At 68.1% G+C, this 219,870-nt stretch carries 157 protein-coding genes, 3 tRNA genes and 2 pseudogenes (2 of these 162 cut by a window edge); 58 read left to right on the top strand and 104 right to left on the bottom strand.

Translation table 11 applies throughout. From position 1 onward, the window contains the following. The 14 genes from tyrS to GKZ92_RS09970 all read right to left on the bottom strand — a co-directional run. Positions 1-117 carry the 5' end (the start) of a tyrosine--tRNA ligase gene (tyrS, locus tag GKZ92_RS10035; protein ID WP_155225231.1) on the bottom strand. The gene continues 1,215 nt to the left of window position 1, outside the view, so 117 of the gene's 1,332 nt are visible here — the first part of the coding sequence; it begins with the start codon at positions 115-117; its stop codon lies beyond the left edge, outside the window. 76 nt (positions 118-193) lie between these two features. After that, positions 194-409 (bottom strand): Trm112 family protein, encoded by a 216-nt coding sequence (locus GKZ92_RS10030; protein ID WP_006360742.1) that lies wholly within the window; start codon positions 407-409, stop codon positions 194-196. Between the two features lie 5 nt (positions 410-414). Next, positions 415-3,411, bottom strand: a complete 2,997-nt coding sequence (locus GKZ92_RS10025; protein ID WP_042378323.1) for an AMP-binding protein — start codon at positions 3,409-3,411, stop codon at positions 415-417. Between the two features lie 85 nt (positions 3,412-3,496). Then, positions 3,497-4,948, bottom strand: coding sequence for an argininosuccinate lyase (gene argH, locus GKZ92_RS10020; RefSeq protein ID WP_006360744.1), 1,452 nt, complete (start codon positions 4,946-4,948; stop codon positions 3,497-3,499). Beyond that, complete coding sequence (locus GKZ92_RS10015) at positions 4,945-6,144, bottom strand: argininosuccinate synthase (protein WP_155225230.1); 1,200 nt, start codon at positions 6,142-6,144, stop codon at positions 4,945-4,947. The genes argH and GKZ92_RS10015 overlap by 4 nt, the downstream gene beginning before the upstream one ends. 160 nt (positions 6,145-6,304) lie before the next feature. Then, positions 6,305-6,811: an arginine repressor gene (locus tag GKZ92_RS10010; protein WP_006360746.1), complete on the bottom strand. Its 507-nt coding sequence runs from the start codon at positions 6,809-6,811 to the stop codon at positions 6,305-6,307. Positions 6,812-6,838: 27 nt separating this feature from the next. Beyond that, a complete protein-coding gene (gene argF, locus GKZ92_RS10005; RefSeq protein ID WP_006360747.1) occupies positions 6,839-7,762 on the bottom strand; it encodes an ornithine carbamoyltransferase in 924 nt (307 codons plus the stop codon). Continuing rightward, positions 7,759-8,970, bottom strand: coding sequence for an acetylornithine transaminase (locus GKZ92_RS10000; RefSeq protein ID WP_035752222.1), 1,212 nt, complete (start codon positions 8,968-8,970; stop codon positions 7,759-7,761). Before GKZ92_RS10000 ends, argF begins: the two co-directional genes overlap by 4 nt. Continuing rightward, positions 8,967-9,893 carry an acetylglutamate kinase gene (gene argB / locus GKZ92_RS09995; protein ID WP_006360749.1) on the bottom strand — a complete coding sequence of 309 codons (927 nt, stop codon included), beginning with the start codon at positions 9,891-9,893 and terminating at the stop codon, positions 8,967-8,969. Before argB ends, GKZ92_RS10000 begins: the two co-directional genes overlap by 4 nt. Further along, positions 9,890-11,164 (bottom strand): bifunctional glutamate N-acetyltransferase/amino-acid acetyltransferase ArgJ, encoded by a 1,275-nt coding sequence (gene argJ, locus GKZ92_RS09990; RefSeq protein WP_042378316.1) that lies wholly within the window; start codon positions 11,162-11,164, stop codon positions 9,890-9,892. Before argJ ends, argB begins: the two co-directional genes overlap by 4 nt. After that, positions 11,161-12,219: an N-acetyl-gamma-glutamyl-phosphate reductase gene (argC, locus tag GKZ92_RS09985; RefSeq protein ID WP_042378314.1), complete on the bottom strand. Its 1,059-nt coding sequence runs from the start codon at positions 12,217-12,219 to the stop codon at positions 11,161-11,163. The genes argJ and argC overlap by 4 nt, the downstream gene beginning before the upstream one ends. Positions 12,220-12,291: 72 nt before the next feature. Next, positions 12,292-14,763: a phenylalanine--tRNA ligase subunit beta gene (gene pheT, locus GKZ92_RS09980; RefSeq protein WP_155225229.1), complete on the bottom strand. Its 2,472-nt coding sequence runs from the start codon at positions 14,761-14,763 to the stop codon at positions 12,292-12,294. Between the two features lie 56 nt (positions 14,764-14,819). Further along, the gene (gene pheS, locus GKZ92_RS09975) at positions 14,820-15,872 is read right to left on the bottom strand and encodes a phenylalanine--tRNA ligase subunit alpha (protein ID WP_035752522.1); all 1,053 of its coding nucleotides are present in this window, start codon (positions 15,870-15,872) and stop codon (positions 14,820-14,822) included. 95 nt (positions 15,873-15,967) lie between these two features. After that, complete coding sequence (locus tag GKZ92_RS09970) at positions 15,968-17,407, bottom strand: acyltransferase family protein (RefSeq protein WP_042378313.1); 1,440 nt, start codon at positions 17,405-17,407, stop codon at positions 15,968-15,970. A gap of 148 nt (positions 17,408-17,555) precedes the next feature. On the opposite strand from GKZ92_RS09970, the gene GKZ92_RS09965 reads away from it, so the two are divergent. Continuing rightward, positions 17,556-18,422 (top strand): alpha/beta fold hydrolase, encoded by an 867-nt coding sequence (locus GKZ92_RS09965; protein ID WP_042378311.1) that lies wholly within the window; start codon positions 17,556-17,558, stop codon positions 18,420-18,422. Between the two features lie 48 nt (positions 18,423-18,470). On the opposite strand, the gene GKZ92_RS09960 is transcribed toward GKZ92_RS09965, so the two are convergent. From GKZ92_RS09960 to infC, 5 genes are all read right to left on the bottom strand, one after another. Next, positions 18,471-20,963: a Tex family protein gene (locus GKZ92_RS09960; RefSeq protein WP_042378309.1), complete on the bottom strand. Its 2,493-nt coding sequence runs from the start codon at positions 20,961-20,963 to the stop codon at positions 18,471-18,473. A 46-nt stretch (positions 20,964-21,009) separates the two neighbouring features. After that, positions 21,010-21,819 carry a TrmH family RNA methyltransferase gene (locus GKZ92_RS09955; protein ID WP_006360757.1) on the bottom strand — a complete coding sequence of 270 codons (810 nt, stop codon included), beginning with the start codon at positions 21,817-21,819 and terminating at the stop codon, positions 21,010-21,012. A gap of 47 nt (positions 21,820-21,866) precedes the next feature. Continuing rightward, complete coding sequence (gene rplT, locus GKZ92_RS09950; RefSeq protein ID WP_005178731.1) at positions 21,867-22,247, bottom strand: 50S ribosomal protein L20; 381 nt, start codon at positions 22,245-22,247, stop codon at positions 21,867-21,869. A 43-nt stretch (positions 22,248-22,290) separates the two neighbouring features. Beyond that, positions 22,291-22,485: a 50S ribosomal protein L35 gene (gene rpmI / locus GKZ92_RS09945; RefSeq protein ID WP_006360758.1), complete on the bottom strand. Its 195-nt coding sequence runs from the start codon at positions 22,483-22,485 to the stop codon at positions 22,291-22,293. Between the two features lie 120 nt (positions 22,486-22,605). Then, on the bottom strand, positions 22,606-23,259 hold the full coding sequence (gene infC / locus GKZ92_RS09940) for a translation initiation factor IF-3 (RefSeq protein ID WP_075864103.1): 654 nt from the start codon (positions 23,257-23,259) through the stop codon (positions 22,606-22,608). Positions 23,260-23,521: 262 nt separating this feature from the next. On the opposite strand from infC, the gene GKZ92_RS09935 reads away from it, so the two are divergent. Continuing rightward, positions 23,522-23,947, top strand: a complete 426-nt coding sequence (locus GKZ92_RS09935) for a DUF1844 domain-containing protein (RefSeq protein ID WP_035752206.1) — start codon at positions 23,522-23,524, stop codon at positions 23,945-23,947. Positions 23,948-23,980: 33 nt separating this feature from the next. Continuing rightward, the gene (locus tag GKZ92_RS09930) at positions 23,981-24,295 is read left to right on the top strand and encodes a hypothetical protein (RefSeq protein ID WP_035752203.1); all 315 of its coding nucleotides are present in this window, start codon (positions 23,981-23,983) and stop codon (positions 24,293-24,295) included. A 93-nt stretch (positions 24,296-24,388) separates the two neighbouring features. Here the strand turns inward: GKZ92_RS09930 and GKZ92_RS09925 are convergent, their stop codons facing one another. Together GKZ92_RS09925 and uvrA are read right to left on the bottom strand one after the other, a co-directional pair. After that, positions 24,389-25,030: a TetR/AcrR family transcriptional regulator gene (locus GKZ92_RS09925; protein ID WP_035752200.1), complete on the bottom strand. Its 642-nt coding sequence runs from the start codon at positions 25,028-25,030 to the stop codon at positions 24,389-24,391. 868 nt (positions 25,031-25,898) lie between these two features. Beyond that, on the bottom strand, positions 25,899-28,781 hold the full coding sequence (uvrA, locus tag GKZ92_RS09920; protein ID WP_035752194.1) for an excinuclease ABC subunit UvrA: 2,883 nt from the start codon (positions 28,779-28,781) through the stop codon (positions 25,899-25,901). Positions 28,782-29,046: 265 nt separating this feature from the next. Here uvrA and GKZ92_RS09915 point away from each other — a divergent pair, with 265 nt between their 5' ends. The 4 genes from GKZ92_RS09915 (at position 29,047) to GKZ92_RS09900 (ending at position 34,251) form a co-directional block, all read left to right on the top strand. After that, positions 29,047-29,727 (top strand): MBL fold metallo-hydrolase, encoded by a 681-nt coding sequence (locus GKZ92_RS09915; protein ID WP_035752191.1) that lies wholly within the window; start codon positions 29,047-29,049, stop codon positions 29,725-29,727. Positions 29,728-30,012: 285 nt separating this feature from the next. Next, the gene (locus GKZ92_RS09910; RefSeq protein ID WP_035752189.1) at positions 30,013-31,131 is read left to right on the top strand and encodes a DoxX family protein; all 1,119 of its coding nucleotides are present in this window, start codon (positions 30,013-30,015) and stop codon (positions 31,129-31,131) included. A gap of 91 nt (positions 31,132-31,222) precedes the next feature. Then, a complete protein-coding gene (locus GKZ92_RS09905) occupies positions 31,223-31,879 on the top strand; it encodes a hypothetical protein (protein WP_035752188.1) in 657 nt (218 codons plus the stop codon). Continuing rightward, positions 31,876-34,251, top strand: coding sequence for a HelD family protein (locus GKZ92_RS09900; RefSeq protein ID WP_035752186.1), 2,376 nt, complete (start codon positions 31,876-31,878; stop codon positions 34,249-34,251). The genes GKZ92_RS09905 and GKZ92_RS09900 overlap by 4 nt, the downstream gene beginning before the upstream one ends. On the opposite strand, the gene GKZ92_RS09895 is transcribed toward GKZ92_RS09900, so the two are convergent. After that, positions 34,223-60,280, bottom strand: coding sequence for a non-ribosomal peptide synthase/polyketide synthase (locus GKZ92_RS09895; protein WP_155225228.1), 26,058 nt, complete (start codon positions 60,278-60,280; stop codon positions 34,223-34,225). The two genes, GKZ92_RS09900 and GKZ92_RS09895, sit on opposite strands and share 29 nt — an antisense overlap. Next, the gene (locus tag GKZ92_RS09890; protein WP_155225227.1) at positions 60,277-68,439 is read right to left on the bottom strand and encodes an amino acid adenylation domain-containing protein; all 8,163 of its coding nucleotides are present in this window, start codon (positions 68,437-68,439) and stop codon (positions 60,277-60,279) included. Before GKZ92_RS09890 ends, GKZ92_RS09895 begins: the two co-directional genes overlap by 4 nt. A 334-nt stretch (positions 68,440-68,773) precedes the next feature. Here GKZ92_RS09890 and GKZ92_RS09885 point away from each other — a divergent pair, with 334 nt between their 5' ends. Further along, a complete protein-coding gene (locus GKZ92_RS09885) occupies positions 68,774-69,676 on the top strand; it encodes a hydroxymethylglutaryl-CoA lyase (RefSeq protein ID WP_075864093.1) in 903 nt (300 codons plus the stop codon). A gap of 35 nt (positions 69,677-69,711) precedes the next feature. Here GKZ92_RS09885 and GKZ92_RS09880 read toward each other — a convergent pair whose 3' ends face one another. Beyond that, entirely contained in the window at positions 69,712-70,158 is a 447-nt protein-coding gene (locus tag GKZ92_RS09880) for a universal stress protein (protein ID WP_042376087.1), read from the bottom strand. A gap of 177 nt (positions 70,159-70,335) precedes the next feature. Then, positions 70,336-72,492 (bottom strand): excinuclease ABC subunit UvrB, encoded by a 2,157-nt coding sequence (uvrB, locus tag GKZ92_RS09875; protein ID WP_075864092.1) that lies wholly within the window; start codon positions 72,490-72,492, stop codon positions 70,336-70,338. 148 nt (positions 72,493-72,640) lie between these two features. On the opposite strand from uvrB, the gene GKZ92_RS09870 reads away from it, so the two are divergent. After that, on the top strand, positions 72,641-73,225 hold the full coding sequence (locus GKZ92_RS09870) for a DUF402 domain-containing protein (RefSeq protein ID WP_155225226.1): 585 nt from the start codon (positions 72,641-72,643) through the stop codon (positions 73,223-73,225). 46 nt (positions 73,226-73,271) lie between these two features. Here GKZ92_RS09870 and GKZ92_RS09865 read toward each other — a convergent pair whose 3' ends face one another. The 14 genes from GKZ92_RS09865 to GKZ92_RS09800 all read right to left on the bottom strand — a co-directional run bounded on the left by GKZ92_RS09865 (position 73,272) and on the right by GKZ92_RS09800 (position 89,460). Continuing rightward, the gene (locus tag GKZ92_RS09865; RefSeq protein WP_040004262.1) at positions 73,272-73,742 is read right to left on the bottom strand and encodes a hypothetical protein; all 471 of its coding nucleotides are present in this window, start codon (positions 73,740-73,742) and stop codon (positions 73,272-73,274) included. Between the two features lie 130 nt (positions 73,743-73,872). After that, positions 73,873-74,769, bottom strand: coding sequence for a dephospho-CoA kinase (coaE, locus tag GKZ92_RS09860; protein ID WP_006359831.1), 897 nt, complete (start codon positions 74,767-74,769; stop codon positions 73,873-73,875). A gap of 63 nt (positions 74,770-74,832) precedes the next feature. Further along, positions 74,833-76,062, bottom strand: a complete 1,230-nt coding sequence (aztD, locus tag GKZ92_RS09855) for a zinc metallochaperone AztD (protein ID WP_035752174.1) — start codon at positions 76,060-76,062, stop codon at positions 74,833-74,835. A 69-nt stretch (positions 76,063-76,131) separates the two neighbouring features. Then, entirely contained in the window at positions 76,132-76,881 is a 750-nt protein-coding gene (locus GKZ92_RS09850; RefSeq protein ID WP_035752171.1) for a TetR/AcrR family transcriptional regulator, read from the bottom strand. A gap of 146 nt (positions 76,882-77,027) precedes the next feature. Then, positions 77,028-78,497, bottom strand: a complete 1,470-nt coding sequence (rpsA, locus tag GKZ92_RS09845) for a 30S ribosomal protein S1 (RefSeq protein ID WP_035752169.1) — start codon at positions 78,495-78,497, stop codon at positions 77,028-77,030. A 452-nt stretch (positions 78,498-78,949) separates the two neighbouring features. Continuing rightward, positions 78,950-79,741, bottom strand: coding sequence for a glycoside hydrolase family 16 protein (locus GKZ92_RS09840; RefSeq protein ID WP_035752167.1), 792 nt, complete (start codon positions 79,739-79,741; stop codon positions 78,950-78,952). Beyond that, positions 79,738-80,718, bottom strand: coding sequence for a glycosyltransferase family 2 protein (locus GKZ92_RS09835; protein ID WP_230461927.1), 981 nt, complete (start codon positions 80,716-80,718; stop codon positions 79,738-79,740). Before GKZ92_RS09835 ends, GKZ92_RS09840 begins: the two co-directional genes overlap by 4 nt. Then, positions 80,691-81,314, bottom strand: a complete 624-nt coding sequence (locus GKZ92_RS09830) for an alpha/beta hydrolase (RefSeq protein WP_230461926.1) — start codon at positions 81,312-81,314, stop codon at positions 80,691-80,693. The genes GKZ92_RS09835 and GKZ92_RS09830 overlap by 28 nt, the downstream gene beginning before the upstream one ends. After that, positions 81,268-82,629 (bottom strand): glycosyltransferase family 4 protein, encoded by a 1,362-nt coding sequence (locus tag GKZ92_RS09825; protein ID WP_230461925.1) that lies wholly within the window; start codon positions 82,627-82,629, stop codon positions 81,268-81,270. The genes GKZ92_RS09830 and GKZ92_RS09825 overlap by 47 nt, the downstream gene beginning before the upstream one ends. Further along, positions 82,626-83,846, bottom strand: coding sequence for a hypothetical protein (locus GKZ92_RS09820; RefSeq protein WP_075864087.1), 1,221 nt, complete (start codon positions 83,844-83,846; stop codon positions 82,626-82,628). Before GKZ92_RS09820 ends, GKZ92_RS09825 begins: the two co-directional genes overlap by 4 nt. A gap of 9 nt (positions 83,847-83,855) precedes the next feature. Further along, a complete protein-coding gene (locus GKZ92_RS09815; protein WP_051405870.1) occupies positions 83,856-85,613 on the bottom strand; it encodes a hypothetical protein in 1,758 nt (585 codons plus the stop codon). Further along, entirely contained in the window at positions 85,610-87,355 is a 1,746-nt protein-coding gene (locus tag GKZ92_RS09810) for a glycosyltransferase (RefSeq protein ID WP_155225225.1), read from the bottom strand. The genes GKZ92_RS09815 and GKZ92_RS09810 overlap by 4 nt, the downstream gene beginning before the upstream one ends. Before the next feature lie 4 nt (positions 87,356-87,359). Further along, on the bottom strand, positions 87,360-88,718 hold the full coding sequence (locus tag GKZ92_RS09805) for a lipopolysaccharide biosynthesis protein (protein WP_155225224.1): 1,359 nt from the start codon (positions 88,716-88,718) through the stop codon (positions 87,360-87,362). Further along, entirely contained in the window at positions 88,681-89,460 is a 780-nt protein-coding gene (locus GKZ92_RS09800) for a glycosyltransferase family 2 protein (RefSeq protein ID WP_230461956.1), read from the bottom strand. Before GKZ92_RS09800 ends, GKZ92_RS09805 begins: the two co-directional genes overlap by 38 nt. Before the next feature lie 753 nt (positions 89,461-90,213). Here GKZ92_RS09800 and GKZ92_RS09795 point away from each other — a divergent pair. The 3 genes from GKZ92_RS09795 (at position 90,214) to GKZ92_RS09785 (ending at position 92,896) form a co-directional block, all read left to right on the top strand. Then, positions 90,214-90,789, top strand: a complete 576-nt coding sequence (locus tag GKZ92_RS09795; protein ID WP_042376104.1) for a 2'-5' RNA ligase family protein — start codon at positions 90,214-90,216, stop codon at positions 90,787-90,789. A gap of 72 nt (positions 90,790-90,861) precedes the next feature. Next, entirely contained in the window at positions 90,862-91,995 is a 1,134-nt protein-coding gene (locus GKZ92_RS09790; protein WP_155225223.1) for a class I SAM-dependent methyltransferase, read from the top strand. 34 nt (positions 91,996-92,029) lie between these two features. Next, positions 92,030-92,896, top strand: a complete 867-nt coding sequence (locus GKZ92_RS09785; RefSeq protein ID WP_127963257.1) for a class I SAM-dependent methyltransferase — start codon at positions 92,030-92,032, stop codon at positions 92,894-92,896. A gap of 20 nt (positions 92,897-92,916) precedes the next feature. Here the strand turns inward: GKZ92_RS09785 and GKZ92_RS09780 are convergent, their stop codons facing one another. The 6 genes from GKZ92_RS09780 to GKZ92_RS09755 form a co-directional block, all read right to left on the bottom strand. Further along, the gene (locus GKZ92_RS09780) at positions 92,917-93,690 is read right to left on the bottom strand and encodes an amino acid ABC transporter ATP-binding protein (protein ID WP_279636554.1); all 774 of its coding nucleotides are present in this window, start codon (positions 93,688-93,690) and stop codon (positions 92,917-92,919) included. Next, positions 93,687-94,667, bottom strand: a complete 981-nt coding sequence (locus GKZ92_RS09775; RefSeq protein WP_127963258.1) for an amino acid ABC transporter permease — start codon at positions 94,665-94,667, stop codon at positions 93,687-93,689. Before GKZ92_RS09775 ends, GKZ92_RS09780 begins: the two co-directional genes overlap by 4 nt. Position 94,668: 1 nt before the next feature. Next, the gene (locus tag GKZ92_RS09770; protein WP_035755388.1) at positions 94,669-95,607 is read right to left on the bottom strand and encodes an ABC transporter substrate-binding protein; all 939 of its coding nucleotides are present in this window, start codon (positions 95,605-95,607) and stop codon (positions 94,669-94,671) included. Positions 95,608-95,715: 108 nt separating this feature from the next. After that, on the bottom strand, positions 95,716-96,804 hold the full coding sequence (locus tag GKZ92_RS09765; RefSeq protein WP_155225222.1) for an isocitrate/isopropylmalate dehydrogenase family protein: 1,089 nt from the start codon (positions 96,802-96,804) through the stop codon (positions 95,716-95,718). Then, entirely contained in the window at positions 96,804-99,551 is a 2,748-nt protein-coding gene (gene polA / locus GKZ92_RS09760) for a DNA polymerase I (RefSeq protein WP_006359993.1), read from the bottom strand. The genes GKZ92_RS09765 and polA overlap by 1 nt, the downstream gene beginning before the upstream one ends. A 78-nt stretch (positions 99,552-99,629) precedes the next feature. Further along, positions 99,630-100,199: a GNAT family N-acetyltransferase gene (locus GKZ92_RS09755; protein WP_006359994.1), complete on the bottom strand. Its 570-nt coding sequence runs from the start codon at positions 100,197-100,199 to the stop codon at positions 99,630-99,632. A 222-nt stretch (positions 100,200-100,421) separates the two neighbouring features. On the opposite strand from GKZ92_RS09755, the gene GKZ92_RS09750 reads away from it, so the two are divergent. From GKZ92_RS09750 to GKZ92_RS09735, 4 genes are read left to right on the top strand one after another with little or no spacing between them, the layout of a single operon-like run. Beyond that, complete coding sequence (locus GKZ92_RS09750) at positions 100,422-101,837, top strand: ABC transporter permease subunit (protein ID WP_006359995.1); 1,416 nt, start codon at positions 100,422-100,424, stop codon at positions 101,835-101,837. A 3-nt stretch (positions 101,838-101,840) separates the two neighbouring features. Further along, the gene (locus GKZ92_RS09745) at positions 101,841-102,830 is read left to right on the top strand and encodes a branched-chain amino acid ABC transporter permease (RefSeq protein ID WP_005201095.1); all 990 of its coding nucleotides are present in this window, start codon (positions 101,841-101,843) and stop codon (positions 102,828-102,830) included. Continuing rightward, positions 102,823-103,959 (top strand): ABC transporter ATP-binding protein, encoded by a 1,137-nt coding sequence (locus tag GKZ92_RS09740; protein WP_006359996.1) that lies wholly within the window; start codon positions 102,823-102,825, stop codon positions 103,957-103,959. The genes GKZ92_RS09745 and GKZ92_RS09740 overlap by 8 nt, the downstream gene beginning before the upstream one ends. Continuing rightward, entirely contained in the window at positions 103,956-104,771 is an 816-nt protein-coding gene (locus GKZ92_RS09735; RefSeq protein ID WP_006359997.1) for an ABC transporter ATP-binding protein, read from the top strand. The genes GKZ92_RS09740 and GKZ92_RS09735 overlap by 4 nt, the downstream gene beginning before the upstream one ends. A gap of 116 nt (positions 104,772-104,887) precedes the next feature. Here GKZ92_RS09735 and GKZ92_RS09730 read toward each other — a convergent pair whose 3' ends face one another. Next, positions 104,888-106,252 carry an ABC transporter substrate-binding protein gene (locus GKZ92_RS09730; RefSeq protein ID WP_035755383.1) on the bottom strand — a complete coding sequence of 455 codons (1,365 nt, stop codon included), beginning with the start codon at positions 106,250-106,252 and terminating at the stop codon, positions 104,888-104,890. 168 nt (positions 106,253-106,420) lie between these two features. Beyond that, complete coding sequence (locus GKZ92_RS09725) at positions 106,421-107,044, bottom strand: ANTAR domain-containing response regulator (protein ID WP_006360000.1); 624 nt, start codon at positions 107,042-107,044, stop codon at positions 106,421-106,423. A gap of 99 nt (positions 107,045-107,143) precedes the next feature. Between GKZ92_RS09725 and GKZ92_RS09720 the strand changes: the two genes are divergently transcribed. Then, positions 107,144-107,220: transfer RNA gene (locus tag GKZ92_RS09720), tRNA-Leu, on the top strand. A gap of 125 nt (positions 107,221-107,345) precedes the next feature. Here the strand turns inward: GKZ92_RS09720 and GKZ92_RS09715 are convergent. From GKZ92_RS09715 to GKZ92_RS09685, 7 genes are all read right to left on the bottom strand, one after another. Further along, positions 107,346-108,722, bottom strand: a complete 1,377-nt coding sequence (locus GKZ92_RS09715) for a glycosyltransferase (RefSeq protein WP_127963260.1) — start codon at positions 108,720-108,722, stop codon at positions 107,346-107,348. Beyond that, positions 108,719-109,729, bottom strand: a complete 1,011-nt coding sequence (locus GKZ92_RS09710) for a hypothetical protein (RefSeq protein WP_074849950.1) — start codon at positions 109,727-109,729, stop codon at positions 108,719-108,721. Before GKZ92_RS09710 ends, GKZ92_RS09715 begins: the two co-directional genes overlap by 4 nt. Further along, positions 109,726-110,670, bottom strand: coding sequence for a WcbI family polysaccharide biosynthesis putative acetyltransferase (locus GKZ92_RS09705; RefSeq protein ID WP_127963261.1), 945 nt, complete (start codon positions 110,668-110,670; stop codon positions 109,726-109,728). The genes GKZ92_RS09710 and GKZ92_RS09705 overlap by 4 nt, the downstream gene beginning before the upstream one ends. Before the next feature lie 250 nt (positions 110,671-110,920). Beyond that, on the bottom strand, positions 110,921-111,667 hold the full coding sequence (locus tag GKZ92_RS09700; protein ID WP_006360005.1) for a succinate dehydrogenase/fumarate reductase iron-sulfur subunit: 747 nt from the start codon (positions 111,665-111,667) through the stop codon (positions 110,921-110,923). A gap of 1 nt (position 111,668) precedes the next feature. Next, on the bottom strand, positions 111,669-113,612 hold the full coding sequence (locus tag GKZ92_RS09695; protein ID WP_006360006.1) for a fumarate reductase/succinate dehydrogenase flavoprotein subunit: 1,944 nt from the start codon (positions 113,610-113,612) through the stop codon (positions 111,669-111,671). A gap of 58 nt (positions 113,613-113,670) precedes the next feature. Further along, positions 113,671-114,495 (bottom strand): hypothetical protein, encoded by an 825-nt coding sequence (locus tag GKZ92_RS09690; RefSeq protein WP_042376122.1) that lies wholly within the window; start codon positions 114,493-114,495, stop codon positions 113,671-113,673. Next, positions 114,492-114,785, bottom strand: a complete 294-nt coding sequence (locus GKZ92_RS09685; protein WP_035755408.1) for a hypothetical protein — start codon at positions 114,783-114,785, stop codon at positions 114,492-114,494. Before GKZ92_RS09685 ends, GKZ92_RS09690 begins: the two co-directional genes overlap by 4 nt. Before the next feature lie 150 nt (positions 114,786-114,935). On the opposite strand from GKZ92_RS09685, the gene GKZ92_RS09680 reads away from it, so the two are divergent. Next, on the top strand, positions 114,936-115,616 hold the full coding sequence (locus tag GKZ92_RS09680) for a DUF1345 domain-containing protein (RefSeq protein ID WP_035755371.1): 681 nt from the start codon (positions 114,936-114,938) through the stop codon (positions 115,614-115,616). Here the strand turns inward: GKZ92_RS09680 and GKZ92_RS09675 are convergent. Then, complete coding sequence (locus GKZ92_RS09675; protein ID WP_035755369.1) at positions 115,613-116,602, bottom strand: arabinofuranosidase; 990 nt, start codon at positions 116,600-116,602, stop codon at positions 115,613-115,615. The genes GKZ92_RS09680 and GKZ92_RS09675 overlap by 4 nt on opposite strands. A 225-nt stretch (positions 116,603-116,827) precedes the next feature. Here GKZ92_RS09675 and GKZ92_RS09670 point away from each other — a divergent pair, with 225 nt between their 5' ends. Beyond that, positions 116,828-118,420, top strand: coding sequence for a DUF222 domain-containing protein (locus GKZ92_RS09670; RefSeq protein ID WP_035755407.1), 1,593 nt, complete (start codon positions 116,828-116,830; stop codon positions 118,418-118,420). 165 nt (positions 118,421-118,585) lie between these two features. On the opposite strand, the gene GKZ92_RS09665 is transcribed toward GKZ92_RS09670, so the two are convergent. After that, positions 118,586-119,638 carry a membrane protein gene (locus GKZ92_RS09665; RefSeq protein WP_035755366.1) on the bottom strand — a complete coding sequence of 351 codons (1,053 nt, stop codon included), beginning with the start codon at positions 119,636-119,638 and terminating at the stop codon, positions 118,586-118,588. Positions 119,639-119,765: 127 nt separating this feature from the next. Between GKZ92_RS09665 and GKZ92_RS09660 the strand changes: the two genes are divergently transcribed. Continuing rightward, positions 119,766-120,320, top strand: a complete 555-nt coding sequence (locus GKZ92_RS09660) for a TetR/AcrR family transcriptional regulator (RefSeq protein WP_035755364.1) — start codon at positions 119,766-119,768, stop codon at positions 120,318-120,320. A 12-nt stretch (positions 120,321-120,332) separates the two neighbouring features. Here GKZ92_RS09660 and GKZ92_RS09655 read toward each other — a convergent pair whose 3' ends face one another. After that, complete coding sequence (locus GKZ92_RS09655; RefSeq protein ID WP_035755361.1) at positions 120,333-121,079, bottom strand: class I SAM-dependent methyltransferase; 747 nt, start codon at positions 121,077-121,079, stop codon at positions 120,333-120,335. Positions 121,080-121,367: 288 nt separating this feature from the next. Between GKZ92_RS09655 and GKZ92_RS09650 the strand changes: the two genes are divergently transcribed. The 5 genes from GKZ92_RS09650 to GKZ92_RS09625 all read left to right on the top strand — a co-directional run bounded on the left by GKZ92_RS09650 (position 121,368) and on the right by GKZ92_RS09625 (position 126,704). Then, complete coding sequence (locus GKZ92_RS09650; RefSeq protein ID WP_035755359.1) at positions 121,368-121,967, top strand: hypothetical protein; 600 nt, start codon at positions 121,368-121,370, stop codon at positions 121,965-121,967. A gap of 308 nt (positions 121,968-122,275) precedes the next feature. Beyond that, complete coding sequence (locus tag GKZ92_RS09640) at positions 122,276-122,878, top strand: TetR family transcriptional regulator (protein WP_035755357.1); 603 nt, start codon at positions 122,276-122,278, stop codon at positions 122,876-122,878. A 286-nt stretch (positions 122,879-123,164) separates the two neighbouring features. Continuing rightward, positions 123,165-124,112, top strand: a complete 948-nt coding sequence (locus GKZ92_RS09635) for a phosphate/phosphite/phosphonate ABC transporter substrate-binding protein (RefSeq protein ID WP_035755355.1) — start codon at positions 123,165-123,167, stop codon at positions 124,110-124,112. A 40-nt stretch (positions 124,113-124,152) separates the two neighbouring features. Beyond that, complete coding sequence (gene phnC, locus GKZ92_RS09630) at positions 124,153-124,986, top strand: phosphonate ABC transporter ATP-binding protein (RefSeq protein ID WP_042376135.1); 834 nt, start codon at positions 124,153-124,155, stop codon at positions 124,984-124,986. Continuing rightward, positions 124,983-126,704, top strand: coding sequence for a PhnE/PtxC family ABC transporter permease (locus GKZ92_RS09625; protein ID WP_230461924.1), 1,722 nt, complete (start codon positions 124,983-124,985; stop codon positions 126,702-126,704). Before phnC ends, GKZ92_RS09625 begins: the two co-directional genes overlap by 4 nt. A gap of 25 nt (positions 126,705-126,729) precedes the next feature. On the opposite strand, the gene phnF is transcribed toward GKZ92_RS09625, so the two are convergent. Continuing rightward, on the bottom strand, positions 126,730-127,458 hold the full coding sequence (gene phnF, locus GKZ92_RS09620; protein ID WP_230461923.1) for a phosphonate metabolism transcriptional regulator PhnF: 729 nt from the start codon (positions 127,456-127,458) through the stop codon (positions 126,730-126,732). 204 nt (positions 127,459-127,662) lie between these two features. Between phnF and phnG the strand changes: the two genes are divergently transcribed. Genes phnG through phnN form a run of 9 tightly spaced genes read left to right on the top strand, consistent with a single transcriptional unit; the run spans position 127,663 to position 134,986 of the window. Beyond that, a complete protein-coding gene (gene phnG, locus GKZ92_RS09615) occupies positions 127,663-128,163 on the top strand; it encodes a phosphonate C-P lyase system protein PhnG (protein ID WP_035755349.1) in 501 nt (166 codons plus the stop codon). Continuing rightward, positions 128,160-128,792, top strand: coding sequence for a phosphonate C-P lyase system protein PhnH (phnH, locus tag GKZ92_RS09610; protein ID WP_035755347.1), 633 nt, complete (start codon positions 128,160-128,162; stop codon positions 128,790-128,792). The genes phnG and phnH overlap by 4 nt, the downstream gene beginning before the upstream one ends. After that, the gene (locus tag GKZ92_RS09605) at positions 128,792-129,940 is read left to right on the top strand and encodes a carbon-phosphorus lyase complex subunit PhnI (RefSeq protein ID WP_081790110.1); all 1,149 of its coding nucleotides are present in this window, start codon (positions 128,792-128,794) and stop codon (positions 129,938-129,940) included. Before phnH ends, GKZ92_RS09605 begins: the two co-directional genes overlap by 1 nt. After that, positions 129,937-130,872 (top strand): alpha-D-ribose 1-methylphosphonate 5-phosphate C-P-lyase PhnJ, encoded by a 936-nt coding sequence (locus GKZ92_RS09600; protein ID WP_262339136.1) that lies wholly within the window; start codon positions 129,937-129,939, stop codon positions 130,870-130,872. Before GKZ92_RS09605 ends, GKZ92_RS09600 begins: the two co-directional genes overlap by 4 nt. Then, positions 130,869-131,648 carry a phosphonate C-P lyase system protein PhnK gene (gene phnK, locus GKZ92_RS09595; protein ID WP_042376141.1) on the top strand — a complete coding sequence of 260 codons (780 nt, stop codon included), beginning with the start codon at positions 130,869-130,871 and terminating at the stop codon, positions 131,646-131,648. The genes GKZ92_RS09600 and phnK overlap by 4 nt, the downstream gene beginning before the upstream one ends. Continuing rightward, complete coding sequence (gene phnL / locus GKZ92_RS09590) at positions 131,645-132,406, top strand: phosphonate C-P lyase system protein PhnL (RefSeq protein ID WP_042376143.1); 762 nt, start codon at positions 131,645-131,647, stop codon at positions 132,404-132,406. The genes phnK and phnL overlap by 4 nt, the downstream gene beginning before the upstream one ends. Continuing rightward, a complete protein-coding gene (locus tag GKZ92_RS09585) occupies positions 132,403-133,182 on the top strand; it encodes a DUF1045 domain-containing protein (RefSeq protein ID WP_155225219.1) in 780 nt (259 codons plus the stop codon). The genes phnL and GKZ92_RS09585 overlap by 4 nt, the downstream gene beginning before the upstream one ends. Then, complete coding sequence (locus tag GKZ92_RS09580; RefSeq protein WP_155225218.1) at positions 133,179-134,354, top strand: alpha-D-ribose 1-methylphosphonate 5-triphosphate diphosphatase; 1,176 nt, start codon at positions 133,179-133,181, stop codon at positions 134,352-134,354. Before GKZ92_RS09585 ends, GKZ92_RS09580 begins: the two co-directional genes overlap by 4 nt. After that, positions 134,351-134,986, top strand: a complete 636-nt coding sequence (gene phnN, locus GKZ92_RS09575) for a phosphonate metabolism protein/1,5-bisphosphokinase (PRPP-forming) PhnN (protein ID WP_081724867.1) — start codon at positions 134,351-134,353, stop codon at positions 134,984-134,986. The genes GKZ92_RS09580 and phnN overlap by 4 nt, the downstream gene beginning before the upstream one ends. On the opposite strand, the gene GKZ92_RS09570 is transcribed toward phnN, so the two are convergent. Beyond that, positions 134,931-136,436 (bottom strand): phospholipase D-like domain-containing protein, encoded by a 1,506-nt coding sequence (locus tag GKZ92_RS09570; RefSeq protein WP_155225217.1) that lies wholly within the window; start codon positions 136,434-136,436, stop codon positions 134,931-134,933. The two genes, phnN and GKZ92_RS09570, sit on opposite strands and share 56 nt — an antisense overlap. A gap of 122 nt (positions 136,437-136,558) precedes the next feature. Between GKZ92_RS09570 and GKZ92_RS09565 the strand changes: the two genes are divergently transcribed. The 5 genes from GKZ92_RS09565 (at position 136,559) to GKZ92_RS09545 (ending at position 141,559) form a co-directional block, all read left to right on the top strand. Further along, a complete protein-coding gene (locus GKZ92_RS09565; protein WP_155225216.1) occupies positions 136,559-137,215 on the top strand; it encodes a CHAP domain-containing protein in 657 nt (218 codons plus the stop codon). Then, positions 137,212-138,324: a DUF6670 family protein gene (locus GKZ92_RS09560; protein ID WP_155225215.1), complete on the top strand. Its 1,113-nt coding sequence runs from the start codon at positions 137,212-137,214 to the stop codon at positions 138,322-138,324. The genes GKZ92_RS09565 and GKZ92_RS09560 overlap by 4 nt, the downstream gene beginning before the upstream one ends. Continuing rightward, the gene (locus GKZ92_RS09555; RefSeq protein ID WP_155225214.1) at positions 138,321-138,953 is read left to right on the top strand and encodes a DUF2461 domain-containing protein; all 633 of its coding nucleotides are present in this window, start codon (positions 138,321-138,323) and stop codon (positions 138,951-138,953) included. Before GKZ92_RS09560 ends, GKZ92_RS09555 begins: the two co-directional genes overlap by 4 nt. A gap of 255 nt (positions 138,954-139,208) precedes the next feature. Continuing rightward, positions 139,209-140,606 (top strand): amidohydrolase family protein, encoded by a 1,398-nt coding sequence (locus tag GKZ92_RS09550; protein WP_035755334.1) that lies wholly within the window; start codon positions 139,209-139,211, stop codon positions 140,604-140,606. 8 nt (positions 140,607-140,614) lie between these two features. Next, on the top strand, positions 140,615-141,559 hold the full coding sequence (locus GKZ92_RS09545) for an antibiotic biosynthesis monooxygenase (protein WP_139319595.1): 945 nt from the start codon (positions 140,615-140,617) through the stop codon (positions 141,557-141,559). 16 nt (positions 141,560-141,575) lie between these two features. Here the strand turns inward: GKZ92_RS09545 and GKZ92_RS09540 are convergent, their stop codons facing one another. Further along, positions 141,576-141,983: a YchJ family protein gene (locus GKZ92_RS09540; protein ID WP_006360596.1), complete on the bottom strand. Its 408-nt coding sequence runs from the start codon at positions 141,981-141,983 to the stop codon at positions 141,576-141,578. A gap of 96 nt (positions 141,984-142,079) precedes the next feature. Between GKZ92_RS09540 and GKZ92_RS09535 the strand changes: the two genes are divergently transcribed. After that, the gene (locus tag GKZ92_RS09535) at positions 142,080-142,292 is read left to right on the top strand and encodes a dodecin (RefSeq protein WP_006360595.1); all 213 of its coding nucleotides are present in this window, start codon (positions 142,080-142,082) and stop codon (positions 142,290-142,292) included. A 17-nt stretch (positions 142,293-142,309) separates the two neighbouring features. On the opposite strand, the gene GKZ92_RS09530 is transcribed toward GKZ92_RS09535, so the two are convergent. After that, complete coding sequence (locus GKZ92_RS09530) at positions 142,310-143,194, bottom strand: alpha/beta fold hydrolase (RefSeq protein WP_006360594.1); 885 nt, start codon at positions 143,192-143,194, stop codon at positions 142,310-142,312. A gap of 76 nt (positions 143,195-143,270) precedes the next feature. On the opposite strand from GKZ92_RS09530, the gene GKZ92_RS09525 reads away from it, so the two are divergent. Beyond that, the gene (locus GKZ92_RS09525) at positions 143,271-143,891 is read left to right on the top strand and encodes a TetR/AcrR family transcriptional regulator (RefSeq protein WP_006360593.1); all 621 of its coding nucleotides are present in this window, start codon (positions 143,271-143,273) and stop codon (positions 143,889-143,891) included. On the opposite strand, the gene GKZ92_RS09520 is transcribed toward GKZ92_RS09525, so the two are convergent. From GKZ92_RS09520 to GKZ92_RS09500, 5 genes are all read right to left on the bottom strand, one after another. Continuing rightward, positions 143,865-144,539, bottom strand: a complete 675-nt coding sequence (locus tag GKZ92_RS09520) for a TetR/AcrR family transcriptional regulator (protein ID WP_035755332.1) — start codon at positions 144,537-144,539, stop codon at positions 143,865-143,867. The genes GKZ92_RS09525 and GKZ92_RS09520 overlap by 27 nt on opposite strands. A gap of 96 nt (positions 144,540-144,635) precedes the next feature. Continuing rightward, positions 144,636-145,781 (bottom strand): acyl-CoA dehydrogenase family protein, encoded by a 1,146-nt coding sequence (locus GKZ92_RS09515; RefSeq protein ID WP_155225213.1) that lies wholly within the window; start codon positions 145,779-145,781, stop codon positions 144,636-144,638. A gap of 21 nt (positions 145,782-145,802) precedes the next feature. Beyond that, positions 145,803-147,479, bottom strand: coding sequence for a class I adenylate-forming enzyme family protein (locus tag GKZ92_RS09510; RefSeq protein WP_035755331.1), 1,677 nt, complete (start codon positions 147,477-147,479; stop codon positions 145,803-145,805). Between the two features lie 47 nt (positions 147,480-147,526). Beyond that, positions 147,527-148,276: an SDR family NAD(P)-dependent oxidoreductase gene (locus GKZ92_RS09505; RefSeq protein WP_006360589.1), complete on the bottom strand. Its 750-nt coding sequence runs from the start codon at positions 148,274-148,276 to the stop codon at positions 147,527-147,529. A 32-nt stretch (positions 148,277-148,308) separates the two neighbouring features. After that, on the bottom strand, positions 148,309-149,100 hold the full coding sequence (locus GKZ92_RS09500; protein WP_005196147.1) for an enoyl-CoA hydratase-related protein: 792 nt from the start codon (positions 149,098-149,100) through the stop codon (positions 148,309-148,311). 233 nt (positions 149,101-149,333) lie between these two features. Between GKZ92_RS09500 and GKZ92_RS09495 the strand changes: the two genes are divergently transcribed. Further along, on the top strand, positions 149,334-150,743 hold the full coding sequence (locus tag GKZ92_RS09495; protein ID WP_042376157.1) for an ethanolamine ammonia-lyase subunit EutB: 1,410 nt from the start codon (positions 149,334-149,336) through the stop codon (positions 150,741-150,743). Further along, positions 150,740-151,540: an ethanolamine ammonia-lyase subunit EutC gene (eutC, locus tag GKZ92_RS09490; RefSeq protein WP_006360587.1), complete on the top strand. Its 801-nt coding sequence runs from the start codon at positions 150,740-150,742 to the stop codon at positions 151,538-151,540. The genes GKZ92_RS09495 and eutC overlap by 4 nt, the downstream gene beginning before the upstream one ends. 21 nt (positions 151,541-151,561) lie before the next feature. Here eutC and GKZ92_RS09485 read toward each other — a convergent pair whose 3' ends face one another. From GKZ92_RS09485 to GKZ92_RS09360, 26 genes are all read right to left on the bottom strand, one after another. Beyond that, positions 151,562-151,897 (bottom strand): SHOCT domain-containing protein, encoded by a 336-nt coding sequence (locus GKZ92_RS09485; RefSeq protein WP_006360586.1) that lies wholly within the window; start codon positions 151,895-151,897, stop codon positions 151,562-151,564. A 13-nt stretch (positions 151,898-151,910) separates the two neighbouring features. Further along, on the bottom strand, positions 151,911-152,348 hold the full coding sequence (locus GKZ92_RS09480) for a DUF6325 family protein (protein WP_006360585.1): 438 nt from the start codon (positions 152,346-152,348) through the stop codon (positions 151,911-151,913). Then, positions 152,345-154,183 (bottom strand): AMP-dependent synthetase/ligase, encoded by a 1,839-nt coding sequence (locus GKZ92_RS09475; protein ID WP_006360584.1) that lies wholly within the window; start codon positions 154,181-154,183, stop codon positions 152,345-152,347. The genes GKZ92_RS09480 and GKZ92_RS09475 overlap by 4 nt, the downstream gene beginning before the upstream one ends. Positions 154,184-154,293: 110 nt before the next feature. After that, positions 154,294-156,276, bottom strand: coding sequence for an ABC transporter ATP-binding protein/permease (locus GKZ92_RS09470; RefSeq protein ID WP_155225212.1), 1,983 nt, complete (start codon positions 156,274-156,276; stop codon positions 154,294-154,296). 201 nt (positions 156,277-156,477) lie between these two features. After that, on the bottom strand, positions 156,478-156,942 hold the full coding sequence (locus GKZ92_RS09465) for a hypothetical protein (protein ID WP_035755326.1): 465 nt from the start codon (positions 156,940-156,942) through the stop codon (positions 156,478-156,480). A 10-nt stretch (positions 156,943-156,952) separates the two neighbouring features. Continuing rightward, positions 156,953-157,831: an acyl-CoA thioesterase gene (locus tag GKZ92_RS09460; protein WP_035755324.1), complete on the bottom strand. Its 879-nt coding sequence runs from the start codon at positions 157,829-157,831 to the stop codon at positions 156,953-156,955. Positions 157,832-157,976: 145 nt separating this feature from the next. After that, positions 157,977-159,401, bottom strand: a complete 1,425-nt coding sequence (pyk, locus tag GKZ92_RS09455) for a pyruvate kinase (protein ID WP_035755322.1) — start codon at positions 159,399-159,401, stop codon at positions 157,977-157,979. A 184-nt stretch (positions 159,402-159,585) separates the two neighbouring features. Beyond that, complete coding sequence (locus GKZ92_RS09450; RefSeq protein WP_006360579.1) at positions 159,586-161,091, bottom strand: glutamate synthase subunit beta; 1,506 nt, start codon at positions 161,089-161,091, stop codon at positions 159,586-159,588. Next, positions 161,084-165,655 carry a glutamate synthase large subunit gene (gltB, locus tag GKZ92_RS09445; protein WP_155225211.1) on the bottom strand — a complete coding sequence of 1,524 codons (4,572 nt, stop codon included), beginning with the start codon at positions 165,653-165,655 and terminating at the stop codon, positions 161,084-161,086. The genes GKZ92_RS09450 and gltB overlap by 8 nt, the downstream gene beginning before the upstream one ends. A 337-nt stretch (positions 165,656-165,992) precedes the next feature. Continuing rightward, positions 165,993-167,660 (bottom strand): prolipoprotein diacylglyceryl transferase, encoded by a 1,668-nt coding sequence (gene lgt, locus GKZ92_RS09440; RefSeq protein ID WP_035755320.1) that lies wholly within the window; start codon positions 167,658-167,660, stop codon positions 165,993-165,995. Positions 167,661-167,763: 103 nt separating this feature from the next. Then, the gene (gene trpA, locus GKZ92_RS09435; RefSeq protein WP_042376160.1) at positions 167,764-168,573 is read right to left on the bottom strand and encodes a tryptophan synthase subunit alpha; all 810 of its coding nucleotides are present in this window, start codon (positions 168,571-168,573) and stop codon (positions 167,764-167,766) included. Next, positions 168,570-169,901 carry a tryptophan synthase subunit beta gene (trpB, locus tag GKZ92_RS09430; protein WP_035755318.1) on the bottom strand — a complete coding sequence of 444 codons (1,332 nt, stop codon included), beginning with the start codon at positions 169,899-169,901 and terminating at the stop codon, positions 168,570-168,572. The genes trpA and trpB overlap by 4 nt, the downstream gene beginning before the upstream one ends. A 61-nt stretch (positions 169,902-169,962) precedes the next feature. Continuing rightward, entirely contained in the window at positions 169,963-170,781 is an 819-nt protein-coding gene (trpC, locus tag GKZ92_RS09425; protein WP_035755315.1) for an indole-3-glycerol phosphate synthase TrpC, read from the bottom strand. A 181-nt stretch (positions 170,782-170,962) separates the two neighbouring features. Then, positions 170,963-171,748 carry a Trp biosynthesis-associated membrane protein gene (locus GKZ92_RS09420; RefSeq protein WP_006359160.1) on the bottom strand — a complete coding sequence of 262 codons (786 nt, stop codon included), beginning with the start codon at positions 171,746-171,748 and terminating at the stop codon, positions 170,963-170,965. Further along, on the bottom strand, positions 171,745-173,337 hold the full coding sequence (locus tag GKZ92_RS09415; protein WP_035755313.1) for an anthranilate synthase component I: 1,593 nt from the start codon (positions 173,335-173,337) through the stop codon (positions 171,745-171,747). Before GKZ92_RS09415 ends, GKZ92_RS09420 begins: the two co-directional genes overlap by 4 nt. Further along, entirely contained in the window at positions 173,334-173,513 is a 180-nt protein-coding gene (locus tag GKZ92_RS09410) for a tautomerase family protein (RefSeq protein WP_005196179.1), read from the bottom strand. Before GKZ92_RS09410 ends, GKZ92_RS09415 begins: the two co-directional genes overlap by 4 nt. Before the next feature lie 39 nt (positions 173,514-173,552). Next, positions 173,553-173,924 carry a phosphoribosyl-AMP cyclohydrolase gene (gene hisI / locus GKZ92_RS09405; protein ID WP_006359158.1) on the bottom strand — a complete coding sequence of 124 codons (372 nt, stop codon included), beginning with the start codon at positions 173,922-173,924 and terminating at the stop codon, positions 173,553-173,555. 19 nt (positions 173,925-173,943) lie between these two features. Beyond that, positions 173,944-174,717 (bottom strand): imidazole glycerol phosphate synthase subunit HisF, encoded by a 774-nt coding sequence (hisF, locus tag GKZ92_RS09400; RefSeq protein WP_006359157.1) that lies wholly within the window; start codon positions 174,715-174,717, stop codon positions 173,944-173,946. A 71-nt stretch (positions 174,718-174,788) separates the two neighbouring features. Continuing rightward, positions 174,789-175,643 (bottom strand): inositol monophosphatase family protein, encoded by an 855-nt coding sequence (locus tag GKZ92_RS09395; protein WP_155225210.1) that lies wholly within the window; start codon positions 175,641-175,643, stop codon positions 174,789-174,791. Then, positions 175,643-176,386, bottom strand: a complete 744-nt coding sequence (gene priA / locus GKZ92_RS09390; RefSeq protein ID WP_006359155.1) for a bifunctional 1-(5-phosphoribosyl)-5-((5-phosphoribosylamino)methylideneamino)imidazole-4-carboxamide isomerase/phosphoribosylanthranilate isomerase PriA — start codon at positions 176,384-176,386, stop codon at positions 175,643-175,645. The genes GKZ92_RS09395 and priA overlap by 1 nt, the downstream gene beginning before the upstream one ends. 52 nt (positions 176,387-176,438) lie before the next feature. Then, entirely contained in the window at positions 176,439-176,738 is a 300-nt protein-coding gene (locus GKZ92_RS09385; RefSeq protein ID WP_006359154.1) for a hypothetical protein, read from the bottom strand. Further along, positions 176,735-177,376 (bottom strand): imidazole glycerol phosphate synthase subunit HisH, encoded by a 642-nt coding sequence (hisH, locus tag GKZ92_RS09380; protein ID WP_006359153.1) that lies wholly within the window; start codon positions 177,374-177,376, stop codon positions 176,735-176,737. Before hisH ends, GKZ92_RS09385 begins: the two co-directional genes overlap by 4 nt. Beyond that, a complete protein-coding gene (gene hisB, locus GKZ92_RS09375) occupies positions 177,373-177,996 on the bottom strand; it encodes an imidazoleglycerol-phosphate dehydratase HisB (protein WP_005196188.1) in 624 nt (207 codons plus the stop codon). The genes hisH and hisB overlap by 4 nt, the downstream gene beginning before the upstream one ends. Next, a complete protein-coding gene (locus GKZ92_RS09370; protein WP_035755311.1) occupies positions 177,993-179,156 on the bottom strand; it encodes a histidinol-phosphate transaminase in 1,164 nt (387 codons plus the stop codon). Before GKZ92_RS09370 ends, hisB begins: the two co-directional genes overlap by 4 nt. Then, positions 179,153-180,496: a histidinol dehydrogenase gene (gene hisD, locus GKZ92_RS09365; RefSeq protein WP_040004186.1), complete on the bottom strand. Its 1,344-nt coding sequence runs from the start codon at positions 180,494-180,496 to the stop codon at positions 179,153-179,155. Before hisD ends, GKZ92_RS09370 begins: the two co-directional genes overlap by 4 nt. Before the next feature lie 172 nt (positions 180,497-180,668). Next, complete coding sequence (locus tag GKZ92_RS09360) at positions 180,669-181,067, bottom strand: hypothetical protein (RefSeq protein WP_006359150.1); 399 nt, start codon at positions 181,065-181,067, stop codon at positions 180,669-180,671. 285 nt (positions 181,068-181,352) lie between these two features. Between GKZ92_RS09360 and GKZ92_RS09355 the strand changes: the two genes are divergently transcribed. The 5 genes and pseudogenes from GKZ92_RS09355 (at position 181,353) to GKZ92_RS09335 (ending at position 187,875) form a co-directional block, all read left to right on the top strand. Beyond that, positions 181,353-182,999 (top strand): DUF222 domain-containing protein, encoded by a 1,647-nt coding sequence (locus tag GKZ92_RS09355; protein ID WP_420914652.1) that lies wholly within the window; start codon positions 181,353-181,355, stop codon positions 182,997-182,999. A gap of 67 nt (positions 183,000-183,066) precedes the next feature. After that, positions 183,067-183,238, top strand: a pseudogene (locus GKZ92_RS09350) (dicarboxylate/amino acid:cation symporter); the annotation flags it as partial. Between the two features lie 456 nt (positions 183,239-183,694). Next, positions 183,695-185,158, top strand: a complete 1,464-nt coding sequence (locus GKZ92_RS09345; RefSeq protein WP_155225208.1) for a flavin monoamine oxidase family protein — start codon at positions 183,695-183,697, stop codon at positions 185,156-185,158. A gap of 33 nt (positions 185,159-185,191) precedes the next feature. Beyond that, positions 185,192-185,827, top strand: coding sequence for a TetR/AcrR family transcriptional regulator (locus tag GKZ92_RS09340; RefSeq protein ID WP_006357353.1), 636 nt, complete (start codon positions 185,192-185,194; stop codon positions 185,825-185,827). Positions 185,828-185,841: 14 nt separating this feature from the next. Further along, entirely contained in the window at positions 185,842-187,875 is a 2,034-nt protein-coding gene (locus GKZ92_RS09335; protein ID WP_006357352.1) for a neutral/alkaline ceramidase, read from the top strand. A gap of 7 nt (positions 187,876-187,882) precedes the next feature. On the opposite strand, the gene GKZ92_RS09330 is transcribed toward GKZ92_RS09335, so the two are convergent. From GKZ92_RS09330 to GKZ92_RS09315, 4 genes are all read right to left on the bottom strand, one after another. Next, a complete protein-coding gene (locus GKZ92_RS09330) occupies positions 187,883-189,397 on the bottom strand; it encodes a DUF4185 domain-containing protein (protein ID WP_006357351.1) in 1,515 nt (504 codons plus the stop codon). A gap of 42 nt (positions 189,398-189,439) precedes the next feature. Further along, a complete protein-coding gene (locus tag GKZ92_RS09325) occupies positions 189,440-190,630 on the bottom strand; it encodes a L,D-transpeptidase (RefSeq protein ID WP_006357350.1) in 1,191 nt (396 codons plus the stop codon). Positions 190,631-190,886: 256 nt separating this feature from the next. Beyond that, positions 190,887-190,959 (bottom strand) — tRNA-Lys (locus GKZ92_RS09320). Between the two features lie 143 nt (positions 190,960-191,102). Beyond that, on the bottom strand, positions 191,103-191,324 hold the full coding sequence (locus GKZ92_RS09315; RefSeq protein ID WP_006357349.1) for a DUF3618 domain-containing protein: 222 nt from the start codon (positions 191,322-191,324) through the stop codon (positions 191,103-191,105). A gap of 150 nt (positions 191,325-191,474) precedes the next feature. Here GKZ92_RS09315 and bcp point away from each other — a divergent pair, with 150 nt between their 5' ends. Continuing rightward, positions 191,475-191,966, top strand: a complete 492-nt coding sequence (bcp, locus tag GKZ92_RS09310; protein WP_006357348.1) for a thioredoxin-dependent thiol peroxidase — start codon at positions 191,475-191,477, stop codon at positions 191,964-191,966. Positions 191,967-191,978: 12 nt separating this feature from the next. Continuing rightward, on the top strand, positions 191,979-192,605 hold the full coding sequence (locus tag GKZ92_RS09305) for a TetR family transcriptional regulator (RefSeq protein WP_006357347.1): 627 nt from the start codon (positions 191,979-191,981) through the stop codon (positions 192,603-192,605). A 29-nt stretch (positions 192,606-192,634) separates the two neighbouring features. Here the strand turns inward: GKZ92_RS09305 and acpS are convergent, their stop codons facing one another. Together acpS and GKZ92_RS09295 are read right to left on the bottom strand one after the other, a co-directional pair. Beyond that, positions 192,635-193,027, bottom strand: a complete 393-nt coding sequence (acpS, locus tag GKZ92_RS09300; protein ID WP_006868104.1) for a holo-ACP synthase AcpS — start codon at positions 193,025-193,027, stop codon at positions 192,635-192,637. A 38-nt stretch (positions 193,028-193,065) separates the two neighbouring features. Beyond that, positions 193,066-202,308, bottom strand: a complete 9,243-nt coding sequence (locus tag GKZ92_RS09295) for a type I polyketide synthase (RefSeq protein WP_006357345.1) — start codon at positions 202,306-202,308, stop codon at positions 193,066-193,068. Between the two features lie 566 nt (positions 202,309-202,874). Here GKZ92_RS09295 and GKZ92_RS09290 point away from each other — a divergent pair. Together GKZ92_RS09290 and GKZ92_RS09285 are read left to right on the top strand one after the other, a co-directional pair. After that, a complete protein-coding gene (locus GKZ92_RS09290) occupies positions 202,875-203,300 on the top strand; it encodes an HIT family protein (protein WP_006357344.1) in 426 nt (141 codons plus the stop codon). Then, positions 203,297-204,073, top strand: coding sequence for an SIR2 family NAD-dependent protein deacylase (locus tag GKZ92_RS09285; protein ID WP_006357343.1), 777 nt, complete (start codon positions 203,297-203,299; stop codon positions 204,071-204,073). The genes GKZ92_RS09290 and GKZ92_RS09285 overlap by 4 nt, the downstream gene beginning before the upstream one ends. Positions 204,074-204,099: 26 nt before the next feature. Here GKZ92_RS09285 and GKZ92_RS09280 read toward each other — a convergent pair whose 3' ends face one another. From GKZ92_RS09280 to GKZ92_RS09270, 3 genes are all read right to left on the bottom strand, one after another. Next, positions 204,100-208,254, bottom strand: coding sequence for an AAA domain-containing protein (locus GKZ92_RS09280; RefSeq protein WP_006357342.1), 4,155 nt, complete (start codon positions 208,252-208,254; stop codon positions 204,100-204,102). 128 nt (positions 208,255-208,382) lie between these two features. Next, positions 208,383-208,733 carry a rhodanese-like domain-containing protein gene (locus GKZ92_RS09275; RefSeq protein ID WP_075863112.1) on the bottom strand — a complete coding sequence of 117 codons (351 nt, stop codon included), beginning with the start codon at positions 208,731-208,733 and terminating at the stop codon, positions 208,383-208,385. A gap of 188 nt (positions 208,734-208,921) precedes the next feature. Continuing rightward, on the bottom strand, positions 208,922-210,709 hold the full coding sequence (locus tag GKZ92_RS09270; protein ID WP_006357340.1) for a DEAD/DEAH box helicase: 1,788 nt from the start codon (positions 210,707-210,709) through the stop codon (positions 208,922-208,924). Between the two features lie 234 nt (positions 210,710-210,943). Between GKZ92_RS09270 and GKZ92_RS09265 the strand changes: the two genes are divergently transcribed. From GKZ92_RS09265 to GKZ92_RS09250, 4 genes are all read left to right on the top strand, one after another. Continuing rightward, complete coding sequence (locus GKZ92_RS09265; protein WP_006357339.1) at positions 210,944-212,731, top strand: AMP-dependent synthetase/ligase; 1,788 nt, start codon at positions 210,944-210,946, stop codon at positions 212,729-212,731. A gap of 171 nt (positions 212,732-212,902) precedes the next feature. Further along, the gene (gene opgC, locus GKZ92_RS09260; protein ID WP_006357338.1) at positions 212,903-214,051 is read left to right on the top strand and encodes an OpgC domain-containing protein; all 1,149 of its coding nucleotides are present in this window, start codon (positions 212,903-212,905) and stop codon (positions 214,049-214,051) included. Then, positions 214,048-215,238: a trans-sulfuration enzyme family protein gene (locus GKZ92_RS09255; protein WP_006357337.1), complete on the top strand. Its 1,191-nt coding sequence runs from the start codon at positions 214,048-214,050 to the stop codon at positions 215,236-215,238. The genes opgC and GKZ92_RS09255 overlap by 4 nt, the downstream gene beginning before the upstream one ends. Before the next feature lie 53 nt (positions 215,239-215,291). Continuing rightward, complete coding sequence (locus GKZ92_RS09250) at positions 215,292-216,107, top strand: DUF1206 domain-containing protein (protein ID WP_006357336.1); 816 nt, start codon at positions 215,292-215,294, stop codon at positions 216,105-216,107. Between the two features lie 10 nt (positions 216,108-216,117). On the opposite strand, the pseudogene GKZ92_RS09245 reads toward GKZ92_RS09250, so the two are convergent. Together GKZ92_RS09245 and GKZ92_RS09240 are read right to left on the bottom strand one after the other, a co-directional pair. Further along, positions 216,118-217,655 (bottom strand): annotated as a pseudogene (locus tag GKZ92_RS09245) (DUF7782 domain-containing protein). 50 nt (positions 217,656-217,705) lie between these two features. Next, complete coding sequence (locus GKZ92_RS09240) at positions 217,706-218,422, bottom strand: HNH endonuclease family protein (protein ID WP_035750841.1); 717 nt, start codon at positions 218,420-218,422, stop codon at positions 217,706-217,708. A gap of 343 nt (positions 218,423-218,765) precedes the next feature. Here GKZ92_RS09240 and GKZ92_RS09235 point away from each other — a divergent pair, with 343 nt between their 5' ends. Continuing rightward, a complete protein-coding gene (locus tag GKZ92_RS09235; RefSeq protein ID WP_035750928.1) occupies positions 218,766-219,353 on the top strand; it encodes a hypothetical protein in 588 nt (195 codons plus the stop codon). Between the two features lie 43 nt (positions 219,354-219,396). On the opposite strand, the gene GKZ92_RS09230 is transcribed toward GKZ92_RS09235, so the two are convergent. Beyond that, positions 219,397-219,478: transfer RNA gene (locus GKZ92_RS09230), tRNA-Leu, on the bottom strand. A 97-nt stretch (positions 219,479-219,575) separates the two neighbouring features. On the opposite strand from GKZ92_RS09230, the gene GKZ92_RS09225 reads away from it, so the two are divergent. Beyond that, positions 219,576-219,870, top strand: partial view of a transcriptional regulator gene (locus GKZ92_RS09225; protein ID WP_155225207.1) — the 5' portion only. The gene runs 134 nt beyond the window's last position; 295 of the gene's 429 nt are visible here — the first part of the coding sequence; the start codon lies at positions 219,576-219,578; its stop codon lies beyond the right edge, outside the window.

Below are 219,870 nucleotides of genomic sequence, written 5' to 3'. Positions count from 1 at the left end.
GGTGGACTGCGCGATCAGACCTCGCCAGCCGAGTTCGTCCAGGATGTCGACGGGAGCGTTCCCGGTCCGGACGGTTCCCTCGGTCGTGTTGGCGGTTCCCTCAGTCTCAGCACTCACCCCTCGATCTTGTCATCCATCGAGATCGGCGCTCGGACGAGGTGACACCTGTGTGCGTCGAGACCGGTGCGTCGGGCTACTGCCCGGAGACCAGCCGTTCGTGCTCGGCGTCGTCGACCTTGCGTGCCTCGTCGATGAGCATGACGGGGATTCCGTCGGCATCGATCCGGTACGCGACGTGCAGCCGCGGGTTGTAGAGCTCGTCGCCGGCGTTGATCAGCGGGCCGTGGTCCTGCGGGCAGGCCAGCCGTTCGCGCACGATCGGGTCGATGGCCTCAGCGCGTGTCGTCACGCGGCTCAGCCTAGGGCATCGTCGACCGACGACCCGCCCCAGTCCAGCTTCTCGGCGATCGTCCTGGTGTACCGCCGGTAGCGCCCCTCCTCGTCGCGGTACCAGATCCGCGCTCCCGGCTTGGGCAGCCCTTCGGCCGCGAAGACGGTGCTCAACGGACGGTACGACGCGGAGTGCGGGATCTCGTCGACCACGCGGATGAGGTGCGGTCGGATCTCAGCAGGGAACTCCCCGAGTGCGATGCGCAGCTGGGTGACGGTGAGAGACTCGGGCTTGGCATCCGGGCGCAGGGTCAGTGTGGCAACGAGCACCTGGTGTCCGGGCTCCCCCACTCCGTAGGCGACGACCCGGTCGACGCCCTGCATCCGCGACAGCGCGTGGGTGATCGGCGGGATGAACGCGGGTCCGGCCTCGGTTCGGACCACCCGGTCGGTGGCGCCGAGGAAGTACAGGTCGCCGTCGGCATCGCGGACGAACAGGTGCCCCGAGACCTCCCACCGGTCGCGGCTGGTGAAGACGTCACGCAGCACCGTGCCGTTGGTGTCGAACTTGTGCCGGGCCTTGGCCAGCAGCAACCCGGGCTCGCCCACCTCGGCACGCCGGACGAATCCGGACTCGTCGATCAGAAGACGATCGTTTGCGATGTCGTAGGCCGCGACCTCGACCGGGTTGGTCTCCGGGAGCGGCCGCCCGACGGAGGACAATTTGTCGCCGGAGACGTTGGCCAGGATCGCCGAGCCATCGGCGGTCGCGAAGAACTCGAGGATCCGGGCGCGGGGGAAGCTGCTGCATACGTCTTCCCATAGACCCGCCGACATCCCGGAACCCATGAACAGCCGGATCGGGTTGTGCTGGTTGATCCGGAAGCGGGGATCGCGTACTACGTCGCCCAGCATCGACCAGGTGTAGGACACCACGGTGACGCCGTAGCGCTGCACCTCGGTCGCGAAGGTCTCCGGGTCGATGCCGTTGGACAACGCGATACGGGACCGGCCGACCACCGTCGCGCCGAGGGTCGTCAGCAGGCCGGAGGCATGGTGCAGGGGCGGCAGGCAGTACACGGTGTCGCGGTCGGAGAGCGCCGCCGCCGAGGCTGCACCGAACGCCGACATCGCGAATCGGTGGTTGGTCACCGGCCACGGCACGAGCTTCCCCCGGGCACGGCTGAACAGGATGAACGCGAGATCTCCCGCGAGACCGGGATCGGGCCGGTACCACGTGGGCAGGTCGACGGCGTTGGGGTCGATCTGCTCCATGTCGATGATCGTCGCGCCGTCGACACCGTCGATGGCGCGGGAGTCGCCACTGCCACCGCCGAGCACCAGCACCCGGTCCGACGCCGCGCCGGCGAGGTCCAGGTTGGTGGGGTCGGTGACGATGACCGAACTGTCGGCGAGACGCATCATCTCCCGCACGTCGGCGTCTGCGGCCAGCAGCACCGAGACGGCGCCGAGCCGGGCCAGGGCCGCGACCACGACCAGGGCGCTCGGGCGGGTGTCCATCAGGACGCCGATGTGCTGCCCCGGCCGCACGCCACAGTCGATGAGGCCGGCGACGACGTTGTTGATGCGGGTGTCGACCTGGGCGTGGGTGAGTACACGGTTCTCGAAGAGGAAGAGCTCGCTGTCACCGTGCTTCTTGGTGTTCTCGGCCATCAGCTTCGACAGCGAGATCCGGGTGCCGCTCTGGATCTGGCCCAGGCGCAGCAGGCGGGGCACCGTGCGCACCGACTCCGACGCGACGGCCCGCGACGTGCGCTGCAGCGAGTTGACCAGTGTGAGCAGTTCCCGGGAGGCCGCGGTGCCGGCGTCGGCGACCGACCCCACGCCGTGGGTGATGCGCGACGACAGGCTGACGCCACCGCCGTGCCCCGGCTCGACCAGCGACATCTCGCTGATGAGTTCCGGGCGGGTTCCGTTGGCCGACAGCCAGTTCACCCAGTCCGACGTGGTGGGCCAGGTGTGCTGACCGGCCGAGGAACCGACCACCAGACCGAAGTGCCCGACGGGCAGGGTGGACTCGTAGACCTCGGCGTCGGGTGCGGCGCGCACGATCCCGCGCACCGCGGCGGGCTGGCCGATGTCGTCGGCCTCGCCGACGAAAGCCAGTATCGGGCAGGTGATCTCGGTGAGTGACACGAGGTCACCGTTGATGACGAAGCCACCGGAGACCATGCGGTTGTGCGCGACGAACTGGCGCAGCAGTTCGGCGATCGCCGGACCGGACCAGGCCACCCAGCCGTCGGCCTCGAGGAACCGCCGCTGGTCTTCGCGTGGGAGCAGCGCCTCACGGTCGTGGAGACGACGCAGGAAGTCGATGCGGCTGCGGACCGTCTTGACGGGGTCGAGGAGCTGGAAGCCGGTGCGCGCCATCCAGTCCCGGACCCAGAGGTTCCGCACGAAGGAGCGTTCGGCGAGGAACTCCGCGGCCGGCGCAACCAGCCCCGCCGGCAACCCGAGGGGTAGCGCGGCCAGGACGTCGACCGGGCTACCGAAGGTGATGAGGCTCGCGATCCCCTTCGACCGCCGGTACGCCGCGGTCTGGTAGGCGAACATGCCGCCCTGGGAGTACCCGGCGAGGTGGATGTCGCGGCCGGTGGCCTCGACGATCAGGTCGATCGCGCGGCTGATGGCCACCACGTGGTCGGCGAGATTGCGCTCCATCCCGCCCTCTTCGGTGTCCGGGGACCCGAAGTCGACCACCCACGGGGTGATGCCGTTGCGGTGGAGGATCGACACCGCGCCGTTGTGTTCGGTCACGTCATAGACGTTCGCGGACACCATCATCGGCGGCACGAGCACGATGTTCGGGCCGGTGGACGGCTCGTTCGGGAAGTATCGGCGCAGCCGGAACATCTTGTGGGTCTCGACGATCGCGAAGGGGGCCGGTTCGGTCCCGGTCTCGAGACCGCCGAAGCGGAGCACCTCGAGTCCGTTCTGAGCGGTCGCCACCACCCGGCTGACCACACCGCCCAGATCCGGGAGCCCGTCCAAACCCACCATCGCGTCGATTCCTCCCCGTTGTCAGCGAAACGTCCACCACCGACACGTCGGTGACACATGTCACTCTACCCACTCGGAAGTGGTTCTAGCCTCGTCCTCCGGGACCGGCGCCCCAGCGTGTCCGCAGGTCGGCCGACTGCGCCGACACCACGTCTATCTGACGTCGTACCTGATCGGGCGCGGTACCGCCATGCGCGTTACGCGACTCGACCGAACCGCGCACCGTCAGCACCTCGCGGACCGCGGGGGTGAGCGAGGGGTTGATGCCGGTCAGCGTCTCGTCGTCGAGCTCATCGAGGCCGATGCCCCGCGACTCGGCCTCGCGGACACACGCTCCGGCGACCTCGTGGGCAACACGGAAGGGCACACCCTGCCGGACCATCCACTCGGCGATGTCGGTGGCGAGGGTGAAGCCGGCCGGGGCCAGCTCCTCCATGCGGTCGGTGTGGAACTCGAGCGTCGCGACCAGACCGGTGACGGCCGGCAGCAGCATCTCGAGCTGTGCGACCGCGTCGAAGACCGGTTCCTTGTCCTCCTGGAGGTCGCGGTTGTACGCCAGTGGCTGCGCCTTGAGCGTCGCGAGGAGACCCGTGAGGTCGCCGATCAGGCGGCCGGCCTTGCCGCGCATCAGCTCCGCGACGTCCGGGTTCTTCTTCTGCGGCATGATCGAGCTGCCCGTCGACCAGGCGTCGGCCAGCGTCACGTACCCGAATTCCGGTGTGCTCCAAATGATCACCTCTTCGGACAACCGGGAGAGGTCGACCGCGATCATCGCGAACACGAACGCCGCCTCGGCCGCGAAGTCGCGGGACGAGGTGGCATCGATGGAGTTCTCGGCCGGGGCGTCGAACCCGAGGTCGGCCGCGATGGCGGCCGGATCGAGGCCCAGCGACGAACCGGCCAGGGCGCCGGAGCCGTACGGCGAGACCGCGGTTCGGCGGTCGGCGTCGGCGAGCCGGTCGATGTCGCGGAGCAACGGCTGCGCATGGGCGAGCAGGTGGTGGCCGAGCAACACCGGCTGGGCCGCCTGCAGGTGCGTCTTACCGGGCATGATCGCGTCGGGATGCGCAGCCGCCTGGGCGGTCAGCGCGTCGACGACGTCGAGCAGTCCGAGGGCGACGCGGCGCATGGCGGCGCGCAGCCACATCCGGAACAACGTGGCGACCTGGTCGTTGCGCGACCGGCCGGCGCGGAGTCGCCCGCCGAGCTCGGGGCCGACCCGTTCGATGAGACCGCGTTCGAGCGCACCGTGGACGTCCTCGTCGGACTCCGCGGGACCGAAGGTCCCGTCGGCCACGTCGGCCGCCAGACGGTCGAGGCCGTCCAGCATGCCGGTCAGGTCGTCATCGGTGAGCAACCCCGCTTTGTTGAGCACTCGGGCATGGGCCTTGGATGCCTGGATGTCGAAGGGTGCCAGGGCCCAGTCGAAATGGGTCGACTTGCTCAGGGCGGCCATCGCCGCGGCCGGACCGCCGGCGAAACGGCCGCCCCAGAGCGAACCCGCGTTGGTCGTCCCGCCGGTCTGCTCGCCACTCACAGATTCAGGTCCCGCTTGGCCGAGATCTTGGAGGACAGGCCGTGCAGCTCGACGAAGCCACGGGCTGCCGACTGGTCGAAGCTGTCGCCCTCGTCGTAGGTCGCGAGGTTGAAGTCGTAGAGCGACTCGGAGCTACGACGTCCGGTGGCGGCGATGTTGCCGCCGTGCAGGACCAGTCGGATCTCGCCGGAGACGTGCTGCTGGGTCGAGTCCACGAAGGCGTCTAGCGAACGCTTCAGCGGCGAGAACCAGAGACCGTCGTAGACCAGCTCGGCCCACTTGCGGTCGGTGCCGCGCTTGTAGCGGCCGAGCTCGCGCTCGATGGTGACGTGCTCGAGTTCCTCATGGGCGCGGATCAGCACCATGGCGCCCGGGGCCTCGTAGACCTCGCGGCTCTTGATGCCGACGAGACGGTCCTCGACGACGTCGAGGCGTCCGACACCCTGTGCACCGGCGCGGCGGTTCAGCTCCTCGATGGCCTCCAGCACGGAGACCGGCCGGCCGTCGATGCTGACGGGGCGACCCTTGTCGAAGCGGATGATGACCTCGTCGGGGGTGTTCCAGTTGACGGTCGGGTCCTCGGTGTAGCTGTAGACGTCCTTCGTCGGTGCATTCCACAGGTCCTCGAGGAAGCCGGTCTCGACGGCGCGACCCCACACGTTCTGGTCGATGGAGAACGGCGACTTCTTGGTCACGTTGATCGGGATGTTGTTCTCTTCGGCGAAGGCGATCGCCTTCTCGCGGGTCCACGCGTAGTCGCGAACCGGTGCGATGACCTCCAGATCGGGTGCGAGGGTGGCGAAGCCGACCTCGAAGCGGACCTGGTCGTTGCCCTTGCCGGTGCAGCCGTGGGCGACGACGGTGCCGCCGTGATCGCGGGCGGCGGTCACGAGGTGCTTGGCGATGAGCGGACGCGACAGCGCCGAGACCAGCGGGTAGCGGTCCATGTAGAGGGCGTTCGAGGTGATCGCCGGGAGGCAGTACTCGTCGGCGAATTCGTCACGGGCGTCGACGACGACGGCTTCGACCGCGCCGCAGTCGAGGGCGCGCTGGCGGATGACGTCCATGTCCTCGCCGCCCTGCCCGAGGTCGAGAGCCACGGCGACGACCTCCTTGCCGGTCTCCTTCTGGATCCAGCTGATCGCGACCGAGGTGTCCAGGCCGCCCGAGTATGCGAGTACGACACGTTCTGCCATGAGGTGAAGCTCCTGTTCTAAGCGATGACCCGAGTCCATCATCGGCCCCGGGGTTCCGACCACACCGTCCGGGTCTCGGTTGGCGGTGTGTTCGGTTGCGGTACTTGTGCTGTCCGGCCGTCGGCGGGCGCGACCGGTGGTTCTGCAGCGGGACGGCGAGCTACACGAGGCCCTCGATCCGTTTGGCGAGTTCGGCGCCGTCGAGCGGTTCGCGGGCGACGACGAAGATCGTGTCGTCACCGGCGATCGTGCCCACCACGTCGGGGAGCCGCGCGCGGTCGAGGGCGGCCGCCAGGTAGTGAGCGGCGCCCGGCGGCGTGCGCAGCACGGCGAGGTTGCCGCTGCTGTCGGTGGAGACCAACAGTTCCGACACGAGGCGCGAGAGGCGATCGGTCCCGCCGGACACGCCGCGCACAGGCGAACCGTCCTCCGGCACCACGTACACACCCGCGCCGCCGTCGGCGGCCCGCAGCTTCACGGCCCCGAGCTCGTCGAGATCGCGCGACAGCGTGGCCTGGGTGGCATCGATCCCGTGCTGGGCCAGCAACCGCTGCAGCTCCGACTGGCTGCGCACCTGGTGGGTCGACAGGATGTCGATGATCCGCGCATGCCGGCCCGCGCGGGTCGCGGCGAGGCGGTTCTCCGTGGGTTCGGCTCCGGCGGTCACAACTCGTCCTGACTCTCGGGTGTCATCTCACTGGTGCTCCAGCAGCCAGATCAGCAGGGCCTTCTGCGCGTGCAGACGGTTCTCGGCCTCGTCGAAGACGACACTGCGCGGACCGTCGATGACCGATGCCGTGATCTCGTCGCCACGATGCGCCGGCAGGCAGTGCAGCACGATCGCATCGTCGGCGGCGTGGGCGAGCAACTCGTCGTTGATCTGGTACGGCCGGAAAGGTGCCGTGCGGTCCCTGCCGTCCTCCTCCTGACCCATCGACACCCAGGTGTCGGTGACCAGGACGTCGGCACCTGTGACCGCTTCGACGGGATCGGTCACAAGGTGCACCGATCCCCCGGTCTCCGCGGCACGACGCTCGGTGTCGGCGATGATCGCCGGATCTGGCTGGAAACCCTCGGGAGCGCTGATCGTGACGTGCATCCCGGCGGTGACGCCGCCCAGGCCGAGCGAGTGGGCCATGTTGTTGGCGCCGTCGCCCAGATAGGTCATCTTCAGACCGCTGGGCGAACCCTTCTGCTCAATGATCGTCTGCAGGTCCGCGAGCACCTGGCACGGGTGGAACTCGTCCGACAGCGCGTTGACCACCGGCACGGTTGCCGTCGACGACAACGCCTCGAGGCGGTCCTGCCCGAAGGTGCGCCACACGACGGCGTCGACGAAGCGAGACAGCACGCGTCCGGTGTCCTCGAGGGTCTCCTCGCGGCCGAGCTGGGTGGTGCGACCGTCGACGACCACCGCGTGACCGCCGAGCTGGGCGATGCCCACCTCGAACGAGAAGCGCGTACGAGTCGAGTTCTTGTCGAAGATCACCCCGACCCCGCGGGGTCCCTCGAGCGGGCGGAAGGCGAACGGCTGGGCCTTCACCAGGGCGGCGAGGGCGAGCACCTCGGCCTGCTCGTCGGGGGTGAGGTCGTCGTCGCGTAGGAAGTGACGCGTCATGCCCTGTTTTCCTTGTTCACGAGGTCTCCCTTGTCGTTCTGGGCAGCGGTGTCGAGGATCGCCGGCAGCGCGCCGACGAAGGACTGTGCCTGTTCCTCGGTGATGATCAGCGGCGGTGCGAGCCGCAGCACGTCGGGTGCCGGTGCGTTGATGAGGAATCCGGCGTCGCGCGCCGCGGCCTCGGCGCGTCCGGACAGCGCCTCGGTCAGTTCGATACCGAGGAGCAGACCGGCGCCTCGCACGCCGGCGATCAGCGGGTGGTGGAGGTCCTCGATGCTGGTGGCGATCGTCTTCCCCACGGCGGCAACGTGATCGGTGAGGCCTTCGGACTCGATGACCCCGAGCACGGCGAGCGCGGCCGCCGCGGCGACGGGATTGCCACCGAAGGTCGTGCCGTGCTGGCCGGGTTCGAACAGCTCGGCGGCCGGGCCGGTGGCGATGCACGCACCGATCGGCAGTCCGCCGCCGAGGCCCTTGGCCAGTGTCATCACGTCGGGCACCACACCCACCTGTTGGTGGGCGAAGAAGGTCCCGGTCCGTGCGACGCCGGTCTGCACCTCGTCGAGGATCAGCAGCGCGCCGCGCTCGCTGGTGATGCGGCGGGCGGCGGCCAGATAGTCGGCGGGCGGGACGATCACGCCGGCCTCACCGAGGATCGGTTCGAGGATGACAGCGGCGGTCTGGTCGGTGACCGCGGCGTCGAGTGCCTCGGTGTCGCCGTAGGGCACGAACCGCACGCCCGGGGGCATCGGCTCGAACGGCGCACGCTTCGACGGCTGCCCGGTCATGGCGAGCGCACCCATGGTGCGGCCGTGGAAGGCCTTCTCGGCGGCCACGATCTCCGGCCGGCCGGTCCGGCGCGCGAGCTTGAAGGCGGCCTCGTTGGCCTCGGTGCCGGAGTTGCAGAAGAACGCGCGACCCGGGTGGCCGAAGCGGTCGAGCAGCTTCTCCGCGAGTTCGACGACGGGCGGCGAGATGTACAGGTTCGACACGTGCCCGAGCGTCTGCAACTGGGTGGTGACGGCCTCGACGATCGCGGGATGCGCGTGGCCGAGGGAGTTCACCGCGATCCCACCGAGCAGGTCGAGGTATCGCTTACCGTCGGCATCGGTGACGTACGGTCCCGAACCGCCGACCAGGGCGATCGGCGGGGTGCCGTAGTTCTTCATCAGGGACTGGCCCCAACGCTGTTGCAGCGGTGCGGTCACTGGTCCTCCTCACGCGGGTCGACGACGGTGGTGCCGGTGGAGCTCTCGGTCAGCAATTGGGCCAGCACGGAATGGGCGACGCGGCCGTCGATCACATGGGCGCGTTCGACTCCCCCGGTCACCGCACGCAGGCAGGCCTCCATCTTCGGGACCATGCCGGAATCCAGCGAGGGCAGCAGTTCGGCCAGGGAATCGGTGTCGATCCGGGACACCAGCGACCCGCGGTCGGGCCAATCGGTGTACAGCCCTTCGACATCGGTGAGCATGACCAGCCGCGATGCGCCGAGCGCCTCGGCGAGCGCACCGGCCGCGGTGTCGGCGTTGATGTTGTGGACGACGCCGTCGCGGTCGGGGGCGATGGTCGAGACCACCGGGATGCGCCCTGCCGCAACGAGATCGAGCACCGCGGAGGTGTTCACCGAGGAGATGTCGCCGACGAGTCCGATGTCGGTGGCGACGCCGTCGACGAGAACCGTCCGCCGCGTTGCGGTGAACAGATGGGCGTCCTCACCGGTGATGCCGACGGCGTAAGGGCCGTGGGCGTTGATGAGACCGACCAGTTCACGACCGACCTGACCGAAGAGAACCATCCGGGCGACGTCCATCACCTCGGGTGTGGTGACCCGGAATCCTCCCTTGAATTCTCCTTGCAGGCCGAGCTTTTTCAGCATCGCCGAGATCTGCGGTCCGCCACCGTGCACGACGACGGGGTGCATCCCGCAGGCCCGGAGGAACACCATGTCCGCGGCGAACGCCTTCTTCAGCTCGTCGTCGACCATGGCGTTGCCGCCGTACTTGACGACGATCGTGGCGCCGGCGAGTTCCTGCAGCGCGGGAAGCGCTTCGGCGAGGACCTTCGCCTTCACGAGGCCGGCGGCCGGATCGATCTGGTGGGCACCGGAATCCGGTGTCGTGTCGCTCATGACGAGTACGCCGAGTTCTCTTCGACGTACGCGTGCGAGAGGTCCGTGGTCCGGACCGACGCCGAGGCGTCGCCGAGCTTCAGGTCGACGAGGACGTCGATGTCGGCACCGGAGAGGTCGACGTCGCGCGCTCCTTCGACGCCACAACCGTTCTCGCACACTGGGAATCCGTTGAACGACACGGCGATCACGTCCGGATCGATCCGGACCGGGGACGCGCCGACCGTGGCCAGCACCCGGCCCCAGTTGGGGTCGGAGCCGAACAGTGCGGTCTTCACCAGCGAGTCGCGGGCCACGAACCGGGCGACGACCAGGGCATCGTCCTCGGTCCGTGCGCCCGTGACAGTGATGGTGACTCGCTTGGTGACACCCTCGGCGTCGGCCTGCATCTGGGCGGCCAGGTCGTCGCAGACCGCGAAGACGGCCTCGTCGAGATCGGCCTGGTCGACCGGGATCTGGCTGGCACCCGAACTCAGCAGGAGCACGGTGTCGTTGGTGGACATGGAGCCGTCGATGTCGAGCCGGTCGAAGGTCCGCGCGGTCGCGCGGCGCAGTGCGGTGTCGAGCTGGTCGGTGGTGGCTGCGGCGTCGGTGGTGAGCACCACGAGCATCGTCGCGAGCGACGGCGCCATCATCCCGGCGCCCTTGCCCATGCCGCCGACGTTCCATCCCTGTGGGTGGTGCAGCGCAGCCTGTTTCGGCACGGTGTCGGTGGTCATGATGGCGTGTGCCGCGTCGGTGCCGCCGGTGAGTCCGCCGCCCATCTCCTGGACGATCTCGGTGACGCCGGTGAGGACCTTGTCCATCGGGAGGCGGTCGCCGATGAGGCCGGTCGAGCAGACTGCCACCTCGACGGCGCCGGTGCTGGTCCCCCAGTTGCTCAGGGCCTCCGCGACGGCTTCGGCCGTCTTGTGGGTGTCCTGGAATCCGCCGGGCCCGGTGCATGCGTTGGCGCCGCCCGAGTTGAGGATCACCGCGCGCAGCGTGCCCGTGGTGAGGACCTGCTGGGACCACAGCACCGGTGCCGCCTTGACCTGGTTGCTGGTGAAGACGCCGGCGGCCGAGTGGTCCGGACCCTCGTTGAACACGAGGGCGAGGTCGGGGTTACCGGATTCCTTGATACCGGCCGCGATTCCCGCAGCACGGAAACCCAGCGGCGCGGTGACACCCTGTTCGCGGAGGAGCCGCGGCGTGTCGCCGGGGGCCCCGCCCTCGATGCGCTCCGGATCCGGTTGCGCGTTCGGGATTCCGGTTCCGTCAACGCCTGTCATGGTGCAACTCCCACGGTGCTCAGTCCCTCGTTCTCTGTCCAGCCCAGCGCCAGGTTCATCGACTGGACCGCGGCGCCACCGGTCCCCTTGGTCAGGTTGTCCACGGCGCCGACGACCACGAGGGTCTGCGCGCGCTCGTCGACGGTCACCCCGAGCTGGACGGCGTTGGAACCGATGACCGAACCGGTCGCCGGCAGGCGGCCTTCCGGTAGGACGTGGATGAATTCCTCGTCGGCGTAGGCCTTTTCGTAGACCGCGCGCACTTCGTCACCGGTTGCGGTGGTCCGTGCGGTGCACGTCGCGAGGATGCCCCGGGCCATCGGCGCGAGGATCGGGGTGAACGAGACGGTGACGGGCTGCTGCGCCGCCTCCGACAGTGCCTGCGAGATCTCCGGGGTGTGCCGGTGGACTCCGCCGACACCGTAGGCCCGGGCCGACCCGATGACCTCGGAGGCCAGCAGATCGACCTTCGGCGAACGACCGGCACCCGACGCGCCGCTGACCGCGACCACGGTCACGTGCGGCTCGGCCAGCCCCGCGGCGATCGCCGGGAGCAACGACAGGATCGACACCGTCGGGTAGCAACCCGGAACGGCGATCCGGCTGGCGTCCTTGAGGACCTCCCGATTGCCGGGTAGCTCGGGCAGGCCGTACGGCCAGGTGCCTGCATGATCGCCGCCGTAGTACGAGGTCCAGTCACCGGCATCGCGCAGCCGGAAGTCGGCGCCGCAGTCGATGATCAGCGTGGTCGGCGGCAGGGCGTCGGCGATGACGGCCGATGCACCGTGCGGCAGCCCCAGGAAGACCACGTCGTGGCCGCTCAGGATCTCCGGAGTGGTCTCCTCGAGAACCCGATCTGCCAGCGGCAACAGGTGCGGATGGTGGGATCCGAGCGTGGTGCCGGCGTTGCCGCCGGCAGTCAGCGCACCGATCTGGAGCTCGCCGGATCGCAGACGTGGATGCCCGCACAGGAGTCGGAGGATCTCACCGCCCGCGTAGCCGCTCGCGCCGGCCACCGCGACCTTCACCTTGCTGGTTGAGCTTGTCGAAGCCATGCAATCATTATGCAGCAGCCTGCAAATCAATTCATAGACGGGGTGGAGTGGGTCGGTGGTCCGGCCCTCGTGTCAGCGGAGGCGGGCGCCCACTCGTTCGGCGGCGGCGTCGACCGCGGCCAGCTTCGCGGCGTTGGCCTCGTCCTCCGTGAGCGTGCGATCACTCGCGCGGAAGCGCAGCGAGAACGTCAGCGACTTGTTGCCGTCGCCGACCTGCTCGCCGGTGAAGACGTCGAACAGGGCAATGTCCTCGAGCAGCTCACCCGCGCCGTCGCGCAGCGCCGACCGGACGTCGGCGGCCGGCACGTCGGCCGCGACCACCACGTTGACGTCCTGCAGGACGGCCGGGAACACCGACACCGCCGGAGCGGGCAGCACCTCGCGGAGCGGCAGGGCGTCGATGTCGATCTCGACCGCGCAGGCACGCTTGGGCAGGTGGGCGCGTTCGAGCACCGCCGGATGGAGCTCGCCTGCGTAGCCGACCGTGCGTCCGTCGACGGTCAGTCGGGCACAGCGGCCCGGATGCCACGGCCGGTGATCGGCGGCGGAGAGTTCGACCTCCACTCCCGCAGCACGCGCGATGGTGCGAGCCGCCTCGAAGGCGTCGAGGTAGTCGGCGGCACGTCCCGGACCCCACGGCCCCGCGGGGTCGCGCAGGCCGGTCAGGACGACGCCGACGTGCAGCGGCTGATGCGGCAGCGAGGCGTCGAGCGCCTCGATGTCCTCATCGGTGGGGCGCTGCGTCACGTCGAGCGCGGGGACGGGCGCAACGTGGTCACCGGCGATGACGACCTGACCGATGGTGAACAGCGACAGATCGCGCTGACCACGGGCGATGTTGCGCGCGGCCATCTCGAGCAGGCCCGGCAACAGCGTCGAGTTGAGTTCGGGCCGGTCCGACTCGAGCGGGTTGAGGACCTTGACGGTGCGGCGGCGCTCGTCATCGGCGGGCAGGTCCCAGAGGTCGAAGACCCCGGCCGGCATGAACGGGTACGGCAGAACCTCGACATAACCGTCGAGGGCGAGGGTGCGTCCGACGCTGCGACGGCGCCGCTGCACCGGCGTGAGGCCGGTGCCACCCGGAGCGCGCGGCACGACGGCCGGGATGTCCTCGAGACCTTCGAGCCGCAGCACCTCTTCGACGAGGTCGGCACGCTGCTTGAGGTCGGGACGCCACGACGGCGGGACGACGTCGAGGGTGTCGGTGCCGGTGACCACGCAACCGACCTCGGTGAGGCGCGCGGCGGTGGTGCCCGCCGGGTAGCTGATACCCGCGACACGATCGGGCTCGTCGGCGGCGATGCTGATCGCCGACGGGAGCGGCGTCGCGACGCGCGCCTCGGACAGCGGCGACGAGATGGTGCCACCGGCGATCTCGACGATGAGCTGGGCGGCGCGATCGGACGCGACCGCGGTGATCTCCGGGTCGACGATGCGTTCGAAGCGCTTGCTCGCCTCGGAGGTCAGCTTGTGGCGCTTGCCGGTGCGGAAGACGCGGACGGGGTCGAAGGTCGCCGACTCCAGCAGCACGGTGGTGGTCGAGTCGCCCACCTCGGTCGCGCCGCCGCCCATCACGCCCGCGAGGGCGATGGGTCCGGTCTCGTCGGCGATGACGACATCTTCGGGGTCGAGCACACGGTCGACCTCGTCGAGGGTGCGCAACTTCTCGCCCGGCTTCGCCGAGCGGACGGTGACGGTGCCGGTGATGCGGTCGGCGTCGAAAGCGTGCAGCGGCTGACCGAGTTCGATCATCACGTAGTTGGTGACGTCGACGATCGCCGAGATCGGTCGGATTCCGGCGACCAAGAGTCGCTTCTGCATCCACCACGGCGAGATCGCCTTCGGGTCGACGCCGGTGATCACGCGCGCGGTGTAGCGGGTGGCGCCGGAGCCGTCCTCGATGGCGACGGGCCACGGCGTGCCCTCCGCGGTGACGCCGGCTTCCACGACGCCCGGATCCACGAAGGGCACCTCGAAGCTGCTCGCCAGCTCGCGGCCGAGACCGCGGATCGAGAAGGCATATCCGCGGTCGGGGGTGACGTTGACGTCGATGGCGGCGTCGTCGAGTCCGAGGACCTCGCGGGCGTCGGCGCCGGGCTCGGCGGTTCCGGGGGCCAGCACCAGGATGCCGCTGTGGTCGTTGCCGATGCCCAGTTCCGAGACCGAGCAGATCATGCCGTCGGAGACGCGGCCGTAGGTCTTGCGCGAGGCGATCTCGAACGGGCCGGGCAGCACGGCACCGGGCAGTGCGGCGACGATCAGATCACCCACGGCGAAGTTCCGGGCGCCGCAGACGATGCCGCGCGGCTCGGCCTCACCGACCTCGACGGTGCAGAAGCGGATCGGCTTCTTGAACTCGGTGAGCTCCTCGATCGTCTCCACGCGACCGATCACCAGCGGTCCGGTGATCTCCGGGAACTTCTCGATGTCCTCGATCTCGAAACCGACGCGGACGAACCCCGCGTCGATCTCCTCGGTGGTCGCCGACCACTCCGGGTCGCCCGAGCGCAGGACCTCTGTGTACCAGGACTGTGGTGCACGCACTGTGTATCAACTACTTTCGTCGCGTCGTGGAAGTCTGAGGATGCGTGCCGGGCCGCTCAGGCAGCCGGACCGAACGGGAGGGTGAACCGGATGTCGCCCTCGACCATGTCGCGCATGTCGGAGATGTCGTTGCGGAACTGCAGGGTGCGTTCCAGGCCCATGCCGAAGGCGAAGCCGGAGTAGACGTCCGGGTCGATTCCGCTGGCGCGGAGCACGTTCGGGTTGACCATGCCGCAGCCGCCCCACTCGACCCAGCCGGGTCCGCCCTTCTTGGCGGGGAACCAGACGTCGACCTCGGCCGACGGTTCGGTGAACGGGAAGTACGACGCACGCATCCGCGTGGTGGTCTCCGGCCCGAACAGCGCACGGGCGAATGTCTCGAGGGTGCCGCGCAGGTTCGCCAGGGTCAGACCCTTGTCGACGGCGAGTCCCTCGATCTGGTGGAAGACCGGGGTGTGGGTGGCGTCGAGCTCGTCGGTGCGGAACGTGCGGCCGGGGCAGGCCACGTAGATCGGCAGGTCGCGGTTGAGCATGGAGCGCACCTGGACCGGCGAGGTGTGCGTGCGCAGCACCTGACGCGAGCCCTCGGGCGCGATGTAGAAGGTGTCCTGCATCGACCGTGCCGGGTGATCCGGCAGGAAGTTGAGAGCGTCGAAGTTGTGGTGTTCGGTCTCGACCTCGGGGCCCTCGGCGATCTCCCAGCCCATGCCGACGAAGACGTCGGCGACCTGCTCGGCGATCACGGTGATGGGATGGCGCGCGCCGACCGGGCGGCGGCCGCTGGGCAGGGTGACGTCGACCGACTCGGCGACGAGGACCGCCGCATCGCGTTCGGCTTCGAGGACCGCGGTCCGGAGTTCGAGCGACGCGGTGACCCGCCCGCGAACCTGGTTCACGAGCTTGCCGGCCGCCGAGCGCTCTTCCTTCGGCAGGCTGCCGAGTGCGCGTCGGGCCAGCGCGATCGGTGAGCGGTCGCCGAGGTGCGCGGACTTCGCCGCGGACAGCTGCTCGAGGTCGGCCGCCGCCTCGAAGGCCTCGATGGCCGACGCCGCGGCCGCCTCGAGGTCGTCGGGTCCGGGGAATACCGTTTCGTCGGCGGAAGTGGCCACGGTCGGCGAGCTCCTCATGCGTGGGTCGGTGGATGGACGCGTCCTCGTCACGCGCCAGGGCTGCTCGGGCGCGGAAAACCGGCTCGGGACGACCGTCAACGGCGGCGATGACTCTCATCGAGGGTAGTCGACCGCCGCGACGCGCTGACCTGCAGGGAGGCGTCGTCTCCGGGAACCGCGTCTCCCCCGCCTCGCGCAGCGGGTCGAAGAGCGAGGACACGACCCGTCACCGCACATCCGATCCCGGAAATCAGCCACCCGATGCCGTCGCCGAGCAGGCCGTACCGCGACACCATCAGGACCGCGATGCCGAGGCACACCAGCGCGGCCAGCAGGGTCAGGTCCCGCGCGCGTCCCGCTCGCCGGGCGACGGGGCCGTCCCACCACGGCAGCGGCCGGTACTCCAGCGGAGACAGCATCACGACGACGGGCACCATGAGCGCGAGGAGCAGCATCGTCTGGACGCCGACGACGATCGGGAACGACGCGGACTGCACGTCGGCACGGTCCAGGCCCGTCACCGCGCCCAGGACGATGACCGCGGCGAGCACCGGCAGGTGCCAGAGGTACAGCGTCATCGCGCCGCGATTGCCGAGGACGACCCACCACCAGACCCGCGGACGTCCGGCGATCGTCGCCAGTACCCGGCGGACGGCAACGGCACCTGCGCAGAGCACGATCGCGTGACCGGCGAGGAGCAGGCTGGGCGGACTCATGTTGGACAGCTGCTGCCCCGGCACGGTCACGAGCGAGATCTCGTACGGACCCCGGTGCACGAGCCCGGTGTCGAGGATCAGGGCACCGATGGACACGGCCGCGGCGGTCCCCGGACGCAGGATCTGCTTGGCGTAGGCGACTCCGAGCACGGCGGGGATCGTCCACACGGTGAGGAAGTTCAGATAGCCCAGCCACGACGGGCCGGCGTGGAGCCGGATGGCGTCGATGAGTGCCGTACTCCCCCAGCATGTTCCGAGCGCCAAGAACACGTGGAGAGGCGTGCGGATCCGCTGTAGCAGCGGGACGACGGCCAGCACGAGGAGATACGCACCGAGGAACCACAGCAGTTGAACGCCGAGTCGCGCGACTACGTCGGCCGCGGCGTCCAGGCCGGCGGTCGTCAGCCCGGCCAGCACCACCAGCACCACTCCCAGATACCAGCCGAGCGGTCGGAGAAGACGCTGGGTGCGGGTGAACAGCCAGTGCCCCGCGGCGGGAGGGTCGTCGGATGCCCGCGACATCCAGCCATGCGTCGACGCCGCGGCGCCTGCGAAGAAGAACAGCGGCAGCACCTGGAGCAGCCACGTGGCCGGTTGCAGCATCGGCACGTCGCCGAGCGTGTTGCCGAGGCGGATCGAACCGCCGGAGGCGTCGACGGTGAGCATGATCGAGTGACCGACGACCACCACGAGCAACGAGCAGATGCGGATGAGGTCGACGACCCGGTCGCGGTCGCCGGTGAGCGCCGCCAGTTCGTGTGGCGTCGGCAGCCTTTCCGCCGGCTTTCCGGCGGTCGGTCGAGCGGAGGTCGTGAGCATTCATCGAGTCTCGCCAGGAGCGTCCCGCCGGGCCTGAGCAGAATTACTCGGTCGGGGGCGGCAATCCCCGCAGCACTCGCGTGTGGCACATGTCACGGGCCGCCGGAAAGCTGTCCGGTTGCCCACGCGCACGGGTAGAGACGGAGAGATGAAGCCCTCCAGCATCACCCAGTTGCGCGGCGACGGTATCCGGCTCGCCGCCGACATCTGGGAACCCTCCGGCCCGCCGACCGGCACCGCACTGCTGCTGCACGGAGGTGGACAGACCCGGCACTCGTGGCAGCGGACCGGTGCCCGCCTCGCCGAGCACGGCTGGCGCGCTCTGACCATCGACGCCCGCGGCCACGGCGACAGCGAATGGCCCGACGACGCCGACTACAGCAACGGTGCGCACGCCCGCGACCTGCGGCAGATCGTCGACGACCTGGGTGAACCGCCGGTACTGATCGGTGCCTCGATGGGCGGGCTGGCGTCCCTGCACGCTGCGGGTCACGACCCGTCCATCGCACGGGCGCTGGTCCTCGTCGACATCACGCCCACCGCCGAACCCGAGGGGATCGCCAAGATCACCGGCTTCATGCGCGACGGACTCACCGGCTTCGACAGTCTCCAGGACGCCCTCGACGCCGTCGTCGCCTACAACCCGCACCGGAGTCGCCCGCCCCGGATCGAGGGGCTCCGCAAGAACCTCCGCGAGCGCGACGGCCGCTGGTACTGGCATTGGGACCCGCGAATGCTCGCGCCGCGCGACCACATGGAGCGGACGGCCGCCGAACGCGAGGAACGTGCACGGGAGGCCGCTCGGGCGGTGCGGGTGCCGACCCTGCTCATCCGGGGCAAACAGTCCGACGTCGTCAGCGACGAGGGCGCACGGGAACTCCTCGAACTGATCCCCGGTGCCCGCTACATCGACGTCACCGGCGCCGGCCACATGGTCAGCGGTGATGACAACGACGTCCTGAGTAGCGGTCTGATCGAGTTCCTCGACGATCTCGTGAGCACCGAATCCCGCTGAAACGCAACGGTCCCGGCACGCGAAGCGCCGGGACCGTCGACGTGAGAACTACTTGCCGAAGCCGGCGCGCTTGAGCGCGTCGGCCATCGCACCGCTCGGCGCCGGCCGGCGGTCGTTGCGGTTGTTGCCGCCGCCGCGGTTGCCCTGGTTGCCGCGACCGCCCTGGCCGCCCTGGCCGCCACGCTGATCGTTGCGGCGTCCCTGGCCTCCGCCCCCACCGCGGTTGCCGCGCTCGTTGTCGCTGCGCGGCGCACGAGTGCCGCCCTTGCCGCCGGAGTTGCCGGTCCCCGGCTCGTCGTCGAGGCGAAGCGACAGTCCGATTCGCTTGCGTTCGACGTCGACGTCCATGACCTTCACCTTCACGATGTCGCCGGACTTCACGACCTCGTGCGGGTCGGACACGAAGCGGTGGGCCATCGCCGACACATGGACCAGGCCGTCCTGGTGGACGCCCACGTCGACGAAGGCGCCGAAGGCCGCCACGTTGGTGACCTGACCTTCCAGCACCATGCCGGGCGTGAGGTCGGAGACCTTCTCGATCCCGGCGGCGAAGGTCGCCGTCTTGAACTCGGGGCGCGGGTCGCGACCCGGCTTGTCGAGCTCGGCGATGATGTCGATGACGGTCGGACGACCGAAGGTCTCGTCGACGAAGTCGTCGGGACGCAGCTTGGTGAGGGTGGCGGTGTCACCGATCAGCGAGCGGACGTCGGCGCCGACCTTGTCGAGAATGCGGGTGACGACCGGGTAGGCCTCCGGGTGCACGCTGGACGCGTCGAGCGGGTTGTCGCCGTCGGTGATCCGGAGGAAGCCGGCACACTGCTCGAACGCCTTGGGCCCGAGGCGCGGCACATCGGTGATCTGCTTGCGGCTGCGGAAGGCCCCGTTCGAGTCACGGTGCGCGACAATGGATTCCGCAAGTCCGGCGGTGATTCCGGAGACGCGGGAAAGCAGCGGCACCGATGCGGTGTTCACGTCCACACCCACCGCGTTCACCGCATCCTCGACCACGGCGCCGAGCGACCGGGCGAGCAGCGTCTCGGAGACGTCGTGCTGGTACTGGCCGACGCCGATCGACTTGGGATCGATCTTCACCAGTTCCGCGAGCGGGTCCTGCAGGCGGCGGGCGATCGACACGGCGCCACGGATCGACACGTCGAGGTCGGGCAGTTCCTTCGAGGCGTACGCCGACGCCGAGTACACCGATGCCCCGGCCTCCGAGACCACGACGCTCGTCGGCGGCTTCTTACCGGAGTCCTTGATCGCGGCGATCAGTTCGCCGGCCAGGGCGTCGGTCTCCCGCGACGCGGTGCCGTTGCCGATCGCGATCAGATCGACGCCGTGCTTCTGGACGAGCGCACCCAGCACCGCCAGCGCACCGGCCTTGTCGCGACGCGGCTCGTGCGGATAGATGGTGGCCGTGTCGACGACCTTGCCGGTCTCGTTGACCACGGCCACCTTCACGCCGGTCCGCAGGCCGGGGTCGAGGCCCATCGTGGTGCGGGCGCCGGCCGGGGCGGCCAGGAGCAGGTCCTTGAGGTTGGTGGCGAAGACGGCCACCGCGTCGGCCTCGGCGGCCTGGCGCAGACGCATCCGGACGTCGAGCGAGAGTCCGACGAACAGCTTGGTGCGCCACGCCCAGCGGACGGCGTCGGCGAGCCAGCGGTCGGCGGGACGGCCCTGATCGGAGATCCCGAACCGGGCAGCGATGCGCTGCTCGTAGGGACCGGGTCCGGCCGGACGATCGGCCGCCTCGGGATCGGCGTCGAGGGTGACCGAGAGGATCTCCTCGCGTTCTCCGCGAAGCACCGCGAGCACCCGGTGCGACGGGATCGAGGTGAAGGGTTCGGAGAAGTCGAAGTAGTCGGCGAACTTGGCGCCGGCCGCCTCCTTGCCCTCGCGGACGGCAGTCCGCAGCACGCCGGTCTGCCACATCAGTTCACGCAGTTCACCGACCAGGTCGGCATCCTCGGCGAACCGCTCGACGGCGATCGCGCGGGCGCCGTCGAGCTGTTCGGCGGTGAAGGTCGACGGATCGGTGGTCGGATCCGACAGCAGCGCGTCGGCCACCGGCTCGTGCCCGGCCTCGCGGGCGATCTGGGCCTTGGTGCGGCGCTTGGGCTTGTACGGCAGGTAGATGTCCTCGAGGCGGGCCTTGGTGTCGGCCGCGAGGATTCGTGCGTCGAGTTCGGCGTCGAGCTTGCCCTGTGCGGCGATCGACTCGCGGACCGACTGACGCCGGGCCTCGAGGTCGCGCAGGTATCCGAGACGCTCGTCGAGGGTGCGCAGTTGGGTGTCGTCGAGACCGCCGGTGACCTCTTTGCGGTACCGGGCGACGAACGGGACGGTCGACCCGCCGTCGAGTAGTTCGATCGCGGCCCGGACCTGTCCGACGCCGACGCCGAGTTCGGTGGCGATCGCCGACGCGACGCGGGCGTTCACGACCGCGGGGTCGGGGGTGGGCACCGTCTGCGGGGTCGCGGCATCCGACGGGGCGGGGACTGCGGGAGCGGACTCGGGCTGGGGCACGGACGCGGGTGACACGGTTTCTGACACGATCGCCGACCCTACCGGCCGCCTCGGACAGCTGTCAGCCGCGACCCACCGCATTGTGGACACGCGCACTCTCGTACAGACAGATCGCTGCCGCGGCGGCGACGTTGAGACTCTCCGCGCGACCGCGGATGGGGATGGACACCCGGTGGTCGGCGGCCGCCTGGATGTCGGCGGACAGGCCGTGGGCCTCGTTACCGAAGAGCCAGCCGACCCGGCCGGACAGCACCTCGGCGGCGTGATCGAGGTTCACCTCGCCGTCGGCGGCCGTCGCGAGCAGCGAGATGCCGGCGCCGGCGATGGCGTCGAGACCCTCGGTCAGGGCGCGCTGACGCACCACCGGCACGGTGAACACGCTCCCGGCGCTCGCGCGGACGCACTTGCCGTTGTGGGGATCGACGGCGTCACCGAGCAGCACGACCGCATCGGCGCCCATCGCGTCGGCGCATCGGATGAGGGTTCCGGCGTTGCCGGGTTCCCGCGGTTCGACGGCGATCGCGAGGAGCCGCGGCTCGTCGGCGAGGACGGCCTCGAGCGGCACGTCGAGGAGCGGGCAGACAGCGAAGATCCCGGGCGGGGTCGAGGTCTCCGCGAGCTTCGACGCCGCACGGGCGGAGATCACGAGAACCGGGACGCCGGCCGCCTCGGCGGCGGCGGTGATCCCCTGATGCCGGAGCTGGTCCTCGTCGGCGACCAGCACCACCTCGGCGCGGTCGACCGCGAGAGCCGAGGACACCGAGTTGGCCCCCTCGGCGAGGAAACGCCCCTGCTCACGCCGCTCGGCAGCGCGATGGAGCTTCGCATACGACACGACCCGCGAGGATCGCTCGGACAGGATCTCCGTCATCGGATCATCCCTCGGGCGACTCGCGGGTCGTGTGTGGTGTGGCGCAATCAGGCAGCCGGGGCGTTGACGTCGGCCGGCAGGGCCTTGCGGGCGACCTCGACCAGGCCGGTGAAGGCCTCGGGATCGGTCACCGCGATGTCGGCGAGCACCTTGCGGTCGACCTCGACACCAGCGGCCTTGAGGCCCTGGATGAAGCGGTTGTAGGTGATGTCGTTGGCGCGGGCCGCAGCGTTGATACGCGCGATCCACAGCTTCCGGAACTCACCCTTGCGGGCGCGACGGTCCCGGTAGGCGTAGGTCATCGAGTGGAGCTGCTGCTCCTTGGCCTTGCGGTAGAGGCGCGACCGCTGGCCGCGGTAGCCCTTCGAGGCCTCGAGGGTGGACCGACGCTTCTTCTGGGCGTTCACTGCCCTTTTCACGCGTGCCATGTGTTAAATCCTTTTGCTTGTCAGAGGTCAGGGTTCGCGCGCGTCAGATGTTCAGCAGGCGCTTGATGCGAGGGGCGTCGTTCTCGCTGACGACGGTGGTGCCGTCGAGACGACGGGTGCGCTTGGAGGGCTTGTGCTCCAGCAGGTGGCGGCGGTTGGCCTTCTGACGGACGATCTTGCCGCTGCCGGTCACCTTGAATCGCTTCGCGGTGCCCTTGTGGGTCTTGCTCTTAGGCATGTCTTTCCTTCTGTCGGGCGAACTCCGGCAGCCGAACCTGATCAGGTCCGGCTGGCATCCGGGTTCACGTCTCGTGATCTCGGCCGGGACGGGGCCTTCGCCTGCGTCCGGCCGAACGGCTCAGCTCTCGTCCGGCGCGTTCTTCGGGCCGCCGGAACGTTCGCGGCTCTCTTGCGCCTTCTGGCGGGTCTTCGCGCCCTTGTGCGGGGCGAGGACCATCGTCATATTGCGACCGTCCTGCTTGGCCGAGGTCTCGACGAAGCCGTAGTCGGCGACATCGTTGCCCAGGCGCTGCAACAGGCGGTAGCCGAGCTCAGGACGGGACTGCTCGCGGCCGCGGAACATGATGGTCACCTTCACCTTTGACCCCGCCTCGAGGAACCGGACGACGTGACCCTTCTTGGTCTCGTAGTCGTGGTCGTCGATCTTGGGTCGGAGCTTCTGCTCCTTGATGACGGTCATCTGCTGATTGCGACGCGATTCGCGCTGCTTCTGGGCCGCTTCGTACTTGAACTTGCCGTAGTCCATGATCTTGCATACCGGCGGACGGGCGTCGGGAGCCACCTCGACGAGGTCGAGGTCGGCTTCATAAGCCAAGCGAAGCGCATCTTCAACACGCACGATGCCCACCTGCTCCGAGTTGGGTCCGACGAGTCGGACCTCAGGGACGCGGATGCGCTCGTTGATGCGGGTCTCAGTGCTGATGGGGCCTCCTAGTTCAATCCTGCAGTGGTAACCGTCGCGTCGTGGCGAGGGTCGTGTGCAGGAGAACAGCGCAAACCTCAGCAAACGAGCCCCGGGACAGTTGTCCGCGGGGCTCCGATACCGACCGATTCTCCTACTGCGCCCAAGGGCACAGCGCGGCCGATGTCGCCGGTCGCATCGACGAGGATGCGATCTGCGACGATCGGCGTGAACCGGACCGTACAACTGCGGTGATCTCGCGGGGCGAGCACTGCGTCGAACGGTGGGAGCGGAACTCCACTTACGACCCCGGCGCATACCAGGGCGGTCGTGCTATGGGAGTCTAACAGCCATGGCCGAGAACCCCAATTCGTCACCAGCACCGACACCCCAGGAGGGTGCGACGGGTAGTGGCGCCGACATCGATGATGCGGCACGCACTGACCGCGACAACGTCCGTGACCTGGGAGATATTCCGGCCATCGAGGTCATCACCCGTTCCGTCGTGATGCTCATGAGTGCCGCCGCCGAGAAGCTCGGCCTGGCCGAGGGCACCTCCGAAGACCGGATCGACCTGCCCGAGGCCCGGACCCTCATCACCGCGCTGGCCGGTCTTGTCGACGCGTCGAAGGCTGACCTGGGCATCCACGCCGCACCCATCCGCGACGGCCTCAAGGGCCTGCAGCTCGCCTTCCGCGAGGCCAGCGCCTACCCCGACGAGCCCGGCGAGGGTCCCGGCGAGAAGTACACCGGTCCGGTCCGCGCCCCGAAGAAGTAGGACCGCGGCCCCGCGCCGCTCTACCCTGGTCACATGACGAATCCCGGAGAATCCGACCCGACGAGCACAGCGTCGGAAAGCGCCTCGTCGGACGACACCATCGACGCCGAGATCGTGTACACCGGGCCGGTGCCGGGAACCCTGCCCGATCCCGACTACACCGACAGCGGTGTCCCGACCTTCGACTTCGTCCGCGACAAGATCGAGAACCGCATCACCACCGCGATCGGCTCCCAGGAGCTCGCCGAGGCGAGTGCCGAGGGGCAGAGCGTCGACGAGATGATGCGCAAGCGCGACGAGGCCGCGAAGAAGCGCCTCGAGGAGATCCGGAAATCGATGGGCAAGTAGGAGTACACCCACTCCCCGACATCGCACATCGCCACCTCCGCCCAGATGCGCTACCTGTAAGTAGCTCCGCTGCAACGGAAGTGGCGATTCTCGTCAGGACGTGGCAGCGCCGGCCTCGTTGCTCAACAGCTCCCGGCACAGCAGGTCGACAACCCATTGCTCGATCCGCTCCGAGTTCCACCCCCTGTTCGCGAGGTGTGTCCAGGTCTCGTGACCGAACGCGAGCGAACACACGTCGCACGCCGTGTCGACGTCGATGCCCCCGCGGAGGGTTCCGGCCGGCCAACCCGTGAAGATCCGACGGCGCCCGTCATCGCCGCGACCCTCGCCGTCGCGGTAAGCGGTGGCGAGCACGTCGTTGGTGAGACTGCCCTCGTAGAGCAGCGCGACGATGTCGCCCGGACCGTCGAACATGCGTCGCCGATGACGGACCATGGCCCCGATCTGCTGCCGCGGCGACACACCGGGCGCCTGCAACTCCGCCACCAGCTGCGGCACGTCGGCCTCCTCGTCGACGAGATCGACGAGCGCGGTCGCGAGACCGGCCTTGTTGCCGAAGACCGCATAGACGGTCGGCTCGGCGACCCCCGCGGCTTTCGCGACCTCCTTGAGAGTGGTCTTGCTCCAACCCTTTTCGGCGAACAGTCGACGAGCCTCGGCCGCGAGTCGCGCACGGGTCTCACGCGCCTGGGCCTCACGACGCGGCGACGAGTATGTGCGTTTCCCTTGTCCCATCGGTGCGACCTCCCCTATATTCAGTGAGTCAGACTCAATCAACCGTGTACGACTCACCCAATCTAGGACCACTGATGAAGAATTCCAAACTCTCCGGATATGGGCTCGCACTCGGCGGATTGCTCGTCTGCGTCGGCGGGGCCTCACATCCGCACGGCCCGATGGACTCTCCCGAGAGTCATGTCATCGGAATGCTGGAAGACCCGACCTGGGTGCCGACCCACACGATCGCCCTGGTCGGAACCGCGATCATCGCGGCGTCGCTGATTGCCCTGGCACGTTCGGGCGTCCGACCGGCGAAGGTCACCCCGTATCTCGTGGTGGCGGCGGTCGGGGCGGCGCTCGCGACCATCGAGTACGTCCCGCACATCGCCGCGAAGCTCGAACTGGACGCCCTGAGAGCCGGCGAGGCGGCGCCCATCACGCGCACCCACGAGGTCCTGGCGGTGTACTCGGGGCCCGTCTTCGGATTCGGATCGGCACTGCTGGCACTCGTGGTCGCGATCACCGCCACCCGACGTCGGTCGCTGTGGGCGCTCGTCGCTATCCCGGGCATCGTCGGCGGGATCGCGGGCGGCCTCGCGGTACCCCTGCTCCTCGTGACCCGGGATGTCCAGATGACGCTCCTGTTCCCCGGCGTCGCGGGCGTCGCGGTCTTCTACATCCTGCTGGGCATCGGCGTGGCGAGGGGCGCGGTGCTCAGCACACCCGAACCCGACGACGCGCGGACCGAGGATCTCCCCGCCCCCAGCCGGCCCGCCCGTACCCGCGCCTGCCTGACCCGAACGCAGAATCGCCACCTCCGAGCAGCCTCGCCAACTGTAAATGGCGCTGCCGCACCGGAAGTGGCGACTCTACGTGAATTCGATCAGCCCGCCGAGGCGACCGTCTCGTCGACCTCGAGGATCTCGGACAGGAACTTGCCGGTGTGGCTTCCGGGCGCGACCGCGATGTCCTCGGGTGTGCCCTCGGCGACGACCGTGCCGCCGCCGCTGCCGCCCTCGGGTCCCATGTCGATGACCCAGTCGGCCGTCTTGATGACGTCGAGGTTGTGCTCGATGGTGATGACCGTGTTGCCCTTGTCGACGAGACCGTTGATCACCGCGAGGAGCTTCTTGATGTCCTCGAAGTGCAGGCCGGTGGTCGGTTCGTCGAGGATGTAGACGGTGCGGCCCATCGAGCGCTTCTGCAGCTCGGCAGCCAGCTTCACGCGCTGCGCCTCACCTCCCGACAGCGTCGGTGCCGGCTGTCCGAGGCGGACATATCCGAGGCCGACATCGTCGAGGGTCTTGAGGTAGCGGTGGATCGAGGTGACCGGCTCGAAGAAGTCCGCGGCCTCCTCGATGGGCATGTCGAGGACCTCGGCGATCGTCTTGCCCTTGTAGTGGACCTCGAGGGTCTCGCGGTTGTAGCGGGCACCGTGGCACACCTCGCACGGTACGTAGACGTCCGGCAGGAAGTTCATCTCGATCTTGATCGTGCCCTCGCCGGCGCAGGCCTCACAGCGGCCACCCTTGACGTTGAACGAGAACCGGCCCGGCTGGTAGCCGCGAACCTTGGCCTCGGTCGTGGCCGCAAAGAGGGTGCGGATCTTGTCGAAGACGCCGGTGTAGGTCGCCGGGTTGGAGCGCGGGGTGCGTCCGATCGGCGACTGGTCGACCTGCACGAGCTTGTCGAGGTTGTCGAGTCCCTTGATCCGCGTGTGGCGGCCGGGCACCTGACGCGCGCCGTTGAGCTTGTTGGCGAGCACGGTCGCGAGGATGTCGTTGACCAGCGTCGACTTGCCGGAACCTGACACACCGGTCACTGCCGTCATCACGCCGAGCGGGAACGACACCTCGATCCCGCGCAGGTTGTGCTCACGCGCACCGACGACGGTCAGCTGACGCTTGCGGTCGATCGGCCGGCGGATCTCCGGGATCGGCAGCGAGTCCCGGCCGGACAGGTACGCACCGGTCAGCGACTTCCGGTTCTTCAGCAGATCCTTGTAGCTGCCGCTGTGCACGACGTGACCGCCGTGTTCACCGGCCCGTGGACCGATGTCGACGATCCAGTCGGCGGACCGGATGGTGTCCTCGTCGTGCTCGACGACGATCAGCGTGTTGCCCAGGTCGCGGAGTCGGGTGAGGGTCTCGATCAGTCGACGGTTGTCGCGCTGGTGCAGACCGATCGACGGCTCGTCGAGGACGTAGAGGACGCCTGCGAGTCCGGAACCGATCTGCGTCGCGAGGCGGATGCGCTGGGCCTCACCACCCGACAGCGACCCGGCCGCACGCGACAGCGACAGGTACTCCAGGCCGACGTCGAGCAGGAATCGGATACGTGCCTGGACCTCTTTGAGCACCCGGCCGGCGATCGCGGCCTGACGCTCGTCGAGGTGGAGGTTGTCGAGGAAGTCCGCGCAGTCGGCCACCGAGAGCGCACAGACCTCGGCGATCGACTTCGGGCCGTACTCGGGATGGTCGAGGGTGACCGCGAGGATCTCCGGACGCAGGCGCGCGCCCTGGCAGGCGGGGCACGGGACGTCACGCATATACCCCTCGTAGCGTTCCTTCATCTGCTCGGACTCGGTCTGGTCCATCCGCCGGGCGAGGAACGACATGACGCCCTCGAACTCGGTGTAGTACGAGCGGGTGCGTCCGTAGCGGTTGCGGAACTTCACATGCACCTGGTGGTCGCTGCCGTTGAGCAACGCGCGACGCGCCTTGACCGGCAGCTTCTTCCACGGGGTGTCGACGTCGAAGCCCATCTGGTCGGCCAGGCCGGACATCAGGCGCAGGAAGTAGTCGGCGTTGTGTCCGGTCGACCACGGCGCGATCGCACCCTCGGAGAGGGTCATCTCGGGGTCGGGCACGACGAGTTCCTCGTCGACCTCCTTGCGCACACCGAGGCCGTCGCATTCGGGGCAGGCACCGTACGGCGAGTTGAACGAGAACGAACGCGGCTCGAGGTCGTCGATGGCGATCGGGTGGGCGTTGGGGCACGCCATCTTCTCGGAGAACCGGCGCTCGCGGTTCGGGTCGTCCTCCTCGAGGTCGACGAAGTCGAGCACGATGATGCCGTCGGCGAGACGCAGACCGGTCTCGACCGAATCGGTGAGGCGCTGCTTGGCACTGGCCTTCACGACGAGGCGGTCGACGACGACCTCGATGTCGTGCTTCTCCTGCTTCTTCAGCTTCGGCGGATCGGTCAGCTGGTGGACGACGCCGTCGATCCGGGCACGGGAGAAGCCCTGCGTCTGGAGTTCGGCGAACAGGTCGACGAACTCGCCCTTGCGGGTGCGGACCACCGGGGCGAGGACCTGGAACCGGGTGCCCTCCTCCATGGCGAGGACCTGGTCGACGATCTGCTGCGGCGTCTGCTTGGCGATCGCCTCGCCACAGATCGGACAGTGCGCCTTACCCGCGCGGGCGTAGAGCAGACGGAGGTAGTCGTAGACCTCGGTGATGGTGCCGACCGTCGACCGCGGGTTGCGGTTGGTCGACTTCTGGTCGATGGACACTGCCGGCGAAAGACCTTCGATGAAGTCGACGTCGGGCTTGTCCATCTGACCGAGGAACTGCCGGGCGTACGCCGAGAGCGACTCGACGTAGCGACGCTGGCCCTCGGCGAAGATCGTGTCGAAGGCGAGGGACGACTTGCCCGATCCCGACAACCCGGTGAACACGATGAGGCTGTCCCGAGGGAGGTCGACATCGATGCCCCGCAGGTTGTGTTCGCGGGCACCTCGGACGATCAGACGATCAACCACTGCAGTCCTAACATTCTTCTCGAGTCAGAGTCTTCTCAAACTCACCGGGGCGCACGGGTGGCGCATGGGCACCGTAACGACAGGCACCGACAATTGTGTTCCGTGAGCGTCGGCCCGGATGGGATTCGAGGCCCGAGCGCCGGACGATCGGTCTCGCCATCCGCACATACACCATCGGACCGATGTTCCACGATACCCGCGCCCCGTCCACGCCCGACCGTCGCGAGCGTCACACACCGGCCGAGCGGTGTCATAGCCTTGTCGCATGACCTCATCGACACCGATCAGCGACTCCTACACCGGCGATCTCTCCGAGTCGAAGACCCCGCAGCGACGCACCCTCGACTCGGCCACCATCGTCAAGCTGTCCGTCGGATCGATGGACAACAATGTGTACGTGGTGACCTCGAAGGCCACCGGCGACCAGCTGATCATCGACGCCGCCAACGACGCGGACACGATCATCGCCACTCTCGACGCCATCGGCGGGAAGCCCGCACTGATCTTCACGACGCACCAGCACTTCGACCATGTGCAGGCACTGGCCGCGGTGAGCGAACACACCGGCGTCCCCACCGCGGCCGGCCGATTCGACGCCCCCGAGTTGCCGGTCACCCCCGACCGTCTCGTCGACGACGGTGACGTGATCGAGGTGGGCGACCTCCGGTTCGAGGCGATCCACCTCGTCGGCCACACCCCGGGTTCCATCGCCCTCGCCCTGACCGACGGCGACACCGTTCACCTGTTCACCGGCGACTGCCTGTTCCCCGGTGGCATCGGCAAGACCTGGAAGTCCGAGGACTTCGAGACCCTCATCGAAGACGTCTCCACCAAGGTGTTCGACCGCTTCGGCGACTCGACGGTCGTCTATCCCGGACACGGCAAGGACACCACCTTGGGCGCCGAGCGTCCGTCGCTGCAGGAGTGGCGCGAACGCGGCTGGTGACGTCCCGCAACCCCACCTCTTTTCCGTAGACGCACCACCTGACGACAGGGCGGGTTTACGGAAGAGTGGCGGGTTTGCTTCAGGTTTGGGCGTGGGCCTCTGCGGATACCTGACATCCGAAACGCTCTACCGATCGTGACCTCGGCAGTCCCGAAGTTCCCGAACGGATCACGAAGAGTCGATTCACCTGCATGTATCCGGAGGGCGGGTAGCGTTGATCAGGCCACAAATGCGCTGTATCCCGACGGATCTCGAACCGCACTCGATCGAAGAAGGTTGTGACCGATGATTCTCCGCCGTATCGCCCGCCCGCTCCTTGCGTCTGCGTTCGTCGCCAGTGGCGTCGACGCCATTCGGAGCCCGAAACCGATCGCGCAGTCCGCGGCGCCGCTCGTCGACAAGGCGCGCACCGCACTGCCGCCGGAGGTCGCAGACAAGGTCCCGGAGAACACCGAGACCTTGGTGCAGATCAACGCCGCGGCACAGATCGGTGGCGGCATCCTGCTGGCGACCGGCAAATTCCCGCGCCTCGCCTCGGTCGTGCTGGCCGGAACCCTGATCCCGACGACGGCCGCCGGCACGGACTTCTGGAACGAGGCCGACCCGGTCCGCAAGGAAGCCCAGCGCGACGCGTTCATCAGGAACATCGGTCTCCTCGGCGGCGTTCTGCTGGCCGCGGTGGACACCGAGGGCAAGCCGTCGCTCGCGTGGCGTGGCAAGCAGAAGGCCAGTGCCGTCGCCGCGGCACTCCCGATCGGCGCCGCCGCCGGCCACTCCACCTGGGACACCCTCGTCGAGCGCGGCCATGAGGGCGCCGAGATCGTCGGCGAGCGGTCAGCTGAAGCCGGTGACCTTCTGAGCAAGGGTGCACACGTCCTGTCGGAGCGTTCCGCGGAGTGGACGGCCGAGGCCGCCGCCAAGTTCCGCGAGCACGCTCCTGAACTGGCCGAGTCCGCGCAGAAGCGGTCGCTCGAGATCGCGGAGCGGGCCGCCGACACCGCGGCCGAGGTCGCCGACCGTCTGCGCGATCGTGCACCTGTGCTCGCCGACGCTGCCCTGGTCCGCTCGTCGACCCTGGCCGACGCCGCACTCGATCGATCGTCGGAACTGGCCGAGACCGCCCGCAAGCGGGGACCGAAGCTGGCCAAGCAGGCGCAGAAGCGCGCGAAGAAGGCCAAGAAGCAGGCGGCGAAGAACGCTCCGAAGTTCGCCGACGTGGCCCGCGACCGTTCGGCCGAGTTCGCCGACATTGCACGGGACCGCTCGGCCGAATTCGCCGAACTCGCGCGCGCCCGGTCGGCCGAGCTCGCCGAGTCCGCCCGCCATCTCGCGGCCGCTGCCGAGGAGACCGCGGCGTACACCGCAGACGAGGGCCGCAAGCGCTGGCGCAAGGCGCGCGGCTGACCGTCCTGCCCGGTAGCCGGATGCGAGTACGACGCTGAGCACCACCGACCACCACACGGACGCGGCACACCCACCAGAGAACTATCCCTGGGTGTCCGCGTCCGTTGTGGTCGAGCGGGACCCGCCGACTGCTCCCCCAGCCGGTACGCGTCTGGTGGTCGCGGTCGGCTCGAACGCGGCGCCGAGCGTGTTGCGCCGCAAGCTCGGTCACCTCGACCCCGCCGGCGTCCTGCATCTGACGCCGGTGCGGGTCGCCAACATCACAGTCGGCCATTCCGCACACGTCGCGGCACGTGGATACGTGCCCGCGGCACCCGTTCACACAGGTCACGGCTCGTTGGAGGCGGTGGCCGCCTGGCTCTCACCCCGGCAGACCGAGGCGCTGGATCTCACCGAACCCAACTACGATCGACGGACAGTGAACACGCACGACCATCCCCTCATTCTCGGTGAACCTCGGCTGCCCGCCGACGGTCCCGCCTCTCCGGACGAGTTCGACATCTACGTGTCGCGTCACGGAGTCCTGGCCGACCCCTCGGCCGGGACGCCATTGCCGTTCGGCAGCCAGGCGGGTGTCTTCGGGTGGCTGGCGCGACATCTCGGCGACCCCGATCTACACGGCTCGGCGGCCGAGGTCTGCGCTCGCCTGGCGATCGCGGATCACGCGACCCGGGTCACTGGACTGATCAGAGCTGCCGGACTGTCACGGTCGGCGTGGCCCGTCAATGCGCGAGGAGTTGTGGCGTGACCGCACTGTCCCCCGACACCGACCCTCGGATCAGCGAGGAACAGGAACATCTCGACCGCGTCTACGGCCGTCTCGACCGGATGCGCCGGACCACGCAGCGTCGCCTGTCCTCGACCCTCAGCGAGCGCGGCGAAACCCCGCAGGCGCTCTCGGAGCGCGAGTCCTACGAGCGGATGTACAACGAGGACCTCGCGAAATTCGATGCCGCCGAACACAATCTGTACTTCGGGCGCCTCGACCTCGACGACGGCGAGATCCGGCGGATCGGCCGTATCGGTGTGCTCGACGACGGCCTGGGCGACGACGGTACTCACGACCACACCGCGACCGACGCGACGCTGCTGCTCGACTGGCGCGCACCACTCGCACGTCCCTTCTACCTGGCCACGCCGGCTGCCCCCGAGGATGTCGCCCGCCGTCGCCACATCCGCACCCGCAGCCGCAAGGTCCGCGGGGTCAGCGACGAATCGCTGACCGCAGGCGACGCCCTGCTCGACGACTTCGGTCACGGCGACGTCGTCAACGAATCCGCTCTCGTCGCCGCCCTCAACGCGGCGCGTACCGGCGAGATGACCGACATCGTCGAGACCATCCAGCGGGAGCAGGACCTCATCATCCGGTCGACGCACCGAGGCGTGACGGTCATCCAGGGCGGGCCGGGAACCGGCAAGACGGCCGTGGCGCTGCACCGCGCCGCGTACCTGCTCTACACGCATCGTGAGATCCTCTCGCGCAGCGGCATTCTCATCATCGGACCGAACGACGACTTCCTCAGCTACATCGGTCAGGTCTTGCCGTCCCTCGGCGAGTCCGGTGTCCTGCTCTCGACGATCGGCGACCTGTTCCCCGGTGTCCGGGCCCGTAGCGAGGACGCGCGGGTCACCACCGGCGTCAAGGGCGGCCTCCGGATGGTCGACGTCCTCAAACGTGCGGTGCGGGCCAAGCAGTCGTTGCCGTCCCGGCCGGAGCCGGTGGATTTCGACAGCTACCGGGTCGAGATCGACTCCGAACTGGTCAAGGCAGCACGGGCCAAGGCCCGTTCGACACGTCGCGCGCACAACCAGTCCCAGAACGCCTTCCTCAAGGCCGGTCTCGCCGAGCTCGCCCGACGTCATGCCTCGACCATCGGTTCCAGCCTGCTCGACGGTTCGCAGCTCCTGAGCCCCGCCGACATCGCCGACATCCGCGACGAGATGAGCCACGATCCCGACATCCGTGCGGCGCTGCTGAAGTTCTGGCCCACGCTGACGCCGCAGGACATGCTGCGCGAGTTGCTCACCGACGAACGGGCGATCCGTAAGACCACACCCGGTTGGTCCGACGCCGACCGTGCGGCGCTGCTGCGGGAACCGCGCACCTACTCGACCACCGGGGACGACTTCTCCCCCGCCGACGTGCCGCTCCTCGACGAGCTGGCCGAACTCATCGGCTACGGCACCGACGACGCCGAACGTGCCGAACGCGCACGCTGGCGTCGCCAGCTCGCCGAGGCGCAGGATGCGCTCGACATCTTGACGGGTTCGGCCCCACAGGATCTCGAGGACGAGCTCGATCCCGAGATCCTGATGGCCTACGACCTGATCGACGCCGAACAGCTGGCGTCGCGTCAGACCGAGACCCGCCGCGCCACCACCGCCGAACGCGCCTACGGCGACCGCACCTGGACCTTCGGGCACGTGATCGTCGACGAGGCCCAGGAACTCTCGCCGATGGCGTGGCGAATGGTGATGCGCCGCATCCCGAACCGGTGGATGACCATCATCGGCGACACCGCGCAGACCTCAGACGAGGCGGGCACCCGGTCGTGGGGTGAGGTGCTCGAGACGTACGTCGCCAAGCGCTGGCAGTTCAAGGAACTGTCGGTGAACTACCGCACGCCCAGCGAGATCATGACGTACGCCGCTCGTGTTCTCGACGAGATCGGCAACGGGGAGACCGCGCCGACGTCGTTGCGCAGCAACGGTATCGAACCGGTGGCGATCGCGGTGGGCGACACCGGTGACGCGGAGGGCATCTCGGCCGGCGTCCTCCGCGCCGTCGACCTCGCCGAACCCCAGGGACTCACGGCCGTCGTGGTCCCGGACACGCTGGTCGATGCGGTGAACGCCGCTCTGGACCCGGACGCATTCGACGCGAAGGGCGTCGATGCCCCGAAGGTCTACACGGTCCGCACCTGCAAGGGTCTGGAGTTCGACACCACGATCGTGGTCGAACCGGCCGCGATCATCGCCCAGTCACCGCGCGGTCTCAGCGACCTGTACGTCGCGTTGACCCGTGCCACCCAGCGACTCGTCATCGTGCACGACGAGGCGCTGCCTGCGGTGCTCGCGGACCTTCCGGCCGTCACCGACGCCGCGACTCCAAGTCGCTGAGCGCCGCGTCGATCCGCGGCCCGAACTCCGACAGCGCATCGCTGCCGACGATGCCGAGATGGTCGGTGTCGATGTCGATCCGGGTGATGCCACCGCCCAGGTAGGGCGCCCAGCGGCGCGGGCCCGCATCCGCCGATTCCTCGGTGACGCTGTCGGCGGCGACGATGAGCATGGTGTCGCCGTCGTACGGCCGCGGCCGGTGCGAGATGGTGCGTTCGGCAGAACTCGTCATACGCTTCAGCATCCGATCGAACGACTCCGCATCGAGCAACCCGAGTCCGGTGACCTTGTCCCGGACCGCGGCGGCGATCGCTTCCGGCGCAACCGATCCCGGATCGTCGGGGTCGACGAGCTCATCGACGTCGACGACCTCACGCCAGCCGCCCAGCAACTCCGAGGCCAACTCCCGGGCGTCGATGTCCATCGACATCTCCCCCTCGTCCGTCCAACTCGTCGCCGGCTCGACGTCGTCGGCCGGATAACTGTCGAGCAGACCCAGGAATCCGACGTCCTCGCCGCGCAACCGCAGTTCGACGGCCATCTCCTGTGCGATCAGGCCACCGATCGACCACCCCAGCAGGTGGTACGGCCCCGCGGGCGCGATGCGTCGGATCTCGTCGACGTAGCGCACGGCGAGATCGTGCACCGTGGCGTCGGGGAGATCGCCGGCCACCACGTACGGGTCCTGGATTCCGTACACCGGCCGGTCGTCGAGATGGGGTGCGAGACCAGCGAACAACCACGCCAACCCGTCGGCGGGATGCACACAGAACACCGGGTTCCGTGAGCCCTCCCGGCGCAGCGGTACGACGACGCCGCCGTTCGTCGGATCGGACGTATCCGCTCCGGCGGCTTCCGATTGGAGGTGTGCAGCCAGCCGCGCACCGAGGTCGCGAGGCGTCGGTCCGGCGAACACCCAGGCGACCTCGACCGAAATACACGTGCGGCGGCGTAGTTCGGCGACGAGACGGACCGCGGACAGCGACGTCCCGCCGACGTCGAAGAATCCCTGCACTGCGCTCGTGACCGCGACGCCGGTGACCTCGGTCATGCACTCGGCGACGAGCACCTCCCACTTCCCGGCCGGCGCCACCGGCTGATCCGCGACGTGTGCGTCGTGAGCGGTTTCGCCGATCATCGTCGACATCCGCGCATGGTCGGGTCGTCCGTCGTCCCCGACCGGGACCTCGTCGACGATGGTCAGGACCGACGGAACACAATGCGGTGCAATCACTTCGACGGCGGCTCGGCGAAGGTCGTCAGTGGTGATCCCCTCGGAGTCGACGCTCACCCACCCGTGGATCTCGACATCGTCGCCGTTCTGGACAGCGACGACGCCACTCACTCGCACACCATCGAGTTCGGCGAGTGTCGTCTCGACCAGGTCGAGATCGACGCGCAACCCGCCGACCCGGACCTGACGATCGAGGCGGCCGAGGACCTCGATCCGCGGCTCCTCATCACCATCCAGCCACCGTGCGAGCACGCCGGTCGAGGGATCGTCGGTGCGCAGTTCACCGGGGATTCGAGGCGGCAACGCCCGCCCGGCGGTGTCGACGACGACCGCGCCCGGTGCGTTCACAGCACCGAGTCGGCGGCGATCGTTCTCGGTCACCAGCTCGATCTCACCCAGCACGGTGGTGGTCGGTTCGTCCGCGGTGATCGCATCGATGATCCGGTGGAAGACATCGCGGAACACGGAAACCGTCTGCGGTTCGAAGAGTGCCGCCGCATAGTCGATCTCACCGGTGATGACGATCCCGTCGGGGGTGGTCGTCTCCACGAGCCCGAGGGTGAGGTCGACCTTGGCCGGCGGAGGCCCGTGGTCCACCGGCTGTACCCGCAGTCCGTTCGCGATCTCCGACGGTGCCGACGGCTGGTCGACCTGCCCTGCAGAGGCGTCGGCCAGGTAGTTGATCATGACCTGCACGAGCGGGGCGTGCGCGGTGGACCGGACGGGCGCGAGGCGTTCGACGAGCGTCTCGAACGGGATGTCCGCGTGGGCGAATGCGGATGCGTCGGTCTCGCGTACCAGTTCGAGCAGATCGGCGACGGTGTCGTCGGCACCGATCTTCGTGCGCAGGACGACGGTGTTGATGAACATGCCGATCATGCGCGCTGTCGCGGCCTGCCCACGGCCCGACACGGCAGCACCGACACTCACGTCGTCGACGTCGGCGAGTCTGGCCAGCGCGGCGGCGAATGCGGCGTGGCACACCATGAACGGCGTCAGCCCGGACGCCCGTGCGGTGCGGACGACCGCGGCACTGCGTTCGGGTCCGAGTTCGATCGGCAGTCGTCCGCCCCGGTGGTCGATCACGGGTGGTCGCGGCCGGTCCGTCGGAAGGTCGAGTGCCGCGGGGATGCCGTCGAGCACCGTCGACCAGTAGTCGTACTGGGCAGCCATCAGCGAGGTCGGGTCGTCGAGGTCGCCGAGTGCCTCGCGCTGCCAGAGCGTGTGGTCGGCGTAACCCACCGGGAGGGGCTCCGGTGCGGGAAAATCCGTTTCCGCCCTTCGCATCTGGTAGGCAACCAGCAGTTCTTCGGTCAGGATCTGCAGGGAGGCGGCATCACCGGCGATGTGGTGGATCACCACGACGACGCGGTAACCGCCGTCGACGGGTGACATCGCCGCGCGCACCGAAAGGTCGACGGTGACGTCGAATCCCTCGGCGCAGACGGCCATCACGGCATCGGGGTCGGTCGTCTCGTCCCACCGCAGACGGGTCGCGGCATCGGATGGGTCGAGGACGAGCTGTACCGGTGTCCCGTCGGCCGTCATCGGATAGACGGTGCGCAGCGGTTCGTGTCGGGCGATGGCGTCGAGCAAGGCCGCCCGCATCGCGGCGGGATCCGGGTCGCCGAGGACATCGAAGGCGACGGGCATGTTGTACACCGGCGACGCCACGTCGAACTGGTTGATGAACCAGATCCGTCGCTGCGCAAACGACAGCGGAATCCGCTCCGGGCGTCGGCGGCGATTCAACGGCTGCGCGGACAGCCTCCGCTGGGTCAGCGTGCGGGCGAGTTCTCGTACGGTCGGCGCACTGAAGACGTCGCGGATGTCGATGTCCACCCCGAGCCGTTCGGCGACTCCGGCGACGACACGCATCGCGGCCAGCGAGTGCCCGCCCAGGTCGAAGAACGGCACCGTCACCGATACCTCGTCGAGCGCCAGGACGTCGGCGAAGACAGCTGCCAGGGCCCGCTCGATCCCATCGGCGGGCGGGACGAACTCGTCCGACACCGCGGTCGGCGCGGGCAGGGCACGACGATCGAGCTTGCCGGTGGAGGTCAGCGGGACCTCGTCGAGAATCACCCACTGCGTCGGTCGCATGTACTGCGGCAGTGTCTCGGCCACGCGCGCCCGTACTGCATCAAGGTCGACGTCGCCGGCGAGGTAACCGACGAGGACCTCGCCCGACGGTTCGCTGCGCACGGTCGCCGCGGCGTGGGTGATGCCGTCGACCTGCGCGAGGATCGACTCGATCTCCGCCAACTCGATGCGCTGGCCGCGGAGTTTCACCTGGAAGTCCGCGCGGCCGAGGTACTCGAGCTCGCCCGCCGCATTCCATCGGACCAGGTCACCGGTCCGGTACAGCCGGGCACCCCGGCGGCCGGTGGGGTCGGCGACGAATCGTTCGGCGGTGAGATCCGGGCGGGAGGCGTACCCGCGGGCCAGCTGCCCGCCGCCGACATACAGTTCGCCGACCACCCCGATCGGTGCGGGTTGCAGCCGGTCGTCGAGGACCCAGGTCGTGGTGTTCGCGATCGGCCGTCCGATCGGCACCGTCACCTCGTCGGTGCCGAGGCGGTACGCGGTGACCTCGACCGCGGCCTCCGTGGGCCCGTACAGGTTGTCGATGTCCGCATCCGGGACGAGCGCACCCATCGCATGCGCGGTGGCGGCGGGCAGCGCCTCGCCAGAGGCGTGGACGCGCCGCAACGTCGCCAGGGCCGCGCGCCGCTCGGGGTCGTCGCCGACGTACTCGGCGAACGCCGCCATCATCGACGGCACGAAGTGGATCGACGTGATCCGCTGACGCCGGACCTCGTCGAGGACATAGGCGGGATCGATGTGCCGGCCGTCCTCGGCGATCACCAGTCGGGCGCCGGCCATCAGCGGGGCGAACAACTCCGGCACCGACACGTCGAAGGTGGCCGGGGTCTTCAGCATCACCACGTCGTCGGCACCGAGCGGTTCCCGGACGTGCATCCACGCGAGCCGGTTGAGGACTGCCCGGTGACTGACCGTGACTCCCTTGGGAGTTCCCGTCGAGCCCGACGTGAACAACGTGTACAGAGCGTTGTCCGGGTTCACCGCCCGACGGAATGCAGTGCGCGACACGGCAGCGACGTGACCGTCGGCGATCGGGGTGGCCGCGTCCACCACCAGCAGGTCCGACGCGACGCCGACGAGGACCTCGGGCCGGGGGTCGGCGGTCAGGATCACCGAGATCGATGCCGCCTCGATCATCGCCGCGAGTCGTTCCACCGGTGTTGCCGGGTCGATGACCACGTAGCCACCACCGGCGGCGACCACGGCATGGATCGCCAGGACGAGCTCGACGGAACGCGGGATGCACACGCCCACCGCGACATCCGGCCCCACGCCGTGGTCGGCCAGCCGCTGGGCCAAGTCGGACACCCGGGTGGTGAACTCCGCGTACGTCAGCGTTCGGTCCCCCGCCACCAGCGCCACCGCGTCGGGTTCGCGTCGCGCCGCGGCGTCGACCGCTTCGGAGACCGTCGACCAGGGCACGGACAGGTCCGGGCCGGAGACCAGTTCGTCGATCCGCGCGCGCTCGGCATCGTCGGCCAGATCGATCTCACCGACCGGTTGACCGTCGATCTCCGGGTCGGCGAGCGCGTCGAGCACCCGGATCAGCCGCGTGATCATCACCTCGATCGTCGACGCGTCGAACAGGTCGGTGGCGTAGACGATCTCGACCGGCCACGACCCGCCCGGGTCGACGCTGACGGCCACGGTCATGTCCAGCCGGGTGGTGCCGGTGGAGACCGCGATGGGTTCGAGGCGGAGTTCGCCCGGTTCGTCGGCACCGCCGGCCGTCTCGGCAGTGCCGGAACCGTGCAGCACCGACAACATCACCTGACTCAACGGGGCGAAGGCCTCGGATCGCGCCGGGGACAGCCGGTCCACGAGGTAGTCGAACGGGACATCCGCGCGGGCGAGCGCGTTGACGTCGTCGATGCGGACGCGGTCGAGGAAATCCCGGACGTCGATGGCCGGGTCGACCTCGCTCCGCAGGACCAGAGTGTTGACGAACATGCCGACCAGGTCGTCGAGATGAGCGTGGCCACGCCCGGCGACCGGCGTGCTGATCGCGATGTCGCGGCTCGCCGACAGTCGGGCCAGGAGGATTGCGAGGGCCGCATGAATGGTCATGAAGTCGGTGATCCCGCGTTGCCGGGACGAGGCTGAGATCCGTGCGGCCAGGCCGGTCGGGATCTCCGCGGTGACGCGTCCGCCACGCTGCGAGGCGACCGGTGGCCGCGGGCGATCCGTCGGCAGCGGGAGGAGATCGGGCAAGCCCGACAGCCGGTTGACCCAGTACCCGACCTGCTTGCCGAGGACCGAGTCCGGGGCTCCGACGTCGCCGAGCGTCTGCCGTTGCCACAGTGCGTGATCGGCGAACTGGACGGGGAGCTCGGTGAACGCCGGTGGCCGTCCCTCGGCACGCGCGAGGTACGCCGTCCACAGGTCGGACAGCAGCGGTCGCATCGACTCGCCGTCGGCCGCGATGTGGTGGACGAGGACGACGAGGAGGTGATCGTCACCGGTTGTGCCGTCGCCTCCTACTGCCAGTAGTCGCACGCGCAGCGGGATCTCGGTGGTGATGTCGAAACCGGGCTCACCGAGGAGCAGGGGCAGATCGTCGGCGGTGAGTGAATCGGCGGTCAGCGTGTCGGTTTCCCACCGCAGTGCCGCACGGGCATCGTCGACGTCCAGGATCCGTTGGAAGGGTTCACCCGCGTCGGCCGGGAAGACGGTGCGCAGGATCTCGTGCCGCGCGAGCACATCGACGACGGAGTCGCGCAGCGCCGACCCATCGAGCGGACCGCGTAGCCGGACGGCCAACGGGATGGTGTAGGCGGCCGACTCCGGCTCGAAGCGGTTGAGGAACCAGATGCGTTGCTGCGCATACGACAACGGAATACGGTGCGGGCGCTCGACGACCCGGACCAGTGGCGCCCGGGGAGGCTCCGAGTCGTAGGCGGTCTCGATCCGGCGGGCGAGCCGACGCACGGTGGTCGACTCGAAGATGTCGCGGACACCCAGGCGGACGCCGAACTGGTCCCCGGCACGCGCGCTCAGTCGGGTCGCCGACAGTGAGTTCCCGCCGATGGCGAAGAAATCCGCGGTGGCCGAGACTTTCTCGAGGTCGAGGATGTCTGCGACGATCGCGGCGAGGATTCGTTCTGTGTGACCCGACGGCGGTGCGTGGGTGCCGGCCGCGTCGTCGGCGGTGTCGATCTCCGGCAGCTGCCGCCGGTCGATCTTGCCGACCGGGTTGCGCGGGAGTTGTTCGAGGACACAGAGACTCGCGGGAACCATGTACGGCGGCAGCTGTGCGGCGAGATGTTCACGGAGGTCCGCGATGTCGAGGTCGGCACTCGGGTCGAGGGGTTCGACGTACCCCGCCAGCCCGGTGGCGGGGTCGCCCACACCGATGACGACCGCGTTGCGGACGGCCGGATGTGCGGTCAGCGCCGCCTCGATCTCGCCGAGTTCCAGGCGCTGGCCGCGCAGCTTCACCTGGAAGTCGCTGCGCCCCACATAGGTGAGTTCGCCGGTGCGCGAACGGCGGACGAGGTCGCCGGTGCGGTACATGCGGCTGCCCGGTGGTCCGAACGGAGCCGACACGAAACGCTCGGCGGTGAGGGCCGGACGGTCGTGGTAACCCCGGGCGAGCTCGCCGCCGGCGAGATACAGCTCGCCGACGACGCCGGGCGGCACCGGATGGAGTCGGCCGTCGAGGACGTGCGCGGAGGCGCCGGGAACGGGACGTCCCAACCGGACCGGCTCGTCGATGCCGATCGCCGGCGAGGTGACGCTGATGATCGTCGTCTCGGTGGGTCCGTAGCCGTTGTGGAAGGCGGTATGCGCAGCCCAACGGTCCTTCTCGGCGTCGGGGACGGCTTCGCCGCCGACGAGCACGTCGGTGAACGGCAACGACGCAGGGTTCGGTAGTGAGGCGGCCACCGAGGTGACCAGGAAAGCGTGCGTGGTGCGATGCGTCGTGAGGAAGTCCGCCAGTTCACGTCCGCCGTAGATCTCCGGCGGGACGACGACGAGGGTGGCCGCGCTTCCGTAGGCGCCGAGGATCTCGAGGATCGCGGCGTCGAAGGCGGGAGAGCTGATGCCCAGCCATCGGGCCTGCGGTCCCGATCCGTGGCGCTCGCGCAGCGCCGTGACCACTCCCGCCAGGCCGCGGTGGGTCACGAGGACGCCCTTGGGCACGCCGGTCGAACCGGAGGTGAAGATCATGTACGCGCCGTCGTCGGGGTGCACGGGGCGTCGAATCCCGGGGGTGGGCCGACGATCTCGGGACCGGAGTTCGGCGGCCCGGTCCGGATCGAGCCGCAGCCAGCACAGTTCCTCGCCGGCCGTCTGGACCGAGCCGTCGGTGAGCCCCACTCTCGCGCGCGCGGCACCCACCACGCGGGCGATGCGATCCGCTGGATGGCGGGGATCGATGGGGCAGTACACCGCGCCGGTCTTGGCGACCGCCCACAAGGCGAGCTGTGCCCGTGCCGACCGTCCGAACGAGCAGACCACGACATCGTCCGGGCCGACGCCCTGCTCGACCAGTTCGGCGGCGAGATGGGAACTGGCGTTGTCCAGCTCCTCGTACGTCCAGGTGCCGAGGTCGTCGACGACGGCAGGATGGCCGCCGCGCGACCGGACGGCGGCGGCGAACAGATCGGGAAGGACCACGACGGCCGGGTCCGGCTCACCGGAGACCAGCGGCGCCATGTCCTCGTCGCCGGCGAGCAGCTCGAGATCTCCGACCGGCGTGGTCGTGTCGGCGACCGCCCCGACGAGGAGGCCGACGAATCGGTCGGCCAGGCGCCGGGCGTCGGCATCGTCGTAGAGGTCGGTGGCGTAGGTGAGGGTGCCTCGCCACGGAGCACCCGCCGCCCCGTCGGTGCGGACCGCCATCGTGAGGTCGAACTTGGCGGAGTCGTCCACCACCGACACCGGACCGATGTCGAGACCGGCCAGCTCTGTCGACAGGTCCGCGGGCAGTGTTGTGGCCTCGGAGGTCGTCAGCAGGACCTGGACGAGCGGTGCGTACGACGCGGCCCGGGTGACCCCGAGCGTGTCGATCACCTCATCGAAGGGAACGTCGGCGTGCGCGAGGGCGTCGAGGTCGCGGTCGCGGATCTCGGCGAGGAGGTCGGCGAAACCGTCTTCGGCCGCGACCCGGCTGCGCAGGACGACGGTGTTGACGAACATACCGATCAGGTCGTCGGTCTCGCCGTCCCGTCCGGCGGTGGCGGTGCCGATGACGACGTCTTCGCTACCCGAGAGACGGCTCAGAAGCGCCGCGAGAGCGGCGTGCAGCACCATGAACGTGGTGGTCCCGGTGGCCCGGGCGAGGTCGGCGGCAGCCAGCGCGGCCCGACCGGGAATCGTGAAGTCGACCGTGGCACCGCGTGTCTCGCGGTTCGCCGGTCGCGGGTGGGTGGTCGGGAGATCGAGAAGCGCGGGCGCACCGGCGAGGCGGTCCGCCCACCACTGCCGTCGGGTGACCGCGGTGGCGTCGCTGTCACGGAGTTCCAGGACGTGGTCGGCGTACTGGCGGTGCAACGGCGTCCAGTCCGGTGTCCCGCCGTCTCGTCGTGCGAGGTAGGCGGTGAGCAGGTCGCGGGCCAGAACCGGTCCCGACGCACCGTCCGCGGCGATGTGGTGAACCGCGATGACGAGCAGCGCACCGTCGGCCGGGTCGGCGTGCAAGCGTGCCCGCAGCGGCCGGTCCCGGGTGAGGTCGTACGGTATCGAGGGAACTGCCATCGCCTCGGCGTCGGAATCGACCACCTGCCAGTCGAATCCGGCATCATCGGCGACGGCCTGGTGCGGTCTGCCGTCCGGGCCGAGCGGATAGGTGGTCCGGAGGATCTCGTGCCGCGCGATCACGTCGCCGATCGCGCGCCGCACGTCCTCGACGTCGAACTGTCCGCGAATACGGAATCCGAACGGGATGACGTACGACGCGACGTCGGGTTCGAACTGGTTGAGGAACCACATGCGTCGTTGCGCACTCGAGAGCGGCAGGACGTCGGGGCGTGACGACGATCCGGCGGACCTCTCGCCCACCTCGACGCCGGGGGCCGCGGCGTCGACGCCGGATCGCCCGACGAGTGCGGCGAGACCGCGCACGGTCGGTTCGTCGAAGACGTCGCGCACGGTCACCGGCACGCCGAGTGTCCGCCCCAACTGCGACGCGAGACGCGTTGCTGCCAGCGAGTTCCCGCCGGCGTCGAAAAAGCTCGTGCCGGCCGAGATCTCGTCGATGCCGAGCACGTCGGCGAAGATGTCGGCGACGGCGGTCTCGACGGGTGTCGACGGGGCGACATACTCGTCGGCAGCGTACGCCGGATGTGGGAGCGCCTTGCGATCGATCTTGCCCGCGGTGTTCGACGGCATCTCGTCGAGGATCACCCAGGAGGTGGGACGCATGTAGCCGGGCAGCTTCTCGGCCACGGTCCGGACGGCGTCGAGGTCGACATCCGATCCGGTCAGGTGGGCCACCAGCTGCTCTCCGGCGGGCAGTTCCATCACGGACACCACGACCTGGGTAACGCCGGGTGCGGTGTGCAGGACCGACTCGATCTCCCCCAACTCGATCCGCTGCCCACGCAACTTCACCTGAAAATCACTACGCCCCAAATACTCCAACTCACCAACACCAGACCACCGCACCCGATCACCCGTCCGATACAACCGCAACCCAGACCCACCAAACGGATCCGCCACAAACCGCTCCGCAGTCAACCCCGACCGCGACGCATACCCCCGAGCCACCTGCACCCCACCCAGATACAACTCACCAACCACACCCACCGGCACCGGACGCAACCGCGAATCCAACACCCACACCGACACATTCGGCACCGCACGACCAATCGGCACCACCACCTCACCACCCGAGACCACATACGACGTCACATCCACCGCCGCCTCAGTCGGCCCATACAAATTCACCACCCGCACACCCGGCACCAACCCCCGCAACCCCTCCACACCAGCAACACCCAACGCCTCACCCGAACAAAACACCTGCCGCAACGACCCCAACCCAGCCGACGCCGAATCCCCCCGCCCCACCAAATCCCGCCCCGAACCCTGCAAAGCATCAACAAACACCGACAACATCGACGGCACAAAATGACACACCGACACACCAAACCGCTCCACCACCGACGCCACATACCACGGATCCCGATGCCCACCCGGCTCCGCCACCACCACCGAAGCACCAACCATCAACGGCCAGAACAACTCCCACACCGACACATCAAACGACACCGGCGTCTTCCACAACACCACATCACCAGCCGACACCCCGAACAACGACTGCATCCACCCCAACCGATTCACCACCGCCCCATGCGACACCGTCACACCCTTCGGCCGACCCGTCGACCCAGACGTGAACAACGTGTACACACCCACCAACGGCGACAACACCCCCACCTCATCCACCACCGCACCCAACCCACCAACACCACCGGAAACCGAACCCGCACCACCCCAAACATCCAACCCCACACCACAATCCACCACCACACACTCCACACCAGAAGGCACCACCACCTCCTCCGACACCCGCGTCAACACCACACCCACACCCGCCGTCGACAACATGTACCCCACCCGCTCAACCGGCGCATCCACCTCCACCGGCACATACCGCCCACCCACAACCACCACCGCATGCACCGCCACCAACAACTCCAACGACCGCGACATCACCACCCCAACAGCCGAATCCACCCCTACACCCAACCCCAACAACCGCCGCGCAACCCCCGCCACCAACCCACCGAACTCCCCATACGACACCACCCGATCCCCACACCACACCGCCACCTGCGACCCCGACAACCCCACCCGCTCAGCCACCACCGAACCCACCGAACGACCACCCCACCCCAACTCCACCACCGCACCCCGCGACCAGTCCGCGATGGCCGCGCGCTCGGTCGCGTCGGCGAGGTCGATGTCGCCCACCACCATGGTGTCGTCGGCGAGACCGCTGGTGAGGACGTCGACGATCCGCTCACCCAGACGGCGGACGGTGCGGTCCTCGAAGAGATCGGTGGCGTAGACGATCCGCCCGGACAGGGCGGTCAGATCGCCGGCCGCGTCGCGTGCGGCCGTCATACCGATCATGAGGTCGAACCGCGCGGCGGGAACACCCGCGGCGACGGGCGTGACCGTCAGGCCGGGCACCGAGATGTCGCCTATCGCGGACTGTTCCAGCGTCAGCATCACCTGGGCCAGAGGCGCGAACGCCTCGCTGCGGGTCGGGGCGAGTACATCGACGAGATGCTCGAAGGGAACGTCGGCGGCCGCGAACGCGTCGAGGTCGGTGTCGCGGACCTGCCCGATCACCTCGCCGAACGTGGCACCCGGATCGACCTGGGTGCGCAGGACGACGGTGTTGACGAACATGCCGACCAGCGCGTCGAGTTCCGCGCGTCCACGACCGGCGACCGGGGTGGCGAGGGCGATGTCGGAGGAGCCCGCCAGGCGGGACAGCACGACGGCCACCGCGGCGTGCAACACCATGAACGCGGTGACCCCGCGGCGACGTGCGAATCCGTCGATCGACGACGCCAGGTCTTCGGGCACCTCGAACTCGACGACGGCACCGTGGTGCGATGCCACCGGCGGCCGCGGGCGATCGGCCGGGAGTTCGAGAACGTCGGGCAGGTCCGCGAGCTTCTCCTGCCACCACCGGGCCCGCCGGCCGAGCTCGGAGTCCGCATCGGCCACCGACCCGAGGACGCGCTGTTGCCACAGGGCGACGTCCGCGTACTGGACCTCGAGCGGCGGACGTTCGGGTGCGTGTCCCGCGGTACGCGCGGCATAGGCGTGCAAGAGGTCGTCGACGAGCGGGTGCAGCGATTCACCGTCCGCCGCGATGTGGTGGAGGACGACCACCAGGATGTGGTCGTCGGACTCGGCGACGATCCCGGCGCGAATGGGCAGCTCGCGGGTGACGTCGAAGCCGGTGGATGTGAGGGTCTCCACGTCGCCGTCGCGCCACCACTGGTCCACGGTCACCTCGTCGGCCGACAGGATGTCCTGCCATGGCCGACCGTCGAGATCCTGCGGGTACCTGGTGCGCAGCACCTCATGACGGGCGATCACGTCGGCCAGGGCAGCGCGCAGGGCGACGGTGTCGAGCCGGCCGTGCAGCCGCATCGCGAACGGGATGTTGTACGCGGGTGACGCCGGATCGAACTGGTTGATGAACCACATCCGCTGCTGCGCCGCAGAGAGGGGCGGGCGCGACGGACGCGGGATGGAGCCGAGGTCGGGCAGTTCATCGCCGGCCCGCTCACCGGAGGCCGACAGCGCGGCGCCCATAGCGCCACCCACACGCTCATCGACCCACGAGGCCATGGCACGGACGGACGGGGCGTCGAACAGTTCACGAACGGTGAACGGCAGCGAGAACGTGTGCGACAGCCGGGCGGCGACCCGGGTCGCGGAAAGCGAGTGTCCGCCGATCTCGAAGAAGCTGTCGGTGGCCGACACCCGCTCGACGGCATGGTCGAGGACGTCGGCGACGATCTCGGTGATCAGGCGTTCGGTGTCAGATGCCGGCGCCACGATCTCACGCGGACCGAGCTCCGGTGCCCGAAGAGCTCTCCGGTCGATCTTGCCGGAGGTTCCGAGCGGCATGTCGTCGAGTGCGACCACGGTGGCCGGCACCATGTACGGCGCAAGGCTACGCACGGCATGTTCACGTACCTGCGTCACGTCGGCGTCCCCGGAGACGTAGGCGACGAGTCGATCGTCGCGCACCAGAACCGCCCCGGCGACAACGCCGGGTGCGGTGTGCAGGACCGACTCGATCTCCCCTAACTCGATCCGCTGCCCACGCAACTTCACCTGAAAATCACTACGCCCCAAATACTCCAACTCACCAACACCAGACCACCGCACCCGATCACCCGTCCGATACAACCGCAACCCAGACCCACCAAACGGATCCGCCACAAACCGCTCCGCAGTCAACCCCGACCGCGACGCATACCCCCGAGCCACCTGCACCCCACCCAGATACAACTCACCAACCACACCCACCGGCACCGGCCGCAACCGCGAATCCAACACCCACACCGACACATTCGGCACCGCACGACCAATCGGCACCACCACCTCACCACCCGAGACCACATACGACGTCACATCCACCGCCGCCTCAGTCGGCCCATACAAATTCACCACCCGCACACCCGGCACCAACCCCCGCAACCCCTCCACACCAGCAACACCCAACGCCTCACCCGAACAAAACACCTGCCGCAACGACCCCAACCCAGCCGACGCCGAATCCCCCCGCCCCACCAAATCCCGCCCCGAACCCTGCAAAGCATCAACAAACACCGACAACATCGACGGCACAAAATGACACACCGACACACCAAACCGCTCCACCACCGACGCCACATACCACGGATCCCGATGCCCACCCGGCTCCGCCACCACCACCGAAGCACCAACCATCAACGGCCAGAACAACTCCCACACCGACACATCAAACGACACCGGCGTCTTCCACAACACCACATCACCAGCCGACACCCCGAACAACGACTGCATCCACCCCAACCGATTCACCACCGCCCCATGCGACACCGTCACACCCTTCGGCCGACCCGTCGACCCAGACGTGAACAACGTGTACACACCCACCAACGGCGACAACACCCCCACCTCATCCACCACCGCACCCAACCCACCAACACCACCGGAAACCGAACCCGCACCACCCCAAACATCCGACCCCACACCACAATCCACCACCACACACTCCACACCAGAAGGCACCACCACCTCCTCCGACACCCGCGTCAACACCACACCCACACCCGCCGTCGACAACATGTACCCCACCCGCTCAACCGGCGCATCCACCTCCACCGGCACATACCGCCCACCCACAACCACCACCGCATGCACCGCCACCAACAACTCCAACGACCGCGACATCACCACCCCAACAGCCGAATCCACCCCTACACCCAACCCCAACAACCGCCGCGCAACCCCCGCCACCAACCCACCGAACTCCCCATACGACACCACCCGATCCCCACACCACACCGCCACCTGCGACCCCGACAACCCCACCCGCTCAGCCACCACCGAACCCACCGAACGACCACCCCACCCCAACTCCACCACCGCACCCCGCGACCACGCCTCGACCGTGCCACGCATCTCCGCGGGCATCGGGTCGAGCGCCGCGACCGGCGTGGCGGGGTCGTCGGCAAGTGTCTGGAGGAGATCCACCAGCGATGACGCGATCACCTCGACGATCTCGGCGTCGACGGCGGTCAGATCGGCCTTCACCGTGAGCGACAACTCGTCGGCGTCCGGGGCCGCGATCAGCGCCAGCGGATAGTGGGTGGCGTCCGAGGTGGTCACGTCGCGGATCTCGAGCCCGGATGTGCGCGAACCCTCCAGGACGGTGCCCGTGTCGACGGGATAGGACTCGTAGACGACCAGGGTGTCGAACAGCGCGGGATGCCCGGTGGCGCGGGTGATCTCGCCCAGCCCGAGGAACTGGTGGTCCACCAGACCGGTGCGGGACTCGTGGAGTGTCGTCACGAGCTCGGCGACCGTACGGTCCGGGTCGACGTCGGCGACCACGGGCACCGTGTTGATGAAGAGCCCGATCATGGCGTCGGCACCGTCGAGGTCCGCCGGCCGGCCCGACACCGTCTCCCCGAAGACGACGCGTCGTTCGCCGGTCAGGCGCGACAGCAGGATGGACCACGCCGCGTGGAGCGCGGTACTCGTCGTGCTGCCGAGTTGCCGGACTCGTTCCTCCAGCCGCGAGCGACCAACGGCGTCCAGGCGGACGGCGATCTCGTACGGACGACGCTCCTCCTGGCGGGCGCGGGCGACGTGGTGAGGCGCGACGAGGGTGGGTGCGACATCGGCGAGAACGTCCTGCCAGGCAGTGACCGCGGCTGCCCGGTCCCGGCGGTCGAGCCACTCGAGGTAGGTCTCCATGTCGGCGGCCGGCGTGACCGCGGGACGGCCGAGGTGGGCGGCGAGAAGATCGGCGACAAGGATCGGTCCCGACCAACCATCGAGGATGATGTGGTGCGCGGTGATCACCACGGTGTGTGCGGGACCGTCGACGCTGCCGTGCGAGACGGCGGTGAACCTGATCAACGGCGGCGTATCGAGGTGGAACGGCCTGGTGCGATCCTCCTCGGCGAGTTCGGCTATGCGTTCCGCCGCATCCGCGACGTCAGCTCCCGTCAGGTCGATCCCGCGGAAGTCGGGGTCCGTCGCCGCCTCGTGATCCCCCGGCGGGATCACCACGACGGGTCGACCGGACGCGGTCCGGGTGAACGCGGACCGCAGGACCCGTTGCCGCGCCAGGAGTTCCCGGACAGCCGGCAGCAGCGCGGTCGGCGCGTGGTCTCCGGCGAACTCGATGATCGACTGTGTCACATAGGGATCGGTCGGATGCGCCGCGCCGTCGAACCTGGCGGTACCGGCGAGACGTTCGGCCTCGTACACCAGTCCCTGCTGCAGCGGGGTCGGCGGCCAGATCGTCGGTGTGGTGTGAGAACGTCCGGCCGAGTACCGGCCGACCAGATCGTCGATCTCTGTCTGCGACAGTCCACCGCCGATGATGTCGGTCTCGCTGGGCCCCGAATCCCCGACCGACTCCACGTATGCGGCCAGGGAGGACAGGGCCGCATCCCATCGAGATGCGACGTCGTGGAGGACGTCGCGACCGAGCACCGCTGCGGGCGCGGTGAGATCGAGCCGCAACGAGCGTCCCTGCGGGGAGGGCACCACCCCCATGGTTGCGGTGAGTGCGGCGAGAGCGGTCATGTCGCCGGTCACCGACGGCGGGAGCGCCGGCGCGTCGCCGGCCGGGAGGAACTCCGTCGCCGCCGTGTCGGCGTCGTCGTCCGAACCGGCCAGGCTCCCCAGGTAGTTGACGGTCACCGGCGGCAGCGGCCGGTCGCGCAGGGGTGAGCCCGGGCGCGACCACCGCAGGGCGCCGAAGGCGATGCCGTTGTCCGGCATCCGTTTCTGCCGGTCCTTGAGGGACTTGAGGATCGTCGCCAGGTCACGTCCTGGATACGTCCCGGCCCTGGGGATGTCGACGCCGACCGGCACGAAGGAGGTGAACCAGCCGACGGTCTCGCTCAGGTCGGCGCCCGGGGCGACGGACTCCTCACGCCCGTGGTTCTCCAGGAGCATCGACACCGTGGGGGCGTCGTACCCGAGTCGACCGGCGGCCGGCCCGGTGGCGAGGGCGTGGGCGAGGGCCGCGGCGAGCACGGTGTCGGGTCGGGCACCGAACGCGTCCGCGACCCGTCCCAGCACGGTCTCGGTGCGGTCGGGATCGACGAAGTGGGTCGCGGAGACGCCGGTCCGCAACCGGTCTCGGACCGGGTCGAGCACGGATGCGGTGGCCGGCGGCAACTGTTCTGTCCACCAGTCGATCTCGTGGTCGCGGTCGGCGAGGTCGGATAGCACCTGCGCCCACCGGCGGAAGGACGTCCCGCGAGCGGTGACGTGCGGCTCGTCGCCGTTGCGGTACTGCCACCAGGCACGGGCCAGGCCGGACACGATCGTCGGCCACGACACCGCGTCGACACCGAGGTGATGGATCGCGATCACCAACCGGCCGACCGTGTCCCGGCCGTCGGCGACCCGCACCCCCACCGCGGCGACGAGTCGTCCCCGTTCAGGTGAGAGGGTACCGAGGGCGCGCCGGTGTGCCGCCCGCACCGACTCGTCGAGAGTCGCTGCCGCCGAATCGGAGACCGGACCCGAGTGGTCGAGGATCTCGACCACGGCGTCGTCGGCGCTGCCCGCTCCGGCGGTCACGACGGGCTCGCCGTCGGCGGCGATCTGCAACGACGCGGTGAGCATCGGGTGCGCCGCCACGACCGCGACGATCACTGCGCGCAGGGCGTGTTCGTCGATGTCGGCCGGCAGCGTCAGCACCGTGCTCTGTGAGAAGTCGGCGATGTCGTCGACACCATCGGCGAGGTCGAGCATCCACGCCGCGCCCGGCGTCGGCGCGACCGGTCCGGTGCCGCCGCCGGTCAGCTCGTCGAGAACCGCGCGTGGTTCGTGCCGGGAGAGCTGCGCGAGCTCGCGGACCGTTGCGGCGCCGAACACGTCACGCGGGGTGAGGTTGAAACCCGCGGCACGCAGCATCGACGTCAGTCGGATCGACGCGATCGAATCGCCGCCGAGGGCGAAGAACGAGCTGGTCATCGGCACGTGTTCGACGCCGAGGACGGCAGCGACGATCCCCTCGACGACGCGTTCGGTGTCCGTCGCCGGCTCCGCGTCGGACTCGGTGTGCACCAGCATGTCGAAGTGCGGTGCGGGAAGTGCCTTCCGGTCGAGCTTGCCGGCACTGCTGAGCGGCGCATCGGTCAGGGTCACCCACAGCGTGGGCCGCATGTACGCGGGCAGCGCACCCGCGACCGCCTCCCGCGCACGGCCGAGGCTGTCCGCGCTCTCGGGTCCGATGAGGTAGCCGACGAGGTGTTCCGCGCCGCCCGGGGCCCGTGTCAGGGTCACCGCGGCCTGTCGTACCCCGGAGACGGTCGCGAGCACCGACTCGATCTCGCCGAGCTCGATCCGCTGGCCGCGGAGTTTGACCTGGAAGTCGCTGCGACCGAGATACTCGAGCTCCCCGGAACGGTTGCGACGGACGAGATCTCCGGTGCGGTAGAGCCTGCCCCCGTGCCCGTACGGGTCGGCGACGAAACGATCCGCGGTCAGATCGGCGCGCGCGGCATATCCACGGGCCAACTGGACACCCCCGAGATACAACTCGCCGGCGACACCGGCCGGTACGGGCCGCAGACGGCCGTCGAGGACCAGGCCCTGCGTGTTCCAGATCGGCCGGCCCATCGGGACCACCTCGCGGTGATCGCCGAGTGTGGCGGCGGTGACCTCCACCGCCGCCTCCGTGGGGCCGAAGAGGTTGTGCACCTGCACTCGGGGCAGGACGGCGCGGACTTCGGCGAGAGTGGCCGGCGCCAGTGCCTCGCCCGAGCAGTAGAGGTGTCGCAGACTCGGCAGCATCCCGCCCGCGGTGTGCTCGAGCACCTCGACGAACACCGTCAGGAGCGACGGCACGAAGTGCACGGTGGAGACCTGTTCGTCGTCGATCAGCCGGGCGATGGCGTGCGGGTCGAGGTGCGCGTCGTCGGGCGCGATGACCATCCGGGCGCCGGTCATCGGCGGTGCGAAGAGCTCCGGCACCGACACGTCGAAGGTCGCCGGCGTCTTCAGCAGGACCGCGTCGTCCGGGCCGATACCGAATTCCTCTATGCCCCAATCCAATCGGTTCATCACCGCGCGGTGGGTCACGGTCACCCCCTTGGGCCGTCCCGTCGACCCCGAGGTGAACAGGGTGTAGGCGGCGTGATCGGCCAGGAGCGGCGTCCGTCGTTCGGCATCTGCGACCGGGGCGGTGTCGAGATCGACCGGAATCGTGGAATCGACGACGATCACCCGGTCCACGACGCCGCCGATCGTGGTGTCGTCTGCTGTGACGGGACCGGCGCCCGCGCCGCGGGCGACGAGACCGATGTCCGCTCCCGCGGTGTCGATCATGTACCGCACCCGGTCCACCGGCGCATCGGTTGCCACCGGGACGTACTGGCCGCCCGCGGCGAGGACCGCGTGGATCGCGACGACCAGTTCGACCGATCGCGGGATGCTCACCGCAACGCTGTCTTCCGGCCCGACACCGGCGGCGATCAGCTCCCGGGCGATCACTGCCACCCGGGCGGCGAACTCCCGGTGGGTGATCGACCGACCGGCGCAGCGCAAGGCGACCGCGTCCGGCGAGATCCGGGACCCGGCGACGACCGCATCGACCAGCGTCGCCGGCGGCAGGGGCACGACGCGGCCGAGCCCGAGTTCGTACTGAGTCTGTTCCTGGACGTCGGTGAGGAGCGGGATGTCGGCGACCGGCACGTCGAGGTCGTCGGCCAGAACGGTGAGGGTGGACTGTAGCGCGGAGGCGATCGTCTCCGCGGTCTCCTGGTCGAACAGCGCGGTGGCGTACGTGATCGACCCGGCCAGCTTCCCGTCGACACCCTCCCGGGTACCGATGGTGAGGTCGAATTTCGCGGTGGTGTCATCGATCTCGACGAACTCGGCGGACAGGTGGTCCATGGTCACGCCGGCCATCACCGGTTCGGCACCGGCGGTGTGCACCAGCATCACCTGTGCCAACGGCTCGACATTCTCTGTGCGCGGCGGATCGACGGCGTCGACGACGCGCTCGAACGGAACCTCGGAGTGATCGAAGGCGGCCACGTCGGCCAGCTTGACCCGGTCGAGGAGGGCCCCGCCGGTGAGCTGCGGGTCCACGTCGACGCGCAACACGACGGTGTTGACGAACATACCGATCAGCTCGTCGAGAACGCGGTGTCCGCGCCCCGCCACCGGTGTCGCGACCGCGATCTCGGCGGTCGACGTCAACCGCGCGAGTACGGCCGCCACCGCGGTGTGCAAGACCATGAACAGCGTCGCGCGCTGTTCGGAGGCGCGGCGTCGAAGACCGGCCACCACGGCCGCCGGCAACGACCACCGCACGGTCGCCGCCCTGGCATCGGGTCTGAGGGTGCGCGGCCGGTCCAGGGGCAGCGGCAGCACGTCCGGCAGCCCGCGGAGCTGCTGCCTCCAGTAGGACAGCTGGCGTGACATCTCCGAGTCCGGGTCGGCCGGCTCCCCCAGGCGATGCCGTTGCCACACCGCGTAATCCGCGTACTGGAGGGTCAGCGGCGTCCAGCGTGGTGCCCGGCCGGAGCGGCGTGCGTCGTAGGCCTCGACCACCTCGCGGGCGAGGATCGGCGCCGACTCGCCGTCGGCGGCGATGTGGTGGAGCGCGATCACGAGCACGTGGTCGGTGTCCGACGAGCTGAGGATTCGCGCTCGGACAGGCAGATCGCGGGTGACGTCGAACGGTTGAGAGATCGTTGCGGTGATCTCCTCGGCCAGCAGACCGTCCGACGCGATCCCGGAGATGACGGTGTGTCCGACCGGGACCAGGCCGGGGTGGGACGCGCGCACCACCTGGACGGGTTCGGCGTCCGGAGACTCGGGACCGGTGGGATAGATCGTGCGGAGCACCTCGTGCCGCTCCGCCACGTCGTTGATCGCCTCGTGCATCGCGTCCACGTCGAGATCGCCGTGCAGTCGCACGACGATGGGGATCACGTATGCGGCAGAGCCCGGGTCGAACTGGTTGAGGAACCACATCCGCCGCTGGGCGTAGGACAACGGGACCGGCGCGGGCCGCGGCACCACACCGGGTGCGGGACCGGTTGCGCGGCCGTCGAGTTCGCCGGTGTCGAGCAGCGATGCGAGGGCCTCGACGGTCGGGGCCTCGAAGATCACCCGCACCCCGATCTCGACGCCGAACTCCGCGCCGAGCCGGGCGACCACTCGGGTCGCGGACAAAGATGTACCGCCCAGATCGAAGAACGAGTCGAGCGCCGAGACGCCCGGCCCGTCTTCGGCACCGTCCATGCCGAGGACCTCGGCGAAGACCGCCGCGACCGCGCGTTCGGTGTCGGTGCGCGGTTCGATGTGGACGCCGCGGGAGAACTCGGGCGCGGGCAGCGCGGCGCGGTCGAGTTTGCCGGTGGCGGCGAGGGGGATCTCGTCGAGCGGGACGATTGCGGTCGGCACCATGTGCGCAGGCAGATGCCGCGCCGCGTGGGCGGTCAGCGCCGGCACGTCGACGGCCGCACCGTTGGTGCCGTGGACCCAGGACACCAGCACGGTCTCGCCCGACGTCGGATGCGCGATACCGGCGGTGGTCGAGAAGTCGACCCCTGCAGAGCCTTCCAGGACGGCGTCGATCTCGCCGGTCTCGATCCGGAAGCCGCGGATCTTCACCTGGAAGTCGCTGCGACCGAGGAAGTCGAGTTCCCATCGGCCGTCCCGGCGGCGTCGGCGGACGAGGTCACCGGTCCGGTACATCCGGTCGCCCGGCCGCCCGAACGGTGCGGCGACGAATCGCTCCGCGGTCAGAGCGGTCTGGTTCAGGTAGCCGGCGGCCAGCGCCGGCCCGACGAGATACAGCTCGCCCGCGACGCCGGGCGGCACCGGATGGAGTCGCGCGTCGAGGACGAGCACACCGACGCCCGCGATGGGTCCGCCGATCGTGACGGGCAGTCCCGGACGCATCGCGGCGGAGGCGGTCGACCAGATCGTGGCCTCGGTCGGTCCGTAGAGGTTGTACATCGCGCGGCCGTCCGACCACGCGCGGACGAGCTCGGGTGAGCAGGCGTCGCCGGCAACGCACACGACCCGGAGGTCGGGGAACGCCTCGGCGGCGGGCACCGTGGCCAGCGCACTCGGCGTGATCGTCATGTGCGAGACGGACTCACCGGCGATGACCGTTGCCAGTTCCCGGCCACCGGTGACGCCCGACGGCACCACGACCATCGTCGAGGCCTCGGCCACCGCGACGAGGGTCTCGAACACGGAGGCGTCGAATCCCGGTGCGGCGAAACGCAGTACCCGTGACTCGGGACCCAGGTCGAAGCGTGACCGGGCATCGGCGACCAGATCCGCGAACCCTCGATGTGTGACGGCGACGCCCTTGGGGCGCCCGGTGGAGCCCGAGGTGAAGATGACATAGGCGGTGTCGCCGATCAGGGCGTCCGGCACCGAATCGTCGAGCGCTACCGGTCGCGAAGCCCACCGGGTGGGGTCCGTCAGGTCGAGAAGGTCGTCGACCAGGAGCCACGTCGTGCCGTCGTCGAGCCCGGTCGCCGAACTCGTGACCCCGAGCGTCGCGGACAGCGTGCCGGTCATGTACCGGGTTCGTTCGCCGGGCTGCGACGGGTCGATGAGCCCGACCGCGGCGCCGGTCCGGGCGATGGCCCAGAACGCGACCGTGCCGGACAACGATCGGGGCACGGCCAGCGCGACCACCACGCCCGGTCGTGCGCCCCGCGACCGCAGTTCCGCGGCGAACAGTCTTGTGGCCGCGTCGAGTTCGGCGTAGGTCAGGGAGTGGTCACCGTCGGTGACCGCCACGCCGTGGGGATTCCGGGCCACCGCCGCGTCGAGGAGCCCGGGCAGCGTGACCGCCGACGCGGCGAGGCCCGGCGAGCTCACCAGTGCCGGGACGCCGTCGGGCTCCCCGGTCGAGAGGTCACCGATCGGGGTCTGCGGCGATTCGACGACCGCATGCGCGATGGACAGCAGACGACGCGCCAGATCGGCGACGGTGCCGGCGTCGAACAGCGCCGTCGCATAGGTGATGACGACCGGGGTGTCCTCGTCGCGGGGTCGCCCGGGCGGGTCGACGACGGTCACCTGCAGGTCCACCTTGGCGCTGGTGACCGGGGCCTCGAGCTCGGTGACGACCAGCCCGGGGAGTTCGACGGTCGGCCGGTCGGTGTTCTGGAATGCGAGCGCGACCTGGAACAGCGGTGGGTGTGCGGTGCTGCGGGCGGTCGTCACCTCCTCCACGACCGTCTCGAACGGCAGGTCGGCGTGATCGAGTGCGGCGATGTCGATCTCGCGACAGGCGGTGAGGACCGCGGCGAAGTCCGCATCGCGGCGCAGGGGGGTGCGCAACGCGAGTGTGTTCACGAACATACCGATGAGGCCGTCGAGCCTTCGGTCACCGCGACCCTCCACCGGTGTGCCGATCACCAGATCGGCGCTGCTTCCCGACCGCAGGAGTGTGACCGCGAGGAGCGCGTGCACGCACATGAACATGGTCGCGTCGTGGCGGTCGGCGAGTTCACGCAGGCGTGACCAGGTCGTCGCGTCGATCGCCGTGGACAGTTCCGCGCCGCTCTCGTCACGCATGGCCGCCCGCGGACGGTCCAGTGGCAGATCGGTGAGTTCCGGAACGTCGGCGAGTTGTTTTCTCCAGTAGGCGAGTTGGCGTGCCGCCAGCGACTCGGGATCGGTACTGTCCCCGAGGATCTCGTGATGCCAGACGGCATAGTCGGCGTAATGGACCGGCAGCGGTGACCATTCGGGCGCACGACCGGCCTGATTTGCCTGATAGGCCTCGACGAAGTCGGCGACCAGCGGCGCCATCGAGCCGCCGTCGCCGATGATGTGATGGACGACCAGGACGAGCACCCACTCGTCGTCGGCGACCCGGATGAGTCGCGCGCGGACCGGCGCTTCCTGCTCGAGGTCGAAACCGCGCGTGACGATGTCGGCGACCGTCGCCGTCACCCCCGCCGATCCAGAGCCGCGCATGTCGATCGGCGGGTCCACCCGGGCGTCGTGCCGGGCGGTCTCGGGGTCGTCGATGACCTGCTGCGGAACACCCTCGACGGCGACGAAACGCGTACGCAACGTCTCGTGGCGGGCGATGAGATCGTCGAGCGCCGCGGCCACGGACGAGGGTTCCAGACATGGGCGCGGCAGGCCGGCGTCGGACCGGCAGCGCAGGCGCAGGACGGCCGGGATCAGATAGGCCGGTCCGCCCGGATTCATCGTCTCCAGGAACCAGATCCGCCGCTGGGCCGGCGACAGCGGAAGCGGGCCGGTCCGCTCCACCGGACGCAATGGCGGCCGCGCGGAGTCCTGCTCGTCGCCCTCGGCGAGGCGCTGGTCGATCACCGTGGCGAGTCCACGGACCGAGGGGGTCGTGAACAGGTCGCGCGCCGCCACGGTGGTCCCGAAGTCCTCTGCGGCGCGCGCCGCGACGCGGGTCGCCGTGAGCGAATTGCCGCCGAGGTCGAACAATGATGCGGTGACGCCGATCTCGGTCTCGCCGAGGATCTCCGCGACGAGGGCGGCGAGCCGTTCCTCGGTGGGCGTGGCGGGCGGTTCGGCGGTCTCTGTCTCGTCGGTGGCGTCCGGTTCGGGCAGGAGGGCGCGGTCGAGCTTGCCGTTGACCGTGAGCGGCAACGCGTCGAGCCATACGAACAGGGTCGGCACCATGTACTCCGGCAGCGCGGTTGTGAGCCGGGCCCGGACGGTCGCCTCGTCCGGCGCCCTGCCGGCAGTGGGAACGAGGTAGCCGACGAGATGCTCGGTGTCCCCGCGCATCCGGATGTCGGCGCCGGCCGCGTCGATACCGTCGACCGCGGACATCGCCGACTCGACCTCGCCGAGCTCGATGCGGAATCCGCGCAGCTTCACCTGTCCGTCGCGACGGCCCACGAACTCGATCGATCCGTTGCGGGCGACGCCGATGTCACCGGTCCGGTACATCCGGCTGCCCGGCGGACCGAACGGGTCGGCGATATAGCGTGTGGCCGTCAGTCCGTGGCGCCGGAGGAAGCCTCGCGTCACCTGGACGCCCGAGACGTACAGTTCCCCGGGCACGCCGTCGGGCAGCGGCGCGAGCCGGCCGTCGAGGACGTGCACACGGGAACCCAGAAGCGGTGCGCCGATGTCGGAAGCCGTTGCGGTCTCGACGAATTCGCAGGTCAGATCACGGCGCGTCATGTACACCGTGGTCTCGGTGGGCCCGTACATGTTGTTGAGCTGCGGACCGGGGACGTCGGCTCCCGGTCTGGTCGGCGAACCGTCGGCGGTGCGGTCGGCCTGCCACTTGCGCACATGCTCGTAGTCGAGGAGCTCGCCCGAGAAGTGGAGTCGTCGAACCGATTCCGGCAGTGCAGAGCCGTGGGGCGGTCGTACCGCCGCCGCGAACTGGTAGAACGACGAGGGGGTGAAATTGACGATCGTGACGCCCTCGCGGTCGAACACCTCGACCACGTCGTCCGGGGCACGGGTGGTGGCGTGGTCGAGCACGACGAGGCGTCCCCCGGCGAGAAGTGCGGCCCAGATCTCCCCCACCGACACGTCGAAGGCGTAGGAGTGGAACATCGACCACACGTCGTCGGGTGTGCTCTCGACCAGCGCGTCGAGCGCGACGATCAGCGAGATCACGTTGTCGTGGGTGACCACGACCCCCTTGGGCACCCCCGTCGAACCGGAGGTGTACATGACGTAGGCACTCGAGTGAGCCCCTACGCGTTCGGGAAGGCCTGTCGCCGGGAGCGGTTCCGCCCAGGCCGTCAGATCGTCGGGTGTCGAGATCCGCGCGGACATGTCCGACCACGCGGCCGCCGTCTCGGGGTCGGCGAGGACGAGCACCGGCGCCGCGTCGTCGACGATGGTGCGCAACCTCGCGATGGGATGGGTCCGGTCGAGCGGCAGGTATGCCGCACCGGTCTTGAGCACCGCGAGCAGCGCGACGACGAGGTCCGCCGACCTCGGCATCGCCACGCCGACCAGGGTTTCCGGCCCGGCGCCGGCGACGGCGAGCGCGCGGGCCAGTCGCTCCGTCCGGTCGTCGAGGTCGCGGTAGGTGATCGTTGCGCCGTGGAGATCGGTGAGGGCGACGGCGTCGGGGCGCCGGCGTGCCGACACCCGGAACAGGCCCGGGAGCGATTCGACATCGCCCGCGCCGAGGACATCGCCGATCCGCCGTTCCAGGTCGGCGAGGACCTCACCGGCCGTCGCCGCCAACTGTGCCGGAGTGGTCCCCGTTCGCGGCAGCAGAGCCGTGACCGTTGCGCGTACCGCCGGGGTCGGGTCGACGCCGCGAGCGGTCAGGGTGGTCGCCGCGACCGTGACCCGCCGGTGCAACTCGCGGAAGCTCACCGGTCCGTTGACGCCGACCATCGCCTCGGCGTCGGCGGCGTGGGTCGCGGCGAAGGTGAGCCTGCGCAGCGCCGCCGGCTGATGTGTTGACCCCGCGGACGTGCGCGCCCCGACGCTGCGCGAAACCGAGGTGTCTGACGTCACGCGCGTTTCACCCGATTCCGCCGGGATTCACCGGTCATCGCGTCGGCGCCTCCGGAAAGCGCGGTCGTCGCCGCGGTGCGAATGCACGCGAACACCTCGTCGATGGTCCGGTCCGCGTCGGCGAGGAGCGTGGTGACCGCGACCGTCAAGGCCTCGGACGGGTCCTCGTCCGGCACGGAGAACGCCATGGCCACCGAGGTGGCCTCGAGGTCGGCGAACGTCACCGAGGGCGCCCCGGGGATGCCGATCACCGCATCGGGAGCAGCCGCGGCGACCGTGGACACGAGTTCGTGGAGCGGTTGCTCGTCGTCGACGACCTCCGCGGACTGCCCGTCGGCCCAGACCGAGAGGTCGCCCACCGGCGTCCCCGGGCGGGCGGCGATGTCGATGAGCAGGTTCTGGTATCGCTCGGCGATCCGCTCGGCGCCGGCACGGTCGAAGAGGTCGGTGTCGTAGGCGATCTGGCCACCGAGCGCACCACCCCGGTCCACCCCGTCGAGGTCGTCGGGGTACACCATGACCTCGAGATCGACCTTGGCCGCGAACGAGGACGGTGGCCGCAGCCGGACGGACAGACCGTCGAGACGCATCGCCGGGATGTCGAGGTTCTGGTACGAGAGCATGACCGAGAACAGCGGGTTGTGCCGGCCGCGGCGGGCCGGCCCCTTCTCGGCGCGGTTGAGATGGTCGACGATCTGGTCGAAGGCGACGTCGGCGTGGGCGAGGTCGGTGACGTCCTCGGTCCGGACGCGACGCAGTAGCTCGTCGAAGGGTTCATCGAGACGCAGACGGGTGCGCAGCGGCACCGTGGTCGCGAGCATGCCGACCATGTCGGCGAGGGCGGGATCGTCGCGACCGGCAAAAGGCGTACCGATGACGATGTCCTCGCTGCCGGAAAGCCGACCGATCAGCACGGCGAGCGCTGCGTGCATCACGACGAACTGCGTGGTGTTGTTCACGCGTGCGAGGTGTTTGAGGACCGTCGCGGTCTCGGGTGGGACGCTCACGTCGACGACGCCGCCGCGGTGCCGGGGTTCGACGGGTCGTGGCCGGTCCGTCGGGATCACGGCGGGTTCGCGAACCGTCCCCAGGCGTTGTTCCCAGTACTCGAGTTGAGCCTGCTCCCCGGTGATCCCGCCGGATGCCTCGGCCGACAGTCGCTCGGCGTGCCAGATCGCGTAGTCGGCGTACTGGACCCGGGTCGGGCTCACCGCCGCCGTCCACGGGCCGGCCTGCCCACCGATCCGGGCACGGTAGGCCGTCGTGAGGTCGCGGGCCAACGGCCGCAACGAACCGCCGTCGGCGTTGATGTGGTGCACCACGAACACGAGGAGGTGGTGGTCGGAGGCGAGTCGCAGGATCGCGGCGCGGACCGCGCTGGGTCCGGTCAGGTCGAAGCCCGGTTCGACGACGGCGGCGATCTCCTCTTCGACGCGGTCCGGGGTGGTGTCGACGAGGGCCACCCGGAAACCGCGCAGGGCGTCGACGGCCGGGATGATGACCTGCACCGGACGCCCCTCGTGCAGGGGGTAGCGCGTCCGGAGCGACTCGTGGCGGGCGATGACGTCGCCGAGTGCCCCGGTCAGGGCCGGGATGTCCAGAGGACCGTCGAGTTCGAGGGTGAGTCCCACGTTGTACGCCGACGACGACGACGGGTCGATCTGGTTGAGCGACCACAGTCCCCGCTGGACACCGGTCAGGTCGACCATGTGCGGCCGCTCCCGGGGTGTCAGAACACGTCCCGCACCGGTGGACTCGACCGTACTCAGCGCGGCGACGAAACTCGCCACCGTCGGATTCTCGAACAGCAGGGCCAACGGCACCCGCCGGTCGATGTGCTGTTCCACCCGGTAGGTCACCTTGGTCGCCGACAGCGAACTGCCACCCAGTTCGAAGAAGCCGTCGTGCACGCTGACCGTCTGGAGTCCGAGCACGTCGGCGAAGACCTGTGCCACGGCCGCCTCGAGACGGCTTCGGGGGGCGACGTATTCGCGGGCGGGAGAGATCTCGACGGCAGGCAGCGCGCGCCGGTCGACCTTGCCGGTGCGGGTCACCGGGAACTCGTCGAGCACCCGGACGGTGTGCGGGACGAGATGCGCAGGCAGATGGGCGACCGCGTGATCGACGATCTGCTCGGGGGCGGGACCACGCCCCGGCACGCCCGTCACATAGGAGACCAGGACCGTGTCGCCGGCCGGCGTCGGCATACCCACACTCACCGAGTGCCCGACGTCGGGATGGGTGACGAGAACGGCGTCGACCTCCCCCGGCTCGACCCGCATGCCGCGGATCTTGATCTGGAAGTCGTTGCGACCGTGATAGATCAGTTCCCCTGCAGAGGTCCACGAGACGAGATCGCCGGTGCGGTACATCCGGGTGCCGGTCCCGAACGGGTCGGCGACGAACCGGCCTGCAGTGAGTCCCGCACGTCCGTGGTAGCCGCGTCCGAGTGCACGCCCTGCGAGATACAGTTCGCCCACGACACCGGGCGGCACCGGGCGCAGCCCCGGGTCGAGAACCCGTGCCCCGACTCCGGAGATCGGCCGGCCGATGGTCACCGGCGCCGTCGTGCACAACGGCGTGGACAGGGTCACCCAGATCGTGGTCTCGGTGGGGCCGTACAGGTTGAGCAGGGCCCGGCCGTCGGCGTACCACCGCGCGACGAGTTCCGGCGGGCAGTCCTCCCCCGCCACCATCATCGTCTCGACGCCGGGGATCTCCGCCGGGTCGACAGTGGCGAGCGCCGTCGGCGTGGCGCAGGCGTGCGTGACCCGGTGCCGGGTGATGACGTCGGCGAGTTCGGGACCGGCGAATACATCGGGCGGACTGATCACCAGTTCCGCACCCGCACAGATCGCCAGGATGATCTCCCAGACCGCGACGTCGAAACCCGGTGCGGCGAGCTGTAGTACGCGGGACTCCCGGGTCACGCCGAGTCGGGCCTGCTGCTCGGCGACCATCTCCGCGAGCCCTGCGTGGGTGACCGCCGCAGCCTTCGGCCGCCCGGTGGAACCGGAGGTGAAGAGCAGGTATGCGAGATCGTCGACGTGGGCGCGTCGGGTCCGGTCCGCGTCGGCGACCGGATGGTCGCGGCGGCCCGCGATGTTCAGCTCCACCTCGAGATCGTCGAGCAGCCACTCCTCGACACCCAGGTCACGCTGCTGCGGTGCGCCATCCGGGTCGGCGGCACGGTCGGCGGCGACCACCGAGTCGACGGTGATCACCAGCGCGGCGCCGCTGTCGGCGAGCATCGCCGCTCGGCGTCGTACCGGCAACCGCGCGTCGATGATGACGAAGGCGGCGCCACTCATCGCCACCCCGAGCACGGTGAGCACCATCCGAGGGGATCGCGGAATGCTCACGGCGACAACGTCTCCCGGACCGATTCCGCGGTCGGCGAGCAGGCGGGCCAGCTGATGGGTCGCGGTCGCCACCTCTGCCCAGGTCAGTCGTCCGGTACCGGCCCCGACATCGCCCGTCAGGGCGACGGCGGAAGGATCGGTGGAGGCGAATCCCCGTGTGATGAGCTCGGCGAGGGTCGTCTCCGGCTGGGCACCGCGAAGCGGTGCGGCGAGCGCGCGCAGCGCGTCGGGTTCGAGCAGGTCGATCGAAGCGAGTGCGCGGTCGGGCGCGGACACCATCTGGGTGAGGACCCGACGCAGCCGGGTCGCCAGGCCACGGACCGTGGTCTCGTCGAACAGGTCGGTGGCATAAGCGAATTCGACCGCGTAGTCGTCCGCACGCTCGGTCACCGAGACGGTGACGTCGTACTTCGCCGCCGGCACGCGCGCATCGAGCAGTTCCGCCGAGCCGGTCCAGTGCGACAGTTCGGTCAACTGGTCGGTCTGTACGCTCAACGCGACCTGGAACAGCGGCGAATGGGACGGCGACCGTTGCGGTGCGATGGCGTCGACGACCCGTTCGAAGGGCACGTCGGCGTGACTCATCGCCCGCGCGCAACGACGATGTGCCGCGGTCACCAGATCCCGCACGGTGTCGTCCGGACGCAACGCGGTGCGCAGGACGACGGTGTTGACGAACATGCCGACCAGTTCGGCGACGGCCGGATCGTCGCGTCCGGCGACCGCGGTGCCGATGCTGACGTCGTCCACCGCGGCGAGCCTGCCGAGGGTGAGGGCCAGGGCGGACTGGAAGACGGCGAACGGGGTGACGGCAAGGGTGGCGGCCAGGCGGCGGAGTCCGGCGGACAGATCGGCGTCCAGCGTGACGTCGAGATGGTCTCCCGCACTGGACATCACCCGGGGGCGCGGGCGGTCGGTGGGCAGTTGGAGCAGGTCGGGCGCGCCCTGCAGTTCGGCGCGCCAGAACTCGAGGCCCTCGACCAGCACGGGTGACGGGCGTTCCGGGGTTCCCAGGATCTCGGCGCGTTCGACGGCGACATCGGCGTACTGCATCGGCAGCGGGGCGAACTCCGGGAGTTCCCCGGCCCTTCTGCTCTCGTAGGCCGTCATCAGATCGCGGAGCAGTGGTCGCAACGAATGCCCGTCGGCGGCGATGTGATGCACGACGAGTACCACGACATCGCCGCGTGGGTCCCCGGTGAGCAGGCGGAAGCGGAACGGGATCTCCTCGGCGAGGTCGAATCCCACCTCGGCGACCGCGGCGATCGCCGCATCGAGACCGCGCTCGCCGACATCGATCGGCTCGGAGTCGAGCACGGCGCCGGCGGTCGCGGTGCCGAGGATGCGCTGTTCCGGTTCACCGTCGACCGCCGGGAACACGGTACGCAGGATTTCGTGCCGGTCGAGGACGTCGAGCGCCGCACGATGCAGCACCCCGGGATCCACCGCGTGGGTGAGTCGGAGCGCGCCGGACATGTTGTAGGTCGACTCGGCCGGCGACATGCGATTGATGAACCACAGCCGGGTCTGCGCCTGGGACAACGGAATCCGCGCCGGGCGCGGTGGAAGGCGACGCTCCGGCGGTTCCGGCACGGTGTCCGCAACGACGGCGCGGGAAGCAAGGTCGGCGAGGTCGTCACTGTCGAAGACGTCGGTCAGGGCGATCGTCAGACCGTGTCCGATCCGGGCACGGGACACCATGCGGGCTGCGAGGAGTGAGTCGGCGCCGAGGGCGAAGAGATTGTCCGACAGGCTGACCCGTTCCCGGCCCAGGGCCTCGGCGACCATCGAGACGATCGCCTTCTCCGCCGGTGTCCGGGCCTCACGGAACTCCGTGGTCTTGTCCGTGAGGTCCGGGGCGGGCAACGCCGACTGGTCGAGCTTTCCGGAGCGGTTCGTCGGGAAGGCGTCGAGGAACACCACGGCGAGCGGCACCATGTGGCCGGGCAGCCGCCGGCGGCAGAAGGCGCGGACGGCGTCCGAGTCGGGGACCCCGGAGGTCCCGCGGACGTACGCCACGAGTACCGGCGCCGGTCCGAGATCTCGCCGAGCCACGACGACCACCGCGTCGACACCGGGCATCGTCGCGACCACCGATTCGACCTCGCCGAGCTCCACCCGTTGCCCGCGGATCTTCACCTGATGGTCGCTGCGACCCAGGTACTCGAGTTCTCCGTTCTGCGTCCACCGCACCAGGTCGCCGGTCCGGTACATCCGGGCACCCGGCTCACCCAACGGGTCGGCCACGAACCGGGAGGCGGTCTGCGCCATCGCGCCGAGGTAGCCGTTGGCCAGCTGCGGGCCCACCAGGCACAGCTCACCGGCGACGCCGACCGGGACCGGCCGCAGGCGGCGATCCAGAACGCGCACGACGGTGCCCGCCACCGGTCGCCCGATGGGCACGACGGTGTCGTCGGAAGTCACCCGATGGGACGTGACGTCGATGGCCGCCTCGGTGGGACCGTAGAGGTTGACCAGGCCGGCCGACGAGGTCCGGCGGAGGCGGCGAGCCAGCTGCGCCGACAGCGCCTCCCCGGAGGTGAAGACCCAGCGGGCCCGGTCGGGCAGCGACGTCGGCGTACCCGACCCGTTCTCGGTCTGACCCACGACGTCGAGATAGGCGTCGAGCATGGACGGGACGAAGTGCAGGACGGTGACCTCGGCCTCGTCGATGAGGTTCCGCAGGTAGGCGGGGTCCCGGTGGCCATCCGGTGCGGCGATGACCATCCGCGCACCTGTCTGCAGGGGCCACAGCAGCTCCCACACCGACACGTCGAAGGTCGCGGGGGTCTTGTAGAGCACCGCGTCGTCGGCGCCGATCGGGTGATCTCGCTGCATCCACGCGAGGCGGTGCTCGATCGCCGCGTGGTCGACCTCGACACCCTTGGGTACACCGGTCGAGCCGGACGTGAAGATCACGTACGCGGGCTGATGCGGCAACGGACGCGTGTGGAGGGGTGGCGCCTCGGCCCGGGGACCCGCCCCGGCGTCGATCGCATCGATCCCACGGTCGGCGAGGAACGCCGCGTCGACGGTGAGAGCAGGGCAGACGATCGCGGCGATCGCGCGGCGTCGTTCCTCCGGCTCCGCCGGATCGACGGGCACGTACACCGCCCCGAGGCCGACGGCCGCATAGATCGAGCACACCTGTTCGGGGGAGCGGTCGAGAGCGACGATCACCCGATCCCCCGCGACGACTCCCTCGTCCGCGAACACGCGCGCGAATTCGCCCACCGCCAGCGACATCTCGCGGTAGGTCAGGCGCGAGTCCCCGAAGACGAGCGCGGTCGAATCCGGCGTCGCGGCGACCTGTCGTGCGAAGGGAGCCAGGATGTGCTCGCCGGCGACGCCGACCGCCGGACCGCCGTCACCGAGCCGCTCGACCGCCGCCGGCTCACCCGGGATGAGCAGGTCCAGTGCCGCCACCGGACGATCCGGGGCCTCGATGAACTGCTCGAGAACGTGAAGCAGCCGCGCCCGATGGGTGCGCAACTCTTCGGGGTCGTACAGGGCCGGGTTGGCATGGAGGCCCACCTCCAGCGGCGCCTCGGGTCCCGCGGCGAAGACGTTCATCACCAGGTCCTCGACCATGCCCGCGGACAGCATGTGATAGCTGACGTGCGCCCCGTCGATCTCGATCGGCTTGTCGAAGAGCAGTAGGTTCACGAGCGGACCGAAGGATGTGCCGGTCGCGTCACCGAAACCGGCTGCGGCGCGAATGTCCTCGGAGCGGTACCGCTGGTGCCGGAGAACCGCGGTGATCTCGGAGGTGACCGCGGCGACGACCTCCGCACAGGTCACCGCGCCCACCCCGTCGACGCGCAGCGGGAGCATGTTGGAGATCATGCCCATCGACTGTTTGATCCGGGCGGTCGTGCGGGCTGTGACCGGCAGGCTCAGCACGATGTCGTCGGCGCCCGACATCCGGGCGAGGAAGGCGGCGAAGGCCGCGGTGAGGACCGCGGCGACGGAGGCGTCGAGCTCTCGGGCGCGACACCGCAGACGGCTGTCGAGGTCGGCGTCGAGCATCCCTGCCGCGACCACCGTCTCGTTGCTGATGCCGGTGGTGGCCGGATGTGTGGCCAGCGACACCCGTTCGGGCAGTCCGGCGGCGCGTTGCGCCCAGAACGCGTGATCCTTCTCGTGGCGCGTGCTCTCGCGATAGGCGGCATCGTCGGCGATCACCTCGGCGAGTGTCGCGCGCCGAGGTGGGACGCGGGTCTCGGCCGCGACCGCTGCGTTGTAGCGCGCCACCGCTTCGTGCAGGCAGACGAGCGCGCCGTAACCGTCGAAGGCGATGTGATGACCGCGCATGTACCAGTAGGTACGGTTGTCCGCCACCCGGATGAACGCCGCGAAGCCGACCTGGTCGTTCAGCAGGTCGACCGGACGCTCATGATCCGCGCGCATCCAGTCGTCGGCCGCCGCGAGGGGATCGGGCCGGTCCCGGAGGTCCAGCTCGACCACGTCGAACGGCAGCGACTCGTCGATGTACTGCATCGGTGTGCCGTCGACCTCGGCGATCCGGGTGTAGGCGGTCTGGAGTTCCCGCGCACCCTCGATGACGCCACGACGGAACAGCTCCCGGTCGAACGGACGACCGTCGTCGAGGATGTCCAGGTAATGCGCGATGGTGATCGAGTGGTCGTCGTCGAGGTTCTCGGCGAACCACATGGCACGTTGAGCCGCAGTGAGATCCAGCAGGTCGACCCCCCTCGTTCTGCTGCGCCCTCCCCGGCGCCCCTCCCCGTACCCAACTTGTGGGTTCCCCTCACTGAGGGGTGATGTGTCATCCATGCCTCGTCCGAACCAGTCGTCGGCGATTTGGTCGTCCGACGACGCCGCTGACCCGTCCCCCCGAGGCGTTCGTCGAACAGCCACGAATCATACGCTTTACATCTCTTTTGAGATCGAAAGTGATACAGCGCATCTCGCGCCTGAGAGGCGGATCACATCTTGCGGAGAACTCAAGTGACAGATGGGACCTCACAAGTCCCTGACGGCCACACTCTCAACTTGCGTCACCCCGGAAGCGCCGGGTTGCGGTTTGGATTCGGTTGTTCGACCGTCATCTGCCCGAAGGAAGGATTCGTTGCACGCGAGCGGTCCGCGGCGGGGCAAGATTGGGGACATGACGAGCGTGCAACTGGTCGAGGTCGGCCCCCGCGACGGGCTTCAGAACGAGCAGATCCTCCTGTCGATCGACGACAAGGTCGAGTTGATCTCGCGCAGTGTCGACGCCGGCGTCCGACGCATCGAGGCGGTCAGCTTCGTCAACCCGAAGCGTGTCCCACAGATGGCCGGTGCCGAGGAGGTCATGGCACAGGTTCCGCGCGCCGACGGCGTCTCCTACATCGGCCTGGTCCTCAATCGCCGGGGTCTCGACCGCGCACTCACCGCCGCCGTCGACGAGGTCAACGTCGTGGTCGTCGCGACCGAGGAGTTCAGCCGGCGGAACCAGGGCTGCAGCGTCGACGAAGGCGTCGCCGCGGCGATCGACGTCGTGCGCGATGCTCGCGGGGCCGGTCTCCGGACGACGGTGACCATCGCGGTCTCGTTCGGCTGCCCGTTCTCCGGGGAGGTCGCTCCCGAACGGGTCGGCGAGATCATCGCGCGCCTGACCGAGGGAGCGGCACCGGACGAGATCGCCCTCGCCGACACCATCGGCGTCGGTGTCCCGGCCCAGGTGCGCACACTCGCCGACCTCGCCGCCGCGCACGCACCGGGCATCCCTCAGCGCTGGCACTTCCACAACACGCGCAACACCGGCTACGCCAATGCGCTGACCGCCCTGGACTCCGGCGCCAACGCTCTGGACGCGTCCATCGGCGGCTTCGGCGGGTGCCCGTTCGCCCCGGCCGCGACAGGCAATATCGCGTCGGAGGATCTCCTCTATGCGCTCGACCGGTCGAACGTCACGACGGGTGTCGACATGTACGGGCTGATCGACGCCGCGGAATGGTTGGGCAGGTCCTTGGAGAAGAGCGTCCCCGCTCTCCTCGGGCGCGCCGGAGGATTTCCGGACGCCCGCTGAGGCGGGGACTCTCGTCGGTTTTCGCCGTCGGGTGACTAGCCCGTGGTGTGCACGATCAACACGTCGCACGCCGACTTGCGTGCCACGTCGGCCGGAACCGATCCGAGCAGGCGCCCGGCGATCGAGTTCAGGCCGCGGTTACCGACGACGAGCAGGTCGGCCTTGACGTCGCTCACGAGCTGGAGCAGCGCGTCGACCGGCGCACCCTTGACGGGGCGCTGGACAACGGTGGCGGCCCCGGCCTTGGACGCGCGTTCCTTCGCGGTCCGCAGGATTTCCTCGGTCGGCGTCGAACCGGTGACCTGGTACGCCTCGTCTTTGAGGATGTCGGCGGCGTCCCCCGCACCACGCTCGTTGGGGAAGTATGCGCACGCGATCACCAACTGCGCGCCTTCACCCGCGAGTGCCCCCGCACGTTCCACCGCCTTCATCGACGACTCCGAGCCGTCGGTCCCGACGACGATGGTCTCGTATGCGCTCATCCCAACCTCCGACATGAATTCGCCTCGCTGCCCATCAGCGAGGCGTCACCTACATCCCCCATATTGCAGGGTTCTTTCACCGGGACATTAGTTTGCCGCGGCGTGTCTGTCCGCCGATCGTGGTGATCGGCACATGGTCGCGCTGTTGTGTCTTCGGCGGGATTGCAGGTCACAGCCCTATTTGATGCCCGCCGCGTCCATTCCGCGGAGCTCCTTCTTCAGGTCGGCGATCTCGTCGCGCAGGCGGCCCGCCAGCTCGAACTGCAGGTCCCGGGCCGCGCTCATCATCTGTTCGGTCAGCTGCGACACCAGATCGGCCAGCTCGGCGCGCGGCATCGCCGAGACGTCGCGCTTCTCGATCACGCCCGCACTGCCCGCCTTCGACACCTCGCCCTGCGCCCTGCGGCCGCGGCTGGAGTTGCGTCCCGAACCGCCCACCGCGACGGCCTCGTCCTCGGCCTCGCGGTACACCTGGTCGAGGATGTCGGCGATCTTCTTGCGCAACGGCTTCGGGTCGATGCCGCGCTCCTTGTTGTAGGCGATCTGCTTCTCGCGGCGACGCTCCGTCTCGTCGATCGCGTTGCGCATCGAGTCGGTGATCTTGTCGGCGTACATGTGCACCTCACCCGACACGTTGCGGGCCGCACGGCCGATCGTCTGGATCAGCGACGTGGTGCTGCGCAGGAACCCTTCCTTGTCCGCGTCGAGGATCGCGACCAGCGATACCTCAGGGAGGTCGAGACCCTCGCGGAGGAGGTTGATGCCGACGAGGACGTCGTAGTCACCCGACCGGAGCTGACGCAGCAACTCGACACGACGCAGGGTGTCGACCTCGGAGTGCAGGTACCGCACCCGGATGCCCAGTTCCAGCAGATAGTCGGTGAGATCCTCGGCCATCTTCTTGGTGAGCGTCGTGACGAGGACGCGTTCGTCGCGTTCGGTGCGCTGCCGGATCTCGTGGACCAGGTCGTCGATCTGCCCCTTGGTCGGCTTGACCACGACCTGCGGGTCGACCAGGCCGGTCGGGCGGATCACCTGCTCGACGAACTCGCCGTTCGACTGACCGAGCTCGTAGGGTCCGGGCGTCGCCGAGAGATACACGGTCTGACCGATGCGGTCGACGAACTCGTCCCAGGTCAGCGGGCGGTTGTCCACTGCCGACGGAAGCCGGAAGCCGTATTCGACGAGATTACGCTTGCGGGACATGTCGCCCTCGTACATGCCGCCGATCTGCGGCACGGTCACGTGCGACTCGTCGATGACCAGGAGGAAGTCCTCCGGGAAGTAGTCGATCAGCGTCGCCGGTGCACTCCCGGCCGAACGGCCGTCGATGTGGCGCGAGTAGTTCTCGATCCCCGAGCAGAAGCCGACCTGGCGCATCATCTCGAGGTCGTAGGTGGTCCGCATCCGCAGGCGCTGCGCCTCGAGCAGCTTGCCCTTGCCCTCGAGTTCGGCGAGGCGTTCCTCGAGTTCCTTCTCGATCGACGCCATCGCCCGCTCCATCCGCTCCGGCCCCGCCACGTAGTGGGTGGCGGGGAAGATGCGCAGCGAGGAGACCTGACGGACCACGTCGCCGGTGAGCGGATGCAGGTAGTAGAGCGATTCGACCTCGTCGCCGAAGAACTCGATGCGCACCGCGAGTTCCTCGTAGGACGGGATGATCTCGACGGTGTCACCGCGGACGCGGAAGGACCCGCGGGTGAATGCTGTGTCGTTGCGGGTGTACTGCACGTCGACGAGCAGCCTCAGCAGGGCGTCGCGATCGATCTCCTGCCCCACCTCGAGCTCGACCGAGCGATCGAGGTACGACTGCGGCGTACCGAGGCCGTAGATGCAGGACACCGACGCCACCACCACGACGTCGCGACGGGAGAGCAAACTCGAGGTCGCCGAATGGCGGAGTCGTTCGACGTCGTCGTTGATCGACGAGTCCTTCTCGATGTAGGTGTCGGTCTGCGCGATGTACGCCTCGGGTTGGTAGTAGTCGTAATACGAGACGAAGTACTCGACGGCGTTGTTGGGCAGCATCTCGCGGAGTTCGTTCGCCAGCTGCGCGGCGAGCGTCTTGTTGGGTGCCATCACCAGCGTCGGGCGCTGCACCTGCTCGATGAGCCAGGCAGTCGTCGCCGACTTACCGGTACCGGTGGCACCGAGGAGCACGATGTCCTTCTCCCCCGCCTGGAGCCGTGCGGTCAGATCCTTGATCGCGGCGGGCTGGTCACCGGCGGGCTCGTACTCGCTGACCACCTCCAAGCGGGCTTCGGTGCGCTCGATCTCGCCGATCGGACGGAACTCGGAGTGCGCGAGCACCGGGCGTTCTGCTGCAAAAGCCATAGTGCCAGGGTAAACGCGCACTACGACACGAGTGTTCCCGCGCGGTCTGCGGCCCGCCGCCCGACCATGCGCGGCAGACGTCCCGCACATCGGGAACATCTCCGATGTTCACCCAGAGATCGGGTGCCGGCCGAACTACATTCGGGGGATGACGAGCAACAGCGGTCCCGTGACGACCGCGCCGGCCGCACCCCACTCGATGCACCCGCCCAAGCGGGAGGTCTTCGATGTGCCCGCGATGACGAACACCGACAACAAGGGATTCGTCCGGGAGGTCGAGGAATACCGAGTCACCGACTACGGCCTCTACATGTCGCGCCCCGCGCCCGGGCATCCGAGGTTCGATTATCTCGAATCATGGCTTCTCCCCTCATTGGGGTTGCGCGCCAACATTTTCCACTACCAGGGCGGCTTTCGGGCGAATCAGCGCCTCTACCTCGACATCGGGCGGTTCTCCGGCCCCGACGAGCGCGGCCGGTGGTACGCCGAGGACTGGTATCTCGACCTCGTCGACGTTCCGGGATCACCGCTGGAACTCATCGACGTCGACGAGGTCTTCGAAGCGCACCGGTGCGGACTCCTCGACAGCGACCAGTGCGTGCAGGCCGTCGAGATCGCGACCCGCGCGCTCGTCGGGGCAGCCGCGCACGGCAACGACGTACAGGCCTGGCTCGACGACGCGGTCGGCGGCGTGGTGTTCTTCCGAGACCACCGCCCCGATCACGGGTGGTGACCCGGCACGACCGCGCGCCGATGTGCCGGCCGGCCCGACGTCGGACTCAATAGGTGGGCAGCACGAAGCACGCGCCGTTCCGGATGAACTGCGGCAGTTGCACTCCCGTGCCCACGTTGACGGTCCGCGTCTTGACCACCCCATCGAGGTTCGCGGCGAGCACGTAGCGTCCGGGGGCGGACGGTCGCCAGGTCGGCGTGACCTCGACAGCGGTGGGCTTGGCGTTGTGGATCGTCACGGTGCGGCCCGCCCGGGTGGACGTGACCTTGAGTGTCGACTTGGCCGACTTCGGATCGCCGACGATCACGGACAACTTGTAGGCGCATCCCGCACCGTAGAGGCCGTAATTCGACGAGCCGTTCGCCGAGGAGCCGTAACCGGGCAGCGTGTCGACGGCGATCCCCTGCAGGGCCGCGTTCGCCGGGGCGGCACTCACCGCGGCGGCCGTGAGTGCCGCCCCGACGGCGATACCGCCGACGACCGCACGCACGCGTTTCGAACTACCAGGACCCCACATATGTGCTCCTCACAACGCTTTGCCGACTTGGTGGTCCGCACCGGCATCGGTGCGTCGTCGCAAAGCTAACAGCGCGGAGCACACGATGTGGCCAATTCAGGCAACATTCGTAGTCAGTTTGTCGAGCCCCTCAGGCGATCTCGATCCGCACGGTCGCGGGTCGCCCAGGATCGCAGGAACCGTGAACGCCGGGGCCGACGGGCGCGAACCCACCGTCGGCGAGGAGGTCGACGAGTTCTGCGGACGCGGTCTCGTCGCGGGCGGCGATCCGCAGCTCGACGTTTGCCGGATCGGTGATCTCGACGGCGGCCGCGCGCTCACCCGCGATCGCCCACAGCCGGTTGACCAGACGTGTCGCGGGACCATCCGGATTCGGTTCCGCGGCAACGAGTTCGGGGACCGGATCGGCGACCCGACGCGCCCGGACGTTGGCCTCGAACGGTACGAGCCGATCGTCCCAGACCCGCGCGGCGGCAGCGGCGAGGTCATCGGCCGATCCGGAGTTGTCGAGCCAGACGTCGGCGACCGCACGGCGCTGCTCGTCGGTGGCCTGCGCCGCGATTCGAGCACGCGCGTCTGCTTCGTCGACCCCGCGCATCGTCGTGAGGCGATGCAGTCGGACGTCGGCGTCGGCGAACACGATCACCACGAGGTGGAAGAACGGCGCGGTGTGGTTCTCCACCAGCAGCGGGATGTCCTGGACGACGACGGCGTCGTCCGGCGCCGCCGCGAGCAGTTCCTGGGTGCGCGCGCCGATCAACGGGTGGGTGATCCCGTTGAGCGCCTTCCGCGACCCCTCGTCGACGAAGGCCTTGGCCGCGAGCGCCGGACGGTCGAGGCTGCCGTCGGCGGCGAGGATGTCCGAGCCGAAGGCCTCGACGAGCGCGGCGAGGCCCGCCGAGCCGGGTTCGACCACCTCGCGGGCGATCTTGTCGGCGTCGATGATGTATGCACCTCGTTCGACGAAGGTCTTTGCCACTGTCGATTTGCCGGCGCCGATGCCACCGGTCAGTCCAAGCCTGATCACGTCACCAGTCTGGCAAACAGGCTCCTGCCCGGTGCACACCGGCGCCCCGTGTGTCGCGTCGCTTCAGCCGGTGACCGCGACGAGTTCGACGGTCTCGCGCGGCAGGGTGGACTCGGCGACCTTCTCACCCGACTCCAGATCGATCGCGACGATCTTCTTCGACACCGGTTCACTGACGTACGCGATGCGATCCTGCACCACGACATTCGGCATCGGCGACTGCCATTCGTCGGGTTCGGTCCACTCCCCGATCGCCGGGATCCGGGCGGTGCGGTTGCCGGATCGTGCATCGAAGACGTGCAGCGCGCCGTCGGTCCCGAGGATCACCGCAGAGCCGCCGGGGCCACGTTCGAGCGACCGGAAGCTGTAGGAGGTCCCGAGATCGACCAGGCGGAGATCGCCGGTACGGGTGTCGGTGAGCGAGAAGCGCGTCGGCCGTTCGAGGTCGGCGTCCTCGTCACTCTTGTAATCCCCCAGCACGACCGGGGACCCGTGATCACCGGCCTGGTTGCCGATGCGGCCGTAAGGATCCGGGCTGGCCACCTTGCGGATGTCGTTGCCGTCGACGATGAGGATGCCGTTCTCACAGCCGAAGGTCAGGCGGCCGTCGGCCGCGGCGGCCTCGCCGTGGACGCCGGGACATTCGTCGTTGCGGGCGATCTCGTTCCGCTGCTTGTCCAGGATCGCAACGCCGCTCCGCGAATTCTCGTCGCCGCGTGTGACGACAACCGAACCGTCGCCGCGGAACACCGCCACACCGTGATGGGGTTGCGGGACCGTGAACGTGGTGGCCACCGGGTTGCCGCGGAGCAGTTCGGCGGGTTCGACGATGTCGACCTGTCCGGTGCCGTCGCTGAACAGGCTGATTCGTGAGTCGTGGACCACGACATGTCCGGGTTCCGCTCCACCGAAACGCATCTCGGTGAGCGAGGGCTCGGTCGTGTAGTGATGTCCGTGGTCGCCGTGCGCCTTCGTCCAGGTCCCGGCGTCGAGGACCCGGAACCCGTCGGCCTCGGAGACGAAGACGTGCCGCCCGTTGCCCGCGCTGTTCAGCCGGACGAATCCGTCGAGGGGAAGGTCGGCGACCTGATCGAGCGTCTTCGCGTCGAGCACGAGGATTCCGCCGTCGTAGCTGAGTGCGAGTCGTGGTGTCGCGCTTTGCTGTTCCGCGGGTCCGCGCGACGATTCGGCGGACGGGGTCGCCTGCTCGGGGTCGCCGCATGCGACGAGCGCGATGGAGGAGGCAGCGAGCAGCGCGAGGGAACGGGTCAGAGTTGTCCGTGGTGATAGCACTCGGACAGTCAACCGTCTAATGAAAATGATTGTCAACAATGCATGGTTGTCCGACCTCGGCGGGCGAGTTCAGCCGTCCCCGATGAACGGCGCCAACCCGTCGAGCAGTCGCGCCAGGCCGAAATCGAACACCTCGTCAGGAGCCCCTGGCGCCTGATGATGTTCGCCTGCAACGGTTCCCACTCGATCCGCGAGAGGGAACCCGCCTTTGGGGATCACCGCGTCGAGCTCGGGTGCGACGACCTCCCACCACTCGACGTCGGTCATGCCGCTGTTGGTCACCGCGGCGTCGGCAGCCAGGGCCTCCCGGGCGTTGCCGGTCACGAAGGCGGACAGGAGACCGAGGATGTGGTCACGGTCGAGGTCCGAGATGTCCAGCGGCTCGAGCAATTCGAGCTGCCGTTCGTAGCGGGCGAGACGACGCGGACCGAGAACCTGTCGCCACGGATTGGCGTCGATCAACCAGGGATGTGCCAGGTACTCGGCGCGCAGATGACGTGCGACCTGCGCGAGGGATTCCCGGACCGTCGATCCCGGCCCCGGCACCGGGTCGCCGGCGACATGGTCCACCATGAGCGCGACCAGGACGTCTCGGGTGGGCACGTAGGTGTAGAGAGTCATCGGACCGACGCCGAGCTCGGCGGCGAGTGCCCGCATCGACACCGCGGTCAGTCCACGCTCGTCGGCGAGGGTGACCGCCTTGCCGACGATCTCGTCGACGGTGACCCGTTGTCGCGGACCGCGTCTGGGTGTCTGCGGCTCCCCACGTCCACGCCAGAGCAGCCGAACGAGGGTTCGGGCATCGTCAGCGGTCGACACGTTGCACCCTTTCCGTACAGCGTACGAGATCAATACCGTACCCACCGGGTCTCGGCTGGTGTGGCAGGGACACGAAAAACCCTCCCGGGAAGTCCCGGGAGGGCTTTTCGTGTGCTCAGTGCAGATCTACTGCGGGAGCAGAGCTATCAGGCGTTGCCCGAGAGCTTCTCGCGCAGAGCGGCGAGCTGCTCGTCGCTCGCCAGCGAACCACCGGTGGACGAAGCACCACTGGTGTTCGCCGAGCCACCACGGCTCTCCGAAGCCGACGAGTAGTCGGTCGGGGCGTTGGCAGCCTCGGCTGCGGCGGCGGCGAACTTCTCCATCTGGGCGGTGTGCATCTTGTGGCGACGCTCGGCCTCGGCGTACCGGGCCTCCCATGCCTCACGCTGCTTCTCGTAGCCTTCGAGCCATTCGTTGGTCTCGGCGTCGAAGCCCTCGGGGAAGATGTAGTTGCCCTGCTCGTCGTAGCTGTCGGCCATGCCGTACTTCGAGGGGTCGAACTCCTCGGTGTAGTCCTCGTTGGCCTGCTTGAGGCTCAGCGAGATACGACGACGCTCGAGGTCGATGTCGATGACCTTGACCATCGCATCGTCGTTGACGGCGACAACCTGATCCGGCACCTCGACGTGGCGCTCGGCCAGCTCGGAGATGTGGACCAGACCCTCGATGCCCTCGTCGACGCGGACGAACGCACCGAACGGCACCAGCTTGGTGACCTTGCCCGGGACGATCTGACCGATCGCATGGGTACGGGCGAACTGACGCCACGGGTCTTCCTGAGTGGCCTTGAGCGACAGCGAAACACGCTCGCGGTCCAGATCGACGTCGAGGACCTCGACGGTGACCTCGTCGCCCACTGCGACGACCTCGGACGGGTGATCGATGTGCTTCCAGGACAGCTCGGAGACGTGGACCAGACCGTCGACGCCGCCGAGATCGACGAACGCACCGAAGTTGACGATCGAGGACACGACGCCCTTGCGGACCTGGCCCTTCTGCAGCTGGTGCAGGAACTCGCTGCGGACCTCGGACTGGGTCTGCTCGAGCCACGCACGACGCGACAGGACCACGTTGTTGCGGTTCTTGTCGAGCTCGATGATCTTGGCCTCGATCTCCTTGCCGATGTACGGCTGGAGGTCGCGGACGCGACGCATCTCCACGAGCGATGCCGGGAGGAAGCCGCGCAGGCCGATGTCCAGGATCAGGCCGCCCTTGACGACCTCGATGACGGTGCCCTTGACGGCCTCGTCCTTCTCCTTGAGCTCCTCGATGGTGCCCCAAGCCCGCTCGTACTGCGCACGCTTCTTGGAGAGGATCAGACGGCCTTCTTTGTCCTCCTTGGTGAGGACCAGGGCCTCGACCTCGTCACCGACGTTGACGACCTCGTTGGGGTCAACATCGTGCTTGATCGACAGTTCGCGAGAGGGAATGACGCCTTCGGTCTTGTAACCGATGTCGAGCAGAACCTCGTCCCGATCGACCTTGACGATGGTGCCTTCCACGATGTCGCCATCGTTGAAGTACTTGATCGTGGAGTCGATGGCGGCGAGAAAGTCCTCGGCAGTGCCAATGTCATTGATGGCTACTTGCGGCGAGGTGATCGTGGGGGACGACATATGTTGAGTTGCTCCGGACAGGTGTGTAGTAGGTACAGTTCTTGACGTATTGCGCGGCACAAAACCCCTGATCAGAAGCATTTCGACCGGGGCGTGCGCCTGTCGCGCGTCATCGAGCGCACGCGCGTTCTCAAAGCCTACTCCAGCGGCATTGTGCTGGGCAAATGCCCTTGAAACGGCCCCTCCGAGAGCCCCCTGCATTGCCCCTCCGGATGACACCGGCCGGCACGATCAGGAGCGCGTACGCCGCTCCCCGGTGACCGAGTCGAGGAGAGCACGCAGCCGTGACCTCCGCCGGAAACGTGGACATGTCCCGTCCGGGCACAGCGCACAGTCGGTGCCCGCCCGGTGATGCTGGTGTGCCGACCGGTCGTGACCGCACCGGCAGTTGTCGTCGTCCACCCAGGTGAGGTTACCGAAGGAGCCCCGAAGGTGGGCGGTTGTCCTGTGTGTCAGGGTGCGACGACTCGGACCCAGTCGACGAGCATCGTGGACTCCGGCGGCGTGGTGGGGCCGGCAGGTCCCGGCCAGGTGCCGCCGACGGCGATGTTGAGCAACAGATGCAAAGGTTTGTCGAGGACCCAGCGCGAGCCGGGCTCGAGGTCCGCCGGGGTGACGGTGAGCAGCGTCCGGTCGTCGATTCCGGTTTGGATGAGACCGGGCAACTTGTTCACCCAGTAGATACGAAAGGTCCCCGCAAGTGGTGCCGGCGGGATGCCGGTGGCCGACACGCTCTGACGTCCGCTCGGCGGTCCGCCGGGTACGTGGACGCCGGTGTGGTACTCGGACGCCTCGTTGAGCGTTTCGATGATGTCGATCTCGCCGGAAGCCGGCCAGCCGACCCGGTCGATGTCATCGCCCAGCATCCAGAACGCGGGGTGCAGTCCGGCACCGGCGGGCACGGCGATGCGGGCCGAGATCCGGCCGTGGCGGATCGACAGTTCACCCTTGGTCGACAATCGCGCCGAGGTGAACCCCCGGTCGTTGCGTCGGGCTATGACGGCCAGGTGCCCGTGCCCGTCGATCCGGGCGTTTTCCACGGAGTCGGTGTACACCTGGACTTCGTCGTTGCCCCAGCCACCTCCGCCGGTGACGGCCCGCCAGGGGCTCTGCACTGCGCGAGGCGGGCCGTCGAAGCCGTCGGCGTAGATGACGCGTGGTCCGGGGTCGGCATGGCCGAATCCGATGGAGCATCCCGACGCGGCGAGCACTGCGACGACGCACAAGTGGACGACTGGTCTCATCGGATGCTCCTTCTCTCGGCGAGTCCGCGGGCATAGCCGGCGCAGGTCCACAGGAACCCGGCCACCAGCGCTGCACATCTGCGGGGCGAGCGACGGTGGCGCCAGACCCCGGCCGGAAGCACGCGGGTGGTGTAGCGACGTTCGCTCGCGAGGGCGGCGTCCGCGCCGGTCAACGAGGCCAGGACGGCTTTGGATCGACCTTCGTGATAGCAGCGCGAGGTGAAATAGCGGAAGGTCCCGCGGTCGTCGGGGACGAGATGCGTCACTCGGAAGGTCGTGTCGCGAACGATGCGGTCGTTCGGATTCCGTTCCCGCAGAGCGATTCCCATCAGGGTCTCCTCGCACCCGGCCGGCAGGGTGCCGCGGCGTCCCAGCGCCGGGGAGAAACCACCGATGTCGAGCAGCGCGTCGCGGCGCACTGCCATCGCTGCACCGATCGGGTTCCGGATGGCCGCGCCGTGGTGGGGCAGGCCGAGGTAGTCGCAGCCGACGACCCACCCGAACTCGTCGGGGAACCACTCCGGCGCAGCCGTTTCCCATCTCGCCTCGACCGCACCGCCGATCGCCGCCACATGGGCTTCCGCCATCCGTGCCCGGACCGCCTTCAGGGCTCCGGGGGCCGGGCGGGCGTCGTCGTCGATGAAGACCACGACGTCGCCGGATGCGGTGTCGGTACCGGTGTTGCGGGCTTCCGACAATCCCCGGATTCCCTTGTTGGCGACCACGATCAGCCCAGGGTGGCCCGCGGCGAGGTCGGCTGACAAGTCGGGGTTGTGGTCGACGACGATGATCAACTCGTCGGCGTCACCTAGTTGCGCTGTGGTGGCCACGATCGCAGCCTCCACCTGTTGCCGACGCCGCTCGGTGTAGCAGCAGATCACCACCGACAACCGCGGCTCTCCGGACCTGTTCTCGGCGAGCGGAATCGCCGACGGTCCCGATGTCCCGGTCACCACGGCGCGATGTGGTTGAACCACGACACCACGTCCTCTCCCCTGATACACGACGAATCCAGATGCGCGCCCGAGCATTCGACCATCGAGATGGTCGCGACCTGCCCGAACCGGGCGCGGAACGCCGCCGCATTGGCCGCTGTCGACACGAGAGTGTCCTGCGGACTGACGTAGAAGCGGATGTTCGCACCCGCCAGCGAATCGACGGGCAGTCGCATCGGGTCCGTCCCGGGGAGGTCGGGGTTCGCCGCTGCGAGGCCTTGCTGGTAACCGCCTGTCGCCTGCGCGAAAGTCAGGGCGGGCCCGATCGCGGCCAGCCCGCGCGGCCGGAGGTCTGAGTGCTTTGCCATCACGTTGACCGCTGCGATCGTGCCCATCGACTCGGCCAGGAAGAACACGTCGGACACCCGATGCCGCTCGGCCGTCGCTTCGGCGATCGCCGCATAGTGGCGCTGGGATGCGGGGTTTCCGTACGCATTTCCCCCGGCTCGGCCGGCCACGACCACGTAGCCGGCTGCACAGAGGTCACGGACGAGAGCGCGATGGGCCTCGTCCACGTCGAGGATCGTCTCGTCACGGTCCAGACCGTGGAAGAAGACCACGACGCCTCGCGTGGTCACACCGCCATCCGAGATCGTCAACGTGTTCTGCCCGTCGATCACCGCCCGGAGCCGGATCAGACCGCCCTCGGTCGACGAGCATCCCGCGACCGACACGGAGAGAGCCGCCGTCACGATCGCCACGAGAATCATCAGCAGACCACGCATCCGTCACACCGCCGCGAGCCGGTGATAGTGGGACGCCACCCGGGCCGCACGCACCGGCGCGACGAACTCGTCGCGGACCCGTTCCGCGCCGGCCTCGGCGATCCGCGCGCGAAGCCCCGCATCCCCGAGCAGGCCTCTGCACTGCGCGCGCCAGGCCGTCGGCGTCGCCGGGTTCCACGAGCAGGCCGGTCTCCTCGTCGACGATGAACTCGCCGGGACCACCGGATCTACAGGCGACGACCGGAACCTGACACACCTGCGCCTCGAGCAGGATCATCCCGAAAGGTTCCTCGAAGGACGGGCAGGCGAGGACGTCGACGGCCCCCAGGACCCCGGCGACGTCGTCGACATGCGGCACGATGCGCAGTGCGTCGCCGAGCAACCGAGTGCCGACCCGCACGAGTTCGGTCAGGTAGCCGCCGTCGTCCACCCCGGGTGACCCGACAACCGCGAGTTGGGCCGGCACACCGTTCTCCCGCACCCTGGCCACCGCGTCGACCAGCACGTGCAGACCTTTCTCCGGGTCGACGCGACCGACCGCGGCAACTATCGGGCATTCCGGGGAATCCGCCAGCCGGGCACGCCACTCCCCACTGGGCGCGGCGGTCTCGAACCGTCCGACATCGACGCACTGCGGGATGACGATCACTTTGTCACGCACCCAGGACGGGACCTGATCGCGCGACGCGCCACTGATGGCGATCGTGCTGTCGGACAGACGGACTGCGAACCCCAGCGCCCACCGGCCGATGCCGGGAGCCACTATCTCGTGGAGTTCGAGAACGGTTCCGGTCCGCGTCAGCCGACCGGTGACTGCGCAGTCGAGATGCGTCATGAGCAGGTTGGAGTGGATCACCTGCGCCCGCGTCTCCCGCACGACGCGCATGAGGCGGGAGATGGACCGCACGGTGCGCCATACCAGCGAGATCAGTTCGACAGATCCACGCATGCGTCGCCCGTCGGGTGAACGCAGTCCTCGCCGCTCCGGGATCTCCAGAGCGCGGAACGCCAATCCCAACCCACGCCAACGCTTTTCGAATGTACCGCCCGCGGGGGCGGCCAACGTCACATCCACCTCGGCCGTCGCCAGGAGCGGCGCGATGTTCAGCAGACTCTGCTCGGCCCCCATCGCATCCTTCGACGGCGAGACCGCGAGCACCCTGATCACGACGAACCGTCCCCGTCGACGAGCCGGCCGAAGTCCTGGGCGAACGCTTTCAGGGCGGCAACGACACGTGCTGGGTCGATGACGTTGTCGTGGAACGAGGCCGACACGAGGCTGGCCTCGCGGGTGTGCAGCGCGACGATCGTCAGCCCGTGCGGGCCGTCCGGTTCCGAACTGCTCGCGTACAGATGTTCCCCGCCGGGCGAGAACGGGATGTTCGTGCGCATTCCGACGTCCGAGAAGGCGACGGAGACAGGTGCCGCCGGGTCGGTGACCGTCGGCGTCACCGGACGGCGCCGTCGTCCGCCTGTGCGCGCGGAGGACAGTAGAGCCCCCGCGAGGGGTCGTGCCGTTCGCATCCCGGAGCGGATCTGCCGGGACACCTCGGCGATGGTGGTCTCCTCATCGATCCGGATCGGCAGCGCTCCCAAGAAATTGCCGTTGATCCACTCCCCGTCGAGGTAGGTTCGCAGGTCCACGACGACGTTCGAGATCGGCGACACGTTGACGCCTGCCTCCTGCAGAGCCCGGATGAGTGCGATGGCGACGACGGCGAAGTTGCTGACCTTGCCCGCCGACTTCTTGACCCGGGCGACCGTCTCGTCGCGGACAGCGCCGTCGAGGCTTCCGTACAGCGTCCTGCGCGAGGGCGACCACGTCACCGGTAGGCCCGGCTCCGGCGGTGCAGGCCGCTTCGGCCGGTCGGCGAACGCCGCTCGCAGACGCTGAGGGCCCCGCCCGAAGGTCGCCCACGCGGCGGACAGCATCGGCGCCCGTCCGGACGGGTGGGACGCCACCGGCGCGTACTCGCCCGCGGACGCGGCGGCGGCCACAGCTTCGATGATGGCGCCGTTGCTCCGGCCGTCGCTGAGCGCGTGCCGCACGATCATGCCCAGGTGTCTCGGGAATCTGACGAACTGGATGGGCAGGTCCGGATCTGCATGTGCCACCAAAGAGTCGACCACTGCGCCGATGTCGGTCCCGATAGGCCAGGGTTCCCCCTCGGTGACCATGTCATCCGTCGGCTCCCCGGGAATCCAGCGCAGGGTCGCGCGGTCCAGACGCCAGCCGAGCCGGGCATGAGGGTTCTCCGTCGCCACCCGTCGCAGTGCTGCACGCACGGCATCGAGCGGTGGCAGGTCCACCGGTCCGAGCAGGAGGCTGAGTACCGATCCCACCCAGGGTCGGTCTCGTCGTTGCAGCGCAAGGGGTTCAGACATCACGGCACCTCATCTCGTGTCATTCCGGTACAGGAAGACCCACGTACCGGGTTTCTCGTCGACGACTTCCCAGCGGGGATCGCTCGTCATCCGGCGGTTCAGGTTGTCGATCGCCTCTGCGGGAAACAATCCGAAGAAGGCGCCGAACCCTCGCATCGGTTCCGACAGGACGACGAACGTCGGTCTGTTCCGCCCGGTGATGACCGCCATGAACTCCCGGTAGTCGGATTCGGAATCGAAGGCCCTGCCCGCGAGACCTGGCTGGAACATCAATGCGTTGTCGAATGCGTGGGTGAACTCGGCGAAACGTACGTAGTCACCCGTGGGTCGTTCCGGCCACCCGGGAACGAGCGGTGTCACGTAGGCCGGAAACACACTGCCCGCGAGCACTTCTCCGGCTGAGCTGACCTGGTCCCGGCCGATCAGGTTCGTGTACCAGTTCGCCGACCCCGCCTGCGCCGCCAGAGCGGTCGCGACACCGAGTGCGGCGAAGGTCCCGGCGAACCGGATGCGACCGGCACGCACACCGGCGAGCAACCCTGGGGCGAGGACGAACGCACAACCAGGCAGCGAATAGAGGAAGACCCGGAAGACTGCCTCACCGCCGTAACTCTGTCCGCCGAGGATCAGGATCGGACTCAGCGCGATGACAGCCAGTGCCCGGACTGGTTGCCCACGTCGCCATCTCAAGATCAGGACGGCCACGGTGGAGGCCCAGGTGGCAATCGTCACCACGCGCATGACCGCGCTCGAGAAGACCTGGCCGGCCATACCGTGGTGCCCCCCACCGCGAGTGGCCGCATTGTTCGCGACGTCCCCTGAGAACAGGGTGTAACCAGACAGGACGTCGCCGTTGTAGAGGAGTACGCCACCGAGTATCGCGCCCATCACCAGGGCGATCCACCACGGCTTGAGCATGCGCCCCAGCACGAGCAGGCATGCCGCGCCCAGCACCCAGTACGGGGTGAGCTGGTGAGTGATCGCGAGCGCTCCGAACAGGATCATGATCGGCGCCGTCCCCACCGCGCGGTCGCGGGAGAGCCCGATCGGGACGAGCATCGCGACGGCCAGCAGCATCCCGATCGCCTGCGGCGCGAAGTAGTCCTGCTCGACCCAATTCAGTGTCACCACCAAGAACGTGGCCGCGAGCCCTTCGTCGCGGGTGAGTCGCCACGCACGTGCCCCCGCGTACACGATGCCCGCGAGAAAGAGGTGATAGACGGGCGTGAACCAGTGCGCGATGTCGATCGGGCTCAGGCCGGTGAGGTCGGCGACCCATGCGGTCACCGCGAAGAGCGCCGGCCACCCGTTGTAGACATCCACACCATGGGCGAGCGACCCGCTCTGCTGAATATGATCGACGACCCCGAGGTGTTTGTAGGTCCAGGAGTAGATCGGCGCGTCCGTCGAGATCGCCCGTGGTAACCGCTGGCAGACGATCATCGCGACGATCGCTCCGACCGTGGCGGTGGTATTCCCCTGGCGCAGTGCGATACCGAAGGCGACTGCCGCCAGGACGATCGACGCCGGATACAGCGGGGACGCGCCGGCCAGTAGTCCGTACTCGTTGAACGACGATCCCGCGATCGAGCGCACGCCGAGAACGAAGCAGACGAGACAGCACGCCAGCACCGCCCACGGAGACACGACCATCCACGACACGACCGGATGCCACCGCTTCGATCTCGCGGGGGCGACCGGCTCGCACCCCGCGGGCGGATGCGGGGGTTCCACCGACGTCGTCGTCTCATCGTGAACCAAGGTCATACGCGCGCCACCCTGGATGCGAGATGGGCACCGCGACCGAGACCTCCGGCGGTGGTGGCGATCCCGATGATCGCCAGGACAACGGCCGGACTCCAGAAACCGGCCATGAGCAGTCCGGTCACGGCGACGATGGACACCGCGAGCCCGACCGCCGGAACCAGCGACAACCGCGCGTGAGTCGGCATGCTGCCGAACGACATCACCAGGCTTCCCGGTCCCAGAAGGACGAACGCGATCACCGCGACCACTTGCAGTACACCGGGCAGCATCGTCGCGCCGAGCAACCCGACGAGCCCGAGCCACATGGACACGGCAGCGAGTCGGCCCTCGAGAATGGTGTTCCCGGGCTCACCCCACATCTGGCCACGACGGAAATCGAGCAGACCCGCCAGACCCCTCGATGTGGCCCGGAGCGGTGCACCCGCGCGCCCCGCGAGGCGACCCCTGATGAGTCGCCACGGTCCGCGCGCCACCCCGACGAGCTCCCGGCGACGCAGACCCGCCAGCTCTGGCTCCGCGACGACAGCCGGACCTGGATCGACCTGGGTGGTCGCGCGCAGGTGACGGATACCGGCGACCAGCCGCTTCGTGACCAGCACCGTTGTGCAGGGGTCGACGAGCAGTTTGAAGATCACTGCACCGAGTCCGACCCCGTAGTCGTGCATCTGCTTCTCGAGCTCGGCGACACTCGCGCGGTGGCTGTGCCATACGATCGCCGCGGGTTCGCGTGCGATGGACCCGCCGGCCAGGAGGAGCCTGACAAAGATGTCGATGTCCTCGCCGCCCCCTGCTGCCGAGCCGGCACCCACTGCCTCATCGAAACCGCCGAGTCCGACGACGACGTCTCTGCGTACGGCGAAGTTCGCACCCGTCCCGAACTCGGACACCCGCAACGGAAAGAGGTCATCGGCCGCCACCGGCCGCGCCACGCCGTACAGCGCTGGCTCCCAGCGTTCCGCCCACCCCACACGACGGTCGAAATACGCCTGCGCCGGCGTCATCACCTCGACCGAGGGGACCATGCCGCACACGCACGCCACCGACTCGTCTCGTTCGAAACCGATGACGATCCGCGACAACCAGTTCGGATCGAGGACGACGTCGTCGTCGGTGAACGCGACGAACTCGAATCTCGCAGACCGGAGACCGACATTGCGCGCGATGGAGAGACCCGGCCCGGCAGCGTCCACCACCCGAACAGGGATCGACGGACAGGCCGCCGCCACGACCGGTGGTGTCAGCCCGCTCACCGGATTGTTGTCCACCACGAGCACCTCGAAGTCCGGGTAGTCGAGGGTGACGAGGCTGTCGAGGAGTCGGGCGAGATGGTCCGGACGGTCTCGGGTGCAGATGACCACAGACACCCCGGGCCGGGTCCTGCGCTCGGGCAACACCGGCGGTTCGGGTAGACCGCGTGCCTGCTCACGAAGAGCGACGCCGTCGATCGTGCCGTTCTGCACCGGGAGTCGCACCAATCCGAGTGGCCTATCCTCCGACCACACCAGGAACCTGGACTCGCGGAAATCGTCGCCGCCGATCAATTCGATTCGCGGCGAGTCGGTCTCGTTGCTCTCTCGCTCCGGGTCGTGACCACCCTGTTCGTCGATGCCCGGTCGCTCATCGAGCTCATGCAGATCAACCTGACCGATCCAGATCGCACCGCCCCAGAGTTTTCCGCTGTCCTGGATTCGCCGGACCGGCTCGAGTCCGGGACGCCGGTCCACATACCCTTTGTCGATCATCCGATCACTCCCCGTGACGACGAGGAACGAGCTCCTCGCCTTGTTCGATTGACGTCCGCCTCCTGCGCGTGACGAGCGTCAGCGCGCCGGCGAGGAAGGTGAGTGCTGCCTGGTGGAGGAGGATCGCCCATGCACCGCCGGCGGCGCCGAGCGATCCGCAGAGACCGGGCATGAGTGCGAACAGCAGGATCGCCGTGGCTCCGGAGAAGGTCAACGGTGCGCGAAGCCTGCGTCGCGCCTGCTGAAGTGCCGCCCAAACCAGGTAGGGCAGGCGCAGGATCGATCCGGCACACAGGATGAGCACGACGACAAGCGTTTCCGTCACTCCATATGCCGGGTTCAGGAGATGGAGCGCTCCGGGTACGACCACGACCAGACCGATCGTGCCGACGCCGGTCACCACTCCCGACCGGAGGAGGATCTTCTTCGCCATCGAGGCTGCCGACTCGGGCTCACCCGAGGCGTGTACCACCAGGGACACCGCCATCGACGCCCCGATGAAGTCGAGCGTGCTGACGATGGCGAAGACGAGTGCGAAACGCGCGCCTTCGGCCGGTCCCGCGAACAGTGTGACGAGGAACGGAGTGAGGGACAGGACCCCCAGATTGAGTCCGGACAGCGCGGTGGTCCTCGTGACCACCCGATGAAACTCAACCATCGCCTGGTCACCGGACAGCGCGCCCTGTGCGGGCAACCCCTCACCGGTCTCGACGATCCGCCGGATCATGGGTCGCAGGACCACAGCCACACCCACCGCCGCGACGACGACCGCCAGCGGGATGCTCTGCCACGCGACGGTGAACACGGCGACCGGCAGCAACACGATCTTGCCGATCCCGACCGCCACGTTCGCTACCAGGGTCCACGACGCCCGCCCGATCGCGATCAGCGTCGAGCTCTGCAAACCCAATGCGGTCCAGCCGAACACGCCGACCGCGACGAGCAGTGCCACCGCGAACTGGAATCGGGCCTCAGGGAGTACGCAGACCGTCACCAGGCCTGCGACGCCTCCGGCGGTGAACGACAGACCGGCCGACAATCGCTGGCCTCGCCGGTACACCGTGCGCCGGTCGTCCCCGACGGCCGGCAGAACCGCCGTGTAGGCGTCACCCACCCCGGCCGAGATCACCGAGCCCACGGCTGTGATGACGGAGAGCACAGCAGTCATCACCCCGAGCTGGGACGGCTCCACGAACCGGGCGGCGAATGTCCAGAAGCCCATTCCGAGAACAGCATTGGCGACTGTCGCGCCGGCAAGGTAGATCGCGTCCCGCTCGACTCGACGTGCCCCGTACCGTGAGGCCGACCGAACTGCGGCGTCGAGCTCAGCCGACATGGCCGGAAGCCGCCCAGCCAGGGTCACCACGGTCCTCGAACTCGCTGCGCACCACCGACAATCCGTCGTGCACAGCCGCCAGTCGACGCCTCGACGCCCGTCGCTGATGCGTGAACTCCTGACCGATCGTGCGCAGAACGCGCAGCCCGTCGCTCACCGCGTTGAGGTTGCTCTCGCCGTGGATACGGTTGGCCTCGAAGCTGTGCACTTCCGTGATCTCCAGACCACTCACTGCCACACGGACATTGATGAGGGTCTCGATCTCGAACCCATCCCCCCACTGGGGCGTGGCCGTCCGCGTGGGCGGTAGCTGCATGACCTCGAGACAGGTCCGCCAGAAGGCGTTGTATCCGTAACAGAGGTCGGTGAACTCGCAGGAGAACAGCGTGTTCACCACACTGTTCAACCCCCGGTTCCCGACTCGGCGGATCCGCGTGATGTCCGCACTGCCGCCGCCGGCGACGAATCGCGATCCTTTGGCGAAGTCCGCACCGGCGACCAACGCGCCGACGTAGCGGGTGATCTCCTGCGGGTCCGTGCTGCCGTCGGCATCGATCATCACGATGATGTCGCCGGTGCACGCCTCGAAACCACAGGCCAGCGCATTTCCCTTTCCCTTCCGGGATTGGGTGAGATGCACGGCGTCAGGCCACAATCGGCGCCCGACCGCAACCGTGTCGTCAACTGAACTGCCGTCGACGAAGACGATCTCGTCGACGTCTGGTGGCATTCGCGCCGCGACGTGAGGCAGGTTTCGCGCCTCGTTCATCGCCGGCACGACCACCGACACCCTCGGCCGCGGATTGACCGGCGGCAGATGGTCCCAGATTCCCGAGACGGCAGCTGCTCTACCGGCCTCTCCTTGAACTGGTGATTCTTTTTCCCCCATGGCGAAGCCTTTTCATGTTCGACCAGAAACGATCCGGAACACCGCAGTCAACTCGACGCCATCGGCGAATCAAGGCACGGCAAACAGATTGTCCGGCCGCTCTGTCTCAACAGCCGACAAACACAGATCGTGGTCACGCCAGAACACTTCCCCCAGATGAAAGGTCCCCCCGGTGCGCTTCCGAAATCAATGTGGCACAGAACCTTCGGACCCGCCAATCGGACCGGGGTACGTCACATTCGCGACGATTTTCCGATTCGTTGACCGGCGTCTCCGAAACAAACCCGGAACGACATAATCGACACGAAATAGGTTGCGCGGCAACCATTACCGAATCGGCCAGAAAGAATCCGGATGAGTTTTGTCTTCCTGCCGGCACCGCATAACACGTGTTATTCGTCCGAACGGATAACCCTCGATACCCCGAGGTACGCGCACGAAACACGACTCGATCGCGCTGTGACGCCGGGTGCCGCGGCGCGCTTCGCAATCCACGACCGCAGCGATTCGACGGCGTCGTCCCGGTCGCCGCTGAACTCGAGCCAGCGGCCAGGTTGATGATCGGCTGGAGACTGTCGGCGATCGTGGGCCGAACCAGCAGGTGCTGCACGCGTGCTCTGGTTGACTACATCCGTGGCACATTCCATCGAGTTGTTACCCGACGAGGACACCGACGCCTGGGTGCGGCGCCGCTGGTCAGCGCTCGCCGACGTCGGCCTCCCCAGCTCCCAGCGCGTGCGATCAGCCACCAATCGTCCGCACGTCACCCTGTTGGCGGCGCGCCACATCGCGTCCGCCGCCGACGCCGCCCTCGGTCCCGCCGGCCAACGCCTACCGATGAATTGCATCATCGGGGCGCCCGTCGTGTTCGGTCACGGCTCCCGCCACACCCTTGCACTGCTCGTCGTCCCCAGCACCGAGTTGCTGTCGCTCCACGCCCAGGTGGCACGTACGGTTCGCGGTCACACAGTGCACCCCGACGACGCTGCGGACGGCGCCGAGAACCCGAGCACCTTCGCACACGTCGACCCGGGCGGATGGACCCCGCACGTCACCCTGGGACGCCGCTTCACGTACCAGCAGGTCGGCGAGGCACTCGCCACGCTCGAACCACTGGGTGAACCCGACCGGATCTGCACCTTCACCGCGCTGCGACGCTGGAATCCCGACGCCGGCACCGAGCACGTCGTGGCCGGTCGGGCCTGCTGAACTGCAGGGATGTAACCCGAGTCGAAACCGCTCCGTGACCGGCTCGAGAGCCAACGCTGCCATCGTCACACCATGACGATCACATCCGACAGCACCACACCACCCGGTCACGGCACGCACAACCCGACCGTCGCCTCCTCGTCACCGAGCGCCGACGAGTTCGCCGAACGATTCCTCAACTCCACCCTGGCCACCGCAGAGACCATGAGCGTCTATCTCGGGGAGCGACTCGGCTGGTACCGGTGCCTCGTCGACCACGGTCCGCTGACCGCCGACGACCTCGCTTCCCGCACGGCCACCGATGCACGGTACGCCCGGGAATGGCTCGAGATGCAGGCGGCCTTCGGCATTCTCGACGCCGACCTGTCCGGCAGACCAACGACATTCGGTATCCCACCCGGCGTCGCCGAGGTCCTCACCGACACCTCCAGTCGTTCGTATCTGGGTGCGCTCCCCCGGATGTTCGCCGCCTCGTTCGGCCGGCTGTCCGAACTACTCGACGCCTACCGCACCGGCGGCGGTGTCAGCTGGGAACAGCTCGGGGCCGACGCGCGCGAATGCCAGGCCGCACTCAACAAGCCGTGGTTCGACGCCGATCTCGCACCCGCTCTCGCCGCCATCGACCATCTCCATCAACGACTGTCCCGACCGGGCGCGAAGATCGCCGACATCGGTTTCGGCGCCGGGCATTCGACGATCGCCCTCGCCCACGCCTACCCGGACGCGACATTCGTCGGTCTCGACGTCGACGCCGCATCGGTGCAGATGGCGCGGGACAACGCCGAGGCCGAGGGTCTCGGCGACCGGGTGCAGTTCCATCTCGCCGGCGGAGAAGAGGCCGTGGCACACGGACCGTTCGACGCCGCCTTCGCCTTCGAATGCCTCCACGACATGCCGCGGCCCGTCGAGGTTCTCGCCGCGACGCGGCAGGCCCTCGCACCCGGGGCGCCGATGATCGTCATGGACGAAGCGGTATCCGACGAATTCTCGGGCCCGGCAGACGAACTCGACAAACTCATGTACGGGTTCTCACTGTTCGTGTGTCTGCCCGACTCGATGAGTTCGCCGCCCTCGGTCGCCACCGGCACGGTGATGCGACCCGCCACCCTACGGTCCTACGCCGAGCAAGCCGGTTTCCGGAGCGTCGAGGTGCTGCCGATCGAGGACTTCGCCTTCTTCCGGTTCTACGAGCTCCGCACCGGCTGAAGAGACGGCCGACGCCGGGCAATATCATCACTAGATGCCCACGAAGGACGACGACCGCGAGAACTCGGAGACCACCGAGCAGGAGCCCTCTGTGCGGCCTCCACGCGTCCTGGGCGACGTCGACTCCGCGACGAGTGACCGGGCGAGTCGCTGGTGGTGGGACCACGACGCGGAGAACTACCACGACGAACACGGCGACTTCCTCGGCACGTACACCGGAGGCGGCGACTTCGTCTGGTGCCCAGAGGGCGTCCGCGAATCCGAGGCCGGACTCCTCGGCGAGATCGAGGATCGCACGATCCTCGAAATCGGTTGCGGCTCAGCGCCCTGCGCCCGCTGGCTCGCTGCTCACGGTGCACACGCCGTCGGTGTCGACCTGTCCCGGCGCATGCTCGGGATCGGTCTCGACGCCATGGAGGCCGACGAGGTGCGCGTGCCGCTGATCCAGGCGACCGCGGAGACCCTGCCCTTCGCCGACGAGTCCTTCGACACCGTGTGCTCGGCGTTCGGCGCGATCCCCTTCGTCGCGGACTCCGCCGGCGTCATGGCCGAGGTTGCTCGTGTCCTGAAGCCCGGCGGCCGTTGGGTTTTCGCGGTCAACCATCCGATGCGCTGGATGTTCCTCGATGATCCGGGACCCGAGGGCCTGACCGTACGAATCCCCTACTTCAACCGCACGCCTTACACCGAAACCGACCCGAGCGGGCAGATCACCTACGTCGAGCACCACCGCACCATCGGCGACCGGGTCCGCGAGCTACGTGCCGCCGGGTTCATCCTCGACGACATCATCGAACCCGAGTGGCCCGACGACCACGACCGTGAGTGGGGCCAGTGGAGCCCTTTCCGCGGACGCTACTTCCCCGGCACCGCGATCTTCTGCAGCCACAAGCCCGGATAGCCGCGGGTACGCCCGGCGTCTCAGAGCAACTTCGACAGGAACTCCCGTGTCCGCTCCTCCTGCGGGTTGGCGAGGAGTTCGCGTGGGTCGCCCTTCTCCACGACGACGCCGCCGTCCATGAAGACCAACTGGTCGGCGACCTCGCGCGCGAAGCCCATCTCGTGGGTCACGACCATCATGGTCATGCCGGATGCGGCGAGTTCACGCATCACCTTGAGGACGTCGCCGACGAGTTCGGGATCGAGTGCCGACGTCGGCTCGTCGAACAGCATGAGCTTCGGTTCCATCGCGAGGGCGCGCGCGATGGCGACGCGCTGCTGCTGACCGCCGGACAGCTGCGCCGGGTAGGCGTCGGCCCGGTCGGACAGGCCTACCCGCTCGAGCAGGTATTCGGCACGTTCGACGGCGGCGGCCCGCTGCTGCTTCTTCACCTGGATGGGCGCCTCGATCACGTTCTCGAGAGCGGTGCGGTGCGGGAACAGATTGAAGTGCTGGAACACCATGCCGATGTCACGGCGTTGCGTCGCAGCGTCTTTGGCACTCATCTCGTAGAGCTTGCCGTTGCGTTCGCGGTAGCCGATGAGGTCGCCGTCGACGTAGAGGCGGCCGGCGTTGACCACGTCGAGGTGGTTGACGCACCGGAGGAACGTCGACTTACCCGAACCGGACGGGCCGATGAGGCAGGTCACCTCGCCTCGCGCGACCTCGAGCGAGATCCCCTTGAGGACCTGGACCGATCCGAAGCTCTTGCACACCCGGTCGGCGAGGACCATCGGCGTCTCGGCGGAACTCATGCGTTCTCTCCCCCGGTCGTGCGGCCGGCTCCCGGTCCGTCCGGGATGTCGTCGGCCGCGGCGGCCTGCCCGTCGGCCATCGCCTTGAGCTGGCGTGCGGTCAGCGCCCGGGTGGCGCCCCGCGAGTAATGACGCTCCACGTAGTACTGGCCGACCATCAGGATGCTGGTGACGGCGAGGTACCAGGTCGAGGCGACGAGCAGCAGCGGGATCGGTTCGAAGTTGACGCCCGAGATGTCGCGCACGCGACCGTAGAGATCGAGGGTCAGCGGCACCGCCGCCACCAGACTCGTCGTCTTGAGCATGGAGATCAGCTCGTTGCCGGTGGGCGGGATGATCACCCGCATCGCCTGCGGCAGCACGGTGCGACGCATCGTCTGCGACCACGACATGCCCAGAGCGATCGACGCCTCGGACTGACCCTCACCGACCGACGACACGCCTGCGCGCACGATCTCGGCCATGTAGGCGGCCTCGTTGAGCCCGAGGCCGATGACCGCGAACAGGAATGCGGCATTGAGGGTTTGGATGTCGAAGGACGCGAACTGGTGGACGAACGGGATGCCGACGTCGATCTGCTTGTAGATCGCCGGGAACAGTCCCCAGAAAACGAGCTGCACGTAGACCGGCGTCCCGCGGAAGATCCACAGGTACACCCAGGCGGTGCCGCGCAACACCGGGTTCGGTGAGAGCCGCATGATGGCGAGCGCGACGCCGAGGACGATCGCGATGGTCATCGCCAGCACCGTCAGCGCCAGGGTGTATCCGACGCCGGACAGCACGCGCTGGTCGAACAGGTAATCGGCGTAGGTGCCCCACGCGTAGGCCTTGTTGGTGGCGGCTCCGTAGACGAAGAGCCCCGCCAGCGCGAGGATGATGACCGCGGCGATCCACTGGCCCGGTCTGCGGAGCGGTACCGCCTTGATCGGTTCCGGCTCGCCGGCCGTGGTGGTGGTGTCGGTCTGCGGTGAGGTCATCTCAACTCACCGCCCCGTTGATGACGGAGACATCGATCATGCCCTCCTGCAGGCCCCAGTTGGCCGCGATCTCTTCGTACTGCCCGTTGTCCATCAGGTACTGGACCGCCTTCTGCATCGCGGGTCCCAGCGGTGAGCCCTTGCGCACCGCCCATCCGTACGGCGCCGAGTCGAACAATTCGCCGGCGGCCTTCAGCTTTCCGTTGGTGCGTTTGATGGCGTACGCGGTGACCGGCGAGTCGGCCGACATCGCCTCGACCCGGCCGAGGATCAGGGCGTTGACCGCCTCGTCCTGGCTGTCGAACTTCACCTTGTCGATCGGTGGGAGACCCCTCGCGACGCATTCCGCGCTCTTGGCCGGGATCTCGTCGGTGTCCTCGTAGGTGGTGGTCTGTACCGCGACCCGCTTACCGCAGGCGTTCGACGGGTCGATGTCCTCGTCGGAGTCGGCGGCCTGCGCCCATTGCACGCCGGCGCTGTAATAGGTCACGAAGTCGACCTGCTTCTCGCGTTCGAGGGTGTCGGTGAACGACGACATCCCGACGTTGTACGTCCCGGCCTGCACCGACGGGATGATGGTGTCGAACTGCGATTCCTTGTACACCGGAGTCAGGCCGAGGACCTTGCCGACCGCATTCATGAGGTCGACGTCGTAGCCGATGATCTTGCCGTCCGGCCCCTTGAACTCGTTGGGCTGGTAGGGCACGTTGACTCCGACCACCAGGCGTCCGGTTCGTGCGATCTCGGGCGGGACGAGTGCCGCGATCTCCGGGACCTTCTCCACGTCCACGTTGATCGGGGTCACCTGGTTGGCGCGTTCCCGTTCCTCGTTGTTCACGCACCCGGTGAGCACGACCGCGAGCGCAAGGAACACGCCGAGCAGCCGGGCCACGCGCGACCGGACACGGCGTCGGTCAACCCGCGTCGAGGCCCGTTCCACAACACATCCCTTCGATGACGAACAGATCACCTGATCAGACCAACTCACTGTAGTTTGCGCCCGCCTCGCCGGCTGGCTACCGGATGTTCACGCACGTCTTCGCGCGCGTCATGCAGCCACGGTTCGCCGCGCCACCTCGTCGGCGAACTCGCTGGTCGATGACGTCCCACCCAGGTCAGCGGTCGCGATGGAGACCGCGAGGGTGTCGGCGACGGCGGAATCCATCCGGTCGGCCGCCGCGACGAGCGCCGGATCGTCGGTCATCAGCCCGTACCGCCGGAACCCCATCGACACCGACGCGATCATCGCGACCGGGTTCGCGACGCCCCGCCCGGCGATGTCGGGAGCTGCTCCATGAGTTGCCTGCGCCATCACCTGGGTCTCCGAGCAGTTCACCGAACCCGCGATGCCGAGCGAGCCGGCGAGTTCCCCGGCGAGGTCCGACAGGATGTCGCCGAAGAGGTTCTCGGTGACGACGACGTCGAAGTCGGCGGGGCGTCGGACGAGCAGCGCCGCCATGGCGTCGACGTGCTGTTCGGTCACCTCCACGTCGGGGAACTCCTCGCCGACCTCCCGGCATGCGTCGCGGAACAGGCCGGTCGTCAGGCGCAGCACGTTCGCCTTGTGCACGATGGTCACCCGGGCCGGGCGTCCCGAGACCGCGCGGTCGCGGGCGGCTTCGAAGGCGACCCGCGCGATGCGCTCACTGGCCGCGCGGGTCACGAGCCCCACTGCCAGCGCGACGTCGGGAGTCGGCATGAACTCACCGCTCCCGACCGCCATGTTGCGGTCGGCGTACAGGCCCTCGGAGTTCTCGCGGACGATCAGCACATCGATGTCGGGTGCGGTGGCGGGTACCCCCGAAAAGGCCTTGGCGGGACGGAGATTGGCGAACAGCCCGTACCGGGTGCGCAAAACCGCGCCCGGGGTGCGGCTGCTGTGCTCGGGCGGATACGACGCGGAATCGTGCGGTCCGACGATCCAGAGTCCCAGATCGTCGAGCGCCGACAATGTCGCGTCCGGCACCGGTTCGCCGTGGGACGCGATGGCGGCGGCGCCGAACGGGAGTTCGTCCCAGTCGATCCGCAAGTCCTCCGCCGCCGCAGCCGCGTCGGCGACCGTGATGGCGGCGGGCACGACTTCCAGACCGATGCCGTCGCCGGTGAGAACGCCGACCCGCATGGGCGAGGAGACCATCAGTGGGCCGCGTCGTCCCAGGACCGACCGAACCCGACCGACACCTCGAGCGGGACCGACAGCGTGATGGCGTTGCCCATCTCCTCGCGCACCGCGGCTTCGACCGCGTCGCGCTCGCCGGCGGCCACCTCGACCACGAGTTCGTCGTGGACCTGCAGCAGCACCCGCGACGTCAGCTTCTCGGCGAGGAAACGCTTGTGCACGTTGATCATCGCGACCTTGATGATGTCGGCGGCGGTGCCCTGGATGGGTGCGTTGAGCGCCATCCGCTCCGCGGACTGGCGTCGTTGCCAGTTGTCGCTGTTCAGGTCGGGCAGGTAACGCCGGCGGCCGAACAGGGTCGCCGTGTACTCGTTGCGCCGGGCTTCGGCGACCACGTCGTGCAGGTAGTCCCGCACACCGCCGAACCGCGCGAAGTACGCTTCCATCTGGTCCTTGGCCTCCTCACGGCTGATCTTCAGCTGGGCCGCGAGCCCGAAGGCACTGAGGCCGTAGGCGAGTCCGTACGACATCGCCTTCACGCGGTGGCGCATCTCGGTGGTCACCTCGTCGATCGGCACCCCGAAGGCGCGCGATCCGACGAAGTTGTGCAGGTCCTCCCCGGTGTTGAAGGCCTCGATCAGCCCTTCGTCCTCCGACAGATGGGCCATGATCCGCATCTCGATCTGGCTGTAGTCGGCGGTCATCAGGCAGTCGTAGTTCACGCCCGAATCCTGATCCGTGCCCACGATGAAGCCGCGACGGATCTCGCGGCCGGCCTCGGTGCGGACCGGGATGTTCTGCAGGTTCGGTTCGGTCGACGACAGGCGGCCGGTCGCGGCGATGGTCTGGTTGAACGTCGTGTGGATGCGCCCGTCGTCGGCCACCGACTTCAGCAGACCGTCGACGGTGACCTTCAACCGCGTGGCGTCGCGATGCTCGAGAAGGTGTGCGAGGAAAGGATGTTCGGTCTTCTCGTACAACGACTGCAGCGCGTCTGCGTCGGTGGTGTAGCCGGTCTTGGTCTTCTTGGTCTTCGGCATGTCGAGCTTGTCGAAGAGCACGGTCTGCAGCTGCTTCGGCGAACCGAGGTTGATCTGTTCACCGATGACCTCGTAGGCCGACTCGGCGGCCGCTCGGATCCGGTCGTTGAACATCTGTGCCAGCGCATTGAAGTGATCGACGTCGACAGCTATGCCGGCGGCCTCGAGGTCGGCGAGGACGAACGACAGCGGCAACTCCATCTCGGTCAGCAGCGGCTTGGAGTCGATGCGGTCGAGTTCGGTGTCGAGGGTGTCGGCGAGCTCCTGCACTGCACGCGCCTCGAGCATGTGCTGTTCGGCGACCTTGCCCTCGGTGTCGTCGTCGAGCAGCGACATCTGGCCGTCGCCCGCCCCGGTGTCGGCGCGTAGCTCACGGCGCAGGTACCGCAGGGCGAGGTCGTCGAGATTGAAGGTCCGCTGCCCGGGGCGGACGAGGTACGCGGCCAGCGAGGTGTCGCTGGTGACGCCGTCGAGCTTCCACCCGCGCGAACGCAGCGCGTGTACCGCCCACTTGGCCTCGTGCACAGCCTTGAGCGCCTGCGGGTCGGCGAGCCAGTTGGCCAGGGCCGCATCGTCTTCCGGCGTCAGGGTGGTCACGTCGACATACGCCGACGAACCGTCGGCGGCCGCGATCGCCAGTCCGGTCGGGTCGGAGCCCACGACGACGTGCGGCGCGGTCACCGCGAGACCGGTCCGGCCCGTACGGGCGTGTTCGGTGAGCCATCCCGCGACCTCGCCGGCGCCGAGGACCGAGCCGTCGAGATCGAAGCCCGCCTCGGCCTCGGGCTCGACCGAGCTGAGGGTGGAGAACAGGCGGTCGCGCAGGACGCGGAACTCGAGGTCGTCGAAGAGCTGGTGGATGCGGTCGCGATCCCAGCCGACCATCGCGAGATCTTCGGGGCCCGCGGGCAGCTGCATGTCGCGGATGAGTTCGGTGAGCTGACGGTTGGTCTGCACCGAGGCGAGATTGGCGCGCAGCGCATCGCCGACCTTGCCCTTCACCTCGTCGACGTGATCGACGAGCGAGGCCAGCGATCCGTACTCGCGAATCCACTTCGACGCGGTCTTCTCCCCCACACCCGGAATGCCTGGGAGATTGTCGCTGGGGTCGCCGCGCAGGGCGGCGTAGTCGGGGTACTGGGCGGGGGTCAGACCGTACTTCTTCTCAACCTCTTCGGGGGTGAAGCGGGTGAGGTCCGAGACACCCTTGCGCGGGTAGAGCACGGTGGTCGACGGGTCGACCAGCTGCAGCGAGTCGCGGTCGCCGGTGACGATCAGGACCTTGAAGTCCTGTTCGCGCGCCTGGGTCGCGAGGGTCGCGATGATGTCGTCGGCCTCGAAGCCCTCGATCGCCATGACCGTGACACCCAGCGCGTCGAGGACCTCCTTGGTGAGGTCGACCTGCCCGTTGAACTCGTCGGGCGACTTGGAGCGCTGCGCCTTGTACTCCGGGAACATCTCCGAGCGGAACGTCTTCCGCGAGACGTCGAAGGCGGCGGCGATGTGGGTGGGTTCCTCGTCGCGCAGCAGATTGATCAGCATCGAGGTGAAGCCGTAGACCGCGTTGGTGGTCTGTCCGGTGGCCGTCTTGAAGTTCTCGGCCGGGAGCGCGAAGAACGCCCGATATGCCAGGGAATGCCCGTCGAGGAGCATGAGGACCGGTTGCTTGGTCTTGCCCTTGCTGCCGGTACGGGTAGCTGCCGGGGAACTCTGCGCTGGACTCACAGTCGCTGAGTCTAGTGATCCGTCCCGACACCCGGACCCGCCCCGCCCGGGGCGGTCGGACGGGTGGACGGTCAGGGGTCACATCGGCCGGTACATGGCCCAGACCCTGGGGCCGTCGAGCGGAAGTTCGAATTCCGCGGTGACCTGGAAACCGAACCGCTCGTACAGCGGGACATTGAGAGCGTTCGAGCTCTCGAGGTAGGCCGGTCCGTCGATCTGCTCGAGCCGGTGCTGCAACAGCGCCGTGCCGACGCCGGCCCCCTTGACCGGGGCGCCGATCTGTCCCAGATACCAATGCGGCTCTTTCGGACGATGCTTGGCGAACTCGGCCTCCAGCTTGATCCCGCGGCCGATCCGGGGCCCGAGAGTCCGAAGGAACTCCCAGGACGACACCAGCTGTGCCCTCGTCGAGATCTTGTGCCCGGGCGGATCCCAGGCGGCCGCGCCGACCGGCTGCCCGTCGCGCATCGCGAGATCGATCGTCGATCCCTTCCCGTGGATGTGGACGAGCAGAGTCCGGAACACCGCGCGGTGACGAGCGGTGTCCGGGTCCATCCACAGCGTCACGGGGTCGTCGGCGAACGCCTGCGCGAGCAGCGCACTCGCGAGTTCGACGTCTCTGGTCTGTGTGATGGTCACCGGCAGCATCCGACCAGGGTACGGCCCTGATGGGTACGCCAGCACCACATCGCATCGATCGAGCCCACCCTGCGTCGCCGCAGATGTAACTTCCGGGAAACGTCGTTGTCGTCACGTGGCGACGAAGCTGCGGCTAATGTCCCGCAGGGTGACCGGCCGCGCAGTGATCGGCCAGGTCATGGCCGATGGATGTCACTGGCGTACAGGTCCGCAAGGGAGGTACCACCCTCGATGACAGAGCCTGACCGGCAGGCCGCACTCGTGCCCGACGACCACACCGAACGGACTCACGCGCATCGCCCCGAGTGTCGGCCCGCCCGCCAGACCCGATCACCGTCCTGCCGCCCGCCATCCCGTCGGCGCCCATCGGCGTCGACGCGGCGCACCGCGCTGGCCGTCCTGCTGTTCGTCGCGGCGTCGATGCTGTGCGGGCTCTTCGGGACCCCGTCCGCCGACGCCGCCCCCGACGAGGTGCGGGTGTTCGGTGTCCTGCGGAACGGCGCCGAGAAGGTCGAGGGGGTGAAACTCGAGGCGAAGGACGCGTCAGGCACCGTCGTCGGGACGGCCACGTCGTCGGCGACCGGAGCCTGGTCGATCATGGTGCCGCCCGGGAGGTACACCGTCGTCGTCGACACCGACTCTCTCCCAGACGATGTGGAGGTCCAGAAGCCCGAGCTACCGGTCGATGTCAGTGGCGGAACGGCGCGGCCGGTCATCTTCTCGTTCGGTGAGGTGCGGACCGGTACGGAGGTCTCGGCGGTCGCCGAACTCACCCGTCTGGCCATCGACGGCATCCGTTTCGGTCTCATCATCGCCATCACCGGCGTCGGCCTCAGCCTGATCTTCGGGACGACCGGCCTCACCAACTTCTCGCACGGCGAGCTGGTGACCCTGGGAGCGGTGGTCGCGTGGGTGTTCAACGTGAAGGTCGGGCTACAGCTGATACCGGCGACGATCCTCGCGGTCATCGTCGGCGTCGGCATCGGCATCCTGAACGAGCTCGGTCTCTGGAGACCGCTGAGACGGCGACGAACCGGGCTGATCGCCATGCTCGTCGTGTCGATCGGCCTCGCCCTGGTGATGCGGTATCTGATCCTGATCTTCTTCTCCGACCGGGCCGAACCGTTCAACGACTACCAGGCACAGACGCAGATCGGCTCGGGTCCGTTCGCGATCACGCCGGTGAATCTGGCCTGCATCGTCATCTGTGTCGTGGTGCTCCTCGGCGTCGCTCTGTTGTTGCAGCGGACCAGGATCGGCAAGGCCATGCGTGCCGTCGCCGACAACAGGGACCTCGCCGAGTCGTCGGGGATCGACGTCGACCGCGTCATCCTGTTCGTGTGGGCGCTCGCCGGCGGCCTGGCGACACTCGGCGGCGTGATGTTCGCGCTCTCCGAACTCGGCGGCCGCGTGCAATGGGAGATGGGATTCAAGCTCCTGCTGCTGATGTTCGCGGGCATCACGCTCGGCGGACTCGGCACCGCCTACGGCGCCCTCCTCGGCTGCCTCATCGTCGGATTGCTCGTCCAGCTGTCGACCTACATCCTCAGCCCCGACCTGAAGTACATCGGCGGCCTGTTGATCCTGATCATCATCCTGACCATCCGGCCCCAGGGCATTCTCGGATCGCGAGCGAGGATCGGCTGACCCATGGACATCATCTCAGCGCTACAGATTGCGTTCGCACAGCTCATCGGCCCGTCGGCGATCTTCTACGCTCTACTGGCCATCGGCCTCAACCTGCACTTCGGCTATGCCGGGCTGCTCAACTTCGGCCAGATCGCCTTCGCCCTCCTCGGCGGATACGGCGTGGGCATCATGGCCGTCAACTACGACCAGCCGCTCTGGCTCGGCGCCATCGTGGGTATCGCCGCAGCCGGCATGCTCGCGGTGGTCCTCGGCATCCCGACACTTCGTCTGCGAGCGGACTATCTGGCGATCGTCACCATCGCCGCGTCGGAGATCCTCCGACTGGTGTTCCGGTCGACGTCGTCGGACGATTTCACCCACTCCACCAACGGGATCTACGGCTACGCGAGCGGTTTTTTCTCGATCAGCCCGTTCGACAACGGCAAGCAGTACTCGTTCTTCGGGGTCAAGTTCCTCGGCGGCGACCTGTGGTCGATGGTGGTGGGCTGGTCCGTCGTCCTGCTCCTGTGCCTCATGGTCTACCTGCTCGTCCACTCCCCCTGGGGTCGCGTGCTGAAGGCGGTGCGCGAGGACGAGGACGCCGCCCGATCGCTCGGCAAGAACGCCTATTCCTTCAAGATGCAGGCACTCATCCTCGGTGGCTGTATCGGCGGCCTCGCAGGCGTGTTCAACGCACTCGCGACGCAGTCGATCAACCCGGACTTCTACTCCACCGCCCAGACCTTCTTCGCCTACGGCGCACTCATTCTCGGCGGTGCGGCGACGGTGTTCGGACCGGTCCTCGGCGCGATGCTGTTCTGGTTCCTGCTGGCCATCCCCGACGCGCTGTTGCGCCAGGCCACGTCCGGCGACAACCCGATGCTGGACCTCTCGGCGCAGCAGGTCGGCGCGATCCGCTACGTGCTGCTGGGTCTGGCGATCATCCTGATGATGGTGTTCCGACCACAGGGACTCCTCGGCAACAAGAGGGAGGTGCAGCTCGATGCCTGATGACGGACGCCATTCGGCACACGACGACGAGCCCTCGACGCCGTTGGGCGACACCGGGATCGTCGTCGACGAGACCGGTCCCGACATCGCCGGTACGCGGGCGACGCGCCGCGATCTGACGACCCTGTCGGCGCCCGAGCGCTCGCGACTGTTCGCGGAGGTGTCACCCGAACCGGGATCGGCAAAGCCCGACCCGATCATCGTGGTGGACAACATCTCCCGCACCTTCGGCGGCATCAGGGCGGTCCAGGTCGACCACCTCGAGGTGCAACGCGGCGCGATCACCGGCCTCATCGGACCCAACGGTGCCGGCAAGACCACGTTCTTCAACCTGATCACCGGTTTCGACAAACCGGATTCGGGTACGTGGTCGCTCAACGGCGAATCCCTCGGCCGGATGGTCCCGCACCAGGTCGCACGCCGCGGCATGGTGCGCACCTTCCAGCTGACCAAGGCGCTGTCGAAGATGTCGGTGCTCGACAACGTCAAGCTCGGTGCCACCGGCCAGCGCGGCGAACACTTCCTCGCCGCCCTCGCCCCGTGGACCTGGCGCAAACAGGAAGCCGAGATCACCGAGCGCGCACACGAACTGCTGCGGCGGTTCAAGCTCGACGCCAAGGCCGACGACTTCGCCGGCTCGCTGTCCGGTGGTCAGCGCAAGTTGCTGGAAATGGCACGCGCGCTGATGACCGATCCCGAGATCGTGATGCTCGACGAGCCGATGGCCGGTGTGAACCCGGCCCTCACGCAGAGCTTGCTCGAACACATCAAGTCGCTGCGCGACGAGGGCGTGACGGTAGTCTTCGTCGAACACGACATGGACGTCATCCGCGACATCAGTGACTGGGTGGTGGTGATGGCCCAGGGCCAGATCATCGCCGAATCCCTGCCGGATCGCCTGGGCGACAACGAGGCCGTCGTCGACGCCTATCTCGGCGGTCACCACGACCAGGCACTGGAGTTCGACGACCAGGGTCAGCCCGTCGGTGCGACCGCGGTGCTCGCCGAGCAGGTCGAGGCAGCCATCGAGGCCACCCTCGAAGAAGGCGGCGACCTCTCCGAGCCGGTCGAGTTGCCGCCCGCCGATCCGGCCGGCGTCGATACGGACAAGAAGGAGACCGAGCGATGAGCCTGGGATCGGACGGCGGGTCGCTGACACCGGCACAGCGCGCGGCCACCCCCGACGAGCACCGCAAGCTCGCGACGAATGCGTTGCTGCGCGCCGACGACATCACCGCCGGCTATCTGCCGGGGATCAACATCCTCGAGGAGTGCAACTTCTTCCTGAACGACGGGGAGATCGTGGGCATCATCGGTCCGAACGGCGCCGGCAAGTCGACGCTGCTCAAGACCCTGTTCGGGCTGATCCCGGTCCGTAAGGGTTCGGTCACCCTGCGCGGCGACGACATCACCTCGGCCAAGGCACACGTCCTCGTCGACAAGGGTGTCGGATACGTCCCGCAGACACAGAATGTGTTCCCCGCGCTGACGATCGAGGAGAACCTCGAGATGGGCGTCTACCTGCGGCCGAAGACGTTCGCCAAGCGGTTCGAGTTCGTCTCCGAGCTGTTCCCGCTCCTGTCAGAGCGTCGGAAGATCAAGGCGGGCGCGCTGTCCGGCGGCGAACGGCAGATGGTCGCGATGGGCCGGGCCCTGATGATGGACCCGGCGGTCTTGCTGCTCGACGAGCCGTCGGCAGGCCTGTCCCCCATGTTCCAGGACGAGGTGTTCATCCGCTGCAAGGCGATCAACGCAACCGGCGTCTCGATCATCATGGTCGAGCAGAACGCCCGCCGCTGCCTCCAGATCTGCGACCGCGGTTACGTTCTCGACCAGGGTCGCAACGCCTACACCGACACCGGCAGCAACCTCGCCAAGGATCCCAAGATCATCGAGCTCTACCTGGGCACGCTGGCGGGCAGCTCGGAGAAGAAGACGTAGGCTTCGCTCACGGGATCCGTTGCCGCTCACGCGGGGACGGTGAGCGGCAACGGATTTCGTGCGCGGACACACAGAGACCCTCGGCTCGTAAGCCGAGGGTCTCTGGTCTTGTGTGACTACTGCGCGGCCACCGACACGTACTTGCGGGTCGGGGTCAGCAGCTTGTTGTCCCCGTCGAACTCGAGGACGCCGTAGGAGCCGACGCTGGGCTCACCGGCGGCGTTGAACGCCAGGTTCCCGGTCTTGCCGACGTAGGCGATCGTCTTGCCGCTCTTCAGCGCATCCAGGCACGCCTGGTACGAGTCGCAGTTCTCGTCGCCGTTGGTGACGCCGATGATGTTGGCGGCGATCGTGCGGCCGTCGGTCGACTTGGCTGCGGTCGCGGCGAGCGCACTCAGCACCGCGGCGTCGTAGCTCTCGCCCGAGTAGTTGAAGTCGATCAGCTTCGGATCGAGATCCTTGAGCGCGGACTGGAACTCACCGCTGGTCTGGGTGAGCGGAGTCGTGCCCTTCATACCCTTGAGCAGGCCGGAACCGACCGACTCGCCGAGTGCGTTACCCATGTTGCCGTCGACGCCGTAGACGAGCTTGCCGTCGCTCGGTCCGATGCCCACCTCGTGCATACGAGTGAGGATCTTGGCGCTCTCCTCGAACCCGATGAGCGCAACGCCGTCCGGGTTGAAGTTCTTCACCTGGTCGACCTCGGCGTTGAACGACTGGGCATTCGGGTCGTAGATGATCTTCTGGATCTGGTCGGCGGGCACACCGGCGGCCTCGAGGTCGCGAACGGTGTTGTCGGCCAAGCCCGTTCCGTACGGGTCGTTGAGGGCGAGGATGGACACACGCTGGACGCCGTCCTCCGCCATCGTCTGCGAGAGTGCCTGGGCCTGCAGGACATCCGCGGGAGCGGTACGGAAGTACTGTCCCTTGTCCTGGTAGCAGGTGAACTCGTCGGAGGTGTTGGCCGGCGAGAACATGACCGCGCCCGCGTTGGCGATCTTGTCGATGACCTTCAGCGACACCGACGACGACGCCGCACCGATGATCACCTGGGTGCCGGCGCTGAGCTCGCGGTCGACGGTGGCGTTGGCGGTGTCGGTGGTGGTGTCGCCGGAGTCACCGGTGACCAGCTCGACGGGCTTGTCGAGCACACCGCCGGCAGCGTTGATGTCCTTGATGGCCAGGTTGACACCGGCCACCATGGGCGGCCCCAAGAAGGCGAGAGAGCCGGTCTCGGGGAGCAGCGTGCCGATCTTCAGCGGAGCGGTGCTCTCGGGGCCCGGCGTGGCCTTCGGCGGGTTACAGGCCAGCTTCTGCGCGAGGCCCATGCCGGGGGGTGCGGGAGTGGACTCTACGGCCGCGCTGGCCGAGCCTCCGGAGCCTTCGTCGGAACCAGAGTCAGAGCTGCTGCAGCCGGCGACGACGAGCGCTGCCGCCGCAGTCATGACCACTGCCCCGCTCGTCAAAGAACGAAAGGACATCAATGCTCTCCTTGCGATTGGAGTTGTCACACGAGAGCGGTGCATCGAGATCGACGCATCCAACCGCGCCTCGCTGGGGAAAAGCTAGCGCGATCTTGTTGCCCCTGCGTAAAGACAGTGAAACTGACTTGCGCGCAGACGCATTGCGTCAAATCGACCTGTCCTTCGTCAGTTCGTCCCGAGGGTCTCCACGACGACCTGGGCCACGGCTTTCATCGTTGTCCGACGGTCCATCGCGGCACGCTGAATCCACTTGAACGCCTCGGGCTCGGAAAGGCCCTGTTTCTGCATGAGCAAACCTTTGGCGCGTTCGACGAGCTTGCGGGTCTCGAGCCGCTCGTTCATCGTCGCGACCTCGCGCTCCAGCAGTTTGAGCTCGTGATAGCGACTGACGGCCACCTCGATGGCCGGCACCAGATCGGCCTTGGTGAACGGTTTGACCAGGTAAGCCATCGCGCCGGCGTCGCGCGCCTTCTCGATGAAGTCCCGCTGGCTGAACGCGGTGAGCATGACGACCGGCGCCAGCCGCTTCTCCGCGATCTCCGTCGCCGCGTCGATGCCGTCGCGGATGGGCATCTTGATGTCCATGATGACCAGGTCGGGTTTCAGGGACTCCGTGAGCTCGACGGCGACCTGACCGTTGGGAGCCTCCCCCACGACGTCATAGCCCTCTTCGCGGAGCATCTCGATCAGATCCATACGGATCAGCGAGTCGTCCTCGGCCACCAGCACACGATGCGTCTTCGTCGTCTCACCAGTTGTCGTAGTCGCACTGTCGGTCACTGTCACCATCCCCTCCTCCACGCCATAGTCGAACAGAAGAGTACCGGTTGCCGGGCCGGTCGGCCGATCATCTAGAGTTGGCTCCTGCACGGGGCAACCCGCGCACTGGCCCCCGTAGCCCAATTGGCAGAGGCAACGGATTCAAAACCCGTCCAGTGTGAGTTCGAGTCTCACCGGGGGCACCAATAAATCGCAGGTCTGTGGAGTTCCACTCCGGTGACCGGTCGACGTCATCCCTGACACGCAGAACTCGATCGAAGTCTGCCGGTCGAGGTGAGGTTCGGGAGTGCCGATCACCTGCGGACCACACTCACCAGGACAACGCCGGTTCCTCGTCGCCGAGGACGATCTCGACCTCGCTGTGATGCACTGTTCGGACCCCGAACAACCGGTCGAGAAGCTCGCCAGGGCCCACGTCGGTGTGCGCTGCCCAGCGTCGGACACGGTGCCGTGCGCGCGACGACGTGACCGTTACCGAGGCCGGTGATCCGTCGAAGTCCACCGTCACCTGGCCGCATTCCCCCGGCCCGACCTGGGCCGTGAGCAGCGCGAGCGAATCAACGGAGAAGACCACGACGGTACCGGCGACCTCGACGACGAACCTGCACCGCGACAGCGTCGATGCGTCCGGACCACCGACCCGGATTCGCGAATCGTCCACGCCCAGTTGGATGAGCAAAGCGTCGGCATGTTCGCCGACAAGCCAGACAGCAGCATCCATCCCTCGCAACGCGCCGGCGACAGTACGCATCAGCGATGCCGCGGTGTGCCCCGCCGTCGACACGAGCACCACGATGTCCGGGATCGAGTACAGCAGGCCGGCAGTACGGGCCGCCGGATCGGTGATGAGCGGGGCGAGCGCGAGGGCTTCGGCGTTCTTCTTCGAGATCCGCTCGGGCACCGAACGTTCCGCCCAGTCGGGACCATCGTGCCAGGCCAGTGCGTCGGGTTCGTGCGCGAACACCGCGCCCATCATGAAGGCCCGGTTCGCGAATTCCCAGTCCTCACCGCCGTAGTGGACGAACGACGGGTCGAAGCCTCCGACGTCGTCGAACAATTGACGGCTGCAGGTCATCACCGCACTGATCAGATACTTGTAACCGTCCCAGCCCGGGTTCAGGAGGTTGGACGTGCGGTCGTACGCATCGACCAGCCATCCGGGTTCGCAGTCGTGCGAGGATTCGAGCGGCCGTTGTTCGGACAACCACCCCACCACCGAGTCCGGGGCGACCCGGCTCAGGTCGGCGTGCTTACGCCGCCCGACCACGAGTGCGTCGGGCGCCGCGGCGGGCAATCTGATCGACTGCCGGATGTAGTCGGGTGTCGGCACCGTGTCCGCGTCGAGGAAACACAGGACCGTACCGCTCGACGCCGCGACACCCAGATTGCGGGCGGCTGCCGCTCGGAAGCCGTTGTCCTCCTGCGTCACCACGGTGATGTCGAGTCGCGATGTCCACGCTCTCACGTCCGGCGAACACGTCGAGCCATCGTCGGCGACGACCACTTCGAGACGATCCGGCGGGTGGGTCTGGGCCGTCAACGCCTCGAGGACCAACGCGAGTTGGTGGGGTTGGTTGTAGTACGGGATCACGACACTCACCAGCGGCGTCGTCGAAGCCACGCCGACCAGGTCCCAGCGATTGTCGGCCACCACGGTTCGGCCGTCGCCGAGCCTCATGACGGTCATGCACTCCACCGCCGGACCAGTCGCTCGTGAGCCCGGCCGACGTCGGCGGCGGTGGGCGACGGCGTCACCGCCGGATCGATCCAGGTGCTCGCGGGATTCGCGAACGCGCTCTCGAGAGCGGTCCGCAGAGCAGCATCGTTGTTGGCGTGCATCGTCAGGACGCCCGGGGAACGAGCGGCGAGTTCATCGGTGTAGGCGGTGCTCGGGACCAGCGGTCGGCGCCCGGCGGAGATCCAGGAGTTGATCGACCCGGAGGCCGACATGTGCCGGTGATAGGCGGCCGGAACCGTGACCTCGGCCGACGCCCGGATCAGTTCGTCGTCGGTCAGGAACCCCGTGACCGTGCACCGCCGTCCCATCTCCGCGGCGACCTTGGCGAGTTCATCGGCCAGGTCTTCGTGGCCGGGTGACGGGGTGCCGAGCGCGACGAAACCGATGGACGGGTCGAGGCCGGACATAGCCTGCAGTGTCTCCAGGTGCCCCTTCCCGGGGTACAGGTAGCCGAGGACACCGACCGTCAGTTCCGCTGATTCCGAGGGCTTGTCGACGCGGACGGTGTCGAACATCAGCGGTATGACCTCGACGCCGATCGTCGCGTCGACGTACTCGGCGAAGAGCGACGCCTCGTGGTGACTCGACACGATCACTCCTGTCGCGGCCCGCGCCACCGCGCGATAGAAATCGGCACGTGCCTGCATCGCCGGTCCGTCCGAGGGCTGGGGCAGATCATGCAGGGTCACCGAGACCGGCCGGTCCAGTGCCGCGAACAGGGCGAGCACGCTGTCCCGGGCTTGCCGTGGCGTACGTCCGAACAGGCGATCGGTCACGTGCACGTGCACGAGCGCACACTCGTCCAGTCCTGATACGACACCGGCGCCGAGCGTGAGCACGTGCGCCAAACGATGATCCGCGCTCTCGGCGCGTACCGCATCGAAGACCGACTGCGCATATCGGACCACACCGTGTGAGCGGGGTCCGACCAGGAGATGCCCGATCGGCCCCGTCACGACAGGCCCAAGATCTCGATGAGGTCGGTGTAACGGTCCAACACTGCTCCGATGAACTCGGGATGGTCTGCGTACCAGTGCATCTGGCGACGGCGAACGTCGTCCTCGGTCAGCGCCACACCGTCGACGTCCCACGACGTCCGCGGGCACGCGTCGATCCCCAGCGCGTCGATCACCCGTCGCTCCAGGGGCGCTCGGATGTTGCCGAGCAGGTCGCGTGAGGGTGGGACCGGCGCCGACGCCCCGAGCGAGTCGAGGATCCGGCCGCCGAGGGCGAGCAACACTCGATTTCCAGGGTGGTTGATCGTGTGGGCGGCATCGGCCCCGAGGTCGAGCAGTGTGTCGGAGATCCCGACGTCACAGTGCCGCCGCTCGCGGACGGCGAGCTGATCCACACTCCATTGCGCTGCTTCCCGGATACGTTCGGCGGCGATGTCGACGTCCCATTCGTCGAAGCGGTCGCGACCGGCCACCACGGCGAGGGCCGTTCGCAGATCGTGGTACGGAACCGCCGCGGGTACTGCGGACGGCTGCGCTGGGTGTCGGGCGATGACCTGGAACGGAAACAATCCGCCGTAGCGGATGACCGGCCAGACGATGACGGACGCCGATGGCGCCAGGTCGGCCAGGTCCGAGGTTCCGATCGGAAATCCCCGGTACCCGGTACGCACCGGTTGGGAGACGATGATCGCTGCGCTGCTCATGAGGTCCTCGACCCGCGCCATGTCGGCGGACTCGAGTTCGTGGACCGGCGGGACGCGAACGGTACGGAACGGGAGGTCGGGAGAGCTGGACAGGACAATCCGCAAGGCCTCGGCCTGGCAGTTTCCCCAGACGACGAGTATCTTCCGGTCATCGTTCCGCGGAGCCTCGACGACGCCGTAGAACTCGCCGTAGTGCCGGGTCCGACCGTCGACCAGCTCCTCGTCACTCGTCCTCATACGAGCTCCGGAGTACGTCTGACGACGCGATGGGTCCCTGTCATCGAAGTACCGACTCCCCTCCTGATGGGCCCCTGGTCGGTACCCCTGCACCGCTCGTGTATCCGTTTCGCCCGTTGCCGAATCATCGACCAGGTCACACCAGGGGCACGACGACTGCGACGGGCTCGTCGAGAGCCGTCGGCGGTGTCACCCGATCAGTGCCGGGGACGTGACGCCCGGGGTCGCCGGGTGAGCGCGAGAAGTGGCGCTAGCGTCGGAAGAGCTTGTTACCCAGCCATACCAGCGGGTCGTATTTGCGGTCGACGACGCGCTCCTTCATCGGGATGAGGGCGTTGTCCGTGATCTTGATGTGTTCCGGGCAGACGTCGGAGCAGCACTTGGTGATGTTGCAGAACCCGAGACCGTGCTCGTTCTGCGCGGTGTCGCGACGTTCGGCGACGTCGAGCGGGTGCATGTCGAGCTCGGCGATTCGCATCAGGTAGCGGGGGCCGGCGAAGGCTTCTTTGTTCTCCTCGTGGTCGCGGACGACGTGGCAGGTGTTCTGGCACAGGAAGCACTCGATGCACTTGCGGAACTCCTGCGACCGTTGCACGTCGACCTGCTTCATCCGGTACTCCCCCGGCCCAAGCCCGGGCGGCGGCGTGAACGACTGGATCTCGCGGGCCTTCGTGTAGTTGAACGAGACATCGGTGACGAGGTCACGGATGACCGGGAACGTGCGCATCGGGGTCACCGTGATGACCTCGTCCTCGGTGAACGTCGACATCCGGGTCATGCACAACAGCTTGGGACGGCCGTTCACCTCAGCGGAACACGACCCACATTTGCCCGCCTTGCAGTTCCAGCGCACGGCCAGGTCGGGAGCTTGGGTCGCCTGGAGGCGGTGGATGATGTCGAGCACCACCTCGCCGTCGTTGGCCTGCACCGTGTAATCCTCGAGACCACCGCCTTCGATGTCGCCTCGCCACACTCGGAACTTCGCGTCGTAACCCATGTCAGTCCTCCGACTGTCCCTCGGCTCGCTCGCCCCCGGCGCCGGGATGACCAGCGATTTCGGCTGCGGTGTAGTACTTTTCGATCTCTTCGAACTCGAAGAGCTCCAGCAGGTCCGGCCGCATCGGTTCCTGTTCTTCCTCGACGACCTCGACCTCCGGGACCGGTGAGTCGGTGCTCGTTTCTGCCGTGCAGACCAGCAGGGTGTTGCGCCAGGCCGAATCCATCGACGGGTGATCGTCGCGGGTGTGTCCGCCGCGACTCTCGGTGCGCATCAGTGCCGCCTTGGCGACACATTCGCTGACCAGGAGCATGTTCCGGAGATCGATCGCGAGATGCCACCCCGGATTGAACTGCCGATGTCCCTCGACCTGCATGCTGCCGAGCCGGTTCCGGAGGTCGGAGAGCACGCGGAGCGCCTCCTGCATCTCCGCTTCTTTGCGGATGATGCCGACGAGGTCGTTCATCGCCTGCTGCAGGTCCATGTGCAGCGTGTACGGGTTCTCCGGCTTGCCGTCGGCGGGCGGATCGAACGGAGACAGCGCGTATTCGGCCGCCCGGTCGATGTCGTCCTGCGCGATCTCGGGCCGGTTGCCCAGCGACTCGACATACGACGCCGCGCCGAGCCCTGCTCGTCGACCGAACACGAGCAGATCGGACAGCGAGTTGCCGCCCAGTCGGTTCGACCCGTGCATACCGCCGGAACACTCGCCGGCGGCGAACAGTCCAGGCACGCGCGACGCCGCGGTGTCGGGATCGACCTCGATCCCACCCATCACGTAGTGGCAGGTCGGGCCGACCTCCATTGGCTCCTTCGTGATGTCCACGTCGGCAAGCTCTTTGAACTGGTGATGCATCGATGGAAGCCGCCGGATGATCTCCTCCGCCGGCATGCGGGACGCGATGTCGAGATAGACGCCACCGTGCTCGGTGCCGCGACCGGCCTTGACCTCCTCGTTGATCGCGCGGGCGACCTCGTCGCGCGGGAGGAGATCCGGTGTGCGGCGGGCGGAGTCGTTGTCCGCGAGCCACTCGTCGGCTTCCTTCTCCGTCTCCGCGTACTGACCCTTGAACACCGGCGGGATGTAGTCGAACATGAACCGTTTGCCGTCGGTGTTCTTGAGGACGCCGCCGTCACCGCGGACGCCTTCGGTCACGAGGATGCCCTTCACGCTGGGCGGCCACACCATCCCCGTCGGGTGGAACTGGACGAACTCCATGTTGATCAGGCTCGCGCCTGCGCGCAGGGCGAGCGCGTGCCCGTCGCCGGTGTACTCCCAGGAGTTCGACGTCACCTTGAACGACTTGCCGATACCGCCAGTAGCGACCACCACCGCAGGTGCCTCGAACACGATGAACCGGCCGGACTCGCGCCAGTACCCGAACGCACCGGCGATGGCGTCGCCGTCCTTCAGCAGCTCGGTGATGGTGCACTCGGCAAAGACCTTGATGCGGGACTCGTAGTCACCGGTGGCCGCGAAGTCCTCCTGCTGCAGCGAGACGATCTTCTGCTGCATGGTTCGGATGAGTTCCAGTCCGGTCCGGTCTCCGACGTGAGCCAGGCGCGGGTAGGTGTGGCCGCCGAAGTTGCGCTGTGCGATCCGGCCGTCAGCGGTCCGGTCGAACAGCGCCCCATAGGTTTCCAGTTCCCACACCCGGTCGGGCGCTTCCTTGGCATGCAGTTCGGCCATGCGCCAGTTGTTCAGGAACTTCCCGCCACGCATCGTGTCCTGGAAGTGCGTCGCCCAGTTGTCCTTCGCGTTCGCGTTACCCATCGACGCCGCGCAGCCACCTTCGGCCATCACGGTGTGTGCCTTGCCGAACAGCGACTTGCACACGACTGCGACCGAATAGCCCTTCTCACGAGCTTCGATGACCGCTCGCAGGCCGGCACCACCCGCACCGATCACAACGACGTCGTACTGGTAGCGTTCCGGTTCGGTCATCTAGCGCGACTCCCAACGTTGAAAACGGTTGCACAACAGTCGTTGCGACCTCGATCGATCAACCCACGAACCTCAGATCAGAGATGGTGTTGCTGGCCACCAGCATGATGTAGAAGTCGGTGAGCACGAGTGTGCCGAGCGTGATCCAGGCGAACTGCATGTGCCGGGTGTTCAACTTGGAGACCTGGGTCCAGATCCAGTACCGCACCGGATGATTCGAGAAATGCTTGAGCCGGCCGCCGGTCACGTGCCGACACGAATGGCAGGACACCGTATAGACCCAGAGCAGAACCACGTTGACCACGAGGATCACATTGCCCAGCCCCAGACCGAATCCGCCGTCCTTGGCGTGGAACGAGACGATGACGTCGTAACTGTTGATCACCGAGATGACCACGGCCGCATAGAAGAAGTACCGGTGCGAGTTCTGGATGATCAGCGGCAGCCGCGTCTCCCCCGTGTACTTGGTGTGGGGTTCGGCGACGGCGCATGCCGGCGGGGACAACCAGATCGACCGATAGTAGGCCTTGCGGTAGTAGTAGCAGGTCAACCGGAACCCGAGGAGAAACGGCAAAGTGAGGAACGCCAGCGGAATCCACATCGGGAGTTCCGGGAACGGCGTACCGAAATGACTCGATCCGGGCACGCACGACTCGCTCAGACACGGCGAGTAGAACGGCGTGAGGTAGTGATAATCCGCGACGTAGTAGGCACTCCGGACGAACGATCGCACGGTCGCATAGATGACGAACGCCGAGAGACCAATGACCGTCAGCAACGGCGACAGCCACCATCGGTCCGTCCGGAGGGTGCGCGCCGTCAGGCGCGCCCGTCTCGGGGAGAAGACCCCGAGTGATTCCCGCTCAGCCGCGGGCGCGCTCACTTCGTCCGCTCACGCGAGTGGAACCCGAGCCCTTCGTCCTGGGCACCGAGCCACGCCGACTCGTCGGACTTGCTGTCCGGCACGTAGACCCGGTCCTGGCCTGGCTTCCGCTGCGGCTTCACCTTCGGCGGATTCTGCTCGAAGTCGTGCAGATCGATGTCGAGACGGTCGAGATCGTTGACCATCCGGCGGACACTGTCGGCGTCACCGTAGCGAGCCTTCAACGTCACCAGCTGATGGCGCAGCGCCTGGATACTGTGATGGAGTGCATTGATTTCGGCGTTTATCATGGCGATCCCTCCGGCCACTATGTGATGTTCCACACAGTACCGCCAGAGTATGGATCGTCAACGGTTTTCGTCGAACGTGTCGCGGGGCCGCTTTCGTGAGGGACTCCTGCCGCCCACCGGTGGCAGCACATCGCGAGGAAGATACGAACGATGAGCGATGACGAGAACGCTCCGTCGGGCGAGCGTCCGCGCGCCGAACAACGCTGGACAGCCTCGGCATTCGTGCTCCTGTCGATGCTCATACCGTTCCTGCTGCCCTCTCGCTATGCAGCGGGTACCAGCTGGCTCCTGCCCGCCATCGAGGGCGCGGTCCTGCTGGCCTTGGTCATCGTCGACCCGGGCCGCATCGACCGACCGGGACGCCGGGTGCGGGCACTGTCGATAGCGTTGGTCGTCGTGATCGCCGCGGGGGCAGCTTGGGCGGCCGGCCGGTTGGTGTGGGATCTGCTGCACGGCAATCCGGACACGACGGTGGCCAACGAGCTTCTTCTCTCCGGTGCGCTCGTGTGGCTGCAGACCGTTCTGGCCTTCGGGTTCCTGTACTGGGAGCTCGACGGCGGCGGCCCCGTCAACAGGCATCTGCACCCGCGACGGCGTCCGGATCTCGCCTTTCCTCAACAGATCGAACCGACTCTCGCACCAGCAGGGTGGCGACCCGTGTTCTTCGACTACTTGTACCTCGCTCTCACCAACGCGACGGCATTCAGCCCCACCGACGTGATGCCACTCGCCCGGTGGATGAAGCTCGCGATGGCCGCGCAGTCGATCCTGTCGATCGTCGTGCTGAGCCTCGTCGTCGCCAATGCGGTCAATCTGCTCGGGTCGACCTAGGCGGGCTCCCGGATCACCCCGAAGTGGCGGACCGATCCGGAGAGCCCGGGCAGTTCTTTCGCCGAGCTCCACGACGACAGCCCGTCGCTGCTGTCGGAGTAGAAGTACCGACGCTGCTTGTACGCGTCGACATACATGCGCCAGTTGCCGTTCGGGAGTTTGACCAGCGCCATGCCTTCGACGAAGCGACCGAAACTCCGCATCGGGACGAACCGGTAGGGACCGGTCAGCGATGTCGCGACCGCGTGTTCGATGACCTTCTTCCGCTCGTTCTTCGTGAACGCGTGGTACGTGGAGCCCGCCTTCACCACGGTCGTGTCGATGTGGTCCGCACCGAGGCCGAGGATCGGCACCGGCGGACTCCACAGTCGCAGGCCGGGTTCGAGCGCCGTCATGACGTAGGGCACGAACCCTCCGCCCGTCGACATCGACAGGATGATGTTGACGCGACCACCCTCGACGAAGAACTCCGGAGCCCACGCCTTGGTGGTGAAGGGCGACAGAGACGGTCCGTCACTCGAACCGGCCGACCCGAACGACAGCGGCCCGGACGAGGAGCCGAACACTCCCTTGCCATCGCCCGTGCCGGGTAGGAAAGCGCAGCACAGCGGCACCGGATAGTTGTGCATGAACGCCCAGTTCACGCGATCGCGGCTCCGCGCGAACCCGATGGTGTTCTGACCGGTCGTATAGGTGACGTAGTACCAGCCGTCTGCACCGTGAAAGATGCTCGGATCGCGCACCACACCCGACGGCGGTCGGTACGCACCAAACCGGAGCGGCCGAAACCGGCTCGCATCCGCGGACTGGTACACGTCCATGTGACGGGCACTGGTGTTGGAGAACGCCACCATCGTGTATCGCCAGTTCGGGGTCGCCTCGGCGGTACCCGGAGTTGCGACGAGCAGGCCCGTGAACACCAGCATCGCGACACAGACAGCACCGATGCGGCTCGAACGAGCGCGAATTCGCTGAGACAGCAGCATTGGAGCAGTATCCGCGGAATTGACTGTGGCGTGCGCGGATTTCCCTGACACAGCTATCGAGACCCTTGGTACCCCGAGATCCGATCGTCGGACGGAAGCCGCTCTACACCATGACTCCGACAGTTCCCGCATTCCTGAAGAGGATCGATTGCCTCTGCGCAGCAATAGAATTACGTGTATTGTCGAACATATATTCGAACTGCGATCTTCGAGGGGGTGACCGCCATGACCGACAGCGCATCGACCGATATCACCGATGAGTCGCCGCCGACCGCGGTGCCCGCGTTGCTCGACGAACTCGACGCGATCATCGACCAGCTACAGACCACGGGTTTCACCCGCCTCACCGATACCGAGGTCGACGACGCCGGTGTCCGTATCGAACAGGCCATCGCCCGACTCACCTACACCGGTAACCAGCAGATCGTCGAAGCCGACCAGCGCGACCTACCCCGTAAAGCCGGCTACCGCAGCGTCATCGACTACATGAAACACCGGTTGCGCATGGCCTACCCCGGCAAACGCCTCAAACAAACCCGCGCCACCGCCACCTACCCCGACGCCACCACCGGCGCACCCCTCGAACCCGTCCACCCCACCCTCGCCACGGCGTTCGCCGCCGGCCGGGTGGGATCAGCGCATGTGCATGCGGTGATCGATGTGCTCGACCAGATCCCCCACGCCGTCGACCACGACATCAAGGTCGCCGCCGAACGCACCATCGCCGAACAAGCCGTCCACCTCACCCCCGACCAGATCACCGAGGCCGGTGCTCGCCTGCTGGGCTACCTCGACCCCGACGGGACATTGACCGACGACACCGACCGCCAACGACGCCGCAACGTGTACCTCAACCGGCAACGCGCCGACGGCACCGCCAAGATGTCGGGCATTTTGACACCCGAACTACTCGCACGGGTCTCCATGTTCCTGGCCGTGTGGGCCAAACCCGGGATGAACAATCCGAATGATCCGGAATCACCGACAGGGTCCAGCGAGGATGCCGATCCCGACGCTGTGGCGGCCGCCGCTCAACGCAACGACCGCAGCCCCGCCCAACTCAACCACGACGCCTTCAACGCACTCCTGAAGGCCGTGTTCGAGGACGGCATGCTCGGCAAGAGTCACCGCGGACTGCCGATGCAGCTGATCATCAAAGCCGACCTCAACGACCTCGTCCGCGAAGCCGGCTACGCCGTCACCGCCACCGCCACCCAGATCCCCATCCCCGACCTCATCAACCTCGCCGCCGACGCCCAACCCTGGCTGGCGGTGTTCAAAGACGCCACCGCCATCCCCCTCTACTTCGGACGCGGCAAACGCCTCGCCACCCGCGAACAGCGATTGGCGTCCTTCGCCCGGCCTGATGGTGACACCTGCTCCAATCCCGACTGCGGTGTGTCTGCCGCGCACGTGGAAATGCATCACGCCCAACTCGATTGGGGCCTCGGCGGACTCACCGACATCACCGACCTCGCCCCGGCATGCCCGAAACACAACCGCATGGTCGGCGACCAACCCGGCCAATACACCACCCGCATGGTCCGCGAAGGACCCGACGAAGGCCGCTGCGCCTGGCGGCTCAATACCCAACCCGGCGCACCACCCAACCCCGAACGCATCAACCGGCGACCCGACATCCCCCGCCGATTCGCCGAACATCTACAACACGTGCGCGCCGAGATCCACGGACCCCAACCGGCGTCCGGCGATACCCCGCGCCTCCAGATGCGCCAGGTCATCGACCTACGTGACGCCTCCGACGCCGAAGCCACCCTCGCCTCGATACTCCTCGCCGCGGCGTACCCGCGCGGGTGACATGCGTATGACGTTGTGCCCGGAAACCGGGCACAACGTCATACGGATCCGCACGGCGTCACCGTCTACTCGTCGATCGAGGCGGGGTCGACATGGCCCGACATGCGTCGTCTCCCTCGATCAGCCGGCGCCCGGTACTCGACGCCCGGATTCGCGATATCGAGCTCAGCTGGCGAGCTCGACGGCCTCGGGTGTCGACACGGCGGCACGTCGCATTCCCGTGACGAACAGCACCAGACCGACGACGATCCAGGTGACAAGGGTCAGACCGGCGGTGAGACCGCCGGCTCCGCCGAAGTAGGCGGCCGAGCGGACCAGGGTTCCGGCCGCACCCGGCGGCAGGATCTGGCCGACGGTACCCAACCCGGACGGCAGCCATGCAGCCGAACCGGCGATACCGGCCAGCGGGTTGCCGAGGAACATCATGACCATCGCGCCGATGGTGAAACCCTTGGCACCGAACGCATTCTGCAGGCCCGCGAGCGGGATGGCCAGGGCGGCGATCCCGAGCGCGATCGAACCGGCGACGGCCCAGAACGTCGTGGACCACAGTCCTGTCTCGATGCTGCCGAACCCGAAGGTGAGCATGCTTGCGACCACGAAGCCACCGACGGCCGAGAAGGTGACCAGACCGGTCAGGTACCAGCCGCTGCTGCGCGGGAAGATCTTCCGGAACGCGACGACCGGGACGATGCCGCCGAACACGAGCGGGAACGCGAGACCGCCGATGCCGATGCCGGTCGGGTCACCCTCCGGCAGCGGGACGACGTCCTCGACCGTCACCTTCTCCCCCGTCGCTTGCCCGAGCGCCTGCGCGGTACCGGTGAGGTTTCCGCTGATCGACGCCGAGCCCGCGCTGGCTACCAGGGCGTGGACACCGGCCTCGTCGACCACGAATCCGCCGACGACCTCGCGGTTCTCGATCGCGTCCCGCAGCGCGGCCTCTGAGTCGTAGCGCTGGGGCTCGTAGGCGTCGGGAGCCGCGGTGGCCAGGCTCTGCTCGAGTAGGCCGGCCGCGGCCGGGGCACCGACCACGCCGACCCTCAGATCGTGTGCCCCACTCTTGAGCGACGGCAGGATGAACACCATCAGCAGCAGGATGAGGATGGCGCCCAAGCCGGCGGTCAGGCCCGCCAGCATCACCACGGGCGGCGGCATCTTCTTTCCCGGAGCCTCCTTGTCCTCGATCGCCGGGGTTCCCATCGCCGCGGGTGTCATCGTGCGTCCTTCCCGTCAAACCGGATGCTTATCCTCCGGTTAATAGTGGATGATATTCCTCCGCTTAGACTGGCCGTGTCAAGTCGGATGTGATGGACGGGTCACCGGGTCGAGAGGACGTGGACACATGCGAGCGGATGCAGCGCGGCGTCGTCAGGCGATCGTCAAGGAGGCCCGTCGACTGTTCGCGGCACAGGGCGGCGGTGTCGCCCTCGAGACCGTTGCCGAGGGTGCGGGGGTGGGTATCGCCACGCTGTACCGGAACTTCGAGTCACGCCATGCGCTCGCAGACGAGGTGGCGCTCGCAATCCTGGACGACATCGGGCGTGCCGCGGACGACGGGCTCGCCGATATCACCACCGCACCCGACGCCGCGTGGACGACGTTCGTGAATCGGCTCGTCGGATTGGATCTCGGCGCCCTGTCGGCAGCGTTGGCCGAGTACGTGACCGCCGCGGTCCGAACCACGCAGGCCCAAACCCTGGCCCGCGTCGAAGAACTGCTCGGCTCGGCCAAGAACGCCGGACTGGTCCGCGACGACCTCGACGCACTCGAGCTGATCGTCGGGATCGGCCTGATCACCCGCCCACAGCCCGACGCCGTCCAGGCGGCGACACCGAACCTCGTGCCGCGCCTGGTGTCCATTCTGTTGGCGGGTATGCGTCCGCCGACCGACGATTGACCCGCCCGGCGCTCACACCGTCCCGCGCGCGGCCCAGGCAGTGGCCGAGACGATGAACCGCCCGTCGCCCAGACGCTTTCGCGCCACCGTCTCGAGCTCCCTCCGGGCGGTGGCGTCGAGCGATTTCACATACTCGCCCGCGGGACCGATGCCGAAAGTGTAGGGCTCCCACCATTCCTCGAAACTCGGATGCACGACGTCGACGGTGAGAGATTCCTCGACGACGTTCTGCAGTCCGGCCGTGACGAAGAGCTCCGTGAGATGACCGCGGTGTGCGCCGGAGAGCAGCGCCTCATCCTGTGCCTCGGGGTCGAGAACGTGTACCGCATCCCAGAACGGGGCGAGCGCTCCGGTCGGTCCGTCCCACACACAGGCCGCGACGGTCCCGCCCGGACGGGTCACACGCGCCATCTGCGTGAGTCCACGAACCGGATCCCTCATGAAGTGGACGACCAGTTGCGCGAGCGCATGGGTGAATTCACCTGTGTCATAAGCCAATTCCTCGGCCGTTCCGCGGCGCACGTCGACGTCCGGGAATCGTTCGCGGACTGCGTCGACGAAGGGTGGGGATGGATCGATCGCGGTGACGGCAGCACCGAGAGTCAGCACGTGAGCGGTGAGCGCGCCGGGTCCACACCCGACATCGAGGACATCCGCGTCGGCACCGACCCCCGCGAAGGTCGTGAAGACCTCGGCGAGCGGATCGGCGTAACGGCCCATGAAGCGTCCGTACGCCTCGGGCGGGACGGCGAAACCCACTCGTCCATGCTACGACTCATCGGCCGTCCGAACCTCTTGTCGACCGATCTCGGCCGACCGCGGGACGAACCCGCAGACCGTTACTCCCCGCAACTTCCGCACCGACATGGCCCAAGACTGGCGTCATCCGTTCATACCAATGAAACCGGACACGACACATGCGCACTCGGGACGGTGCGACAATCACACCGCTCGAACCCGGCAAAGCGTTCGGACGTCACACGGCGGCCGAGTGCGGCCACCGCGGTGACGGCGCCGACCTCACGCAGACGAAGTGGAGAGCGACCGATGAAGCGTTTCCGCCTACTCAGCATCACCGCGTCGGCCATCGCCATGCTCACGATCTCATTCGGCACCGCCCACGGAGCGCCCGCCCCCGCGGCGCCATCGCACCTGACGATCGGGTCCGCGGACGGCACCTCCATGACGTCCACCCTGCGCAACGCCACCTTCGTGCCCGTGGGCAACGAGCTGCGGGTCGTCGACCTGAGCGGACAAATCCTCGAGCGCGTCGCCCTGACCCTGCCCCTCGACGGGGCGGTGGTGCCGCTGCGCACGCAGGTCAGCGCCGACCGCACTCAGGCGACCTTCACACCGATCCTCACGCCGGAGGCGCGCGCCGCGATCACTGCGGGCGTCCGTCCCGCGTCGGCGAAGAGGGATCGCGCTTATCAGCAGATGATCTGGCACATCAACAACGGTTGGAACCGCGGCGGGAACGTGACCACTGCGATCGGCGCGGTCGCCGGCCTGATCATCGGCTGCCTGGTCATCGTCGGTTGCATCTGGGGCGCGGGAGTCGGCGCTGCCATCGGTGCGGCAATCGGCATCAGCAACGGCGATCCCGCCACCGCCCAGTCGATCCTGAACTGGATCAACACCCCATGACTGAGGGGTAGCTCCCCTCGATTCCGGACGCGGCCCTTTCCCCCGCCGCCCCGGAGTTCCCCAAGGAAGATCCCTCGCGCCCTCCCCCGACAGAAACGCGCGAGGGATCTTCTTTGCAGTAGGTTACTTTACAAACCGAACCTTTTGTATAGACAACGTACATTGTCTCGGTAGCGTCTGGCGCGGCGGTCACAGCCCCAGCCGCTGACCGGTGAGCCGATGGCGGCCGGGCATTGGCTGACCGCCACCGAGCGCGGCAAACTGGTGGCCATGATCGAGAACGCGCTGGAGCCGGTCGGCGCGGCACGATGACGACGCGCAACCACACGCAGGACGGCAAGTCGCCGCTTCGCGACTCGCTGCTCGACGGGCTGCACGACCTGCTGACGGACCGGGACTGGTCGGCGGTGCGCATGTCGGATGTCGCCGCCGCCACCGGTGTCAGCCGGCAGACCGTGTACAACGAGTTCGGGTCGAGATACGGACTGGCGCAGGGATATGCGGTCCGGTTGGCGAACCGTTTCGCGGGTCATGTCGCCGATTCGCTCGCCGACCACGTCGACGATGTCACCGGCGCGCTGCGCACCGCGTTCACGGAGTATTTCGCCGGCGTGGCCACCGATCCCCTGATCGCGTCGCTGCTGTCCGGCGAGGCCAAACCCGACCTGATGAAGCTCATCACGACCGACGTGGCGCCGATCATCACCACCGCGAGCGACCGACTGGCGCAGGCATTCCGCGAGTCGACGTGGCTGTCGATGCCGGACCCCGACGTCGAGCGCGTCGCCCGCGCGATCACCCGAATGGCACTGAGTTACGTCGCGATGCCTCCCGAAGGTGACCGCGACGTCGCGACAGATCTCGCCGAGATCATCTCCCCCGCCATCGAGGCCGCACGCATCCGACGCTGACCGCGCCTGCCCCCGTAAGGGGCACCGAACGCTCGGCTGTGCTGTGCACGCCGGGCCACACCACACAACCTGTCTATAAAACTAGACATGTTCCGACCGCCTTCATCCAGAAGACAGGCCGGCGCCGACATCTGTTCACCCAACGAACGAACCCTGATGACCGTGCCCGGAGTCGGCGATACCTGATCGATACGACCGGTCCCCGGGCACGCCCGTAGCCCGTCCCCACGGCTGCAGCCCCCCTCCCATGGCCGTAGCCCACCCCCACGCCTCGAAAGGCATCATCATGCGCGCCCCCAGCATCAAGACCCTGCTGTCTGTCGCCGTCGCCGGAGCATTGTCCGCCGCCGCACTGTCCGGTTGCTCCTCAGCCGGTGCGGAATCCAGCGGCTGGGCCAAATCCCCCGAAACCCTCGTCTTCGCCGCGGTTCCCGACAAGGCCGGGTCCGACGCGAACTGGAAGCCGCTGCAGGAATACCTCGCGAAGACCACCGGATACGAGGTCGAGTACTACCCCACCAGCGACTACACCGCACTGATCGCCGCACTGACCGCCGGGAAGGCCGACATCGGCACGATGGGCGGTCTGCAGTACGTGATGGCCACCGCCAAGGGGGCCGAGATCGAACCGGTGGCCGCGAGCCTGACCTCTCCGGACGCCGAGGATGCAGGATACTTCTCCGAGGCCATCGTCCCCGCCGATTCGACCATCACCTCGCTCTCCGAGGCCAGGGGCAAATCGGTCTGCTTCATCGACCCCAACTCGACCTCCGGCTTCCTGTTCGGCCTCAAGGCGCTGTCCGCTGCTGGTCTCGATGTGACGTCGACGGGCGTCGACGCCAGCGGCCGACCGAAGTTCGACGACTTCACCCCGATCTTCGCGGGCAGCCATGACAAGTCGGCCCAGGCGGTGGCATCCAAGCAGTGCGACCTGGGGTTCGCCGAGGACACGGTGGCCGCCGAGGCGGTCGAGAAGGGCCAGGTCAAGGTCATCAACCGGGAGTACGTGCCGGGCGGCCCGTTCACCGTCTCGTCGGCGCTTCCCGCCGAGGCGAAGACCAAGGTCACCGATGCGCTACGTGGCGCTTCGGTGGAGAACATCAAGAAGTCCGGGGTGCCCCTGACGGATGGCTTCACCTCCAGCTACTTCGGCGTACTCGCGGTTGATCCGTCGTACTTCGCACCGATCAGCGACCTCTGCCAGAACATCGCGGCCGCGAACTGCGCCTCCTGATCCCGGCTCCCGACCCCCGACTCCACAGAGGACCACAACCATGACCAACACGGCGATCTCACCCAGCGCGGTCACGACTGCCTTCGCACCGCTGATCGAGGTGACCGAGGTCTGCAAGGACTTCGGCACGAACCGGGCCTTGCACAACGTCGATCTCTCTGTCGCACAGGGCGAGATCGTCGTGTTGCTCGGCCTCTCGGGGTCCGGGAAGTCGACCCTGCTGCGGCACCTCGACGGCCTCGAGACCCCCACCGCGGGGAGCATCTCGGTACTCGGCCGCACCCTCACCGGGAGCTCTCCGAAGGAACTTCGCGCATTGCGCGGACGGATCGGCATGATATTCCAGCAGTTCGAACTGGTCGGCCCGCTCACCGTTCTGGAGAATGTGCTCACCGGGGCACTGTCCCGGCTTCGTGGCCCGCGTCTCGGACTGTGGGCGTACCCCAAGTCGCTGCGCGTGACCGCACTGGGCCACCTCGACCGAGTCGGGCTGCTGCACAAGGCTTATGAACGTGCCGACCAGCTCTCCGGCGGCCAGCAGCAGCGGGTCGCCATTGCCCGCGCCCTCATGCAGGATCCCGAGATTCTGCTGGCCGACGAACCGGTCGCGAGCCTCGACCCCGAGTCCAGCGCACAGGTCATGGCGCTCATTCGCGAGATCGCCGCGGACCGCGGCCTGACCGTCGTCTGCAGTCTTCACCAGGTCGAGCTCGCTCTCGACTGGGGCGATCGGGTGGTCGGACTGCGTGCCGGCGAGGTCGTCCTGGACACCCCGACCGCCGAACTCTCCCGCGAGGGCGCGATGGCGATCTACCGGCAGGTCGCCGCCGAAACCGGTGAGCACGATCTGCTGGCCCGGAGCGGAATGTGGTGACCACCCTCGAGGCCGCGCCGTTCCCACCGGAACAGGCGGCGCCGAAACCACCACGCCGACCGGGGCGGACCGCCGGCACCGTCGTCGTTCTCGGCCTGCTCGCGTTCGGCGTCTATTCGCTGACCACACTCGACTTCTCCTGGGCCAACATCGTCTCGAGCCTCGACAACGCCCAGAAGGTGTTCTCGAACATGGACCCGATCAGCTTGCCCCCGTTCGGCGAGCTGATGTATCTGATCGGTCTCACCCTCGGCATCGTCATCCTCGGCACCGTTGTGGCAGCTGCCATCTCGGTTCCGGTGGCCTGGGTGTCCGCATCGAACACCACCCCGTCCGCCACCTTGCGCTGGGTCGGCCGGGCGATCGGCGTCATCACCCGTTCGCTTCCCGATGTCGTGCTCGCCCTCGCGTTCTCGCTCGCATTCGTCCTCGGGAGCCCCCTGCCCGGCATCATCGCGATAGGCATCCATTCGATCGGCATGATCTCCAAGCTGTTCGCCGACGCCATCGAACAGATCGACGACGGCCCTCGTCTGGCCATCCGGGCCGCGGGTGGCAGTCGCGCACAGGAGTTCTGGTCCGGCGTGGTCCCCCAGGTGCTGCCGTCCTGGATCGCCACCGTCCTGCACCGCTTCGACATCAACCTGCGCGGCTCGGCGATCCTCGGCTACGCGGGTGTAGGCGGCCTCGGATACGCGATGAAGGTGGCGTTCGAGCAGTTCCCGCAGGGATACGGTCGCGGAATCGGTATCGCCGGAGTCATCTTCGTCCTGTGCGTGGTGGTGGAGATCATCTCGTCGACCATCCGCCGGAACCTGCTCGGCGTCGAGCCGCGCGGGCGTTGGTTCGGAGATCGCGCAGTTCGGTTCGTCACTCGTGGCCGTCCGCGCGACGGACGGACCGGCAACCAGCAGCCCATCGCCGTCACCGTGGACTCGATGACCCGACAGCCGTGGACCGCCCGCCGCATCCGCAACACGGCGTGGGCCGTCGGATCCGTTGCCCTCGTGATCTCCAGCTACTGGCTGGCCGACGTCGACTTCGCCGACGTCAACTGGTCGTACATGTGGCCGTCGATCCAGAGCTTCTGGCCGCCGAGCACCGGGCCGTACACGATGGGCGACTTCTTCGAGGCACTACTCGTGACGGTTCAGGTCGCCTTCGCCGCCGCACTGCTCTCGTTGGCCGTCTCGCTGGTGATCGGTTCGCTCGCCGCACGCAACGTGGTGCCCAATCCGCCTGTCCGCAACTCGTTCCGCGTGCTCCTCGTGGTGTTTCGCGGTATCCCCGAACTCGTCCTCGCGATCCTCCTGATCATGATCACCGGGCTCGGCAACCAGGCCGGCGTGATCGCTCTCGCCGTCGGCGGGATCGGGCTTCTCGGCAAGCTCATCGCCGACTCGTTCGAGGAGGTCCCGCCCGGACCGGAACGCGCCCTGACGGCCACCGGCGCCGCACGCGGACAGCGTTACCTGGCGGCCACGTGGCCACAGGCGTTGCCGTCGCTGATCGGCAACACGATGTACCTCGTCGACTCGAACATCCGAGCCGCGACCATCCTCGGCATCGTCGGCGGCAGCGGCATCGGTTTCTACCTGATGAATGCGTCGACGTTGTCGACCATGCACGGGCAGGTGACCACCCTGGTGGTGATGATGGTCGTCACCGTCCTCACTGTCGAGGGCGTGGCCGCCTGGCTACGACGAGTGTTCCGGTGATCGGGCAGATCTCGGGACGCCCGACTCACCGCCCGGGATCGACGTCGAGCTCCACCCGATCGGCCGGGAACCGGGTGACGGCCAGTTGCAGAGGGGTGCCATCCGGTAGGACGTCGAAGCCCTCGACCGCCAGAACCACTGCACCCTCGAGTAATTCGAGATCGGTGAGCTCACTCGCGGTTGCATGACGGGCCGCGATCATCGTCGAGCCACGGACGTAGGCGTCGATCCCCTGCTCGCGCAGTGCCCGGGTGAGGGATTGTTCGGCCACGAAACCCTCGGCCAGTCCCGGAACCCGTTCGGCATCGAACCAATTGGTACTCAACGAGATCGGCCGACCATCCACGCCGCGCACGATCTCCATGCGCAGCGCGTGGCGGTCCCCGAGATGCAACCGCTTCGCCACCGACTCGGGGGCGGGCACGATCTCGGACCCGAGCAGGCGTGCGGTCGCACTCTTGGCACGCTCACCGAGGCTGTCACTGAGCCTGGTGCGCACACCGATGCGGTGCACGAGCACCTCGTGTTCGGCGACGAAGGTTCCGCTGCCTCGCCGCGCGACGACCAGGTCGTCCGCCGCCAGCGCCGCGACAGCCTGACGCACGGTGTTGCGATTGACGCCGAATCGTCGGGCGAGTTGCGACTCCGACGGGAGACGAGTGCCCGGCGCCAGACCACCGTCGACGATCTCGCCGCGAAGTTCATCTGCGATGAAACGCCACGTCGAGAACCCACTGGGAGACCTGCTGTGCATGACCATGATGATGCCGAATGTACCGCGTTCGCAGCGGCGCTCGCCCGTTCACGAATTGTTCACCATCCCGCGACCACCTGGTCATTCGTCGTCACCGAATTGGTGACCCGGACCGTTCACGATCAAGTTGTCTACTTACCTAGACAACTTGAGATCTGAGATCAGACCCGCATTCCCACCGCTTTCACACACCCCGGAGGACCGATGACTGCGACGACAGATCGCAACGCCGCGGACGCCGCAGACCCAGCCGTCACCGCGCGACAGAACTGGATGCGCACGCTCGCATCCTCACCCGCCGAGGCCGTCGAGGCCGCATGGCACCAGTGGGAACCCAAGCCCGCCGTCCAGGAGATCCGCAGCCCGGAGACCGGACTGGTGATGCTCCGCGCCCGGATCGACTCGGTCGGCGACCGATTCAACGTCGGTGAGGCCACCGTCACCCGCGCGACGGTACGCCTCCACGGTGCACCGCTGTCCGCCGATGCGGTGGGCTCGGCCTACATCCTGGGGACGAATCGCGACCATGCCCACGCCGCAGCATGTTTCGACGCCCTCCTGTGCGACGACACCGAGCGAGCGCGCGTACTCGCCGAGGTCGTCGAACCGATGCGGAAGGCAGCCGACGACCTCGACACCGCACGCCGCGCCGAAGCCCGCAGCACACTCGTGGACTTCTTCAACGTCTCCAGGGAGCACGAATGACCACCACCGTCCCTACCGAAACAAACGACACCCTAGTTCCCGCACCGGGTTTCGACGATCCGACGCGTGCAGCGCAGGCAACGTTCCGGGCCGTTCTCGAGGCTCTTTCCAATCCCGGTCGACGCTGCGCCGTCGCCGGCGCACCCGCGGCACCACAACCACTCGGACCCGGACTGGGCGCAGTCGCATTGACCCTCCTTGATGTCGACTGCACCGCGTGGCTCGCACCCGAGCTGTCGGCGACGCCGGCCGTCCGCGCCTGGCTCACGTTCCACACCGGCGTCCGCGTGGTCGACGACCCCACATCGGCCCACTTCGTCATCGCCGCCGACGTCGCATCACTGCCGCCCCTGGACACCCTGGCCGTCGGGACCGACGAAGCACCCCATCAGTCGGCAACCGTGCTCCTCGCCTCACCCGTCGAGGATCGGACAGCCCGATTCGTCGGCCGCGGCCCCGGGATCGAGACCACGCAGGCCGTCGAGTTACCCGGCGCCTGGCGCGACTTCGCCCAGATGTGGCATCGCAACACCGCAGTGTTCCCGCGGGGCGTCGACCTCGTGCTCGTCGCCGACGACCACCTCGTCGGGCTCCCTCGCACCACTCGCCTCGACCCCCAGGAGATCTGATGTACGTAGCCGTGAAGGGCGGCGAACGCGCCATCGCCAACGCCCATGCCCTGCTCGCCAAGGAAGGTCGCGGTGACACCGGGTCACCGGTCGTCACCGCCACCCAGATCGCCGGGCAGCTCGGCGTCCTGGTGGCGCGGGTGATGAGCGAGGGATCGCTCTACGATCCCGAGCTCGCCGGGCGGGCGATCGCCCAGGCTCAGGGCGACGTTCTCGAGGCCATCACCCTGGTCCGGTCGTACCGCACGACGCTGCCGCGTTTCGGATACTCCGAGCCGGTCGACACGGGCGCGCTGCCCCCGCAGCGCCGGGTGTCGGCGACCTACAAGGACCTGCCCGGCGGGCAGCAACTCGGAGCGACCTTCGACTACACCCACCGCCTGTTCACCGAACGCGACACCGACGGCCCGGAGCCGGCGGACCTCGCCGGGGACGTGCACATGCCGCGGGTCACCGATCTTCTCGCCGGCGGCGACCTCATCGAACCGGCCGAACCGAATCCCGCGGACCCCGAGCCGACGGACATCACTCGCGACCCCACCACGTTCCCGATGTCCCGCGCCGGCCGCCTCCAGGCCCTGGCGCGCGGTGACGAGGGTTTCCTCCTGTCCCTGGGCTACTCCACACAGCGCGGCTACGGGCGAACTCACCCGTTCGCCGGTGAGATCCGCGTCGGCGAGGTGGAGGTCGAATACGTCGCCCCGGAACTCGGATTCGCGATTCCGATGGGTCGCATCGAGGTCACCGAATGCCAGATGATCAACCAGTTCACCGGGAACTCCGACACACCGGCACAATTCACCCGCGGTTATGGACTGACATTCGGACGAGGCGAACGCAAAGCCATGTCGATGTCCCTCGTCGATCGCGCGCTGCGGACCGACGAGTTCGCCGAACGGGTCGTCGCCCCCGCCCAGGACGAGGAGTTCGTCATCAGCCACGCCGACAATGTGGCCGCGACCGGGTTCGTCGAACACCTGAAACTGCCCCACTACGTCGACTTCCAGGCCGAACTCGTACTTGTCCGGCAGCTCCACGCGGACTTCCGCCGTCGCGCGGCCGGTGTCGCCGACGATCCCACCAGCACCCCCAGTAGCGCACCCACCACCGGGTTCGGCACCGCCGAACCCGACACGGAGGCATCATGACCGTCACCCCCATCGCCCACAATTCCCTCGACCACAACCTCACCGAGCACCACAACGCCGATCACAACAACCCCGGTCACAACCCGATCGCTTACAACATCGGCTATCTCGACGAGCAGACCAAGCGGATGATCCGCCGGTCGCTGCTCAAAGCCGTTGCCATACCCGGATTTCAGGTTCCGTTCGCCTCGCGTGAGGTGCCCATGCCCCGCGGCTGGGGTACCGGCGGCGTTCAGGTCACCGCGGCGGTCCTCGGCGGTGACGACGTGCTGAAGGTGATCGATCAGGGCGCCGACGACACCACCAACGCGGTGTCCATCCGAGCTTTCTTCGCCGAGGTGTCCGGCGTGGCCACCACGACGGTGACCGAAGAGGCCACGGTGATCCAGACCCGCCACCGGATTCCCGAGACGCCGCTGACCGCGGGACAGATCATCGTCTACCAGGTGCCGATCCCCGAGCCGTTGCGATTCCTCGAGCCCCGCGAGACCGAGACCAGCCGACTGCATGCGCTCGAGGACTACGGGCTGATGTACGTGAAACTGTACGAGGACATCGCATCCCTGGGGCACATCGCCACCACGTACGACTACCCGGTGATGGTCAACGGACGCTATCTGATGGCGCCATCGCCCATTCCGAGCTTCGACAATCCGAAGATGCACATGAACCCGGCCTTGCAGCTCTTCGGCGCCGGCCGGGAGAAGCGCATCTACGCGATCCCGCCGTTCACCCGGGTGGAGAGCCTCGGCTTCGACGACCACCCGTTCGAACCGCAGCGCTTCGATCGCCCCTGCGCCATCTGCGGTTCCGTCGGCGTGTACCTCGACGAGGTCATCACCGACGACTCCGGCACCGCGATGTTCGTGTGCTCGGACACCGATCACTGCGAACGCAACGCCATCCGAACCGACGAGGAGGTCGGAGCATGACCGACGAAGCACCCCTGTTGAGCGTCCGCGGCGCCGGACATCGGTACGGCCACCGGTACGGTTGCCGCGACGTCGATTTCGACCTGTGGCCCGGCGAGGTCCTCGCCGTGGTCGGCGAGTCGGGATCCGGCAAGTCGACGCTCCTCGGCACGCTGTCGCAGCGACTGTCCCTGTCCGAGGGCGAGATCCACTATCGGCTCGCCGACGGGCAGGTGGTCGACCTGGCCTCGCTCAGCGAGAGCGCGGTGCGTCACCTGTGGCGCACCGAATGGGGTTTCGTCCACCAGAATCCCGCGGACGGCCTGCGTATGCATGTCAGCGCGGGTGGCAACATCGGCGAACCGCTGATGGCCACCGGGAATCGCCACTACGGACAGATCCGACAGACCGCGGCGGAATGGCTCGAGCGCGTGGAGATCCCGGTCGACCGCATCGACGATGCGCCGGTGAACTTCTCCGGCGGTATGCGTCAGCGCCTCCAGATCGCCCGGAACCTGGTCGTTGCACCGCGCCTGGTCTTCATGGACGAACCGACCAGCGGGCTCGACGTCTCCGTGCAGGCCCGACTGCTCGATCTGGTGCGCAGACTGGTCGCCGACCTCGGGCTGGCCGTCGTGATCGTCACGCACGACCTGGCGGTGGCGCGATTGCTGTCGCACCGCACGGTCGTCATGAAGGGCGGGCGCGTCGTCGAATCCGGTCTCACCGACCGCGTTCTCGACGATCCGCAAGCCGCCTACACCCAACTCCTCGTCTCATCGATCCTGCAAGGATGACCGTGACCACCTCCACCGAACACAGCACCGACTCGCCTCTTCTCGATGTGGTGGGCGTCGACAAGACCTTCGTGATGCACCTGCAGGACGGCGTCGAGCTACCGGTCCTGTCCGGCCTCGGGTTCCGGGTCCACCGCGGCGAATGTGTCGTCCTCGACGGCACTTCGGGGGCGGGCAAGAGCTCCATCCTGAAGATGGTGTACGGCAACTACGGTGTCGACCGTGGCCGGATCTTGCTGAGCGGCAATGACGGAACCGTCGACCTCGCGGCCACCGACCCCCGTCGGATACTGGCGGCGCGACGCAACCAGGTCGGTTATGTGAGTCAGTTCCTGCGCTGTGTCCCGCGGGTCCCGGCCCTGCAGGTCGTCGCCGAGCCACTGCTCGAACGCGGTGCCGACGCCGACGTCGCCGAGGAGCGGGCCGCCGACCTGCTGACCCGACTCAGCATCCCCGAACGACTCTGGGGACTGCCACCGGCCACGTTCTCCGGTGGTGAGCAGCAACGGGTCAACATCGCTCGCGGGTTCCTGCCCGACCTGCCGCTGCTCCTGCTCGACGAGCCGACCGCCTCGCTGGATGCGCACAACCGCGACGTCGTGATCGATCTCATCCGCGAGAAGTGCTCGCGCGGAACCGGAATGCTCGGCATCTTCCATGACTCGTATGTGCGAACCGCGGTGGCCGACCGACTGATCGACGTCGCGTCGTTCACCCCGCGGCCCACAACACAGGAACACAACGGAGCCGTGGCATGACCGTGTGGCGGGCGGCCGTGTACGCCGCACCGGGATTCGGGCCGACCTCATCGCCGGCGGGCGCGCATGCGACCCGGCTTCGAGGACATGCCGAGGAGTGGTTGGGTCGGGCGGTCGACGGTCGCGACGTACCCCGTCGGACACCTGCGGGATGGACCCGCGACGAAGTTGACGCGATCACCGTCGCGGCCCGTTCCTATGGATTCCACGGAACGCTGAAGCCGCCCTTCCATCTCACCCCTGGGCGGTCGCTGGACGAACTGGTCAGGGCCGTGGACCATCTCGCGGCTCGCACACCGGCCGCATCGGTCCCGCGTCTGCGGCTGGGCCGGCTCGGCTCGTTCTTCGCGTTGGTGCCCGGTGCCGATGACGCGCCGCTGCGTTCGGTGGCCGACGCCGTCGTCACCGAACTCGACGCGTTCCGCGCGCCGCTGACCGACCACGACCGCGCACGCCGGAATCCGGACGCCCTCACCGAACGTCAGCGGGACCTGCTCGACTACTGGGGATACCCGTACGTTCTCGACGAGTTCCGGTTTCATCTGACCCTCACCGACCGGATCCCCGACGCCCGACAGTCCGTGGTCTCCGACGTGCTGGAGTCGTGGTTCGGCGACGTTCTCGGGCAGGACATCCCGCTCGACGCGTTGACGGTGTTCACCCAGGCGACACCCGACGCACCGTTCCTCCTCCACTCGGTTCACCCGATGGAAGTCTGCGCCCTGCTCCCACCTCGCGCACCCGGCACGAGCACCATGGAAGGAATCACCCGATGAGCAACGACACGGTGCTCTCCAACGCCCGAATCGTCCTCGAGGACCAGATCCTGCACGGCAGTGTCCTCATCCGGGACGGCCTGATCGCCGACATCGGCCCCCAGACCTCACCGGTTCCGCGCGGAGCCGACCTCGAGGGCGACTACCTGATGCCGGGTGTGGTCGAGGTGCACACCGACCACCTCGAATACCACTTCACCCCGCGGCCGGGAGTCTTCTGGGACCCGCTGCCCGCCGTTCTGGCCCACGACGCCCAGATGGCCGCAGCCGGGGCCACCACGGTCCTCGACGCGGTCCGCATCGGGTCGGAATCGGAGTCCGAGGACACCACGGCGGCCGCCGCGCACCGCCTTGCCGATGCGGTGACCAAGGCGGTCGATGCCGGCCTGCTGCGCGCCGACCATGCGATTCACCTCCGGTGCGAGGTGTCCACCGCGGACTGCGTCGACGCGTTCAACGAGTTCGCCGACGACCCGCATGTGCGCCTCGCCTCGCTCATGGACCATGCGCCCGGTGAGCGACAGTTCGCCGATGTCGAACAGTTCAAGAACTACTACGGGGGCAAACACCAGATGTCGCCGGAGGACCTGGACCGCTACATCTCCGAACGAATCGATCAGTCGCAGCGGTACTCCGACCTGAACCGCAAGACGATCGCAGCCCTCGCCGTCGAGCGCGGAATCACGCTTGCCGCCCACGACGACGCCACCGAAGAGCACGTCGACGAGTCACTCGGCCTGGGCGTGCACATCTCCGAGTTCCCCACCACGATCGCCGCCGCCGAGAGTGCCACCCGACGCGGGTTGCAGGTCGTGATGGGTGCACCCAACATCGCGCGCGGAGGCAGCCAGTCCGGCAATGTCGCTGCGGCCGACCTCCTCGAACGCGGGTTGCTGCACATCCTGTCGTCGGACTATGTGCCGGCGAGTCCGCTCCAGGCCGTGTTCCAGCTCGCCGGCGAGGGCTCACTCGATCTCGTCGCGGGCAGCAAGCTGATCAGCGGTAACCCCGCCCGGGCGGTCGGCTTCGACGATCGTGGTGAGATCGCGATCGGCAAGCGCGCCGACCTCGTGAGGGTGCGGTCGTATTCGTCTCCGACGCACCGTCGTCCAGGTGGCGTGGATGTCCCGGTGGTCCGAGGTGTGTACCGCGCGGGCACCCGCGTCACGTGAGTACACCGCTCGGACCGGGCACGTTCGTCGCCGTGGTGGGCGCCAGCGGGGCCGGCAAGGATTCACTGATGGCTTATGCCGCCGAGCATTCCGATGCGCACTTTCCACGTCGGGTGATCACCCGCCCGGCCGGTCCGGGCGAGGATCACCTGCCGGTCAGCGAGATCGAATTCGACTCCGCCTGTGCCCGTGGCGAGTTCGCCGTTCACTGGGGCGCGCACGGCCTGCGGTATGGGATCCCCGTCGAAATCGACGACATGGTGACGAGCGGACGGCCGGTCGTCGTGAACGTCTCCCGGTCCGTGCTCGACGAGTTGGCCCAGCGGTACGAACGTCTCGTGGTCGTGCGCGTCGAGGTGAGCGATGCGGTGCGCCTGCGGCGACTGCAGGCGCGCGGACGCGAATCCACCGACGACGTGGCGGCACGTCTGCGGCGTCCCGATCCGGCACCGCATCGTGCCGGTGACGTCGTGATCGTCAACCACGGAACGGTGGCCGAGGGAGGCGCGCAACTGATCCGTGCGATCGGTCCGCTCACCACGGTCACGACGAGATCCGACGAGCCGAGGTCCTCGGCTACTCGACCACCGAGCCCTGACGTCGGGGCCGGATTCTCGACCCGTACCGGATGACCCCGCGGTACAGCCTCTCGAGCACCGGCGTCCCGGCCTCTTCCGGGTCCACGAGTTCGTTCTCGGCGATGATCGACGCCTCGTCCTCGATCACCTCACGGTCGAAGAGTTCGAGCGTGCGGCCCGGTGTGGCCAGGGACTCGATCGCGCCGATCAACGAACCCTTCTCGCGTACTTCGTCGTCGAACTCCTCGGCATCGACGCCGAGGTGCTCCGACAGCAGCCGCGTCCGCATCGAGGTGATGGTGTCGCGTCGTCCCGCTTGGTCGGGGTCGTCGCGGCGCGCCTCGATCGCCACGTCGCATTCACTGTCGAAGCCCAGCGACCGGTTGTTGAGATTGGACGATCCGATGCGCAGCAAGATGTCGTCGACGACGAGCACCTTGGCGTGCACGTAGATCTCGTCACCCTCCGAGGTCACCGGGTAGTAGGCGCGGAACCGGTCGTGGACGTCGGCACGCCACAGCAACCGGAGGAGTTTGTGACGTGCGCCGTCCATGGCCAGCCGTTCGACCGGGCTGTCGGCGTGCCGGGGAAGGACCACGACGATCTCCGGACCGTCGGGTTCGGCGAGTCGTTCGGCCAGTGCATCCGCGATCTCGCGGGCCGCCAGGTACTGGCTCTCGATGTAGATCGTGCGCCGCGCAGCCGCGAAGGCCGCCTTGTAGAGCCGGCGGATCTCGTCGACCTCGTCACGATCGTTGTAGTGCGGGATGGTGCGGGCGACCCCGACCTCGCAGTCGGTGAACGTGACCCCGAGATCCTCGGGCCAGATGTCGGGACCGTCGGTGTCGACGAGTGGCGCCAGACGTTCACCGGTCGCCGCTTCCCAACGGTCGACGGCGACACCCGCGACGGCACGTGCCGCATCCCCGTCGAGCGCAACCGTCACGTCATGCCACGGACCATGCGGTTCGCCGTCAGGGTCGCGACGGAAGTCGTTGTGCGAGAGATGTTCCGAAGTATCCCAGCGGTCGACTGTCATGTCGATGCCACCGCAGAACGCGAACTGGTCGTCGATGACGGCGATCTTCTGGTGATGTGCGGCCGACACCGGATGGGCGGCATCGATCCGGAAATGCAGTCGACGCCCGGTCAGCAGGTCCTGGACGAACGGCGGCGCCACACCGCGCAGCAGCCCGGTGAAGGCACCCGTGCTCCAGCGCAGCACGTAGATCTCGAGGCCCGGCCGGTTGGCGCCGAGCCATTTGAGGAACTCGCCGAGACGGTCTGGGACCTCTCCCTCCGGTGACCGTGGGTCCAGGCTGATGCGGGTGTCGACATCCCAGCCGATCAGGATGACTCGGCGTCGAGCCTGTAGCAGCGCCGACTTGGCGTGCAGGAAGTAGTCCGCCGCATCGACGATGCAGGCGACGCGGTCGGCGGTGGCGATCTCCCGACAGGTGTCCCCGGCACGCAGGATCGGCTCGTGCCCCGGTTCGTCAGTCATGTCGTCTTTCGCCCCGTTCTTCTCACGGTCGTGGTTCGCAGCCCCCGCCAGTCCGCCATTCTGCCAACAGCCGACGCTCGGCGCGGCACCGCACCATGTGGGGGGTCCTTACACTCGTCGAGATGAGACCCGACTCGGCCAGCGACCTCGTGAAATACGGGGACCTCGAAGAACGTCCGCCCCGTCGACGACGCCGGCCGTTCGTCGTCGCCGCAGCGGTTGTCCTGGTCCTCGTTCTGGGCGTCGGCGTGATCGCCTGGCGCACCGTCCCCGAGCGGTGGCTGCCGTGGGACACGGCGGAGTTTCCCCAGGTCGACGCCGGACAAATGACGCCGACGCAGAACCGGATCGTCGAGTTGCTCCGCGCCGAGCACGCCGCGCAGCGTCCGGGCACCTTCTACTCCGAAGGCGTCGACGAGCCGTGGTGCGCGAACTTCGTCAGCTGGATCATGCGAGAGGCCGGAACACCGTTCGCCAACCCCCACTCGGGGCACTGGCGGATACCAGGGGTGTTCACCCTGCAGGAGTACTTCGAGGACTCCGGTCGTTTCGAGCCGGTCGGCGACTACACGCCCCGCGTGGGCGACGTCGTGCTCTACGACCGGTCGTCGGCGCTGGGCCAGCACACCAATATCGTGGTCTGGGTCGACGGCGACGAGGCCACGACGGTCGGGGGCAACGAGATGCGGAAAATTCGGGTACACGAACTGCACTGGGGGTCCGACGGCGGCGTCGTCGGGTTCGGACGCGTCGACCTCGAGCGGGGCACCGGGCGATGACCGACGACGCTCGGCACGTCTACCGCTCACGGCCGCCGGCGGCCCTACGCCCCGCCCTTGCCGTGGCCCGGCACTTCACCGACGCCGCACACCGCGCGTCGCAGAAGCCCTTCGACGCGTCCCTCGACCTCCTCCCGCACACCGAGTTGTCCGGCCGCTTCGGGTGGAGCCACTACGGCCTCATGTTGCCGTCGCTGCCCGACCCGCATCGCTATCTGAGCCTCATGGTGATGGCCGGTATGACCGGTCTCCGCGCCTTCGACTTCCCCGAGGAGGCCACCTCCGACGACCCGCAGGACATCATCGTCGCCTCTGCGTCGAGCGGGGCGGACAGCGCCTACACACGGGAGGTGCTCTCCATCCGACGCGAGGGGCGGTTCGCCCCGGACCGTGCGGAGTTCGGCTCTCTGGCCTCGATCACCGGAACGCATCCGGAGTTCGACATCCGGATCCATGCCGGCGACCTGGACGCAACGCTGACGATGACATGCCGACCCAATCCCACCTGGTTCGTCAAATCACCTGTCTGGCAACACATCGGACACGTGGGCCGCTACCGGGGCGAGGTGACGCACCGCGGTGTGACGACGGAGATCTCGGGCGTGGGGAACCTCGAGTACGCGCGATCCATCAGTCCCTACGTGGCGCTCCGCCGGGCCACGCACCGACAGATCCCGCTGGAGTGGTTCAGCTATCACGTAGTCGATCTGCCAGGTGAGCGCCAGATCCTGTTCACCCAACTGGGGGTCGCCGGCAGCATCGTCGAGACCAACGTCATCCGCCGATCACTCGACGGCACAGCCGATCACAAGGTGCACGAGGGATACCACCGCATCCTCGAAACGGACGACGCCCCCGCCGTGGACACGCATGGAAGCGAGCGATTTCTCCCCCGTGTCTTCGAGTTCGGTTGCGACGGAGTCTCGGTCGTCGGAACCTACGACTGCCCGCAACGATTCGCGATCGGACGGGGCCACATCTCCGGCTACGAGGCCCGGGTGCGCATCGACGGTGAGGAGTTCACCACGCGCGGATACTCCGAGCACATCGACGAACGGCCCCAGCGCCACCGAACCGTGCCCGGCGCAGCGACGACAGGAACGCCATGAGCTTCGACGGATTCCCCGAAGCCGCTCTCGACTTCTACGACGACCTCGAGATCGACAACTCGAAGTTCTTCTGGGAGCAGCACAAAGAGACCTATCGGACGGCGATCGCGGAACCGATGACGGCGCTCACCGAAGAACTCGCCGACGAGTTCGGCGCCGCCAAACTGTTCCGCCCGTACCGCGACGTGCGCTTCTCCAAGGACAAGTCGCCGTACAAGACGCACCAGGGTGCATTCGTTGCGGTGGCACCGGCCACCGGGTACTACATCCAGATCGGTGCACCCGGCGTCCGGGTCGGTGCCGGTTTCTACGAGGCCGGGCCGGCACGGCTCGCCGAGCTGCGCAAGGCCATCGACCACGACCGGCACGGACCCGAACTCGAGCGCATCGTCCGCAAACTCGCCAAGGCCGGATGGGAGATCGGCGGCGACCGCCTGAAGACCGCTCCCCGCGGCTACGACGCCGATCACCCGCGCATCGAACTCCTGCGCCACAAGTCGCTCTTCGCCGGCCGCGACTACGGCTTCGACGAGGTCATCCACACCCCGACACTCGTCGACCGCGTCCGTAAGGACTGGCGTGAGACCAACACGCTCGTCGACTGGATCGTCCGCCACGCCGCCACCTGAACGGTGAGCCACACGAACGACTTTCGCGCGACGCCGCGGCGCGTCGGGTGGGAGGGCCCGACGGACACGAATCGGTAGCGGTTCGCGATCTCGCCCCTGCCGCTCGGGTAGGGCTGTTCATACTGGCTGCGAGCCTGTGACGACGACGTCCACCGCGCCACGCCCATATCGTTCTGCACCACCGTGACGAGCGTGGAATTCTTGTGCGGTGATGCCCGATTACGTGATGTCAGCTCGTGAGCGGAGGAGCTTTCGATGACCGATCATGTCCACCACGGTCACATCTTCCATCTGGCCGGCAGCCCCTTGATCACCGAAGCGTCCGACGCTCTCGTGGAGATCCCCGACGGCGCCCTGGCGATCGGGGCCGACGGCATGATCAAGTACTGCGGCGAGAAGTCCGGGCTACCAGCGGAGTTCGCCTCCGCTCGACGGCACGAGCATTCCGGCGGTTACCTGATCCCCGGTTTCGTCGACACCCACATCCACTTCCCGCAGACGTACGCGGGCGACTCCTACGGTGGCGGGCAACTCCTGGAATGGCTGAACCTCTGCATCTTCCCGTCCGAGTCGAAGTTCGCCGACCCCGAGTTCGCGCAGGCCGCAGCCGTCGAGTTCACCAAGCGACGGGTCGCGGCCGGCACCACCGCGATGATGGCATTCGGTTCGGCGTTTCCCCACGCCCAGGACGCGCTGTTCGAGGAGACCCGAAGGACGGGTCTGCGCCTCGTCTCCGGGCGCGGAATCCAGACGGTCGGCGGTGACACCGCGAAACCGCTACTCACCTCTGAAGACGACGCGATCCGCCTGACGAGGGACGAGATCGAGAAGTGGCACGCCGCCGACACCGGCGACTACCGGACCGCGCTCCTACATGTGGCGATCGTCCCGAGGTTCTCGTTGTCGGTGACCACCCAGACACTGCAGAACCTCGGCGAGCTCTACGACGAGTACCGCGACCGGGGCGTCTACGTGCACACCCATCTCAACGAGAACGGCCGGCCCGGAACCGGCGAGATCGACACGACCAAGAACGTCTATCAGGTCGACTCGTATCTCGACACCTACGACGGGAAGTTCCTGCCGGGATCACAGGTCGGCGGCAAGAGCCTGCTCGGTCCGCGCACCATCCTCGCGCACTCCGTGCACTGCCAGGACTCCGAACTGGCGCGCATGGCCGAGACCGGGACGTCGATCTCGCATTGCCCGGTGTCGCAGCTGTTCCTCGGTTCCGGGACGATGCCGTGGAAACGCACGGTCGCGTCCGGGGTGAACATCTCCGCGGGAACCGATTTCGGGGGCGGTGACGAGTGGCTCATCCCCCGCGTACTCGGCGACGCCTTCAAGCAACACATCACCGAACCCGGCGAGGCGGGGGTGTCGATGCATCCGGCGGAAATGCTGTTCATCGGAACACTCGGCGGAGCGCGCGCACTCGACATGGAGAGTCGCTTCGGCAACTTCGACGAGGGCAAGGAGGCGGACTTCCTCGTCATCGAGCCGGCCGACGGCCTGAAAGCCACGCTGGAGAATGCGGTCCGCTCCGACGATCCCATGCTCGCCCGCGATCAGACCCTCTTCGGGCTGCTGATGGGTATTCGCGAATCCTCGGTCGCCGAGGTCTACGTCCAGGGCCGACGAGTGGTGGTGTAGCCGGCGCGATGGTTGTCACCCTGTCCGTCTTTCATCCCGCTTCGCAGGCGGGATTCGCCGACTGGGCGGCATTGCTCGCCGCGTCGGCGGCCGACACCGAGGGCTGCCTCGGCACCGACATCTCGACGGTGACCGATGGCCATTTCGAACCGGCGGTGGCGGCGACCTTCGTCGACGAGATGGCATGTGACCGGTGGGTCGACAGCGCCCGGCGCGCGGAAATCCTGCGCAAGGGACGCGATCTCGGTTGGCTGCCGTCGGCGCCGACGCTCGAACTCGTCGACGGGGAGGCTCCTCCACCGGGCGTCGGCGCCTTCCGACACGAGATCGTGCCCGGCAGATCCGCGGAGTTCCTCGACGCCCAGCGCGAGCTGACCGGTGCGGCAAGCGGTTTCAGCGGCTATGAGGGAACCGCGCTCTTCGTCGACGACGAGACGAACACCGCGTTGTCCGTACTGAGGTTCCGCACCGACCGGCAACTGTCGGCCTGGGTATCGTCGCGGGAACGCGGTGAGGCACTCGACGTGTTGCGGTCGAGCCTGACCCACGACTTCGAGACGATGTCGGCCACCACCGCCTTCGGCACCACGGTGCGCACCGACCACGGCCGCATCCGTCAGACGCCGAACTGGAAGTCGGCGATGATGGTGCTGCTTGTTCTGTACCCGACGGTGATGATCCTGTCCCGTTTCCTCGGACCGGTCCTCGACGACGCCGGGGCGGAGCCGTGGCTCGCATTGTGGCTCAGTCAGGTCGTGAGCGTCGGGTTGATGCAGTGGTGGCTCATGCCGTGGGCAGCCAAACCGTTCCGCCGCTGGCTCGATCCGGTCGACGGCGACGGTTGGCGCAGCAATCTCGCAGGCGCAATCGCGATCCTGGCGATCTACAGCGCCTGTCTCGCCCTCTTCGCCAATGTCACGTGGCTTCAGTTCTGGGACTACATGGACGCCTGAGACCGGCGGACACGTTTCAGCCGACGATCCCGTCGAGGTAGACCCATCGCCCGTCGTACCGGGTGAAACGGCTGCGCTCGTGGAGAGACCCCCGCTCGGAGCCGGACTTGTAGTACGCGGTGAAGGTGACCTCCCCCTCGGTGTCGAACGGCGATCCACCGTTCGTCGACTCGACGTCGAGGCGGTACCAGCGCATCGCGTCGTCGAGTTCGAGGTCGTCCGGGCGGGTGTCGGGATGCCAGGTGACCCGCAGGTGGTTGAGATCACCGAGGGCGAAAGCGGTGAAGCGCGACCGCATCAGCGCCTCGGCGGTCGGCGCGGCGCGCTCACCGGCGAGGACCGGTCCGCAGCATTCGCCGAAGGGAAAGCCGGACAGACACGGACACCGCGCGCCGGGATCACGGTTTGCCGATTCGGTGTTCATTCCCCGCATCTTAGGGGTAGACAGAAACGAGGTCACCCAAGAGGCGGTCCGGTTGCCCGTGAGGTGAGCGGACCGACGCCAATGGAGGGAGAATCCTTGTCCGACAATGTTTATCGGGTCATCGAAGTGGTCGGTTCGGCCGCGACCGGCACCGACGACGCGATCCGGAACGCCATCGCCCGCGCGTCCCAGACGGTCAACCATCTGGACTGGTTCGAGGTGACCGAGACCCGCGGACACATCGAAGACGGTCAGATCGCACACTTCCAGGTCACCCTGAAAGTCGGTTTCAAGATCGAAGGCGCCTGACCCGGGGCCGAGACGTTCTAGTCGCCTGGCGCGGCGGTGAGGAACGCGCCGATCTCGCGCGCGACGGCCTGCGGTTCGTCGAGCATGGACAGCACCGCCGCCCCGGGGATCTCGGCATAGCGGCCCCGAGGCACGAGTTCGGCGAGTCGAGGTCCGTGCGCCGGTGGCATCACCCGGTTGTCGGGCGACCACAGCACGAGCACCTCGCCGTCGAAACTCTTGAGCGCCTCGGTCTTCCGGACCAGCTCGGCGGGCTCAAAGGACGTCGTCGCGTATTTGGTGACGTCGCGCCGGATACGAGGGTCACGCAGGACCGGATCGGTCCATCGGCGCATTCGTTCGTCGTCGACGGGCTTGTTGATCATCCATCCCCACAGCATCGGCAGTCGCCGAAGCCACCCGATCCGTAGCTGGCGCGCCGCGAGGGTGATACCCCCGGGCAGCCGCACCGCCAGGGTGGCCATCTTGCCGGGCAATCCGGGCGGGAAGTTCTCGAAGGCCTCGCACGGGAGGATCACCATTCTCGCGACACGCTCGTCCCGCCCGAGAGCGGTGAGGAACAGCGAACCGCCCCAATCGGAATGGACGAGGGTCACGTCGCGCAGGTCGAGGGCCTCGAGAATGTCCGCGACCAGTCCGACCATCCCGTCCATCGACAGGTCCGCATCCGCGCTGAGCGGGACCCGGTGCGACCCGAGGGGAAGGATCGGCCGGATGTAGCGAAAGCCACTCGGCAGCAACGGGATCACCTCATCCCACACCGTGTGGTCCATGAGCAGCCCATGCAGGAACACCACCGGCGGCCCCGCTCCGTCCTCCGCGTACTCGACGGTGCCGGCGGGCGTCTCGATGCGCTTGAGAGCGCCTTCCTCGGCGCTTGTCGTCTGGTTGAGCTCGGTCATGACGCGTGCTCCTCGCCTTGAACGGACGAGACCGATCAGGCCTCTAGAATGATCATTCTAGAATAGTTGTTCTAGAATGGCCAGGGTGAAGACCGATGAACGCATCGTGATGGCGATGACCGAACTCCTGCGCCGGCAGGGGTATGCCGCGACCGGGATCAAACAGGTCGTCGAGTTGTCCGATGCCCCCATCGGATCGATCTACCACCACTTCAAGGGCGGCAAGCGCGACATCGCGGCGGCCGCACTCCGACAGTCCGGAACGGCCTACGGTGAGTTGGTCGGCATGCTCCTGGCGCCCTACGACGACCCCGCCGACGGGATCGAGGCGGCGTTCGTCGCCGCAGCAGAGACCATCGAACAGGGCGGCTGGCTGAACATGTGCCCCGTGGGGACCGTCGCAGGTGAGATCGCCGACGCCGAACCGGACCTCCGAGAGATCGCCGCAGAGGTCATGTCATCGTGGATCGACGCCGGCGCGGCGCTGTTCACGGCGCGCGGACTCCCCGTGGCGGACGCCCGCTCACTGATGTCGGCGGTGGTCTCGGCACTCGAGGGAGCGTTCATCGTCGCCCGCACCCAGCGCTCCACCGACGCGATCCTCGCCGCGGGTCGAGCGATGGGCTGTTACGCGCGAGCGCTCACCACACAGGCACGGACGGAAGCGATCTCACAGTCGGGCGAGGTAGGTCGGTAGGGCGTCCTCGACGACGAGGGACTGCAACGCGAAGCGGAGCTGGGCCTCGACGTACCGGTCGAGGTCGTATCCGGGCGCGAAATGCCAATGTTTGAGCGCCCATCCGTGCGCCAGCATCATCAGGTCGAAGACCACGAGGTCGGCGTCGACATCGAGGATGAGCCCGGCCTCGATGCCGGCGGTGACCGCGGCACGCATCGGGGCGGAGGTCTCGACCTCGAGTTCCTTGATCCGCTCGCGTCCCGCCGCGTCGAGGGTGCGGCTCTCCCGGTAGGTCAGCACGACGGCGTCGCGGTTCTCGTCGACGATGGTCGCGTACTGACGGAATCCCGCGATCAACTGCTCGACGGGGTCGTCGCCGGCACGGTCCATGGCGGGCTGGAGCTGATCGCGGAACGCCTCGAGAATGTCGACGATCGCGGCGAGCAGGATCTCTTCCTTGCCGCCGAAGTACTTGTAGAACAGGCCGACGCTCACCTGCGCCTCCTCGGCGAGCGCCTGCATCGACATCTGGTGGAAGCCGGTGCGCTCCATGACCTTCACCGCGGCGTCGAGCAGCTGACGGCGGCGCGTGGTGACGCGCACCGCGCGCACCGCCTCCTCGACGGCCAGGTCGGCCGACGACCTCGCCGTGGCGGGTTTCGCCATCGCAGTACTTCCTTCTGGTCCGCTCATGAGCATCGATTCGAACCACCGGACTGTGGACCCGGCGCGATGAATCAGGGTTCGCTCACTGTACAAGTCCTACAGACCGAGGTCTTTGGCGACGATGGTCTTCATGATCTCGGTGGTGCCGCCGTAGATGGTCTGGATGCGGGCGTCGACGAACGCGCGCGACACCGAGTACTCGCGCATGTAGCCGTAGCCGCCGTGCAGTTGCAGGCATCGGTCGGCGGTGCGTACCTGCAGCTCGGTGGCCCACCATTTGAGTTTCGCGGCCCGCGCGGGCGTCAGCTCCCCGGCCGCGTGTTCGGCGATGCAGTCGTCGAGGAACGTGCGGGCGATGTCGAGTTCGGTCGCGAGCTCGGCGGCGACGAACTGGGTGTTCTGGAACGACGAGACCGGCGATCCGAACGCGGTGCGCTCCCGCACGTACTCCAGGGTGCGCGCGAAGGTGCCCTCAGCGGCCGCGACGGCACCGACGGCCAGCGACAGCCGTTCCTGCGGAAGGTTGCGGACGAGCTGATAGAAGCCCTCACCCTCCTCGCCCAGCCGGTTGGCCGCGGGGACGCGCATGTCCTCGAAGGAGAGTTCGCTGGTGTCCTGCGCGTGCAGGCCGATCTTGTCGAGTTTGCGACCCCGCACGAATCCGGGAGTCTCGGCCTCGACGACGAAAAGCGTGAGCCCCTTGTGCTTCTCGGAACTCGTCCGGGTGGCGACGACGAAGAGGTCGCCGTTGCGACCGTTGGAGATGAAGGTCTTCGCACCGTTGACGACGTAGTGGTCGCCGTCGCGGACGGCGGACGTGCGGATACCGGTGAGGTCGCTGCCCGCCCCGGGTTCGGTCATCGCGATCCCCAGCACGGTGTCGCCGCCGACCACTCCGGGCAGCCAGCGCGCCTTCTGCTCGTCGGTGGTCAGCTCGGTGAGATACGGCAGGACGACGTCGTTCTGCAGGGAGAAAGCGATGGCCTCGGCGGCGGCGCCGGTCCGCGCCACCTCGTCGATCAGGATCGCGTTGTATCGGAAGTCGTCGACCCCGGGACCACCGAACTGTTCGGGTACGGGAAAGCCGAGGAGCCCGTTCTTGCCCGCCTCGACGAAGAGGCCGCGATCCCACTGCCCGGCGTTCTCCCAGTCGGCGTGCGCAGGCGTGATCTGTTCGGCCACAAAGCGTCTGACCGTCTCACGGAAGTGCTTGTGTTCGAGCTCGTGGGTGAGTGAGGACATCGATTCTCCCGTTCGGGTGTGTCAGCCGTGGACGCGGTCGGTGGCCGGCGCGGCGAATGCGCCGTCGGTCATCTCCCGTGCAGCGGATTCGGCGGCCTTGTAGTGCAGCTTCTTCCCGGTCGCCGACACGGGTAGGGACTCGACGATGCGGTATGCGCGTGGCCGTTTGAAGCGCGACAGCATCGGATGTGTGCGGCAGTACGCGTCGAGATCCTCTGGCGTTGGCGCATCCCCGTCGGCGGGTACGATGTAGGCGACTACGAGACTTCCCCACTGCTCGTCGGGGACACCCACCACCAGCGAATCCGACACGCCCGGATGGCCGTTCAGCGCCTCCTCGACCTGGACCGGGTGGACGTTCTCGCCGCCGGACAGGAGCATGTCGTCCTTGCGTCCGACGATGGTGACGAACTCGCCCGAATCCCAGGTGGCCAGGTCGCCGATGTGCAGCCAGCTCCCGTTGTACTTCGCCCTCTCCTGCTGTGGGGAGTCGTAGTAGGCGGCCGCGCATTTGGGCGACCGAATGATGACCTCGCCGACTTCTTCACCGTCGCGGGCGACGACCTCATCCGGGCTCGCCAGATGGCCGTCGTCGTGGACGCGGACCACGCGGACGTCGTCGTCGATGCAGGCGCGGCCGGCGGTACCGGCGTGATCGGGCAGGTCGTCGGGACGCAGGAAGGTGTTCCAGAAACCCTCGGTGCTGCCGTAGCCGTTGAAGATCCGCGGGGTGAGGACCTCTTGGTAGCGCAGCGCCGCCTCACGTTCGAGCGGTGCGCCCATCGTGACGATGCCGCGCAGACTGGTGAGATCGCGCGGGTTCGCCGACTGTGCGCCGGCGAGCATCGCCAGGTTGGTCGGCGCACCGATCAGGAACGTCAGCCGGTACTTCTCCACCCAGTCGAGCGTCAGCTCCGGATCGAACGTGCGCATCGGGACGACCGAGGAACCCAGGTAGAACGACGGATTGGGCCCGGCGCAGTAGAGTCCGCCCCGGTGGAACCAGGGCGTCATGTTCAGCGTCCGGTCGTCCGGGGACAGAGGGAAGTGCATGATCACGTCGTGCGCCGAAAAGATCTCGATGGCCGAGTTCATCGGCACCGCCTTGGGCATCCCGGTCGTCCCTGATGTGTACAGCCGGGTGGTCTCGTCGAAGACGCCACGCGCGACGGTCGGCGCCGCACCGCCGGTGACGGGTAGGTCGTCGAAGCGGATGGAGCCGGGGACGAGTTCCCCGTCGCCGACTCCGACGAGCAGTTCCGGCGTGTGGTCGGCGAGCGCGATGGCCTCGTCGACCATCGCACCGATGGAGGCGTCGTAGACGTAGACCTTCGGCCGGCTGATGTCGAGGATGACAGCCGTCTCCCCGGCCGCGAGCCGGAAGTTCACCGGCGACCCGACCGCTCCGGCTGCCTGCGTCGCCAGGTAGAGCTGGGCGAACTCCGGGCCGTTGAGCAACTGGTAACCCACCACGTCGCCGTCGGTCACCCCGCGATCGGCGAGACCGGCCGCGAGTTCGTCCACCGCCGAACCGAGTTGGGCGTACGTCCACTGGCGGCCGGTGAGTGGGTCGATCATCGCGACCTCGCCGGCGTAGCGGCCGACGTTGCGGCGGAATCCGTTCAGGTAGGTGAACTCGTGCTCGAAGAAACTTCGGTACGCGTGCGCGTCGTAGACGTAACTCGTCTCGGGGGTCATGTCGATTCCCTCGGTTCTCTTCTCGGTCCGGGGTGGGTGGTGGCCGGTCAGCCGGCCATGGTGAGACCGCCGCTGACGCTGATCACCTGACCGGTGATGAACGACGCCGCGGGCGAGGCGAAGAACAGGACGGGTGCGGCCACCTCGTCGGGGCGAGCGAGCCTCCGGAACGGGATCGCCTTCACCAGAGCCTCTTTCAGCTTCTCCGGTTGTGCTTGGAAGAGCGGGGTGTCGGTCGGTCCGGGGCAGACCGCATTGACGGTGATCTGATAACGGGCCATCTCCCGCGCGAGCGACTTCGAAAGGGCGATGACGCCGCCCTTCGCGCCGGCGTAGATGGTCTCGCCCGCCGATCCGACGCGACCGGCGTCGGAGGCGAGGTTGACGACGCGGCCACCCTGCCAGCCGTCGGCCTTCGACGCCTCCACCATGCCGGGCAGGAACGCGCTGGCCATGTGCACGGGGCCGAGGTAGTTGATGGCCACCACCTTCTCGGCGAACTCGGTGGTGGCGTTCAGGAACTGGTCCGTGCGGTCCCAGCCGGCCGCGTTGACGAGAATGTCGGGGACACCGACCTCGGCGTTCACGGCGTCCCGCAGTTCGTCGACCTTCGCCCGGTCGGCGACGTCGACGGCCATCGGGATGATGGAACCGGCCTCCTCCGCGGTGCGCTTGGCGGCGTCGAGGTCGAGGTCGGCCGCGACCACCGTGGTGCCCTCTGCCGCGAAGCCGAGCGCGATGGCCTTGCCGATGCCGGACCCGGCTCCGGTCACGACGGCGATGTGCTTGTCACTCATGAGATTTCCTCTGTGCTGTCGCTGGACGGTGATCAGGCACCGACGTACTGGTTGAACTGCGGTGTGCGCTTCTCCGCGAAGGCGTTGGCCCCCTCGAGTCCTTCGGGGGAGTGCGTGAAGAGGTCGAGCGCGCTCATCGCGAGATTCGACAGCCCGGCCTGATGATCGGTGTCGGCGTTGAAGCTCTGCTTGAGGAAACGCAGCGTGGTGGGCGACTTCTCGGCGATCTCGGCGGCGATCTTCTTCGCCTCGTCGAGCAGATCCGCGGCCGGGACGACCCAGTTGACCAGACCCCACCGTTCGGCGGTCTCGGCGTCGTACTGCCGGCAGAGATACCAGATCTCGCGGGCCCGCTTCTCCCCCACGACACGGGCGAGGAAGGCCGAGCCGAACCCGGCGTCGAAGGAGCCGACCTTGGGTCCGGACTGACCGAAGCGCGCGGTGTCTGCGGCGATGGTGAGGTCGCACAGGACGTGCAGCACGTGACCACCGCCGATGGCGAGTCCGTTGACCGCGGCGATGACCGGCTTCGGGATGTCGCGAATCGTCTTGTGCAGGTTCCCGATCTCGAACATGCCGCTCTCGCTCGGTCCGTAGTCGCCGGTCTCGGCACGCTGTTTCACGTCTCCGCCGGTGCAGAACGCCTTCTCGCCGGCTCCGGTGAGGATGACCGCCTGCACTCCGTTGTCGGCCCAGGCACGTCGGAAGGCGTTGATCATCTCCTCGACCGTCTTGGCCCGGAAGGCGTTGTACCGATGCGGTCGGTTCATGGTGATGATCGCGGTGGGTCCCTCGACCGTGTAGTCGATGTCTTCGTAATCCATCCTGCTCACTCCTTGTGTGGGGAATCGCCCGGGGCATGTCCATGCGGGGCGTCTGCAGTGGTCAACGGCGTCTCGGGCGCCGCGGGGAGTCCATTTATGAACTGTGGTGTTTGTATGAGTGAACGTACATTCATCGCGTCTGCTGTGTCAAGGGTCACTGTCGGATCCATGCCGATCCGAGCGGTTCGTTCGCCATGCACACAGGGCCGGGCGAACCTAGACTTCGGGGAACCATGAGATTCACCCAGACCATCTCCGGCACGACCTATGAGTTCGACGGCCTCGTCGAACTCATGGCGAAGGCCACACCCCGCCGCTCGGGTGACGAGCTGGCCGGCTGCGCCGCCACGTCGGGTGCCGAACGTGCAGCTGCGGCATGGCAATTGGCCGATGTCCCGCTCTCGGAATTTCTCGTCGATCTCCTCGTCCCGTATGAGTCGGACGAGGTGACCCGGCTCATCGTCGACACCCACGATCGCGCGGCCTTCGACGAGATCTCGCACCTGACCGTCGGCGGGTTCCGCGACTGGCTGCTCGAGATCTCCACCCGCGCCGACGCTGCCGAACGCATCGCCCGCATCTCCCCTGCTGTCACTCCCGAGATGGCGGCCGCGACATCGAAGATCATGCGCAACCAGGATCTGATCCTGGTTGCCTCGGCCATCCGGGTGACCTCGGCCTTCCGCACCACGATCGGACTCCCCGGCCGGATCGCCACCCGCCTGCAGCCCAACCACCCGACCGACGACCCGCGCGGAATCGCCGCAGCCACGCTCGACGGCCTGCTGATGGGTTGTGGCGACGCGGTGATCGGGATCAACCCGGCGTCGGACTCACCACAGGCGACCGCCGACCTGCTGCACATGCTCGACGAGATCCGTCAGCGGTTCGAGATCCCGATGCAGTCCTGCGTCCTCTCCCACGTCACCACCACCGTCGACCTGATCGGTCAGAACGTCCCGGTGGACCTCGTGTTCCAGTCCATCGCCGGAACCGAAGGAGCCAACACGGGATTCGGGGTGAACCTCTCGATCCTGCAGGAGGCCAACGAGGCCGGCCGGTCCCTGCGACGCGGCACGGTCGGCGACAACGTCATGTACCTGGAGACCGGTCAGGGGTCCGCATTGTCGGCGGGCGCCCACCTCGGCACCGGGGGCAAGCCCGTCGACCAGCAGACCCTCGAGACGAGGGCCTACGCGGTGGCGCGCGCACTGGACCCGTTGCTGATCAACACCGTCGTCGGGTTCATCGGCCCGGAATACCTCTACGACGGCAAACAGATCATCCGCGCCGGACTCGAAGATCACTTCTGCGGCAAGCTCCTCGGACTCCCGATGGGCGTCGACGTCTGCTACACCAACCATGCCGAGGCCGACCAGGACGACATGGACACCCTGCTCACGCTCCTCGGTGTCGCCGGTGCGGCGTTCGTGATCGCGGTGCCCGGCGCCGACGACGTCATGCTCGGCTACCAGAGCCTGGCGTTCCACGACGCGCTGTACGTCCGCCAGGCACTCGGGTTGCGCCCCGCGCCGGAGTTCGAGGCGTGGCTCGCCCGACTCGGCATGTCCGACGCCGACGGCCGAATCCTCCCGGTCGATCCGGCCTCCTCCCCGCTCCTGCCCCTGGCGGCCGGGCGATGAGCACCCCGGACCGGTCTCCGGTCTCCGACGGCGACGACGTCTGGGCCGCGATGCGGCGGACCACTCAGGCGCGCATCGGTTTGGGGCGCGCCGGGAACTCGTTGCCGTCGCGTCGCGTGCTGGAGTTCCAGGCTGCGCACGCGGCAGCGCGGGACGCCGTTCACGAACCCCTCGACGCCGAGGCCGTCGCCGAGTCGCTCGCCGACCTCGACCTCGGCGATCCGGTCGTCGTGACGAGCCGGGCGTCCGACCGAGGCGAGTACCTGCGCCGGCCCGATCTCGGCCGGATGCCGGAGGATCTGTCCGCCCTCACCGAGTGCGGCGCCGAGATCGGCATCGTCATCGCCGACGGCTTGTCGCCGCGCGCGGTCGTCGATCATGCTCACGGCCTCGTGGCCGCACTCCTCGACGCCTTCGAGGATCGCTACACCATCGCGCCGCCGGTGATCGCCACCCAGGCACGCGTCGCACTCGGCGACCACATCGGTGAGGCACTCGGCGCGACGACCCTCATCGTGATCATCGGTGAACGGCCGGGACTGTCGGTCGCCGACAGCCTCGGCATCTACCTGACCCATCTGCCCCGGCCCGGCCGCACCGACGCCGATCGCAACTGCATCTCCAACATCCACCCGCCAGACGGACTGCACTACGAGGTCGCCGCACGGATCACCACCGCACTGGTCGACGGCGCCCGCAAACTCGGCCGGTCGGGGGTGGCGCTCAAGGACACCTCCCGCCAGGCCGCCCGCGAAAACCTCGACGACGCAGACGAGCTCACCGTCGAGCCGTCCTGACCTGGTGCCCGGTCCCAACCCTCACATCCCGAGGATCTTGGCCTTCTGCGCGGCGAACTCGGCTTCGGTGAGGATGCCCTGCTGATACAGCGCACCGAGTTCCTTCAGAGCCGTGATCGTGTCCGTACTGCTCGACTGCGCCGGCGGTCGGGGCGGCTGTGGCGGGGGCGGCGACTCCGGGTACGGGGTCGGCGCGTACTGGGGTGGCGGGTACTGCTGAGCGGTCGGATCCTGCTGGGTGACGGTGCCCTGTTGTGCCCAGCGACTCGCCTGGCGTCGGGACACCCGATTGCTCACCGCCGTGGCGGTTCCGGAGATGACGGCCGTGCGGGCGACCCCGCGGATCAGACCTGGCATGACACCTGTCCCTTCATTCCTCGATCGCGTCGAGCGTCTCGAGCAGCGCGTCGACCGGGATCCGGCCCGACGCGACCACTCGCCCGCCGTTGTTGCGCAGGGCGGTGGCGAACGGCGCCGCCCACAGGTTCTCCCACACGAGAATCGCTGCGCTGGAACCGGGTTCCAGTGCGGCGGCGGCCTCGCGGATGTCGGTGTCGTCGAGAATCGACGTCGCCGCACCGTCGAAGATCGCGAATTCGGCGCCCAGCTCTCCGATCCCGAGCTCGGCGATGGTGCCGTCGGTCGCCTTCGACACGAAGACGATGTCGATGAGTCGCACGATCCCGCGGTCGATCAGGTCCATCAGGTAGGGCAACGCCTCACCCGTGGGCTGCGTCCCCGCCCACTCGACGACGACGTAGTCGACCGGACCGAGTTCGGGACCCGCCGAGTCGTCGTCGGCGGTCATGACCGCAGATCCACGACGGACCCACCCGGCTCCGATTCGTACAGTGCGCCGATCTCGGCTGCGTACTTGGCCGCGATCGGGTTGCGACGCAACTTCATCGTCGGGGTCAGCTCGTCGCCGCCCGGGTCCCACGCCGCCGGGACGATGGTGAATCGTTTCACCTGTTCGACGCGGGACAGCTTTCCGTTGCCGGTCCGGATCGCCGACGAGACCTCCTCCACGATCTCGGGATGCGTCGACAACTCGGCCAGGTCGGCGTTCGGCATGCTCAGCCTCTTGGCGCGTACCGCCACTGCCTCCGGGTCGAGGACCACGAGTGCGGACACATAGGGTTTCGAATCCCCGATCGCCGCGACCTGACCGATCAACGACGACGCCGCCTTCATCGCGTTCTCGATGTTGGTGGGTGACATGTTCTTTCCGGACTCGTTGATGATGAGTTCCTTCTTGCGGTCGACGATGATCACGTTGCCGTCGTCGTCGATCTTCGCGATATCCCCGGTGGACAGCCAACCGTCGGCGTCGATCGTCTCGGCCGTCTTCTCGGGTTGGTTGCGGTAGCCGCGCATCACGACGGGGCCGCGGACGAGCAGTTCACCGTCGTCGGCGAGCCTGACCTCCATCCCTCGTATCGGCGGGCCCACGGTGCCGATCTTCAGATTGTCCGGGGTGGTCATCGTCGAGACGCCGGTGGTCTCCGACATCCCCCAGACCTCCAGGATCGGAATCCCCAGCCCCAGGAAGAACTTCAGCACCTCTACCGGGATCGCCGCGGCTCCCGATCCCGCGAAGACCACCTCGTCGAGTCCGAGTGCGGCACGCACCTTGTGCAGGACCAGCTTGTCGGCGATTCCGTGCTGGACGCCGCCCAGAAGGCCGCTCCCCTTGCCGTCGATACGCGCCTGCGCGGTCGATGCGCCGACCCCGAAAGCCCAACCGGCGAGAGCCCTCTTGACCGGACTGGACTCCTCGGCGACCTTGGCCTCGATGCCGGCGCGGATCTTCTGCCACACCCGCGGAACCCCGAAGAAGAACGTCGGATGCACTTCGGGTAGAGCCGTCGCGATCTCGCGCGGATCGGGCACTGTGGTGATCTGTATCCCGCGCATCAGGTTCGCTGCATGCGACGACACCCGGTCGGCGATGTGGGCAGCCGGCAGATACGAGATCGAGCGGTCGTCGAATCCCACGTCGAGCTTCTCGGCGAGAGCCGCCATCTCCGCGACGATGTTGCGATGGGTGATCTCGACGCCCTTGGGCGGCCCAGTGGTGCCCGATGTGTAGATCAGGGTCGCGAGGTCCTCGGGTTCGACTGCCTGCCACGACGCGGCGAAGTCGAAACCCTCTGGCGGAGGCGTGCGTTCGACGTCGTCGAGTGAGATGGCGCCGTCGGCCACGTCGTCGACGACGACAATGCGTTCGACGCCGGTGTTCGCGGCGGTGATCACCGGCAGGAAGACCTGCTCGGTGATCACGATCCTGTTCTCGGCGTTGCCGAACAGGTACTCGATCTGGTCAGGGGCGCTGGTGTTGTAGATCGAGAACGGGACCGCACCGAGGTGGAGTGCCGCGGTGTCGACCAGATGGAACTCCGGCCGGTTGGTCAGCATGATGCCGACCGTGTCCCCGCGCCCCACGCCGAGGGCGGCGAGACCGCCGGCGATCGCCTCCACGCGGGTCGCGTACTGCGACCAGGTGAGCTGCTGGATGCCACCGACGGTACGGATCGCCACGGCGTCCGGACGGACGGTGACGGTCTGCTGGAACGCGGCCGGGAGCGTCGACACGTCGACGCCGGTCTCATGGGGAAAGGTGATCAGGTCTGCTGCGGTCATCTGGGCCCCTACTCGCCAGTGCGATGGTTGTGTTGCGCATCACACTAGCGAGTAGTTGCAGCAGCAAGGATCGGTTCACGCAAACGCGACCCGGATCGACAACCTGCAGGTCAAGACCGTTTGTCAAGCGAAGGACTCGAGTCGATCGACGACAGAGTCCACGCCCCGTCACCGGTCAGTTCGAGCACTTCGGTGTGGTGCTGATCGGTGGTGCTGCGGTGGCTGACCGACACCAGGATCGTGTCCGGGAGTTCGGTGCGTACCAGTTGATACAGCGCGTACTCGAGGCCCTCGTCGACCGCCGAGGTCGCCTCATCCATGAACACCGCCTGCGGCTTCGTCAACAGGATTCGGGCGAACGCCACGCGCTGCTGCTCACCCGGCGACAGGACCTTGGCCCAGTCCTCCTCGTCGTACAGGCGGCCGGTCAGGTGCGGCAGGAAGACCTGCTCCAGAGCCTGTTTGATCGCCTCGTCACCGACATCGTCGGGCAGCGCCGGGTAGGCGACGGCTGTACGGAGGTCACCGAGCGGGATGTAGGGCATCTGGGACAGGAACAAGGTGTGCGCGTCCGGTGGACGGGAGAACTCACCATCGATGAACGGCCACAGGCCCGCGAGTCCGCGAAGCAAGGTGGTCTTACCCGAACCGGACCGGCCCTTGACGACGAGTGCGTCACCGGGGTCGAGCGAGATGTTGAGCGCGCGGATCAGTTCGTCGCCGGTCGGGGTCTTGACGCTGATATCGGCGAGACGAACAGCCCGGTCCCGATCCACGGTCGTGATCTCGGGCATGGCACGCGACTTCACGTCGGCATCGGCGAGCCCGTCGAGACGGATGATCGAGGCGCGCAGGCCGGTGAAGTCGTCGTACGCGGTCCGGAAGAACGACAACGCGTCGTGCATCTCGCCGAAGGCCGATGCGGTCTGCTGCATGTCGCCGAGTTTGATCTGCCCGTCGAAGAATCGTGGGATCTGAACCAGGTACGGGAACACCACCGCGAGCTGGCTGACGCTGAAGTTCCAGCCGACGAAGGCCATCTGGACGTGGATGATCTGCCAGTAGTTCCTGATGACCGCCGCGAAGCGTGACATCAGGCCGTTGTGCTCGACGCGTTCGCCGCGATAGAACGCGATGTTCTCGGCCCCGTCGCGGACTCGGACGAGGGCGTAGCGGAAGTTCGCGGTGAGACGTTCCTGCCAGAAGTTGAGTCGGATGAGCGGGCGGCCGATGGCGAAGGCCACGACGCTGGTCACGAGCACGTACACCAGGACCAGCCACATCATCATCCGCGGGATCTCGACGCCGAGGAGCGTCACCGGGCCCGAGAGGTCCCACAGGATCTTCGAGAACGACGCGATCGAGGCGACCGCGGTCAGCACACCGTTGGTCGACGAGCCACCGCCACCCCAGAGCAGCGACGACCCGACCGAGGCGACGTTGGTGATGTCGGCCTGGATGCGCTGGTCGGGGTTGTCGACGCCGGGATGGATGTCGGTCGGCTTCTGCGACGGCTCCGACGTGCGGCGGAACCACTTCCGGCGCATGAGGCCCGAGCTCAGGTCGACGAAACGATTGCGATAGAAAGCACGCCCGTCCATCCAGTCCGCCGCCGCGCCGCCGGTCATCCAGCGGCGCAGGTTGATCTCGAAGGCTGCCCCGACGTAGATCTCGATCATCGTGCGCACGACGTGGACTGTGGCGAGGATGCCGAACACCGCCATCGAGTGCCAGAAGGCGTCCTTGCCCATCTGCAGCATCTCGGCCCCCTGCGGGCCGCCGGCCCCCAGTCCCTCGGCGGCGGTCTGGAGACCTGTGAACAGATCGTTGCTGAAGTAGGAGAACAGCACGGTGATCCGCACACCGAGCAGTGCGAGCACCGTGAGCAGCGCGGCCAGTCCCCAGGCCTTGAGACGGGTGCCGGGCTCGGTGAAGAAACCACCGATCACGCGCCACAGCGGCCGGCCCCATCGGCTGAAGCGAGCGAGCAGGAAGCCGATGACGAGCATCGCGACCGCGGCGATGCCGAATGCGATGGCCAGCCACTTCAGGCTGGCCCAGACCTCGTTACCCCAGTCGATGCTGTACTCCACGCACACTCCCTACGCCTCGGATGTCGCAGCCGGGAATCCCGGCGACATCGCGGCCCGGCTGACTGCGGGGTGTCGAAAAAGGAATCGACACAACGTGTCCGGGCCCACCATTGATCCGGCGAAGTTTAACCCGGGGTTCACCGCCTGTCCGGACAACTGCCGCCCATGTCGCGGCGGGAGAACGGCGAAGACCCGGAGGATTCAGCCGAACGGCCGGAGGACCGCACCCTTCTGGAGGGCAGCGGTCGACACCGGTTGTGACAAGCTCTCGCCGACGCGGACGACATAGCCGGCATCGGTGTACTCCACCCCGTCGACCTCGAACGTCAGTTGGCAGCCCGTGTCGCTGCGGAGAAACCCGCTCAGCGAGGTCGTCGCAACCTCTCCGCCCGCGGCGTCGTAGACGAAGACCGGTGTCCCCCGGGCGATCTGTCCGCCGCCGGGCGCCGCAGCAACCTCTGTCGCGCAGTCGGCGACGACGCCGCCCTTCGCGGTGAAGGTCGGGGTGCGCAGCACACCCAACAGCAGGGCGCCGAGCGCGACGGCCGCGAACAGCACCATCGCGATCGTCGTACCCACGATGACCGGCACCCGGGTCCTGCGTTGCCACGTGCGGCGCGGCAGCGGAGGGCCCGGATCCAGCCACATCTCCTGGCCGATGGTCATTTCCGGTGCGTCACTTCTTCGGCGGAAAATACTTGATCAGTGCCTCCTGGACGACCGAGGTCGCGAGCGTGCCGTCGCGCGTCCAGAACCGTCCCGAGCCCATTCCGCGCGAACCGGTCGCCACCGGCGAACGCGTCGCGTACAGCAGCCAGTCGTCGAAGCGGAACTCGCGATGGAACCACATCGAGTGGTTGACGGTCGCGGCGAACAGCCGGTCGATGCCCCACGACAGTCCGTGCGTGGTGATGATCGAGTCGAGAACCGTGGTGTCCGAGGCGTAACACATTGCGGCGACGTGCATCACGGGATCGTCGGGCATCACGCCGTCGGCCTTCATCCACACCCGGTTGTCGGTGAGCTTGCGCCCCGCCTCCTTCGCCTTCCAGCTCGGGTCGTTGGCGAAGCGGATGTCGACGGGATGCAAGGCGTTCACGAAGGTCGCGATGCGGTCCTCGTAACCCTTGAAATGCTCACCGAGAGGCGGCAACTCCTCCGGGTAGGGCACCTGCGGGATCTCGACGGCGTGTTCGAGCCCGGCGGTGTTGTCCTGGAAGGCCACGAGCATCGTGAAGACCTGTTCGCCGTCCTGCTTGGCGGTGACCTGGCGATTGGCGAAGGACTTGCCGTCGCGGAATCGGTCGACGTGGTACTCCATCGGCTTGGTGACATCGCCACCACGGATGAAGTGGGCGTGCAGAGCGTGGATCGGCGGGTTGCCACGGGTAAGGCTGCGGGATGCGGCCACCACGCCCTGCCCGAGAAGCTGTCCACCGAAGGTCCGAGCGGTGACCTGCTCCGGGTGCTGCCCGATGAACACGTCCTCGTCGCGACGTTCGACGTCGAGCAGTGCCAGCAGCTTGCCGAGATCCCCGGCCTGTTCCACGGTCATGGCCTTCACCCTAGTGACAGACCGGGGCTCACACTCCTGGTGGTCTGCTCAACGCCTCCGGCGTCAGTGGTCTGCTCAACGCCTCCGGCGTCAGTGGTCTCCTTCAACGCCTCCGGCGTCAGTGGTCTGCTCAACGCCTCCGGCGTCAGTGGTCCTGCTCGCCGATGCGGTGGACGTGGATCATGTTCGTCGAGCCGACGGTGCCCGGCGGGGCGCCGGCCACGATGACCACCACGTCGCCCTCGGCCAGACGGCCGATGCGCAGCAGCTGGTGGTCGACCTGGTCGATCATGTGATCGGTGGTGTCGACGTGGTCGACGATGAAGGTCTCCGTGCCCCAGCTCAGGGCGAGCTGACTACGCACCTCCTGCGTCGGCGTGAAGGCCAGCAGCGGCAGGCGCGAGTGCAGCCGGGCGAGGCGTCGGACGGTGTCGCCGGACTGGGTGAACGCCACGAGCGCCTTGACCTCGAGGCGCTCACCGATGTCGCGCGCCGCGTACGAGATGACGCCGCGCTTGGTGCGGGGCACATGCGAGAGCGGTGGCACGTCGCGCGGGCCGGTCTCGACGGCCCGGCAGATGCGGTCCATCGTGCGGACGGTCTCGAGCGGGAACTTGCCCACCGACGTCTCGCCGGACAGCATGACCGCGTCCGCGCCGTCGAGGACCGCATTCGCGACGTCGGAGGCCTCGGCGCGGGTGGGGCGCGAGTTCTCGATCATCGAGTCGAGCATCTGGGTCGCGACGATCACCGGCTTGGCGTTCTCGCGGGCCATCTGGATGGCCCGCTTCTGCACCAGCGGTACCTCCTCGAGCGGCAGCTCGACACCCAGGTCGCCGCGGGCGACCATGATCGCGTCGAACGCCAGGACGATGGCCTCGAGGTTCTCGATGGCCTCCGGCTTCTCCAGCTTCGCGATGACCGGAACCCGGCGACCCACGCGGTCCATGACCTCGTGGACGAGTTCGATGTCGGACGGGCTGCGCACGAACGACAACGCGACCAGGTCGACGCCCAGGTCGAGTGCGAATTCGAGGTCGGCGATGTCCTTCTCGGACAATGCGGGCACCGAGACGCTCATACCCGGCATCGACAGGCCCTTGTTGTTGCTGACCGGACCGCCCTCGGTGACGGTGCAGACCACGTCGTTGCCGTCGATCGAGGCGACGGTAAGTCCGACCTTGCCGTCGTCGACCAGGAGCCGGTCGCCGGGGTGCGCGTCCTCGGACAGGTTCTTGTAGGTGGTCGAGACGCGGTCGTGGGTGCCCTCGACATCGTCGACGGTGATCCGGACATCCTCCCCCGTCTCCCAGACGGTGGCGCCGTCACAGCCGTCGAAACGGCCGAGCCGGATCTTGGGTCCCTGCAGGTCGGCGAGGATGCCGACGGCCTTCTCCGCAGCATCGGAGGCCTTGCGGACGCGCGCGTAGACGGCAGCATGGTCCTCATGCTTGCCGTGGCTGAAGTTCATCCGGGCCACATCCATACCGCTGGCGACGAGTTCCTTGAGCTTCTCGTCGCTGGAAGTGGCCGGACCCATGGTGCAGACAATCTTGGTTCGCCGAGTCACAACCTCACCTTAGTCCCGTCGGTGGTGCATCTCCACGCGCCGCCGAAGTCGTCACCCAGGGGTCATGTGGTGTTGTCGCTGGTGACAGCCCACTACTTTCCGGTACGGATTTCGCCTCACACGGACAGCCCGCGCGTGTTCTCCGTCATCGTCGCCGGAGCGGCGTTCGGCGACCGCGGACCCGTCAGCGCACCGACAGCGGCAGCGCTGCCGGACGAACCGGTGACGGAAGGTCGGATTCGCCGACGAGGAACTCATCGACGGCCCGTGCCGTCGACCGCCCCTCGGCGATCGCCCATACCACCAGCGACGCGCCACGGTGGGCGTCACCACACACGAAAATGCCGGGAGCGTCGGTCTGCCAATCACTTCCACATGAGATGGCCCCACGCTTGTTGGGTTCGATCTCCAGACCCGACAGCAGTTCACCCCGTTCCACACCGGCGAATCCGATCGCGAAAAGCGCTAGTTCGCAAGGGATCTCGAACTCGTCACCAACCGGCCTGATCTCACGTCGGCCGTCGGCGTCACGCTGCACCTCGACCTCGGCGAGCACCATGGTGGTGACATTGCCCTCCACGTCGCCGAGGAAACGCTGCACGGCCACCTGGTACTTGCGCTCCCCGCCCTCGGCGTGCGCACTGGAGGTCCGCATGACCAGTGGCCAGGTGGGCCACGGTGATCGGCTGTCGTCGCGTTCGTCGGGCAGTTCGGGGTTGTAGTCGAGCTGGACCACCGACGCCGCACCCTGCCGGTGGGCGGTGCCCAGGCAGTCCGCACCGGTGTCGCCGCCGCCGATGATCACGACGTGCTTGCCGGCCGCGGTGATCGGCGAGGGGCCGTCGCCCTCGCATTCCCGGTTGGCGGGTACGAGGTGCTCCATCGCCAGGTGGACGCCGTTGAGTTCGCGGCCGGGCACCGGGTTGTCGCGGGCCTCCATCGCGCCGATGGCCAGGACGACGGCGTCGTGCCGGGCACGCAGGTCCTCCACCGTCAGGTCGGTGCCGACGTCACAACTGGTGACGAATTCGGTTCCCTCGGCGCGCATCTGGGCGATGCGACGATCGATGTCGGACTTCTGGAGCTTGTACTCCGGGATGCCGTAACGCAGCAGCCCGCCGAGGCGGTCGTCCCGCTCGTAGACGGTGACGTCGTGGCCCGCACGCGTGAGCTGTTGCGCCGCAGCGAGTCCCGCAGGACCGGAACCGACCACGCCCACCGACTTGCCGGTCTTGGACTCCGGCGGCTCGGGCCCGATGACGCCTTCGGCCCACGACTCGTAGGCGATGGTCTTCTCGATGCGTTTGATGGTGACGCTGCCACCGGTCTCGCGCTCGGAGATCGACAGGACGCAGGCGGCCTCGCACGGCGCCGGGCACACCATCCCGGTGAACTCGGGGAAGTTGTTGGTGGCGTGCAACCGGCTGCTCGCCGCATCCCACCGGCCGCGGCGGACCAGGTCGTTCCACTCCGGGATCAGATTGCCCAGCGGGCAGCCCGCGGTTCCGGAGTGGCAGAACGGGATACCGCAGTCCATACACCGGCGCGCCTGGGTGCTGACCTCCGCCAGAACCTTCGTCGGGTCGTCGGCGTGCACGTAGACGTCGTCCCAGTCCTGGACGCGCTCGGCGACCGGACGGTACTTCGCTTCTTTCTTCGGGACCTCCAGGAACCCGCGCGGATCAGCCACGTGCCGCCTCCATGATCGCTGAATCGACGTCGCGTCCCTCGGCCTCGGCCATCCGGGCCGCGTCCAGGACACGCTTGTAATCGGTCGGCATGACCTTCGTGAACGCCAGGCAGCGTCGGGGCCAGTCCGCGAGGATCGACGCACCGATCGCCGAACCGGTGAGTTCGGCGTGCTTGGTGATGGCGTCCTTGAGCCAGGCCAGGTCGTCGGGGTCGGGGCGCATCAGTTTGACCATCGCCATGTTGACCTTGTCGCGGTCGAGGTCGTGCACGAAGGCGATGCCACCCGACATACCTGCCGCGAGGTTGCGTCCGGTCGGTCCGAGAATCACCACGCGCCCGCCGGTCATGTACTCGCAGGCATGGTCGCCCACTCCTTCGACGACCGCGGTCGCACCCGAGTTCCGCACCGAGAAGCGCTCACCCACGCGCCCGCGCAGGTACACCTCGCCCGACGTCGCGCCGTAGAGGATGGTGTTGCCTGCGATGACCTGGTCCTCGGCGACGAACCACGAGTCGGGATGCGGGGCGACGACGATCTTGCCGCCGCACAGCCCCTTGCCGACGTAGTCGTTGGTGTCGCCGCTGAGCCGGATCGTCACGCCCGGCGGCAGGAACGCGCCGAGCGACTGCCCGGCCGAACCCTCCAGTTTCACCACGATCGTGTCCTCGGCCAGGCCCTCGGCGCCGAAGCGACGGGTGACCTCGGCGCCGAGCAACGTGCCGACGGTCCGGTTCACGTTGCGCACCGGCAGTTCGAGCGTCACCGGGTGGGCGTCCTCCAGCGCCCCTTCGGCGAGCTGGATGAGCGTCTGGTCGAGCGCGCGGTCGAGTGCGTGGTACTGCTCCCGCACCCGCCGGCTCGGCCCCTTGCCCTCGACCTTGCGGAAGATCGGCAACAGATCAAGACCCTTCGACTTCCAGTGTGCGACAGCGGAATCGGTGTGCAGTCGCTGAGACTGACCGATCGCCTCATCGAGGGTGCGGTAACCCAGCTGCGCCAGGTACTTCCGCACGTCCTCGGCGATGAACCGGAAGAAGTTGACCAGGTGGTCCACCTGGCCGGTGAAACGGGAACGGAGCTGCGGGTTCTGGGTCGCCACGCCGACCGGGCAGGTGTCGAGGTGACACACACGCATCATGATGCATCCGGCCACGATGAGCGGCGCGGTGGAGAAGCCGTATTCCTCGGCGCCGAGGAGGGCGGCCATGATGACGTCGCGTCCGGTGCGCAGCGCACCGTCGCACTGCACGGTGATGCGGTCGCGCAGACCGTTGAGCATGAGCGTCTGCTGGGCGTCGGCCAGGCCGATCTCCCAGGGAGTGCCCGCATGCTTGAGCGAGGTGAGCGGCGAGGCGCCGGTACCGCCGTCGTGGCCGGAGATGAGCACGACGTCGGCATGTGCCTTGGAGACGCCGGTCGCGACCGTGCCCACGCCGACCGCGCTGACCAGCTTGACGTGGATACGGGCCTGGGAGTTGGCGTTCTTCAGATCGTGGATCAGCTGGGCGAGGTCCTCGATCGAGTAGATGTCGTGGTGCGGCGGCGGTGAGATCAGCGCGACGCCGGGCGTCGAATGCCGGGTCTTGGCTATCCACGGGTACACCTTGTACGCCGGAAGCTGGCCACCCTCACCGGGTTTCGCACCCTGCGCCATCTTGATCTGGATATCGGTGGCGTTGATCAGGTAGTCGCTGGTGACACCGAAACGGCCGGACGCGACCTGCTTGACCGCGCTGCGTCGTTCCGGGTCGTAGAGACGGTCGACGTCCTCGCCGCCCTCCCCCGAGTTCGACCGGCCGCCGATCTTGTTCATCGCCATCGCGATGGTCTCGTGGGCTTCCGCGGAGATCGAGCCGTAGCTCATGGCGCCGGTGTTGAAGCGCTTCATGATCTCCTCGACCGGTTCCACCTCCGCGATCGGGATCGGTTCGCGCGCATCGAGATCGAACTCGAAGAGGCCGCGGAGCGTGCCGCCCTTGCGGGACAGCCGGTCGACCTCGTCGGAGTACTTCTGGAAGATCTCCGACCGCCCGCTCTTGGTGGCGTGCTGCAGCAGGAAGATCGTCTCCGGGGTGAACAGGTGCAGCTCGCCTTCCCGGCGGTACTGGTACTCGCCACCGACCTCGAGACGACGGTAGACCTGCTCGGTCGGGTTCTCGGGAAACGCGCGGTGATGCCTGATGCGGACTTCCTCGGCCAGTTCGTCGAGACCGACGCCCTCGATCCGCGACACCGTGCGGGTGAAGTACTCGCGCACCACCTCCGACGACAACCCCACGGCCTCGAAAGCCTGTGCGGCGGTGTAGGAGCTGATGGTCGAAATGCCCATCTTGCTCATCACCTTCAGCACGCCCTTGCCGAGCGCCTCGAGGTAGTTGCGGATGGCCTTCGACGGGGTGACACCGGTCAACTCGCCCTCGGCGATGAGGTCCTCGATCGTCTCCAGTGCCAGATACGGGTTGACCGCGGCCGCACCGAAACCGATGAGCGTCGCGATGTGGTGGACCTCGCGGGCGTCGCCGGATTCGACGACGAGCGCGACCCGGGTGCGCTCCTTGGTGCGCACCAGGTGATGGTGGACGGCCGAGATGGCCAGCAGCGACGGGATCGGTGCATGGTCTTTGTCGGTGAGACGGTCGGAGATGACGAGGGTGGTGTGGCCCTCGGCGATCGCCTGGCTCGCCCGCCGGCGCAGGTCCTCGAGGGCGACCCGGAGACCTTCTCCACCGTCGTCCACCTCGTACAGCGCACGCAGCACCTTGGCCGACAGGCCCGGGTGATCACCGTCGTCGTTGATGTGGACGAGCTTGGCGAGGTCGGCGTTGTCGAGGACCGGCCAGTGCAGCATGATCTGGCGGCACGACGCGGCGGTGGGGTCGAGCAGGTTCTGCTCCGGACCCATCACACGGCCCATCGAGGTGACGATCTCCTCGCGGATGGCGTCCAACGGCGGGTTGGTGACCTGCGCGAACAGTTCCACGAAGTAGTCGTAGAGCAGGCGGGAACGCCGCGACAGCACCGCGATCGGGGTGTCGGTGCCCATCGAACCCAGTGGTTCGTATCCCGAGGCGGCCATCGGGGTGAGCAGCACCCGCAGGTCTTCCTCGGAGTATCCGAAGGACTGCTGCCGGCGTACGACGGTGTCGTGGTTCGGCTGGAAGACCGGGCGTTCGGGCAGCGTGGCGATGTCGAGGAGCCCGGCGTGCAACCACTCGTCGTACGCCTCGGCGTGCATCAGTTCGCCCTTGATCTCCTCGTCCGGGATGATCCGGCCCGCGGTGGTGTCGACGAGGAACATGCGGCCCGGCTCGAGGCGCCCCTTGCTGATGATGTCGTCGACCGGGACGTCGAGAACGCCCGCCTCCGAGGCGAGGATGATCCGGCCGTCGCGGGTCTGCCACCAGCGTCCGGGACGCAGGCCGTTGCGGTCGAGGACCGCGCCGACGACGGTGCCGTCGGTGAAGGTGACGCACGCCGGACCGTCCCAGGCCTCCATCAGCGACGCGTTGAACTGCAGGAACGCGCGCCGCTTCGGGTCCATGTCGGGGACGTTCTCCCACGCCTCGGGAACCATCATCATGACCGCGTGGGGCACGCTCCGGCCGCCGAGATGCAGGAGTTCGAGCACCTCGTCGAGCGACGCCGAGTCCGAGGCCTCGGGGGTGCAGATGGGGAAGGCACGCTTGAGGTCGCCGGGTATGAGGTCGGTGTCGAGCAGCGCCTCCCGGGCGCGCATGCGGTTCCGATTGCCGCGAACCGTGTTGATCTCGCCGTTGTGGGCGACGAACCGGAACGGATGCGCGAGCGGCCACGACGGGAAGGTGTTGGTCGAGAACCGCGAATGGACGATCGCGATGGCGCTCTGGCACCGGTCGTCGCGCAGGTCCGCGTAGTAGAGCGGCAGCTGCATCGTGGTGAGCATGCCCTTGTAGACCATGGTGCGGCTCGACAGCGACGGGAAGTACAGGCCGGTGCCCGCCTCCTCGATCTCCGGGGTGACGCGCTCGGCCTGCTTGCGGAACGGATAGATGAAGCGGTCGACGGCGACGCCGCCGATGCGCTCGGCACCCGGCTCGGGGTCGACGGTGACGAACAGCTGCATCATGTACGGCATGCAGGCCACGGCGGTGCCACCGATGTCGGCGTGCTCGTGGTCGACCGGGACGTCACGCCAGCCGAGGATCGTGATGCCCTCGTCGGCGGCGAGCGCCTCCACCCGCGCGATGGCCTGCCGGCGCAGTTCCTCGTCCATCGGCAGGAAGCAGGTACCCGCGGCATAGGTGTGCGAGCCGTCGGCGGCCGGCTCCGGAAGTTCGAAATCGACGGTGGCACGCAACAATTCGTCCGGCAGCTGGATCAGGATGCCTGCGCCGTCACCGCTGTTGGTCTCGGCTCCGGCAGCCCCGCGGTGCTCGAGATTTTCCAGCGCCAGGAGCCCGTCGGCGACGATCGAATGCGATCGGCGACCGTGGATGTCGGTGACCATCGCGACGCCGCACGAGTCGACCTCGGCCTCCGGGTCGTACAGGCCCTGCTTGGCCGGGAGCGCGGAAAACAGCATCACTACCTCCACTCGATCCGGAACGGATCGCTGCTGAGTGTCCACTGGGACAGCACTGGCCCGAGGAGTATTGCGCGGCGAGCGAGTGACCGTGCCGAGATCGGTACCGGGCTGAGTCGAACCGGGCGGTCGGAGATCGCGCGTCATGAAGTTCGATCGTATCCGAACACCACCGAGCACGCGTGTGCTCGAAGGCTGTGATCCTCGCGACCGAGAACCGCCCCTGGACTCGACCCGGTGTGGACGTGCCGGCTACATATCGTCAGCGGTTGCCTTCTGGAGGGTGGTTTTCAGCAGGCGGTTTTCGCGTTTACCTCCTGGCAGGGGCGGCCGAGGGTCAGGGCCGGCGGCGGCGACCGAATCGAGAGGCGACCCGGCGGCGGAGGCTGCTCGAGGCATCGGCCTGTCCGGCGTCGGTGGCCTGCACGTCGGCAGAGTCGGCTGCCGAAGACTCAGCGTCGCCAGCTGCAGGGGCATCGGTTTCGACGGCAGAGGATTCCGGGTCGGATTCGACGACGCCGGTCGCTTGTGCCTCAGATTCCGCGACGCCGGTTGCCGCGTCCTCGGATTCGACGACCTGGCTTGCCGGGTCCTCGTTCTCGACGACGCTGTCGGCCTCATCGTCTTCGGCTGCATTGGCCGTCGCTGCGTCTACGGCCTCGGTGTCTGTTGCCTCTACGTCGGTGGTTGCGTCATCCTCCGCCTCGGGTTCCGCGACCTCGGGTTCAGCGACCTCGGGTTCCGCGACCCCAGCGTCTGCGGACTCAGGTGCGCCAGACTCCCCCGCGTCAGAATCCACTGCCTCAGTCTCAACTGCGCCAGTGGCTGCTTCGGCTTCCTCGGTGACGGGTTCCTCGGTCTCGGTCTCCCCCGCCGCGGTTTCGTCGACCACCGGCTCGGCAGCGGGTTCATCATCCGAGACCTTCGCCGCTGCGGCAGGTTCGGCGGCGACACGGGTGGTCTCCACCTTGTCGGCCTCGGCGTCGAGCGCGTCCAGTGTGTCCACCTCGGCCGGCGGTTCCTGTCCTTCGGCGGCGTCGAGTTCGTCGAAGTCCTCGTCGTACCAGTCGTCCACGTATCCGGCGACGCCCTGTTCCTCGAGTTCGGCGGCACGTTCGGGGTGGTACATCTCCAGCCCCTGTTCGCGACCCTTGGGTGCGACGACGAAGTAGACGATCGCGCACACGAACACGAGGGCCGCGGTGAAGAGGTTCGGGCGGATACCGGCGATGTCGTTGGCGACGGCGGCACGGTCGTCGCGCAGCATCTCGATGAAGAACCGGCCGAGGCAGTAGCCGGCGATGTACAGCGCGAACAGGCGACCGTGACCGATGCGGAACTTGCGGTCGATGACCACCAGGAGGACCACGATCAGGACGTTCCACAGCAGTTCGTAGAGGAACGTCGGCTGGACGACGGCGACCACGACGCCGTTGGACTTGCCGTCTATCAGGCCCGCGTCGGCGTAACCGGCCTTGTTGACGCGCTCGTAGATCTCCAGACCCCACGGCAGTGTTGTCTCACGGCCGTACAGCTCCTGGTTGAAGTAGTTGCCGAGCCGACCGATGGCCTGGGCCAACAGGATCGGCGGGGCGATCGCATCGCCGAAAGCGGGCAGTCGGATGCCGCGGCGTCGGGCGCCGATCCAGGCACCGACCGCACCGAGCGCGACCGCGCCCCAGATTCCGAGACCACCGTCCCAGATCCGCAGGGCGTCGAGCGGCTCCTTGGGGGCGTCGGCACCGAAATAGGTCTTCCAGTCGGTGATCAGGTGATAGAGACGCCCGCCGAGGAGACCGAACGGAACGGCCCAGATCGCGACGTCGAGGACCTCGCCTTCCTGTCCCCCACGTGCGACCCACCGGCGATTGCCCCACCAGACCGCGACGATGATCCCCGCGATGATGCACAGGGCGTACGCGCGCAGCGGGAACGGTCCGAGATCCCACACACCCTGAGGCGGACTGGGGATGTAGGCGAGCATCGTCGTGGTCGGCGCGTTCACGATGCAACCCTAACCGACCGGACACGTGTGCCCGTGCGGTGCGGTTGCCGCGTGGCCCGGATACAGACCTCGGGCAGCCTCTCGGCCCTACTCGACCAGCGGGTCAGACAGCCGCGTGACGCGAACGCACGCCCTCGGCGAGTTCGCCGACGAGGGAGGCCAGGCGGTCCTGGCCGGCCTTGGCGGCAGTCACCAGCGCCGAGCCGACGATGACGCCGTCGGAGTAGGACGCGATCTGGGCGGCCTGCTCACGGTTGCGGACACCGAGTCCGACGCCGATGGGGATGTCGGAGTACTCGCGGACGCGTGCACACAGCTCGGGAGCCATGTCCGACACCGCGTCGCGTGCTCCGGTGACGCCCATGGTGGATGCCGCATAGACGAATCCACGGGACGCGTCGACGGTCAGCGCGATGCGCTCGTTGGTCGACGACGGCGCGACGAGGTAGATGCGGTCGAGGCCATACTGATCGGAGGCGGCGTGCCACTGGGCGCCCTCTTCGGGAATCAGGTTCGGCGTGATGAGCCCGGCGCCGCCCGCGTCGGCGAGGTCTCGCGCGAAGTTCTCGACGCCGTACTGCAGCACCGGGTTCCAGTAGCTCATGACGACCGCGGTGCCACCGGCCGAGCTGATCGCCTCGACCGCGGTGAACACGTCGCGCACCCGCACCTCGTTGGTGAGGGCGAGATCGGCGGCCTCCTGGATCGTCGGACCGTCCATCACCGGGTCGGAGTAGGGCACGCCCACCTCGATGATGTCGCAACCGGCGTCGACCATTGTCCGGAACGAGGTCAGTGAACCCTCCAGCGTCGGATACCCCACGGGGAGATATCCGATGAGTGCGCTGCGGTTCTCCTCCCGGCACTTCGCGAAGACGGGTCCGGTCTTCGAAGAGATCGTGTTTGCGCTCATGCCCGCTCTCCCGGCTGTCCGCTGGTGGCCTTTGCCTCGTCCTGCGACGGCGGCGGGTCGAAGAGGCCGAACCAGCGCGCGGCGGTGTCGACGTCCTTGTCGCCGCGACCGGAGAGGCTCACGACGATGATCGCGCCCTCGCCGAGTTCCTTGCCGAGCTCGAGTGCGCCGGCGACCGCGTGCGCGGACTCGATGGCGGGAATGATCCCCTCGCGGCGGCTCAGCAGCGCGAGCGCGTTCATCGCCTCGGTGTCGGTGATCGGTCGGTATTCGGCCCGGCCGGTGTCCTTGAGGTAGGCGTGCTCGGGGCCCACGCCCGGATAGTCGAGACCTGCGGAGATCGAGTGGGATTCGGTCGTCTGCCCGTCTTCGTCCTGCAGCAGGTACGAGTACGCACCCTGGAATGCACCCGGCGTCCCGCCGGTGAAAGTCGCTGCGTGACGGCCGGTCTCGACGCCGTCACCGGCCGCCTCGAAACCGACGAGACGAACGTCGGAGTCGTCGATGAACGGATGAAAGATACCGATGGCGTTGGACCCACCGCCCACACAGGCGGTCACGGCGTCGGGAAGGCGTCCGGCCTTGTCGAGGATCTGGGCACGTGCCTCCAGACCGACGACGCGCTGGAGATCACGGACCATCACCGGGAACGGGTGCGGGCCGGCGGCGGTGCCGAAGCAGTAATAGGTGTTGTGCGCGTTGGTGACCCAGTCACGCATGGCCTCGTTGATGGCATCCTTCAGCGTGGCCGAACCGTTGTCGACGGCGATGACCTCGGCGCCGAGCAGACGCATCCGGGCGACGTTGAGCGCCTGTCGGTCGGTGTCGACGCGACCCATGTAGATCACGCACTCGAGGCCCAGGAGCGCACATGCGGTGGCGGTGGCCACGCCGTGCTGGCCGGCGCCGGTCTCGGCGATGATGCGGTTCTTGCCCATCCGCTGGGCCAGAAGCGCCTGTCCGAGAACGTTGTTGATCTTGTGCGAGCCGGTGTGGTTGAGATCCTCGCGCTTGAGGAAGATGCGCGCCCCCCCGGCGTACTCGGCGAGACGCTTCGCTTCGTACAGCGGCGACGGACGTCCGGCGTAGTCACGCTGCAGACGGTCGAGTTCGTTCAGGAAGGCGTCGTCGTTGCGGATCTTGAAGAAGGTCGTGGTGACCTCGTCGATGACCGCCATCAGGGCTTCCGGCACATGCCGTCCGCCGTAGACGCCGAAGTGTCCACCCTCGTCGGGTTCGATCGACGTACGCGTCGTCAGGCCGGTGCTGGCCGGCGGGAGCACGGTCGCGGAAGAGTCGGGATGGGCCGAATCAGGATGGGCGGTCACTACATCTCACAGTCGATCGGGCCGACGACGACATGGACCGAACACGGCCCGAAGACGTATGTCAGCGAACTGGTTTCGGGCACGACGGGTGGGTACCCGCGGTGACCAGCTCACGCACGGCGGCGCGGGGGTCACCACTTGTCACGAGTCCCTCACCCACCAGGACGGCGTCGGCGCCCGCGCCGGCATAGGCCAGCAGGTCGGCAGTGCCGCGAACACCCGACTCCGCGATGCGGATGATCTCGGTCGGCAGGCCGGGGGCGATCCGCGAGAACGTGTCCCGCTCGACCTGGAGGGTCTTGAGGTTGCGGGCGTTCACGCCGACGACCGACGCGCCGGCCTCGAGGGCGCGGTCGGCCTCTTCCTCGGTGTGCACCTCCACGAGGGCGGTCATGCCGAGGCTCTCGGTGCGGTCGAGCAGCGAGGCGAGGACGTTCTGTTCGAGGGCCGCGACGATCAGCAGGATGACGTCGGCGCCGTGGGCGCGGGCCTCGTGGATCTGGTACGGACCGACGATGAAGTCCTTGCGCAGGACCGGGATGTCGACCGCTGCGCGAACGGCGTCGAGATCGGCGAGCGAGCCGTGGAAGCGTCGCTCCTCGGTCAGCACGCTGATGATGCGCGCGCCGCCGTCTTCGTAGGCCTTGGCAAGCTCGGCTGGGTCGCCGATCGAGGCCAGCTCACCCTTCGACGGGCTCGCGCGCTTGACCTCCGCGATCACACCGATACCGGGCTGGCGGAGTGCGACCATGGCGTCCCGGGGAGCGGGAGCCTTCGCCGAGGCGGCCTTGACGGCAGCGAAGTCGGTCATCGCCTCACGTGCGGCGACGTCGGCTTTGACTCCCTCGATGATCGACTCGAGAACGTTGGGCATGCTCACAGCGACTCCGCTCCCTTCCGCTCGTCGTGTGGTCTCAGGGTAGACCGACAGTCGCGGCGACCTGTCGCCGGGTTGGCCGATTCTCCACAAAACGGGACCGGTCCTGGACTGTTGCGCATATCTCAGCCTGTCGTGTGCGTCTCAGCGAGGCGTCGGACCGGGGCACTGCTCGCCCGGAGGGTCAGCGCTCGTCCGGATCGGTGGGGTCGATGCCCGTGTCGAGCGCGTCCCACATCATGCGCTCGTTGGCGTCCCGGTCGTCGCCGGGCCGCCGGTCCTTTCCGCCGGTTCCGGCGTCGGCGTCGGCGTCGGCGTCGGCCGGGGTGTCACCGGCTTTCGCGGAGTCGGCCGCGGCCGCCCTCTTCCGCCGCTCGTAGTCGGCGAAGATCTCGGTCTCGAGCTCCTCGCGCCGGGCCGCGGGGGTCTTGTACTTGGACGACATCGTCGCACCCTTGGCGACCCGGAGCAGCACAACCGCGGCGGCGACCGCACACACCGTGCCGAGCAGGACCAGCGCGGCGGGCAACCACTGGGTGTCGGTGTAGAGCACGATGTACCGGTCCGGAATGTCCCCGGCGTCGGCGGCGTACTCGGAGTCGGCGCCACCGGCGATCAGGGAGATCGCCGGGAAGGCGGCGAGCACGCCACCGGCGGCGACGAGCAGCGCGACGAGGCGCAGACCCCAGCCGCGCACCGACAGCACCGCGGCGATGCCGGCGAGGTAGACCAGGGCGAGCGGCGTGAGCCACGGGCTCCAGTCCGATCCCTTCACGTCGAAGGCGCGCTGCGGTGAGAGGCCGTCCTCGGCCGAGACGGTGGCCCACGTCAGCCGGCTCGCGCCCCAGAACGCGGCGGCGGTGGCCAGCATCAGGACCGCCGCGATCATCTGCGGCCGTCGCGAGGACTTCGGCTTGGGCTGGGACGACTCAGGCTGGGACGACTCGGCCGGTTGGTCCGCGGATGTCACGCGATGTCTCCTGACGGGGTCTCCCCGACCCTGTTCATCGTCGACGCGGCGGCGACGGCGTTGAGCACCGCGGTTGCCTTGTTGCGCGCCTCGTTGTACTCGTACTCGGGCTCACTGTCGGCGACCACGCCGCCACCGGCCTGCACGTAGGCCTGGCCACGGGCGAGGAGCGCGGTGCGGATGGCGATCGCGGTGTCGGCGTTGCCGGCGAAGTCGAGGTAGCCGACGATGCCGCCGTAGAGGCCGCGCCGTGTCTTCTCGTGTTCGTCGATGAGCTCCATCGCGCGCACCTTGGGTGCGCCGGTGAGCGTGCCGGCCGGGAAGCAGGCGGTCACCGCGTCGAGTGCGTGTTTGTCGTCGCGCAGCGTTCCCGACACCGTCGACACCAGGTGCATGACGTGGCTGTACCGCTCGATGTGCCGGTAGTCGCTGACCTTCACCGTGCCGGGGACGCATACACGGCCGAGATCGTTGCGGCCGAGATCGACGAGCATGAGGTGTTCGGCGTTCTCCTTCTCGTCCTCGAGAAGGCCCTTGCCGAGCAGTTGATCCTCTTCTTCGGTGGCGCCGCGCCAGCGCGTCCCGGCGATGGGGTGTGTGGTCGCGATGCGGTCGGCGACGGTGACCAGCGCCTCCGGGCTGCTGCCGACGATCGTGAACGGTTTGCGGGCGATCGCGTCGGGAGCGGCAGTGTCGCTGTTCGCCTCGGTCCCCGGCATCCGCAGCAGGTACATGTACGGGCTGGGATTCGATGCCCGGAGCACGCGGTAGACGTCGAGCGGGTCGGCCTCGGTGTCCATCTCGAACCGCATCGACGGCACGACCTGGAAGGCCTCGCCCGCCTCGATCTCGCCGACGAGGCTAGTGACGATCTCGCTGTACTCCTCGAGCGTGCGCTGTGCGGTGAAGTCCGGAGTGGGCCGGTCGAAGGTCGAGACGGTCGACGACGCGGGTGCGGCGAGCGCCTCGGTCATCCGGTCCAGACGCGCCAGGGCGTCGGCGTAGGCCTCCTCGACGCGCTCGTCGGAACCGTCCCAGTTGACCGCGTTGGCGATCAGCGTGATCGTGCCCTCGTGATGATCGACGGCGGCGAGGTCGGTGGCCAGCACCATCATCATGTCCGGCAGGCCGAGGTCGTCGACGGTGGTCTCCGGGAGACGTTCGAGGCGCCGGACCATGTCGTAGGCCATGAACCCGACGAAGCCGCCGGTCAGCGGCGGCATGCCCGGCAGCGGGTCGGTTTTGAGCACGCGCAGCGACTCGGCCAGCACTTCGAGGGCGTCGCCGCCCTCGGGAGCGCCCACCGGCACCGAACCCCACCAGTGCGCCTGGCCGTCGACGACGGTCAGCGCCGAGGGTGCCCCGGCCCCGATGAAGGACCAGCGCGACCAGGAGCGGCCGTTCTCTGCCGACTCCAGCAGGAAGGTCCCGGGACGATCGCCGGCCAGCTTGCGGTACGCCGACAGCGGTGTCTCCGAATCGGCGAGCACCTTGCGTGTCACCGGCACCACGCGATGGTCACGGGCGAGGTCGAGGAATTCCGCGAGGGACGTCGTGTGCGCCCCGGCCGCCGCGTTCACGCCGCTCATCCGAGGGGCTCGCCGCCGACGCCCCACTGAGTGCGCGGCACCTCGGTGATCGTGACCCAGACCGAATCCGGGTTCTTGCCGGTCGCCTTGGCGTACGCCTCGGTCACCGCCGCGATGGTCTCGCGCTTGACGCGGTCGGAGAGTCCGGGGGTCTGCGAGATCTGGATGAGGGGCATGCAGCGTCACCGCCTTTCGGGTGTGATCACGATGGAAATCTACTGTGCGGAATCGACCGGCCGGGCGTCTGCTCCGAAAGACAGCGACTCGGTGTCGAAACAGCTGTGGTTCCCGGTGTGGCAGGCCGCGCCGACCTGGTCGACGACGAGCAACACCGTGTCGCCGTCGCAGTCGAGGCGCGCGTCGTGCACGTACTGGGTGTGACCGCTCGTCTCGCCCTTGACCCAGTACTCCTGGCGTGACCGCGAGTAGTAGGTCGCCTTGCGCGTGGCGAGGGTCCGTTCGAGAGCGGCGTCGTCCATCCACGCGACCATCAGGACGTCGCCGGTGGAGCGTTCCTGCGCGACCGCACTGAACAGTCCGTCGGCGTTGCGTTTGAGACGCGAGGCGAGCTCCGGATCGAGGGCCATCAGCGTTCTCCTGCCTGTGTCATCGGACGGTGATCCCGGCGTCGGCCATGGCGGCCTTCACCTCGTGGATGGTGAGTTCGCCGAAGTGGAAGACCGAGGCGGCCAGCACTGCGTCCGCGCCGGCCTGGACGGCGGGCGCGAAGTCCTCGACCTTGCCTGCACCGCCGCTGGCGATGACCGGGACCCGTACGGCCGCGCGCACCGCCCTGAGCATGCGCAGGTCGAAGCCCTTCTTGGTGCCGTCGGCGTCCATCGAGTTGAGCAGGATCTCACCGACACCGAGGTCCTGACCGCGCCGAGCCCACTCGACCGCGTCGATGCCGGTTCCCTGGCGGCCGCCGTGGGTGGTGACCTCCCAGCCGGACGGCGTCGGCTCCGAACCCTCCGGCACGGTCCGCGCGTCGACCGACAGGACGATGCACTGCGAGCCGAAACGTCGGCTCATCTCGCCGAGGACCTCGGGGCGTGCGATCGCGGCGGTGTTGACGCTGACCTTGTCCGCGCCCGCGCGCAGCATCATGTCGACGTCCTCGACGGTTCGGATGCCGCCGCCGACGGTCAGCGGGATGAACACCTGGTCGGCGGTCCGCTTGACGACGTCGATCATCGTGGAGCGTCCCGAGCTCGACGCGGTGACGTCGAGGAAGGTCAGCTCGTCGGCGCCTTCCCGGTCATAGCGCTCGGCCAGCTCGACGGGATCCCCGGCGTCGCGGAGATTCTCGAAGTTGACGCCCTTCACGACCCGGCCGTCGTCGACGTCGAGGCACGGGATGACCCGCGTCGCCAGCGTCATCGTCGTGTCTCCTTCGTGTGCTCGTTCTTCATGGGATGCTCTCGTGCCTGTCTCATCGGTTGCCGGGGTGCTCATTCCGACCACTCCCCGACCGTTTGCTCGATCACTGCCATCAGACCCGCGTGCACGGTCGGCGTGCCCGCGACCAGTGACGGGGAGGCGACCGTCCAGCGCTCGCCCGCGATGTCGGAGGCGACCGTCCAGCGCTCGCCCGCGATGTCGGAGGCGACCCCACCGGCCGCCCGGACCAGCGCGGCGCCCGCCGCGTTGTCCCACGGGTGCCGCCCGAAGGCGACGGCCCCGCCGAAGACGCCCGAGGCGGTGAACGCCATGTCGACGCCCGTGCTCCCCGTCATCCGGATACGGGCGACGCGGGAACTCAACGCGCGCAACAGATCTGCGCGTCGATCCCCCGCATAGCGACCGCGCCCGGCCGCGTTGAACGGCCCGAAGGCGACCGCGGCCTCCTCCAGCGGCGTGTCCGGCAGGGGCTCGGCGGCCTCGCCGTTGATCAGCAGCGGACCGTCGGCGTGAGCAGCGTACTTGCGGTCCAGCAGCGGCAGCCACGTCAGGCCGAGGGTCGCCTCGCCGTCGACGACGAGCCCGAGCAGGATGCCGGTGAGCGGCATGCCTGCCGAGTAGTTGAAGGTCCCGTCGACCGGATCGAGCACCCACACCGGGCCGTCGACCGGATCGGCGCCGCCGAATTCCTCACCGTGGACCGGAATCTGCGTCCGGTCCTCGAGCTCGGCGGAGATCCGCCGTTCCAGGTCGAGGTCGACCTGGGTGGCGAAGTCCGTCCCGCCCTTGTGCACGGCGCTCGGCGCACCCAGACCTTCGACGAAGGTCTCGACGGCTGCGTCGAGCACCGACCCCGCGGTGTCGAGCAACCGCGGGAGGTCGAGCGAGCTCTGGGTCGCGCTCATCAGACCCCGGCGACGGCCGTGAGTGCCTCGGGCAGGGTGAAGCGGCCGGCGTAGAGGGCCTTGCCGACGATCGCGCCCTCGACACCCTGGTCGACGAGGCCGGCGATCGCGACGAGGTCGTCGATGGCCGACACACCGCCGGAGGCGACGATCGGGGCATCGGTGGCCGCGGCGACCTCGGCGAGCAGCTCGAGGTTCGGGCCCTCGAGGGTGCCGTCCTTGGACACGTCGGTCACCACGTAGCGCGAGCATCCGTCGCGGTTGAGACGCTCGAGGACCTCCCACAGGTCGCCGCCGTCGGTGACCCAGCCGCGGCCGCGGAGCCGGTAGGAGTCGCCGTCGCGGATGACGTCGAGGCCGACGGCGATGCGGTCACCGTGTTCGGCGATCGCGCGGGCGCACCATTCCGGGTTCTCCAGGGCCGCGGTGCCCAGGTTGACGCGGGTGCAGCCGGTCGCCAGTGCGGCGGCGAGGGAGTCGTCGTCGCGGATGCCGCCCGACAGCTCGACCTTCACGTCGAGTTCGCCGACGACCCCGGCGAGGAGCTCACGGTTGTCGCCGCGACCGAAGGCCGCATCGAGGTCGACGAGATGGATCCACTCCGCACCGTCGTTCTGCCACGCCAGCGCCGCATCGCGCGGCGAGCCGTAGGAGGTCTCGGTGCCGGCCGCGCCCTGGACGAGGCGGACCGCCTGCCCGTCGGCAACGTCGACGGCGGGAAGGAGTTCGAGGGTGCTACCCATGGGTGGAGTGTTCCTGTCTGTTCTCGGGTCGGGCTGTTGTGTGTCGAGCGGGTCAGGCGGGCGGGTGTCCGTCGCGGGCGGCGATCAGCTCCGCCCGCGCGCGGTTGACCATGCGGTTTGCCACGGTACCGATGGCCGCGATCATCGCGACCACTGCGGCCAGTGCGGCGACCAGACCTGCGAGCGGTGACCAGTTCGCCAGCAGGAGGATGAGCGGTATGCACGCCGCCAGGACCAGCACACCGGCGCCGAGAGCGTAGAACGCGAGCTTGGCGATCGAGAAACCGCTGCCCGCAGACGGGGTGTCGGGCGTGCTCCCGTCCGCTTCGCCGGCCGGCGTGCCGTCGGTCATGAGAGGCCCTTCACCCAGTTCTCCAGGAGTTGGGCGCCGGCGTCCCCGGATTTCTCCGGGTGGAACTGCGTGGCCGAGAGCGGTCCGTTCTCGACCGCGGCCAGGAAGCGTCCACCGTGCTCGGCCCAGGTCAGCTTCGGAGCGTGCAGCGGCGAACCGACGTTGTCCATCTCCCAGGTCTGTGCGGCGTAGGAGTGCACGAAGTAGAACCGGGTGTCGGCGTCGAGGCCGTCGAACAGCACCGATCCCTCGGGGGCCTCCACGGTGTTCCAGCCCATGTGCGGCAGGACCGGCGCGGGCAGCTGGGTGACGCTGCCGGGCCACTCACCGCAGCCGTCGGCCTCGACCCCGAACTCCACGCCGCGTTCGAAGAGGATCTGCATGCCGACGCAGATGCCCAGAACCGGGCGTCCACCGGCGAGGCGGCGGCCGATGATCCGGTCGCCCTTCACCGCGCGCAGGCCTTCCATGCACGCGGCGAACGCACCCACACCCGGAACGACCAGGCCGGTCGCCTGCAGCGCGGTGTTGAAGTCGGAGGTCACCGTCACCTGGGCGCCGGTGCGTTCGAGTGCACGCTGCGCCGAGCGCAGGTTGCCCGAACCGTAGTCGAGGATCGTGACGTCGGTAGCGCTCACAGGGCTCCCTTCGTCGACGGAACGCCGCTGACCCGGGCGTCGTATTCGGTGGCCGTGCGCAGGGCACGCGCCACGGCCTTGAACTCGGCCTCGGTGATGTGGTGCTGGTCGCGGCCGTAGAGCACCCGCACGTGCAGGGCGATGCGGGCGTTGAGCGCGATCGACTCGAAGACGTGCCGGTTGATGATCGTGGAGTACGGCACACCCGGGTAGCCGCCGATCACCGCGGTGAGCAGGTGTTCCGGTTCACCGGTGTGCACGCAGTACGGACGCCCGGAGACGTCGACGACGGCCTGCGCGAGGGTCTCGTCCATCGGGATCCAGGCGTCGCCGAAGCGGCGGATGCCCCGCTTGTCCCCGAGTGCCTGACCGAGCGCCTGGCCGAGCACGATGGCGGTGTCCTCGATGGTGTGGTGACCCTCGACCTCGATGTCGCCCTCGGCCTTGACCGTGAGGTCGAAGCTGCCGTGCTGACCGAACGCCGTCAGCATGTGGTCGTAGAACGCGATGCCCGTGGAGATGTCGGTGATGCCGGTCCCGTCGAGGTTGAGTTCGACCGAGATCGAGGATTCCTTGGTGGTCCGTTCGACCTTCGCGATGCGAGGCGCGGGGATGCTCACTGAGAGTTCTCCAGATCTGTTGTGGCGAGCGTGCGGCTGACGTCGAGGAATGCGTCGTTCTCGTGCGGGAGTCCGATGGTCACCCGCAGGTGGCCGGTGATCCCGACGTCCCGGATGAGGACACCGGCGTCGAGGTAACGCTGCCACGACGCCGGAGCATCCCGGAAGCCGCCGAACAGGACGAAGTTCGAGTCCGAGTCGACGACGCGGTAACCGAAGCCGGTGAGCGCCGTCACCACGCGTTCGCGTTCGGCGATGATCGCCGCGACACCGGCGAGGGTGTCGTCGCTGTGCCGCAGTGCGGCGCGCGCGGCGGCCTGCGTCAGCACCGAGAGGTGGTACGGCAGGCGGACGAGCTGGATGGCGTCGACGACGGCCGGGGCGGCGGCCAGGTAGCCGAGGCGTCCGCCGGCGAAGGCGAAGGCCTTGGACATGGTGCGGCTGACGACGACCTTGGTCGGGAACTCGTCGATGAGCTCGGTCGCGCTCGGCGCGGCGGAGAACTCGGCATATGCCTCGTCGACGATCACGATGCCGGGCGCGGCCTCGATGATGCGTCGTAGATCGGCGAGCGGGAGCGAGCCACCGGTGGGGTTGTTCGGCGAGGTCACGAAGACCACGTCGGGTTCGCGGTTGGTCACCTCGGCGACGGCGTAGTCGATGTCGAGACCGAAGTCGGGCGACCGTGCCGCGACCAGCCAGGTGGTGTCGGTGCCGTCGGAGATGATCGGGTGCATCGAGTACGACGGCACGAAGCCGAGCGCGGAGCGCCCGGGACCACCGAACGCCTGCAGCAACTGCTGCAGGATCTCGTTGGAACCGTTTGCGGCCCACAGGTTTTCGACACCGAGCTGCACACCGGTCGCGCGGGTCAGGTATGCGGCGAGGTCGGTGCGCAACGCGACCGCGTCCCGATCCGGGTAGCGATGCAGTTCCGCGGCGGCCTCACGTGCCGACTCGGCGACGTCGTCGATCAGCGCCGGTGACGGCGGGTGCGGGTTCTCGTTGGTGTTGAGGATCACCGGCACCTTGAGTTGCGGTGCGCCATAAGCGGATTTGCCGCGCAGGTTCTCCCGCAGCGGCAGATCGTCGACGCTGATCTGCGATCCGGGGACCGAGCGCCCCGCCTCCGTCGTCACAGTCGCGTCCGATGCCGTCATGGGCGCACGCTTCCGGCGAAACGCTGCTTCACCGCGTCGCCGTGGCCGGGCAGGTCCTCGGCGTCGGCGAGGGTGACGACCTTGTCGGCGACCTCACGCAGGGCGGCCTCGTCGTAGTCGATGACGTGGACGCCCTTGAGGAAGGTCTGCACCGACAGGCCCGACGCGAAGCGCGCCGAACCCGAGGTCGGCAGAACGTGATTGGAGCCCGCACAGTAGTCGCCGAGGCTGACCGGCGCGTACGGACCGACGAAGATCGCGCCGGCGTTGTGGACACGGTCGGCGACCGCGGCGGCGTCGCGCGTCTGGATCTCGAGGTGTTCGGCGGCATAGGCGTCCACGACGGCGAGGCCGGCTTCGACGTCGTCGACCAGAACGATGCCCGACTGCTCCCCCGACAGCGCGGTGGTGACGCGCTCGCGGTGCTTGGTTGCGGCGACCTGCTGCTCGAGGGCGACATCGACGGCGTCGGCGAGTTCGGCGCTGGCGGTGACGAGCACCGAGGCGGCGAGGACGTCGTGCTCGGCCTGGCTGATGAGGTCGGAGGCGATGATGCCTGCGTCGGCCGAGTCGTCGGCGAGGATCGCGATCTCGGTGGGACCTGCCTCGGAGTCGATGCCGACCACGCTGCGGCACAGACGCTTGGCGGCGGTGACGTAGATGTTGCCCGGTCCGGTGATCAGGTCGACGGGGTCGAGGACTGCGCCCGGCTCGTCGGCGGCGTCGGTGTCGGTTCCGCCGTACGCGAGCAGCGCGACGCCCTGTGCGCCACCGACGGCCCACACCTCGTCGACGCCGAGGAGCGCACAGGCCGCGAGGATGGTCGGGTGCGGCCAGCCGCCGAAGTCCTTCTGCGGGGGCGACGCGACGACCAGCGAACCGACGCCGGCCTCCTGGGCCGGGACGACGTTCATGATCACCGACGACGGGTAGACCGCGTTGCCGCCGGGGACATAGAGGCCCACGCGGCGGACCGGAATCCACTTCTCGCTGACGACGCCGCCGTCGACGACCTGGGTGCGGGTGGTCTCCCGGCGCTGATCGGAGTGGACCTTGCGCGCACGGGTGATGGACTCGCGCAGCGCGTCGGCGACCTGTGCATCCAGACCGGCCAGCGCGTCGGCGATGACCTGAGCAGGCACACGCACCGAAGTCGGGCGGACACCGTCGAACTTCTCACCGAACTCCAGGGCCGCGGGCGTGCCGGTCTCGGCCACCGCATGCACCACCGGCGTCACCGTGTCGAGTACGGCATTGACGTCGGTACCCCCGCGGGGCAGCGCACGACGCAATTCGGCGAGCGTCGGAGTGCTACCGCGCAGGTCAGTTCGGGCGAGCATGATCTCTCCTGGTCGGTGCGGGAAATTACCCATCCAGGATACGGGTCGGTGGCCAGCGGGTTTCTGGTGCGGGTGATCACCGGCGTGTGGTGTGTCGGGCGCCACGCCGCTACGGCGCACGTCGGCGACCCGGGCGGTACCCGGGTCGCCAACGTTGTGGCCAGGCCTCGCGTCAGGGGTTCTTGTCCCCCGAGGGGAGTTGGAACCAGGTGTCGAGGTCGAAGTCCGCCTTGATGCTGCCCTGCTCGACGAGGAACGCCTTCGTGCCGGTGAGCAGTTCGATGGCCTGTGCCGGGAACGGTTCCTCGGAGTAACCGTCGGGGTTCGCCGCGGCACGGACCGCCGCCTCGGGAGCCTTCGAGTTGCCGAGTTCGAACCGCAGGTACTCCTCCCAGTGGGCCTTGGCGTACCTGACGGCGTCGGCGTGAAGCTTCTGCCACGTAGGTGCGAACCCGGGGTTCTTGGTGAGGAAGTCCTCGCTGCTGACGGTCACACTCGTGCCGGCGAGGTTCGGACGATCCCGGTAGACCGAATCGACCAGATGGAAGCCCTTGCCTTCGAACGTCTGCAACGCGACCGACGGGATGACGCCCGGCAGCGCCGCCGCGTCGATCTCCCCCGAGTTGAGTGGCGCCTCCTGATCTGCCGGGTACAGGTGGATCAGGTTCGCCGAGATCCCCTCCTCCGCCAGTTTGACTCAGTGTGATTCGGAAGCCCAGTCGCGCCGCCTGGCGTCACGATGCGCCGGAGCCCTCGCGAGCCGGACGGTCCGGCTCGGTGGTCATCTCGCCGCCCATTACCAGACGCCACCGACAATTCCCGCGATCGTGCGGGTTTCGATAGTCGTTGCGCGGCAATGGGATTGCGAGTACAGTCGAACATACATTCAAACACGGCATCGGGGGTGACCGTCTTGACCGAAATCTCGCAGACCGACGTCGGGCCGTCGACCCGCCCCTCCGAACTCGTGCAGGAACTGCATCGGATCACCGCCGAACTCCAGGCCGTCGATCTGGCGCAGTGCTCCGATGCCGAACTCATCGACGTCGCCGCCGGAACCGAACAGGCCATCGCCCGACTCACTTTCGCCGGCGACCGACAGATCATCGAGATCGCCGACCGCGACCTACCCCACAAGACCGGCCACCGCAGCATCACCCAGTTCATGACCCACCGCCTACGCGTGGCCGACCCCATGCGCCGCACCAAACAACGCCACGCGACCGCCACCCACCTCAGCCCGACCGGCGAACCACTCGAACCCGAACGCCCCGCTCTGGCAGAGGCATTGGCCGACGGCAAGGTCAGCACCTCCCACGTCCGGGCAGTACTCGACGTCCTCGACCAGATCCCACACGCCGTCGACCACGACGTAAAGGTCGCCGCCGAACGACAGATGGCCGAGATCGCCGTCGACCACACCCCCGCCGACATCACCGCCCTCGGTGCACGACTGCTGGCCCACCTCGACCCCGACGGCACACTGACCGACGACACCGACCGCAAACGTCGACGCAATCTGTCGGTCAACCGGCAACGCGCCGACGGCACCGCCCAGATGACCGCCAACCTCACCCCCGAACTCCTCGCCCGCATCACCATGCTGCTCGCCGTCTGGGCCAAACCCGGCATGAACAACCCCGACGACCCCGACTCCCCCCACGGTTCCATCGAGGACGCCGACCCCGAGGCGGTCGAAGCCGCAGCCGCACGCGACGACCGCACCCCCGCCCAGCTCAACCACGACGCCCTCAACGCACTCCTGAAAGCCGTGTTCGACGACGGACTCCTGGGTAAGAGCCACCGCGGGTTACCCATCCAGCTGATCATCAAAGCCGATCTCAACGACCTACGACGCGAAGCCGGGTTCGCCACCACCGCGACCGGCACCCTGATCCCGATCACCGACCTCGTCAACCTGGCCGCCGACACCCAGCCCTGGCTGGCGGTGTTCAAAGACGCCACCGCCGTCCCGCTGTACTTCGGACGCGGCAAGAGGTTGGCCACCCGTGAACAACGTCTCGTGTCCTTCGCCCGACCCGACGGCGAGGTCTGTTCCACCCCCGACTGCGGCATATCCGCCGCGCACGTGGAAATGCACCACGCGCAACTGGATTGGGGTCTCGGTGGACTCACCGACATCACCGACCTCGCACCGGCGTGCCCGAAACACAATCGCATGGTCGGCGAGCAGGTAGGTCAGTTCACCACCCGCATGGTCCGTGAAGGCCCCGACGAAGGTCGCTGCGCCTGGCGGTTGAACGCCGAACCCGGCGCCCCACCCAACCCCGAACACATCAACCGGCGACCCGACATCCCCCGCCGATTCGCCGAACAACTCAACAAGGTGCGCACCGAGATCCACGGACCCGACGAGGAGTCCGGCGCTGAAACGCGCCTTCACCTGCGCGAGGTCATCGACCTCCGCAACGCCACCGACGCCGAAGCCACCCTCGCCTCGCTGCTCCTCGCCGCCGCCTACCCGACCCTCGCATCCGTATGACGTTGTGTCCGGAATGCGGGCACAACATCATAAGGTTCAACCGCCTCACCTGCGACGAAATCCGGACCTCAACTACATGATCGTCGTGATGTTCCTCGCGCAGGCGGGCCGAGTGGAGCTCACCGTCGGCGACATCGCCCTCGGCATGGCCCTCGCGATCCTGCTGAACATGGGCACCATCACCGTGCCCGGCGGTTTCCCGGTGGTCGCGACCCTTCCTCGCCACGTCGCTCGACCTCATGCCTAGGCCCCACGACCTGCGGGTACTTGGACCTCAATGATCCCGAACCGGCTGCGGGCGTTGTTTTTCCGCAGTAGCGTCACGGACATGCCAGCATATTGGGTCATGTTCGTCGTCGCGCTGATCTCCTGCATCATCATCGGGGTCGGGTTCATCGTCGGCATCCCCGGCAACAAGGACTGATCGCCGGCCCCTCCTCTGCGGCCGCATCGAGAGTGCGCGCCGCAGGTCAACGTCGCGCGCACCACTTCGACACGCGCACAACTTCGACACGATCGCCACTTCTGGCGCATGAGCGCTGGTCACAGCCAGCGCTTGTGCGCCGGAGGTGGCGATTGTGCGTTGATCGGGGTGTTGCGCCTCACACTCTCCTGTTACTCTCTCGATACTTCAGGTCATCTGACCTGAACATGTGGTCGATAGCCTCGCCATCACCACGAGATCGGGGGATCACATGGGTACACACCTCTCACGCAGACACTTCCTGGGCGGAACGCTGGCGGCAGCAGGCGCGTCGCTGGTCGGGTCGGGGCGGGTGTCGGCTGCGCCGACGGGGATCGTCGACGTCATCGTCGTCGGCGGAGGACTGTCCGGGCTCGCGGCTGCCAGGGCACTCAAGGCTGCCGGCGCGTCGGTGACCGTGCTCGAGGCCCGAGACCGTGCGGGCGGGCGCGTCCACAACATCTCCTCACCCAAGCTGGGCGCCACGCTCGACGCCGGAGCCGAATTCATCGGGCCCACACAGGGTCACATCGCCGGCTTCGCCCGTGAGTACGACGTCCGGACGCTGCGGACCTACAACGCCGGCGACAGCATCTTCGTCAGCCGCACCGGGACGACGCGGGTACCTGCCGCTCTGCCGATTCCCGCAGTGGCCGACCTCGGCCAAGCGGGTGCCGCGCTGGTCCGGGCCCAGGCCGACGCGCTGGCGGGCTTCCCCGTCGGCCAGCCGTGGAAGCACCCGAACGCCGCCTACCTGGACTCGATCACCTGGGGGCAGTACACCCACCAGATCGCCGACACCCAGACCGCGCGCGACCTCGTGCAGATAGCGATGTCGGCACCGCTGTCGGTCCGTCCCGACGAAGTCTCCGCGCTCTACTACCTCAACTACATCGCGGCATCCGGCGACGAGCAGAACCCGGGAACCCTCATCCGACTCCTGAGCACCGACGACGGCGCGCAGGAGCGACTGTTCGAAGGCGGCGCCGCCCTCATCCCGCTTCGGATGGCCCGCGAGCTCTCGGCGAACATGGTCTACAACGCGCCCGTCCGGTCGATCTCCTACACCGACGGCATCGCGACCGTCGCCGGCGACGCCGGCACCCATCGCGCGCGCCGCGTCATCGTCGCCATGTCCCCCGCCATCGCCGGCCAGATCGACTACCGCCCAGGACTTCCCGCCGCACGCACCGGCATCCACCGCGGCTACCGCATGGGTGCGGTCAGCAAGTTCGCGGCGCTCTACAAGCGGCCGTTCTGGCGCGACAAAGGTCTGTCGGGACAGGCCTACGGCGCTGGACGCCCCATCGACGTGACCTTCGAGAGCTACGCCGAGGGCAACCACATCCTGATGGGCTTCATCTCCGCCGACGCCATGCGCCGCCTCGATCACGCTCCCGAATCCACCCTGGTCAAGGAGTGCATCGCCAACTTCGTCGAGTACTTCGGTCCCGAGGCCGCCGACTTCATCGACTACGGCGTGTTCAAGTGGGATCTCGAACCCTGGTCGCGCGGTGGGCCGGTCGCGGTGAGCCGACCGGGCACCCTCACCAAATACGGCACCGCACTCCGCGAGCCCGTCGGCCCCATCCACTGGGCCGGCACGGAGACCTCGGACTACTGGACGGGATACATGGACGGAGCGGTCCGCTCGGGGCGTCGTGCGGCACGGGAGATCCTCGGTGATCTCCGGTGACCGAGCTGACGTGAAGGTGCGCCGACCATGAGGATGCCTGTCGAGGAACGGCGAGAACTGCTGCTGGAGTCCGCATTCCGGGTGATCGCACGACGCGGGGTCGACGGCGCGACCACGCGCGCGATCTGCGCGGAGGCCGGCGTCACGCTGTCGACCTTCCACTACGTGTTCGCCACCCGCGACGAACTCCTCGAGGCACTCGTCGAACGCGGAACCGAGAAGGAGTTGACCGCGGTGGGCGCCGCGCTCGGCGAGGGCGCCCAGGACATCTCGCCGGGCCGGGCCGGCGTGGTGGCGATCCTGCAGAGCGCGCTCTCCGCCTACATCGACGGGGTACAGGCCGATCCCGACCGCGAGCAGGCCATGATCTCGCTGAACCAATACGCCAGGCAGACCGACGGACTCAGCGACCTCGGCGCACAGATGTACCTCCGGTACTACGAGGCGATCGCAGACGCGCTCGACGGTGTCGCCGCGGCCACCGGTACCGCCTGGGACCGCGCCTCCGCCGATCTCGCACCGCTCGTCCTCGCCGCCACTGACGGAATCACTCTGTCTTTCCTGAACATCCGCGACCGCGCGATCTGCGACCTCATCGCAGACGCCGTGGTCGCCAACCTGTCGACGCACATCGCCGACAACCCAGAGACCACCCAGGAGAAAGCTTGAAGGGGACACACCACGTGGACGTGACACGGAGACAACTGATCGCCGGTGCGGCGGTGACCGTTGCGGGCGGCGGTCTGGCGCTGAGCACGGCCGGTCGGGCCCCGGCCGCCCCCTCCGACTCGACGAACTACCTCGTCGGCTGCGGTATCGGTGACGTCACGGGTGCCGTTGCCGGACAGGGCATGATGGGCTACTCCAATCCGGAGCAGGTCGCGGCCGGCCTCCTCCAGCGATGCTGGGCGCGCGCCTACATCATCGTCGACCAGGCCACCGGCAAGCGCGTGGTCTTCCTGACCGCCGACATCGCCTGCCTCTTCGAGTCACACCACATGGGGCTGATGGAGAAGCTGAGCAAGCGTTTCGGTTCGCTCTACACCGAGGCGAACGTCAACCTGAACGCGCAGCACTCGCATGCCTCCTGCGGCGGGACCGCCTGGGACTACGCATATTCGCTCGCCGCTTTCGGATTCAAGAAGAACTCGTACGACGCCGAGGTCGACGGCATGTTCGCCGCCATCGTCCGCGCGCACGACAACCTGGCGCCCGGCACGATCACCATCGGTCGCGAGGAACTGCACAACGCCAGCGCGAACCGGTCCAGGGTCGCCTTCGACGCCAACCCGGCGTCGGAGAAGAAGTTGTTCCCCAACGCGATCGACCCGCAGGTCACCGTGCTGCGGCTTCGGCACGCGAGCGGGAGGGACGTCGGGGCCATCACCTGGTTCTCGACCCACGGCACCTCGCTGGCCGATCACAACGTGCTGATCGCCGGCGACAACAAGGGGTACGCCAGCTACCTGTGGGAGCGCACCCAGCCGGGCTTCGTCGCCGCCTTCCCGCAGACGAACTCGGGCGACATGACGCCCAACCTCTCCCTCGAGTGGTTCACACCGAGCGGCCCGACGACCGACAACAAGCGCAACTGCGAACTCATCGGTGAACGCCAGTACGTCGCCGGACGGCGCGCCTTCGAGGCCACCCGCCCGATGACCCGCGGCGGCGTCGACTCGATCACGCGCTACGTCGACATGTCCGCGGTGCGGGTCGCCGGAACCTACACGCCCGACGGGAAACCGGCGTCGACGACGCCGGCGATGATGGGTGCCGCCGCAGCGGCGACCAGCAGCGAGGACAACTACGAGCAGCCGCTCCCCCTCCTCGTCGAGGGCATGACCAATCCCCTCGTGGCCGCTCTCGGCGGCGACAAGAAGCCGCCGATCGCCCCGTGGATGCGGGACATGCAGGCGCCCAAGCTGATTCTCTTCCCTCTCGGACTCATGCCGCCGTCGGGCTGGATTCCGTCGGTGGTCCCGTTGCAGATCATGCGGATCGGGGAACTGGTGCTCGTCGCGGTGCCGGCCGAGGTGACCGTCGTCGCGGGACTCCGACTTCGTCAGGTCGTCGCCGACGAACTGCGCGTCGACATCGACAACGTGCTCATCCAGGGTTACGCGAACTCCTACACCCAGTACGTCACCACCCCGGAGGAGTACGACCTCCAGCAGTACGAGGGTGGCGAAACCCAGTACGGCCGCTACACATTGCCCGCGTACATGCAGGAGTTCGCGAAGCTCGCCGCCGCGATGGCATCGGGCCGCAGCCTGGGGCGCGGTCCGGCGCCCGTCGACAAGTCCGGCTTCCAGCCCGATCTGCTACCGCCGGTCCCCGCCGACCGCCCCATCCCGGGGCACGCCTACGGCGACGTCCTCCGCCAGCCGGGCGGGTCGTACCGTCCGGGGCAGCCCATCACCGTCGACTTCGTCGGCGCGCACCCCAACAACGACTTCCGGCATGGCGGAACGTATCTGGAGGTCCAGCGCCGCGAAGGTGATTCGTGGACGACGGTCGCCGACGACAACGACTGGTCGACCGAGTTCCGCTGGGCACGCCCGCCCGGCAGCACCGACACCTCGCGCATCACGATCACCTGGCGACCGCCCGCCGGGGCGTCGGGGACGTACCGGATCAAGTACGACGGCAACAGCCGCGACGGCAGCGGCAGGATCCGGCCGATCAGCGGGATGTCGCGGACATTCGAGGTCCGCTGAGCGTCCGTCAGCGGACGCGCGCCTGCATCAGTGCGACGTTGTAGTCGGTCCAGGTCGACATGGTGAAGTACAGGTCCTCCCCGCTCGACCACGGGTGCATGAAGCCGCCGTAGAGCTGGTCGTACCTCGACGAATGGACCAGTTCTGCGGGTTCGGACCAGAGCCCTTGGGGTTCGCGGGCCTTGCGCAGCATGATCCCGCCGCGGAGGGCGTCGAGGTAGGTCAGCTGCCACCGCTTCGACTTCTCGTCGTAACGGGCCGACACCTCGCCGGCCGGTCCGGCGAAGATCACCGACGCGACGTTGCCGTCGCGTGCGGGGACCCAGCGACCGTCTCGCCAGTACTGGTAGGCGGTCTTGTTCAGTACGTGGTCGCGGTGGACTCGCGCGAGGCCGACCGAACCGATCCGCGAGTTGGGCGTGCCGAACATGTACACGTACTCGCCCTGGGGAGCCATCGACGACACCTGGAACTGGCTGACGCCGAAGATGTTGTCCCATCGGGCGTACGGGTCCTTGGTCCACGTCGACCCGCCGTCGTCCGAGTACGCCAGCCCGCCGTGGTTGGTCAGCCACGTGCCGGGAATCTTGCCCCAGGTCCGCACCGACATATAGGTCATGAACTGGCGGTCGCCGATCGCGAAACCCGAGGTCGGGATGACGGTGATCTCGTAGTGGTCGATGCGTCGCGCGCTGAGCAGTTCCGCGGCGTGGCATCGGCTGTCCTGGATCATCGTGTCGATACTCATCCCGTCGGACAGCTTCGCATCGCTCGAGAACCCGAGCACGTTGGACCGCCAGTCCCGCCCGTTGGCACCCGGCGGGCGGAAACCCTTGCCGACGGTGTCGCCGAAGACGACCGCGACCTTCCCCGGTGCGGACTCCCACATGATCCCGAGGTCGGTGCCGTGGATCTGCCAGCGCTTGTCGGTACGGCTCGTCGAACCCTTACCGGTGAGCGTGCTGACGAGTTCGACGCCCGACACCCGCGGACGCGTCGGCTTGGATGCGACCGGTCCGGCGTCGACACCCGGGGCGACGGCCGCAGGTGGCGGAGGAAGCTCCGGCGGGTTCGGGTTGGGCACCGGAACAGGGATGTTCTTGGGCGCCGGATCGAAGGTGATCTTCGGGAACTCGATGCTCAACGCGGGACCGCCGGCGTCGGGTTTCGGCTTGGGTGGGTCGGTGATGTCCGGGCACGGGTCCGAGCACGGGTCCTTCGGCGGCTTCTCCGACGGGATGCGGACCACCGGCTTCTCCGGAGCCGGTTCGGGCACCGGCAGGATCCGCGGGTACGGCAGCGGGATGCTGAACCGGTCGGGCAGCCGCGGGATCAGGTCACGCGGGTCGACCGGACCCTTCTTCGGTTTCGGCGGCAGATCCGCCTCACACCCCGAACTCGGCAACACGTCCGACGGTGCTGCGTGCACAACCGCGGCGGAGCCCCCGAGCGCGGTTCCGGCGACCACGATCGCGCAGACCGGGACGAACCATCGCAGCCTGCCGATCCGGAAAGAGCCCATACGAGAACCGTGTGTGCGGCTCTCGGATGGACTGTTCATGGGTCAGGAGTTGTCCGCGTTGCCCTTGCGCCACTCCGACCACGGGATGTTCCAGTCACCGAGGCCGTCGGTGCCGGAGAGCGTGCCGCCCGTGGTGTTCTTGACGACCACCGGGTCGCCGCGCAGCGTGTTGTTCATGACCCAGAGCGCGTTCTCCGGGCTGAGGTTGAGGCAGCCGTGGCTCGTGTTGGTGTTGCCTTGGGCCCACACCGACCAGGGCGCCGAGTGGAAGAAGATGCCGCTGTAGGACATCCGCGTCGCGTAGTCGACGGGGGTGCGGTAACCGTTGGACGAGTTGATCGGGACGCCGTACGTCGACGAGTCCATGATGATGTGGTCGTGCTTGTCGGCGATCAGGTAGATGCCGTTGTCGGTCTCGTCGCCCGGCTTGCCCATCGACGTCGGCATGCTCTTGATGACCTGGCCGTCGCGCTCGAACACGACCTGCTTGGTGTTGTCGTCGGCGGTGATCACCATCCGGCGGCCGACCGTGAAGTTGGTGCGGACGTTCTCCTGGCCGTACAGGCCGTCACCGAGGTCGATGCCATAGGTGTTGACGGCGACCCGCACCTTGGTGCCGGGCTTCCAGTACTCCTTGGGACGCCACCGGACCTCGCTGTCGCTGATCCAGTAGAACGCGCCCTCGACCGGCGGATCGGTGATGACCCGGATCGCCTTCTGCGCGGCTCGACGGTTCGGGATCGGCTCGTCGAACTTCACCGCGATCGGCTGTCCGACGCCGACGGTCTCACCCGGGTTGGGGGTCAGGTAGGCCTGCGTCAGGTTGTTGGGGCTGCTGGTCGTGAAGGTGACCTTCTTGGTGACCGCGCCGCCGATGCCGACCGCGTCGGTCTCCAGCGTGTAGGTGCGGTTGTAGCCGAGCGCCTCGTTGCTGACCCAGACGGTGTCGTTGTCGGTGAAGGTGCCCTTGAGCGGGGTCCCGTCCGACTTGGTGATGAGAACCCGGCTGAGCGTGCCCTCGCTCGTGGTGACCTTGATGGGTGCACCCGGCTGGACGCCGACCGTGTTGTCACTCAGCGGCTGATCGTTGAGTTCGGTGATGTCGACGGCGGGCTTGAGCAGATCGTCGAAGAGGCTCGAACTGGTGACGTTGTCGGAGTACGCCGCCTCCTGTGAGCACGATGTCACGAGTGCGATGATCGCAAGCAACACACCACTGATGATCAGTGGCATCCGTCGTGAAGAACGACCGATCCCCATCTCTCTCCCGCCTGTCACGCCCGACTCTGATGACCGGTCGGCCGAATGCCTCCCCGAATCTCGCACCAGTGTACGAGAACCCGGTCTGTGAGCTCCGCTGTGTGTCGTCCGTTCGGCGGCGTGTCCTGCGCACCGCCCGCGACACCGACCTCCGCAGGCCACTGCGTCACAAACCCTGATATGCCACAAGACGCCTCGCAATTGCTGCGAGGCGTCTTGTGAAACTCTGTGCGCCATCAGGGACTCGAACCCCGAACCCGCTGATTAAGAGTCAGCTGCTCTGCCAATTGAGCTAATGGCGCTTGCCTTTTTCGCCTCCGGAGTACCTCCCGGCGGCGAGAAGGAACATTACATGACACCATCCCCAGTTGTGAAATCGCCTGGTCGGAGCGGGTTTGCGCGGGTTTGAGGCCGTCGCTTCCCGGGGTGCCGGCAGCGGCGTGGGTCAGCTGGTGATCTTGCGGACCACGAGCACGAGCACGAGTGCCCCCACGCCGGCGATGGAGTACATGACCGCGGGCTTCTGCAGCGTCGCCAGAGCCTTGGATTTGGCGTCGTCGGCGAGGCGCTGCGGGTTGGCACGTTCGGCGAGCGCGTCGAGCGTGCTGGCAAGGTCCTCACGGGCCTTGGCGATCTCCTGCTCGATACGTTCGGTGTCTCCGGCCACGTTGCATCCTTCCGGCGCTTCTCGCTCTAGTTACGCGTCGTCACTGCTCACGCGTTGTCATTGACTGTCCAGATCGCCGCCGGACGGCGGCGGTTCGATGCTACGACATCCTCCCGTCGCGGCATGTGACCATGCACTAGCCTGACTGTCATGGCAGAGGTCACTCCCCCGGTGGAGGCACAGCGTTTGTCCGTCGGTGATCGCGCACCCGCGTTCACCCTGCCCGACGCGAACGAGAATCCGGTGTCGTTGTCCGACTATGCCGGACGGAAGGTCATCGTCTACTTCTACCCGGCGGCGTCGACGCCCGGCTGCACCAAGCAGGCGTGTGATTTTCGCGACAATCTCGCCGAGCTGAACGACGCCGGCCTGACGGTGCTCGGCATCTCCCCGGACAAGCCGGCCAAGCTGGCCAAGTTCGTCGAGAAGGAAGGGCTGACCTTCCCCCTGCTGAGCGACCCCGAGAAGAAGGTGCTCACCGAGTGGGGCGCCTTCGGCGAGAAGAAGATGTACGGCAAGACCGTCACCGGCGTCATCCGCTCCACGTTTCTCGTCGACACCGACGGCACCATCGCGCTCGCGCAGTACAACGTCCGCGCCACCGGACACGTGGCCAAGCTGCGCCGCGACCTGTCCGTCTGAGATCCACCTCCGATGACCGAGTCCGCCGAACCGCTGATGCCGCGCAAGCGGCCCACGCAGGAACGAAGCAAACGCAAGTTCCAGGCGATGCTCGAGGCGGCCCGCGAACTGCTGATCGACGTCGGTTTCGAATCGCTGACGTGTGAGGAGATCGCGGCGCGCGCCGAGGTCCCGATCGGGACGCTGTACCAGTACTTCGCGAACAAATACGTCATCGTCTGCGAACTCGACCGGCAGGACACCGTCGACGTCCGCGAGGAGCTGACCGCGTTCGCCACCGAGGTGCCGTCGCTCGAGTGGCCCAGCCTGCTCGAGAAGTTCCTCGACCATCTCGCGGCACTGTGGCGCACCGACCCGTCACGGCGTGCGGTGTGGCTGGCGGTGCAGTCGACGCCCGCCACGCGTGCGACCGCGTCGGAGAACGAACGCGTGCTCGCAGAACAGGTCGCACGGATCATCGCACCGCTCACGCCTTCTCAGCGTGAACGTCGCGAGATGATGTCGCAGGTGCTGGTGCACACGGCGTACTCGTTGCTCAGTTTCTCGGTGCAGGACGGCCACGACCACGACGAGACCGTCGCCGAACTCAAGCGGATGCTCGCGGGCTATCTGCTGCTCGAGGAGTCGACGACGGTCTGAGGGTCGTGGCGGCCCTGAGGGTGTGGGGCCTATCTGCCCTCGAGGATCGCTACCGCCGCCGCGGTGTCCCCGTCGTGCGTCAGGGACACGTGGACGACGGTGTCGCGCAGGTGATTGCCGATCTCGCCGGACAGCCGGATCGCCGGCCTGCCCCAGTTGTCGGTGACGACCTCGATGTCGCTGTGCCGGATCAGGGGCAGCAACGGGGACCGCGAGAACCGGCTCACCGACCAGGCTTTCACGACGGCTTCCTTCGCCGCCCAGCGCGCGGCGAGATGCCGTGCGTCGTCGCCGGTTCCGGCAGCCGAGTCCCGCCGTTCGCCGACCGTGAACCGGTCGGCGAACGTCGTTCCCGGCTGCCGGAGCTGCTCGGCGAACTCCGGGATCGACACGATGTCGATCCCCACTCCGAGAACGCTCATCTCTTCCGGCTTCGCCTCACTGCTCGAATCCGCTGCCGTCACCGGGTTTCCGGAACCGGACCGGACCCGTACACGTCCGCCGCGTCGAGGCGCACCGACGGGTCGAGGAGCATGCCCGCCTCGGCGTCGTGCTCGTCGACCGACTCGTCGAAGCGGCGGTTCGGCGGCCGCTGGTAGGCCGGCTCGCCCCCGCAGATCGACTGCAGGAAGCGCTGGCTGCCCAGGCGCGCACGCTCATCAGCCCGCTTCCGGTAGGTCTCCCGCTCCTCGGGTGCCAGGGAGGCGATGAAGGCCTCCGGGTGGACGACCGCGATGAGCCCGGACACGTGACCGAAGCCGAGGCTGGTCAGCAGACCGGCCTTGAGCGGGAACCGCTCCCCCAGCTGCAGCGTCTCGCGCGGCCACACCAGGTGCGGGTACTCCTTCATCTTCTCGTCGACGCAGTCGAGGCTGCGGTTCGGCGGGATGACCCCGTCGCGGAGCATCTGGCACAGGCCGATCAGCTGGAAGGCCGCGGCACCGCCCTTGGCGTGGCCGGTGAGCGACTTCTGCGACACCACGAACAGCGGGGCGCCGGTGTTGCGTCCGATCGCCTCGGCGAGGCGCTCGTGCAGCTCGGACTCGTTGGGGTCGTTGGCCTTCGTCGACGTGTCGTGCTTGGACACCAGCGCGACGTCGTCGGCGGTGACACCGAGCGAGTTCAGGGCGTTGGCCAGCGGCGAGGACAGCGCACCGCGGGCTGCACCCAGGGCACCGAGTCCCGGAGCCGGGATCGAGGTGTGCACGCCGTCGCCGAAGCTCTGCGCCCACGCCACCACACCGAGGACCGGCAGACCCATCTGCGCCGCCACGTCGCCGCGGGCGAGCAGGATCGTGCCACCACCGGCCGACTCGACGAACCCGCCGCGTCGGCGGTCGTTGGCCCGCGAGAACCGGCGGTCGTCGATGCCGCGTGCGGTCATCTTCGCCGAGTCGGCGGTCGCCGACATCGCACCGAAGCCGACGATGCCCTCGATGCCGAGGTCGTCGAAGCCGCCGGCCACCGCGAACAGCGCCTTGCCGAGACGGATCTTGTCGACGCCCTCCTCGACCGACACCGCTGCCGTGGCGCAGGCCGCGACCGGGTGGATCATCGCGCCGTAGGAGCCCACGTACGACTGGACGACGTGCGCGGCAACGATGTTCGGCAGGGCCTCCTGCAGGATGTCGTTGGCGTTGGCCTCACCGAGCAGGGTGTTGATGTAAAGGTCCCGCATCGAGGCCATGCCACCCATACCGGTGCCCTGGGTGTTGGCGACGAGGCCGGGGTGTACCCAACGCATCAGCTCGCTCGGCGTGAAGCCGGACGACAGGAACGCATCGACGGTCGCGACCAGGTTCCACAGGGCCACCCGGTCGATCGCCTCGACCATGTCGGGGCTGACGCCCCAGCGGGTCGGGTCGAAGCCGGTCGGGATCTGGCCGCCGACGGTACGGGTCAGCGAGAACTTGCGCGGCACACGGATCTCCGTGCCGGCCAGGCGCGTGACCTGCCAGTCGCCGTCGGGATTCTGCGTGACCCGCGTCTTCTCGGGGTTGGCACTCGCGAACGCACGGGCCTCGGCCTCGGAGTTGACCGTGAAGGTCAGGTCCTCGTCGAGGAACACCGAGGTGAGCAGCGGCGAGGTGTTGTCGACCATCGCGCCGTCGTCGGCGTAGCGACGAATGCCGCACCGCGACACGACCTCGTCGTGGTAGCGCTCGGCGATCTCACTCTCCGGCACCGGATCACCGGACTCGGTGTCATACCAGCCCGGCTTCGGAGCCGAATCCCAGTGGATCAGACCGGTGTTCCAGGCCAGCTCGAGAACGCCTGCCGCCGATAGCTTCTCGTCGACCTCCATTTCGAAGCGGGTACGCGCCGAACCGTACGGCCCGAGCTCGCCGGCACCCACGATGACCACCAGGTCCTCGGGACGCGCGTCGATCGTCGGCCATTCCGGACGCATGCTGCGCGGAGCGCGGGCGGGCGCCGGGAGTGCGGCGACGGTGGTCGTCGCCGATGCCTCGTCGGCATCCTCGCCGGCCTCGGCAGCCGCTGCGGCGGTGGCCGCGAGCGCCTTGAGGTCGGTCGAGGCGTCGAGCCCGCCGGTGAAGTCGGCCAGGACCGGAGCGGTGGCCGCGGACTCACGCTGCTCGGGGGTGCACAGCGTCAGCAGGTTGGCGGCCATCTCCTCGGTGCTCCAGGTGCGGACACCCGCAGCCTCGACCGCGTCGACCATGCCGTCGTTGTGGCCCATCAGCCCGGTGCCGCGCACCCAGCCGATGAGGGCGTGGGCCAGCGTGGTCTTCGAGCCCCACGACTCCTCGGCCGACCAGCGGGTCACGAGCGCGTCGAGGGCGGCCTTGCTCTCGCCGTAGGCGCCGTCGCCACCGAACATGCCGCGGTTCGGGGAACCCGGCAGCACCACGTGGAGGCGGGCCGCGATGTCGTGGTCGGAGTGGACCTCCGCCAGCCCGGCGATCAGCCGCTCGACCGACCACAGCAGGACCTTCATCTCCAGCTCGGCGCGAGCGCCGGCGTCGGTGAGGTCACCGGCCACCCGCGGAGCGGCGAACGGGAACAGCATCGTCGGCTTCATGGCCGGCTTCACCACCGCGATCGTGCCGCCGAGGTTCTCGGTCTGCTCCGCGGCCACCCACTCGACCAGGTCGTCGACGTCGGTGTACGACGCCATGTTCGCCGGGGCGATCCACAGCGCGGCACCGGTGCGGGCGTTCTCGCGATAGAGCTTCTTGTAGAAGGCGAGACGCTCGGAGTTCAGTCGCGAGGTGGTCGCGATGACGGTCGCACCGCCGGCGAGGAGGCCGGCCACCACACCTGCGGCGATCGAGCCCTTGCTGGCGCCGGTGACGACGGCGATCTCGCGGCTGTAGATCCCCTTCTCGGGGTTCTCGGCGGCGTGCGCGATGGCACCGAAGACGCGGCCGTGCACGGCGTTCCCGTTCGCGAGGGCCTTGCCCTGCCACCAGGTGGCGTGTTCGGCGACGGTGTCGCCGGCTCCGGCGAACCCGCCGACGACCTTCTCGAAGTCGGCGTCGAGCTCCTGCTCGTCGGCCAACCAGAGACGGACGAGATCCTCACGGGCGGTTGCCCACCGGTCGTCGATGAGCACGACCTTGGCGTCGTCGAACGCCGGCGCGACAGTGCGCGCCCAGTCTGATCCGAGTTCGGCACTGACCAGCTCGGCCAGCTCGGCGTTGGGATCGGCCGCGGCCTCGGCGAGGTCGGCGACCTCGGCGAGTCCCAGCTTCTCCAGCACCGTGTACGCCGCCGAGGCGAGCGCACCCGACCGGCCGGTGATCTGCTCGGTGAACTCGCCGAGAGCAGCCGCGTCGACCGTTGCCCCACCGCCGGATTCGGCGGCGGGCTTGCCCACCGCGATGCCCTTCTCGGCACCCACGGCGGTGACCGCCTTGTCGATCAACGCGTCGAGCGCGTCGGCGTTGGCGACCGGGCCGTCGAGCAGGTTGCCCAGTGCCTCACCGCGGACCGAGGCCCCGTCCCGCGTGCCCAGTGCGAGTGCCACGGTCGTGTGCAGTCCCCAGCCGGGGCCGAGCTGCCACACGCTGCTGACGCGGTCGGTGATGTAGTTCTGGCGCTTGCCCAGCGGGCCGAGGACCTTGCGGACCTGGTCGCTGACCGCGTCGGTGAGCACCGCACCCAGCGGCCGGTAACCGCGGGCGAGTGTCTCGACGGTCGACGACAGCGCGACCATGTCGGCCTCGGCCGCACCGTCGATGGCGCCGAGTCCGAGCTCGCCGCCGATGTCGAGCAGGAGCTGGTTGCGGCGTGAGGACACACCGTCGCACAGCGCCTCGATGGTGTCGGCCGCACCGATCTGGTCGACGCGCATCTTGGTCCACAGGGCGATCACGGACTTCACCGCATCCGACGGGGTGAACGTGATGTCGTCGGGACGCGGGCCGCCGGCGGGAGCGGCCGGAGCCGGTGCCGCCGCCGCGGGGGCAGCGTCCGCCGGAGCGGCGGCCGACTCTGCGGGAGCGTCGATCTCGTCCTCTTCCGGCTCGTGACCGGCATCCTTGGCCAGGATCACGTCGGAGTCGCGTTCGACGTTCACCACCTCGGTGGTGGCCGAGGCGTAGTCGTCGAGCTTGAGGGTGTTGTTGGCCAGACCCGTCAGGGTCGGCGCACCCTTCAGACCGATCTCGACGAAACGCTGCACGGCGAGACCATCGCGCTCCGGACCGCTGAACAGCAGGTCCTGGGTCTCGATCCAGCGCACCGGGCTCGCGAACTGCCAGGCGAGGAGCTCGATCAGGAGAACGCGGGCCAGCTCGGTGGGCTTGGCGGTCCAGTTGTCCCAGTCGGCGAGGACCTCGTTCAGCGGATCGGACGGCACGAGCGCCGCGATCTCCTCGACGAAATCGCGTCCGAGGTTGAACAGGCGCGGCACCAGGTTCGGAATGTAGCGGCCGATCAGGATGTCGATGTCGATGTCGGCGGGCAGCAGCTCCTCGAGCTTGCCGCGGAACTCCGGCACACCGGCGCGCAGGACGCTGGAGTGGAACGGGACGTCGATACCCGGGATGAGGATGAACGCCCGCTTGCCACCGAACTCGGCACGGCGACGGTCGATCTCGGCCTCGAGGTGCTCCAGGCCCCGGACCGTGCCGGCGATCGCGTACTGCGAGCCGAGCAGGTTGAGGTTGACGACCTCGAGGAACTCACCGATCTCCGCACCCAGGCCGGAGACGAAGCCGGTCACATCGGCGTCGGCGAGACCGAACTGGCTCGGCCGGATCGCGGCCATGCGGTAGTCGCTGCGGCCCTGCTCATCTCGCGGAACGAGATGGTGCATGGCCTCGCCGCGCTGGAACACGACCTCGAGGACCGCCTCGAGCGGCAGGACGCCGGCGCAGGCGGCGAGAGCGTTGTACTCGCCGACGGAGTGACCACAGGTGATGGCGCCCTCGACGAAGCCGCCGGCCTCCTTGAGTTCGGCGATCTGCGCGACACCGAGGGTCGCCATCGCGACCTGGGTGAACTGCGTCAGGTACAGCACGCCGTCGGGATGGTTGTAGGTGGTGCCGTTGGCGACCAGGGTCGTCGGGTTGTCCCGCACGACGGCCAGGATCGAGAAGCCGAGCGCCTTGCGCGTGTGCTTGTCGGCGCGATCCCAGATCTCACGGGCTGCCTTGGACCGCGACCGGGCGTCGAGGCCCATGCCCTTGCTCTGGATGCCCTGCCCCGGGAAGGCGTAGACGGTGCGCGGCGCGGCCAGGAGGCCGGTGGCGCTCATGACGAGGTTGTCGCCGACCTTGGCGCTGACCTCGACGACCTCACGGCCGTTGTCGAGGCCGACACGGTCGACGCGCACGGTGATGGTGTCGCCGAGGCGGACCATCCCCAGATAGCGTGCAGTCCAGCCGATCAGCGGTCGCGGCGACGGGGTCGGGTTCTTCGAGTCGGTCGCGGTGACGACCTGCTGCGCGGCAGCCGACAGCCACATGCCGTGCACGATCGGGTCGCCGAGTCCGGCCAGCTTGGCTGCCGAGGCGTCGGTGTGGATCGGATTGCGGTCACCGGAGACGACGGCGAAGCCGTGCATGCGGTTCGGCGCGGTGATGGTGGCCGAACGGAGCAGCTTGCGGGTGGCCGACTGCTCGGCCTTCGGGGCACCGCCCGCGCGGAGCGGGTCGGTGAGCTCGGCGGCACCGAGGCGTCCGCGGATGGCGAAGCGCTCGTCGAGGGTGGCGATCGGGCCGGCAGTCCCGGCGATCTCCACCGAGACCTCGACGACACGGCCCACGTCGGAGTCGCGGACCGCGCCGGCACGGGCGGTCACCGTCAGTTCGGCGGTCTCCGTGGGGATCTCACCGGTGAGAGCGATCGCATGGTCGAGGTGGACCAGGTCGAGCAGACCCTCGACGACCGGTGCGCCGGTCTCGGTGCGGGCGGCACCTATCACGCTGAACACGCTGGGCCAGCAGGCGCCGACCAGGGTGTCGGGGACGGCGAAGCCGAAGGGCTCGGTCGGGGTGGTCGGACGCAGGTGCGCGGGCAGGGAGAAGCCGGTCACCGATGCATGGTCGGCCACCGAGTCGGGCTGCCAGGTGATGGTGGTGGTCGCGGTGCCGTCGGTCACCTCGGCGAGTTCGCCGCCCGCGGCGACCGTGAGGATCTCGGTCATCGCGCCGGCTGCCTCGTCGAGTCCGACGACCGGCGATCCGCCGTCGCGCACGCCGAGACCGGCGAGCAGCGGGATGCGCACGGCCGCACCGGAGATCGGGACGACGAGATCGAAACGGACGACGCCGTTCTCGGTACCGGTCTGCTCGATGACGGCGCCGGTGGGCTCGTGCTCGGCACGCTCGGGGGCGACGATCGACCAGGCGGCGCGGTCACCGAGGAGGGCGACCGGGCTCGGGACGATCCGTCCCGCCCAGCTGACGTCGTCGGATTCCAGAACAGCGGTCAGGACGCCGGCGTCCTCGACCAGTCCGGCACGGTGTCGCGAGGCGACCTCGACCGAGCGCACACCGGCGGTCAGCAGGTCGGTGACGACCTGCGCCTCGAAGCGGTCCAGCAGCTCGCCGACCGGCTCGTCGACGCGGGTGATGCCGGCAACGGCGACCGGACCGGGGATGACGCACACGGCGTCGGCGCCGTAGCGCGTGTCGTGGGCCTGCCACAGCGAGTCACTGCGCCACCAGCGGCGCACGTCCTTGTCGATGACCGGCACGAAGTTGACCGGCTTGCCCGGGGTGCGGCACTGCTCCAAGAAGAACGCGACGTCCGCGGGATGCAGGACGTCGGTGTCGATCTCGCGGTAGACGCTGCCCAGCGCGTCGATCGCGGCGTGCGGGTCGTCGGTGGACGACAGCTCGGCGAACATCGTCGGGATGGGACCCGAGTCCTGCGGGTGCATGCGGGCCTCGGTGCGCTGCAGCATCTCGACGAAGCGCTGCTGCCAGGTGATGTCGGCCCACGGGTGCTGATCGCCGTTGGCGTCGCCGACCGCGAGGGTGGCGTAGCGGTCGAGCCATTCGCGGTAGGTCATCTCGGCGACGTCGCCGAAGTACGGCTTGGCGGTGTCCGCCATCGCCGCGATGATCTCGTCGCGGCGTGCGGCGACGGCCTCGGCGTCACCGGCGACCTCGTCCAGCAGACGGCCGCAGCGGGACGCGGTGTTGTCGACCTCGTGGATGTCGGCGCCGAGCTGCGAACGGCCCGAAGCCATTCCGGCGGTCGCGTGGCCTGCACCGATCCACTCGTCGATACCGACGGTGTCGACGAGGAGCTGCTTGACCTCGGGAGTGGTGGTGGCCTCCTTGGCGGCCATCGCCGCGGTGCCGATGAGGATGCCGTCGAGCGGCATCAGCGGATAGCCGTAGCCGCTCGACCAGACGCCGGTCAGGTATTCGCTGGCACGCTCCGGGGTACCGACGCCGCCGCCGACGCAGATGACCACGTTGGGTCGGGCGCGGAGTTCGCCGTAGGTGGCGAGCAGCAGGTCGTCGAGGTCCTCCCACGAGTGGTGGCCACCGGCGCGGCCGCCCTCGATCTGGACGATGACCGGATGGTGCGGGACCTCGTTGGCGATCCGCACAACCGAACGGATCTGCTCCACGGTGCCCGGCTTGAAGGCGACGAAGCGGAGTCCGGCCTCGACGAACTCGTCGACGAGGGCGACCGCGTCCTCGAGTTCGGGGATGCCGGCGGAGACGATCACGCCGTCGAGCGGCGCGCCCTGGGCACGGGCCTTCTGCACGAGGCGTTTGCCACCGAGCTGCAGCTTCCACAGGTACGGGTCGAGGAACAGCGCGTTGAACTGCGCCTCGCGACCCGGCTCGAGCAGGTCGGTGAGAGTGGCGATGTTGCGGGCGAAGATGTCCTCGGTGACCTGGCCTCCACCGGCGAGCTCGGCCCAGTGGCCGGCGTTGGCCGCGGCGGCGACGATCGCCGGGTCGACGGTGGTCGGGGTCATGCCCGCGAGCAGCATCGGCGAACGTCCGGTGAGACGCGTGAACGCGGTCTCGACGACGGTCCGGCCGTCGGGCAGCTCGACGAGGGTCGGGGCGAACTGGGACCACGGGGTGGCGACCTCGGGCACCCCGCCCGGGCTGAAGAGGTTGCGCTGTCCGACGCGCAGGGCGGCGGGGACGAGGCCGACACCCTGGCCGCGGACGAGCGATGAGGTGAGACGGGTGGCGATGTCGCCCGGACCGAAGTCGAGGATCCACTTGGCACCGCCGGCGACGACCTCGTCGACCGAGGAGACCCAGTCGACGTGTGCGACGAGGATGTCGTGGGCGTGACGGGTGGCGAGCTCACGGTCGATGCCGCAGCGGTCGGCCCAAGCGCCGACGAGTTCGACGGCCTCGGCCATGTTCGGGTGGTGGAAGGCGACCGACACCTGCAGGTGGTCGAACTTCGGGGCGAACGGTGCGCCGCCGGTCAGCTTGCGCTTGCGCTCGTCGGCTTCGGCGGCGGCGATCCGCTCGCAGAGCGCGACGAAACCGGCGAGGTGACGCGGGGCGCCGGAGAGCACGAGTGCGTTGCGGCTGTTCTTGATCGAGACGACGGGCGCGGTGGCCAGGTCGCTCTCTGGCAGGGTCGCGCGGTACTGGGCGAGGACCTCGTCGACGCGTGCCGGGGTGACGTTGTTGACCGCCAGCATCGGCGTGCCGTCGGTGGTGACCCCGAGGCCGCGGCGACGCGCGATGAGCGAACCAGCGGCACCGATGAGGTGGGCGACGGCGAGCAGCAGGCCCTCTCCGGCTTCCGCGGCGTTCCCCTCGGCTCCGACCGCGTCGGTGGCCAGCGAGCCCTGCGAGTGTCCGATGACGGCGCTGGGCGGGATGCTCGCGGTGTCGAGACCCTGCTTGCGTAACGCCTCGATGGCGGCCAGCTGGGTCAGCAGGACCCCGGGACCCGAGAGGGTGAAGTCGGCGAGAGCGGCCTCGGTGGGCACCTCTTCGCCCGCGTCGTGCGCGTGGACCCACGCGAGGGGGTGGAAGCCGTCGGCGCGCGCGACGACGAGGTCGTCGGCGACGGGTGCGACGAGCCGTTCTGCGGCCTCTACGATCCCGCCGATGCGGTGTTCGAGGTCGGCGTCGACGACCAGTTCGGCCAGCGTCGGCAGCCACGCGCCACCCTGACCGCCGAAACTGATCGCGTAGGGCTCGCCCTGGGCGAGCCGGTCAATGAGTGTGGTGGTGGGGCGCTCTGCGTTGGCGGCGCCCTGCGAGCCGGTGCGGAACTGGTCGACGGTCACGAGTACTCCTCTGTGGTGGTCGGTCTCGGTGGTCGGCGGAGTGTCTTGGTGCCGGCGCGCGCGCCGGCGGGTGTCTTGGGTACAGGCGGGAGCGCCGGCGATTCCTCGTCGGTGAGAACGGGGGGTCGCCCACGACACCGGGGCATCGCAGGCGGAAACGAGAGCGGCAGCCCTGCCTGATTCGAACTACTTGGTACAACTGATGAACACGCCTGCCACACAAGGACATCGGCGCTCCCCGGCTCATGGAGGAGTCGCTTACGACGTGAACGTGACACCCATGATGACACACGAAAGTGAGGGATTCCTCATGTTTCCGGGTGACCTGCCGGTATACCCATCAGTAACCCCGCGGGTAACTTGAAAGACCATGTCAACAACCATCCGAAGGGTTGCAAAACATGCTGGCCAGACAACGTACCCGAGGGTATGTCGGCCGCCGAACGCGCGCTCGGTCAACCGTTATGAAACCGTGATGTGATGCGGACCACTTTCCGGTCCGACGGCGGGTCCGCGGCGTTCGCACGGTGCCCGGACGCGCTCCGCCCGTGCCCTAGAGTCGCCCCATGAGCAGTTGCATCTTCTGCGCCATCATCGCGGGCACGGCTCCGGGCCGGATCGTCTATTCCGACGACGACGTCGTCGGCTTCCTCGACATCCGACCGGTCACCCGCGGGCACACCTTGCTCGTCCCCCGAGTCCACTCATCCGGGCTCGACGACCTCGACCCGACACTCGGGGCGGCCCTCTTCGCCGCCGGACAACGCGTCGGATCGGCGCTGAAGGCCGGGCCGATGTCCGCGGACGGGGTCAACCTCGCCCTCAACGACGGCCGCGCCGCGTTCCAGACCGTCTTCCACACCCATCTGCACGTCGTGCCCCGCCACGCAGGCGACAAGCTCAGTTTCGCCAAGGGTCTGGTCGTGCGTCGCGATCCGGACCCCGACGAGACCGCCGACCTGGTGCGCGCCTCCCTCGAGGCCGCGGGATGACCGGGCCGACCATCCCCGAGGCCGTGATCGACCTCGTCCGAGACGCGGACTGGATCACCGTCTTCAGCGGGGCCGGCGTGTCGGCCGAGAGCGGGATCGCGACCTTCCGCGACGTGCAGACCGGACTGTGGGAGACATTCGATCCCGCCGAACTCGCCACCCCGGAGGCATGGGAACGCGACCCCGCACTGGTCTGGGGCTGGTACCGGTGGCGAGCCCGCGAGGTGCTCGCCGCCGAACCGAACACCGGACACCGAGCACTGGCCGAGCTCGGCGCCTCGCGCACCGTCATGGTCGTCACCCAGAACGTCGACGACCTGCACGAGCGTGCCGGAAGCGACGTGGTCAGCCACCTCCACGGCAGTCTCTTCGCGCCGCGCTGCTCGGTGTGCCACACCCCGTACGACGGTCCGGATGCGCGGCCGTCGGCAACCGATCCGGACACCGAGCACGTGGAGCCCCGGGTCACTCCGCCGACCTGTCCGAGGTGCGGCGGCGACGTCCGCCCCGGCGTCGTCTGGTTCGGGGAGTCGCTGCCGACCGACGACTGGCAGCGGGCCGATCAGGCGTTCCGCGCGAGCGAGGTGGTCATCGTCGTCGGCACCAGCGGAATCGTGTACCCGGCCGCATCACTCCCCGAACGCGCTGTCCGCGAGGGCATTCCGGTGATCGAGTTCAACCCTGCCGAGTCGTCGGTGACCGACTTCGCCACGCACAGCCTGCGGGTGTCGGCCGCCGAGGGCCTACCGGCTCTGCTCCGCGCGCTGGGCTGACGGTCCACTCGCCACTCCCCCGCGCGTCACTCCCCGGCGGTCAGGTCGATCGGCGTCCACGTCGGGGCGACCTCTGCGGCCGGACGTGCCGTGAGCGATCCGGGCTTGCAGCCACGCGCCTCGAGGGCCGCGGCGACCGCATCGATCACCCGATCCGGGTCGAGTTCGAACTCCGACTCCCGGACCCGGGCGAATTCCCAACCGCAGCGCCGCAATTCACGCTCGCGCTCGAGATCCGAGCGGGCCTGGCGTCCGGTCCCGGGGAACGCGTCGGGATCGCATTCGACGGCCATCCGGGCGTCGGCACCGAGGACCACCAGGTCGATGATCCGGTTGTTGACGGTGACCTTCGGGGTCACGTGGTAGCCCAGTGCCGCGAGACGGTTGAACACCCGCTGTTCGAGTAGGTTGTCGAACGGCTCGACGCGGAGGTCGTCGGGCACGTCGGTCGGCATCGGACTGATCGCGAGACCCTCGTTGGCGGTGAAGTAGGACAGCAGCGAGTACCGGAGGTCGTTGTGCCGCAAGTCTTCTGGTCCGATCGAATGGAACAGCCAGACCTGGTCCATCGCGCGGGTGGCCGCGACGTTGATCCGTCGCTGCGATTCTGCGCGCGTCAGTGCCGAGATGGCCGTCGGATCGGAGACGACCATGGACAGGAAGATGACGCGGCGCTCGTCGCCCTGGAAGTCCGGCGGGGTGCCCACCCGGATACGACGGGTGCGCCACGCCTCGGCATCGAGCCCGTTGCGTAGGGCCCGTTCCAAGGCCTCCGCCTGTTTGGTGCCCTGCAGCGCGATCACGCCGAAGTCCCGGCCGTCGTAGGCCGGATCGGCCAGACAGTCGCGCAGCGCCCCGAGGATCGCCTCCACCTCGCCGTCGTTCACGAGGCCCGACCCGCTGCCGGTGGCCTCGCCGTCGACCGCAACCGTGCGCAACGGCTCGAGTCGGTCGGAGCCGTACTGCCGCACCGGGATCAGCGGCGCCTTGCCGTAGAACTGCCGCGACGAGAACTCGATGATCTCCGGCATCGACCGGAAGTGCTCGCGCAACCCGACGACGTTGCCGAACCTGCTGCGGAGCAGCGAGAACAGACTCGACCGCGGGGTGAGTCCGTCGCGGAGGTAGGTCGGTAGGTCCGGGAGCGCGGCGTCGAGTTCGGCGAAGGCGTCGTCGAGCGTGGTACCCGCCAGCCCCACTGGCGCACACTGCTTGTCGTCGCCCACGACGATGATCCGGGGCGCGAGCCACAGCAGGAAGGAACTGGTGATGTCCGCCTGTGACGCCTCGTCGACGATGACGACATCGAAGGAGTGCCGGCGCGGCGGGAGCGTCTCGGCGACCTGGTTGATCGACATGATCCAGGCCGGGATCGCGTTCTGCGCCACGGCCATCGCCTCACGCGCGGCACGCCGGAACCGGTTGGCGTGCTTGCCCGACCCCTTGCCGAGGTTGATCATGTGGTCGCGGTAGGACTGCAGCGCCTGGATCTCGCCGGTCGTGGTGCGCCCGAGCAACTCCCGCCAGGCACGCGCCGAGGCGAGACGGGTGGTCAGCTGCGCGACGTCGACCTCGATGGCATCGAGGTCGGCCGAGATCCGGGTTTCGGAATGCACGTCGCTGCGTTCGGACACCCACGTGTGGGCGTACCGCCACGCCCAGGCGGCAGCCATCTCCCGCGCGCGTTCGGACCAGATCGGATCGCGCGGCGTCGCCCAGATCGTCCGGACCAGTTCCGGAGCGCGGCTCTTGAGTCGCAGTTCGAGGAGATCGAGCGCGTTCTCCGCATTCGCCTGCTCCTGGGCCTTGAGGAAGGCTCGGCGGGCCGTGCGGATCCCGGCGGCGTCGGCGGTGCCGAGCGCGGCGAGTAGTGCATCACCTTCGGATGACGGGCCCTTGTCGAGTTCGGCGGCCAGCCCGTAGGTGCAGTCGGCCAGTTCCCGTTCGGCCAGGGCCGCGTCGTTGGCGGCGGCGATCGAACCCGCCTGCCCGGCCACCTCGGCGATCTCCGCGACGCTGCGGGGGCGCGGGCCACCGGGGCTGATCGCCTCGAGTTCGTGGACGAGATGATCGCGCCCGGTGACCAGACGCGAGATCCACGCGAGCTGCGCGTCCAGCCTGACGAGCCGATCGACCTGTGCGGACCGGGATCCGGAGGCATCGATCGGCACGTGGAGGTCGGCCAGGATGCGATGGACCTGGTGGACGGCGTCGACGACCGTCAGGTGGTCGGCCACCCTTCGCAACGACACCTCGTCCGTCGGGACCCGACCGTCGACGGTCGCCCGTACTTGCGACTCCTCGACCGCGCGCTGCTGCGGGGAGCGGCGCAGCCGGCCGCGCCATTGGCCACCCTCCGCCAGATGTTCGGCGGCTGCGTCGAACAGCGCCGCATCGCCCGGGCGGTCCCCCTCGACGAGAACCGTGTGGGCGCCCAGGTCGCGGTCGCGCCGGGCGGCCTCGGCGATCACCGGGGACAGGGTCGTCACGCGGGACCACAGGTGGGACGCGTTGCCGGCCAGCAGCCGATCGGCCATGTCGACCATCGGCGCCGGAAAGGACGCCACCTCGCCCGCGGCCACGCCCAGCTGTTCGCAGATCTCCTTGATGGTGAGAAGTCGTTCGCTGTCGACGCCGTCGAGAGACGGGAGCAGCGCTCCCGTGCCGCCGTGGGTTTCCTTTGGTCGGGCGGCGATCCGCGCGCAGATCGTGTCCATGTCGCCGGGCTCCGGCAGATGATCGGCGAGCTCGGGGAACCGCTGGGTGAGACGGCCGCGGTCGCCGCCGGTCACCTGGAGGAGTTCGACGAGCCGGGCGAACTCCGAGGAATCCAGGGGCGGGACCGCACCCTCGAGTCCCGGCGGCATCCAGTCGAAGCGCTCGGCGTCGCGCTTGACCTGCCGCACGATGTCCGCCGGGGTACCCCGATAGTCCCCCGCCACCCACTCGTGGACCTCGGTCTCGCCGGCGCGCAGATCCCACAGCTCGCGCATGAGCTGGTCGCGCTGGGTCAGGGCGTGGTCGCGGCGGGCCTCGAGGTCGGCGATCTCGGCGTCGGCGACGGACACCGAGAACGCGGCCTTGCGCGCGGCGAGGTTCTCGACCACCGACACGATCGTCTCGGCATGGTCCTGGGAGATGTCGGCGATGGACACCGTGAGTTCGCGCAGCGCGGGCGGGAGCATGTCGCGCAGCACGTGGAGCGCATGCGCCTTCTCGCTGACGACCAGCACGCGCTGCCCCTTGGCGAGCAGCGCGGACGTCACGTTCGCGATGGTGTGCGTCTTGCCCGTACCGGGCGGCCCCTCGACCACGACGCCGCTGTCGTGGCCCAGCCGCACGAGCACGTCGCGTTGCTCGACGTTCGAGGGCAGCGGGAAGAGCGCGTCGGCGATGAGACGTTCGGGTGAGAGCACGGCCGGCGCGTCGAGCGCGCCCAGCCGATCCTCGGCGTCGATCGGTTTGACCAGCTGGGCCAGGCCGACGGGCACGCTCGCATCCTCGTCGCGCAGGTCGTCGATGATCGCGTCGTAGAAGGCGAGCGAGTTCTCGACACCGCGGCGTCGCAGGACGATCGCCGGTCGCATGTCGAGCGAGAGGGTGGCGCGGTCGGCGTCGATCTCGATTTCCCCCAGCCACTCGCCCACGAGATCGGTGACCTTGCCGGCGACGACCGACGGCTGCTCGGCGAGTCGGGTCCGGGTCTTCATCGCGCCGGCGAGTTCGAGTCCGTCGACCGCGGCGAGCAGATGGGTGTCGTGCATGGTCGGCGCGGAGCCCGCGCCGAGGGACACGCGGATGGCGCCCGACTCGTCGCGGTCGGCGACCACTGCCTGTGTGAGGAGATGCTCGCGGACGAGAGGTTCGGAGCCGGCGTCGTCGTGGACGGTGACGAGGGCGTTGGCCAGGACGAGTTCGAGGGTCTCGGGGCTCTCGGTCAGCTCGTCGACGAGGCGGGCGACATCGGCGTGTGCGGTGTCGGCGGGATCGATCTCGACGACGACCTGCCCCGGCGCGGCCGACGCCCGCACCGAGATGGGCGTCGAGGCGCCCACCCAGACGTGGCCTGCGTGTTCGTCGATGTCCCGGACATCACCGGAGCGCGAGCGGACGACGTCCCTCAGGAACGCCATCAGCCGGGTGACCTGGTCTCGCAGTGTCTCGCGAGTGTCATCCTGCATCCGATGGGTTCCTCTCGTCGCCGGCGTTCCTACGCTATCAAGCCGCTGGTCAGGAAAGCGGAACTGCCGCACCGTATGTCAAGGAGACCACGTCGGCCGGTGAGCGGCGTCGCGCTCACGTGATGCGCTCAGGTGGAGGAACGCAGTGCTCGGTAACCACCGTCGACGTAGCGGACGTTGGTGTAGCCGAGGCCCGCGATCTGCTCGGCGATCCGCGGTGCCTCCGAACTCACCGACACCACGGCGATCTCGGTGTCGCGCGCGATCTTCCTGGGCTGCTCGGCGTCGCGGATGACGGGGAAGGTGCCGGTCGGGGTGGGACTCAGGAGGTTCGGTAGCTCACTGGGTTCGACCACGTAGGCGCCCGGAAGGCTGCCCTGGTGGCGCACCACCTGCGGGCGGGCATCCACCATGACCGCGTTTCCGGCGCGGCTGTGGTCGATTGCTTCTGCTGCTGAAATCGCACTCACCAAGGACACTGGTGACTCACCAATCCTGTGCTCACTCGTAATTTTCGTGCCCCTCGGTCGGCGGATACCCGCACGCACGAAATGGACACCTTGAAGACCCCCGTCTCCAAGGTTACGGAATGATCTCGGTTTGACAAGTTCCGTCACCACATTGCGGCACGCACGGCGAGCGAAACCGACTCAGGTCGATACGGCGATCAGGACCGGCGACCGCGTCCGGCGACCCGCGGCGAAGGCCGCTTGCCGCCGAAGTTGTCGCGACGACCGTCGCGGCCACCCTGCGGCCCGCCACGCTTGCCCCCGCGACCCCGCGGCGCACCCATGTCCTTGCGGATGTCGATCGGGTTCTTCCCGATCTTGGTGTGGCGGAGCTGGGACAGCGTCTCGTTGTCGAGATCGTCGGGCAACTCGACGAGGCTGAAGTCGTCGCGGATGCTGATGTTGCCGAAGTCCGCGCGGGTGAGACCGCCCTCGTTGGCGATCGCACCGACGATCGCTCCCGGGGAGACCTTGTGCTTGCGGCCGACCGCGATGCGATAGGTGGCGAAGCTCGCGCCGGGACGACGCGGGGTGCGCTCCCGCTGTTCACGGTTCGCCCGCTTCTCCGACTCCGGCGGATCCGGGGTCAGCAGGAACCCGCCGTCGCGCGTCTCGAGGGCCAGCGCGGCGGCGATGTCGGCCATGGCCACATCGTTGTCGCGGGCGTAGTTCTCGATGAGTCCGCGGAACAGGTCCAGGTTGTCCGAGGACAGGTTCTGGGTGATCGACTCGCCGAACTTCGCGACACGCTGCGCGTTCACGTCGTCGACGCTGGGCAGCCCGATCTCGGTGAGCTCCTGGCGCGTCGCCCGCTCGATCGCCCGTAGCAGGTGGCGCTCACGCGGCGAGACGAACAGCAGCGCGTTGCCCGAACGGCCGGCGCGGCCGGTGCGTCCGATCCGGTGCACGTACGACTCGGTGTCGTGCGGGATGTCGTAGTTGACGACATGCGAGATGCGGTCGACGTCGAGGCCGCGGGCGGCCACGTCGGTTGCCACGAGGATGTCGATCGAGCCGTTCTTGAGCTGGTTGATGGTCCGCTCACGCTGTGCCTGCGCGAGGTCACCGTTGATGGCGACCGCGGAGAGTCCGCGTGAACGGAGCTTCTCCGCGAGTTCCTCGGTCGCCTGCTTGGTACGGACGAACACGATCATCGCGTCGAATTCCTCGACCTCGAGGAATCGGGTCAGCGCGTCGAGTTTGCGCTGGTGGGACACCTGCAGATAGCGCTGTGTGATGTTCTGCGCGGTCGCCGTCTTGGACTTGACCGTGATCTCTTGCGGTGACTTCAGGTAGCGCTGGGCGAGCCGGCGGATCGAGCTGGGCATGGTCGCGGAGAACAGCGCGACCTGCTTGGTGTCCGGAGTCTCGGCGAGGATGCGTTCGACGTCCTCGGCGAAGCCCATCGTGAGCATCTCGTCGGCCTCGTCGAGCACGAGGAACTCGAGTCCGGAGATGTCGAGGGTCTTCTTGTCGAGGTGGTCGATCACTCGACCGGGCGTACCCACGATCACCTGAGCACCGCGGCGCAGACCCGCGAGCTGCACACCGTAGGACTGTCCGCCGTAGATCGGCAGGACCTTGACCTCGGGCATGTGCGCGGAGTAGCGGCCGAAGGCCTCCGACACCTGCAGGGCGAGCTCACGCGTCGGTGCGAGGATCAGCGCCTGCGGTGTGCGCGCAGAGGTGTCGAGCCTGGAGAGGATCGGGATCGCGAAGGCCGCGGTCTTGCCGGTACCGGTCTGCGCGAGGCCGACGACGTCGCGGCCGGCCATCAGCGGCGGGATCGTGGCGGCCTGGATCGGCGAGGGGGTTTCGTAGCCGACGTCGGTGATCGCGGCACGGACTCGTGACTCGATCTCCAGGTCGTCGAAAGAATCGCCGGGGATGTCTTGTGCAGGGGTGTCAGCCGGCGCGCCGTGCTCGCCTTGTTCGGAAGTACTCATGCGCGGGTCTCATTCATCGCACTCAACTGTAATCGCCCGACCCCGGAAAGTAGGCATCGTGCCATGACCGCGTCACAACTGGCAGCTGAACTGGTAATACAGCACTACGATGAGCGCGTGTGATGCATCACACGAATACTGGTACTGTCAGTGCCACTCAAATGGCGTCGTCCCCGGTCACCGGGTAGTCGGCGCCGGATATGTCCAGATCAGCAAGTCCGTCTCAGGAGTGCCATGCAGCAGCAGTACGCCACCCCGTCCGATCTCACGATCGACGACAAGGCGAACCTCGTCGACTCGATCCTCAAGTATCGGACCGAGCGACCCACGATGCCTCTTTTCCGCAAGCGCTCCCACAATCAGTGGATCAACGTCACGGCGAAGCACTTCGCGGACGAGGTCGACGCGGTGGCCAAGGGACTCATCGCCTCGGGCGTGGAGCCCGGGGACCGCGTGGCGATCCTGGCGTCGACGCGGTACGAGTGGACCGTCCTCGACTACGCCATCTGGCGTGCAGGGGCATGCACCGTCGCCATCTACGAGACCTCGGCCCCCGACCAGGTGCAGTGGATCCTCGAGGATTCGGCGGCCAAGCTCCTCATCGTCGAGAACCACGAGCACTACACCAAGCACATCCGGGTGATCGACGAGACGCCGACGCTCAAGGAGACCCTGGTCATCGATGACCACGCATTCCCGACGCTGACCAAGCGCGGCGCGACCGTCGCCGACGACGAGCTCGATCGCCGCCATGCGAACTCGCTGTCCACCGATGCCGCGACCCTGATCTACACCTCGGGAACCACCGGCCGCCCGAAGGGTGTCCTGCTCACCCACGCCAACTTCATGGCCGAGTGTGCCGCCACCCGCGATGCGGTCGGCGCCGGCCTGGCCGAGGGCAAGACCACCCTCCTGTTCCTGCCGCTCGCGCACGTCTTGGCGCGCATCATCGCGGTGGCCAGCGTGGAGAACGGGGTCATCCTGGGTCACACCAACGACATCACGAACCTCGTCAACGACTTCGCGGTGTTCAAGCCGCACTACGTGCTGTCGGTGCCGCGCGTGTTCGAGAAGGTCTACAACTCGGCCAAGCAGAAGGCCTACGACGGCGGCAAGGGCTCGATCTTCGAGAAGGCCACCGATACCGCCATCGAGTACAGCAAGGCCATGGAGAGCGGCAAGGTCGGCCTCGGTCTGAAGCTCCGCCACGCGCTGTTCGACAAGCTGGTCTACGGCAAGCTCCGCGCCGCCCTCGGCGGGCAGTGTGAGGGTGCGATCTCCGGCGGAGCCCCGCTCGGCGCCCGGCTCGGCCACTTCTTCCGCGGTGTCGGCATCCCCGTCTACGAGGGTTACGGCCTGTCGGAGACCACCGCGGCGGTCACCGCCAACAACGAGGAGAACCAGAAGGTCGGTTCGGTCGGACGCCCCGTTCCCGGTGTGACCGTCGCGATCGCCGACGACGGCGAGATCCTGCTCAAGGGACCCGTGGTCTTCAGCGGCTACTGGCGCAACGAGGCCGCGACCGCGGATGCGATCCGCGACGGCTGGTTCCACACCGGTGACATCGGCACCCTCGACGACGGCTACCTCTTCATCACCGGCCGCAAGAAGGAACTGATCGTGACCGCGGGCGGCAAGAACGTCTCCCCCGCTCAGCTCGAGGACTCGATCCGCGCCCATCCGATGGTCAGCCAGTGCCTGGTGGTCGGCGACAACAAGCCGTTCATCGCCGCGCTGATCACCATCGACCCCGAGGCCGTGCCGGGCTGGCTGGAGCGTCACAACCTGCCCGCCGACACCCCGCTCTCGGAGCTGATCGAGAACGAGGATCTCAAGGCCGAGATCGACGCGGCGGTCAAGGAGGCCAACTCGAAGGTCTCCAACGCCGAGGCGATCAAGAAGTTCACCATCCTCGACACCGACTTCTCGATCGAGACCGGTGAGCTGACGCCGACGCTGAAGCTCAAGCGCAACGTCATCCACGACGCGCACAAGCAGGCGATCGCCGACCTCTACACATAGAAGCGCCGCCTCGAGGCGATTCAGGTCACGACTCACCGCGGCCCGGGATGACTCCGGGTCGCGGTGAGTTCTATCTTCAGATCAATGTCTTCACACACAGGGTCTGGGAACCGAGTGTCGGGAAACCGAGATCTCGCCATCGACGCCACGCGAGGAGTGGCGATCTGGAGCATGGTCACCGCACACTTCGCCACCGATTCCCCGTTGGCCTCGCCCACACACGCCTTTCCGTACGTGGACGGGATGTCGGCGTTCGTCATGCTCTCGGGCATCGTGCTGGGCCTCGTGTACCAGCGCTGGGTCACCCGTCACGGGCTGCGGTACGCCTACGTCCGCCTGGCCAAGCGCATCGCGGTCCTCTACGTCTGTCAGCTGACGATCGCGCTCGTCGCCGTCGCGGCCGCGCTCGAGGGCCACCGCTGGCTGACGCTCCTGCTCCCGGTCGACGGCTGGGCCGACGGGATCTGGCTGTCGGTCACGATGCAGTACCTGCCGAGCGGCGGGAACATCCTGCTCCTCTACATGGTGCTGATGATGTCCGCGTTCGCCCTGTTCCCGCTTCTGCAGCGCGGCTGGTGGGCGTGGATCCTCGCCGCGTCGCTGACGTTGTACGCGGTTTCGCTGGTCTGGTCGCCCGACTGGTTCTACCTCAGCGCCTACCAGGCGGCCCCGCACATCCAGAACGTCGCGGGATGGCAGATCATGTTCATCCCGTCGGTGGTCATCGGCTGGAACTGGTCGCGATGGAGTGTCCCCGAGTTCGTCGACCGCTGGCTCGTCGTCATCGTCGCCGTGGCGGTGACGGTCGCACTGTTCTTCCACTACGGCATCGCCGCCGGCCCGTGGGCGCACCTCGAACCCGCCTTCGCCGACAAGCTGGACTTCCGGCCCGCGCGTGCCATCGGCGCCTACCTGGTGATCCCCGCCCTCTACGGGATGTTCCGCTTGTTGCTGCGCTGGTGGCATCACGACTGGCTGCGCCCGCTGGTCATGACCGGCACCCGAAGCCTCGACTCCTACGTCATCCAGGCGATCGCGCTGGTCATCGTCCCGATTCACATCGCGCACCGGCCGTGGGACACGCTCACGATGCAGGCCGTCGCGCTGCTGGTTTTCGGCATCTGCTGGGTGTGGGCGGAGTTCCGGTACTTCACGCACATCGACAAGCTGCACAAGGTCCCTGGACGGGTCGCCCGAGGTGTCCTGCCAGGCCGCGACAACACCGCGCCGGGGTTCGGCGACGGGTCCGCTCTCGACGTCGACGTCGAACCCGGTGTGCCGACCGGCGAGCAGCCGCAACCGATAGGAGCCCGCGCATGACCGGAGAAGTGCAGCCCGGGGAGATGACACGCAGCGTGCACGCCGGGAACGACTCGTCGGGTCCGTCGGTGCGCACGCCCATCACGATGGCGAACTCGTATCACCTGCCGCCCGAGCCGGAACAGATCAGCTGGTCGGGTACCGAGCAGCTCTTCTACACCCGCAACACCGGCGCCAACCAGGTTGCCCTGCAGGACAAGCTCGCCGCGCTCGAGGAGGCCGAGGACGCGGTCGTCCTGGCCTCCGGTGTCGCCGCGCTGCACGCGGTCTTCTTCACCTTCCTCTCCACCGGCGACCACGTCGTCGTCTCGGACACCACCTACGAGGCGACGTGGAAGCTGTGGGCGGAGCTGTTGCCGAAGAAGTACGGAATCGAGGCGACCTTCGTCGACATCACCGACCCCGAGAACGTCCGCGCGGCGCTGCGTCCCGACACGCGACTCGTGGCCGTCGAGACGATCGCGAATCCGACGACCAAGGTCGGGGACATCGCGGCGCTGGCCGACATCGCCCACACCGCCGACGCCCTGCTGCTCGTCGACTCGACCTTCACCCCGCCGCCGCTGTACCGGCCACTCGGCGACGGCGCCGACCTCGTCGTGCATTCGCTGACCAAGTACATCAACGGTCACGGTGACGCGATGGGCGGCGCGGTGCTCGGCCGCTCCGACCTGATCGGCCGCATCAAGGAGCAGGCGATGGTCGACGTCGGCGGCGTGATCTCACCGTTCAACGCGTGGCTGATCGCCCGTGGTGCCATCACCCTGCCGCTGCGGCTCGCCCAGCACCAGCGCACCGCCGAACGCGTCGCCACCTTCCTCGACGGGGATCCGCGTGTCGCCTTCGTGCGCTACCCCGGCCTCGCCTCCCATCCCGAGCACGACTTGGCGGTTCACCAGTTCGGCGGACGCGGGTTCGGCGCGATGATGGCGTTCGCCGTGCGCGGGGACTCGGCGACCCAGAACCGTTTCGTCGGGGCGCTGCAGGTGATCACGTCGGCGGTGTCGCTCGGCCACGACGAGTCGCTGATCGTCCACGTCGGACCCGACGGCCCGCGGGTGGCGGCATATCCGGAACCGTTCCGGCAGTGGGGCCATCTCCGTTTCTCCGTCGGCCTGGAGGACGCCGATGACCTGATCGCCGACATCTCCCGGGCTCTCGACGCAACGTTCCCGGACGGCGACTGAGCGCGCGTATCGTTCGAAACGTCGGCGCTCACCGCCGACGGGAGGCGGCGAGGATGTCAGGCAACCAGGTAACCGGCGCGGTCGATCGCGCCACCGACAGTCCGTGGTTCCAGCGCGGGGCACGCGCCGGGCACGCCGTCAGCGGACTCGTCCACCTGCTCATCGCGTACATCGTCGTTCGGCTCGCCTTCGGCGAGGGCGGAAACGCCGACCAGTCCGGGGCCCTGGGCATCTTCGCCGGGAACACCGGGGGCCGCATCGTGCTCTGGATCGCGGCCGTCGCCTTCGTGGCACTCGCCCTGTGGCGAGTCGCCGAGGCCATCGTCGGCCCGCACGCCACCGAACCCGGCCGGGACAACGACGGCGCAGAGGACTGGCTCGACCGCGGTAAGGCATTGTCGCTGGCCGTCGTCTACGCCGGATTCGCCTGGACGGCAGTGCGATTCGCGATGGGCAGCGGCCAGTCGAGTGGCCAGCAGAATACCGGACTCACCGCTCGTCTGATGGAATCCGGTGCCGGCAAGTTCGTCGTGGTGGTCGCCGGCCTGATCATCATCGGCGTCGGTGTCTACCACGTGTACAAGGGTGCGAGCCGGAACTTCCTCGACGACCTCAAGACCCACGACCGCGCGGCGACCATCGCCGGGGTGGTCGGTTACTGCGGCAAGGGCCTCGTGCTCGTCGGCACCGGCATCCTGGTTCTCGTCGCGGTGGCCACCTCGGACCCGTCGAAGGCGAGCGGGATCGACGGCACGGTCAAGTCCCTGGCCGCCCTCCCCGCGGGGCAGGTGCTGATGATCCTGGCCGCGATAGGTATCGCCGGCTACGGCGTGTATTGCTACTGGCTCACCCGGTACGCACGGATGTGACCGCCGGTCCTCAGTCCGCCTCGTAGAGGATTCCGCGTCCGATGGCCTCCCGGACCACCGGCAGTGCGGCGGTGGCCAACGCCTCGGCGTCGACGCCGTGAAAGTCGGCGAGCAACTCGATCAAGGTCTGCAGGGGAACCTGTCCGCGACATCCGGCGAGTAATGCGCGGGACACCTCGTCGACGCCGAGGACCGCGCCCGGACCTCCGGGGCGGCGCACGGCGGCACCGACCTGTTGCCAGCCGTCCTCGCCGGGTAGCGAATGTTCTTCGAGCATCACCGGCGCGACCGAGAGCCGCTTGTCCAGCAGCTCCGCGTCGGAGGTCTCGCGTAGGTACCGGCGGCGGGCCAGGAAGGCCTGCGCCTCGGGACCGGTGACCTCTTCGCCCGCTCCGGTGATCTCTTCGATGACGACGTCGGGCTCCCGGTCCTCCCCCGCCTCCGGCGCGCGAACGGTGATGGAGCCCATGCCGATCGCGACGATGTCGTTGTCGTCGAACCACTCCAGCCACTGCTCCCCGCGCCGGGCAGCGGCAGCCTCGTCCTCGCCGGCATCGGAGAGCCACAGCGACACATAGCTGATCGGATCAGCCGCCTCCCGCTGGACGACCCAGGCGTCGAGACCCGTCCCGTCCAGCCAGCCGCCCACCCGGTCACGCCAGTCCGCACCGTCGGTGATGATCCAGTTGGCCAGGATCTGGGCGGTGCCGCCCGGGTTCAGGTGAGCAGGCAACTCGCGGATGAGCTGCTCGCACAGCGCATCTCCGACGACACCCGAGTCACGATAGATGTAGTCCTGGCTGCCGGTCCCGACGACGAACGGCGGGTTGGACACGATGAGGTCGAAGCGCTCCCCCGTCACGGGCTCGAACATGCTGCCCGCCCGCAGATCCCACGACATCCCGTTCAGGCGCGCGGTCGCCCGGGCCAGCGCCAGTGCCCGCTCGTTGGTGTCGGTGGCGACGATCTCGTCGCAGTGCGAGTTCAGGTGCAGCGCCTGGATGCCCACCCCGTGCCGATGTCGAGGGCGCGTCGTGCTGGTTCACGAATGATCGCGCGTGCGAGAGACATCGAGGCCCCACCGATTCCGAGTACGTGGTCGCGGGCGACGGGACCCGATCGCATGGCGGCGTCCTGGTCGGCGACGACGAGGAAGTCGTGGGTTTCGTCGGCGTGCGGACGGATGTCGAGGCTCGCGCGGATCGCTCCCTCGTCGATCCGGGTGAGTACTCCCTGGGCGACGAGTGCGTCGACGCCGGCTGTCGGAAACGCCTGCGCGACGAGGTTTTCGGGTTCGTCCGACCCGAGCAGGAAGAGCCTGATGAGGGTGGCGAGTCGCGACTCGCCCTCGTCGCCGTCGCGCTGTTCCTCCGCAGTCGCGGCCGACGCGGGCCACCACACGCCGCGCAGCAGGGCGGCGTGGACCTCGTCACCGAGGAGTTCGGTGACACCGTCGGTCGTATAGGCCGCGGCGCGGAGGTCGGCGCCCAGGGCGTCGACGACGGAATCGTCGGTCAGCGGATGAAGGGTGGAATGTGGCGCCGTCACGCACCTGAGGCTACTCACCGTGACTGGCCGGGATCGCTCCGTCCCTCGCGTCAGCAGTCGGACAGCACTCGGGACATCGCGTCCCGTTCCGCCGCAGTGACCCAGAGACCGTAGGCCTTCTTGACCTCGATCTGACGGCTGACGTAGGTGCATCGATACGCCTTGTTCGGAGGCAGCCAGGTGGCCGCATCGCCGGCGCCCTTGCGCTGGTTCACCGTTCCGTCGACCGCCTGCAGATTCCGCGGGTCGTTGGCGAACTCGAGACGGCGACGCGCATCCCACTGCGCCGCGCCCTTCTGCCAGGCGTCCGACAGCGCGACGACGTGGTCGATCTGAACGAGCGCCGACGTGTCCTGGCCGCGGGTGAACGGCAGGGTCGTGCCGGAGTAGGCGTCGACGAGGGTCCCCGACAGCACGCGACACCCGTCGGCGTGCAGGGTGACGTCGACGAGGTCACGGCGCAGGATGTCCTCCCGGGTCCGACACCCGTTGCGGCCGAACTGCACATCGACGGCGTCGTCCCAGGCCGAGCCGAACTCCGAGCGCGAGTATCCCGTCTTCGGCGCCCGACCCTTCACCGCCAGCGAGTCCAGATCGGCGTGGGCCCGGTTCACCGGCGCCGGCGTCGACGACGGCGTCGAGAACGGAAGCGACGGAACCGAAGCCGCACCCGGGGCGGGCGCTGTCTCCGGAGCCGATTCCGATTGGAGCAGACCGAGTGCACCGAGCACGGCAAGGAGAACGACCACTCCGATTCCCGGCAGCACCGCCCGACGTCTCACCCCGGCATCGTTGCACGCGTCCCCGACACCGAGCCGACGTGCCCGGTGACTGGCGAACCTCGCTTCGACCTGCAGACGTCGGCCGAAGTCTGCAGGTCGAAGCGAGGTTCGCCGGTGGTGGCTCGCGGGTCGTCGGCGTTTCCGGAGCCGAGGCGCCGACACCTAACGATTTCGGAACGACAATCCCGGGGTGGCAACGATTCGGTCCCATTCGGGATGACAACCCTCCGGTTCAGTATGATCACCCCTACGACCGGGTCAAACGTGCCACTTGGGTGCGTCCGGCCGCCCGGAGATCACACTCCCTGACCGGAAGGACGGCAACGCCATGAGCGCACCGGAGAGCAGCGCCGATCGCGAGATCGACGCGGTGGACACGGAGAACGACGCCGTAGATGCCGATCTGCAGGCCGCCGACGAGGACGCGACGGTCGAGGTCGACGCCCTGGAGGACGAGGACGCCACCGTCGAGATCTCCCCCGACGAGGTCGTCGCCACAGAGGACTCCGCCGAGGAGCCCGCTGTAGAAGACTCCGCCGAGGATGTCGCTGCCGAAGACGTTGCGGTCGAGGAAACCGCCGCCGTCGACGATGCGGCCCCGGTCGAAGAAGCCCCGCTTGACGAGGAAACTCTCGACAAGCCCATAGAGGCCGACACCCACGGAGAACTCGCCGACGCCGCGGACCTCGAAGGTCTGCACGTGTCGTCGCGGGTTCGTGTCACTCTCGAGGACGGCACCACGCGTGAGGGGGAGATCGTCGACGACTTCGCCGACCTCGCTCCCGGCGACCAGACCGTCGAGGCACGGATTGACGAGGATCACATCGCCCGCTTGCGGCGCTGGGCGATCTCGACCGACGATCACGACATCGTCTTCGCCGACGACGATGCCGTCGAGCTCCTGAGCGTTTCGTAGAACAAGTTGTGCGCCACTTGCGCACAATTTCCACGAGATCCGGTGCGCGAGGGGGGACTTGAACCCCCACGTCCGTAGACACTGGAACCTAAATCCAGCGCGTCTGCCAATTCCGCCACTCGCGCTCGGTGCGTTCCCGACGTGGAACCGGGCTCCGCACTGTAACCGCGACCACCCTACCGGCCGCGTTTTGATCATCGCAGGCCAGGTACCTTGAAAGGTATGTCCTCGTCCCCCCGTCGCACACATCGGCCGGCGCTCGTGGTGCTGACCGTGGTCGCCGCGGTGGCGTGCCTGGTCCTCGCCTGGTGGCAGTGGTCGCGCTTCGAGTCGGCCTCCGGCAGCGGCCAGAACCTCGGCTACGCGCTGCAGTGGCCGGCCTTCGCGGTCGCGGTCATCTACGCCTACCGACGCTTCGTCGTCCTCGAGAGCGACCCGGAGGAGGCACGCAAGGCCGCCGCGGACGCCCGCGCCGCGGCCGAGATCCCCGAGGGCATCCTCCCCGAGCGCCCGACGA

This window comes from Gordonia sp. 135 (genome assembly GCF_009720185.1).
In the GTDB taxonomy this organism is placed as follows: Bacteria; Actinomycetota; Actinomycetes; order Mycobacteriales; family Mycobacteriaceae; genus Gordonia; species Gordonia alkanivorans.
Note: the sequence above shows the minus strand (reverse complement) of the source record. Positions and strands in the feature narration are given on the sequence as shown.

Excerpts from the sequence above, each read along its gene's own strand:
- GKZ92_RS09735 (WP_006359997.1), top strand. The coding sequence starts at position 103,956 with ATGAGCCTGGGATCGGACGGCGGGTCGCTGACACCGGCACAGCGCGCG.
- GKZ92_RS09660 (WP_035755364.1), top strand. The coding sequence starts at position 119,766 with ATGCGAGCGGATGCAGCGCGGCGTCGTCAGGCGATCGTCAAGGAGGCC.
- GKZ92_RS09970 (WP_042378313.1), bottom strand. The coding sequence starts at position 17,407 with ATGCTCACGACCTCCGCTCGACCGACCGCCGGAAAGCCGGCGGAAAGG.
- GKZ92_RS09515 (WP_155225213.1), bottom strand. The coding sequence starts at position 145,781 with ATGTCCTCACTCACCCACGAGCTCGAACACAAGCACTTCCGTGAGACG.
- GKZ92_RS09500 (WP_005196147.1), bottom strand. The coding sequence starts at position 149,100 with ATGGATTACGAAGACATCGACTACACGGTCGAGGGACCCACCGCGATC.
- GKZ92_RS09685 (WP_035755408.1), bottom strand. The coding sequence starts at position 114,785 with ATGATAAACGCCGAAATCAATGCACTCCATCACAGTATCCAGGCGCTG.
- GKZ92_RS09325 (WP_006357350.1), bottom strand. The coding sequence starts at position 190,630 with ATGCCACTGATCATCAGTGGTGTGTTGCTTGCGATCATCGCACTCGTG.
- GKZ92_RS09510 (WP_035755331.1), bottom strand. The coding sequence starts at position 147,479 with ATGACCCCCGAGACGAGTTACGTCTACGACGCGCACGCGTACCGAAGT.
- GKZ92_RS09580 (WP_155225218.1), top strand. The coding sequence starts at position 133,179 with ATGAGCAACGACACGGTGCTCTCCAACGCCCGAATCGTCCTCGAGGAC.
- GKZ92_RS09640 (WP_035755357.1), top strand. The coding sequence starts at position 122,276 with ATGACGACGCGCAACCACACGCAGGACGGCAAGTCGCCGCTTCGCGAC.
- GKZ92_RS09540 (WP_006360596.1), bottom strand. The coding sequence starts at position 141,983 with ATGAACACCGAATCGGCAAACCGTGATCCCGGCGCGCGGTGTCCGTGT.
- GKZ92_RS09695 (WP_006360006.1), bottom strand. The coding sequence starts at position 113,612 with ATGACCGAACCGGAACGCTACCAGTACGACGTCGTTGTGATCGGTGCG.
- GKZ92_RS09680 (WP_035755371.1), top strand. The coding sequence starts at position 114,936 with ATGAGCGATGACGAGAACGCTCCGTCGGGCGAGCGTCCGCGCGCCGAA.
- GKZ92_RS09780 (WP_279636554.1), bottom strand. The coding sequence starts at position 93,690 with ATGAGTTCCGCCGAGACGCCGATGGTCCTCGCCGACCGGGTGTGCAAG.
- GKZ92_RS09270 (WP_006357340.1), bottom strand. The coding sequence starts at position 210,709 with ATGAGTACTTCCGAACAAGGCGAGCACGGCGCGCCGGCTGACACCCCT.
- hisD (WP_040004186.1), bottom strand. The coding sequence starts at position 180,496 with ATGCTCGCCCGAACTGACCTGCGCGGTAGCACTCCGACGCTCGCCGAA.
- phnH (WP_035755347.1), top strand. The coding sequence starts at position 128,160 with ATGACCACCACCGTCCCTACCGAAACAAACGACACCCTAGTTCCCGCA.
- GKZ92_RS09415 (WP_035755313.1), bottom strand. The coding sequence starts at position 173,337 with ATGAGCGGCGTGAACGCGGCGGCCGGGGCGCACACGACGTCCCTCGCG.
- GKZ92_RS09600 (WP_262339136.1), top strand. The coding sequence starts at position 129,937 with ATGACCGTCACCCCCATCGCCCACAATTCCCTCGACCACAACCTCACC.
- acpS (WP_006868104.1), bottom strand. The coding sequence starts at position 193,027 with ATGAGCGTTCTCGGAGTGGGGATCGACATCGTGTCGATCCCGGAGTTC.
- GKZ92_RS09475 (WP_006360584.1), bottom strand. The coding sequence starts at position 154,183 with ATGACCGCAGCAGACCTGATCACCTTTCCCCATGAGACCGGCGTCGAC.
- GKZ92_RS09505 (WP_006360589.1), bottom strand. The coding sequence starts at position 148,276 with ATGAGTGACAAGCACATCGCCGTCGTGACCGGAGCCGGGTCCGGCATC.
- GKZ92_RS09755 (WP_006359994.1), bottom strand. The coding sequence starts at position 100,199 with ATGCTGCCGGTGACCATCACACAGACCAGAGACGTCGAACTCGCGAGT.
- phnC (WP_042376135.1), top strand. The coding sequence starts at position 124,153 with ATGACCAACACGGCGATCTCACCCAGCGCGGTCACGACTGCCTTCGCA.
- GKZ92_RS09700 (WP_006360005.1), bottom strand. The coding sequence starts at position 111,667 with ATGGGTTACGACGCGAAGTTCCGAGTGTGGCGAGGCGACATCGAAGGC.
- rpmI (WP_006360758.1), bottom strand. The coding sequence starts at position 22,485 with ATGCCTAAGAGCAAGACCCACAAGGGCACCGCGAAGCGATTCAAGGTG.
- GKZ92_RS09290 (WP_006357344.1), top strand. The coding sequence starts at position 202,875 with ATGAGCAGTTGCATCTTCTGCGCCATCATCGCGGGCACGGCTCCGGGC.
- rplT (WP_005178731.1), bottom strand. The coding sequence starts at position 22,247 with ATGGCACGCGTGAAAAGGGCAGTGAACGCCCAGAAGAAGCGTCGGTCC.
- GKZ92_RS09285 (WP_006357343.1), top strand. The coding sequence starts at position 203,297 with ATGACCGGGCCGACCATCCCCGAGGCCGTGATCGACCTCGTCCGAGAC.
- GKZ92_RS09715 (WP_127963260.1), bottom strand. The coding sequence starts at position 108,722 with ATGACCGTCATGAGGCTCGGCGACGGCCGAACCGTGGTGGCCGACAAT.
- GKZ92_RS09395 (WP_155225210.1), bottom strand. The coding sequence starts at position 175,643 with ATGAGCGCGACCCAGAGCTCGCTCGACCTCCCGCGGTTGCTCGACACC.
- GKZ92_RS09890 (WP_155225227.1), bottom strand. The coding sequence starts at position 68,439 with ATGGATGACACATCACCCCTCAGTGAGGGGAACCCACAAGTTGGGTAC.
- GKZ92_RS09965 (WP_042378311.1), top strand. The coding sequence starts at position 17,556 with ATGAAGCCCTCCAGCATCACCCAGTTGCGCGGCGACGGTATCCGGCTC.
- GKZ92_RS09740 (WP_006359996.1), top strand. The coding sequence starts at position 102,823 with ATGCCTGATGACGGACGCCATTCGGCACACGACGACGAGCCCTCGACG.
- GKZ92_RS09880 (WP_042376087.1), bottom strand. The coding sequence starts at position 70,158 with ATGAGCGCATACGAGACCATCGTCGTCGGGACCGACGGCTCGGAGTCG.
- GKZ92_RS09265 (WP_006357339.1), top strand. The coding sequence starts at position 210,944 with ATGCAGCAGCAGTACGCCACCCCGTCCGATCTCACGATCGACGACAAG.
- GKZ92_RS09565 (WP_155225216.1), top strand. The coding sequence starts at position 136,559 with ATGAGACCCGACTCGGCCAGCGACCTCGTGAAATACGGGGACCTCGAA.
- GKZ92_RS09385 (WP_006359154.1), bottom strand. The coding sequence starts at position 176,738 with ATGACCGACGGCACGCCGGCCGGCGAAGCGGACGGGAGCACGCCCGAC.
- GKZ92_RS09925 (WP_035752200.1), bottom strand. The coding sequence starts at position 25,030 with ATGGGACAAGGGAAACGCACATACTCGTCGCCGCGTCGTGAGGCCCAG.
- GKZ92_RS09255 (WP_006357337.1), top strand. The coding sequence starts at position 214,048 with ATGACCGGAGAAGTGCAGCCCGGGGAGATGACACGCAGCGTGCACGCC.
- GKZ92_RS09915 (WP_035752191.1), top strand. The coding sequence starts at position 29,047 with ATGACCTCATCGACACCGATCAGCGACTCCTACACCGGCGATCTCTCC.
- eutC (WP_006360587.1), top strand. The coding sequence starts at position 150,740 with ATGAGCACCCCGGACCGGTCTCCGGTCTCCGACGGCGACGACGTCTGG.
- GKZ92_RS09605 (WP_081790110.1), top strand. The coding sequence starts at position 128,792 with ATGTACGTAGCCGTGAAGGGCGGCGAACGCGCCATCGCCAACGCCCAT.
- GKZ92_RS09305 (WP_006357347.1), top strand. The coding sequence starts at position 191,979 with ATGACCGAGTCCGCCGAACCGCTGATGCCGCGCAAGCGGCCCACGCAG.
- phnL (WP_042376143.1), top strand. The coding sequence starts at position 131,645 with ATGACCGTGACCACCTCCACCGAACACAGCACCGACTCGCCTCTTCTC.
- GKZ92_RS09840 (WP_035752167.1), bottom strand. The coding sequence starts at position 79,741 with ATGAGACCAGTCGTCCACTTGTGCGTCGTCGCAGTGCTCGCCGCGTCG.
- GKZ92_RS09370 (WP_035755311.1), bottom strand. The coding sequence starts at position 179,156 with ATGACGGCATCGGACGCGACTGTGACGACGGAGGCGGGGCGCTCGGTC.
- hisF (WP_006359157.1), bottom strand. The coding sequence starts at position 174,717 with ATGACGCTGGCGACGCGGGTCATCCCGTGCCTCGACGTCGACGACGGC.
- GKZ92_RS09870 (WP_155225226.1), top strand. The coding sequence starts at position 72,641 with ATGACGAGCAACAGCGGTCCCGTGACGACCGCGCCGGCCGCACCCCAC.
- GKZ92_RS09345 (WP_155225208.1), top strand. The coding sequence starts at position 183,695 with ATGGGTACACACCTCTCACGCAGACACTTCCTGGGCGGAACGCTGGCG.
- GKZ92_RS09910 (WP_035752189.1), top strand. The coding sequence starts at position 30,013 with ATGATTCTCCGCCGTATCGCCCGCCCGCTCCTTGCGTCTGCGTTCGTC.
- gltB (WP_155225211.1), bottom strand. The coding sequence starts at position 165,655 with ATGCTGTTTTCCGCGCTCCCGGCCAAGCAGGGCCTGTACGACCCGGAG.
- GKZ92_RS09570 (WP_155225217.1), bottom strand. The coding sequence starts at position 136,436 with ATGACTGACGAACCGGGGCACGAGCCGATCCTGCGTGCCGGGGACACC.
- priA (WP_006359155.1), bottom strand. The coding sequence starts at position 176,386 with ATGGGTAGCACCCTCGAACTCCTTCCCGCCGTCGACGTTGCCGACGGG.
- GKZ92_RS09820 (WP_075864087.1), bottom strand. The coding sequence starts at position 83,846 with ATGTCTGAACCCCTTGCGCTGCAACGACGAGACCGACCCTGGGTGGGA.
- GKZ92_RS09705 (WP_127963261.1), bottom strand. The coding sequence starts at position 110,670 with ATGAGGACGAGTGACGAGGAGCTGGTCGACGGTCGGACCCGGCACTAC.
- GKZ92_RS09785 (WP_127963257.1), top strand. The coding sequence starts at position 92,030 with ATGCCCACGAAGGACGACGACCGCGAGAACTCGGAGACCACCGAGCAG.
- GKZ92_RS09815 (WP_051405870.1), bottom strand. The coding sequence starts at position 85,613 with ATGACCTTGGTTCACGATGAGACGACGACGTCGGTGGAACCCCCGCAT.
- GKZ92_RS09530 (WP_006360594.1), bottom strand. The coding sequence starts at position 143,194 with ATGACCGAGCTCAACCAGACGACAAGCGCCGAGGAAGGCGCTCTCAAG.
- argC (WP_042378314.1), bottom strand. The coding sequence starts at position 12,219 with ATGGCTTCGACAAGCTCAACCAGCAAGGTGAAGGTCGCGGTGGCCGGC.
- GKZ92_RS09585 (WP_155225219.1), top strand. The coding sequence starts at position 132,403 with ATGACCGTGTGGCGGGCGGCCGTGTACGCCGCACCGGGATTCGGGCCG.
- GKZ92_RS09485 (WP_006360586.1), bottom strand. The coding sequence starts at position 151,897 with ATGCCAGGTCTGATCCGCGGGGTCGCCCGCACGGCCGTCATCTCCGGA.
- phnF (WP_230461923.1), bottom strand. The coding sequence starts at position 127,458 with ATGCACAGCAGGTCTCCCAGTGGGTTCTCGACGTGGCGTTTCATCGCA.
- argB (WP_006360749.1), bottom strand. The coding sequence starts at position 9,893 with ATGAGCGACACGACACCGGATTCCGGTGCCCACCAGATCGATCCGGCC.
- GKZ92_RS10025 (WP_042378323.1), bottom strand. The coding sequence starts at position 3,411 with ATGGTGGGTTTGGACGGGCTCCCGGATCTGGGCGGTGTGGTCAGCCGG.
- GKZ92_RS09460 (WP_035755324.1), bottom strand. The coding sequence starts at position 157,831 with ATGACCGTGGAACAGGCCGGGGATCTCGGCAAGCTGCTGGCACTGCTC.
- GKZ92_RS09280 (WP_006357342.1), bottom strand. The coding sequence starts at position 208,254 with ATGCAGGATGACACTCGCGAGACACTGCGAGACCAGGTCACCCGGCTG.
- GKZ92_RS09650 (WP_035755359.1), top strand. The coding sequence starts at position 121,368 with ATGAAGCGTTTCCGCCTACTCAGCATCACCGCGTCGGCCATCGCCATG.
- opgC (WP_006357338.1), top strand. The coding sequence starts at position 212,903 with ATGGTCACCGCACACTTCGCCACCGATTCCCCGTTGGCCTCGCCCACA.
- GKZ92_RS09955 (WP_006360757.1), bottom strand. The coding sequence starts at position 21,819 with ATGACGGAGATCCTGTCCGAGCGATCCTCGCGGGTCGTGTCGTATGCG.
- GKZ92_RS09790 (WP_155225223.1), top strand. The coding sequence starts at position 90,862 with ATGACGATCACATCCGACAGCACCACACCACCCGGTCACGGCACGCAC.
- GKZ92_RS09725 (WP_006360000.1), bottom strand. The coding sequence starts at position 107,044 with ATGGTGACAGTGACCGACAGTGCGACTACGACAACTGGTGAGACGACG.
- GKZ92_RS09935 (WP_035752206.1), top strand. The coding sequence starts at position 23,522 with ATGGCCGAGAACCCCAATTCGTCACCAGCACCGACACCCCAGGAGGGT.
- GKZ92_RS09730 (WP_035755383.1), bottom strand. The coding sequence starts at position 106,252 with ATGTCCTTTCGTTCTTTGACGAGCGGGGCAGTGGTCATGACTGCGGCG.
- GKZ92_RS09745 (WP_005201095.1), top strand. The coding sequence starts at position 101,841 with ATGGACATCATCTCAGCGCTACAGATTGCGTTCGCACAGCTCATCGGC.
- GKZ92_RS09560 (WP_155225215.1), top strand. The coding sequence starts at position 137,212 with ATGACCGACGACGCTCGGCACGTCTACCGCTCACGGCCGCCGGCGGCC.
- GKZ92_RS09410 (WP_005196179.1), bottom strand. The coding sequence starts at position 173,513 with ATGCCCCTCATCCAGATCTCGCAGACCCCCGGACTCTCCGACCGCGTC.
- GKZ92_RS09355 (WP_420914652.1), top strand. The coding sequence starts at position 181,353 with ATGGGATTGCGAGTACAGTCGAACATACATTCAAACACGGCATCGGGG.
- GKZ92_RS09665 (WP_035755366.1), bottom strand. The coding sequence starts at position 119,638 with ATGACACCCGCGGCGATGGGAACCCCGGCGATCGAGGACAAGGAGGCT.
- argJ (WP_042378316.1), bottom strand. The coding sequence starts at position 11,164 with ATGACAGGCGTTGACGGAACCGGAATCCCGAACGCGCAACCGGATCCG.
- GKZ92_RS09865 (WP_040004262.1), bottom strand. The coding sequence starts at position 73,742 with ATGTGGGGTCCTGGTAGTTCGAAACGCGTGCGTGCGGTCGTCGGCGGT.
- GKZ92_RS09800 (WP_230461956.1), bottom strand. The coding sequence starts at position 89,460 with ATGAACGAGGCGCGAAACCTGCCTCACGTCGCGGCGCGAATGCCACCA.
- GKZ92_RS09635 (WP_035755355.1), top strand. The coding sequence starts at position 123,165 with ATGCGCGCCCCCAGCATCAAGACCCTGCTGTCTGTCGCCGTCGCCGGA.
- phnG (WP_035755349.1), top strand. The coding sequence starts at position 127,663 with ATGACTGCGACGACAGATCGCAACGCCGCGGACGCCGCAGACCCAGCC.
- GKZ92_RS09495 (WP_042376157.1), top strand. The coding sequence starts at position 149,334 with ATGAGATTCACCCAGACCATCTCCGGCACGACCTATGAGTTCGACGGC.
- uvrB (WP_075864092.1), bottom strand. The coding sequence starts at position 72,492 with ATGGCTTTTGCAGCAGAACGCCCGGTGCTCGCGCACTCCGAGTTCCGT.
- GKZ92_RS09235 (WP_035750928.1), top strand. The coding sequence starts at position 218,766 with ATGAGCGCACCGGAGAGCAGCGCCGATCGCGAGATCGACGCGGTGGAC.
- bcp (WP_006357348.1), top strand. The coding sequence starts at position 191,475 with ATGGCAGAGGTCACTCCCCCGGTGGAGGCACAGCGTTTGTCCGTCGGT.
- hisI (WP_006359158.1), bottom strand. The coding sequence starts at position 173,924 with ATGGCCCTCGATCCGGAGCTCGCCTCGCGTCTCAAACGCAACGCCGAC.
- GKZ92_RS09675 (WP_035755369.1), bottom strand. The coding sequence starts at position 116,602 with ATGCTGCTGTCTCAGCGAATTCGCGCTCGTTCGAGCCGCATCGGTGCT.
- GKZ92_RS09550 (WP_035755334.1), top strand. The coding sequence starts at position 139,209 with ATGACCGATCATGTCCACCACGGTCACATCTTCCATCTGGCCGGCAGC.
- rpsA (WP_035752169.1), bottom strand. The coding sequence starts at position 78,497 with ATGTCGTCCCCCACGATCACCTCGCCGCAAGTAGCCATCAATGACATT.
- GKZ92_RS09330 (WP_006357351.1), bottom strand. The coding sequence starts at position 189,397 with ATGGGCTCTTTCCGGATCGGCAGGCTGCGATGGTTCGTCCCGGTCTGC.
- GKZ92_RS09555 (WP_155225214.1), top strand. The coding sequence starts at position 138,321 with ATGAGCTTCGACGGATTCCCCGAAGCCGCTCTCGACTTCTACGACGAC.
- GKZ92_RS09750 (WP_006359995.1), top strand. The coding sequence starts at position 100,422 with ATGACAGAGCCTGACCGGCAGGCCGCACTCGTGCCCGACGACCACACC.
- phnK (WP_042376141.1), top strand. The coding sequence starts at position 130,869 with ATGACCGACGAAGCACCCCTGTTGAGCGTCCGCGGCGCCGGACATCGG.
- GKZ92_RS09340 (WP_006357353.1), top strand. The coding sequence starts at position 185,192 with ATGCCTGTCGAGGAACGGCGAGAACTGCTGCTGGAGTCCGCATTCCGG.
- GKZ92_RS09930 (WP_035752203.1), top strand. The coding sequence starts at position 23,981 with ATGACGAATCCCGGAGAATCCGACCCGACGAGCACAGCGTCGGAAAGC.
- GKZ92_RS09525 (WP_006360593.1), top strand. The coding sequence starts at position 143,271 with ATGGCCAGGGTGAAGACCGATGAACGCATCGTGATGGCGATGACCGAA.
- GKZ92_RS09250 (WP_006357336.1), top strand. The coding sequence starts at position 215,292 with ATGTCAGGCAACCAGGTAACCGGCGCGGTCGATCGCGCCACCGACAGT.
- GKZ92_RS09465 (WP_035755326.1), bottom strand. The coding sequence starts at position 156,942 with ATGACCATCGGCCAGGAGATGTGGCTGGATCCGGGCCCTCCGCTGCCG.
- argF (WP_006360747.1), bottom strand. The coding sequence starts at position 7,762 with ATGACGCGTCACTTCCTACGCGACGACGACCTCACCCCCGACGAGCAG.
- GKZ92_RS10015 (WP_155225230.1), bottom strand. The coding sequence starts at position 6,144 with ATGGCAGAACGTGTCGTACTCGCATACTCGGGCGGCCTGGACACCTCG.
- GKZ92_RS09810 (WP_155225225.1), bottom strand. The coding sequence starts at position 87,355 with ATGATCGACAAAGGGTATGTGGACCGGCGTCCCGGACTCGAGCCGGTC.
- GKZ92_RS09480 (WP_006360585.1), bottom strand. The coding sequence starts at position 152,348 with ATGACCGCCGACGACGACTCGGCGGGTCCCGAACTCGGTCCGGTCGAC.
- GKZ92_RS09545 (WP_139319595.1), top strand. The coding sequence starts at position 140,615 with ATGGTTGTCACCCTGTCCGTCTTTCATCCCGCTTCGCAGGCGGGATTC.
- GKZ92_RS09775 (WP_127963258.1), bottom strand. The coding sequence starts at position 94,667 with ATGACCTCACCGCAGACCGACACCACCACCACGGCCGGCGAGCCGGAA.
- trpA (WP_042376160.1), bottom strand. The coding sequence starts at position 168,573 with ATGAGCGCAAACACGATCTCTTCGAAGACCGGACCCGTCTTCGCGAAG.
- GKZ92_RS09885 (WP_075864093.1), top strand. The coding sequence starts at position 68,774 with ATGACGAGCGTGCAACTGGTCGAGGTCGGCCCCCGCGACGGGCTTCAG.
- GKZ92_RS09670 (WP_035755407.1), top strand. The coding sequence starts at position 116,828 with ATGACCGACAGCGCATCGACCGATATCACCGATGAGTCGCCGCCGACC.
- GKZ92_RS09520 (WP_035755332.1), bottom strand. The coding sequence starts at position 144,539 with ATGGCGAAACCCGCCACGGCGAGGTCGTCGGCCGACCTGGCCGTCGAG.
- GKZ92_RS09765 (WP_155225222.1), bottom strand. The coding sequence starts at position 96,804 with ATGGTCTCCTCGCCCATGCGGGTCGGCGTTCTCACCGGCGACGGCATC.